This is a genomic window from Dysgonomonas mossii (assembly GCF_004569505.1).
In the GTDB taxonomy this organism is placed as follows: Bacteria; Bacteroidota; Bacteroidia; order Bacteroidales; family Dysgonomonadaceae; genus Dysgonomonas.
This window is the reverse complement of the sequence record NZ_SPPK01000002.1, coordinates 576,715-807,400: the sequence shown is the minus strand read 5'-3', so window position 1 is coordinate 807,400 and position 230,686 is coordinate 576,715. Positions and strand designations below refer to the sequence as shown.

Genomic DNA, 230,686 nt, shown 5'->3' with positions numbered 1-230,686 from the left:
ACCCAAACTATGAACTTAGTTACAGAAACAGAGCTGATGCCCTTCTCATGTTAAAAAAATATGAAGCCACCTTAGAGGATTATAACAAAGTGATAGAAATAAACCCCACCGACACAAAAGTATACAATTATAGAGGAGCTATTTTCGATATTTTGAATCAACCGGAGAAAGCATTAGCAGATTACAATAAAGTGCTGGAGCTAGATTCAACCTACGTAGATGGATATTTCAACCGTGGTGTTTTATATGCAAGTATCAACGAAAATCAAAAGGCTTTAGACGATTATACAAAAGCCATTGAAATTGACAGCCTGTATCTTAAAGCTTATTTAAACAGAGGAGTTATTTACTTTAGTAAAATAGGCAATATACCCGAAGCGATAAAAAACTATAGTAAAGTAATCGAAATTGACCCTACATATTCTCTGGCATTCCATAATAGAGCATTAGTATATTATCAGAGCACCAAATATTCGGAAGCAATGGAAGACTTCTCCAAAGCCATAGAATTTAACAATCAGAATGCCAAGACTTATTATTTCAGAGGAAATGCATATAGCTATGCATATAAAGATTTTGATAGAGCTCTGAACGATTACAACAAAGCAATCGAACTAAATCCGGAATATATAGACGCATATCTTGAGAGAGGAAATGTTTTCTACCATGTTGGAAAATACGATATGTCCTTACTAGATTATAAAAAATTAATTGAACTAAACCCTAATTCTAGTATTGCCTATTATAACATAGGTATTATAGAACAAAACATTAATAGTAACATCCCTTTAGCTATTGAAAACTATACTAAAAGCATCGAATTAGTCCCCAACTACAACGCTTATCTGATGAGAGGGCTTATATATGCTTCGCAAGAAAACTATGAAGCTGCAATAAACGACTATAGCCAGGCTATAAAAATACAGCCTAATAAAGCCGCTACATACAACAACAGAGGACTTATATATATCAAGCTTAAAGATGATGCGAATGCATTTCCTGACCTCAATAAAGCAATTGAGCTTGATTCAACTCTGGTAGAAGCCTACTTGAACCGAGGTATATATTATGAAAACAGAATTGTATACGGACAAGCCATCGCTAATTATAGTAAATGCATCGAACTAAATCCCGAATATATTAATGCCTATATAAAAAGAGGAAATCTATACTCTACATTGGGTAAATACCAAGAAGCCTATGAGGACTTTAACAAAGTAGTAGGACTAAACCCTAATAGTGTTTTAGGATATTTATGTAGAGGAGCTATGTTACAAACATTAGGAAGGTTTGAAGAGGCTCTGTCTGACTACAACAAAGTACTGTCTCTTGACCCTGAAGATAAGGCCGGATTCTCTGAAAAAACAAAAGAACTTATCAAAAGCTTAGAAGAGTTAGAAGAAGGATAGCAACCGATTATTCAACAAATTCAAAATCCAACACACTTTTTTCTATTATATTATTACTCAGAAGTGAAATACTCTCTAAATTTTGATAGAAAATAAATATTACTGTTATTTTTGTAACTTTGCATTATAAATGCATATCCTTTTGTTATGTAAAAATAACGGAGCTTCTCGTATCACTATCGATAAGGGAGTTTTGCTTCGTTTAACATAACAAAACAACAGCTTATTTTATCAATCACTTATACTTAGCGACAATGCCAGTAAATATCCCCAATAATCTTCCGGCTATAGAGATTCTGAAAAAAGAGAATATATTTGTTATGAGTCAATTAAGGGCTGACGAACAAGACATCCGTCCCTTGAGAGTACTCATACTAAATCTCATGCCGATAAAGATTATGACCGAAACGGATCTGATCAGATTATTGTCGAACAATCCGTTACAAGTAGAAGTTGACTTCTTGATGCTCGAAACACATGTATCAAAAAATACATCGGAAGAACATTTGCAGATGTTTTATAAAAGTTTTAGCGACGTAAAAGATGACTTCTATGACGGGATGATTATTACCGGAGCCCCGGTAGAACTCTACGAATTTAAAGAAGTTACATACTGGTCCGAGATATCTGCAATATTCGACTGGGCACGTACGCATGTTACATCTACACTCTATATTTGCTGGGCGGCTCAGGCGGCCATGTATCACTTTTATGGCATAAATAAATACATTCTTCCTGAAAAAATGTTCGGGGTATTCAAGCATGTAGTACATGACAAGAAGTTTCCACTATTCAGAGGCTTTGATGACGAATTCTACATTCCACACAGTCGCCATACTACGGTAAGAAGAGATGAGATACTAAATAGTGGCGGACTTAAAATATTGTCCGAGTCTGATGATTCGGGAGTAGGCATCGTTATGTCGCGCGGAGGACGTGAGTTCTATCTGACAGGTCATTCAGAATATGCTCCTTACACGTTGAATAACGAGTACGTAAGAGATGCAGAGAAAGGACTACCAATAAAAATTCCAAGCAATTATTACAAAAACGACAATCCGGCAAATCCTCCCGTAGTACGTTGGTCGGGACATGGAAATTTATTATTTAATAATTGGCTTAACTACTTCGTGTATCAAGAAACTCCATACGATAAAACTCAAATCAAAAATATGGGAGATCTTGATTTGATGAATGAAAAATAAAAAGGCATATCCTCTTTGTAAATTTATCTATATATAAGAAAGTTCCAACAACAAAAAGGTAACAATAAAAAACGTGTTACTTTTGTTACTTTTTATTCAGAAACATAAAAGAAGACAATCTCTTGCTTAAAGTACGAAAAATAGAATTACTTGCGCCTGCCAAGAACCTTGAATGTGGTATCGAGGCAATCAATCATGGAGCGGATGCAGTATATATAGGTGCGCCAAAGTTCAGTGCACGGGCTGCTGCCGGCAATACACTCGATGACATTAAGGCTCTGGCTGAATATGCACATTTGTACAATGCGAAGGTATATGTAGCTCTCAACACAATACTGAATGACAATGAACTGAGGGAAACAGAAGCACTGATATGGCAGCTATACAATAATGCCCGGGTAGATGCTTTGATCATTCAAGATATGGGCATTACGATGCTTAACCTCCCTCCTATTGCCCTACATGCAAGTACACAGATGGATAACCGAGGGGCTGACAAAGTAAAGTTTCTAGAAAAGGCAGGTTTTCAACAAATAGTACTACCTCGTGAGTTGACAATAGACGAAATACACGATATAGCAGTACAAGTGAACACACCTCTCGAAGTATTTGTACATGGAGCATTATGTGTATGCTATAGCGGTCAGTGTTACCTCAGTCAGGCTTTATCGGGACGAAGTGCGAATAAAGGAGCATGCGCCCAATATTGTCGCCTACCTTATACTTTGAGTGATGCCGAAGGAGAAGAGATCATGGAAAAAAAGCATTTTCTGTCGATGAAAGATCTCAATTTATCGGAGAACTTGGAAGAGCTGCTTGAAGCCGGAGTGAGTTCTTTAAAAATAGAGGGGCGACTAAAAGATATTTCGTATGTAAAGAATGTTGTTGCTTATTATCGTACCAAACTCGACCATATTATAGAAAGGCACCCGGAATATATAAGATCATCGTCGGGAAAATCAAGTTATACATTTGAGCCAAATCTTGAGAAGAGTTTTAACAGAGGCTTTACAAAGTATTTCTTGCACGAACGCACAAATAATATGTGGTCGCTGGACTCTCCAAAGTCTGTAGGTGAACCGATTGGCAAAATCACTGAGGTTACAACAAAATATATCAAGATAAATAGTACCAAAAAGTTGCATAACGGAGACGGACTTTGTTTTTTCAACAATAAGAAAGAACTCGAAGGTATTAATGTAAACCGTGTAGAAGGAGATACCATATATCCGGCAACTATTCCCGAACTAAAAAAGGGAACTTATGTGTATAGAAACTATGATCATGAGTTTGAGAAATTATTATCAAAAAAGTCTGCCGACCGTAAAATAGAGATATCAATAATCTTAAAAGAAACAACATTTGGCTTTTCTCTTGAAATTAGAGATGAGGATGATAATCATGCAATTATCAATTTTGAACAAGAAAAGCAACCTGCTCAAAAAGATCAAACTGAAAGTATACGGAACAACCTAAGCAAAACAGGTAATACAATATTTAAGGTGAACGATGTAATATTTGACTTCGAAAACAGTTGGTTTATTCCTGCCTCTGTTCTATCGGAGTGGAGAAGGCAACTCATAGACAAGCTACTATCTGTTCGAAAGATTAGATATCGTCAAGATATCGTTCCTCATAAACAGACCTCTCATGTCTTTCCTATTTCCAATATTACATATCTCGGAAATGTGATGAATGAGAAGAGTAAGCAGTTTTATGTTCAGCATCAGTCTGCGGTAACACAGCCTGCATTTGAGAAGCAAGTACAGAATGATGTTCCTTTAATGTTTACCCGTCATTGCATCAAACAGTCATTAGGCTGGTGTCCTAAAGAAGGCAATGAAAAACATCCTTATAAAGAACCTTTTTATTTGGTGTACAACAATACAAGGCTGAGACTTTTTTTTGATTGTAAAAATTGCGAAATGAAGGTATTCAATGACTCCATTAATTAATATTTTATCTATCTTTAGCCCCCATAAACGTGGAACTCTATGTTAAGAAAAATATTCAGGTATACATGGCCACCGGCAATAGTTGCCATTATTATATTTTATTTATGTTGCCTTATCGCTCCAAAAGATGTTCCCGATATCGATTTTTGTCTTTTTATCCCCACAGATAAGATTGTTCATTTTTTGATGTATTTTGGGCTGGCCGGAGTAGCTTCTTTTAATTATATCTATGATAAGCGAGGTAAAATTATTATACTAAAGCTTATCCTTTTTGCACTATTGGTTCCTATTATATATGGAGGCCTGATTGAGATACTTCAAAGTAAATATTTTCCCGGAAGAAGCGGAGATTGGTACGATTTTTTGGCTGATGCCTTAGGAGCAATTGCATCCCTTCCATTCTCGTTTTGGTTTAGACGATTTTTATTAAATAAAGAATTAAGAGAACAAGAAATATGAAAAAGCTTTCAATTATTTTATTTGTATTATTTACATCTGTAAATATATTCTCACAAGATAATATTGACTATCAATATAAAGTAAAAGTTGGTGATATAGCTCCTGACTTTGAGATGAGCTTACCATCGGGAAAGACAATCAAACTGTCATCTCTCAAAGGGAAAGTTGTAATGCTACAATTTACAGCCAGCTGGTGTGGTGTATGCCGAAAAGAAATGCCACATATAGAAAAAGATATCTGGCAAAAACATAAAAACAACCCCAATTTTGCTCTATTTGGAATTGATAGAGAAGAACCCGCAGAAACAGTTCTAAAATTTGCGAAGGCAACAGGTGTCACCTACCCTATCGGGCTTGATCCTAAAGCGGATATATTTGCAACCTATGCAGAAAGAGAAGCGGGCATCACCAGAAATGTTATTATAGACAAGGATGGTAAAATTGTGATGTTGACTAGGCTTTTCAAAATGGAGGAGTTCTACGAAATGGTATCGTTAATAGATTCGTTGTTAGCAAAATAAATACGGATATACAGTATAAAACCGTATAACTTTTATTTAGGACTATAACCAATGAATATAGTAATTATTAAATACAACGCAGGAAATATATTCTCGGTAGAACATGCTTTTAAGCGACTTGGCATCGAAGCTGTTGTTACAGGAGACAAAGAACTGATAAGAAAAGCTGATAAAGTAATTTTTCCTGGTGTAGGTGAAGCCAGTTCTACGATGCAACATTTACAACAAACAGGGCTGGATAAACTGATCCCTGACTTAAAGCAGCCTGTGTTAGGAATCTGCTTGGGAATGCAACTTATGTGTTCTCGCTCGGAAGAGGGGAATGTAGACTGCCTCAATATATTCGGCACGGAGGTCAAACGATTTGTACCGCAAAAACATGAGGATAAAGTACCTCACATGGGATGGAATACAATTTCCAATGTGAAGAGTGACTTATTTGATATCTCTTTAGAAAACCAATTTGTGTATTTTGTTCACAGTTATTATGTGGCTATTAGCGAACATACAGCTGCTGTAACCGATTATATACATCCCTTCAGTGCGGCGATGCATAAGGAAAACTTTTATGCAACACAGTTTCATCCCGAAAAAAGCGGTAGCGTAGGCGAAAGTATATTAAAAAACTTTCTGAAAATAAAATAGGTTTTCCCCTCATGAAAAGGAACTATATATTTGAGGTTAACTTTGCAATTTATTGAGTATAGTAGTTTCTCTTTATATACTCTGATATCTTATTGATATCCACCGATGTTTGTCCCATTATATACATACACACGAGTTCACATTCTTCCATTTCGGTCAATTCATACTCCTTATGAGGGCTAGCTGCACGCCGCCTGATTATTTCTATGATTATTTTCTTCCTCAACTTCTGCATGACTATTTCGTCTTGCTTTGTCTTTTGATTTATGGTTCCATTCAGCGTGCTCATAATAGTTGTATTAGTTCATTCAGGTTCGTATTTGGCTAAGATAATGTAAAAGTTAATTACTTAAAAGAGATCGGAAGATGCTTTCTAACATAAAAGGAAGACAGAAAAGTGATATGATATGATTCGTGCATAATTTGTATGAAAAAAGACATTATAAATTTTGAAAAAATAAAAATTGCCTCTATATTTGCAGTCTCAATTGCGAAAGTAGCTCAGTTGGTAGAGCACGACCTTGCCAAGGTCGGGGTCGCGGGTTCGAATCCCGTCTTTCGCTCAAATGTGACAAAGGTCGCATTTTTTTGTTTTAAAGCATGCGCACGTGGTGAAATTGGTAGACACGCTACTTTGAGGGGGTAGTTTCCGTAAGGATGTGCGAGTTCGAGTCTCGCCGTGCGCACACGAATATTTATACAACCTCATTGATTAACAATAGTTTTTCAATGGGGTTTTGTATTTGTAGAAATGCTTGTTGGAACAATACGGAAAGGCAATAACTAAATCCGAATCTGAAATAAATTTCATAAGGTGGCACAGATATCTTTATTTTAGGTAAAAGTCAGAGTAAGGTATTCTCGTATTGCTTATATTTTTCTGTCTTATATCGTTACCAAGCCATGCTTCGTAGCAGAGAGAGGCTTAATGTCGATACGTATTAAATCTTATTTTGTCCAAAACCAAATAAGCAAGACCAAAGCAATTAAGGTTATTAAAAATAAGTTTAGCAGCTTATGTAGATCATTATCTTGTCTCATCTTTCATTTATTTCATTTGGCTATAGCGAATACACTATACAGCAAGAATCTCTTTTTACCTAAAAAATTAATAAGTATAATTTTCAGTAATTGCCATCCGGTTTCGTATACATTAGATAATAATTTCAGGAATTTCCAGATAGTGTGAGTTCACATAAATTCATTCAATAAAAATCCTGTACTATAAAACAAAAGATACAAGAATGATCCTTTCACTCCTGTATTTTTTAACTATTCCTTTTTATATAATTATGAGCTTTATTTGTCTTCAATTTGCTCTATGTCGTTGTTCAGGAGGCAAGATACAATAAAAAAATAGGACAGCCAAATCTTAAATAAAATACTTTTTTTAGTTAAATTGATAAAATCTCAGCCTAAAAAAATAAGGATATTCATCACGAATATCCTTATTAAATATTTGGTATGTTTCAGATTGTATTACTCTACACCTCCTCCAAGCGCCCTGTATAAATTAACAGTTGCCTGAAGCTGTTCGAGCTTATCATTTACCTGGCCAAGTTGTGCTTGCAACAGATTTTGCTCTGCGTTTAGCACCTCTGTATAATTTGCCTCTCCGGCTTTCAGCAAAACTTTAGTATCATCCACCGCAGTAAAGAGGGCTTCCACTTGCTTGGCTCTATCTTCGTTTTTACGTAACGATGATTCGTAAGTATACATTATATCAGAAACCTCTTGTCCTGCTTTTAAGACTGTTTGTTCAAATGTTAACAGTGCTTCTTCCTGTTGAGCTTTAGCCACTTTATATTGTCCTCTCAACTGATTTCCTGCAAAAATAGGTTGAGTTAAGCCTCCTACTATATTAGCTAATATATTGGCTGGTTGAAAAAACTGAGACAATGTATTAGAAGCATAACCTATTGTTGACGTACCCAATGTTAATGAAGGATACAAAGATCGCTGAGCGACATTCCTCATTTCAAATGCATATCTGAATCCCATTTCAGCTTGAATTACATCCGGACGCTTCGCCAACATTTGTGCTGGTATGCCATATTGTAAATGAGAAGGAACAGGTTGATCTTTGATAGCAGTTCTATATACCGGACCTGGCTTGCGACCAACAAGAACAGAAAGAGAATTCTCCAATTTTCTTATTTGGCTCTCAAGTGTAGGCACGCTAACTTGCGTATTATACAATAATGCTTCACTCTGTTTAACACCTGCACGGTTGAGCAATCCAGCCTGCATCATATCGGTCATAGTAGCCGTAGATTCTTTAAGCAAACCTATGGTCTCTTTCGTAATCTTTAGTTGCTCGTCTAAAGCCAATAGGGAATAATAAGTAGTTGCGATATTGGCAACCAATGAAGTTTGTATCAAGTTACGATAAGCATGAGTACTAACCAAATTAGCGTACTGAGCTCTCGACTTGCTACTAAGTTTTCCCCAAAGATCGGCTTCCCATTGTACGGCAAAACCCAACCCAAACTGAGTACCGGTTTCATATCCTAATACTCTCTCTTTTCCGTTTTTAATACTTCCCCGTGTGTGCGTCACCTGACCGGCTAAAGCTATAGTTGGAAAATATGCAGACTTAGCAACCACCAGACCAGCTTCAGCTTGTTGGATTCTGGTATAAGCTATTCTCATATCAAAGTTATTAGCCAATCCTTCATCAATAAGAGCCTGAAGGGCAGGATCTGTAAAATATTCCCTCCACGGGATATTTGCAATCGTAGTAGTATCTGTGGGATTTTCTCCCCTAAACATATCTTGCGAGTCTATTTCAGGAGCTTTATAGTTACTTACTATTCCGCAGGAGGTGAATCCCATTGAGAGTATTACTCCCAACAGAACCACACCTTTTATATATTTTCTCTTCATTGTTATTGGTTTTTATTAATAAACTCATCATTAGAGTTAATCATACCCGATTTACTTATCTTATCCTGTATTGTCTGGAATATAATATATAGGGAAGGAATAACCAGTACCCCAAGCATAGTCCCAATAAACATACCCCCTACAGCACTAATACCGATCGATCTGTTACCGATAGCTCCTGCTCCTGATGCAAACATCAGTGGTAATATACCTGCAATGAAAGCAAAGGAAGTCATCAAGATCGGGCGAAGACGTGCTACAGCTCCGTTTACGGCAGCTTCCACAATACTCATACCTTGCTGACGTCGCTGTAATGCATATTCCACAATAAGGATAGCATTCTTTGCCAGCAACCCGATTAACATAATCATCGATATTTGGACGTATATGTTATTTACAATTCCTCGCGAAAGACCGAATATCATCAAGAATATAAATACTCCGGCAAGACCCACCGGCAAAGAGAATAACACGGCCAATGGTATAATGTAACTTTCGTACAAGGCAGACAGCAATAAATAAACGAATATCAAACAAATGCCAAATATTAATATTGTTTGGCTTCCACTACCAGCCTCCTCTCGAGTCATACCTGAATATTCGAAAGTATATCCATCAGGGAAAATAGTTTTATCTTGAGACCATTCTTCCAATAGACGTAATACGTCACCGGTACTCTTTCCATCAATTAGGTTAGGTATAACGGTCAAGTCGATAGATGAATACATATTGAATCGGCTCAATGTTGGAGGAGCAACAATATCTTCTACATGAAGAAATTCTGTAATTGGAGCCATCTCTCCGGATTTTGTCTTCACAAACAAACCACTCAAATCATCCCATTTTCTTCTATATTCAGGAGATGCTTGCAGTACCACCCTAAATTGTTTTCCATACAAGTTGAACGTTGAAGCATATGAACTTCCTACATAAGCTTGCAATGATCCCATTACTTCACTAAGAGTAAGACCGGCTGCTTTTATCTTTGGCAAATCGGCGGATATCTCTTTCTGAGGGAAAGCAGGGTTAAAGTTAGTCATGGCCATGAGGACAACATCATTTCTAGCCCGCAGTTTTTGAAGGATATTTTGAGCAACATCATTAAATTTGTTGATATCACCTCCCGTACGGTCTTGCAATTGCATTTCAACGCCTGCTCCCAAACCAAAACCTTGAAGGGTTGGAGTGGCCACAAAAAAGAAAGTAGCACCCTTTATCTTGCTTGTCTTTTCTTTTAGGATTGCAGACACTTCGTTTGTTGACAATTTACGATCATTCCAAGGTTCCATTTTCACTACTAGGGTACCGTAAGAACTGTTCATACCAGCCATAAAGTTAACCCCTGTAATGTTTGTAACACTCTTTACACCTTCTATATCATGAGCTATTTTAACAACCTCGCTAACAACAGAATCTGTTCTCTCTAAAGAAGATCCCGGAGGTAATGTTACAAAGGCAAGAACACCACCACTATCCTCATTAGGCACAAAACCTGTAGGTAACAGCTTCATCAATCCGAATAAAACAACTGACGATACGATGATTATAGCTACTGTAATCCAACGATGTCCTTTTCTTCCAAGGAAGTGAAGACTCTTCTTGTACTTTTGAGTCGCACTGTTGAAAGTCATATTAAAGTAATAATAGAAGCGCTGGATGAAACTTTTGCTCTTATGCTCCTCATCATGTGGCTTCAAAAAGAGAGCACACAAAGCAGGACTTAACGTCAATGCATTGATCGCCGAAATAAGAATTGCAATAGAAAGGGTTAACCCGAACTGCTTAAAGAATATACCTGAAGTCCCTCCAATAAAGCTGACCGGAATAAACACCGCCGACATTACAAGTGTAATGGATATAATCGCAGGTGCAATTTCTTTCAAGGCAGTGATCGTAGCTACTTTCGGATCTTTTTCTCCGGCATCGAGCTGCGCATGTACCGCCTCGACGACGACAATGGCATCATCGACCACAATACCGATAGCCAACACGAGAGCAAACAGTGTCAATAGATTTATAGAGAACCCAAACACCTGTAAGAAAAAGAATGTACCGATAATGGCAACAGGAACAGCTATAGCCGGAATAAGAGTAGATCTTATATCCTGTAAGAATACAAACACGACTATAAACACCAATATAAAGGCTTCAATCAACGTATGGATTACTTTCTCTATAGATGCATCCAAGAACTCACTGGAGTCCATTATATAATTGATCTTAACTCCCGAAGGCAATGTTTTTTCTGCATCATTCAGTACAGCCTTAACATTCTTAATAACCTCCTGTGCATTTGATCCTGCAGTCTGGTTGATCATTATAAATACAGACTGATTTTTGTCTGTTTCTGAAACAACGCTATAGCTCAACGAACCCAGCTCAACTTTAGCGATATCCTTCAATCTCAAAATTTGTCCGTCTTGAGAGCGTAGTATGATATTACCAAATTCTTCTTCGGTTTTTAGCTTTCCTGTATATCTCATGGTATATTGGAACGACTGATCACTATTTTGCCCCAATTCACCCGGTGCTGCTTCTATATTTTGATCTACTAATGCTGCTGAAACCTCTTGTATAGAAATCTTATATGCAGCCATTACGTCAGGCTTTAACCAAACACGCATCGAGTAGTCCCTTGCGCCAAACACACTGGCATTACCAACACCATATACACGCTTTATCTGAGGTAAGATATTAATGTTAGCATAATTCTGAAGGAATTGACCATCATAATCAGGGTTATTTGTACTCAAAGTCAAACCTAATAGTGTACTATTCTGCTGTTTTGATACAATTACCCCTAGCTGAGTCACCTCTTGCGGAAGCAACGGTGTAGCACGTGCAGCTAGATTTTGTACGTTTACAGATGCAATGTCCGGATTAACTCCTTGCTTAAAGAGTATCTTAATGGTAGCCGTACCATTACTGGCTGACGATGTCATATATGTCATCCCTTCCACACCGTTTATCTGTTCTTCGAGGGGAATAACCACACTATTCAATACCACATCCGCATTTGCACCCGGATAGGTAGCCTGAACCTGTACTGTCGGAGGTGCAATATCCGGATATTGTTCTATTGGCAACGTTGCCAACCCAATAATACCTAATACTACAATGATGACAGAAATAACAGTAGAAAGCACAGGTCTTTCTATAAATGTCTTTAACATTATTTCCTTATTTTATTTATTAAATAAATTATCTATTTCTTGACAATAATTCTAGCACTGTCAGACAATGTTGCAATACCGTCTACTACAACTCGGTCGTTAGGCGCAAGTCCGTTTGTAACAACGTATCTTTTGCCATCAGGCGTAGCAGCAACATCTATAAGAGTTTGAACAGCTATAGAATCACTAACAACTTTATAGATGAGCAATTTATTTTGTTTGGTCAATGTAGCTGCCTGCGGTATAACAAGAGCCTTTTCAATGTGTTTAGGAATCAAAAGATTTCCGCTGAAACCACTACGCAAAAGACCTTCAGAATTAGTAAATTCAGCTCTTAAGTTTACAGAGCCGGTAGTTACATTCACCTGACCTGATATCGTTTTAATAACTCCTTTTTCCGGATACATTGTTCCATCAGCCATTCTCAGCGATACCTTAGGCAGATTTTTTATCTTTTCAGCCTGATTTTTTCCCGGCAAGTTAGCTAACAAGGAAACAAGATCTTTTTCATTCAATGAGAAATAAGCAAACACACTTCCTATGCTCGAAACTGTAGTTAAAACATTTGAGTTATTAACCAAGCTTCCTTGACGAAAGGCGATGGTTCCAACAACTCCATCAACAGGGCTTGTCACATTTGTCCAGCCTAATGTTGCATTAGCATTTGCCAAAGTAGCCTCAGCCTGGTTCTTTGTTGCCAGAGCCACATTGTATGCATTTTGATAAGTTGCCAACTGTGTTGTACTAACAATACCTTTGTCTGCCAATGGTTTAATTCTGTCTACATTCAGTTTCGCTGTTTGCAACTGAGCTTCGGCACTGGCAACTGCAGCCTTCGCTGTTGTTACAGCCTGGATAGCTGAAGGCGAGTTAATCTTAAACAATGCTTGCCCTTTTCTTACTACAGACCCCTCGTCTATATAAATAGCATCAATAAATCCATCTATACGCGGTCTGATCTCAATATCTTCCTGGCCTTTGATAGTAACCGGATATACAGACTCCAGCTCTACACTTTCTTCACTTAGCACGGCTGTTTTATATTCTTGCGGTGCCGTATTAGTCTGCGCAAAAGGATTGGCTCCTCCACCACAAGATGATGTTATAACCATTAGAGCCATTGCTCCAAAAACAATCTGTCTTAAATTCATACCTAATCAATATTTAATTACCTGTTGTTACTTTATTAAATCGTTCTATTTCTTGTAAAAGAATCTGTAATTGAGTTTTCAGTGCTTCACAATCAATATTCTCAAATAATAAGCTTTGCCCTTCCCTTACTTTAGCAATAGCTCTTTCGAAGAGTTCCGAGCCTGATTTGGTCACTTCCACAATTCGGGCTCTAGTATCTGTTGCACTTTCCCTCCTACTTATAAGGCCTTTCTTTTGAAGATTTCTTAATATAGTAGAAGTAGTCATAGGATCAATACCTGTCTCTTGCGACAGAATAATTTGTGTAGCTTCAGTATTTTCTCTCGACATATGATAGATCGCTCCAAGCAACTCCAATTGTGACCCTGTTAGACCAAATTCACCTAACAGACGGAGCTTCCCTCTCTGCCAATATTTAGAAACTTTCCAAATTAAATAACCTATATCATCATTGGAATCTTCTAACTTATTACAATTTCCCACCATTCAATAGTTTTTATATTTCGGGACAAAAGTAATAAGCACACTTATTATAAGCGCACAATGCGACCAAATTAATTTACAATATTAACGTTTTTTAAAAAATAAATAACATTCATTTACAAAAAAAATGCCTTTTCGCTATTATAATTTACGAAAAGGCACTCCCAGTAAGAGAATACAAAATTTACTATTTTACATTTTCCTTGATATATACATCAAAAATATCACTTCCGGAAGATTCTTCAAATATTGTGAGATCAAAATATTTGACAATGCCAATAAAGTGATTTACTATTTCAGATAATATAAGTTCATATTCGGCCCATACGGTGGTATTAGTAAAGGTATATAGTTCTATTGGCAACCCTTGAGGTCCCGGAGGCAATTGTCTTACCAGCAAAGTGAGGTTCTTATCAATCCTCGGATGGTTGCGTAAATAATATATCCCATACTGAAGAAACAAGTCACTATTTGTTATCCGATACATATTTGATAATAAGCCCTCTCGCTTAGGCATCTTCGAAAATTCCTTTTGTTTAGCTGTGATATATTCTTTTAGCCCATCAATCTCTTTATACTTCTCCAGCTCATCATCGGTTAGAAATCGTATTGTATTATGTTTTATGTTCAGTGCTCTACGAAAACGTCTTCCTCCCGAATCCTGCATTCCTCTCCAGTTTTGGAACGAATCGGAAATCAAGGCATAAGTAGGTACCGTTGTTATTGTTTTATCAAAATTTCTGATTTTAACGGTTGTAAGATTTATCTCTTCTACATTGCCATCTGCACCATATTTGTTCATCGTAATCCAATCACCGATTTGAACCATATTATTTGTTGTAACCTGAATACTCCCGGCAAATCCCTTTATTGAATCTTGGAATAATAACATCAGAATAGCAGAAGCCGCTCCCATCGCAGCAAAAAATGTAGTAGCCGACTTGCCTGTGAGGATAGAGTAGATAACAACGGCTCCAAAAATAAACAATACAATTTGAACAACCTGGAAATAACTTTTCATAGGTTTGTTCTGGAAAGCAGGCTTTTCTTGCAAAACACCACCAAATGACCGAACAATTGACATTATAATCCAGATAACCATGAATACCATATATACATCCGTAGCTTTAAGCATCGGAGTAATCATTGTATGGAAATCATAGAATATCACGGGAATCGTTCCTCTTACAAAAGAATAAGGGCCTATCAGTGCAAGATAATGCGGCAACCTGTTTTCTATTGTATAATTAATAAAAGATAGTTTTGTTATATTAACCGCTCTATGAAAAACAAAAAGCAATATCCTCCTTAATAAGTATTGCAAGCACAATACTATTATTACAACTAATGCAAATAACACAATCAGTTTGGTATATATTATCCCTTGTTCGGGAACGCCCAATCCTATCAAAAAGTCTTGTATCCATAGAGCAATAGTTTTGGTTATCGAACCTGCTTCAGTTTGTATCTCCTTTGAATCCATTTCTATCATTTTATTACCTTATTTGTATTAAATTCAATCTTCATACTTCAAAACACATAAATATATGAAATAATTTGACTTCTTCTAAAACTATTTTCTCTTAAATGTTATAAAACTTCATATTTAAAACAAATATAATTATTGACAGCCTTATTATTCCCTCACTTGACACCTTGACTATCCAGTATACCTAAACTGGCTTCCCTGTTTTGCTTACGCCTAAATCTGACAGATTCTCACAATTCACCCAGTAATAGACCAAACGCCTCATAGAATGACCATTTGAGAAAATAATAATACACCGGTTCTCATTTAGAATAGTCTTTAGGTTATATTTGTCATTAATAGCTTGTTTCTACCAACTAGAAAACATTATTAAATATCTCTTTTACATCATGTTTTCGTTTACGCTCTTTCCTTAATAAACTTTTTTCAATATATTGTGATTGGTTATCGGTTATGTCGGTTGGATAAATCTTACTCATAACCAATTCAAACGATAAATATGATAAAAAACTTATTTTTACAATAATTCATTGAAATTTAAACAGACTCTTAGCAAAAATGCAGTACGAAACATTTGAACCAAGCAGTGTCCTTAAATCATTAGTTAAATGTTACTGGACGTTGGAAGTTCCTGCCGAAAACAACGCAGAGAAACAACGAATTGTACCCGATGGCTGTTTGGAAATGGCTTTTATTCTCGGAGACGATATTAGACGTTTTACTTCCGAATGTGAATTTATACTCCAACCTCGTGCAATGGTTCTTGGTCAGATCATAGACCCTTTTTACATTCAACCAACAGGCTATGTAAATACTTTTGCGGTTCGTTTCTATCCTTACGGTTTTGCAAATTTTGTAAAAACGTCTATCAAAGATCTTGCAAATAAGGAAACCCCGATTACTGAGCTTTTTGAAGTAACAAAAGCAAACGAGTTGGAACAAAACATCATTCACGCAACCGACACGCAACAAAGAATTAAGATTGTCGAAACTTTTTTATTGAACAAGATCAACGAGAAAGCCACAATCGACAATATTGTAAAATCAACTGTTGATACACTTTTCTTAACAAATGGAAATTCATCGATTAGTACAATCCTCAAAGAAAATTTATCCAAGCGCAGACAATTGGAAAGAAATTTCATGAAGCAAATCGGAATCAGCCCCAAACAATTAGGAAAAGTAATCCGGCTGCAAACGGCTCTGAAGATGTTACTCAGCCATAAAACCGAAACACTCACTCAAATCGCTTACGAAAACGAATATTACGACCAGGCGCACTTTATCAAAGATTTTAAAGAATTTACAGGAACCAATCCTAAGGAGTTTTTAGAAGACAGACAAAATGTGCTGTCATCCCTTTTCTACAAAAAAGGTTAAGGCTGTCGCATTTTTACAATTTTGAAGATTAACAGTATTTTATCTTTGCAATTTCTAATCAATCTAATTTATAAAAATAACAAAAGATAAAAAATTATGCGTAATTTAATTTCAATAGTAGAAATTCCAACAACAGACTTCTCAAGAGCAGTTCATTTTTATCAAACGATCTTAGGCATTACGATCGAAGAAGTCGATATGGACGGAACACAAATGGGGGTTTTGCCGAGTGACGGGGAAACCATAAATGTAGTTTTAGTTAAAGGCATCGATTACAAACCGACAAGTGATGGAGCGGTTCTTTACTTGAATGCAGGAAATGACCTACAACCAATGCTTGAAAAGGTAAGCAAAAATGGGGGGCAAATCATTGTAGAGAAAACCCTAATCAGTCCTGAAATGGGATTTTTTGCACTGTTTATGGATACAGAAGGAAATAAGTTAGGACTTCATTCAGCACAATAAGCAGATGAAATAGGAAATATAAATTAAGGACTAAGAGTCTGTTTAAATTTCATTGAATTGTTATAAAACAATCTGTTTGTCGGATACTTAAAACAATATTCAAAGGTGGTTTCAGACCAATCAAATAACATCAGGTAATAGAACAAACTGTTACCTGGTTTGATAATGACAGAAGCTTATGTAAAAATAATGAAACATCCTTAAATGCAGCCGAACAGATCATCAAAATATCGACTATAAAATTATTATTGAATAAAGTTTAAACAGACTCTAAGCAAATCTTAACCTTTTTTTAGGTCGGAAGCGAAGTACGCAAACTTATAAAAAATCATTAAGTTATCATTAAGAATTCCATTCCGTTTCTGCATTCAATCAATAATCAGATGATCTTCTACAAATCTTTTCTGAGAGAATAAAGCAAAGACACAGATAAGATTACACAACAAATGTGAATAGAATATATCGTATCACTATTCTTATTAATCTATAAATAAACTATCTTTGCGCCTGAAAATTACTAATCGAAAAACAATATACTTATGAAACCAACCTTGTACGTACTTGCTGCCGGCATGGGAAGCCGTTATGGCGGATTGAAACAACTTGACGGTCTTGGTCCCAATGGCGAAACCATTATGGACTATTCGATCTACGATGCTCTTAGAGCTGGATTTGGAAAGATAGTTTTTGTTATCAGAAAATCATTTGATAAAGAATTTCGTGAAAAGATTATATCCAAATACGAAAAGCATATACCGGTAGAAGTAGTATATCAGGAATTGGACAACCTACCTGAGGGTTTTACACTACATCCCGACAGACAAAAGCCTTGGGGTACAAATCATGCTGTGATGATGGCTAAGGAGGTTATACACGAACCTTTTGCTGTAATCAACGCTGATGACTTCTATGGACGCGAAAGCTATGAAATACTAGCAAAACAATTAATAGCAATGACCGGAACTGAAAACCATTATTGCATGGTCGGATACCGTTTAAGCAATACCTTGTCGGAAAGTGGGGCTGTAGCTAGAGGTGTTTGCGAAACAGATAACAATCATTTTCTATCGAGCATCGTAGAACGTACCCACATCGAGCGCAAAGACGGTGTAATTCAGTACAAAGATGCAGAAAACTATTGGTTCGAATTACCTGAAAATGCTCCCGTTTCGATGAATATGTGGGGCTTCACTCCCGACTATTTCGAACATTCTGACAAGTACTTTGTTAAGTTCTTAGAAGCAAATGAAGGAAACCACAAAGCCGAGTACTTTATCCCGCTGTTAGTAGATCATTTGATTTTGAACAAAACAGCAGACGTTAAGGTATTGGATACTCCATCCAAGTGGTTTGGTGTGACATATGCTGAAGATAGAGATGGAGTAGTAGGAAAGCTTCAAAAGTTAGTAGAAAAAGGTGAATATCCGACTCCTTTATGGAAATAAACCTAAAAGGTTATTTTATACTATTTTGAAATCTTTTATCACTATTTTTTGTTACTTTTGCATAGTAATCTATAGGTGACAACACGAATTAACGATATTTGTACACCTTGGATAGCAAAAAGGCATGAATTTCAATAAATATACATTATATAATAATAAATTTAACAACAATGGTAAGTTATAAAGACCTAGGATTAGTAAACACTAAAGAGATGTTTGCAAAAGCTGTAAAAGGAGGATATGCTATCCCTGCTTTCAATGTAAACAACATGGAACAATTGCAGGCTATCGTTCAAGCTGCTGCTGAAACAAAATCTCCGGTAATTGTTCAAGCATCAAAAGGTGCTCGTCAATATGCTAACCCTATTTTATTACGTTATATGCTACAGGGTGCTGTAGAATATGCTAAAAGTCTAGGTTGGGAAAAACCACAAATCGTGCTTCACTTAGACCACGGCGATACTTTCGAAACATGTAAAGACTGTATAGATTCAGGATTCTCTTCTGTAATGATCGACGGTTCTCACCTTCCATACGAAGAAAACATTGCTCTAACCAAGAAAGTTGTAGAATATGCACATCAGTTTGGTGTAACAGTTGAAGGCGAACTTGGAGTACTAGCAGGTGTGGAAGACGAAGTTGTTGCAGAACACCATACTTATACAAGACCTGAAGAAGTAGTAGACTTTGCTACAAGAACAGGTTGCGACTCTTTGGCTATCTCTATCGGTACTTCTCACGGAGCAAACAAATTTACTCCTGAACAATGTACAAGAGATGAGAACGGTCATTTAGTTCCACCTCCATTGCGTTTCGATATCCTTGAAGCTATCGAAAAAGAACTTCCTGGATTCCCTATCGTTCTTCACGGAGCGTCTTCAGTTCCTCAAGAAGAAGTAGCAACTATCAACAAATATGGTGGTGCACTTAAAGATGCAATCGGTATCCCAGAAGAACAACTTCGTAGAGCTGCGAAATCAGCTGTTTGCAAAATCAATATCGACTCTGACAGCCGTCTTGCTTTGACTGCTGCTGTTCGTGAAGTATTTGCTACTAAACCTGCTGAGTTTGACCCACGTAAATATCTTGGACCAGCTCGCGACAATATGAAGAAACTATACAAACACAAAATTGAAGCTGTGTTAGGTAGTGCAGGAAAAGCTGAATAAAAAGACTTTTATATAATCTGAAAAGGGAGTTACTGATTAGTAGCTCCTTTTTTATTTTATGATTTTTTAATCACAAACGCTCAACAGTCTAAATAAATAGACGTATATTTATAGCCTATATAATTTTTTATATCATGCAACTAACGAAAGCCGAAGAACAAATAATGCAGATCCTTTGGACAATGGAAGAAGGTACTGTTCAGGATATATTAAAAAAGTTTGACGAAAACAAACCTGCACGGACTACCATCGCTACAATACTCAGCATTCTCGAAAATAAAAACTTTGTAGAACATCGTAGCGAAGGTCGATCAAATATCTATAAAGCAGTTGTAACAAAAGAAGATTATTCTAAAAAGCAATTGTTTGGCTTCGTTAAGAACTATTTCAACGGCTCTTTTTCCTCCATGGTTTCATTCTTTGCTAAAGAAACCAATCTCAGTATAGAAGAGATGGATAAGCTTCTGAAAGAAACACGTGAAACTCTCGAAGAAAAAGATACTAACCCTGAATAACGATGGAAGCTTTTCTTTTATATATTGTCAAATCGGGTATATGCCTAAGCATATTCCTCATCGTATATATTATCTTCCTCCGCCCTACTACCTTCTATAGATTCAATAGAATATTCTTAGTATCGGGCTTTATAATGTCATTCATAATACCGGCTTTCCGTTATACTTACGATGTATTCGTTCCCGCAGTAATGACAGTGGAAAGGACGATGTCAGAAACAGCCTATACCGTCAAATCACAATCGCCGGATATATGGACAATCCTCTTTATCGTATATCTCACAGGCTTCTTTATTGTATCAGGCAGAAATGTTATGGCATACAGAAAGCTTCGCATGCTTGTAAAAAATGGTACACATGCGAAAAAAGACAATATTAATATAATAGAAAGCAATCATATCAAATCTCCATTTTCCGTCTTAAACTATGTATTACTAAATACTCAGAGCCTTTCCAAAACAGAAAAAGAGTTAATTTTACAGCATGAAATCATGCATATCAATCAGAGACATTGGCTAGACCTCCTGTGCAGCGAGTGTATATTGCTTATACAATGGTTCAATCCTTTATCTTGGTTTTATGTACATCTACTAAAGGAAAACCACGAGTTTCTGGCAGATAAAGCTGTTATAGAATCGGGTGTTTCTCCGGCAATATATCAGGCAGTACTTATCAACCAACGATTTCAGGGGCAGGTATTTTCTTTTACCAGCTCATTCAACGATCATAAACCGATCAACCGGCTAAATATGCTACGTAAAGAAAAAAGCTCGCCTTGGAAGCGAATCTCTGCCCTTACTATTGTTCCTGTATTCGGAGTATTTATATGGCTTTCGGCTGTGCCCAATTACATCGTACAACCGATAGAAAATACAATGATGCCGATAAAGAAAGAGGGAAACCCTGACAAGCCTGAGATCCTTGTATTAAGAGCTAAGGACAGTATAAAAGTAGAATTGAAAGAAAAAGTCACTTTTACGAATGCCGAAGAGCTACAACCTCTATATATTATAGATGGGATAAAGTCGCAAGATGGTATAAAAGATCTTAGCCCTGATGAGATAGAAAGTATATCTGTATTAAAAGACAAAACAGCAACAGACCACTTTGGTAATGATGCCAGAGGAGGTGCTATATTAATAACCACAAAGAAAAAGCGCAACACTCATATATCCGACTCTCTTGTTGTAACAAACAATAATTTGGGAAACAAAAAGGGTACTATATCCATTTTGCCATCGACAAAGAAAAGCGAAAAATCAAATAATTTGCCGGATCAACTATTAATACTAATAGATGGAAAAGAATCTTCGAAAAAAGATATGGACTCACTCGACCCAAACAATATAGAATCAGTGGAAGTGCTTAAGAATAAGGACACTGCTTCTGCGTATGGGAATAAAGATGTTATAAAAATAACATTGAAGAAGTAGTATCCTAATAACTAGTCTACTTTTCCATCCACTTGGGATTATGCTTTCCTATCTCACAAAATATCGGACAGTCTTCATCATGAGCTCCCGGTAAATAACCCGTACTCATCAGAAATTCATTTACAATTTCTCCTCCTGTAAATTTAAATGTCTTCTTGAAAAGCTTCACCCACTCTTCTTTTGTTTTGGGGTGATGCAAATCTAACCAACCTTTGAAAGAGCCGAACTCTTTTTGCAACAGTAGAATCACATTCGCATTGTGTATAGCCGCATCTATTTTCAGTCGGTTTCTTATTATACCTGCATCATTGAGCAATCGGGTTCGCTCTTCATCACCATAGCTTGCCACGGTGGCGATATCAAAGTTATTATAAGCATTCCTGAAGCCGGATTGCTTATTTAATATTGTTTCCCAACTTAGCCCTGCCTGATTGATTTCAAGCACCAAACGCTCGAAAAGCTCATTGTCATCCTCAATAGGAAAACCATAATGGTTGTCATGATACGTCCTATGCTGATCTTTTTCTCCGTGGGTAAGCCCTTTTATATAATCACAATAGCTCATTTTATTTCTTTCTATATTTCAACAAAAGTTCAAAATTGCTTATTCGAGCTGCAAAATAAGAATTTTCTTTGTTAATCCGTTGCGCTAGTATTAAATATCGAAATTTCGGTTCTCCAAATATATAAAGTGACATATTTTCAAAAGCACAAATACCTAATTATATATAAGTTACAGCAAAAAAGTAACAAAAGTAACACTTTTCACTATATTTTTACTGTTACCTTTTGGTGCATTATCATACACCCAAGTGTACGAATCATAATATGTCAAAGACCCTTTATAATAGACAATTTTAGCATTAAAAAATAAAGATGCTATATTTGCAATACAACTCAAGTAATTAGTAAAAATTAATGTTGTATTGTAAAAAAACTCTGTGTTACTCTTTTTACTCTGTGGTAAAAAAAATAGATGAGAGCGAATGCGACAAGAATTCCTTTTTTAGAATTTAATGCTTAAATAGAGATGGTAGAAATAAAACAAATAAAAGAAGTAACCCCCGAAATAGTGTCAGCCTTCTCCCGACTGATGCCACAGCTTGCTCCACATTTAAAAGCTCCTCAGATGGAGGACTTAAGCCATATCGTTAATGATAAAAACAAATATATTTTTATCGCCTCCAATCCTCAGATAGTGGGAACAATCACCTTAGTAATCGTAAAGATACCATCGGGAACAAGAGCCTGGATAGAAGACGTTATTGTAGACCAACATGCCAGAGGGCAATCTATTGGCGAAAAGATGCTATTGCACGTTATCGACTTTGCTAAAAAGCTGAATATAGCAAGTATCAATCTCACTTCGAGCCCAAGCCGTATAGCAGCCAACAAGCTATACCAGAAATTAGGGTTCAATCTCCGTGAAACAAATGTTTACAGAATAGATGCAGATTAAAAGACAGTTGAGTTAAAAGACAACTATCGTTTGTATTAAACGCCTATATCTTTATATATATACGTTTTTTATACAAGACATTCCCTACCAGCCATGCGACAAAAACAAAAATTAGTGCAAAAAGCAAGGATCCAAAATAATCGCCAAATACTGGTTGCAACAGATCGTTATATAAATAAGATTTCGGATTAGTCGTTGCCTCATTGCTGCTGAAATGTATTCCGTCTGCAAGAGTTGCCATAACGCCCGCTAGGACATATATAAACAAAGGATTCACCCCAAACGATTCGAAAAATACCGACCACTTCTTATACCCCTTCACATCGATGATCCATATAAGCAGCGATAAGAAGGTAGCACCCAATCCACATGTAGTCAGAACAAATGTCGGAGACCAGATCTTCTTATTTATAGGACAGCCGTAACTCAACAGAAAGCCAGAAAAGGTAAGTATAGCACCTATAATAAACAGGTGAAGCATCCTTTGTTGATTATCTTTTGTTTCCATCAGTATTTTTCCACAATAAAAACCGATCAACACATGACACACAGCAGGGATTGTACTTAAAATACCTTCAGGATCGAGCCCGAACTCTGTGTACATATGATTCAGTCCCAGAATACTCTGATCTGTCACTGCAAGGATATTGTACCCTTCCGTGGCAAAACCGTTTCCGAAAAGTAAAAGCAAGAAATAACCGACCAGACCGACTGCAATTATATACGGTATATACTTATGTTTTAGAAATATTGCTATCAGAGATGTTATGCCATACGTAAGCGCTAAGCGTTGCATCACACCGAGAATACGCAGATGTTCAAAATTGGTGACGGATCTGCTCAACCGTTCCCAAAATCCCAGATTATCGGCAGCTAAACCATGGTATGTACCAAATGAAACACCCAGCCATGATAGACCTAAACCGATAAGAAATATAACGAATGTACGTTTCAGTATTTTTCTTAGCGTGGGCACAGAAAACTCAAAGTTGAATTTCCGTAACGAGATAAAGGTAGAAATACCCATAATGAACATGAAAAACGGAAAGATAAGGTCTGTGGGAGTTAATCCATTCCACTCGGCATGTCTTAACGGTGCATATATATGCCCCCATGATCCGGGGTTGTTAACAAGTATCATTCCGGCGATGGTGATACCCCTCAAAACATCGAGAGATAAAAGACGACTGCTAGCTTTTGCTTCCATTATATAGTTATTTCTAATAGTTTAGATCTAAAACAGCACAAATATAATAAACTAACAGAGCATACGAGCAAAAGTCAATTTATTTTATGACGAGTTCCAGACTTTTCTTTTTTGTATCTTTTTCCCTTTGGACATCAAGAGAAATCTCTTATCGAGATCCGTGATCAACATTCAGTATGACAAATACATTAAAAATATACCGAAAGAAAGCAATTTTATATACCTTTGAATCGTCCTGATTTGGTTTTACTTAAAATCATTCAACAATTTATTAACCTAAGCCCAATTCCAAATGAAATTTATCGACAAAACACTATTAATTATACTCTTTATTTTCATTGTATTCCCATACAGCAAGGCACAATCCGTTGCTCCTATAGAACTGAAGGTCATGAGCTTTAATATCTGGCACGGAGGAGGCTCTTCCATTGGTGCAACAGGAAAAGTATTTGTAGAAAGCCAAGCTGATATAATCGGCATTCAGGAATCAACACACAAAGGGAAAAATACAGCCGTTCATCTTGCCGATAGCCTGGGCTGGCATTCATACGTTTTCGAAGGACGAACCATCGTGACAAAATATCCGATTGTAGATACCTCGGCAAACAATCACGGAGTAAAGATAAAGATCGATAAAGACCATTTTGTTTGGATGTTCAATGTTCATCTGATGTATTGCCCTTACGAGCCTTATCAACTGAATGGCATAGAGTATTGTGGCGGCCCAATACTCCACTCTGCAGCAGAAGCTATAGCCTCCGCTAGCAAATCGAGAGAGAACACCGTAGACTCAAATATTGCCGATATAATAGAAGTTCGGAAAGAGGATTACCCGATATTTCTTACAGGCGATTTCAACGAGCCCTCTTATCTCGACTGGACGGAAAAAGCTGCTGATGCAGGACTATGCAAAACAGCAGTTGAGTGGCCTTCTACAAAGGCATTTTCAGAAAAGGGTGGCATGAAAGATTCGTATCGAACATTCTATCCCGATGAAGTAAAAAAGCCGGGGCACACGTGGACAACACTGCCTGAAACCTCTGCATATAAAGAAGTTCTCGACCGCATCGATTTTGTCCTTTTCTCGGGTGAAAAAATGAAGTTGAAAAATTCTCAGATTGTAGGAGAAGAAAGCCCACTGAGTGATATCCGGTTTAAAAATTATCCTTCAGATCATAGAGCAGTATTAAGCACATTTATCCTTAAATAAGCTGAGTAGCTTGCTTGTTTACAGTCCGATACCTTACAGGTGATACACCCATCATCTTTTTAAAAAGACGAGAATAGTAATAAGGATCATCAAAACCAACCATGATGGATATCTGATTCACTTTCATTGTGCTATTGATCAAGTAGTAACAAGATCGTTGCACTTTAAGTTGATTGAAATACTCCATCGGAGCAATCCCCATATTCCTGTAAAACAAACGATAAAAATAAGAAACAGAATATCCAAAGTGCCTTGCAATATCAGACAACTTTAGTTTATTTCCTATATTTTGATTCATATAGTGCGTTGCCAGATGTATTAGAGAAGTCCCGTATTTATTTTCTGTTTTAGGGTCTCCGGATCTTTTCACGTATAAAATAGAGGCTAGAAAATAAGCCAATCCAGAATTTGCATATTGTAGTGCACTATCATCATAAGAATCGAGTAAAACATTATAAATATCCTCAAACAATTTGAAACGTTCATCAATACGCAGCGTATTTTCCGAATCCAAAGAAATCACCTGCCCATATACTTTTGAGAACAACTCAGATTTATAACCTTTGAAATGTATCCAGTAAATTGACCATGAATTCAGCTCATTAGCACCATAACGATGTGCTTTATTTGCAGGTAATATAACAAACTGATTCTCACCTACAGCCTGCATCTTTCCATCTAGTTCGATCCATCCGCCACCTTTGGTACAATATATAAGAATATTTTCGGGACATCCCTCGGGTCTGTTTATATAATGATATTTTGCATTTGGAAAATACCCTAACGAATGAAAATACAAATCATTCATCATCGGATTCTTACCCATTCTATCGACAATAAAGTATGGTAGTATTATGCTCCATTGTCCCTGAAAGCCATGTTTTATTTGCATCATTTCACCCTGTTTTTAGATATCAAATAAAAATAGCAATAATAATCCATCCTTTTAGCAAAGATAGTCTATCTTTTTTATTCTCCGCATTCACTATTTTTGTTTTAATATCATGAAAAATATACTTTTAGACAAAATAAGTAGCGACTTTTTGCAACCTTAATTATCCATGAATTTTCATTTTCCTGTTGATTAATTATAAACAAAATAAATCACAGAACGAAAGTAGGGTATCAAAATCTTATGATCAAAGAACTTTAAACAACTATTATATGACTTCTCGTAGAAATTTTATAAAAAAATCAGCTATAGCCGCTGCCGGTTTATACATTTTTCCATCAAATGTTATCAGCGGATTGGGACATAAAGCCCCTAGTGACAAACTTAATATAGTGGGTATAGGCGTAGGTGGAAAAGGACATCCTAACCTTATAGGAATGAATACTGAAAATATAATAGGTCTTTGCGATGTAGACTGGGCTTATTCTAAAAACTGTTTCAATGACTTCCCGAAAGCCAAGCGTTACAAAGATTGGCGCAAAATGTTTGATGAAATAGGTAAAGAGATTGATGGTGTAATGATATCTACCCCCGACCATACACATGCCATCATAGCAGCAACAGCATTAACGCTGAACAAACATGTTTACTGTCAAAAGCCATTAACACACTCAATATATGAAAGTCGTCTGCTAACACGTTTGGCTGCCAAACATAAGGTAGCGACTCAAATGGGGAATCAGGGAAATTCGGGCGATGGAGTACGTCAGGTATGCGAATGGATATGGAACGGAGAAATAGGCGAAGTGCGTGAAGTGCATGCATGGACAGACCGCCCGATATGGCCTCAAGGGTTACAGCGTCCTAAAGAAGTAGTAAAAGTACCTTCAACATTGGATTGGGATAACTTTATAGGGCCTGCTCCTTTCCGCCCTTACAACCCCGTGTATACTCCTTGGAATTGGCGTGGGTGGTGGGATTTCGGCACGGGAGCTTTTGGCGATATGGCTTGCCATGTGCTCGACCCTATCTACCAAGCACTAAAGCTCGGTTATCCGACTAAGATACAGGGTAGTTCTTCCCTTATCAATACCGAATCTCCGCCTCAGAGTGAACAGGTAGAATTTACATTCCCATCACGAGACAATATGCCTAAAGTAGCAATGCCCGAGGTAAAGGTGTATTGGTATGATGGCGGGCTTTTCCCTCATCGCCCTGATTTGCTCCCCGATGGAACCGATCTTATGAGAGATGGGCTTGGTGGCTGTTTATTCGTTGGCTCGAAAGATACGCTGCTAACTGATTGTGGTGGATTTAATCCTCGCTTGCTATCGGGACGTACACCGAATGTTCCTCAAACCCTTCGGCGTGTTCCGGGTGCTATAGGATATTCTGACGGGTATCATGAGCAGGATTGGATCAGGGCTTGTAAAGAATCTGCAGACAACAGGGTTGAAACATCGAGCAACTTCGGATACGCTGGACCATTCAACGAAATGGTCTTACTTGGTGTTCTTGCCATACGTTTACAAAGCCTGAATAAAATTTTGAAATGGGATGGAGAGAAAATGAAGTTTACAAATATAGGTGCAAACGAAGAACTAAGAATTGTCTCAAAAGATAGCTTCCGTGTAGAAGACGGGCATCCACACTTTGAAAGAGAATATATAACATTAAATGCACAAGACACCGCTGCTGAATACATAAAGCATACATATAGGAATGGATGGGCTTTGCCTGCGATGCCTTAAACTTAGATATCAAGAGTATACCAAGGATGATTTAATTCGATAATATTCATATCTTTGGTATACTTTTATATTCTTTCGTACAAGAATATTATATGCACGAATCGAGAAACGCCCAGATTATAACTACTTATTTTTAATACCAAACAATATGAAAAATTTGAAGCTTTTATTATTATTCATCTCTTTATGTTTTATCGGATGTAAAGAAGGGGCAAAACAATCCGAATGGAAAATGGGTATCCAGACATATACATTCCACAAGTTCACGCTGATGGAAACACTCGATAAAACAAAAGATCTGGGTATCCACTACGCCGAAGCATTCTTCTCTCAGGCTTTAGGAAAAAATTTCCCTGATACAGCTTATCTGAACTTTGATTTGTCGGAGGAAACAAAAGCTCAACTGAAAAAGGAATTTAAAGATCGGGATATTACCTTATATGCCTTCGGCGTAGCATCGTATGATACGAATGAAGAATGGGAGCGATTTTTCAGTTTCTCGAAAGATGTGGGAGTACATACCGTAACATGTGAACCAAAATTGGAACAACTTGACTTTGTTGAACAACTTGCACTCAAATACGATATCGAAGTAGCCATACATAACCATCCTGAACCTTCTATCTATGCAAATCCGGATGTACTTGTAAAAGCCCTCGAAGGACGAAATAAGATAATGGGCGTATGTGCTGATATCGGACACTGGAAAAGAACAGGAAACGACCCTATAGAGGCTCTCAAGAAGTTTGATGGACGAATAAAGGTTGTACACATGAAAGACCTGAACGAAGCAATGGAAGATACAACATGGGGGACAGGTGTATTGCAAGTGAAAGAAGTAATAAATGAACTGAAAAGGCAAAACTTCAACGGGCTTATTTCTACAGAGTATGAAAGCTTTGGAGATTCTCAAATAGATGATATCAAGAAAAGTCTGGAATACTTTATGCTGAACTCAAAATAGTAGTGACAACGCAAAAGAAACAGTAAGGGTAAAATAAGAAAAGAGCTGTATATTTTAATATACAGCTCTTTTCTTATTTTTGTAGTTGTCTCACAAGGATTCGAACCTTGAACGACTGAACCAAAATCAGTTGTGTTACCATTACACCATGAGACAATACCATTTGCTTCAAAAGCAGTGCAAAAGTAGAAGTTTTTTATTAATAAACAAAGCTTTTCGATATGTTTTTGTTGAATTTCTTATAAAGAAAGACTGCTCTTAATAGATTATTGATACAACAGCATCTCTAACCGTTTCATAGCCAACAAAAAAGAGGCTGTAACAAAATTACAGCCTCTTGCTAAAATATTTTGAATATTTTATCTTCCTTGTTCCAGTCTTAATGTAACTGTAGGTTGGTCGCAAACTTCTGATGGTCCGAAGAACTGAATTGGCCCCGGATATACAAACTCTGTTCCAACAGCCCACTCTTCACGATGTGCAGCAAAATATTGGAATGGTGCTCCATCAAGTTTCACTAAAGCTTTCTGGATTACAGGTTTCATTTCGCCATGACGACGTTCCATATTCATCATCATTGTTACAGGCACACCACCGGCAATCCATTCGCTAGCAGGCGCTGTTGTGTTGCGCACAGAAGACATATAACCGGTCTTACCTGCAGCGATAAGAGCAGCAGCAGTATATCCTAACGAATAACAATAATCTGAATCGTAGTTTGAAGGAGTTGCACAACGTCCTTCGTAACCGAAGAAGTGTTCCTGAGCAGCAAACTTACCTTTGTATTTACCGGCAACTTTCATTTCAGCCAGTTTATTACCTACCATTTCAGATAATAGCTTCTCTGTTTCGATCAAAGAAACTTGTACGTTTCCGTGAGGGTCACGATCTAAAGTCAACTGACGAGCTACACCGGAAGGTAAGCTTGCGAATATTTTCGCATTTTCGGCAGACAGGTTCTTTTGTATATATGCAAGCTGATCATCTTTAGGAACAGCATTGAATTCACGTTGATGATGTGCCAAGAAATCATTCAATTCTGAAATAAGACCTTTCATGGCAGGAATAAATTCGATAAGACCTTCAGGGATCAAAACTGTTCCGAAGTTATTACCATCTTCTGCACGTTTAGCTACAACATTTGCTATATCTGTAACGATATCATCCAAAGATAATTTTTGAGCTTCTACCTCTTCTGAGATAATACATACGTTTGGTTGTACCTGAAGAGCACATTCCAATGCGATATGAGAAGCAGAACGTCCCATTAGTTTGATAAAGTGCCAGTATTTGCGAGCAGAGTTACAGTCGCGTTGTATATTACCGATAACTTCAGCATATACTTTACAAGCTGTATCGAAACCGAATGAAGTTTCTATCATTTCATTTTTCAAGTCACCGTCAATTGTTTTCGGACAACCGATTACCTGAACACCTGCATTGATTTCTTTATAGTATTCAGCAAGCACACAAGCATTTGTGTTCGAGTCGTCACCACCGATAATAACAAGAGCTTTTATATCTAGTTTTTTCAATATTTCAAGACCTTTGTCAAATTGCTCTTTGCTTTCGAGCTTTGTACGACCAGAACCGATAATATCAAAACCTCCTGTATTACGATATTCATCGATAATGTCGGCTGTAAGTTCTTTATAATCGTGATCAACCAAACCGCCCGGACCCATTAGGAATCCGAAAAGACGACTGCTGACATTCATATTTTTTATACCATCAAAAAGACCGGCGATAACATTATGACCACCAGGAGCTTGTCCTCCAGAAAGTATAACTCCTACATTGATAGCAGGTAAGCTTACCTTTTCTGAAGTTTCTACAAACTTGATAGTCGGCATCCCATATGTATTAGGGAATAACTTTTTCACCTCTTCCTGATCTGCTACGGATTGAGTAGCTGCTCCTTCCTCAACTTTTACAGAGCCATACAATGCTTTTGGCATTTTAGGGTTATAAGCAGCTCTTGCAATTTGTAACGCACTTTTTTTCATTTGTTTTTATTGATTATATATAGTTTAATATTCTCATTTTTAAGGCACGCAAATTTCGTCATTTTTTTTGATATATGAAAGAGATTAATTCTCATCAAGGAGGATTTTTACTAACCTCTTCTTATATTTTTACTTATTTTAAATTTTTGATATTTTTTGATGACTTTTTATTACTCTTTTCTACCTTAAAAGTTATTCTATTCGCATAGATATAATCCAGAAGCAATACAACTTTCATTTTGAAAGACAAAACAACCTAAAACAAAATAAAATAGAATATACAAATACAATATTAACTATATTTAACTGTATCATTGTGACTTTTTATTACAAAATACGTCTTATATATAAAGAAACAAAAGTATCTTTGTATAACTAAATAAATAAAGCCATGAACCTAAAAAAATTATTATTATTCGCAGTTCTATTTTTATCATTGAGCATATATGCTAATGATCCGGAAACAGTGATGTTCAGCAATATAGAAACAACTGAAACAGGTTGCGTAAAGGAATTCTTGTTATGTGACAAAAACACCAACGCCCCTTTAACCAAGACGGTTTATAACTATGATGCTACCGGACGTATGCAAGAAAAAGCTACTTACGAATGGGATGGAGCAAAAGGATGGATCGGTGTTCAAAAATATGAATATAGCTACGATAAAAACAATCAGCCAACAGCTCCTACTCTATACAAATGGGACAATAAATCTAGCAATTGGTCAAAAAAATAAAACTCTCCAATAGTCGGAAAAGTGGAAGCCTTGCATAAAATGATGCGAGGCTTTTTTCATTACTTTTCATTTGCTACCTTAACGTAAAAAGATAAAAGTATAAACTTTATAAAAATGACCATAAACGATATTCTCTCTTCTGATACATCATCGTATTTCTGAATAAAAAATGACCTTTTAAAAACTTTTTTGCCTGTTCTATGTTTAAATACTAAAATATAACAGGAGAATGTGACGGTAAGAAAATGAGGAAAACCATTGAAGATTGTACAATCCTAAATTATTAGTACAAAGCCCACAAGGCTCAATCGAAGTCTTGGTACAGTAAAAAAGGAGTCGAATAGAGTATTAAAAAAGAGAGAGATCATAAACATGGTCTCTTTTCGTTCATATTAATAATGAATAAATACAACAATACTCTGAATGATATACTTTTAGAATCAACCATTTAAACAAAGTTACCAAATCTCATAACAAAACAATATGGCCCTTGACTTTATTCTTATTACAATCGGAACAGTCCTTGTCATCATCGGGATTATCGGGTGTATTTTACCCGCTTTACCTGGAGTTCCGCTAAATTACATCGCAATTGTTCTGTTACAATTTACATCCAAAATAGATTTCTCCACAGAATTTCTTGTTGCTTGGGGTATAATTATCATAATCGTCCAACTATTAGATTATTACATTCCTATTTGGGGCACGAAAAAACTGGGAGGAGGTTCGTACGGTGTATGGGGAAGTGCTATAGGGATGGTACTAGGTCTTTTCATCTTTCCTCCCTGGGGTTTTATTATCCTCCCTTTTGTCTGCGCAGTAATAGGAGAGATATTGGATAATAAAGAGTTCAGTGTCGCGCTCAAGGCGGGCTTTGGTGCCTTTGTTGGCTTCTTAGCCGGAATCATAATGAAACTAGTTGTTGCAATTATCCTGTCTTTCTTTTTCTTTAGAGAAGTTGTCAGGTACTTTATCAACAACTAGATATACAATTCAAATTATAGCTATACAGTTCTAGAGCTTATCCCCTTATCATCCATAATTATTTACGAACCAAATAAACAGAGCCAGTAATATAAGCCCCCCCGTAATAGCCAAAGCTATTTTAGCAACACTATATGGTCTGTCGCCTGTTACACGTCCCGTACGTGCATTCACAAAGAAATGATATAGCTTGTTATTATATGTATAAGACGACATATACACAGGCAACAATATCAACTTGAACTTCACATCGCTAAAGGACATCTTTTTAGAATGTACACGTTGCCTATCACCTCCGATATCCTGACAGATAGCATAGTCAATATCCGACTCCATCTTACTTTTGGCAGCCGCATATCCGGTTTGCATATTTATATTATACTTCTCTGTAATAAAGCCACTAAGAAAGCGATTATCAGCCTCTACCATGTTCATCATATCCCAATTGCTGATCTCAGTCATCACTTGTGTTGTGATGATCTTAGATGCAGGAACCATAACATCGTCGAAGAACAAAGAAATATGCCCGCTAATATCACTCCAACGTGTGCGTGTCTCGGTACGACGATTTTTACCGACTCCTACCGTGGTGGTATAATCATCTCCTCGTTCGCCGGTATAATCCGTCTCGGTCTGAGCATCGTAAGTCCAACAAGGGATATAAACACCTTGTTGCCTGCGATCGTACAAAGCCCTCGATTTTAATTTATTGGGAGTAAACCATCGTCTGGATATCCAAACAGACATATAGCTCCCGATCTCATTATCAGAAATCTTGAACGGCAACAAGTACGATGGCTGAACAAGGCGTTCCTCGTAGGCATCCGATACAATCAGCGGTGTTGCACAATAAGGACACTCTACAGACTTCATGCTTTCGTCGAAAGTAGATTCTGCACCGCAAGTACGGCAACTGATAACTTTTGTCGCTTTAGTGCTTAGAGTCTCAGCCTGCTCTGCATACGTATCAAAATCAAGTTCCTGTACGTCATCAACCTTTTTACTATTGATGGGAGTATCCATCCCACAGTAATCGCAGTGAAGAAAATCTGTTCCCGGTTTGTATTTAAGAGCAGCGCCACATTGCGGACATTGATATGTGTCGCTGCCATTCAATGTAATTTGAACGTTATCCGCCATATCCTAATCTTGTTTTGGCAGAGGAGGAGGTGTCATTGTCCAAAGGTCTTGCAAGTCCGGCTGATTTCCTGCCGGAGCCCAATCTGCCAATCCGTTTTTCCAAACCAAAGTATCACGGGTCAGTGTATTGCTCTTTGAAAGTTCTACTAATGCGGCCTTATCAAAAGGGCCTGCTTGCTGCCCGTTCACTGCCACATAGTAAGAAGCAGTGCCTGGAAGTGGTGGAGGCACAGCTTGTCCAGAAGTACTTTGATTAGCTGAATATGTCTGGTTAGCCATCGATTGTACCATCTGATTGGCCATTGCCATACCCGCACCAAGCCCGACTCCCATACCGGCCGTACCCGAAGGGTTTTCGGCTGCCGCTTCCATAGCCTTTGCAGCCTTCATTTTGGTCAGTTTATCCAAATCTATTTTATCAAGGCGGCTAAGTTCGAATATTTCTTTCTTCACCTCATCAGGCATAGAAATATTCTCTATCAGGAATTTGGTTACATCCATACCGTATGCACCAAAATCATCCTTCATATAGCCGAATATAACTTCCGAAAGTTCATTCAGGTTAGCGGCATACGATTCTATCGGCAAGTTTGACTCTGCTGCGGCATCCGAAAAGCGGGTAACAATAATACTCTTCAGTTGTTCTTTAATATTGTCGGTAGTAAAGGTCTGATTCGTTCCTACAATCTCCCTAATAAACACAGGGGCATCGGTTATCTTGAATGAGTAGATCCCAAATGCTCTTATTTCGACCATTCCAAAACGGTTATCGTTTAAAATTATGGCATTCTTGGTTCCCCATTTCTGGTCTATAAAGTTCTTTGTACTCACAAAATAGACTTCTGCCTTGAACGGACTATTAAATCCATACTTCCATCCTTTCAGCGTGGTGAGTATCGGCAGGTTTTGAGTGTTAAGCGTATAAGTGCCGGGAGTAAAAGTATCAGCGATTTCGCCCTCATTTACAAATACGGCTATCTGCCCTTCGCGAACAATCAGTTTCGCATTGTTTTTTATTTCGTTGTTGTACCTTTCAAAACGGTAAACAATAGTATCTTGCGTATTATCTAAAAATTCGATAATATCTATTAATTCATTTCTTAGCTTATCAAAAAGTCCCATACCTGATATTTTTTGAGTTAATATTCTTTCTTCAAAAATATATTATTTTTATCATTAAAAAGCAGTTTTACAGCTTTTTATTTTCTTTTGTCAAAGTTCGTGCTACGATCTCATATTCAGCAACCAAAGCAATTCTCCCAACATAAAAAGTAACAAAAGTAACAGGTATCAGCATATTATTTATTGTCACTTTTTCCCTCTGAAGAAATTACTCTTAAAGGTGACAGCTCATATATTAGACAATTTTTATATATATAAATCACAAGGAAAGATTGCTTTATGGATATAAGCGAAATATGTATTGATACACTTTATAAATACCCAGACTCCCAATTACTCCAATGGTTATTTGGTTTTTGTGTAGGCTTCCAAAGTGCAGAATCTCTACTGACCAAAATTTTTGCTATTAATTGATATAGTTCTTGCTTACTTGGAGGAATACTTTTGTTGTAGAAGCTTGAAAAATGGAATTCGTCTATAACCATTATCTTAGGAATATTTTTGGGAATATATCGTCTGATTTCGATTTCTCTTGCCCTTAATAAATCTGGATTTACTTCATTAAGGTATCGAATCAATTGGGGAAAGCCAATCGATTCATCAGAACTGGAAAGTTCGTTAGGTTGTATTCCTAAAGCTTTATACAGGGAAGGATCATGTTCTATTTTTACCATCTCTCCTCTCACCTTTACACTATCAGATTTGAGACTAACAAGTTCAAACAATTCGTTCTTTCCTCCCACTTTACTAATACGTGCAAATTCGTCACTGGGAATAAGAATGACAGACTCCATATTAGATATTCGATTATCCTCATAAGAGGATTCTTTAATGTATTCGATACAGTTGCCCACGTAGTCCAACTCAATATCAGCATATCCGCCTCTATTCTGATAGGCACTCTTTTCAAAAACAACAGCCCATCTATTCGCATCTGCATATAAATGAATGCGACTTCCTACAGTATTAGAATATCCATGCTCTAAGTCAAGAAAAAATATATATGAATAGTCACTCTTATTGGTAATATATCTACCTGTGACTCCATAAAATGTAGAATCAAGTTCTTCTAGTATTTCTTTTTCTGTATACGACTTACTAGTAGTCATACATGCATATAATAGAAATAAGGACAAAGCATAAACTATAAGTAATTTAAAGTACGTCATATACCATTCTTATATTTTATCAACAAATTCACTCTATATTATTGTAACAAATATAATTTAAATTGCATAACTCTAGAAAGACTTGTAACCTTTTTTATATATGCTGTGTCCTATCATTATAAAGAATAAAAAGATAACTAAAAAAATATACAAGATATGATTAGTAAAAATATTATAATAAATTACTTTAAAAACATTGAAGGATTAAGGAATATACTATTTCTTAATCGAAGAGTCTTCATTCTGCTATTACTTTTAACCTCATTAAATCATATAAAAGCTCAATCGCAGGAAGTTACTACTGAGAATATCAGATTTGAGAGCGAGGGAATAACTCTGGCCGGCACGATTTACACACCTCAACATTCGGATGCTGCGGTAGTTTTAGTACATGGTTCGGGGCAGGAGCATAGAATGAATGAATTTGCATCCCTTTTAGCACAAAATGGAATTTCGGTATTAACCTACGATAAGCGAGGAGTAGGAGAATCGGGTGGGACTTATATGGGGCCGGAAGTGGGCACGAATAATGTTGACTCCTGCAATCTTACACTATTAGCTAAAGATGCAAATGCTGCCATAAATACACTTCATGAGCGAAACAAGAACATACCAATTGGGTTAGTTGGCTTTAGTCAGGCAGGATGGATCATTCCTATTGCTGCAAGCAATAATTCATCTGTCAATTTCATGGTGCTGTTTAGTGGTCCTATAATTTCAACACTTGAGCAACTACGATTTCAGTTTTTCACAAATGGTGACCCTGATTTTTGGAATTCCCATACCGAAGCTGAGGCTCGTGAAAGTTTGCATCACAATAGTCGCTTTGATGAGCAGTATAAAATAGAATCTTACAAGTTTATCGACACAGACTCTTACGAAACACTAAACAAACTTTCAACTCCTGGGCTTTGGCTTTTTGGCGAGAAGGATATACAAATCCCGGCAAGATTATCAATAGAACGTCTAAATACGCTTAAGGTTGAAGGCAAACCTTACGAGTACTGCCTATTCTCAACATTGGGACATAATCTTACATTCTCGGACTCCGGCGAGCCTGTTCTCATCGCTATTCATTGGATTAAAAACAGAAAGTATTATATAAAAAATAAATAACAGAAACTGTATCAAAACAAAAAAAGGTTGTCCATATTAGACAACCTTTCTTCTCTATGTATTTTCAATAAATTCTACTTTTCCAATTCATTCAGGTTCTCATCAAGAGCCTCTATTTTCTTAACAAGCAACTCCATTTCTTCTTTCAGCTTTTCAATCTTATTATTTACGTCCTTCAACAGTCCACTAGCCCCTTTAGACGAAATAGACAGGAAGTTCATGTTGTTTTCATAAGTCTGAAGATCTGATTTTACTTTATTGTACTGATGCATCAAATGATCACGCTCTCTGTATAAAGCTCTCTTAGGATTATCCTGTTTTGAGATGTCTTTTATATTCGACTTGAAGGATTCGAAGCGACGTTCTGTCTTATCTACTTTAAGACGATCATAATGAGCATCAACAGCCTGATGGAATTCTTTATAAATTTTATCCTTTTCTTTGAATGGAACAAAACCGATCTTATGCCATTCGTCTGCTAACTCACGCACCTTAGCGATAAGTTCAGATGAATCCAAAGACTGATCAACATTTTTGATCTTCTCTATTATTTCTTTTTTAGCAGCCAGGTTGTCCAATTCTTCGCTCTTCTGAGAAGACTCATTCTTCTTCTTTTGTTCGAAGAAATAATCGCAAGCCGTTACAAATTCTTTCCATATAGCATCCGAATATTTGCGAGGCACAGGCCCTATAGTCTTCCACTCTTTCTGTATAGCAATCAACTTATCTGTTGTAGACTTCCAGTCTGTACTATCTTTTAGGGCTTTTGCTTGTTCTGTCAATGCACGTTTCTTGTCCAGATTTTCGTCCATTTCGCCTCTCACGCCCTTAAAGAATTCACTCTTCTTTTCGAAGAATGCATCGCACAACGAACGGAACTCTTCAAATATCTGATTATTTACTTTTTTAGGAACAAAACCGATTGTCTTCCACTTAGCTTGAAGCTCTATCACTTCCTTGCTCTTTTCATCCCATTCTTTGAAAGAAGTCAAAGTAGAATAATCTATGTTTTTCAAGGCTTCACAAATTGCAGTCTTTTCAACCAGATTTTCTTCTTCCCTACCTTTGAGTGACTCGAAATGAGTCTGATATTTTTTATTTATAGCTGTAGAAGCATTCTTAAATCGAGTCCAAATTTCTTCTCTCAGTTCTCTGGCAACAGGACCTATCTCGCGCCATTGCTGATGGAAATTCTGTAACTGATGAAAAGCTGAAACCGAATCAGTATCATCTATCAGTTTTTCTACCGACTCGCAAATCGCATTTTTGAGTTCAAGATTCTTCTTGAAATCATAATCACGAAATTCATTGTTGATCTTTATCAGATCATAAAACTTCTCTGTATATATTTGATAAGATTTCCACAATTCTTTCTCTTTCGACTGAGGAACCGAGGTTACATCATTCCATCCCTGCTGTAAGTCTTTAAACTCTTTATACAGCTTATTGAAGTCATCAGAACTTTCGGTCAAGTTCTTAATTGACTCTATTATCTGAAGTTTTTTATTATAATTTTCTTCTTTAAGATTTTCTTCGGCTGCTGCCTGGCTTGCACGTTTTTCTTTTAATTCACTCAAGAAAGTTTTCAGCACATCCTCACTCGGATCAGGTGCAGGAACAAATGCTTCGGCATCGTTTCCGGCTTCAATAAATTCGGCCTTTTGCTCTTCTATAGCAGCAGAACGCAACTTATAAAAAGCTTGCTTAAGCGACTCTACTTCAGCTCTCGAAGGAATTTCAGTTTGTGCGGTCAAGTTTTTTAATTTTTCAATTATCTCATCTTTGGTCAAAGATACTTGCTTTGCCACCGAAGTCTCTGTAGATGTTTCCGATTGCTCTTTCGCTTCCTCTTCAACAGATTGGTTTGTAACTTCCTCTGGTAGATTATTTTCTGGCAATTCAGGATTTAGGTTCTCGTTCATATAGTTAGTTTTTAGGATGAAAGGCATAGCCTCTAGTAATTCATAAGGCAAATTAATGATTTTTTTTTGTTATTTCAACTATCAGAGCACACCTTTTTTAGTTTTTGATGCCAAAAGGTCATTTTTCATCTTTTTTCTTTCAAACGCTGCTTTCTTCTTTCTTCCGCTTCGCGCTCTTTTTGTTTGCGTTCCTGTTCTTTAACCTTCTCTTTTTCCTTCCGTTCTTTTTCGCGCTGACGCAAGCGTTCTTTCTGTTCACGTTCCTTTTGCTTACGGTCTGCCTCTTTCTGTTTACGGGCATCTTCACGAGCCTTCACGGCAGCTTTGGCTGCATCTTCTTTTTGCTTCTCTTCCATTCGTTTTTGTTCCTCAGCTTGCTTATTCGCAGACTTAATGGAATCTTCGAGTGCTTTTTCTACACTCGCTATCGAGTCTGTTCGGGCTTTCTCTACTTTGTTGATAGAATCTAAGCGGATTTTTTCTATTGCTTTTTGTTGTTTTTCGTGTTCTTTACGCAACTTATCTTCTTCCTTGAGCGCTTGCTTTTCTTCTTTTGTCAGTTTTTCCCTATTCTTGTATCGGTCAAATAAACTCTTAATACCATCAACAGGATTGCTGACAACATTAGATATATCATCTATAACGTTATTTATTTCTCCGGCTTTTTGTAATTGATCTTTCGACAACAAGTCATCCCCTGTTATCTGTTTACCATTTACTTTCGTTTCAGGTTGTTTTTGTACAGGCTTTTCAGGCACGACAGGTCTTTGTGGTATAATTACAGGTTCTTTTACCAGTTCTTCAAGCTCTTTAACTTTACTCTCCTCTTTAACCTCAACAGCTTCTGCTATTTCTACAGGCTGGGTAGATTCCATATACTTATCACCACTCCATGAAGCTATCAACTGAGGGAATTGTTCTGCATAATGCTCTCTAAAGTATGCCATATATTGCTCTAAGCCAAGACGAGGAAGCACATTGATATAATTATCTGTTGATATCGGCACTACAAGAATTGCCGTGTCGAGATGCTGTATGAGCCCTTCTTTGCTATATGCTTTTGAGAGATATGATTTTATTGCAGCAAAAGAATTAAATCCTTTTATCTGCAATACCTCATACGGCGGATCTGTATCGAAGCTCAGGTCGAATGTCTGAATAACATAATTGGTAAAGTTATAGTCGGCCACCTGATACAGTAATTCGTTTCGGTCTATCGTCTTTGGTTTAAACATCAGCATCAACACATAAGGCACATCCAACGTGTCGGAGTATTGCAATATTTTACCCTTAGAAGCAAGCAAAGAATCAGCACCCTGATACGCCTTACTCCAGTCGAATCCGGTGACGGGAGAACCATCCGAGAGTAATATTTTCCCGCTTTTCAGACGTTCGAGTATTTCGCCTGCCAAAGGAGTAATATCAGACTTCGGATACTTCTTCACTAAATCCGTCAAGTTCGCTTCCAGGTTGCCCGCATCACGTTCTTGAGCATAAGTCAATGCATTCAGTAAAGTAAAATTAGGCATCAGGTCAGTAAACGGATACTTGCTATTCATTGCTGTATAATTGCGTCTTACAGTTTCCACATCTGCGTGTTGATATGCTTTATAAGCTTCGTTGTAGAGAGAATCCTGCAAGCTAGCCATGTTTCGGAAATTCCATTCATAGTCGGGTTGAGAAACAGGCCCGGCGTACTTACCCGATACAAACTCATTCATCAGTTTAGATCGGTATATAGCCATCATATTATTATCTCCTAAACGCATATAAATAAGGAACAGTTGATAGTAAATTTCTTCCAGGTTAGGCGTATTAGGGAAACGGTGTATATTTGTATTAAAGGCATCGATAGCCAAATCCATATCTTGCAACTTATCTTTATATATCAGCCCCATCTTATACAAGGCATCCTCGATAAGGACATTCGATTCTTTAATAGCTTCGGGAGTCAGAGGTAATTGTTGCAAATAATAATCAACGGAATATTCATCATCAACGGCATTCTTTGGTTTGTTGAGTTCTTCATTCTGAGCTTGAAGCTCCTTTATCCGATGCGCTTCTGTATTCAGAGAATCGGGTTCTTGCGCGGCATCTACCTCATCAAAGATTCCTGTAGATCGCTTATTACGTCTGCGCCAATCATCTTCCAGCTTACGATTTCCCCATTGTTGTTGAAATGCTATCTTACCCTGATTTACTGCTTGTTCGTTATAGAAATAGAATGTAGCTGCACCTTGCTGTGTAATAACAGGAGGGGCTACCGGAGTCTTGTTAGATTGGTCAAACAGTTGTTCATTTATATCATCCCAAGACGATATGCGCTCCTGCCGTTCTTCGATCCGCCTTTGGGTATCCTCTTCTTTTTGTCTCTTTGCTTCTTCTTTTTTCAGCTGCTCTATCTTATCTTTAATAATGTGAAGACGTTCCTCTTCAGGAAGTTGAGCTATATATTGCAAACTATCTTGTTCTTCTACTACTTTAACATGTACAACCAGTTCATCTAGTACACTCGACCTTAAAGCTACTTTTGGATAATCGTGATGAGATTTATTCAATTGAGGCAAAGCTTCTGAGTAACAAGGTTGAGCCAAGACAAATTTGCGCTTAAGAAAATATAGGTCTCCGAGTTTTATCTGAGCCATTGCTTTGTCGTATCCATTACGGGTACTCTCTTTCGCTCCTTTTTTATAGCTTTCAACAGCCTTCAAGGTATCTGTTTTCTGAAGATATATGTCTCCCAAAGTAGTATATATCTGATCGAGATATTCTTTGTTACGTGATTTCTTAGACATGCCCGACAGTATGGATAATGCCTTTGTCTTTGCCGGAGAGTCGTCCAGCTCTATTTGTCTGAGTTGTGCATTGAATGTATACTTATAAGGTGTACTCATACCCTTAACAGACGCAAAAGCCTTATCTGCTTTGGCTTTGTCTCCCAGCTGAGCATAAAGCTGCCCCAAAAGATATTTCATGCGGGTCTTTTGATGCTTATTCTTTTCGCTCTTTATGGCTATCTCCAATTGAGGTATGGCAGCATCATACTCATTATTATAAACCAGATAGTTGGCTTTCACCAATGCATAAAAACCTTTATGTTTTTCGGAAACTCCTCCTGCTATCTCTATCTTATGTAAGATATCTCCGGCTTCATACATCCATCCCATTTCGATATATGCACGGGCTATCCACAACTGACACTCAGCAACAATCTCGGGATTGGTACTGTATATCTTTGTTATATACAGAAACGTACTGACAGCTTGTAAATAGTTTCCATCCTGAAATTCAGCTTTCGCCAGCAACAACCATACCTGATCCATAAACGGAGTATATTCTTTTTGACGAATCCACGCCTGATATTCGGCATCGTTTCGCCTATCGGGATCACGTTTGGGTTTTGCAGTTATCGAATGCAGCTTGATCGCTTTGGTTGTTTTGTCTATAGTGGTTGTAAAATTCCCCGATGATGCACCAAGCGAGTCCGTACTTTTCGGGAAAATATAGACCAATTGCGAAAGATTGTCTTCCCTCCCCCTCTCTTTTGCTTCGAGCGCTTCTTTGTAAGCTATATCAGCATTGTAATGTATATTATAGCGTGTATTCACCGAATGGTAAAAACGTGTCAAGGCGGTGTTCTTCTTATTAGAACATGACGATGTGATAAGGAGGATAAACAATACACCAAATCCTATGTATAGTGTACGTACTAGATTATTTTGTGACACGTATAAACCAACAGCTGATTAATCATATATAAAACACAAAAATAAGCATTTTATTGTTTTATATCCTATCATCGCTTTTGTGCAAGTCTTCAATTATCAATATCCGGATTTAATCTTTTTCATTATACCCAAAAGTATATATACTATCTATATATGAATACAGATATAGTCAAGCCGCAAAAGAATGGGTACCAAGAGCTAAAAAATAAGCTTTCAGCTACACAAACTTAACGTGTACATATATAAACCAGTACCAGCACAAGAAAAAGTGCAGCAGATACAATTAACATTGCTTTTCTCATATTCATTTATGGTATTAGGATTTCCACGAAGATATAAGATTTTGGATAAATAGAAACAAAAAGAGCCAAAATTTAACTTTCGGCTCTTTCTATATTAGAATAAAGGATATTTCCTTATTTTATCTTTTCCATTATATCGTTCAAAGCCTTTGTCAAACCTTCGGTATTTTTACCACCGGCTGTAGCAAAGTGAGGTTGACCTCCACCTCCACCTTGAATATGCTTAGCGGCATCACGCACCAGTTGGGATGCATTCAATCCGTGATCCTTTACTAGGTCGTCGCTTAGCATCACAGTAAGTAATGGTTTTCCTTCGTATTCGGTAGCTCCTACAAAAGCTGTATTTTCTGCGAATTGACCTTTTATCTGGAAAGCGATATCCTTTACAACTTCACCCGGAAATGGGCCATTCAATACATAGAAATCAATACCATTTATAACCTGCTTTTTCTTTATCAGAGCATCTTTAATCTGAACTGTCTTTTCCTTTACATACTCTTCAACGGTCTTCTTCATTTCGGCATTTTCCTCAAAGAATTTACGAAGAGCCTGAGTCAGATTTGGAGTATTGTTAAACAGGGATTTCACCTCTGTCAATATATCTTGTTGAGCATAAAAGTAGTCTTCGCAAGCCTCAGCCGTAATTGCTTCTATACGGCGGATACCGGCAGCAATCGAACTCTCGTTGATAATACGGAACGAACCGATACGTCCTGTAGAAGATATATGAGTACCTCCACAAAGTTCTACTGAATCGCCAAAGCGTATTACACGTACATCTTCACCATACTTTTCGCCAAATAGAGCCATCGCACCCATTTCTTTCGCTTCGGCAATAGGTACATGACGCATTTCCTCACGAATGATGTTCTCTCTGATCTTACCTGTCACATAACGTTCTACTTCACGAATCTCCTTGTCTGTCAACTTTTGGAAATGAGAGAAGTCGAAGCGAAGAACAGATGGAGATACATACGACCCCTTTTGTTCTACGTGACTACCCAGTATTTCACGCAGTCCTTCGTGCAACAAGTGCGTTGCAGTATGGTTGCACTCTGTTGCTGTACGGTTCTTCAGATTGATACGGGCTATAAATGTAGCTGTCAGATCTTGAGGAAGCTTATTAGACAAATGTACTGCCAGATTATTTTCACGCTTAGTATCCGATATTTCGATTGTTTCGTCATCGGTTGCCAACCAACCACTATCACCTACCTGTCCTCCCATTTCAGCATAGAATGGAGTGCGACTCAGTACAATCTGATAAAACTCGCTATTCTTTTGTTTTACCTTACGGTAACGTAATATTTCGGTTTCACATTCAGTGAAGTCATAACCTACAAACTCTGGATCACCGTCTTTCAATGTCACCCAGTCTTCTGTTTCTACTGCTGCGGCATTGCGGGCACGGTCTTTTTGTTTTTGCATCTCTGCCTTAAAGCCGGCTTCATCTACAGACATGTCATTCTCTTTCAGAATCAGCTCTGTAAGGTCGAGAGGAAATCCGTATGTATCATATAAGGTAAAGGCTTCAATACCGCTTAGTACTGTCAATCCTTTTGCTTTTGTATCAGCTATTTGCTTGTCGAGTAGTTTTATACCAGTCTCTAATGTACGCAAGAAAGACTCTTCTTCTTCCTTCATTACTTTTTCAATCAGCGTCTGCTGTTGGATAAGCTCAGGATAAGCATCTCCCATTGTTTCTATCAATGCAGGTAGCAGCTTATACATAAACGACTTGTGCTGATCAAGGAACGTATATCCATAACGAACGGCACGGCGAAGAATACGACGAATCACATATCCCGCTTTGGCATTCGATGGCAACTGCCCGTCTGTTATGGAAAATGCGATAGTACGCACATGATCAGCTATCACACGCATTGCAATGTCTTTCTTCGTATCGTCACCGTATGTAGTGTTAGCCAACGCGCCAAGAGCCTTTATTATAGTCTGGAATACATCTGTATCATAGTTCGATGTCTTACCTTGAACAGCCATACACAAACGTTCGAATCCCATCCCTGTATCAATCACTTTAGCAGGAAGCGGATCAAGCGACTTGTCGGCTTTACGGTTGTATTGCATAAACACGAGGTTCCAGATTTCTACAACCTGAGGATCACTCTGATTCACCAAAGTCAGCCCGTCAACTTTCGCACGTTCTTCATCCGAACGTAAATCTATATGTATTTCGGAGCAGGGACCACAAGGACCGGTATCACCCATTTCCCAAAAGTTATCTTTCTTGTTGCCATTGATAATCCGGTCTACCGGTAAATACTTTTCCCAATAGGCTGCTGCTTCATCGTCACGAGACAAGCCTTCGGAAGGGCTGCCTTCGAAAACAGTAACATAGAGACGGTTTTTATCTAATGCCAAAACTTCTGTCAGATATTCCCACGCCCATTCGATTGCCTCTTTTTTGAAATAGTCTCCAAAAGACCAGTTTCCAAGCATTTCGAACATCGTGTGATGGTAAGTATCGTGCCCTACCTCTTCCAAATCGTTATGCTTCCCACTTACTCGAAGGCATTTTTGAGAATCGGCTACACGTGCATACTTGATTGGCGCATTACCCAGAATAACATCTTTAAACTGGTTCATACCCGCATTAGTAAACATCAGTGTAGGGTCACCCTTGATCACCATCGGTGCCGATGGTACAATTTTGTGCTCTTTAGATGCAAAGAAGGATTTAAACGATTCACGAATTTCTTTAGAAGTCATCATATTTTTAAAATTAGTAAATTAGCAAATTAGCAGACATCGGATACACTCCTAACTGTTTGCTAATTTTCACATTTTCATGTTGCCACATTAATTTCTGTTTCTTTATTATAATCAATTTGCAAAAATAGCGCAAAAACTTTACTTTTGTCGAACTCGCGAAAATAAAAATGACAGGAACCATAAAATGAAGCGAAAAGTATATTATAGATACAATCCGCAAACACTCACATATGACAGAATTTATCCTAGCCGCAAAGATAGGATAATTGTGGTTTTCCGTCACCTGATATCGGGTATTGTAGTTGGTATAGTCGGTCTGATAGTAGTTACCTATTTCTTCGATACGCCTTGGGATAAAGCCCAGAAGAAAGAGGATGAACTGATCCGTGCGCAGTACGAAGTCCTTTCTAAGCGGATGGACGAAGTTATAAACGTGATCGGAGATATACAGCAACGAGACGACAATCTCTACAGGGCAATATTCCATGCAGACCCTATCCCCTCCTCTATCCGAAGTTCGGGAGTCGGAGGTATCGGAAGGTACGATTACCTGATGGAGTTGAAAAGCCCGGATCTGATTATACAAACTACAAAGAAGATGGACTTCATCGAAAAGCAAATCTATATACAGTCTAACTCGTTTGATGAAGTGCTCAGTCTTGCCAAAAGCCAAAAAGATCGTCTGAAACATATACCAAGCATACAACCTGTACCCGACAGATACCTGAAACAAGTAGCCTCGGGATACGGCACACGCATCGACCCTATTTATGGTACAGCTCGCTTTCATGCAGGAATGGACTTTGCCGCAAATATAGGAACACCCGTGTATGCGACCGGCGATGGTACAATAATAGAGGTAGGCTGGAAGCAGGGATATGGTAAATGTATTATGATCAGTCATGGCTATGGCTATGAAACGTTATATGCTCACCTCAACGAATACAAAGTACGCCCGGGACAAAAGGTTACCCGTGGCGAGCTGATCGGAGAAGTGGGTAACACCGGAAAATCGACAGGCCCGCACTTGCACTACGAGGTACACGTAAAAGGTCAGCCCGACAATCCGGCCAAATACTACTTTATGGATCTCTCTCCTGCAGAGTATGATAAGATGTTACAAATTGCCGCTAACCACGGACAGGTAATGGATTGATGCTGCTATGAAAATCGATTTCGAAAATAGTAACCGCCTATACTACTCCCTGCGAGAAGTTGCTTCGCACTTTAAAGTGAACGAATCGCTGCTCCGTTTTTGGGAAGGTGAGTTTGACATCATCAGACCAAGGAAAACGGAAGGTGGTACACGCCAGTACACAAAAGCCGACATCGAAAACATTGCCATCGTTTATCATTTAGTAAGAGAAAAAGGTCTTACTCTCGAAGGTGCACGCCAGGCCCTAAGACAGAAAAAAGACGAAGAAGCCCGCAAAATTCAGGTTATCCAAAAACTGGAACAAATAAAAAGAGAGTTGATGGATATGGAACGGGAGTTCGACGACTCTATCGATTGAGATAATCTATATTTTCACCTCGCTTTGTCTTATTCCTCAAACTATTTCTATAAAAAGTAACAAAAGTAACACATATCCCCCTTTTTCAGTCGTCACCCTCTGTAACGGTATCCGGGAGGCAACGGCCCTGTGTTCAGATTGGGAATGGTAACGTGTTTTGATTTTTTCTTTGGCTGAGTCTCTACCTCCGTATCAGCTTCCTTTATTGATAAGGGTTTATCTGCCTGTTTCATTGGCTGATCGTCTACAACCGCTTCCTCCTTTTTCTTTTGTTCTACCGAATGACTATTTCTAAGATTTTCACGCAAAAGATTTAGACTCTCTGCTGTGGTAGAATCGCGCACCACGATTGTTAAAGCAGGTTCTTGCTTATACTCTGCCGCTTTCTCTTCTTTGGCTTCATTTTGCAACAATACCAGTTTTATGGCATGGGTATCCGGAGCATATTCCTTTTGCCTGACAGTCCGGGATTTTAAGACTAACTTTTCAGGATTGTTCTTATCGGGGACATAAATAGTTCGGGTTTCGGTGAGGGTATAGCCTTCCAGCTTCTTCTTCAGCGAATTGCGTGCCACCATCAAGAGTTTGTCGTCTCGACATTCCATCGCTCTTTCAACTGCCTCGTTAAACTCGGGTTTTGTTCTCCGCCATTCATAGAATGTTTTTCGATTTATATTCAATGCATTACATATTTCCGAAATACTATATGTATCTTCTTCGATAAAAGAAATTATCCTTTCTACCAATTGCTCTGTGTACTTTGCCATATCTATTATAAATTAAGTGCTAGGAATAAATTTATTGTCGCCTTTTTATCATCCCGAGTCTTTAAAGGGTCGGTATACTTCGTTGCCTCAGCATTACAAAAAGAGCATAAGCCAGTAATTATTCTTGATTACTATAATAGATAAAATTGGACAAAAATGATAAAGGGTCATTTTGAAAGGAAAACAGGGGTCTTGCTATTCTATGTTGAAATTTTTCATACGAGATCGTTCGTTTTATCCAGTATAATAAATTGTGTTTTGGAAGTAGGAGCAATGGCTTGTTCCTGCCCATTTATATCCGGGCAACCACAAGCCACTGTCCCTACATACGCATATACGAAAAGCACCTCTAAGTCTGATTTATAGACTTAGAGGTGCTTTATATTCATTCTTCGGGCAATTCTTATATACCCAAATCTTTACATACTTGTTCTATTTTCTTTTCAGTAGCAGCATTCACTGCATCGTATTCTTCACGTGATTTCAACTTATCCTGCACTTCAATGTAGAACTTTATCTTCGGTTCTGTTCCCGAAGGACGGATTGAAACTTTCGTTTTATCCTGAGTAAAGTATTGAAGTACGTTCGAAGTTGTAGGCATCTCGAGAGTATATTCTTCATTGATGCTAAAATCTTGTGCCTTCAATGTCACAAAGTCTTTGATCAATATCACTTTCGAGGCGGCTATTTCTTTGATGGGATTTTCTCTGAAATTCTTCATCATCGCTTCTATTTCTTCAGCACCGCTCCTACCTTCTTTCGTTACCGAAATACCTTTCTCTTTAGAGAAACCATATTCCACATAGATGTCCTGAAGCATTTCGTACAATGTTTTTCCGTTGTCTTTTGCCCATGCGGCGATTTCACCAAACAAGATGGCAGCAGAAACAGAATCCTTATCACGCACAAAGTCTTCGGCTAAGAATCCGTAACTTTCTTCACCCCCACCTATATAATTACGCTTGCCTTCCAGCTCACGCATTACAGCAGCTATCCATTTAAAGCCGGTGTAGCACTCAAACATCTCCACGCCATTCTTCTCAGATACAACCTGAGTCAAAGCACTGGTTACGATTGTACGTACTGTATAGTCTTTCTTTGAGAGCAAACCCAATTCCTTACGGCGTGTGATTATATAGTAGATAAGGATAAGCATCGTTTGGTTACCGTTGAGCAAGATAAATTCTCCTTTATCATTGCGGATACCTGCACCAAAACGGTCAGCATCAGGGTCGGTAGCAAATACCAACTCGGCTTTTGTTTCTTCTGCTTTTTTCACAGCCAATGCCATAGCGGCAGGATCTTCAGGGTTTGGAGATATTACTGTAGGGAAATCGCCACTCAACACATCCTGTTCGGGTACGTTGATAATATTGGTAAACCCACATTCTTTTAGTGCTTTAGGGATAATTGTAAATCCGGTACCATGCAGAGGCGTATAAACAATACCGATATTTGCATGACGCTTGATCGAATCGGGAGAAAGAAGCAATGTTTTCAAGTCCTGTATATAGGCATTGTCCATATCCTTGCCGAGTATTTCGATCAGCTTTTTATCACCGCCTTTAAATTTGATCTGATCCACTTTCACTCTGTTCACCTCAGCGATAATGCTCTTATCATGCGGAGGGATAACCTGCGCACCGTCTTCCCAGTATACCTTATAGCCGTTATATACTTTCGGGTTGTGAGAAGCTGTAATCATTATACCACTCTGACAGCCTAGCTTGCGGATAGCATACGAAATTTCGGGAGTAGGTCGTAAGTCTTCGAACAGATATGCCTTGATTCCGTTTGCAGCAAAAATATCTGCCGAAATTTCAGCATACAAACGGCTATTGTTACGACAATCGTGGCCGATGACTACTTTTATTTCTTTTAATGAAGAAAACTCCTTCAATAGATAATTAGCCAGCCCTTGTGTTGCACCTCCGATTGTATATATATTCACGCGGTTGGTACCCACACCCATAATTCCGCGAAGACCTCCTGTTCCAAATTCAAGGTCTTTGTAAAAAGATTCTATAAGCTCCGTTTTATCTTCTTGATCTAACAATGCCTGAACTTCTTTTCGTGTATCGGCATCGTATTTTTCCGACAACCATGTTTTTGCTTTAGCTGTTACCTGTGCCAGCAATTCACTGTTTTCCATGCTTTCTTCTTTATTTTAGTTTTATATTGATCTAAACAAAAATGCGAATAACAAAAATAACAATTTTTTGCTTTGAGGGGGCAAGAAGATATAAGAAATATAGTCTTTTGCTATACACCCGCTAATCATATTCTTTAACCTATTGATTATTCACACAAAACTAAATAGGTGAATACTAAAAACATAATAAAGTATAATAAAACCTAATCACTCCGTATTGCATCCATTTAAGAAAAGTTCTTTTTGGCGGTTCTCGAAGAAAGTATTACTTTTGCAGCGGTTTTAACGCCCCCTACTCATTTGGGCTAGTATTCACTAAAAATTAAAAATCATGGACGAAGACCCGTATCCGAGTTACAGAAACAAAACTAAAGTATTAACCTCTCTGTAAAGGGTCTTATTGTGATTTCCTTACAGAGATAAAGTAAGGAGATTGCATCATGAGTGAAATAATAATCCGCCTCCAACAGCTTATTGAAGACAAAAGCTGGAAAATCGTAAAACAAGAACTTAACAACCTCGATTCTGTTCAGATAGCAGAAATCATTGCAGACATACCAAAGTCTGATCAGATCATTTTATTCCGCCTCTTGCCACAAGAATTGGCAAAGGAAACTTTCAAACGCCTTTCTCACGACGAAAAAGAAGATATAATCGAAGGACTGGCTGTTAACATCAATGTAGTAACATCTCTTCTTAATGATCTTGATCCGGACGACCGTACAGCCTTCTTTGAAGAACTGCCGGGCGAAGTAAGCCAGCGTCTGATGCAGATATTATCGGACGAAGAAAGAGAAATCACCACCAAACTATTAGGCTTCCCCAAAGATAGTATCGGACGTCTGATGACACCCGAATACGTCGCAGTAAGACCATACTACACAGTAGAACAGGCTATAAACCATATCCGCAAGTTCGGACGAGACTCCGAAACACTGAATGTAATATACATCGTAGATGATAATTGGAAGCTTATCGCCGATATCCGCATCAAGGAAATAATTTTGGCTTCTGCCAACCAGACCATCGGCGAGCTTAGCGACAATCGTTTAATCTCGCTTAACGCATACGACGACCAGGAGGTTGCCGTAAAAATATTCTCCGACCACGACCGTGTAGCCTTACCCGTAACCGACACCAACGGCACACTGCTGGGCATTGTTACCATCGACGACGTAATGGATGTAGCAGAAGAAGAAAGCACAGAAGACTTCCAAAAGTTTGGGGGTACAGAAGGGCTAGACCTCTCATATACCAAAACATCACTGACTGAAATGGTCAGAAAACGTGCCGGATGGCTAGTTGTCCTCTTTTTAGGAGAGATGCTCACAGCATCAGCAATGGGGCACTTCGACGAAGAGATAGAGAAAGCCGTAGTATTGGCCTTGTTTGTTCCACTGATCATTTCAAGCGGGGGTAACTCGGGCTCGCAGGCTGCCAGTCTTATTATCCGCGCATTGGCTCTGGGCGAACTAAAGCTCAAGAACTGGTGGTATGTGATGAGAAAAGAGATTTTATCAGGTCTGCTTTTGGGTTCTATCCTCGGTGTAATAGGTTTTACCCGAATATTTATATGGCAAGAACTGGGCTTATACGACTATGGTGAATATTGGGTATGGGTTGCTTTGAGTGTGTCCGTTTCGCTCATATTCATTGTTTTGTGGGGCACATTCTCCGGTTCGATGATCCCCCTCCTGCTAAAAAAAATAGGATTAGACCCCGCTACTGCATCGGCTCCGTTTGTAGCAACGCTGGTAGATGTTACCGGACTGATTATCTATTTCTCTATTGCAGCGATGTTCTTAAGCGGAAAACTACTCTAACAAACTAATTATATTATAAAGTAAAAAGCGGCTAATCGAATTGAATCCACAATCAAATGCAATTTCGGTGATACTTAGATCTGACAACACAAGTTTCCTTTGAGCATGGGCAATTCGTTCTTGAATCACATATTCATACAACGTACAACCGAATGCCTTCTTAAAGATAGAATTAGCATAATCCGGATGCAGTCCGACAGCCTTTCCTATTTCCGACACATTAAGAGGTTGAGAATAATTCTGAGAAATATAAACAACGATTCGCTCTATTAAACTTAGCCCAGGTATAAAATTTGAAGATTTCTTCTCATGCGAACTAACATTATTTGACATTCTGAGTAAACGCGCATGCATTTCTAAAGAAATAAGTTCAACACCATTGCTTTCCTTTATGTCACTTAACCAGTTCTTTATCATAAACTCATCGTGAATAGAGAAGTGGCTTCTTGTCTCAATAAAGACTTTCCCTTTAAATATCTCATCTATGAAAGACGGCGGAAATTTCCATAATAAAAACTGTGTCAGAGGTATTGTACAAACATAGTAGGGTTTATCTCCTTCGTAACCTATGATTTGATGAGGAATAAGTCCCCAAAACAGCACCAACCTTTTGGAGGGGACAATTACTTTACGGTCTTGAAATAGATATGTTATATTCCCTGAGGGGAAGTAATTTAGTTCTATTTCATTATGCCTGTCTGGTTTTGGCATCAAACTGGGAGTCCATAATTCACACGTTAAACCATAAGGAGTAAAGTTCTCTCTATTTTGATTAAACGTATTTAATTTCTCGGGATATGACATGTTTTAAACAAAAATCAATTTGTGCAACCCAAAGCTAGAAATTAAATTTACAGTTTAAAATTATTTTCTCCAAATACCATGAATAGAATAATCTTTTTCTCTTTAGCATTGTTTCTATTAGGCGAATATTGTTTAGCCCAGATTCATCCTAGCGATAAGCATAGATTAATTGTTACTACAGACCTTGGGGGTACCGATCCGGATGACGTCCAATCCATGATCCATTTGTTGGTATGCTCCAATATGATCAATATAGAAGGACTGATCAGTTCTCAGGTATGGGTAGACGATCCGGATAAAACCGCTTATATAAAGCAGCTTGTCGAATCTTTCGGTGAAGTTTTACCCCGTTTAAAGATACATGCGGAAGGCTATCCGGAGATAGATTACCTTCTATCAATTATAAAAAGAGGACAAGAATATTCCAACATGGCCGGCGTGGGTGATGGGAAAGATTCGCCGGGGTCAGAACTCATTATCAAAGCCGTTGACAAAAGAGATGACAATCGCCCCGTATGGCTTGCCGCCTGGGGTGGAATGAACACGATAGCACAAGCATTATGGAAAGTGGAGCATACACGGAGTAAAAAAGAGTTCAAAGCCTTTGCCGATAAAATACGGATTTACGATATACTGGGGCAAGATGATGCAGGTGCATGGATAGCCAAAAAATTTCCAAATATTATATACATCCGCAATAAGCAAGTATACGGTTGGGGACCTTCTGACAATTGGATCAGGGAAAACATTCAAAGCCGCAAACCGTTAGGAAGTCATTATCCTAATCGTATCTGGGCACCTGAGGGTGATTCTCCTTCTTTCTTTTATGTGTACGCCAATGGATTGAATGTACCCGAAGAAATCGACTATGGCGGTTGGGGAGGACGTTTCTATAAAGAAAAGCAGATGGGGATACGCGGTATGGATTTCATTGAGAAAAGTGGAAAAGACGAAACCCAATACGATCCCTATTATATGTATGGAAGCAGCAAAGAGGGTATCGGAGCTATAAATAAATGGAAAGAACACATCTGGAATAATTTTGCAGCCCGTATGCTGTGGACAACGACAAGCAACTATTCTGAGGTAAATCATCACCCTAAAGCAACGATAGAAGGAGATAACTCACTGAAATGTATCTATAGAAATGCAAAAGCAGGAGATTATCTGATTTTTGATGCCTCGGAATCGACAGATCCCGATGGTGATCGATTAGATTATAAATGGTTCGTATATAGCGAGCCTAGTACATACAAAGGTTCAGTGAATATAGAAAATACTAACGCATACTCCTGCAAAGTAGCCATACCTTCCGATGCGTCGGGCAAGACGATACATGTTATACTCGAGTTAACTGACAATGGAACTCCTACTTTAACCGCTTACAGAAGAATCGTAATTAATGTAAGTTAAGCTATATGGCTTTTATAGATGACGATTAAACAATGTATTTTATTCAAAAACACCTTCTATTTATCCGACTCCGTATTTGATCTGATCGAATAAGAATGGAAATATTTTTGCGTCTACGCCATGATTCATAAGGCTTTCCCTATCTGCTTCGAACAACATTGCAAACAACTCGAAGTCATTCTCTTTGTATACAGCTTGCTTATAATGCTCGATAGCTTCTTTCATATTACCGGCGCAAAGGTCTACATGTCCGGCATTTAAGAAATCATGTATCGTAGGTTTTCTTTCTAAAATTTGATTGTAATATTTCTGAGCTAACTCGTACTTTCTCAACAGGAATGCAGTCCATGCAATAGGACGTTGCGCTTTTGTGCCCTTGGAGTCTAATAGTTCTACCTTAAAATACGTATTCAAGGCCTGCTCATAATCGTTCATCTCCAGATAGCAATGCCCTATATTCAGTTCGGTGTTTACATTATCAGGATTCAGTTTTGCTGCCTTCTGATAGTAGTATAATGACATATCCGGCTTCTTCAATGTTCGGTATATCTGTGCTATACGTCTTATGATCCACGAATTATCGGGTCTCAGCACATCTGCCTGCAAGTATGCAGCCAAAGCACCGTCCTGATTGTTCAGCATTTGCTTGCAATATCCTATCTTTTGCCAGATATCATCATTCTGACTATCAATATCAATCAGGCGATTGAAAACATCCAATGCCTCACTGAAATTATTTTTATCGAAGCAATACTGAGCAATTTTCCTCATACTTTCTTCATCGGATATCAATGGCGCTATGGATTTCTTTTCATAGAAATTCAAACTCAGCTTGAATACATCAAAGAAGTTGTTGCGATATGGATGTAATTTAAAGAAACGGTACAAGTCTTGAATATATTGATTTGAAGTAACCTCATCATCAATAGTAGGATTCATGGCCTGCGCCTCTTTTTGCAGTTGCTTTATCTCTTCCGATTCGGCACCCATCCGCCCCATCATCATATCCCGTTGCGCAGGAGATATCTGTAACAGGCTTAAGCAAAAAGAATACTTGTCGGAGTTGCACATATGCCCCGAATCGAGAACGGCGGTCTTCAACAAATTACTTCCGCTATCTTCGGGAAACAGGCTCATAAGCTCAGAGTATGAAGGATCGAAAGGCATAAACCAATTGCTTATTTCGGAAAAGAAAGAAAAGTGCTTTAATCCAGAAAAAGTGGAATGAAACACATCGGCTCCTTCCATTTGCAAATTAGAATATTCTTGCAGCTTTTTACCAAGTCCCGACTCTTCAAGTTCCTTTTGCCATTCAGGATTTTTTTCGGAAAAGTCTGTGTCCCCACCCATCAGCTCTTCCATATTCAGTTTGCGACCCGCCAGATTATTAAATTTCATCATCTCAGGCAGAATCTCCTCCCGGATCTTCTTACTAATCTGCTCGGTCTCGCGCGAACGAATCAACTGAATCACAACACGGCGAACAGCCCTGCGGAATTCCTGATTTTCGGACATAATATCCAATTGGCTTTGCAACTCAGGATACAAAGACCAACGCACATCGTACATTTGCATGAGAATCACAAGACCTACAATAGCCCTTACCCGCAGTTGCATATTGTCGGAAAAAGATGTGTACATCAACACCTGCACTTTTCTATAGTCGAAACGATGAAACAGGCTTAGAGACAGCGCAGACAACAACAAGCTCTTTTCTCTTACAGGCATCACCTCGTTTTCGAGAAAAGAGATATAATCATTATAGTCGCTTTCTTCGGCTCGGGGAGAGACATATACTTTGGAGAATAAATCGGAAGCTACACGTTCACGCCTTACCGCCAAATCAAGTTTTCGCTGGTTCTTTTCTTCTCCCGCCTCAAGTAAATCGACAATAGACATAGAATCGGAAATATCCTTCAACTCCTTCAAATAATCAGGCAGCGTATTCGTCTTTAATCTGTTTATCCGATACTTTTCATAAAATATATTGGTCGACTCTATATTTAACAGTTCATCGGCAACATCGTCTGTCAGCTCGTATAAAGACCTTAAGAGGTTACGATACACATTATCCCGTTCGGTATCTTCAACACCTTCAAACAGGTAATGAAGCATATATTTGTAGTTTGTCTCCAATTCGCTCAATGTTTCAGACACTTTCCAATCCTGAAGGTTTACGACCAACTTTGTCAGTGACTCAAACACATCTTTCAACTGTCTTTTTGACAGGTTTTGAAGTATTTCTTTTTTAAGAGCTATTATATCGCGACTGTTCATTCTTTAATACTATGTATGGGTTATGCTCAATTAGTCATTATCAATGTAGAAGGAGCATCACGAAGCAAGTTAGGTTTTTTCACATCCAGTTCTTTCCAACTATTGAGACTAATCAAGATCAAATCTTGTTTCATCAATATATCACTATCTACGGGTATATTGTTGTTCCACAGCTGAAATAGGTATGGGTTTACAGCTTTTATCGCCTTTACAGACTTTACAAATTCTATCGAGTTCTCGGCCAATCCTACACGATCCCATAATGTTATTCTCACGTATGAGTTTTCGGCCAGCCTTTCCATAAAGTCACCCATAAAAATATCATCCTCATCCAATATAGGAACAAAAATATTACGGATAGTTATTAATCCTCTATCAATAAATATGCCAACCGGCATATTGGTCTTTGAAATAATAGAGCGGGTACGTTCATCGAAAGGTGCGTTGAACGTTCCTTTTTTTCTGATCTTGTTCTGTACTATAGAAAAAATATAATCGGGAACATAACTCAGAGCATTGGAGAAACGCCCTAGAAACCTGTCGGAATATGTATATCCTTTATTCCCAATCAAAAGGAAGTCGTATTCTCCTTTGTTGGCTATTTTTATAATGCTGTTCTGAAAGTTGTTTGTAACCTCAAACATTGTGTTTACATCCTGTTGCAAAGAGTGTGCCTCCTCCTTCACGGGCTCAAAAATACGATCTTCTTCCTCATCTATATTGTATTGATGCATCGGGCTTCCTTCAGTCAAGTGCAACAATGTCAAATCAGACTGTGACTGTTTTCTCTTTATCAAACAGCTTGCCAAAAGCAACAGCTTACGCCCTGTCTGAGGGCTTGAAAAAGGCACCAATACTTTAAATTTCTTCTGTGCCGATATTTCAGAATAATGTTCGTTTCGTTTAAATATCTTATCCAGAATATTTAAACTAGGCGATGTCATAAACGTGGTAACTAATGCCATAATCACCATCATGGCAAATAGTTCGGGCGTTAATATTCCTAAGTCGAGACCGATGTTTAAGACAACGAGCTCCATTAAACCTCTGGTATTCATCAATGCGCCTATCACCAAACTATCTTTCCAGTTTTGTCCCACAAAGCGAGCGGCCAAGGCGCTACCCAAAAATTTACCGGTTACGGCAACCGCAATCACAATAAAACACACTAGCCACAGATGTCCGGTATTTAATAAACCGATTTCGGTTCTCAACCCTGTGAAAACAAAGAATAGAGGCAACAGGATTATCAATGTTACATATTCTATCCTTTCGGTCAGAAGATTACGCAAACGGATATTCGATGGCATTATAACCCCTGTAAGGAAAGCCCCAAACAAGGCGTGAATACCGATAGCCTCGGTAGTATATGCCGATAAGAATAATATCAATATAAAACCACCCATTATGGTTTTAGACATTCCTTTGGAATGGTGATTATCTGCAATATTCTTTAAGATAGGACGAACAACCTTAAACATAATAAGCACATATACCACAGCCATTAAGATCACATATAGAGAGCTGGTGAAAGTTCCGGCTTTGGCTATTGCTATCACTGCAGCGAGCAAACACCAAGCTGTGATATCGTCTATGGCTGCACAGGTAATAACCATTGGCCCTACCGGCGACTTATTAATCCCCTTTTCGTGTACAATACGTGCCAAAACGGGAAAGGCTGTTATACTCATTGCAATTCCCATAAAGAGTGCAAACGAAACAAACCCGGAATGCGCATGGGTAAAGTCTTCATATATAAAATATGCCAGTAATGCGCCCAATGTGAATGGGAAAACGATGCTGGCATGACTTATGATTACGGCACTATGAGCCCTGTTCTTCAACACATTCAGATTCAACTCCATACCCACAATAAACATAAAGAGTATAAGCCCTACCTGACTCAACAAGTTGATATTCACAAGCGAAGATACAGGAAACAGAAATTGGGAAATCTCAGGAAAATATAAGCCTAATAAAGATGGACCTAATACGATCCCTGCCGCTATTTCGCCAATGACCGAGGTTTGACCAATCTTTTTACAAATCCAGCCAAAGATTTTCACCACCAGCATGATTACAATTATCTGCAACATTAAGAGGGCGAAAGGAACACTTATATTATGCAATAAGCTTTTGCCAAATTCGCCCCATGCGGTTTCTCCTGTTGTTTGCTCTGAGATGGTACGTCCTACCTCCAGATTATTTTTACCAAGTTGAAGTATAATAAGTAATATGAGAGAGAATGACCCTATCGATATAATGTAAAAAAGTACATTCTTTAATTTTTTCATATCTGTTCTCCGTTAACAACCTTAATTAATTACAAGTACCATATAATACTTTTGCCTAAGCGAAGACAAAATTATGGTTTATTTTCGATTCCTTTCCTACTTTACTTAAATAGCGTATGTATAAGCATTATATATATTAATTTTTTTTAACTAGTATTTTATCTATACGAACGCCGTCCATATCTACAATTTCGATTATAAAACCTTTCCATTTCAGAATCTCTCCGGTCTTCGGTATATGCCCCAACTTATCCAGTATCAGACCACTTACTGTATTGTAGTCGTATTTGTTATACATATCTCCCATTCTGAAATAAACAAGAAAATCGTAGAATGAGCATTGCCCATCTATGAGGCAACTTCCATCCTGACGCTGTACGATTGCCGGCTCTTCCTGCGGATCTAACAAAGTACCGACCAATGCTTCCAGAATATCTTTTAACGTAACAATTCCCCTCACCGCACCAAATTCGTCGCAAACAAGAGCATATGATATATGATTAGCCTTCATGTCAGCCAGAGCACTGTACACTTCCATACTTTCAGAAAAGAACTGAACGGGGCGTACAACAGTTTTCACATCAAAGTCGGGAGATTCGATCTTCCCAAACATATCTTTCAGATAAACAACACCCAGCACATGATCCAAATCTTTGGTTCCTACAGGATATTTATCAAAGGGATATTTATGTATAAGCGTCACAATCTCGTCATTTGTCATATCCGTATCTATCCATACGATATCTCCCCGATTGGTCATAATAGATTCCAAATCCCTATCGCCCAGATTAAAGACACGTTCTACTATTTCTTTTTCCACATCCTGTACTTCACCGTCTTCGGCTCCTTCAATTACCATCGACTTAATTTCTTCTTCTGTAACTTTAGACTCGGACAGAGAAATACCCAGCATGCGAAATATTAAAGCCGAGCTTTTGGATAACAGCCATACAAAAGGAGATACAATGACAGACAAATAATGCATCGGGCGAGCTATAGCTTTAGCGACTTTCTCTGCCGAACTCATCCCAATACGTTTTGGCACCAATTCGCCAAGAACAATTGTAAAATAAGTAACTATTATAACAATACCCAACCGAGCAAGCGGATATGCATAGTTTGCAGAAAGCCCGAGATTGATAAATAATGCCGATACATCTCCCGCCAATACATCTCCCGAATAGAGCCCCGTGAGGATACCGATGAGTGTAATTCCCACCTGAACAGTAGATAAAAAACGATCGGGATTTTCGGACAGTTTTATTGCAGTCTGAGCAGATTTACTGCCTCGTTTTGCTTCCGTTTTGAGACTTGATTTGCGTGCTGAGATAACAGCAATTTCGGACATTGAAAAAACACCATTCAATAATATCAAAAGAACTATGATTGCGATTTCCATATATTTTATTAATATTCGTCAAGCGAAGGTAAAGATATTACAAATGCAAAATACATTTATTTGATATTTATTAAGAAAGTTTGAAAATCCGTTCAATCTTAATTGCTTTGTTTGATATCACCCATAAAGGAATAAATGCGTGAAACAGGATATAGCCCACTTCTCAAATAAATGATTCGATAGATTATATTAACAACCGAATGAAATAAATTTTGTATTTTTGACGGACTTTTTCGAAAAAATAAAAACATTAATATATGAACATCTCGTACAACTGGTTAAAAGATTATCTTGACTTCGATTTATCCCCTCAGGAAACTGCCGATGCCCTGACATCTCTCGGTCTCGAAACCGGCGGTGTAGAAGAAGTAGAAACAGTAAAAGGAGGCCTCGAAGGTTTAGTGATAGGTGAAGTACTCACTTGTGTAGATCACCCAGACTCAGACCACCTGCACATCACAACGGTAAACGTTGGGCAAAGCGAGCCACTGCAAATAGTGTGCGGAGCTGCAAATGTTGCCGCAGGACAAAAAGTGGTGGTTGCCTTGGTAGGAACAAAACTATATTCGGGCGATGAGTCTTTTACGATAAAGAGATCTAAAATCAGAGGTGTGGAATCGCTTGGTATGATATGCGCCGAAGACGAGATAGGAATAGGCACAAGCCATGCGGGAATCATCGTATTGCCTGCCGATGCTAAGGTAGGTACTCCGGCAAAAGAATATTACAACATACAGAGCGAATATATTCTCGAAGTAGATATTACGCCAAACCGTATAGACGGAGCTTCACACTTTGGAGTTGCCCGTGATTTGGCTGCATATCTGAAACAAAACAAACTAAAAGGGTCACTGAAAAGCCCATCAGTTGAAAGCTTTCAACTGGATGAACCAAATGGCGGAGTACCTGTAAAAGTAGAAAATACGGAAGCCTGCCCACGTTATGCAGGCGTAACAATAAAAGGCGTAAAAGTTACCGAAAGTCCTGAGTGGCTTAAAAACAGGCTTGCTTCTGTAGGCTTGCGCCCAATCAATAATGTAGTAGATGTTACCAACTATGTATTGCAAGAACTGGGACATCCATTACACGCATTCGATGTAGCTCATATCTCGGGAGGAACAGTAATTGTAAAAACCTTACCGGAAGGAACTAAGTTCGTCACACTAGATGAAGTAGAACGTACACTTAGCGAGAGAGACCTGATGATATGCAACGACAAAGAAGGCATGTGTATCGGTGGAGTATTTGGCGGATTAGATTCGGGAGTTACAGAAAATACTACCGATGTTTTCCTCGAATGTGCATACTTCAACCCTACATGGATACGCAAATCGGCACGTCGTCATGGGTTAAATACCGACGCTTCGTTCCACTTCGAACGTGGCTGTGATCCAAACGATACGATTTATATATTGAAACGTGCTGCTTTATTGATACAAGAACTTGCGGGTGGTAAAATAGTAGGACCGATACAAGATATATATCCTAACCCTGTAGCAAAGCCTACAGTAGAGCTATCGTACGATAAAGTAAATAGCCTGATAGGAAAAGTTATTGAAAAAGAAACTGTAAAATCTATTCTCGAAAGTTTAGAGATTACAATAGAGAAAGAAACAGAAGATACGCTTAGCCTGTCTATCCCTACCTACAGAGTAGATGTATTGCGTGATGTAGATGTGATCGAAGATATATTACGTGTGTACGGATATAACAACATAGAAATAGGCGACAGCCTGAAGTCAAACCTTTCGTACGAAACACCTACAGACAAAAGTTATGACTTACAGAACCTGATCTCTGAGCAATTGACAGGTAGCGGATTTAAAGAAATAATGAATAACTCGCTAACCAAAGAAGCTTATTATTCAGACTCTCAGTTATACCCTGTGGCTAACAGCGTACGGGTTATCAATCCGCTCAGCAACGACCTTAATGTGATGCGTCAAACATTGATTTACGGAGGTTTGGAGAGCATTGCATACAACCGTAATCATCAGAATCCTGACATCAAATTCTATGAATTCGGGAACTGCTATTTCTATGATGCTTCTAAAAAAGTGGAGGGTGAAACTTTAAAAGAATATAATGAAGAGTTTCATCTTGGCATGTGGCTTAGTGGAAATAATATAAGCAATAGCTGGGCAGCAGGCGATGAAAAGACATCTGTATATCAACTAAAAGCCTATGTTGAAAATATATTAGCTCGTTTGGGTATTGCTACGAATAGGTATGAATACGTACAGACATCGAACGAAATATTTACAGCAGCTTTAGACATACAAGCTAAGGGTAAAGGTAAATCGCTGGGCGTATTGGGTATAGTTAACAAGAAACTGCTGAAATCGCAAGATATCAATGCAGAAGTGTTCTATGCCGAACTGAACTGGGACAGCCTAATGAAAGAGATCAAGAAACACAGCATTACATACACGGAGATATCAAAATTCCCGGCTGTAAAACGTGACCTTGCTCTGTTATTAGATAAGAATATCCTTTTCGATCAGATAGAGAAGATAGCATACAAAGCCGAACGTAAGTTGTTGAAGAACGTTTCTTTGTTTGACGTATACGAGGGCAAAAATTTACCCGAAGGCAAAAAGTCTTATGCAGTAAACTTCGTTATTCAGGACGATGAAAAAACGCTAAACGACAAACAGATTGATGCCATCATGCAAAAGATACAAAAATCTTTAGAAAGCGAATTAGGTGCACAGTTGAGATAAATCTCAAACTAAAATAGATGAAATAGGCTGCTTTACAAAGCAGCCTATTTTTTTAATAATAATGAACAATGTCTATTACATCCGATTGTGACATTGCTCCGGGATTTATACCAAGTTCCCCTTCGGGTACAGGAAGATGCAGTTTATCGAAATACTCCTTCCAACCCTCTGTTATTTCATCCGAACCGGGAGATTTAAACGTCATAACATTAAGAGGAAAAATCGCAGTCCCGCTATTTGCTCTTAATAATATCTCATAAATGAATTCGGAACAATAATATTTATCGTTATTCATCACAAAGCCATCGTCATATTCTTTCCCTACCAGCGTAAATCCTTCTTTTATTGCCCGGGGTATACAACATTGATATTCTGTCTTTAACCTCCCCACAACAGATACTGGATAGCAGCCCTTATCATTTTCGGGATAGAGATACTCATGCAACGGAGTAACAGCAACTCTGGGATGAGTGGCTTCGATTACATAGATGCTGTCATTTTCATCTATATAGACCATACCCACATGGGTAAAATGATATTGATCGATGCTCGATGTCACTTCCTTTATTGCTTTGCCCATATCTCCCGAACAAGACTCCTGAAAGATAAGGTCTCCTGCTTGCAGCTTGAAGTTATCGGCTGAAATATGAAATGGAAGCAATAGGAATAAAATAAGAACAATTGTTTTCATATTATTGAGGTATGTAAAACGAACTGTCTGTTGCCATAAGAGATGTTTCACTCTGTTCAGTATAACAAAACACTGTGTTTATGACAACAGACAATCCCATTTAATTCTATCTAAAAGTATAACTAATACCACCCATCAACCAAAAACCCGGCTGAGGAATATTCCCTCTGTCAAAATAATGAGTATTGTACAGATTATTCATACTCAAATTCAACTGAAGGTCATTATACTTGTAGTTAAGTTTCAGGTCGAGTGTAGAGAATGCCGGATAATGCTCATTACCAACCTTCACCAGATTTTCATACTTTTCATAAAATCCCATCCGTTTTTGAAAACGAAAATACCAACCTGCGGAAAATCCTTTATAAATTTGATGATGAAACTGTGCCGTAAACTTATCGCGCAAGTAATTCAAGCTATACAATGATATCATATTTTGCGCATCGCTGGTCTGATACATACGTGCATAGTCAAGAGATACGGAAGACTGCTCGCCTAATACAGGGAACACATCTGCCAATCGGAACTTCACACCCATTTCAAGGCCTTTTGTATCTACTTTCGTAAGATTCCACGATGCCCATTTTGTGTCAGTTGCATTCACTTTCACCCAATCTATCATATCTCGTCCCCAGAGAAGAAAGCCTGTCAGATATGCAGAGAAAAACGATTTATTGTATTTGAAGTTAAGATCGAGAGACTCTGACTTCTCAGGTTTCAATCCGCTGTTTCCGTTGTGGGTTTCTGTTGTATAATAAAGATCAGTAAAAGTAGGCATTCGTGTCGATTTGCTCCACGATGACGATATATTAAAGTCTTCTACAGGGCGATATGTAGCGCTCACCGAGGGGTAAAACCTATATTTACCACTCAACAATGTGTTATGATTCATCAAAACACCTGCAGAAAGCACAACTTTTTCGATACTTAAAGTATGCTCGAATGCCACACTCGCATTGGTGCGGTCATCATACATTTTATATTTCCGGTGAGGCTCGACCATCGGTTTGCCTAATACCGAACTCATTATGTCTTCTTTTCGCAACTCACCGCCCAAGCTGGTAATCCCCAATCGGGATTCATAGCTAAAGATAAGATTCGCTCCGTAGGTGTCATTCCGGTGATAGTTGCGCCCCTTGTCGGTATCCTTGATCAAATCAAACTGATCGTGATGCCTGTCCCAATATACAATGGGAATTATTTTGAATTTAGAACCAAACTCTCCTTTCAGAGACCCCATATATGTGCTTGTACGCTCATACTGATTGGGATACTTTGCCGAATAGAAAGTATTAGCTCCATATTTTTTATCGTTATAACCTAATTGTAAATCAATTTTAGATTCGTTGAGTCTGAAACGTGTTTGCCACAACACATTATACAGATCATAGTCGCTATTGGCTATATAACCCGCAGAAGAGTTATAGCCTACCGACAAACTATTTGTTGTTATACCAGCTTTTGCCACACCACGGACTTCCATGCCACGCAACTTGTGCATGCCCGACTCTACATTGGCATAAGCTTTATAATCTGCACTTTTCTTTGTAATAATATTGATTCCCCCCGAAAATGCACTGGCTCCGTATATTAGGGCTGATGGGCCGTGAATGATCTCGATACGTTCGATGTCGGAAAGATTGATTGGAATGTCGAAACTGTAGTGTCCTGTGTGGGGGTTGGAGAGATTTACTCCGTTGAGAAGTACTGCGTTTTGATCGAATGTGCCACCTCTGATCGAGATATCGGCTTGTACACCATGTCCGCCTCGTTGAATCACATCTATGTTAGCGGCGTAGACTAACAAGTCTTGAATACTCCGGACGGGCGCCTGCTCTATTTGCTCTTTAGTGATTACTGTTACCAGCTTCGCAGTTTGGTTGATCGGCATCTCTACCCGCGATGCCGTCACCATCACTTCATCGAGCTCTTTCTCCATCACTTTTTGTTGTTGCTCATTACTTGTAGTTTGCGCAGATGCGAGCGATACATGAAGACATGTAAGTGCACACCCTGTCACAACCCCAATGTTAACAAGCCTGTGCATACTGTTGAATGCACTGTAGGCTTTCCGCAAAAATCTTTTAAAGCGATAAGCCTGCTGTTTGTTTACTTGTTTTTGATTCATTTTGTTTAGTTAATTAATAATAAAATGTCACTGCAAAAGTAAAGAAATTCTGTACAACTTCACCTATGTATATCAGCTAGAATTATAGAAGAAACAGACAACAACTTAAATAATTTAGAGCAAAGTAGTTTAAACATCAAACACTTAGAGAAAGGAATAGTCAAGAAAAAAATATTTAAAAAATCTATGAAGTCAAACCATATTTTAAATAGAGTGCAAATTTGATAGACATCGTTCAAAAAAAATATAAGAAACTAATAATAAGACACATATAAAGAACAACTCTATTCACATTGTATCCAATAGATACTCAATCATCGATAGCTCAAGAGAGGTTCTGTAATTGATATTTTTTATGCAGTTCAACATTCAAATAAAATATTTCTATTATATTTACTGTTTTGAACTAACATAAAATACGAAGGAAACAAAATAAATAATGAACAATACCATTATTTTCTACAGAATTAAGAGTTTATTATTCCAACCAAAAGTATCTTAATAAATACATAAAAATGAAGAAATCATACGAACAGTTCATTGCTCGTCAAGAGCTCTTGAAGAAACAATATGACGACACATATTACCAAAAACAACATCAGCGAGGCAAACTAACTGCACGCGAACGCATCCTTCTTCTATTCGACGAAGATACATTTGAAGAAACAGATGCTTACGCCCCTCCTGCTACATCCTCATTCGGAAAAACAGTAAAAGCTTTTGGAGACGGAGTGATTACAGGATTCGGAAAAGTTAACGGACGTTTGGTGTATGCATATTCACAAGACTTTAATGTACTTGGAGGCTCTCTTGGAGCAACCCATGCCGCTAAAATAGCCAAAATACAGGACATGGCTCTCAAAACTGGTTCGCCAATGGTGGGACTTATCGACTCGGGAGGCGCGCGTATACAGGAAGGTATCAGCAGCTTGGATGGGTATGCAAGTATATTCAAAAGAAATGTGCTTTCCTCAGGTGTTATACCTCAAATATCAGTAATAATGGGACCTGCTGCCGGAGGCGCAGTATACTCCCCTGCCCTCACCGATTTTATATTCATGACTGCCGACACAAGCTATATGTTTGTTACAGGCCCTAACGTGGTGAAAGAAGTACTCAACGAAACAGTATCCACCGAAGATTTGGGTGGAGCCTCGGTACACGCTTCAAAATCGGGAGTAGCGGACTTTGTATATAGCGACGACGAAAATACAATATTGGGCGTCAAGAAATTGCTATCCTACCTCCCATCAAATAATATGGAAAATCCGCCGCTCACCGAACCGGCAGAAACGGCAACACGGGATGATGAGCAACTCCGAAATATTGTACCCGAAGATCCGGACAAGCCTTACGATGTAAAGGAAGTGGTGAGATTGATCGTAGACAATGGTGACTTTTTGGAAATATCGGAAAACCATGCGGCGAATATATTTACAGCATTTGCCCGTATCGATGGCCGTGTTGTGGGAATAGTAGCCAACCAGCCCAAAGTAATGGCAGGGACACTCGATACACACTCTTCGGTAAAAGGAGCACGTTTCATCAATATTTGCGATGCATTCAATATACCAATTGTAACGCTGGTGGATGTTCCGGGATTCCTTCCGGGAACCGATCAGGAACATGAAGGCATTATCCGCCACGGAGCAAAGCTTTTGTATGCTTATACATTTGCCAATGTACCTAAAATAACAATTATCCTCCGAAAAGCATATGGTGGGGCATATATCGTGATGAACAGCAAAGGAATTGGAGGTGACTTTAGTTTTGCGTGGCCTACTGCCGAGATTGCAGTGATGGGACCCGATGGCGCTATCGCTATTCTTTTCCGCAAGGAATTGAACGAAGCGGAAGATCCGGCTCTACTGAAAAAAGAACTTACCGACAAATATCGAGAAGAGGTTACAAATCCGTATATAGCAGACGAAAAAGGATATATAGATGAAGTGATAGACCCTGCTGTAACCAAACAGAAAATTGCTTCGAGCCTTAAAGCCCTCGAACGCAAAATCGAGTTACGTCCTAAGCGTAAGCATGGTAATCTACCTTTGTAATACTTAAAATTGTATCTGATGAAAAATAAAAATAAGATAAAATCAATTCTTATTGCCAACCGCGGAGAGATCGCTATCCGAATAGCGCAGACCGCCAAGAAAATGGGCATAGAATCTGTAGGTATACGCACAGTAAAAGAACCTGATGCATATTATCTGACTCAGGTAGACCGCATCGTCAATTTTCCGGATAGGGAGATAAACGAAACACCTGAATTTTTAGATATAGAATGCCTTGTGCTATTAGCTAAAAGAAACAAAATAGACGCTATCCATCCCGGATACGGATATCTATCCGAAAATGCAGAGTTTGCGACCCGCTGTACAGAGGAAGGAATTATTTTCATAGGACCTTCGCCACGTATCATACAGAATATGGGTGACAAGATCACTGCAAAGAATATCGCAGCTAAAGGCAATGTACCCATGCTAGGGGGTAGCAACGGCAGTGTCAGCACACTGGACGAGGCTATCGAAATTTCAAAATCGATTGGTTTCCCTGTAATCATAAAAGCTTCTGCCGGAGGTGGAGGACGAGGGATGCGCATTGTACGCAAACAATCAGACCTCAAACAAATGTATCTGTCCGCTTCATCCGAAGCACTGGCTGCATTCAGCAACCCTTCTGTATTTATAGAAAAGTATTTGGAGAATCCGAAACATATTGAAATACAAATAGTAGCCGACACCCACGGTAATATTATCCATCTGGGAGAAAGAGAATGTTCGGTACAACGCAAACATCAGAAGTTGCTCGAAGAAGCCCCTTCTCCGGCTCTGGACGATGAGCTGCGGAAAAAGATGACCGATGCTGCTGTTTCACTTGCAAGAGAGGCTAAATATATAAGTTTGGGAACAGTCGAATTTTTGCTGGATAAGGACAAAAACTTCTACTTCATGGAGATGAACACCCGTGTGCAGGTAGAACACCCTGTAACCGAAATGATAACAGGATTAGACCTTATAGAGTTGCAAATACGAATTGCCAACGGAGAAAAACTACCGATTACGCAAGACGATGTAAAACTCAACGGATGGGCTATCGAATGCCGTATCAATGCAGAAGATGTGCAAGCTAACTTTTCACCTTGTACAGGCATCATCAAAGCAATGAGTCTGCCAAAAGGAAGCAATACTAGAATAGATAAAGGTGTAGTAGTAGGCTCTGAGGTCACTCCTTTCTTCGACTCTATGATTGCCAAATTGATTATTCACGGAAAGGATCGGGATACCGCCATTGCTAGAACAATCAAGGCTCTCAATAGATTCCATATAAAAGGTATAAAAACAACGATACCGTTCGACAAAGCTGTACTGCATAACAAAACATTCCAAAAAGGTGATTACAATACATCTTTTATCGAAAAGCAATTAGACTCACTCGTATATCGTGAGAAAGATGAAGACCTGTTTGCAGCACTATTCTCTGCCAATCAGTTTAAGAAACAAAACCAGGCACTTGCAGAGAAGAAAGAAGAAACAGACCCTTGGGCTATGAGAAACAGGATTAATAATATGTAATACATCAATTATGAAAAATAAACAACATAAACCAATCATAGCTTTAGATAAGAATTCGAACAAAGCATTTGATTTCCTTATCGATGAAAATGGGAAATATACGCACAACTCTAAAGAGCTGGACTTCAAAATAGAAACTACGCCTGATGGCTTTACTGTAATGACAGTGAATGGGCTTACCTATCCTGTGGAAGTAATAGCTCAACACCAGAACGAATACGAATTGCTGGTGAATGGTGTTAGTTATGTATTTTCGATTGAATCTCCTTTTTCGTTGGAGCGTAAAAAACTATTGGCCAACTTACTAAGCGAATCTACTACGATACGACTAAAAGCACCTATGCCGGGTAAGATACTCGATGTATTGGTGAAGGCTGGCGATACGGTAAAGGTTGGCGACACTCTTTTGATACTGGAGGCCATGAAGATGCAAAATGCAATCTTGGCAAGCACCAAAGGTATCATAAAAAAGGTATTGGTAAAAAAAGGCGATACGACAAGCAAAAGTGACTTGTTGATAGAATTGGAGAAAGAAGTATAATAAAAAGTCGATACCCGTTTCTAGCATCAGCAACAATAAATTGTATTTCCCCAGCTTAATATCTTTTACGATATATAGTATATAAAATAACCTGCTTCGGCGGGTTATTTCCTTTTTATGGGTTAAATTTGTACTCAAACAATCTATAAATGTCCAAAATATGAAAAAAACACTTTTAGGGGTTATACTCCTTTGCTTATGCTCTTTTATTTTTGCCCAAACTCTTAATGTAGCCACGTATAATATCCGAAATGACAATCAAGGTGATGCCAACAAAGGCAACGGATGGGCAACCCGATGTCCTGTTATTGCTAACCTTGTAGCCTATAACGATTTCGACATCTGGGGTTCACAAGAAGTAAAACACAATCAGCTGATAGACTTGCTCGACGCATTGCCGCAATACAGCTATGTAGGTGTAGGTAGAGACGACGGGAAAACCGAAGGTGAGTATGCTCCCATCTTTTTCAAAAAAGATAAATACAAAGTATTAAAATCAGGACATTTCTGGATGGCAGAGAAAACGGATGAGCCAAACAAAGGCTGGGATGCTGCACTCCCACGTATTTGCACATGGGTACAACTGAAAGAAACAAAAGGCAAGCTTAAGTTCTGGTTCTTCAACCTACATATGGATCATGTAGGAGTAATAGCCCGTGAAGAAAGTGCTAAGCTGGTACTGACTAAGATAAAAGAAATGTGCGGCAATGATCCTGTAATTTTAACCGGCGACTTCAATGTAGATCAAACACACAAAAGCTATACATTGCTAAGCACATCGGGAATCCTTACCGACTCATACGACCGTGCAGCAGTGAGATATGCACTGAACGGAACATTCAATGCTTTCAAGCCCGACTTGCTAACAAGTAGCCGTATCGATCATATCTTTGTAAGCCCTAGCATGTCTGTAGAACGCTATGGTGTATTAACCGATACATATCGTACCCCAAGAGATGGTGAAAACAACATCAAAACGGGTGATTTCCCAAAGGAATATTCCTTCGATGGATGCGATATACGTTTGCCTTCAGATCATTTTCCGGTGTCTGTAAAACTCATATACAAGAAAAAGTAGGAATAAACCGCTATCTTTCAATTTTTAATGTTAATCTCTAGTTGTTCAGTTAATAATTTTGTACTTTTGCAGCGCCAAAGAGAAGGTGTTAAAAATCAACTTTATACAATTTATTTAATCATACTTTTAGAAAAGACATGGCTTTAAAATTTATGACTGCTGATGAGGCAGCCGCACTTATCAAACACAATGACAATGTAGGATTTAGCGGATTTACTGCCGCAGGATGTCCTAAGGTAGTACCAGTAGCGTTAGCTAAAAGAGCTGAAGCAGAACATGCAAAAGGGAATCCATTCAAGATAGGAATGTTTACCGGAGCATCTACAGGCGATTCTATCGACGGGTCACTGGCTCGTGCTCATGCAGTTAAATTCCGTACACCGTACCAGTCTAGTAAAGATATGCGAAATGCTATCAACAGCGGGGAGGTTAAATATTTTGATATGCACCTTTCTCAGCTTGCTCAGGAAATACGTTATGGCTTTTTTGGACAAGTGGATTTTGCTATTATCGAAGCGTGTGACATTACCGAAGACGGTGAAATAGTACCAACATGCGGTGTAGGAATCACTCCTACTGTAGCTCGCCTTGCTAAAACTGTAATTGTAGAGCTTAACAGATGGCATCCGAAAGAAATGCGTGGTATGCACGATATTGCAGAGTTACCAAACCCTCCACACCGTAGAGAGATCGGGGTATATTCTGTAAAAGACCGTATGGGTACCGACTGCGTAAAAGTAGATCCTAGCAAAATAATCGTTGTAGAAACAAATACTCCGAACGAAGGTGGTGGCTTTAGCCCTGTAGACGAAATAACAGCAAAAATCGGAGAAAACGTTGCTAACTTTTTTGTTAAAGAAATGGCTGAAGGCCGTATGCCTAAAACATTCCTTCCTGTTCAGTCGGGTGTAGGTAATATTGCAAATGCAGTATTGGCTGCAATGGGTCAAAGCAAAGAAATACCTGATTTTGAAGTTTACACAGAGGTTATTCAAGATGCAGTAATCAGCTTGATGGAAAGCGGACGTGTAAAATTTGCAAGTGGATGTTCGTTAACAGTAAGTAACCCTGTTATCGAAAAGATATACAAGAATCTGGAATTCTTCAAAGAAAGACTTGTGCTTCGTCCTTCTGAGTTTTCTAACAATCCGGGTATCGTGCGTCGCTTAGGTATTATCGCTATCAATACAGCTCTGGAAGCTGATATATATGGTAATATCAACTCTACTCACGTTACAGGCTCTAAAATGATGAATGGTATCGGTGGTTCGGGAGACTTTACCCGTAGTGCTTATGTATCTGTATTTGTAACTCCATCAGTAGCTAAAGATGGAAAAATCAGTGCATTTGTTCCTATGGTATCGCATCAGGATCATAGTGAGCACTCTGTAAAAATCATTATCAGTGAATATGGTATTGCAGACCTTCGCGGTAAATGCCCTAAAGAAAGAGCAGAAGCGATTATCGAAAACTGTGTTCATCCGGAATACCGTCCATTGCTAAGAGAATATCTTGCTCGCAGCGAACAAGGACAAACTCCTGTTGACTTATATGACGGTTTTGCTTTCCACGAAGCTTTCATCGAAACCGGCGATATGCGCAACGTGAAATGGACTAAAGAAAAGAAAGCTTGATCTCGATAGATTAAGTACTACAATATTATAGAAAATCCTGTGCTCAACTATTGAGTACAGGATTTTCTATTTATAAACATACATGATGTCCGTTTATGAACACAACAAGGCTTCCATAAATCAACATAAGAATCTAGTATACTGCACATTATAAATAATGGCACAGTAATTGACTTTATCGTAGTAAAATAAAATGTTTTACTATAAAGCGTACAATTATGAGAACAATAAAACTAATCACATTAACAATCATCTCATTTCTATCTATCGGAATATATGCACAGAAGAAAGTTGAGGTAACATTAAAAGAAAGACAACCGCAGGAGAGAGAATCTTTAATATATAAGAATAATGAGATTACCTCCAAAATTGTATATGAATATGATTGCAATGGATACAGAACAAAACGCACATCTTATGAATGGAACAAAACCCTTGGATGGGTAGCCCTATCACTATACCAATTCGAGTATAACACCAATGACCAGATAGATAACGTTTATTACACGAAATGGGACATCCGAAAAGAAAAATGGACTGACATTTCTGATCTGATAACATATAAATATGATTCGGATGGCAATCTGGCAACCATAGAGCGAACAAAAATAAACGGTAAACCTTTAGAGCTGGTATCATTATATTAAGGAAGTGCTTGTAAGAAAATCCTGATTTGCTAGAAACAAGTCAGGATTTTTACATTTCTTATAATCTAGTTTTTATTTTAACCTTTTAAAATTAATGTTTTATTATCTATCTCCTATCTTTGTTATTCAATAATAGAAAAGTATTCAATGGAACACGTAAAAAAACCAGATTGGTTAAAAATAAAACTTGGGGGAAATAATAATTTTTCACAAACCAAACATATAGTAGAATCACATAACCTACATACAATTTGCTCGAGCGGAAGATGTCCTAATATGGGAGAATGTTGGGGACGAGGAACGGCCACGTTCATGATCGGGGGCGATATATGTACTCGGTCATGTAAGTTTTGTAACACAAAAACCGGAAAGCCTCTGGCATTGAATCCAAAAGAGCCTCAAAATGTAGCAGAATCCATCCGATTGATGAATCTGAAACATGCCGTTATCACATCCGTAGACAGAGACGATCTGCCTGATCAGGGTGCTATGCACTGGGTAGAAACAATCACGAAGGTGAAGGAAGTAAATCCGAATACAACCCTGGAGGTTCTTATACCCGATTTCCGAGGTAATACCGAGTTGATTGATATGGTTTGCAAAGCCGCACCAAATGTTATCTCTCATAACATGGAAACAGTACGAAGCCTGACACCACAAGTGAGAAGTGCAGCTAAATACGATGTAAGCCTGTCTGTTTTGAAACGGATTGCAGAAAACGGATTAAAAGCAAAATCGGGTATGATGGTCGGACTTGGAGAAACAAGGGAAGAAATCTATCAGCTGATGGACGATCTTTTGGAGGCAAACTGCTCTGTACTTACTATCGGACAATATCTTCAACCAAGCAAAAAACATTTGCCTGTAGTAGAGTATATTCACCCGGATGAGTTTAAGAGATTGAAGAGTATTGCTTTGGAGAAAGGTTTTTCTTATGTAGAAAGTGGTCCACTCGTGCGATCTTCTTATCATGCCGAAAATTGTCTGTAATATTCAAACCTTACGGCAAATAATAAGGACTTTTTTTTCATCAGATAGTGTGGTGGCGAATATATAAATATCTCCACCTTCACTTATTCTTGTCTTTTTTCTGATCTCTTGAACAGAAACAGGAAAATTGCGTGTAGTTATATTCGCTTGTTTTATAGCAGATAAGTGCTGTTTTATATCTTTCTTATTGAAAGAGCATACAGTTTCAACAACAAACTTGCGCCCCTGAAATTCAGAGATCAGATCTGTAGACGTATATAAATGGCTGCTTGGGTGCAACTTCTCTAATTTGTAAATATCAGCTACAGATTTGTACATTCCGGCTTTCAATATCGAAGCATTTGGCTCGTATAGGTATTGTCCAACAGATGAAGCATAATTAACATGGGCTGAATCTTCGTTCTCTTTATGAAATGACAATACATCAGTCTTATCCTTTTGTATATTCACACAATGAATATGCTGATCTTTCTTATTCCTGTCTTTTATAAAAAGTAACTCCTTACACTCGTTCGCTACGCTTACAATATGAATATCAGATACGTTTCTCAAAGATTTTAGTGCTAATGAAATATCAAGCATGGGTGATAATTTTATCATTATCCTCTCGCCTTTTACTTCCAACAAATCTTCTATTTCAATTATATTAGGGGTGCAATCTTCTATACGGAATATTTTTCTCCCTTCGCTACTACGCCTTGCCGGATCGATATATATGAGATCAACAGGTGATAATTTTTCAAGATATGCTATTCCATCGGTGCTCTCTACTCGAACATTATTGAGTCCTAAAACATCTAAGTTATATTTCGCAACTTCAGCCAATTCTTCCTGCAGCTCTATATAAATAGCCTCTTTAAACTTTGCAGCTATGAAAGAGAAATCGACACCAAAACCTCCTGTAAGGTCTATCATAGAATTTCCTTCCACCAAACCCGCCTTGTATCGGGCAGTCTGCTCCGAAGAGCATTGTTCCATTGAGATATGCTTCGGATATAGAATGGAATCGATATGATACCACGAAGGAACTTTCTCTTTTGCAATCTTTCGTCCTGAAATTTGCTGTACTGCCAATTGGATATCTATATCTGGATATCGCTTTGCAGATAAAGCAAGCTCATGAATATCATCACACTCATGCTCTTTTATAAAATCTATTAGTTCAGGATTTAGCATTATTTTTTCATTCTGATAAATCGGCTCAACGAACTACCTCTTTTTGTGGAGTCAGGTAATATAGGAGTAACCGTATCTCGAACAGACTTCGTCTTTAATGTAGGGAATCCAAACAGGTCTCTGAGGTTATCAAAGTCTTTCTTATATATAAGACCTACCCCTTGAGACTGCGATGTTTTTCCGGTATAATAAAATTTCTCGTTATAGTGGTTGTATGCCTTTACGCGCCATGTTCCGGCATTATTGAGCAAATATTCGATATCAACATCACTAATCATGGCTTCTTTGCCATTATTGATATTTACATCATTGCGATATCCAAAGTTACCATTTATCAACAGTCGATCATTCATCAAACGACTAGACAATATGAGTTCTACTTCTGTACTTGTGAAATCTTTATCACTATAACGGATATTGGTTCCGAGCTCCCATCGACTATCTATCTGGCTAACAATTTTGGTCAACTGATTCGACAGTGTAGCCGAAGCCACAGCCGCAAAGTCTGAAGTTTCATATGGGGTATTTGATCCTTTAGGGCTATCAAACTTAGACAAGAGCAGCAAATATGCAACTTGCCAGTTGATCATATCAGGAGTATTTATAAGACTCTTCACCTGCCGTGCCACTTCCGGATCGGCTGCAGGGAATTGTATATCAAGCCCCACGGTAGGTTGTCTCAACGGCCCAGTGAGATCCAGAACACAGTTTACCGGAATAGTAGTCTGCCCGGTTGTTTCTATTAAAGTTTGATCGAGATCTCTTAAACTAGCTGTCAGTTTATAGATAGCCGTTACATCCAAAATAGCTTCGAACGGATCACCCTTAAATTGTACTGTACTTCCATCCTCTATTGTAAACCGCCTTTCCATCAATCGTTGGAAAGTAAAATTGTAACTTCCTCTATTTATAGTATATGTTCCAAACAGGCGAGGTGTAGATTTAGAGCTCCATTGAAATTGCATCGCACCACTACCCGTTCCGCTAATTACATCACCGCCCACAGGGTCCATAAGAATCTCTACTGTAGCGTTAGGAGTGGCATCAATATAAAAATTCATATTTATTTCCATGCCGGAGCTGGCTTGTATCGGCGGAGCGACCTCCGCTATATTTGGAGTGGTTATAGAGTCGGTCTTCTGCTTCGACTTATAATTGATAAAGGAATATTCATTTATGATATTCTCCATAAAATTCATACGGACGAGAGTCTTGTCCTCAGTTCTCATGCTAATATCTATATCTACGGCTCGTTCGTCACCACCAATAGTTCCTTTCCCGCTACCGAATACCTTTCCATAAAAGATTGGATTTTGTTTTTGGGTGGCATTATATACAAGGAAATGATCGGCTGAGAGGTCGACTAAATACATGAAATCCTTAAAGTAGTCGTGAGCCACCTTCCCGCTGGCTAATGACTTATTATTGTATTCATCGATGAGAGTGATGTTGGTAAAGTAGATAAGATCTTTTTTCATGTAGATCGTATCCGAAAACTTATAATTTGTATTCAGAAAGTTAATCCCTATATTCCCGTCCTTAATGTAAGCCTTGCCCTCAACGGTAACATCTGAAAAGTCTCCGAACAAATGTACTTTACCTGTACCTCTACCGCTTATATTCTGAAAAACAGCCTCTGCATACCTATTCAGGAAACTGATATCCAGGCTATCCGCATCAAAATTTATAGAAAGTCCCTGATGTATCGGATCTATTTCTCCGTCTACCTTTGTTTTCTTATTCTCTTTGCTGACAATCATCCCATCCAACATTATTTTGTTGGTTTCGTCATCCAGCTCACTGAATATATTTAACCGCCCAAGCTCTGTTCCATTAAACTTAAAATCAGTGATATCTAAACGGGTATTCAGATATGGCTTGTTCTCGATGCTGGACATAAACAAACTACCTGTAGCCGCTCCCCCAAACCTCAATACATCGATTGCTAATGTCTGGAATACATATTCTAAATTGATCTTCTTCAACTCTACCTTCAATATATCCGAAGAACTGCTTGGCGAGTAACTGCCGTTTATCTTTATCTCTTGACTTTTGTCACTTGTATATACCGAAAAATTATTAACAGCATAATGCCCATCCTGTATTTTAATATGAGATTTTTCCATCTTCCAAATCGTGTTGTTCAGCATTAGCTCGCTTGGTAGTGTTTCAATATCAATCATCAAAGGCCTTCTGTCTTCTTTAGTAAATAACGTGGAAATAGAAAAATCACCTTTAGCCTTCTGCATTCCATCATTAAGAAGAGAAATATTGGTATTTATCTTGTTGTTGGCTAATGTAGATTTTACAGAAATTTCATTTGTCACTTCTTTTTTCCCAATTATAGAGGCATCTATGCGAGTGTTGACAACATTATCTGAATTCTCATTTTCGGCAAGGACATAGCCTGATTTTATGTTCATTCCGGCAGCTTTGATCGCCGGAGTGAAAACTTCCACTTTAAATTTATCCAAATGATTATCGTACCGCCCTACGATTTTAGCCTGATTTATGACCGTAACAGGCAGTTTGAATACAGAACTGAGTGTTTCTGTATTATTGATAGCAAAATCGAATGTGAAATTATTATTAACTACGCTTTTCTCTACCTTCTTTCCATTTACTTTTATCAATGCAGGCAAATATGGATGCAGGGTTTCTAAAATACTATTTGCCATCGTAGAGAAAGAGTAGTCACCATTAACATGTCCGTTAAGAATATCAGACTTTATGCTTAGTGTATGCCCCAAAGAATCTATTGTAGACTTAACAAGAAACTCGTCCATCTTGAAAACTTGATTTTCTCGAAGAAAGTCTACCGAATCGATACGTATATACCCTTGCGCATTATCTATATCCTTACCCACAAAGTCGGCATCTATATTAAACGATAAATAAGAATAAGGCATATTCTTTACCAAATGCAATTTATCTAATTGGATGTCTGTCGCCTTTGCCTTGAAAACAAGTTCGGGCATATTCTTATCTGTAAGATCAAACAAACCCGCTATATCAAGCTTTCCGTTCGGGTCGTCAACCACTAACTTACCATCAATGCGCAAGCCATCATATCCGGCATCAAGCTTTATATTTTTATATGAATATTCTTTATAATCGAAGTTTGGAATAATCCCTTCGGCTTTACCTCTCAGCTTACCATTTTTTGGTTTTTCAAGATCCACTGTCAAGCTTAAAGAAGCCTTATTGAGATCTTTATTATCCAAGAATGTTCCCAAACTGAAATCGGTAGTATATACTTTACCTTTTACGTATGTTTCGATACCCGGCTTCGGATTATTAACTCCGAAAAGCACATCTGTTTTAACCACTCCCAAATCAGTTTCTACACTACCAAAAGCGACAAGTTGATCCAGATAACCCGAAATATCCCCTCTAAAAGATATTGCGCCAAGTTTTTTTAATTGAGCAGGCAGTTGCCCCTTTTTTGATGAGAAGTTGTCAATAATACTCGACAATTCAGTATGGGTTAACGATAATTCATCGACACTACCTAGTACATATGTCTTCGATGGGTCTCTCATATCTCTAATTTCTGCATTCGCAATCAAATGCATCTTTTTCCCGTAATCTAAAGATAAACCCGATACAGTAAGATCATCAATCTTACCCTTGACTTGCCCGCTGATAATGATCTTATCATCAAAGTCTTTCAAGATAGGTACTAATGCAGAAACATCCTTCGGTAATATATAAGAAGTAGCAACAACGCAATCGATACTGGCGTAGTCCATTATCTTAGCGGTATCACTGGTCGGAGTCAGATCTATTTCACAACGACTTAGCTCTAACGAGGATGAAGGCAGGTCGAGCTCAAAATTTCTTATAGAAACTTTCTTTCCTTGAGTGATTACACGGAAAGTAAGATCAGATATATCCAGTCCGCTTTTCTCCCTAAGAGCAAACTTTTTGACTTGAATGTTCAACGAATCCGAAGTCAGAGATTTCATCGCCAACTTTGCATTCAAGTCGGATACGGCTATGTGGTTTTTGTCAAAGTGATGAACAACTAAAGGCTTATCTTTTACATCGTAATAGAATTGACCATTCGTAATATTTACACCATTCAGCTTGATTTCTATTTTCGATTTGGGCTTATCATCCTTTGGTTTAAAAGCATCGATAATATACTGTATATTCAGAGGCGCATCATCAGCCTCTTTAGATAGGTGAACCTCGAAGTCGGAAAGCCATGCAGAGGTTACCACTATTTTATTTTGCATCAAAGAGATGAGATCGACACTGGCTGATATCTTATCGGCAAACAGTATTTTCTCCTGGGACTGATCATACAAGTAAACACTGTCTAGCTGAACAGTATTAAATGGCTGAAAATGCAATTTACCGATACCTAGTTCAGTTCCGATTTTTGCTTTTAATTCATCTACAATAATGCCCTTAGCATATTCCTGCACAGCAGGCATATTCAACAGTCCAAATAGCAGGGTTACGAGTCCAACTATTATACCTGATACAGTGAGAAATATTTGCTTAAACCGTTTAATATCGCTTCCTTTTTAGAGATACAAAATTACCAAAAAAAGTGATTCCCTCTTACTCCGGAAACAGTTATCTTGCACTTTTAGTGTACTATTAAGATTAATTATGGAAAACCTTTTGTAAACACACTTACAAGACAGAAAGCTTTCAGATACTACGCTAGAATCTATCTCCGAAGCAAGTCGGTTACCATCAGAGGATTTGTCGTCTTCATTTCGTCTAAGACTTTCTTCACCTCATCATAAGCCGAGCTTGCCGATGTAATCCGATTCATTTCATTTGCAGTAAGTCCTACCATTTGCAAGAATGACACTTCTCCGTGCGGTGTTTGAATCTTTCCCAATTCAGGATCGGAAACAAAAGCAACCCCTACAATATTAATTTGGGCTGTAGAATTCAAACGAATAGGGCCATTCGCCGGAATAACATGATATTCTTCAAACCACTTACCGCTCTTTATTACATAGCGGGCAAGATTATTCATGAGGTTGACCACCCAAGTAGGGTCGTCACCATCTTCGGCAAAAGGTTTGAGGCGAAATGTAAATTCAAATCCCCATTTACTAAATTCACCTCCGGCAGCCTCTTCGTTATAATAAAGTTCTGACATGCCATAGCTTACTAAGTGACGATGAAACATATCTTTTTGCGAATCGTATATACTCACACCATCTAACGGATCTTCCCCTCCCAGCATGTAATGTACAGGAGGAGCATAATGGCGAGGTTTTTGATCTCCATAGATACCTTCCACTACCTTATCTATCTCCAGCCATCCTACAGCATCATCTTCATCGAATAAATTCTTGTATTCTTTTTGCGTCATTTATGTACTATTCTATTCTTCTAAATTACCTATTTATCCAGAGCACTTAGCTCACAACACTCCAATATAAGTACGGTACATACAAATATAATCTTTTTAGCAAACAGTTGCTGGCGATACACATAAAAAAGTGCCGGCACATGAAGGTACCGGCACATCTCTTACATTATATATCTAGTTACTCTATTGTGTATTACTTAAAATAAGTCTCATCCATGTAACTGAATTCCGATTGATCTGCCTTACGGATACCTACATAGATATCTTCCCACTGGGTAGGCCATCCGCCAAATATAGCACCTAGTCTAATTAGCTTGAATGCATGCGCACCTTTGGCCAATGCAACCGACTTATCGCTACGTGAAAATCTACGAGCAGTTCCATTGTTATCTTTTTCGTTAGATATTAACAATTTGCCATCAATCCACAATTCATAGTCTGTACTGAAGTAGTAAACACCATCTTCAGGAATATTCATGTATCCGGTAAGAACTGTAGAATAATAGTCGTCGGCATACGGTTCTGTATAATTCGGTATTCTATGCTTAGACTTCTGCGGAGCGAGTACATACTCGGTTTCGGCAGCAGTCTTGCCTTCCAATTCTGCCACTGTTCTTGTATATCCTTTGTAGTATTCCGCTTTAAGTCCCGGCTTAGCATCCTTTTCCTTCTCTACAGCCGGTGCATACGATTGCTTTTCGATAGTGATAGTACGCACATCACTCATCTTATCAGACAAAAGGACCGAACGTATTTTCAAGGTTGTATTTTCAGTAAATGTCAACGGCTTGTCATAAACCTGCGACATCAATGCAGGCTCGCTGCCATCGGTAGTATATACCATTTTTACAGGTTCTGTTGTTTTAAATTCCAGTGTAACCTGATCTGTGAATGCTACAAAGTTACATGACGGCGCACCCTTTTGCTCCGGTAGAGGTATGTAATAATTGACATTATGCATATCAAGGCGCACGCGTTGATTATCGATACGACGCTCAAAATCTTTATAGTTTTTCTTATCTTTCGGAGTCCAATTCAGTTCAGCCAATGCAATAATACGCGGATAAATATCATATTCCATACCATTGCCATTATACTTATATTCAGTCCACACATTGGCCTGCGCACCTAAGATATGATGTTTCTTATCTTCGGCAATCTTTTCCGGAACAGGCTCATATCCATATACTTTCTCCAAATTCAAAAAGCCGCCTATCGTTACCGGAAGGTTTTTAGCATCACCTTGGTATTTATCCAGATACATCCATGCCCCCGGTGTCATTATCACATCATGCCCCATATTTGCAGAAGCAATACCGCCTTCTTCTCCTCGCCAACTCATTACAGTAGCTGTTGGAGCAAGTCCACCTTCAAGTATCTCGTCCCAACCGATCATCTTCTTATTGTGCTTCAACAAGAACTTTTCGATGCGCTGCACAAAGTAGCTTTGCAGTTTCTCTTCAGCAGAGTGAGTCTTATCCGCCTTCAAGCCAAGTTCTTTTATACGAGCCTGACACTTAGGACATACTTTCCATCTGTCTTTCGGACACTCGTCGCCACCAATATGGAAGTATTCGCTTTCGAACAAAGGAATCACTTCTTCTATTACATTTTCCAAGAACTGGAATACAGAATCGTTTCCGGCGCAATACACATCGTTTGCCACACCCCAGAAACAACGTACATCGATTGGCTTGCCTGTACAAGACAGCTCGGGATATGCAGCAATTGCAGCTACACCATGTCCGGGCAATTCTATTTCGGGTATAACTTCTATAAAGCGTTCCTTAGCGTATGCCACAACCTCTTTCACCTGATCTTGCGTATAGAAATAAGGGCCATATTCGTTCCCTTCACCCTCTGTTCTTTTTGCTCCTATCTCTGTAAGCTTAGGGTATTTCTTTATTTCGATGCGCCAGCCTTGATCTTCTGTCAGATGCCAATGAAATGTATTGATCTTGAACATCGCCAACACATCCAATTGCTTCTTAATAAAGTCTACATCAACAAAGTGACGGCAAACATCGAGATGCATTCCTCTGTACTTGAATCGAGGCTCATCTTTTATTGCTACTCCGGGTACTTTCCATGCAATATTTTTCACAAGCGTAGGACTTTCTATTTCGGCAGGAAGCAACTGCATTACAGTCTGCATCGCATAAAACAAGCCATGCGGTGTTTTAGCCTGAATATCTATCCCCTTTTCGGTAACGTCGAGCAAGTAACCTTCTTCGTTAACCGGAAGATCTGCGACAATAGACAAATTAATATAATCTGTTGCAGGTTTAGTTTTTTCTATACTCAAGTTGTATCCTGTAGATGCCTTGATTTTTGCAGCAAAGTAAGCAGCTACTTTTTCCACATCTGCGTTGTCTGCTACAAACACAACACTTTTTCCAAGCTTAAAAGTATCTTCTTTTTGCGTCAATTCGAGTGGTAACGGTGTAATATTTATACCTTCATTGTATGGCTTGAGAACTGTAGATTCACTTCCTCCGCATGAAAGCATTAAAATTGTCACCATAAATAAAATGATTGGCGTAAGTTTTTTCATTAGTTTTTACAGGTTTAAAGTTTAATGATTATGGTATTTTAAGTTGATTTTACAAATATAACCATCGTTTATTGCATATCAGCCACCGAATAGTTAATTAACATTTAAAAAAAAGTAACATTACCGATCCCTGTTAAAAATACTTCAGCGCAAGTATATATAAAAAGCAACACACAATTTTTGTCTACAAAAAGTAACACTTAACAATACATATTTTAATATCACTTTTTCTGCCATAATTTAACAAACAAAAATCCTTATTATATCAGATAAATTTAGCAAAGAAAAATACCCCTAGAATATAATAATAAAGGGACACTTCATATACATGAAGCATCCCTTCTCTTTTAGTCAAACTTTGCAAATAAGCGTTAGATAGCGTTTATTTCTTTCAGAACAGCATTTGTTTTGTGAACGGCTGCTGCTGATGCTTCAAATTTTTCTTTTTCGTCTGCTGTAAGTTTAAGGTCGATAACTTTTTCCCATCCGTTTTTACCTAAAACTACAGGCACACCAATACAAATATCATTTTGTCCGTATTCTCCTTCAAGAGACACGCAACAAGTAACTACCTTTTTCTGATCGTGAAGGATAGCTTCTACCACATAAGCTCCGGCAGCACCCGGTGCATACCATGCCGATGTACCAAGCAATCCGGTAAGAGTAGCACCACCAACCATCGTATCGGCAACAACTTTATCCAATGCCTCCTTAGATAAAAGGTCTGTTACAGGAATACCTTTATATGTAGCCAAACGAGTTACAGGGATCATTGTTGTATCTCCGTGTCCACCTATTACCATACCTTCTACTTCATTCGGATTGCATCCCAATGCTTCGCTTAAGTAATATTTGAAACGTGAGCTATCCAATGCACCACCCATACCTACAACACGGTGTTTAGGAAGACCTGTCACTTTAGATGCAAGATATGTCATTGTATCCATTGGGTTGGATATGATAACAAGAACAGCATTCGGTGAGTATTTAAGGATATTTTCTGCTACACTCTTCACAATACCGGCATTTACTCCGATTAGTTCTTCACGAGTCATACCCGGTTTGCGAGGAATACCCGAAGTAATAACAACTACATCAGAGTTAGCTGTTGCCGCATAGTCGTTAGTCACACCTTTTACACGTGTATCAAATCCCAACAACTGTACAGTCTGATTCATATCGATAGCTTTACCTTCCGATACACCTTCTTTTACATCAAGCATCACTACTTCATCAGCCACTTCATTAAACGCAAGAACGTTTGCACATGTAGCACCTACATTTCCGGCACCTACTACTGTTACTTTAGACATAATAATTTGATTTAATATATTAATTAATAATTTGATTCTTTCATATTGCAACAAGACTGAAACAGATACTAAACAATCTCGCCTAAAAGCCTAACAAATGTACATGCTTATTCTGAAATAAAGAAGATTTTGCTCGTCAAAAATACCCCTATTTTATTAAAAAAAGCGAAAGGTTTTTAAATGCCTTTTGTTCAATCTGTATAAATCCGTTATATTTGTAGTCGCAGATTTTTAACATCATCATGGATACAGAAAAAAAGAGTAATTCGAAAATATTAATTGGAATAATAGCCCTGCTTATTCTGGGAATAGGCATAGCTAGTTACTTTATATTCAACCAGAAGACTCAAATCGACGAACTGCAACAGGAAAGTGTTCTGAACAAACAGCAGCTGGAAGACGAGTACGAGAGCCTGTCGATGCAATACGAAGGGTTTAAATTGAATATAAAAAACGATTCACTTCTACAAAAGCTAACAAATGAACAAACTAAAGTTCAACGGTTACTTGAAGAGTTGAAGACTGTGAAAGCTGAAAATAAAGCTGAGATTTCCCGCTTGAACAAAGAGCTGGCAACTCTGCGCCAAATATTAAAGTCGTACATCGCACAGATCGACTCATTAAACAGGGCAAATGCTCAGCTAAGACAAGAAAAGCAGGAGATAACAAATAAGTATCAAGAAACATCAAAAACACTGAATCAGGTAACTCAGCAAAAGCAAGACTTGACCGAAAAAGTCACCAAAGCGGCCAAACTGGATGCAACGAATATAAGCGTGCAAGCTACAAACAGCAAGGGAAAAGTACAAAAGAAAATAAATAAAGTAGAGCAGCTGATAATCAATTTTACAATAACAAAGAATATTACTGCCGAGCCGGGTGAACGTACTATATATGCACGTATCATGAAACCCGATGATGATGTATTGACCAAAAGCAGAGCGAATACATTCGCTTACGAGAATGGAAATATCAATTACTCCATCAAGCGGGTTATAGAATACGGAGGCGAAGAAGTAGGTGTTACCATGTACTGGAATGTAGAAGAATATCTGATGCCGGGAACATACCGTGTAGATATTTTTGCTGATGGCAATAGAATAGGCAGTAGATCTTTCTCATTAGAGAACTAAAACCTTATTGATATATAAATGCAAATAGTAGAAGCTACTACAGACCATATTTATAATATCCAGGTACTATCAAATGTTATTTGGCCCGCTACATTTAGCAACATTCTTTCGCAAGAGCAGATAAGCTACATGATGGATATGATGTATAGTACGAGTTCGTTGGAAAAGCAGATGAATGAGTTAAATCATCACTATCTATTAGCCGAGGAAGATGGTGAATATTTAGGCTATTTATCATACGAGCTGAACTACAAAGGCACGCCAATAACCAAAATACACAAAATATATGTACTGCCTTCTATTCAAGGTAAAGGTGTAGGTCGCTTGTTTATAGATGCGGTGAGTAAACTTGCCCAGAAGAATAACAATACGCTTCTTTCGCTGAATGTAAACCGATACAACAAAGCGATTGATTTCTACAAACGAATGGGCTTCGATTTTTTCACAAGTGAAAATATTGACATCGGCAACGGATTCCTGATGGAAGACTATGTGATGAATAAAGACTTGTAACTAGTCGATAATAATATCAAATTGGTTTAGCAACCCCGCCAATCCATCTTTAGAAAAACATGCTTTTTTGATCTGATTCTGACTCAGATCTATTGAGTAATTATATGCAGTGGTAAAATCCACTTCCTGAATATTGGTATTATAAAAGATTGCTTCTTCTAAATCTGCTTCCAAAAATTTTGATTGTTTGAGGTCGGCTCCTCCAAAGTCAACTCCCTTTAATGAAGTATCCTTAAAACGAGTCTTACTCATTTTTCGCTTTTCGAAAGAGGCATAATCGAGTATGCAATTTTCAAAGTCGACATGAAAAATAAAATCGTGGCAATGATTAAATTTCACACCAAGCATCTTACAATTCTTAAAATGGATATTATTCAGAGTAGACTGATTGAGATCCGCCATCGACAAATTACAATCTATAAAAGAACAGTCCGTAAAAGTACAAGTGATCAGCTTCGAGTCCGAGAAATCGCATTTCGAAAAAGTACAATTATCAAAGGACTTCTTATGTAATCCTTCTACATAAGATTTACCTTCAAAGATTATGTCTTCACTAACAGTCATACCCTCTCCTACTCTCTGATTATTTTCACTTCTCCAGTTTTACCCAATTTTATGATACTCGATGCTTTCGATTTGCTTGTATCATCCTGCCTGTATTTTACAATATAATCTACACCTTGCTTTATCTCTTCACTTATATCATCAAAGTTAGCCGGTGCAGGCTCCCCGCTGATATTAGCAGATGTAGAAACCAAGGCTTTCCGAAAACGCTTACACAACTCTTGAGAAAACTTTTCTTTTGTGACACGGATAGCGAGACTACCGTCTTCTGCCATCAAATTAGGTGCAATATTTCGTGCACCATCATAAATTATGGTCAATGGTTTTTCGGATAACTCTATCAGATCCCACGCTAAAGAAGGAACTTCATCGATATAATAATCGAGCTTGATAGGATTATCGAGCAGAGTAATAAGGGCTTTACTATCAACCCTTCGCTTTAGTTCATATACACGATGTACAGCTTCCTCGTTGGTAGCATCACAACCTATTCCCCATATCGTATCGGTAGGATACAAAATCAATCCCCCAGACACAAGCACTTCAAAAGCCTTCTTTATATCTTCTTCCATAATTTATTTATCGTTAAGCAACTGAGAAAGATAAACATCTTCAAACTCTTCACCTCTTTGCAACCAGTCTTTCAATATTCCGACAGATTGATACCCAGCTTTCTCAAACAAGCTGATACTATTGGTATTGCTTTGGGCTATATATGCATATATTTGGTGAAGGTACAAAAAGTCGAAAGCATAGTTGCTCATCAGTTCCAAAGCTTGTTTGGCAAAGCCTCTTCTGCGATAGTCATCATCAATGAGGATGCCAATACCGGCTCTGCGGTTATGAGCATCGATATCGTAAAGATCAATGGTTCCGATAGTGGCTTTCTCTTCTACGAGGTCTATCATCAGGCGCAATTGTTTGCTTTGATATATATCCATCTCCAAAGAATCATTGATGTACTGCCTCAGCACCAATTTGGAATACGGGGCCAAAGTATTGCCATGATACCACAAGACTGTAGAATTTTCCCAACGATATAAGATTTCTAAATCTTCGGGTTCTACGGCTCGCAAAACGATATCTTTGTTTTTCAATAGCATTTTGTAAAAGACTTAGTAGTTAATAACTTCCTCTCTCAAACATTTCGCCCAAGCGTATAAAGAAATTCTTCTTTCTTCTCCTCGCTCTTTGGCTTTCTCCCGAAGACATCATTATATTTTCGAAGGAAACTTCTCCTCTTTCCATCGCTTTTATCGCATGATATATCACCCCCCAATCAGGAAGTCCTCCCAAATTGCGGTCGTCAATAAACAAATCTGCTGTTAATTTCCGAGACGCTGTTAACGAATCTTCCTCGGGATAATTCTTATTAGCTGCATAAAAATGCAACCCTTTATTTTTACAATAATCTACTGCTTCCTGCAACAGGCTGCCGTCTCGCACTGTCCAAAGAATAAGGATATGTCCATCTTGCTGCAACTGCAAAAGTGTTTCGATTGCAAAAGGAATGGGACGTCCGATTTTGGGATACTCATGTTCGACGATTGTTCCGTCAAAGTCTACTGCAATAACCATTTTATTTAATCTTTTATTTCTGATGTAGTATCGTTAGCTTCTTCTAAGGTCTTTCGGTTAGGATAACAAAAAAACAATGCAAATATAATTATAATTGTCATATAAACAGAGTTCTTTGAATCAAAGAGATACAGTCCCGCTATGTTCAATATAGCCGCCGCATCTAGTACAAACATACGCAAAATATAGGCAGGAAGATACTTCTCGAGAAACTTCTTGTGCTCCAACTCTGCTATCCTCCGATACTGAGTATGGAATAGTTTCAATGCGATTGGAATACTAGCCAACGATATTAGAATTGTATATTGTTCAAACACAACATTCGTATTTGTCGCGGTACCAAAAGTTAAACCCTTAGAGAATAATATAAATGTTAAAACAGTCAACAGCAAAAGAATGTTCGCCCAGAATAACAACATTAATGTTTTATATAGCTTTCGTTCTTTATTCTCCATTATGATTTTTACAATTTATATGACTCATTAAACAATGTCCTGTTCAGGATAGAGCGCCCCAATGTTACTTCATCGGCATATTCTATTTCATCTCCGATAGAAATCCCCCGTGCAATCATAGAAACCTTTATATCGAAAGATGATAATTTTTTATAGATATAGAAGTTGGTGGTATCGCCTTCCATCGTAGTACTTAATGCCAAAATAATTTCTTTCACATCACCCTTGGCTACACGTGCCACCAGGCTGTCTATCTCCAGATCGGAAGGGCCTATTCCATCTATCGGCGATATAATACCTCCCAACACATGATACAAGCCTTTGAATTGCATTGTATTCTCAATAGCCATTACCTCTTTTATATTCTCTACAACACAGATGGTGGCTGCATCACGAGACTTATCCAAACAGATAGGGCAAATTTCGTCATCACATATATTATGACAAACATTGCAATACTTCACTTCATGCTTCAAAGAAACCAATGCCTGAGCGAAACCTTCTACCATAGCATTGTCCTGCCTCAACAGATGCAAAATCAACCTCAAAGCCGTTTTACGCCCTATTCCGGGAAGCTTTGCGAATTCATTTACTGCATTTTCTAATAAAGCTGATGGATATTTTTGATTCATGATGCCTGAAAATTTTCGGATGCAAAGATAAGAATTATTTAAGGGATTTTCTCACTGATTCAAGACATCTTAAATCTATTTAAATATTATAAGAAGGTATTTTTAATACAATTAGAGAACAAGGCAGACTGCTTTCACTCTTTCTGACAACTCGGACAAAAGTAGATTGTACCACCCAGATATGCTTCCTTTACAATATCGCTTCCACAGATGGGGCATGGCTCTTTGTATGTTTTCTTGGATAAAAGGGTTCTATATTTACCCCAATTACCATAAAAATCCTTTTCAGTGTCACGGCCTCCTCTATCGGTCATATTACGCAAAGTAACCTTCAGCGAATGGAACAAATCTCCTTTTTCGAGATCAGACATTGTAGATATTTTCCGTTTGGGATGTATTCCTGCTTTGAAAAAGATATCTTGTAAAACACCATTACCCAAACCGGGAATCCGTTGTTGAGTACCAAGCAAGGCCTTTACCGACATATCTTTTTGTACACCGGCAAAGATTGAATCAAAATACGCCTCATCAAAAGCATCGCTCAATGGAGAAATACTGTTCAGACTTCCGGCATGATATACATTTTGCAACTGTCCCTCATAGGCATATATGGCTCCATACATAGATACTGTAAAAGCAAGACATGTCATATCCTCAAACAATATCAAAAGCTGGTGTTTCACCGGATATGTCTCGGTTGCCGTATAATATTTAAGGTTTGTACCGTCACTTATCGAAATATAAGTATCCTTGTCGCAGATAATATCAACAAAAGCTCCATGTCCTCTTACTGATTCTACTTCTCGCCCAACAAGTATATTACGATACAAAGCTGGGTTGCCATTGTACCATGTAAATTTGTGTGGACTGGTTGCCTGAATAACTTTTGCTATTCGTTTTCCTGTCAGGATGGTTTCAGCTTGTGAACTTATCGTTGCCGATTCGGGTATTTCTATCATACCTACACTTATAGGTTAATAATATAATAGTAGTTTTAGGATGCAATCGATGATGCTTTTATATTTTCCTCAAACGAATTTAGTTTATTTTTTTCACCCGCCAACCATATTACGTCGCCTTCTTGGAACACAAAGTCGGAAGTGAAATTAATAATAGATTCATCTCCCCTATCGATACCAATCACCATACATTCTGTTTTTTCGCGGATACCGGCATCTACAATAGATTTATCAATAAGCGGAGATCCCGGTTCTACAAGATACTGGGATAAGCATATATGATATTCGGCTTCTTCCTCCATGAGCAAATCCTGCTCGGTCTTTTCCTCCAAATATTGAGACAGCTTTTGCATTTCCTCATCCGAGCCCGAAACAACTAATTTATCAAATGGATATATACGTGTGTTTCCATCAGGGATATTAATCTTATTGCATCCTCTTACGATGGTTACAATATTTACACCTGTTTTTTGTCTAAAGTCTAATTCCCGCAAGGTTTTTCCGATATTGGAAAACGACTGAGATATTTCAAATTCAGCGATATGTATATTCTTCGAACGCAGATCATTCGCTACAGTTGGTAGAATCGCTGCATTTTTCTCTTTTAATTTTTGTTTCAGGTTTAGATTTTCAAGAAATCGCGCCTCGATCCTACGAGACTGAGCCTTGAACCCTTGAGAGAATATAATCAACGTTACAACAACCAATGAGATAATAACCATCAATATTGTAAGCCTTGGGAATAGAGGAATCAATACCATTAGCACTAATACAATACAGATAATAATCCGGAACACAATCAACGAAACCAATGCTCCTCTGTTTAGTCGGTTATCCTTCCACAGATTTTTGAACTCTTCGGAGCGATTTTTCTTCATCATAATGGCACGTAAGAATGGAGCCATCAGAGTGAGTGTGATAATTGCTGCTAAAATCTGTCCCCAGATACTTCCGGGCACGTACTCTACAATATATGGTGTGATAAAATTCTGGAACACCAACAAGATAGCCAAAGATATAGTGAAATATACAGCGACTAAAGTGAGTATGCTTTTGAGTAATTTCTTCCAGTCATTTTGCTTATTCACGGTATCGTATCCCGATGCTCCATATCCATCTTTAATCTTGGCAAATTTATCGGGAACCCTCTTTTCCAACCAGCCGTATGCCGTATCGGAGAGCTTAATACAATACGGAGTAGTGAATGTTGTAATTACCGACACTGCTACTATGATCGGATACAGTGTATCTGTAATAACACCAAGACTAACGCCCAAAGTAGCTATAATAAAGGAGAACTCCCCTATCTGTGCGAGACTGAATCCCGACTGCATCGCCACTTTCAGGCTCTCACCCGAAGCCATGACACCTAATGTTGCAAAAATAATCCGTCCGATAAGCACAACCAAAGTAAGAATTATCACCAGCACGCCATATTCGGCAATAATAGCCGGATCGATCATCATACCCACAGATACGAAGAAGACAGCACCAAACAGATTCTTCAGAGGTTCCATGAGGTGCTCGATATGTTTAGACTCGATTGTCTCTGCCAATATAGATCCCATTATAAAAGCACCTAAAGCGGCCGAAAAGCCAACAATAGAAGCAAAGAGAACCATACCAAGGCAGAGCCCGATTGCCACAATTAACAAGGTCTCATCATTCAAATACTTTTTCAGCTTTTTGAGTATTGTGGGTATCATATAAATACCTACAATAAACCAAATAAGCATAAAGAAGAACAGTTTTACGACACTGTTTGCCAATTCACCGCTTTCTATATGCTGGCTCGACGCAAATGTTGTCAGCAAAACCATCATTATGATAGCCGCAATATCCTCAACAATAAGCATCCCGAACACGATTCCTGCAAACTTTTTCTTTTGCAGCCCCATATCATTAAAGGCTTTGATGATAATAGTAGTAGACGACATAGAGAGCATGCAGCCCAGATAAATGCTATCCATCCGGGTCCAATCATCTATGAGATTTACAATGAATAGCTGCCCCGCCAGGTAGCCAATTATTATCATAGAACCCAAGTTGATAAGAGTAGCAATAGAAGCTTTACCGCCAACGTCCATCAGTTTTTTGAAACTAAATTCGAGACCTAAAGCGAAGAGTAGAAAAATTACGCCAATCTCTGCCCAGATGCCGACATTACCCATATCGGATATTTCAGGTAGGGTTTTGAATATAGATCTTACACTTTCATCCGATGCTCCCGATATATCTATAACGAGTTTCTCTATGAATTTTTTGAAGTGAAGACTTGCCAAAAATCCTGCAACAATGTATCCCAATACGACAGGTTGTTTTAGCCATTTGAATATAATAGTAACTATTCCGGCAGTTATTAATATAATTGCCAGATCACTTATAAAATCAGGAAGGTGAGCCATATAATTTTATTTTCTGCAATAAAAATTCAGTATAATTTGATATAAAAATATTCGTTCTTGTTAACAGAACGTACAAAAATGAGGTTTTTTCGATGTCTAAAATTATCAAAAAAAAATGATTCTCGAAAATAAATAACCAAAAAGTCATAAATTGCATCCTTCGCTACTTTTACTTATTTTATCATTTTTATTGCATCAATAATATATTTATGTTAGCTTTGGTGCTAGTTTTTTTAGGTTCGATGTAAAAAAAACACTTACATAACATAATGATTCAAAACAATCCAGCTCTATTTTTACACTACAGACTGGAATTAAAACACAAAAAAATGAAAAAGATTATTTTATTAATTGTTTCCGTCATTATAGCAGGAAGCTATAGTTTTGCACAAGAGAAGGCTTATGCCCCAACTTCTTTTTGGGATCATTGGTTTATACAAGGTCAGGTCGGAGGATCTTATACCGTAAGCGAATTCCATAGCAAAGCTAAGTTTGGAGATCTCATAACTCCTCACGTAGCTATATCGGCAGGAAAATATTTCTCACCTGTAGCCGGAGCGCGTTTACAAGTGGGTGGATGGCAATCGAAAAACTATCTTGAATATACGTTAAATAAACAAGTGAAAACCGGAACTTACAAAGTGGATTATATACAAACAAGCGTTGATGGTTTACTTAATTTAACAAATCTATTCATGCCTTATAGCCCGGAGAGAGGTTTTAACCTGATTGGTATTGCCGGTATCGGTTATGCTCATGGTTTTGGAAAAGATAATATCGAAGGACTGGGAAGCATAGGTAGAACGAACAGCATTATACCACGCGTCGGATTTCAAGGAGACTTCCGTATAAGCGAAGCAGTAAGCCTTAACCTTGAGGTAATAGGCAACCTATATCCTGATAACTTCAATGGTGTGGTAGCCGACAAAAAATATGATGGTATTGTAAGTGCTCTTATAGGTCTTACTTACAACTTCACCAAAGGCGGGTTTAAGATGGTTGATGAAGCAGACCCTGCTGCAATCAGATCGATGAACGATAAGATCAACGAACTAAGAGGACAGATAGGAAGCAAAGATTCGGAAATCAGCAGATTAAAACAAGAGCTGGCCGTTAAACCTGAACCTCAGATCGTAATAGAAAAAACGAAAGAGATCAAGGAACAAACAGAAGTATTGATGAATGCTGTTGTTGTATTCCATATTGGTAGTGCAAAACTTGAAAAGAATCAAGATATCAACATTTACAATGCAGCTCGTTATCTGAAAGATAATCCACAGGTAAATGTTATAGTAACAGGATATGCCGACAAGAGCACAGGTACTACTGCTATAAACCAAAGACTTTCTGAACAACGTGCTGAGGCTGTAGCCAACGTGCTTGTAGAAGAGTATGGTATCTCAAGAAGCAGAATAACAACCAAAGCCAGCGGAGATAGAGAACAACTATTCCCTACTGATCAGTGGAATCGTGTAGTTGTATTTACTGCCGTTACAAAGTAAAAAGTTCCTGCAAAAATAAACAAGAGGCTGCCTCACTTTCGATGAGGCAGCCTCTTGTCATATAAGAACATTCAATTATTTTTCTTTTTCTACAATTTCCGAATCAATAAGCTTTACAGGCTTTGATTTTTTGCGAAGTTTCATATTCAGAAACTCTACAAGCAAAGAGAATGCAATGGCAAAATAAATATATCCTTTAGGTATTTCACCCACCACTGTTCCAAATATAGATAGGCTAGATAAATGTGCTGCTTCTACTATTAGCATAACCCCTATCAATATCAGAAAAGAAAGCCCCAACATCTGAATAGTGGGATGATCATTTACAAAACGGCTTACCGGTCCGGAGAATAACAGCATTACCATTACAGCCAAAACGACTGCCGTTACCATTATGGTCATAGCACCCACATAGCCAAACTCGCTGAAACTTACAAGTCCAACAGCAGTAAGTACACTATCAAAAGAAAAAACAATATCAAGTGCCACGATCTGGGCAATAACTCCCCAAAAACTGGTTTTTGACCTGGTTGTAACCGAATCACTTTCGCCTTCTAGTTTATGATGTATTTCAGTCACACTTTTGTATAATAGGAAAAGCCCTCCTACTAATATAATGATACTCTGCCCCGATATAGACCCATCGAGCCATTGTGTATCAAAACTAATAATAGGCTTGGTGAGCTTCATCAGCCACGATATACAAAAGAGCAAGGCAATACGAAAAAGCATAGCCAAAATAAGACCCACAGTACGGGCTTTGGGCTGCTCTTTGGCAGGAAGCTTAGCTGATACTATAGACAAAAATACAATATTGTCTATACCAAGTACAATTTCCAGAAAGGATAAAGTCAGAAGTGCAATCCACGCACTAGGCAAAAAGAACGTTTCTAGAATTTCCATCTTTATTTTTTTGTGTCAAAATTAATAAACATTTTGACACAAAAAAGAATCAATGTTTTTTTTCGAGATAGTCTTTTATTACAGCATTTCCGTCTGTCTTTATCAATCCCAGTATATACTGAATCTTAAGCTGCAGTTTTCTTAGTTTTGTTTTTAGTTTTATCTTCAATTTTGCTTTCTTAATACATTCTCAAGAGACAAATATAAAACACAAAATATACATATACAACTTATTAGGTTAAATATTAACTTCGTTTAATTTTATTTTTGTCAAGGCTACATATTAAAAAATATATTTATAAAATATGATGTATCTTTGTTTAAATATCAATAAATACATATAATCTCACAATATAGATGGCCATAAAGAAAAAGATAATCAACGACCCTGTTTTTGGTTTTATTACGATACCGAACCTGTTTTTATATAAACTGATTCAGCATCCTCTCCTCCAGCGGCTAAACCGTATCAGGCAAATGGGATTAGCTTTTTTTGTATATCCCGGAGCACAACACACACGCCTACACCATTCCATAGGGGCTATGTACCTGATGGATGAGGCAATAAAGGTTTTACGAATAAAGGGGCATGAAATAACAGACGAGGAGGCAAATGGAGCGTTAGCTTGCATATTGCTACACGATGTGGGTCATGGGCCGTTCTCTCATGCGTTGGAACATACGCTGACAAATGGTATTCATCACGAAGATTTTTCTTTGGCGCTTATGAATTACCTAAACAAAGAACTAAAAGGGGAATTAAGCACATGTATATCAATATTCAAGAATGAATATCCAAAAAAATTCCTGCACCAGTTAGTCAGCGGGCAGCTCGATGTTGATCGCCTCGACTATCTTCGGCGTGATAGCTTTTTTACAGGTGTGACCGAAGGAAATATCGGTTCGGCTCGTATCATAAAAATGCTTGATCTAAAAAACGACAAACTGGTAGTAGAAGCCAAAGGCATTTACTCTATCGAAAACTTCCTGACCTCGCGTCGGTTGATGTATTGGCAGGTGTACCTTCACAAGACGGCAGTTGCCGCCGAAAAGATGTTGATAAAAGTTCTGATACGAGCTAAAGAATTAACAAATAATGGAGTTAACTTATTTGCATCTCCTGCTTTGCAATATTTTTTACAAAAAAACATAGATAAAGCCTATTTCGAAAAGAAAATGGACGAAGTACTGCTTCACTTTGTTAAATTAGATGATAATGACATTTGGAGCGCACTAAAGGTATGGGCTGATCACGATGATGTTGTATTATCCAAATTGAGTGATTGCCTTGTAAACAGAAAATTGTTTAAGATAGAAATAACGAATGAAGAGCTTCCGGCCTCCTATATACAGAAGTATATAGAGCGATATATGAGTGAATTTAATATTACAGAAAATGAAGCGTCCTATTTCTGTTCATCAGATGTTATCTACACGAATATGTATAATGAAGTGGACGACAGCATCGATATTTTATATAATGATGGCACAATAAAAGACATATCTGAGGCTTCGGACATGCTGAATATACAGCTGCTATCAAAAAAAGTAGAAAAGCACTATTTTTCCTATCTTAAAATATTACCGACAAACAATTAAAATAAAGATATATTACTTTTGTACTTAATTATGAATATAGTACAGGTCGAACAATATATAGACGAGAACCAACTGTTAGAAGACGGTAGCAAGGTTATTGTAGGGGTTAGCGGTGGAGCAGACTCAGTCGCTCTACTGGATATCCTGCACACGCTGAAATATAAGTGTGTGGTGGCACATTGCAACTTTCATCTTCGGGGAGAAGAGTCTAATCGTGATGCTTTTTTCGTAGAAGAATTATGCCAGAAGTACAACCTTAAATATGAAAGGATAGATTTCGATACAGAGGCCTATGCCGAGATTCATTCTATCTCGATAGAAATGGCAGCAAGAGAATTGCGATATAGCTGGTTTGAACAAATAAGAACAATCCATCTGGCTGATAAGATTGCAGTTGCACATCATCGTGACGATTCGGTAGAAACCATACTGCTAAATCTGATCAGAGGAACAGGAATAAGAGGGTTGACCGGAATAGCTGCCCAAAACAATAACATCATTCGCCCTCTTCTATGCCTCAGCAGAAAAGACATCTTAGAGTATCTTAAAGACAGGGGACTGAAATATGTAGATGATAGCACCAACAATGAGGACTTGTATACACGTAATAAGATAAGGCTAAATATTATCCCATTACTGGAAACTATCAACCCATCGGTAAAAGATTCCATTATTCGTACAGGCGATCATTTATCGCAGGTGGAGAATATATATAATTTTTATATCCAACAGGTAAAGACTGATGTGTTGAGTGACGATAGCATCAATATCCGAACGCTGATTAAATATTTAGAGCCGGAAGCGATACTCTATGAGTTGCTTGCTCCTTACAATTTTAATACAGCAACAGTAAGACAAATTTTTGAATCGATAATAAGTCAATCCGGGAAGATATTTTACTCCGACACACACAAGCTGATTAAGGATAGGGAATTCTTTATAATAAAGAAAAGGGAGAAGCTCTCAGTAGACAGCTTTCTGATAAGGGAAGAAGATCGCTTGATGAACTATCCATTACAGCTATCTATCGAAACAATCCAAATAGATAATGGCTTTGTAATAGAGAAAAATAAAAATATTCTATATCTGGATAAAGATAAAATAAAATTCCCGCTAACACTCAGAAGGTGGCATCAAGGCGATTGGTTTATCCCATTCGGAATGAAGGGCAAGAAAAAGGTAAGCGATTATTTCACCGATCAGAAGTTTAGTTTGTTCGAAAAAGAAGAAGCCTGGCTACTTTGCTCAGAAAATGATATTGTGTGGATTGTCAGCGAACGTTCCGACGATCGATTTAAGATAGACAAATCTACCAAGCAAATCCTAAAAATACAGATAACAGATAATCCATTATAAAAAAGCACCTCTATCTATAAAAAGATGAGGTGCTTTTGTATTTAGTTTGACTCTTATTTCAATTCGTACCCAGCTTCCTTTGCGTATGCTTTTTGGGTATTTGCTAACTGCTCAAAACTCGCATTATAAGCATCCATTTTAGCATCATATTCGTCCGAAATCTTATCGAACTCTTCGTCCGAAGACTCTTCTGTTAAAGTAGTATATTTCCTTCCGGCTTCTACGATTGCTCTTAGATCTTGGTATGTTTTCAAAGCAGCATTTTTAAATTCCTCTGCACCTTTTGGAGCTTCTAAGGCTTTCACAATATCTAGTTCAGCGTCTATCTTTACCAATGCACTATCTGTTGCAGCAGCAATACTTTCATAAGAACCGGAAGCAATAGCCGCAGAAAGAGTCTCTGTATACGAATCGCTTACATGAGAAATCGTCTCATTCGCCTCTACAATTGTATCGTTAAATTTAACAGGAGATGTTCCTCCACAAGAAGTTAAAATAAGACTTACTGTGAGTAATGATAATAATAATTTTTTCATTTCTAATTATGTTAAGATTTTTAATAAGAAATCAAAGATAGCTAAAACATATATTGAAGCCAATCTTTTAGGAAGATAAGGCTCTCTTCTTAGCCAAGAACTCTTTGATTCCTCCGATATGCTCACGCACTTTTTTATCCGAAAATTCATAGACTTTTGTCACCAGCCCATCCAAGAAATCACGGTCGTGGGAAACAAGGATAACTGTTCCATCATAGTCTAGTAAAGCATTCTTCAGCACCTCTTTAGTCTTCAAGTCCAAGTGGTTTGTAGGCTCATCGAGAATAAGCAGATTTACAGGTTCAAGCAACAGCTTTATCATAGCTAAGCGTGTTCTCTCCCCTCCCGAAAGTACTTTTACTTTCTTCTCCGAATCGTCCCTGTTAAACATAAACGCTCCCAGAATATTACGAATTTGAGTACGTATATCCCCTTCGGCAACCCGATCGATAGTCTCAAAAACTGTGAGATCTTCATCTAACAAATCAGCCTGATTCTGTGCAAAATAACCGACCTGTACATTATGTCCTAAAAGTATACTGCCATCGTATGATGTTTCGCCCATCACGCATTTTACAAATGTAGATTTTCCTTCTCCGTTCTTTCCTGCCAAAGCAATTTTCTCGCCACGCTCTATCATTAGATTGGCATTTTCAAAAACCAGATAGTCATCATATTTTTTCGTTACCATATCTACTGTCAACGGATAATTGCCTGAACGTGTAGCCGGCTGGAAGCGAATACGGATTTGCGATTTGTCTTCTTCATCTATCTCCACACGCTCCATCTTTTCCAATTGACGGATACGGCTTTGAACAAGTACCGCTTTAGCCGCTTGCGCTCTAAAGCGTTCTATAAATTCTTCTATCTCGGCTATCTGTTTTTGTTGAGCCTCCCATGCATGTATTTGCTGTTGGCGACGTTCCTGTCTGAGCTCTATATATTTAGAATAGTTTACCTTATAGTCGTAAATACGCCCCATGGTTAATTCAATCGTACGTGTAGTTACGGCATCGATAAAAGCACGGTCGTGGGAAATAAGAACGACAGCTTTTGCCTGAGTATTTATAAAGTCTTCGAGCCAACCAATAGATTCTATATCAAGGTGATTTGTAGGCTCATCGAGCAACATTACATCGGGATTACTCAACAAGAGTTTAGCAAGTTCGATACGCATACGCCATCCTCCACTAAATTCGTTGGTAGGACGATCGAGATCGGCACGCTTAAAACCCAGACCAAGTAATGCTTTTTCTACTTCACCTTCAAAGTTGACATCTTCTACCATCGCCAAGCGTTCGTGGGCATGAGTAAAGTCATCTATCAGTTTGGCATAATCATCAGATTCGTAGTCCGTACGTGTTTCCAACTGCTTATTCATATCCTCAATCTTTGCTTGCAGATCGAAGATATAAGAGAATGCTAAAGATGCTTCTTCACGGACTGTACGCTCATCGGTAATTTTCATTACCTGAGGAAGATACCCAACGGTAACACCATCAGGCCCGGTTATCGTCCCTCTGAAGTGCGTATTGACACCTGCCAGAATTTTGAGCATAGTACTTTTTCCCGCTCCATTCTTACCAACAAGCGCAATTTTATCTTTATCATTAATGATATAGCTGATATTATCGAACAATACTCTATCCCCTAACTCAACTTTTAAGCTGTCAACAATTAACATCGAATCTGTATTTTATTTTTTGAAGGTGCAAAGGTAGAGAAAAATAAGACACGAAATATCAAAACGAATTACTGTTAATCGTTATCGTTGGAAATAGCAAAGAGAAGAGACGGTCATCTCCTCTCTTCTGAATAATAAAAAGATAAGTAATATTTTTAGCCTTACCTTACTTGAATGAAGTAAATTTCAGGCAAACAGGCATATCCAGTTCTATATCCTTATATGTATTTTCTAATAAGCCTGTAACCCTGTCTATAAGGAATATTTGGATGACATCATTATCACGACTTGCCACCAATAAGAATTTACCATTCGGAGTAATCACGAAATTACGTGGATGCACTCCTGTTTCCTGATAGCCAACTTTGGTTAACTTACCATCTGCCTGATTTATAGAGAATATTGCGATACCATCTCCTTTCAGGCGGTTGGATGCATAAAGGAATTTGCCGTCAGGCGACACATGAATATCAGCACTACCCTTTGCGCCAAGCGTATCAGCTTGGATTGTCTGAATTTGAGTCAGATTACCGGCGTTAGCATCGTAGTTGAATGCGATAACAGCGCCCGAAAGTTCATTGATGAGGTATGCATACTTTCGATTCGGATGAAAATCAAGATGTCTTGGTCCCGATCCGGGTGCTACATCAAAAGCAGCAGGTGTTCCTACTTTGAGATAGTTCCCCTCATTACTTTCATTTATCGCGAATTTATGTATTTTATCTGTTCCCAAATCATCAGCGAACAAATATTTCCCATCAGGAGAATAGCGTACACAGTGTAGATGAGGAGCTTTCTGACGCTCTGCATCTGCCCCTTTTCCTGTAAAACGAATCAATTGAGCAGCAGTAGTCAGCGTTCCGTCACCATTAATATTAAAGGCTGTAATACTACCACCCGAATAATTAGCGGTAACAACATGCTTGCCTGTATTGTCTAACTCTATATAACAAGGGTCTGCACCACCTGTCAATTGCGAATTTAGAAGTTTTAGAGTGCCATCTTTCTTATCGAAAACAAAAGCATTGGCCGCAGCTTTTGCGTCTCCGGTTTCGGAAACAGAATAAACATGCGTACCTTCTTTATTGATAGTAAGGTATGATGGATTGGTCACCTTAACCACACTTTTATATTTGGAAAAACCTGAAACGGTATCAAATTGATAAACATAAATACCTTCGCTCTCGCCTGTTGTATATGTACCCACCAGCAAGTACAAACTTGTTTCGTCTGAGATAGTTTCTGCACTCATATTTGTTGTACCCGACGGATCAATATTTGAATTATCCACATTTGTTTTTTGTTTGCAAGAAATAAGGGAAAGAACAGCGAAAGCTGAAAATAAAATATATTTACGCATAATACTCTATTTTATGTAAAAGATGAACCTGAAAAATGTTTACTAGAACAAAAGAAGGCAAAAATTATTAGTTTACGGCATTTTTTCAATACAAAATTCAAAAGAAATATTTTGCTTTAATAAGATTAAAAAGCTATCTTTGTCGGCTGAAAAAGAAGAAACAATTTAAACTACTATAAAATGAAGAAAGATATTCATCCAGCAAACTATCGTCCGGTTGCTTTCAAGGATATGTCAAACGATGAGGTATTTATTTCACGTTCAACTATCAATGCTAAAGAAACTATCGACATAGATGGTGTTACTTATCCATTGGTGAAGCTTGAAATCACAAGTTCTTCTCACCCGTTCTATACAGGAAAACAAAAACTTGTAGATACAGCAGGACGTGTTGATAAGTTTATGAACCGTTACGCTAAGCGTACACAACCAAAGAAATAATTGTAATTTAATTACAAGTTTAACTAAAAAAGGCTATTCGAATGAATAGCCTTTTTTAGTATGTATATGTCAATTATTTTAACTAACTACATTTTCCAATTTAGTTATAGTCTCGTTGCCTAGTTTGGTCTTCGATTCGATATGCTTCAACACAGTCTCCACAAAAGGATTTTCCTCAAAAATACCACGCACTTGTTCAAAGTCTATTTTTTGCTGATGCTTATCTCCATCCACACCAAAACCTGTATGAGAAGATAAAGAAAACTCTTTCTTAGCATCCTCGTAAATCATTCTATCCAGCTCTACAACAGCTTCTTTCCATTGACTAACAATATCAATAATATCCTGAGCGGTAACTGTATCCAACGACAAGTTATAATATTGCTGTATCTTATCCCATGCCCAAGTCCATTCCAGTGAGTAATAGTTTTTATGCAGTTGCTCAAAAATAGCATTCATCTCACTCACATGTTTTATATTATCTGATTCTATATCATCTATAAGCTTATCTATCTCAGAACGAGGAACAAGCATACCTCCCACATCACTCCATTCATTCAGTCCCACTTCGGTGTCAGGTTTCAAACACTCCCTGATTTCCTCATTGCTAGTGTATGAACACTTCGATAAGCGTGAAATAATAGAGTTCCCAAGAAACTTGTTAATAGCCATATTGTACAATTTCAATCCTCTCTTCAGAGAAGTTCCTTTGATACGGCAACTCTGATATGTGTATGATCCCGATGTTTCGCCACAGGTCTCTTTCAGCCCTTCCAATATTTCGATTGCCTTAAACATTTTCTGTATTGTATAAGGACTTAGTAGGTTGAAGTTTATCTGATCTAGTTTTTCAGGATCTTTTCGTCTATCTCTTTTCGGAAATTTCTGTGCATCACGAATCGTACCTACACTTCGCAAGTTAATACCGGGAACCAATACCGACTCATCTTTATCCTCTATCAGATAAGAGAACGGCATATTGGAGGTATCTGCATTATAATAGTGGCGTCCCATAATAAGAGAAAAAGCTCCGATGCGCGAAGGCCATAGGATATACGAATTACTGGTTGTTTTTCCTCCACGCTCTACAATACCCTGATGGATAGGCCCCAACTTGTACATGTGATTACTCTGGTTAGATCCCGAACCTGCATTCATAAAAGAAAACATTCCAGCAATCAAGAGTGTAGACTTGTGATGAGTTACTGTATAAGGCCCGGCAAATAAAGCACAGGCTTCACCATTCTCACCCTGACAATTGCTAAAGAATAATGAATCGCTCGCCGAATAAGTATGCCCCAATTGGCATGATTGCCCTACAAAGCAGCGGGTAAGCATCGTACCGTCTTCAACTCGTGAACCCGAACAGACAATAAAGTCATTCGCCATTACGCTATACCCGATATGAACAGGATCGTACTGATTACTGTTAATACTTCCGTTCTCAAGATGTCGTGCTCCTTCTATTGTGGCATAGTCTCCGATGTGTACATTTTTTATTGCTCCTGCATTTACAATCGTCACATTATCGCCTATGTATCCAAAATCAGAGGTGCGTTCTTTGGCATAATCAGCGACCATACCCTGAAGTTTTTTTATCAATACAGGTCGATGACGATAGAAAGAAAGAATATAGGCAAAATGAGCACTCAGTTTATCATAGATCATAACCTCGCGCCCGCCCGTTTCGTTTAATACCGAAACCTCTATTCCATTTCCAAACGATGATTGTCCTTCTACATAGAGATGATGTATGTTTTGTATGCGCACATTACTGCCAATACGATAGTTGGCTATATAATTCAGTACATTTTCGATAAGTACATTGTCACCCAATTCACAATTATGGAGGCAAGTATGCTTCAGACCCGAATGCTTTTTCAGCCCTCCGGGCAATGTGAATTCATCCTCAAAAACACCTAACTTAACTTTGCCCGAAAAATTGGTATGTTTAATATAGTCCGGTTTGAAATTTTTATGTACCGAAATATTGTTCCAGTTATCGGCTAAGCAGCCCTGACTCTCTAGTCTTGTTATTTCTTCCGGGGTTAGATTTCTGTAATCCATATATTATATTTAGATTAAAGGTTGAATAAAAAAACGATTTGCATACATCTTACAATAATACACACCGTATTTTTATCAACTGAGACAAATTTAATAATAATGTCTTTCAGTACTATCGAAATTCTATCTTTTTAATAAGAAACCCCGATTATAAATTAAACTATAATCGGGGTTTCTTACTTTATATTAATTCGCATCCGCTACTTCAATATCTTCTATCGGTGTGGATAAGCCCTCTATCCGCCGCTGTAAGCTATATTTACTTATCAGATCGGCAATTTCAGGGTCGAGAGGTGCACGATAAACCTTCGATGGATCTAACTCACAGGCACGCATCAAGTGATCAATTGCCTCATTATCCTTATTTGAACGAATCGACAGTATGGCTCTCAAATATTCTGTGTTTCCTGTTTCAGGCAAACCATCCAATACTTCTTTAGCTTTGGCATTATACCCCATACATATCAAGCACAATGCCGTATTGTAATCGGGATAATCGGACAAAATTTCCAAAGCCTTCCAATACTCTCTGTCTTGCAGTAGTTTCAATCCTTTTTCGTAGTTAGGTCTTTCCTGAACATCCAGCGCAGTTTCTTCGGTCATACCCGGACGATGCATATTAAACTCGAACGTAGCTTTATTGAGCAACGGATAGATAGAATCTCGAATCACCTTATAGTCGTCCGCAAAATCTTTCTTTATCTTGGCTTCTGTATCATCAGGATCTATAGCCCCTTCAAGAAGTGCAAGAATCTGTGTCTTATTCATTATATCATTTCGCTGCTGAATCTGGTTTGCCAATGTATTCCAGTCTTCTCCTCCAAACTCGACCTTAATAACAGTGTTGGCATCATTCACTTCGCCCGACAGTGACTTAACAAAGTATTCTTTAATCGCATCGGCTCGTTTTTCGGTTAATTTATAGTTTTTGTCGTATGATCCATCCAGCGCTGTAGTTACTCTAAGAACAATACTGTCGACAACAAACTTACCATCTTCAGTAAATGCACGGTATGTATTTAACACATTATTTATTTGGGCTTTGTTATCCTTATAATTGATACCAAAAGCAGATTGCCCGGGCTGAAACTTCACGTAGGTAGTCAAACGATTGTATGCATCCCTATACAGTTTTGTCCTTTTATAGATCAGTGATGTATCTACCAACTGCGACAATGACGATATAAAATACGAAATAGTATCGCCAGGTGCCATCATATAACGACTTCTATCCACAGCATCTACACGCCCATTCATTGTCAGGCTAAGTTTTTTAAGCCCAACTGTTACCGGATGATCTTGCTTATACAGGTATACAAAATCACGACCCGTATCTATGATTGTATCCAAACGAACTCCTTCTTCGTAAGGGAACGGGATCATTTCTTTTGCCACCTCTCCTTTACGCTCTTTCTTCATCTCATTTTCGGCAATAGCCTCAAACAAATATCTGTTTTGAGCTATTTCGATAGAGTCACTTTCGGTGAGTACATTGTTTATTATATCATCTAACGAACGCCCTTCTTCGTACGCTTCACGAAATTTTGCCGGCATCTTCATATAGCTTACCTCAAAGTTCTTATCATCCAACACAAGAGCTTTTGCATTCTTATTGAACTTCTTCATGTATTGAGCAAACAAACCCACGGTATCTTTACCATTAGCCATATCGCGGATCACCTGCTCACGTGCCTTACGCACATATTCATTATAAAAGCGTTGACGATACCCTTTGAGCTTAGCTAGCTCAGCTGCGTCAAACTTACTTTTCTCTGTCTTCCATTTCTCATATTCCATCTGCTTACTCCACTCCCGGTAGTATTCTTCATAATACAAGTTCTGGCGATTTCTTATATCTTTATCTGTTCCGGCTCTATCAAAGAATACGTCGTCATATTTATCATTTCCTACAATAGACTTCATATAGTTATCATATTCGGCATAATCCTGCTTTTGCTTGGCGAGAAATGCTTCACCTTTAAGCACCACCTCTTTGAGAGGTATAATAGAGTCGTTGTGGAACAGTTTAGGAGACAACGTCATTCTGAAATTTTCAGACAGAAGCTCTTTAGGAACTCTTACTAAAAAATCTACTTTTACTCGTCCATTGCGCTCAGGCGTAAAGCGAGACTTAGCCGTAACCACAACTTCTGATAGTTGTTGCACCTCGTTAAGGCTGGTTACTTTTTTACCTTCTCGGTCAACAGACTCTGTTATATTTTCAGCATTGGTAAATGTTACTTCTTCAGAAACAGTCCTTGTGCCTCTTACATCCAACCCCTTCTGAAATGGAAGTTCTATTGTTGCTCTTCTCAATTGCTGCATAAATAATGGCTTCACCATTGCTTCTTTGGGCTTATCTTTGGAGTAAGAAAAACCTCGTCCTGCAACATCCTCTCCTCGCGAAGCTCTTATATCACGAACCGACTCGGATGATTTGCATGAGAACATGATGAATGATATTATTATCAGAAACGGAATAGAAAAACATGCTGTCTTGGCAACACGTGTAGTAATGTTTGTTTTCATAAGTTTGCTTTCGTATATCATTAAATAATAATGATCTGTATATTGTATAGTTTTTGTAAAAACAGTGCAAAGATAGACAATGTCTACCAATATCTAAACAAATAAAAACTAATTTTTCGGAATAAAACGAAAGCAGGTCATCTTTTCTACCAGAATAAGAGACATTTAACTCGGTAAACCTCTCCAGAACAGTATTTACAAGACTTTGTTCAATATGTTAAAAAAAACAAAGAATGCCGGGTAATAAACATCCGGCATTCTCTTTCTTATTCATCATTATTGTCTATGCGTGTTTCTTTCTTCTTTTTTATTCGTCCTGCCTTTCGCAGTGCCTGATCAAGTATATATTGAATTTGTCCGTTAGTACTACGAAACTCATCGGCAGCCCATTTTTCTATTGCTTCCATCATCTCGGGATCGACTCGCAAGACGAAACTTTTAACTGCTGATTCCTTTTCTTTCTTAGCCACAATTAAATATTTATTGATGAAGTGTTCCTGCATTTACAATCGGCTGTGCTGCTTCGTCGGCACATAACACGACAAGCAGATTGCTAACCATTGCAGCCTTGCGCTCTTCATCCAATTCTACAATTCCTTCTTTCAAGAGTTTATCCAATGCCAGCTGAACCATACTGACAGCACCTTCCACTATCTTTTCGCGAGCAGCAATAATCGCATCAGCTTGCTGACGACGAAGCATTACACTCGCAATCTCGGCTGCATATGCCAGATAATTGATGCGTGCTTCTATCACTTCGATACCCGCAATCGCCAAACGGCTATTTAGCTCCTCTTCGAGCTTCTCGCTGATTTCACCATTATCGGAGCGCAATGTTACATCACCGTCTTTGCTTTCATTATTGTCGTATGCATACATACCGGCTACCTGACGCAATGCTGCATCGCTTTGTATCTTTACAAAGTTCTCGTAAGCCTGCATTCTGTTCGAAAATTGAATATAGTTATTCACCGAACCGGCAGTAATTCCCGTAATAGAAGATGTGTCTATGTCGAACATCGCCTTATATGTATCTTTTACTTTCCAAACCAGCACAGAGCCGATCATAATAGGATTACCGACTTTATCGTTCACCTTTATAGGTGGCACATCGAGATTACGTGCTCTGAGTGTCACTTTCTTTTTATTATAAAAAGGATTTACCCAAAGAAAACCGTTATCGGTAATAGTCCCTTTATATTTACCAAAGAAAACCATGACTCTGGCTTCGTTAGGCTCTACAATCATAAATCCTAAAATGGCCAGGGAAGATAGGAAAATAAAAAATACAGCTATAAACACTAAAGGAATATAGCCTAGGCTAAAAGACCATATACTGGCAGCCAATACTACAATAATGATAAATAAGGCTAGGAAGCCTGAAATCTTAGTGCCTTTAAAATCTTTCTCGAGTGTTTCCATATTTATTCTGATATTAAAATGATATCATAAAAATAGATATAATTTTGAATAACACAAAACAATTTAGCGAAAAAAAAGAGCCTTGTCATTAAACAAGACTCTGAACGTATATATAGATAAATATTAATCAATTCGATTCAAATTCGAGTATCTCACCGTACTCTGCCAACTTGTCGAAAGCTCCTTGCAAGTCTGTTTGTCCAAAGTAAACTCTAAAACAGTTGATAACTCCACCATGAGCAAAAACAACAACAGAAGAATAATCTTTCTTTACCAGTTCGTCGATGAAGGATGCAACACGTGCATACATCTGATCGAAAGATTCTCCATTAGGGGTGGGTATCCTTATCCAGTCCTTGTCCCATTCTTCCATATCAATGCGATCCCATTCTTTCATCTCCCAATCACCAAAGTGCAATTCTTTCAGGCGGTCGTACAATTGAATATCGGTAAAACCACAGTATTCAGCAAGACGCTTTGCTCTGCTTAGCGGGCTTGAAAAAACAGCATCAAACTGTATGTCTTGCAACTTCTGCTTCACCACCTCAGCTTCGCTCTCAAAGGTCTCTTTTAGCGGTACATCCGTTTGTCCGTAACAAACTCCATTAACTCCCACGGCCGTGTGGCGTACTATATATATTTTCATATTTAAACTTACGTATAGATAATAATTCTCCCTAGCATAATTTCAGGATAATACTTATCCCGAGAAAGAAAGACAATTCGCATAATAGAAACATTGCACCGCAACAATCTCCGGTATACCCTTGTATCTTTCTTTTCATGAGTAAAATCAATCCAAGGAAAACAAAGATAGGATATATTATAGCCGCCCAAAAGTGAATATTTAATAATAATACGAAAGGCAGCAAGCCAAACAAAGCCGAAATAACAGCCGTGCGCAGAGACATTTTCTTATATACTGTTTTCGATTTACTCGTTTCCGCATTTCGGGCGTATGGAAGGAATAAGGTAATTTGGGAACTGATAAGCTTGCATAACGGATCGCCCACCAAGATTACAGTACAAGCCAAATGCAGACCTAGATTTTCTAAAAAGAAATAAAAGAATAAGAAGTAAAATATCAAGCTGATTACTCCATAAGTACCGATATGTGAATCTTTCATTATTTCCAATATGCGTTCGCGGGTAGTACCTCCTCCAAAGCCATCGAAGAAATCGGCAAAACCGTCTTCATGCAATGCTCCTGTAATGAGCAGGCGGCTAAGAAGAGCCACAATTATGGCAATGGAATAAGGTAAGATCTGAGCAGCACCCCACAGCACTCCCGCCATAATACCGGCAGTAAGCCAGCCTACGACAGCCCAGTAGTTTATCACCTGCTTAAAATATTCGGCAGGGACATTAAATGCTTTTATACGCCAAAAAGGTAAGCGTGTAAAAAAGACAAGTGCTGCTGCTATTTGTTTCATCAGTTATAGAGGTTGCCTTCGGAAAGGCAAGTTGCTATTTTAAAAATACTTCGTTACTTGGATTTCTTTAAATGAATTCATCTCATTTATCATACGCACGGCCGAATCGACGATAGGATATGCGCAAATCGCACCTGTTCCCTCTCCCAGCCTAAGTCCTAAACTAAGAATAGGTTTTGCATTCAGATACTCCAACACAAGCTTATGGCCCGCTTCATCCCCTTGATGTCCGAAGACAGCATAGTGCAGAACATTCTTATTCAACTCTGATGCCACCAACATACAGTTTGTCATAATAAAGCCATCGATAAGAATTATCATTTTCAGTTCGGCAGCCTTGAGCATAGCACCTACAGTCATCACCATTTCATAACCACCGAAATAGCGCATAATATCTTCGACAGAAGCATCGCCTTTGTAATTATCCATCGATTGCTTCAACACCTTATACTTATGGTTGATAATATTGCCTGTATGATCACATCCTGCACCAATACACTGATCCAAAGGGATACCTGTGAGATATGTCATCCATAGCGAAGACGAAGAGGTATTTGTAATCCCCATTTCGCCAAAGCTAATCACGTTACAACCCTCATCAAAGCAAGCTTGCACGCATTCAGCACCCGATTGTATGGCTTGTTCCATTTCCTCTTTAGTCATAGCGGCTTCATGCAGATAGTTACGTGTGCTTTTTCGGATCTTCTTGTGGATAATCGGATCTTCGGGCTTAAAGTCGAAATTAACACCGGCATCAACAACCTTTAGATTGAATCCGTGCTGACGTGCCAAAAAGTTGATTCCTGCTCCTCCATTCCAAAAGTTTGCTATCATCTGATAGGTTACCTCTTGCGGCGATGGGCTCACACCTTCTGCTGCAATACCGTGATCTCCTGCAAATACGATGTGACAAGGATTTGTCAACTTCGGATTCAAAGATTGTTGTATCCAACCGATTTGCATAGCCAACTCTTCGAGTTTACCCAAAGAACCTTTAGGCTTTGTGAGGTTATCAATTTTTTCTTGTAAGTAAGAGCGTACTTCGTCTTCCGGTTTTTCGATGTTAAATTGTTGCATTGTATATTTAGTTTCTTTTAGATTTTAATTTTACAGTCGCTTTTCGTTGCTATGCTGTTGGCTCAAAACATCTTGTTTTCAAAGATTCGTCGTATTCGACAGAATATTTTGTTATTAAAAACAAAAACGACAAAATTTATGATCATTTCACTTTCAGGGGAATACCTGAGACCATCAGATAAACCTCATCAGCGTTTTCGGCAAGATATTGATTGAGCCAGCCTTGCAAATCGGCAAATTTACGTTGCAAGTCGTTTTGAGACATTTCGCCCATGCCTATTTCGTTTGTAACAAAAATAAACACGGCATCTTGAGCAACAAGCTTTCTGAATTCAGATTTCAGAGCAGTAAGGGCAGCTTCAACATCCGAATTCAGGTCGAAGAAAAAATTCGTAGCCCATAGCGTAACGCAATCTATAAGCACTACTTTATTGTCAAAGGAATGCTCACTCAAGAATTTCTCTTCTTCTACATTTATCCAATTATCTGCCCGCTCGGCTTTATGTCTTTCTATCCGCTGGCGATGTTCGTCATCCCATATTCGCGAAGTTGCCAAATATACAGGATTAGGAGACAAAGACAATGCTAACTCTTGTGCATAGCTGCTTTTACCTGAACGTTGCCCCCCTGTTATAAGGGTTATTTGCTTAGCCATTTATTTTCTCTTATACAAAAAATCTTTCCAGCGTTCTTCTACATCACCTGCTTTATACATTTCGTAACGAGCCATTGTGAAGAACAAGTCGGACAAACGATTAATAAATCGCATAACAGCTGCGGGAACTTCATCCTGCTTGTTTAGAGTCCACAAACGACGTTCGGCACGACGAGCCACAGCACGAGCCAATTGCAAGTTTGCTGAAACAACTGTCCCTCCGGGCAAAACGAAAGTTTCGCTGGGTCCCATTTCATCTGTCATTTTATCCATACATTCCTCGCAAAATTTATCCAGATTTTCATCCAGAACATTTTGGTTTGTAGCTCTTATATCCGATGGTGTAGCCACCTGAGACATCACAACCATTATCTCTGTTTGTATCTTGAACAGAATAGGCTGCCACTCATGATCTGAAGATAAGTGAGCCCGAACAACACCTATTACAGAGTTCAGCTCATCGATTGTACCATTGGCTTCAATTCGTGGATGATCTTTACTCACACGTTTTCCTCCAAAGATTCCGGTTTTACCTTTATCTCCTCCTCGGGTATATATTTTCATTTTTTATGGTATGTATTATATTATATATTAAAGAATTTCCTTCTGTCATTCTGAAAGATATTAAAGAAGTCAACACGACAAGATTAACTCCCATATAAAGTCAAACAAAGATACAACAAGTAGAGATGAATCTATCCCATTTTTTAGGCTTTTTCATATAATTTATCTAATAGGATGAGTAGACAAAAGAATGGAAAGGGTGGAGAAAAGTAACAGCAATAAAATAGGAAAAGAGCTGTTACCTTTGTTACTTTTTAACAATTAATTCCTGTTTAACAATACATTCTCTATCTCACTTTTTAGTTTATCTTTGTCTGTAATTTAATTCGTTAACGTCAACCTTATGCGATTAAACATTTGCATCGTTTCAATTTTTATCTGTCTCTTACTGGCAACCTCATGTACCGAAAAGAAGGTAGTATTCAACCAACGGGAATTTATCTCTCTTTCGGGAAAATGGCACTGCGACCTTGGCGAAATAAATCTGCCCGGAACTGTAGATGAAAGCCGTCTCGCACCCCGCAATAGCGATACCCTTAGCACAGGGCAGCTTACCCGGTTGAATCCTTATGTAGGAAAGATGAAATATACCAAAGAGCTTGAAATACCGGCAGGTTCAGCTCAGAAAGAATGGCGACTGATCATGGAGCGAACAAAACCCTCTACGGTGTGGATAGACAAAGACAGCATAGCAACAAGCTCGCTGATATTATCACCTCAGATATACAATCTCGGAAAATTAGCCGCAGGAAAGCACACCGTGACTATCGTAATAGACAACAGCCCTGCTTCTGTACCACAAGGAATACATGGCTCGCATGCTTGGACCGATGCGACACAAACAAACTGGAATGGCATAATCGGAAAATTCGGACTCGAAGCCAATGATGGCATTCTCATTAGCGACCTTCAGGTTTATCCAAATGTTTCTTCTAAGACGATACCAGTTGTAGCACAAATCAAATCGTCAGTAAGTGGAAAAGCCGAAATATCGGTTCAGGGATACCTATGGAATACAGCACAAAATATTGCTATACCCGAGCAAGTTATCAACATAGACCTAAAAGAGGGGTTGGAAACATATAAGTTTGATATCAACGTGGGCAACAAACACGTTTTGTGGAGTGAATTTGATCCTGCCCTATACAAGGTTAATTTCGCAATAGAAAGTCAGAATATAAAAGACAGTTATACTATCGACTTTGGTCTCAGAGACTTTTCAGCAAAAGGAACACAGTTTGAAATTAATTCTCTAAAAACATTTCTACGGGGCAAACACGATGCCTGCGTATTTCCTCTCACCGGCTACCCGCCGATGAATAAAGAAGAATGGAAAAGACAAATGCGCATCGCCAAAGAATATGGGATAAACCATTACAGATTTCACTCGTGGACACCTCCGCAAGCAGCTTTTGATGCGGCAAACGAAGAAGGCATATACATGCAGGCGGAACTGCCATACTGGGGAGCAATGGACACGACAAACACCGACCTCAACAAATTCTTGATTAACGAAGGTGAGCATATCCTTACCACTTATGGTAACAATCCTTCGTTCGTTATGATGGCTTTAGGCAATGAGCTTGGAGGCGATGTAGAACTTATGCGTAGCATTGTAACGAAATTCCGCACTTCCGACCAACGTCATCTCTATGCTTTTGGTGCAAATAATATGCTGGGCACTGCCGGACAACAACAAGGTGAAGATTTCTTTGTCACATGCCGTGTTGGCGGACAGGTAGGTTCCGATGATTACACAACTCATACACGTGCGACCTTCTCTTTCGCCGATGCCAAAGACGGAGGGTATATGAACGCTACGTACCCTTCTACCGCCATCACTTTTTCGAAAGCTGTAGAAAACTGTACTGCACCCATTGTAAGCCACGAAAACGGTCAATTTCAAGTATATCCGGATTATAACGAGATAAAAAAATATACCGGAGTACTGTATCCTTACAATATGGAAATATTCCGCAAACGACTTCAGGAAAATGGACTTGAAGATCAAGCTGATGCCTTCCATAAGGCTACGGCACGCTTTGCTGCCCTCTGCTACAAAGCCGATATAGAAATGTGCCTTCGCACACCGGGGTTTGGAGGTTTCCAACTGCTCGACTTGCAGGATTATCCGGGGCAAGGGAGTGCCTATGTAGGTATACTGGATGCTTTTATGGATAATAAAGGCGGAATGGCGGCAGAAGAATTCGACGGTTTTTGTGACGAAATAGTTCCACTTTCCATCATGTCGAAATACTGCTGGAGTAATAGCGAGATATTTACAGCCGAGATAAAACTAAGCAACTATTCGAAGGAAGCTCTCTCGAAAAAGAATTTGTCATGGACGCTAAGCAAAGCACATAGCAATGTAAATGTAGCCAGAGGAGAATTTCCTATCAATATTTCTCAAGGTCATTTAGGGGAAGTAGGAAAAATAAAAGTACCTCTTCAAGATATAAATACGGCAACTCAACTCGTATTAACATTACAGACAGGCCCTCATGTAAATAAATATGATATATGGGTATATCCCGACAAGCAAGTATCTGTAAAATCGGATATAAAAGAAACTTCAAGCCTGAAACAAGCTCTAGACTTGCTACAGCAGGGAAATAAAGTATTATATATTCCCGATCATAAAGAAGTAGAAAAGCTTTCTGTTGGTGGATTATTTACTCCCGACTATTGGAATTACGCCATGTTCAAGAATATTTCGGAATGGTTGAAAAGGGATGTGTCTCCGGGAACACTCTCTATATTGACAGACCCTTCCCATCCGCTATTCAAGGAATTTCCGACCGAAACACATAGTAACTGGCAATGGTGGATTATATCTAAAAACTCAAGACCTTTTATTCTCGACAGAACCCCTAAGAACTACAAACCGTTGGTACAGGTAATTGACAATATCGAGCGTAATCACAAACTAGGATTGATATTCGAAATGCAGGTTGGTAAAGGAAAGTTGCTTGTTTGTATGTGCGACCTGAAAGCCATCAGCGACAAACCCGAAGGAAAACAGTTTGGGCAGGCTATAATCGATTATATGAGTTCTGCCGACTTTGCTCCTAAAAATGAATACACAGCAGAAGATATAAAAAGCCTGTTTAGCACTTCTATAAAAGAGAAGAAGATTGTAGGAGTAAAGAATATTACTACCTATAAGTAGATAGGACTTGTCATTCTGAATGAAGTCAAGTATCTCATATCCGATAGAGAATGTTCGATACATTCAGAATTACAAGCTATAATTACTACTGATATAGCGCCTTAGCTATTCCCAATTCCAAGCCCCGAAGTTCAGCCAAACCTCTGAGGCGACCAATACAGGAATACCCCGGATTGGTTTTCTTGTTCAGATCGTCAATCATCTGATGCCCGTGATCGGGACGGAAAGGAATAGATATATTACGTTGCTGTTGTATTTCCAAGAATCCTTTCATAACGCCATACATGTCCACATCGCCTTCGAGATGATTTGCCTCATAAAAGTTACCCTCGGCATCACGCTGAGTAGAACGCAAATGCACGAAGTTGACTCTGTCGCCGAGTCGTTTGATCATCTTAGGCAAGTCGTTATCGGCTCGTACTCCGAATGAACCCGTGCAAAAGCATAGTCCGTTCGACTTGTTAGGTACAGCTTCAACCAATTTATTAAAGTCTGATTCCGTGCTCAGAATACGAGGTAATCCTAAAATCGGATAAGGCGGATCATCGGGATGTATAGCCAGCTTCACGCCTACCTCATCGGCAACGGGCGCAATCTCTTTTACAAACTCTATAAGGTTTTTTCTTAGCGTTTCTGAATCTATATCTTTATAGCGATCGAGCTGTGCTTGAAACTCTTCAAGGGTAAAGCTTTCTTCTGCACCCGGTAATCCGGCAATCATATTACGAACTAATAGGTCTTTATCCCTCTGCGTCATTTCTTCGAAGCGTTTTTTCGCTTTAGCAATATCTTCCGATGAGTATTCTTGCTCTGCACCGGGACGTTTGAGTATGAACAATTCGAATGCCATAAAAGCCGCACGCTCGAAGCGTAACGCCTTCGACCCGTCGGGCATTGTATAAGCCAAGTCGGTACGTGTCCAATCCAATACAGGCATAAAATTGTATGTCACAATCGTAATGCCGCATTTGGCTAGATTACGAATACTTTCTTTATAGTTATCAATGTACTTTCGGTAGTCCCCTTCTCGCGTTTTTATATGTTCATGCACAGGGATGCTTTCCACAACAGACCACTTGAGGCCCGTACTTTCAATTATATCTTTGCGCTTTTGTATTTCTTCCACTGTCCATACTTCACCATTCTTGATATGATGTAGTGCAGTCACAATACCTGTTGCCCCTGCTTGCTTTATATCCGACAATGATACCGGGTCATTTGGTCCGTACCATCTCCATGTTTGTTCGCTAAGTATCATATATTATTTTTTTATTATATTCAGCATCTATCAAATAGTAAATGAATCAAACCCTCCGTCTACAATAAGAATAGAACCATTTACAAAACCCGACGCATCGCTTACCAAATAATGAATAGAGCCTAACAGTTCATCTGATTCTCCAAATCGACGAAATGGCGTATGTGCTACAATTGATTTCGCTCGATCGGTATACGAACCATCAGGATTAAGCAACAGCGAACGGTTTTGCTCGGTAATGAAGAAGCCCGGAGCAATGGCATTCACCCGAAAATTATCCCCAAATTTGAGAGACAGCTCTCCTGCCATATACTTTGTAAAATTGGCTACAGCAGCTTTTGCCACACCATAGCCCATTACACGAGTTAACGGGCGAAACGAGGACTCGGAAGCAATATTGATTATATTCCCTTTGCCATTGTCTACCATCACCTTTGCAAAAACCAAAGTTGGTAATACCGAACCAAAGAGATTGAGATCTATTACATCCCTAAATGCACTAACATCGATATCAAAGATCGTTTTATCTGGTGGAATAGTAGCACCAGGCATATTCCCTCCGGCTGCATTTATCAGCGCATCGATTTTGCCATACTTGCGAACTATCGCTTCTCTATTTTCTTCAAGGTTGGCTTTGTTCAGGACATCCGAAACGAAAAAGATCGCCTCATTGCCCGATAGTCTTATTTTCTCAGCAAGGGCTTCACCCTTTTCTTTAGAGCGCCCGAGAATAACAACTTTAGCACCCTGCTCTGCTAAGTATTCTGCCATCTGTGCACCTAATATGCCATAGCCTCCTGTAATGGCTACAACTTTATCTTGAATATCGAATATGTTTTTTTTCATAGCTTATAATTACTGTAATAGTCAACGTTTTCTTTTATGAGTATATCTATCGGCATATAGTTTACTTTTTCGGGAACTTGCTTGAATAAGAAATAGTTTCCCATTGCTTTCAGGGCATCATATCCTTGCAACTCGGGACGCTGCGAAAGGATGAAAGATATACGTCCATCTCTCAATCCTTTTATGTTTCGTTCTATGGCATCATGCCCTACCAGCCTAATCTTAGATTGCTGATTGGCATCAAGCTTTTCCAAGAGGGTAACCAGTTCATATATCCGTGAATTGAGAACAATTCCCCCAACCAAACCTTGACTATTATTGATAATATCTTTGACCTCAAGAAGAGTCTTTGTATAATCATCGGGATTGATTTCAATATGATGAATATTCCCCCTAAAGTTGTTGTTCTCGAGATATTCCATAAATCCGTTTTCACGGGTTTTCATTTGTACAGATATCTCCTTATATCTGAAACGTATATGGGCTATTATAATATCAGCTGCCGTTCCTACTTCATTCAATAAAAGCTTAGCGGCAATAACACCTGTTCCGAATGAATCACCACCAAAGTAAGATAGGTCTTTTTGTCCTGATATACCCGAATCTATATAAATGTATGGCATGCCTTTAGCGTCCAGTTCTTTTGACAACTTGATAACATAATCACCAAACAGAGTAGCAATTAACACGCCGTCAAACTCCTTTTCTTTAAATGAATTAACAGCATTGATAAAGGAAAAGCGATCATATTGATTGAAAAGAAAGTACTCTGTACTTATATTGAATTTCTTTAATTCATCTGTAGCTTTATCGATGCCTTCACAGACCAGCTGCCAATAATCGCCGGAAGAATAAGTGGGCGCAAGAATAGCAAACTTATAACTCTTCTTTGATGCCAGAAAACGGGCGACCATATTCGGCTCGTAGTTTATTTCTTTCAGAACCTTTTCAACTTTGGCTCTTTTCTCTTCTGATACTCTTCCCCTATTGTGCAGTACCCTGTCGACCGTACCGGTGGAAACACCAGCCATGCGGGCTATATCTATAATTCGTATATTCATATTTCGATAGAAACTGTATGTCTGTATACATATTACTTGATTGCAAAATTAATCTTTTAAGATTAGCAAACAATATGTGTGCGCACACATATTTAAAGAATAAAATATAAATAATTGATTACGAACGGATAAATAATATCGTTATGCTAAACAACATATTTTGGATGAAAGGTCAATTATTTAAAAGTACGACAGCAAAAACAAATCGACACATACCGCAAATACCATCAATATTTCCGTACGGATATTGACCCGAACAGCAATTTTAAGGTCTGCATAAGTCAGCTCTTTTTCATTATATCCGATATAAGGCTTTTCGACCCGTTGTCCGAAATAGACATTCGATCCACCAAAGCGACAATTAAGAATACCGGCTAAAGCAGCCTCGGGATAGCCGGAATTAGGGCTTGCATGCTGAGAGCCAAACTTTCGGACAAAAGATAGTAATGAGATTTTTCCACTTACGACTATCATCAGTAAAGATGTCAAACGTGCAGGAATATAATTTGCAACATCATCTATCCGTGCAGCCCAACATCCAAATTGCTTATACCGATCGCTCTTATATCCAATCATAGAGTCTAGCGTATTGACCATCTTATAGGCAAACATCCCGGGTACACCCAGAAGTATAAACCAGAATAATGGAGCGATAACTCCGTCACTAAGATTTTCGGATAATGTTTCTAACGCAGCCGTCCGTATCTGTTGTGGCGATAAAGCAGAAGTATCACGTCCGACGATACGGGCAACCTGTTTTCGTCCTTCTTCAACCGAAGAGTCGACAGCCACAAAAACATTTCTGACCTCATCGATCAAAGTCTTACCTGCAAGGCAAAAGAAAACCACGACAGAGGAAAAAAGTATAGATAAATATGGACTCAGGTAATCCAATCCTTTAATAATAAAGAAAATAATAAGGAAGCTCGATAAAATCAGAATAATAGAGAATAAAGCTCCTTTCATCATTCGTTTATTTCCTTTGTTGAGTCGCTTTTCGCCCCATGCTATAATATTACCCATAGCCACCACTGGATGCGGTAACCAGCGGGGGTCGCCAAACAATTTGTCGGCAGTCCACCCTATCAGTAAAGGCAAAAGAGTATACAAGAGTTTTATATCCATTCTTTGATCGCTTTTACAAACGCATTGTTTTCTTCGGGCGACTGTGTTGCAACACGGAAATAATGTTCATTCAAGCCATAAAAATTAGAAGCATCACGGATTAGTATACCATGTTTTTGAATCAAATATTCTTTTAGTTCCGAAGCTTTTCCATCAGTCAATCGGCATAAGAAAAAATGTGTATCGGTATCATACACCTCTAGTGTTTCTATCTGTGATAAAGCCTTATGAAACCGTTGTGCCTCTGCAATATATTCTTCAATCTTTATTATCTCAGCACCATTCTCCAATAGAAATTTACCCGCCTCTATCGCCAATCCGTTTACAGACCAAGGCATACAATATTTAGAAATCAATGCCAATGTTTCTGAACAAGCTGTTATATATCCCAACCGAAGTCCGGGAATAGCATAACGCTTTGTCATAGAATGTAACAATATCACATTATTATATTGCATTGCTTCCGATACAGAAAACAGCAATTTGGTTGTAAAATATTCATAAGACTGATCTATAACAATATATTTCTCAGGATGAGATATGATATATTCTTTCAACGTCTCTTTATCTGTAACCGTTCCTGTAGGATTGTTGGGATTACAAAGCCAAACGACATCTGCTTGCTCCGGGACATCATCTATAGATTTTACCATACTGACAATATGGTCATTTACCAAACAGGCATCTCCGTATTCGCTAAAGGTAGGGTGAATAACAGCAGAGTGTTTTCCTCTAAAAGCCTGAGCTATCATATAAATGGCTTCAGTAGCACCATTTGTTATGCAGATATTATTTGTAGCTACTTGGTTTTGATCTGCTATCAGTCTTGAAAGAGAGATTGCATCCGGCTCGGGATACGAGTGTATCGACGCTATACGAGAACACAAATAGTCATCCAATACAGACAAGTCTTGCCGGGTATATATATTAGAACTGAAATTACTTACGATCTTCTTCCCGTAGTTATATATATCGTCTCCGTGCCCATTGATCATGATAAACCGTTGTTATCTGTCATTATTTTATAAACCAAATCCATATCCACATGCTTACGAACATGGTCTGCCAACTTATTGTATTGTTCTTCTTTGAACGCCTTGAAATCGAAAGGCGTATCAGATAGTTTATCGGCATAAGGAGATAAAAGATAATCTATAACTACCCCATTGTCCAAAATACCATGTATATATGTGCCAAAACATTTCTCACTTACAAAATATCCATCTTCTCTGCCATCTTCCAGTCTATTTAAAGAAGCTTGTTTTGCATTCTCTACCGGAGTCGTTGCTCCCATGTGAATTTCGTAACCTTCACATACTGATTGGGTATTCAAGAAAGAGAACTTCACCTGACGGGTTACTTTTTCGCCTTCCATCTGTGTTGTTATAGGCAGTAGACCTAGTCCGGGTAAGCGTTCTATATTACTTTCCACGTGATTGGGATCGCAAACCTCCTGCCCCATTATCTGATAGCCGCCACAGATACCGACTACTGTCGCTCCGTTTTTATGCGCTTTTACAATACTTTGGGCTACACCATTGCGACGGATCTCGTATAAGTCGGAAAGAGTACTTTTACTACCGGGTATGAGTACGATGTCTGCCTTTTCTATTTCATCTGTATTATTGGTATAATAAAGATGTACACGCGGGTCACGCTCCAACACATTAAAGTCGGTAAAGTTAGATAAGTGCCTTAATAATACTACTGCAACATTCACCTTCCCATGTGTGGCCTGAAGATTCTTTGTTTGCAGCATCACAGAGTCTTCCTCTTCTATATAAATATCCTTATAGTATGGCACTACACCGATTACCGGTATTTGGCAAAGGTCTTCTATCATTTTAACGCCCGATTCGAACAAGCGGATATCTCCCCTAAACTTATTGATAAGAATGCCTTTTACATGCTTTCTTTCTTCTTCGGTGAGCAACATAATAGAGCCATAGACAGAAGCGAAAACACCTCCCCGATCGATATCCGCCACCAATATTACATCGGCTTTGGCATGTATAGCCATCGGCATATTTACCAAATCGACAGCCCGCAGGTTTATCTCCGAAATACTGCCTGCACCTTCCATCACCACAGGATTGTATCGCTGTGCCAAACGGTCGAATGCATCATTTACCTCTTTGCGGAGTTGCTCTCTGCCTTCTACTCTAAAGTACTCATAAGCGTGTTGATTACCTACCGGCTTTCCATTAAGCACAACTTGACAAACCTTGTCAGTAGTCGGCTTCAGCAGCAAAGGATTCATATCCGTATGGCAAGGTACGCCGGCAGCTTCGGCCTGTACAGCTTGTGCACGCCCTATCTCCAGTCCTTCGGGTGTAGCATAGGAATTCAACGCCATATTTTGCGCTTTGAAAGGTGCAGGACGATAACCATCCTGTAGAAAGATACGGCAAAACGCCGCAGTGATTATACTTTTACCCACATCGCTGCCCGTTCCTGCAAACATGACAGGGTGAAGCTGCTTTGAGGCTTTTTGAGAATAAGACATGAAAAATGAACTATAATTTACGAGTGGTAAAGGTAGAACTTTTATCTGTGAAAAAGTGTATCTTTGAGTGTATCAATTTATCTATTATATATACGTGGAACGAAAAAGGTGACAGATCAGAAACATACAAACACCTGTTACTTTTGTTACTTTTGTCACCTTTTACTCTAAAATAACTTTGTATCATGATAAGAATAAACATATCGGAAGAGATCAAGAACCTTTGGCCCGACTTTCACGGAGCTGCTATTTTTGCGAAGGTAAAAAACACACCATACAATAAGGAGTTGTGGGATGAGATCAACATATTATCGAAAGAATATAAGGCAAATCACGAGATAGAAGATATAAAAAAGAATCCGGCTATCGCAGCCACCAGAGAGGCTTATAAGAAGTTCGGCAAAGACCCCAATCGCTATCGTCCGTCAGCGGAAGCCTTATGTCGTCGTATATTGCGAGATTTACCATTATACCAGATAGATACATTAGTTGACCTCATCAACCTTGTTTCTATAAAGACCGGATACTCGATAGGTGGATTCGATGCAGATAAAATACAAGGAGACAGCTTAACATTGGGAATAGGCAAAGAAAACGAACCTTACGAAGGTATCGGAAAAGGTATATTAAATATAGAAGGGTTACCTGTATACCGTGACTCTTTAGGAGGCATCGGTACACCAACAAGCGACCACGAAAGAACAAAACTAAGCGTAGAAACAACTAATTTCTTGGCTTTGATAAACGGATATAGCGGAACAAATGGTTTGAAAGAGGCTGCTGAATATATGCAGGCCTTATTGAAAAAATATACAGACTCGGCAGAAGATAAGATAGTCTATTATTAAATGAAACGACTATGAAAATATTAACAGGCACTCAGATAAAAGACGCGGATAGATATACGATCGAACATGAACCGATAAGTTCCATCGACCTGATGGAAAGAGCCTCTAATGCTATTGCTGAATGGATATGCAACAATATAAGTAAAGCCTCTCCCCTCTTATTCCTCATAGGAAAAGGAAATAACGGCGGCGATGGATTAGCTGTTGCCCGCATTTTGTTTCATGCAGGTTATGACTGTTCGGTATATCTTCCGTTCGAGAAAGAGCAACTGACGAGTGAATGCGGAATTAATTTAGAACGGCTCCCTTCTTATATTGAAAGGGTTACAGATATAAATAGAATTTCCAATAAACATATCCTTATAGATTCGCTTTTAGGAACAGGTGTAAAAGGTACTTTGAAAGAACCTTTATTGTCTATTATCAAAAAAGTTAACTCATCACCCAATCAGGTTATTTCCATCGATCTTCCGTCGGGTATGATGAGTGAATTCGGTAATACGGATCAGACGGTTATAAAAGCGGATATTACCCTTACCCTAGAGTTTCCCAAACTTGCTATGCTTTTGCCTGAAGCCGGAGAGTATTGCGGAGAAATAATTACCCTGCCAATTGGGCTTAGTAAAGAGTATATAGAGAACGCCCCATCGCTATACCATTATATTACAGAAGAGTATATACAAAGTATAACGCTCAAACGAGAAAAATTCGGACACAAAGGTACTTATGGTCATGCATTGCTTATTTGCGGATCGAAAGGAATGGCTGGGGCAGCCAACTTAGCGACAGGTGCAGCCCTACGCTCGGGATGCGGATTAGTTACCACTCACATACCTTACAGCGAGCGCTTTGCAATACAGGCAAACTATCCGTCGGCAATGCTCAGCCTTGATGATGAAGATTACTTCTCTTCTGTACCCAAAGATTTATCTAAATATTCGGCAATAGGCATCGGCTGCGGACTTGGGCAGGAACACCAGACAGGCGAGGCATTCAAAGAACTACTGGCCGCTTCATACAAACAACCCTTTGTCATAGATGCTGATGCACTGAATATATTAGCAAACAATTACCATATAAAGCAGCGAATCCCCGAAAACAGTATTCTCACGCCTCACCCGGGAGAGCTCAAGCGTTTGGTTGGAGAATGGCACGATGAGGAAGAAAAGATAAACCTTGTGAGACGCTATGCAGCCAACATAAAGTCGATCATTATCGTGAAAGGAGCACACACGATGATATGCTTACCCGACGGCAATTGCTATTTTAACTCTACAGGAAATAGCGGCATGGCTAAAGGAGGTAGTGGAGACGTGCTCACAGGATATATTACAGGATTATTAGCCAGAGGATACAGTAGTACTCATGCTGCAATACTGGGAGTATATGCACATGGACTTGCCGGAGACAAAGCTGCTGCGAGATGGGGTATAGAAAGTATGAATAGCAAGGATATTATCGACTTCCTTTAACGAAGGAAATACAAAAAAAGAAGCCCGCAAAATCACATCGCAGACTTCCTGTACCTTAACACAAACTTTACAAACTACACATTCTTATAACGATGTGCAGAATGAAAAAGTTCATGATTTCTAATTAATTAACAATATATTCATCTATTATTCTTGAAAAATATAAGAAATATTATACACTTATCACAAGTAAATCTTCACTAACTAAATAGAATAAATCTATAGATAATAGATAAGCTCTTTGCAACGAATAACAAACTCGAAAACAACGATATATAGACGACCTAAAATAATATAAAATAAATAAGCCTAACAATATTAGTTGCAAGTGCAATTGTTTCAATAATATTCATATCTTTGTTATACCAACCACAAAGTTGTTACTTACGCACTATAATAGCTCCTCATAATTAAAAGAATAAAATTATGGAAGCTAAAAAACAAGCATTGGAAAAGAGCTTGATAAGTCTACAAAGCAACATGCTAAGCTTTGCTTTTAGATTAACATCGGATAAAGAAGATGCAAAGGACCTTACTCAGGAAGCAACCCTTAAAGTATTGAGCAGCTTTGATAAATATTACGATAATATCAACTTTAAAGGATGGGTCTTCACGATTATGCACAACATCTTTGTGAATAATTATCGCCAAGCCCTTCGCAACCAGACTATCGTTGATCAAACTGAAAATTTATATTGGATAAATCTGGCTCAGAATTCAGCATCGGATTCTCCTGAAGATGCTTATTCATATATAGAAATATATAAGGTATTGAATACATTTAATGAAGAACATCGGGTTCCTTTTACAATGCATCTATCGGGCTATAAATATGAAGAAATAGCTAAAAAGATGAATCTACCATTAGGCACAATAAAGAGTCGTATCTTTTTTGCCAGAAAAAGGCTGCAAGAGTTACTCAAAGACTATTAATAAAACTATCAGTTCACATCCTGAGTCAGCATCAATATAAGATAAGGACATATTTTGGAAGACAGAATATGTCCTTATCTTATTATAACAATTGTTCTTCAATAAAAGCCTATATTCGGTTCTTATCGCGAGAAAAACAAATACTTATAAATATTTTCTATAGTTCATACCCCTATAAAAAGTAGAAAACATATATCATTTATCAAAACTTCCTGCTAATTTTAGATTTTGTAGTTTGTAGTAGTGAACACTAAAAAATTATACCAATGAAGATACACGAATACCAAGCTAAAGATTTATTCTCATCCTACGGTATCCCTGTTAAAGAACAAATACTATGCTATGAGCCTGGAGAGGCAGCAGTTGCATACGAAGAGTTGGACAAGGAATGCGTAGTAATAAAAGCACAAGTATTAACCGGAGGTCGGGGCAAAGCCGGAGGAGTAAAACTCGCAAAAAGCAAAGAAGAAGCCAAAGATCACGCAAAGAATATTCTTGGACTAACCATTAAAGGTTATCCCGTCACAAAAGTCATCGTAACTGAGGCAGTAGATATAGCGTCGGAATATTATATGAGTTTTATAATAGACCGGAATACAAAATCCGTTATACTAATGATGTGTGCCGAAGGTGGAGTAGACATTGAAGAAGTAGCAGAGAAGACGCCTGAGAAAATTTATAAATTTGCGATAGACCCGTTGGTTGGGCTGCCCGACTATCTTGCCCGCAAATTTGCCTTTGTCTTATTTCAAGACCTAAATCAAGTAAATCAAATGGCTTCTATATTACAGAAGCTATATAGATTATTCATAGATAAAGATGCATCATTAGCTGAAATTAATCCGCTGGTTACCACCAAAGATGGAAAACTACTGGCTGTGGATGCAAAAATGACATTCGACGATAACGCCTTATACCGTCAGCCAGAAATATTAAGCCTTTTTGAACCTACGGAAGATGAGAAAGTAGAAACTGCGGCCAAAGAGAAAGGATTCAGCTTTGTAAGACTCGATGGAGAGATCGGTTGCATGGTAAACGGAGCCGGACTGGCGATGGCTACAATGGATATGATAAAACTATATGGCGGTGCACCTGCGAACTTTCTTGATATTGGAGGAAGCTCCAACCCCAACAAGGTAATAGATGCTATGACTCTGTTATTGAAAGATCCAAAAGTAAAAGTTGTGTTGATTAATATATTTGGTGGTATAACTCGCTGTGATGATGTTGCGTCGGGTTTACTTTCTGCCTTTGAGCAACTAAAAACAGATATTCCTGTGATTGTACGCCTTACAGGCACAAATGAAAAAGAGGGAAGAGAAATGTTGATCGGAACTCGATTTAAGGTTGCAGAAACAATGGGCGAAGCCACCCGAATGGCAGTGGCAGCCTCCAAAGAATAAGCTGATTGCTGATATTAAGTAATGATCAAAGCTAAAAAAGAAAACTATGAGTATACTTATAAATGAATCAACACGATTGATCGTACAAGGAATTACCGGGAGAGACGGTAGTTTCCATACAAAAAAGATGCTAGAATACGGAACTAAAGTTGTAGGCGGAACTACTCCGGGAAAAGGAGGAACCGATATCCTTGGCGTTCCTGTATTCAATACTGTCGCCGATGCTGTAAAAGCAACACAAGCAAATACATCTATTATATTCGTTCCGGCACGCTTCGCCGCTGATGCTATTATGGAGGCGGCTGATGCAGGCATCGGACTGATTATCTGTATATCCGAAGGTGTCCCTACATTAGATGTAGTCAAAGCACACCGTTTTGTACAAATGAAAGGAGCTATGCTTATTGGCCCTAATTGCCCAGGACTAATGTCTCCTGAAAAAAGCTTGGTGGGAATATTACCCGGACAGATATTTAAGAAAGGGAATATCGGAGTTATCAGCCGTAGTGGAACTCTAACTTATGAAGTTGTATATCATTTAACTGCAAATGGTATGGGACAATCTTCAGCAATAGGAATGGGAGGAGACCCTGTTGTAGGATTATACTTCCGGGAATTACTGGAGATGCTCCAAAACGATCCGGACACAGATGCCATTGTTATGATTGGAGAGATTGGCGGGAACGCAGAAGAACAAGCCGCAGAGTATATAAAGAAGCATGTAACAAAACCCGTAGTTGGCTTTATTGCCGGGCAATCGGCTCCTCCGGGAAAACAAATGGGACATGCGGGAGCTATTATATCGAGTGGATCGGGCACTGCTGCCGAGAAAATTGCAGCATTAGAGGCTGCGGGTGTCCAAGTCGCTAAAGAACCTTCAGAAATACCGAATATATTAAAAGAAAAGTTGAAGAAGTAAAGAAAATAAGAAGATAAAACAAAAAGAGGTTGCCAAGTTTGGCAACCTCTTTCATTAAAACCCTTCGATAAAACGAAGTTATCTAATTTCGATCTTTTTCACCTTATCTTCTAGTGCCTTATTCAACTTCGGTAAAGTGATTTGCAAAACTCCGTCTTTTTGTGAAGCTTCAATACTTTCTGCATCAACGTTCTCAGGTATTGCAAAACTACGTGAGAATGAAGAGGCTCTGAACTCTTGACGTAAAACTTTCTCGTTTTCATCCTTTTCTTCACTCTGAGTTTCACTCTGCGCCGAAATTTTAAGAACACCCTTTTCTATCTCTATCCTTACATCCTCTTTCTTAAATCCAGGTATAGACAATTCAATATTGAATGATTTGTCGTTTTCAGTTATATTTGTTGCCGGAAGATTTCCTTCAACAAAGCTGAACAAATCATCATTCAAATAATTGCTAAAGAATGTAGGGAAAAAGCTGCCACTTCTGTCAAACTTTCTAATTAATTGATTTTTCATTGCTGTATCCTCCTTTATTAAATTAATTTTTATCTGTTATTACAGAATCTAATTTTATCTATAAATATAGATGCAAAAAGTAGGCCATACTGCAATTATGTCACAAAAACAAATATAAAAACCGAACAAAAACAAAATAAATACCTAACAATCAAAACATAATATTAAAACAAACGAAAGGAATAAACAAGACATTATGTCATACACAAGAAAAACTTCTATATCCAACGTATAGAAGTTTTTATAAATTAATAAAGGCTAAACCTATTAAAAGTCTAGCCTCTATCTATAATAGAATATTAGTATTATTTACAGAGAATGAACGTGAGCAGCTAATTTTGACTTCAAGTTTCCTGCTTTATTCTTGTGAATCACATTTTTCTTAGCTAGTCTGTCAAGCATAGAGCAAACTGAAGGATATTGCTTTTGAGCCTCTTCTTTATCAGTCAGTAAACGAAATTTACGAACTGCATTACGAGTTGTTCTAGCTACATATCTGTTTCTCAAGCGTCTTGTTTCTGCTTGTCTGATTCTTTTTTCTGCTGATTTATGATTTGCCATATCGACTAATCCTTATATTGTTATTTTATTTCTTATTAAGTAGCCCATAGGGGAGTCGAACCCCTCTTTCAAGAATGAAAATCTTGCGTCCTAACCGATAGACGAATGGGCCATCCTGTGGAGCTTCTCTGTTTTGCAGTATCATTCTCCCTTGATTGCGGATGCAAAGGTAAGGCATTTTTGGTTATGTGCAAATATTTGCGGCTATTTTTTTCTAAAATATTTCACACAAAACGATAGACTCCTGATAGTCAACAACATTATTTGATCAAGAAATAGTGAAGAATATCCATTAACAAACAAAAACTTGTGAAGGTCTCTATATTCTCCTATTTTTGTAATGAATTTATACAAAACACATGAAGAAAATTTTAATATTTTTATCCCTTATATATGCATTTAGCTCTGTAGCGCAAAACACCTACAGGTCTCCACTTGATATACCGCTAATTCTCAGTGCTAACTTCGGAGAACTCAGACCAAACCATTTTCATTCCGGTATTGATCTAAAAACAGAAAGAGTCGTAAACAAACCTGTGTATGCTATGGAGGACGGATATGTATCCCGTATTTCTATTTCGGCATCGGGCTATGGACTTGCACTCTATATAGACTATCCTTCCACCGGACAAACAAGCGTATATGGACACCTCAATAAGTTTGCACCCAAGATATCAAAATACATAAAAGACAAACAATATGAGCGTGAAAGCTTCCACATAGACATCACATTAGGAAAAGAAGAAATACCGGTAAAAAAAGGTGAGCTTGTTGCCTATAGCGGAAATACAGGATCGTCAGGAGGACCACACGTACACTTTGAAATAAGAAACACTGCGAATCAAATAGCTATCGACCCTTTGGAGTATTACAAAGATGCTATAACAGACACACAAGCGCCTAAAATAAAAGGAATAGCTATATATCCTATAAATGAAAAAGGTGCAGTAGATTTTAGCCGTCATCCTTACCACAGAAATATTTCTATGCTAAAGAATGGAGCTTACGCCACATTAAAAGACACAGCAGAAGTATGGGGGAAAATTGGATTTGGAGTTTATGCGAATGACAGAATGGATGGTACTCCAAATATATATGGCGTAAAAAAAGTTAGACTGTTTTGTGACGACAAAGAAATATTTTCTTCTAATTTATCTCATGTCGATTTTAAGCAAACCCGGATGATTAATAGTATGACAGACTTCGATTATTGGAGCCGAAGGAGAATTTTCTATCAAAAATCTTACATTGAACCGGGCAATAAACTCCCTTTTTATAAATCGGTAAATAATGGGCATATTGATATAAAAGAAGAGCGAGTATACAATCTTCGCTACGAACTTGAAGATATGTATGGGAATCAAACAAACTATTCGTTCAGCGTAAAAGGGAGGGAGCAAACGATCCCTCAGAAGAGAACTTGCACACAACGAATGGTATGGAACCAGGATAATAACTATTCAACAGAATCATTCAGCATCACCATTCCTAAAGAATACCTCTATGATGACCTGTGTTTTATGCTAAAAAAAATTCCATCAGCGAAACATCTTGCTGACTTACACAAAGTAAATGACACACATGTTCCCTTGCAAGATTATTGCAACATTACAATAAAATTAAAGAAAGACACCTTATCCAATAAATCACAATATGGCATTGTACGCCTCAAGGGGAATAATGAAGTCTGGATAGGAGGAACATATAAAGAAGGAAAAATCATTGGACGAATAAGAGAACTTGGAAACACATACACCATTAACGCCGACACCAAAGCTCCGACAATCACACCCATTCAACCCGAAAGATGGGCAAGACATGCTACAATAAGAATCAAATTATCGGACAATCTCAGCGGTATAGCTTCATACAAAGGCACAATCAACGGCGCATTCGTATTGTTCGAAAACGATGTAAAATCTCCGATCTATTCTTATAAATTCGATTCTTCGCGACTGAAAAAGGGACAAATGCAAAAATTAGTATTCACAGCAACGGATAAGTGCGGAAACACTTCAACGTACCGGTATGAATTTAAGTATTAGAAATTGTTGTTTATAACTTCTTCAGATCTTCGATAAACTCATCTACAATAAACTCAGGAGTAGCCCAGGAAGTAATAAATCTCATTGCAGAATGATTATCATCAACAACACTCCATGTAAGAAAAGAATAGTCTTTTTGCAGACGACTTATCATTTCATTCGTTAAGATTGGGAATATTTGGTTGGTATCAGAGTCTATCAGCATAGTATAGTCTAAAGCCTTGAATGCAGTAGCCATTTTCGCAGCCATTTTATTTGCGTGGGCTGCTAAATCAAAGATCAGGTTACCTTGGAGTAGTTGATCAAATTGCACACCCATCACCCTACCCTTTGCAGTAAGAGCACCTCGCTGCTTAAGGTGATATTTGAAATCTTTGTCCAACTCAGGGTTTGTTATAACAACTGCCTCTCCTAACAGAGCTCCACATTTTGTACCACCAATATAAAATACATCAGTGAAAGCTGCAATATCAGCTAAAGTCATATCGTTAGATTCAGCAGCCAAAGCCATAGGCAAACGAGCGCCATCCATAAACAAAATCAAATCATTTTCTTTGCAGAAAGAATAAAGATCAGATAATTCTTGCTTTGTATATATAGTTCCCAATTCGGTAGAATTAGAGATATAAACAGCTCTTGTACGAACAACATGATGTCCGCGAAGCTTATTCAAGAAGGGTTTAATATCCTGTGGACGCAACTTTCCATCGACAGTTGATGCAGCTTCTACTTTATGTCCGGTTGCCTCTATTGCTCCAGTTTCATTTACATAAATATGCCCGGTTGTAGGAGCCACAACAGACTCAAAAGGGCGCAGAATAGAAGATAAAACGACTAAATTTGCCAAAGTTCCGCCAGCTATCAAATGTACTCCGACATTCGGTTTGTGTGTTAATTCTGCAATCATCTTAGTTGCACGCTGCGTATATTCATCATCTCCATACCCGGATTGTTGTACGAGATTGCTTTCTACAAGAGCATTTAACACAGAAGGGTGGCATCCTTCAGAGTAATCATTCGCGAAACTATACTTCATTTTATTTCTTTATTATTTTTCGAGTGTAAATTTAAGTATAAAGAGAGAATATTGATTAGAATATATAGAAGGAAATATAAAGTCCTTACAAATAAAAAAAACATCCTAAATTAGGATGTTTTATAAATTATACTCAGACTCTTATATCTCGAACAGGAATTTCCCTGACATTAATCTTAGGGATAGGAATATTCAAATCCAAATCACGAACCACCTTCTGTTCTTTCACTGTGCGAACATCTGTATCCTCTACACCAAGGTCAGCGATCGCATTTTGAACAAAACTATCTATTTTATGAAAAGGAAGTGGCAGAAGCTCATGCTTATATAGCTTCTCTATCTCTATGACTCTTGTTTCCTTGTTCTTTATCCAAACAAGAACCTTTTTTATCTTTGTAAATAAGCTTTTAACAGTGAGATCTGTAATTAATATTTCGTAGCAACCAATGCATTTTGATATATGACTCCCACTATCGTTGACAGTATATCCGGCTTCAGTTATCTCCCTGATATACTTTTTTATATATGGTGAATATCTTTTCATGAGTTATTATAAAATGTGGGTTAATAGTTAAATTTTAAGGAATCGGACTTTCTATACAATCATCAGGGTAGATTTATTTGCTATCCCTACTGCATAATCTTCAAAAACAGGTGAAATTTCATTCTGTTTTCCGTTTTCGAAACATCCCCTGACTTTTTCATACGCTAAGAATGACATCTCAAATTCGGGTTGACCTGTAACTAATATAGGTTGATCTAAACGATTATACCAATAGTATTGTCCTCCAAATGTTTTTCTTGCCACTTCAAATACGTAGGCTCCAATTTTTATTATCATCTTCCTTTTAGTCTCTGAGTCAGCCTTTTTATAAAACACAATGCTATCCTTTATTATAAGGTCAACTTCACGCAAACTTTCGATAGTAAAATCAAGCTTAGCATCATCTTTAAACTGTTTGACTAATAGGTTTGCATTTGCAGACATGTCATCAGTAAATTGCTGTCGATCATTATCCGTTATTTGTGCTATTTCTTTCTTTTTTCGCAGAAAATCAAATAATCCCATTTCTTCGGTGTTTATGTTCTACCTCTACAAAATAAAATATAAACAAACGCATACCCTAAAAACAACTATAGAAGTCATAATGTTTAAAAGATACAACTTTTGAAAAATATTTTATAAAATAACAGTTTAGTAAAAACAGAGAAATATTCTCTTATTCTTACACTAACGTCCGGCAACACATAATTATATATTAAAGCTTTACAGCTCTTTTTTCAATCTCTCGGCTTTTTTTCGAAACAAACATCATACGTTAATTTTATATTAAAGAATAATGCTGCAAGTATATAATGAGTATAAAAAAGCCCACATAAAGCAACTAATATTGCAAAAAAGACAAAATACAAAACATATTTTTTGTTTTTTTATAAGAGAAAATCAAGTTCTATATAAGGTCATTAATAGCTAATATCAGTTTGTCTTCTGCAAATTTAATGTATTATAGTAATGAAACAAACTTTATTGAGGAAATTTGTTAAAAAAAAGACATATTCACCTATCCTAGAAGGAGCAATAATTAGTGAAAAAGATATATATTTACATACTATAATTCGAACATGAAAATATAAAATATGAAAAAGGTTTTTGTAAGTGGGTGCTACGATATGCTCCATAGCGGCCATGTTGCATTTTTTGAAGAAGCTGCCAGTTACGGAGATTTATATGTGGGGATAGGTTCCGACAAAACAGTAAATGAACTAAAAGCCCGAAAAACCATAAACAGTGAGCAGGAACGCCTATATATGATAAAGTCTCTTCGGTTTGTAAAAGATGCCTGGATCAATAAAGGAAGTGGCATACTTGACTTTATTGATGATCTGAAGGAACTGAAACCCGACATCTTCTTTGTTAACAATGACGGACACAGCGCCTTAAAAGAACAGCTATGCAAAGACCTTCATATAGAATACATCGTAAGCAAAAGAATCCCCCACACCGGATTACCAACTCGCTCTACAACAGCTTTGCGAGAAGAATGCAGAATTCCCTATCGGATAGATCTGGCAGGAGGCTGGCTTGATCAGCCAAATGTAAGCAGTCTATATCCGGGAGCTGTACTTACAATATCTATTGAGCCCGATTATGACTTCAATGACAGGAGTGGTATGTCAACCAGCTCACGTAAAAAAGCCATAGAACTCTGGCAGGTAGATATCCCGACAGGAGATAAAGAAAAACTCGCTAAAACCTTATTCTGCTTCGAGAATCCTCCGGGAACAAAATATGTAAGTGGCTCACAGGATTCATTGGGAATCGTTCTGCCCGGACTCAACAAGCTATATTATGACGGAGATTTCTGGCCATCGCGTATAGAGAAGGTATTGGATGATGAGATATTGTTGTGGCTAGAAAAACATTTGTGGCTTGTACCATTATATCCACGTCACCACGATTATGATGTCCTATCAAACACTAATATTACACTTGAGAATGCAAAAAGGTTAAGCAATGCTGCTGAGAATGCATGGGAGTCACTAAAAGAAAAAGATATAAAAAAACTAGGGGAAGCCATTAGAGAAAGCTTCGAAGCTCAAATCGTAATGTATCCGCACATGGTATCAGACGATATTCTCGAAGTTTTAAACAAATATAAATCATCCGCTTTAGGTTGGAAGTTAAGTGGAGCCGGTGGTGGTGGTTATCTAATTTTCGTCAGCGAAACACCTATAGAAAATGCAATTCAGATAAGAATAAGAAAAGCCGAATAAGAGACATAGAATAATTAAAGGGACAGATACTTTATTGATATCTGTCCCTTTCTATTTTAACAAAACCGATCAAGCCACAAGCCCAAACAGGTCAGATGATATTTAATTCGTATCTACTGAAGCTTAACGGCCTTACCCGTAGCATTACTCTTTATAGCTGCCTCTAATATTTCAACAACAATCAGATTATTTTCTAAAGAAGACAAATCTGTTGATTTTACTTCTATGTCTCCTCGCACAGCAGCTTTTAGGTAATAGAAAGAATCATTGTAAGGTTCGGGCAAAGCATCTGCAACCATTTTAGCCTCTTTGTTTCCTGAAAAGAAACGCATATCCTTTGCATTATCCTGATATAGGGCTCCTTTATTTCCATAAATATGCATATCTTTTCGGCCAAAGGGCCAGTTCCACGAAGCCATAACAATGGTAGTTACCCCCGGATATTCGAGAACAATAGTAGCATCATCGTCCACTTTTGGATACACATCGGGCTTCTGATGTTGCAGTACAGCTGACACACTCACAGGCTTTTTCCCGCCCATAAGCCATGTGCTCAGATTTGCGCCATAGCATCCAAAATCTATAACAGCTCCTCCCCCATTTTTCACAGGATCAGTCAACCATTCCAAAAACTCAGGGCCACACCCAATCTCTACGGGCCCGGAATGTCCATCATATACATTTATTCGAGACATCTTACCTACAGCTCCATCTTTACGAATCATATCGTATGCCTTATGATTGGCTGGATACCATGTAGTTTCATAGTTGGTAAGGACCATAATATGATATTTCTGTGCAAGTTCAGCCATTCGCTTAGCCTGCTGTACAGTAGTGGCTAGAGGCTTTTCTACCATCACATGGATACCTCTAGGGGCACACGCTTCTACCACCCGAAGGTGATCATATATAGGTTCATAGACTATTACGGCTTCCGGCTTTGTCTTGTCAAGCATTTCGTCCAAATTCTGAAAGAAAAGCTTTTCATCAACTTTAGCCCGCAGCATTTTATTATTCCATAGCTGTGTGTTTTTTTCGGCAACTCCCACAACCTGAAAATCACCTCTATCTAGACGTGACAACACTTCCCATAGATGTCCATGAGACAGACCCACTACTCCAAGTCGCAAAGGCTTGTCTTTTTGAGCAAAAAATGGTAAAGCAAGAGAAAAGAGAATAGTAAACAGAAAAATCTTTGTTAGTTTCATTATTCAAGGGCATTATTATAAAAGATAAAAAAGAACTATCTATCAATTGTATTCAACTATGCTTTTACCTTCAATTGACGAGTTATATTTTCTTGACTAATATATCAGCCAAAGCCTCATCAATATGTTCGAAGGCAAAACGGTAATGTTTATCCAATAAATGTTGAGGAATAGCACGTTGCCCATCTATAAGCAATGTTGCACTTTCACCCATCATTATTTTTATCACAAATGATGGTATTTTAAATAAACATGGACGAAATAAAGTTCGTGACAGCACTTTTGCAAAACGTCTATTGGTAATCGGATTAGGAGAAGTAAAATTAAAAGCTCCTCTTGCTTCGGGAGTGTCTATCAAAAACAATATACCGTTAACCATATCCTGAATATGAATCCATGATATATACTGGCTTCCGGATGCTATTACAGCACCAAGCCCCAACTTAAAAGGAAGAACTAGCTTGGGCAACATTCCCCCGTCTTTAGATAAAACGATACCTGTTCGCAGGATACATACACGCGTATGTCTGTTGTCTGCAGCCATTGCCAAAGCCTCCCATTTCTTGCATAGCAAATGAGTAAACCCTTCTCCGGGTTCCGAATTTTCATTTATTGCATCATCATCCTGAAGTCCGTAATAACCAACAGCAGATCCTGAAATAAATATAGAAGGAGGAGTGTTGCTCAATTTGATCAGTTCGGTTAAACGACGGGTTGTATCCCAGCGACTATCACACATGCCCTCCTTTTGCTTTGCTGTCCATCGTTTACCGGCAATAGATTCGCCCGCCAAGTTTATAATCACATCATAACCATCTAACGAATCTAGTCCATCTAATGATTGACAATATTCGACATCTGATCCCAGCTTTTGTTTTGCTTTGACTACATCTCTGCTCAAAACCGTGATCTTATGATTTTGCACTAATAAGGCCTTGACTAATAACGTACCGATTAACCCTGTACCTCCTGTAATAAAAACCCGCATATATATTTATTTAATACTAGAATGTTTATTGGACACAAACTACCTGGATCAACACACTATACAGAATGTATAGTTATGCAAATCTACATATTTATTCTTATTATTTTTTAATATCACTCTTTATAAAATAATAATTTTGTAACTAAACGAAATTATTTACTAGGTGGAATATTATGAGTAAAATATTATCATGTTTTTAATCCAAAGCCATATTTATTTGGTGATCTCGGTTAATATCAATAATTTTATAGACTGTTTGTTAATAAACTATTCTTATGAGTAAAGTTATCATTAATTCGTATCAAGACTTTGAACAATATGTAGGTAAAGAACTTGGTGTTTCTGATTACCTTAAAATTACACAAGAACGTATCAACCTGTTCGCAGAAGCTACACTAGACTACCAATGGATTCACGTAGATGTAGAAAGAGCTAAAGTAGAAAGCCCTTTTAAAAGTACTATCGCGCATGGTTATCTGATGGTTTCGATATTACCTTATCTATGGGATCAGATCATAGAAGTAAATAATATAAAAATGCTTATCAACTATGGCATTGAAAAACTAAAATTCAATCAACCCGTAGTCGCAGGAAACGAAGTTCGCCTAAGAGTAAAATTAGACTCATTAGTTAACTTAAGGGGTATTGCCAAAGCTGAGATAAAAGTTGTATTGGAGATAAAAGATTCTCCTAAAAGTGCATTGGAAGAAACTGTTATATTCCTATATCACTTCAACAGTTAAGAACAAGCACCATTTGAAATAAAATAAAGGAAGGTATTTGAGATCTCAAATACCTTCCTTATTTCTTTATAACCTTACATTAATAATCGCCAAAAGCATTGTAATCACCATAAACTGATGTGTTGGTCGGCTTCACCTCATGCTCTGCCTCACTCTGAATATCTCCGGAATTAGCATCAATCTGAAGCATTCTATACTTAGAACCTTTTTGCAGCTTAACTCCCCACTGATGCGAATTATCATTGTACCACACAATAAAAGACCAGTTATCACCTCCACCCAGAGTATTTATGTAGCCTTTATCTTCTAGGGCTTTAAGCAAACTGTTATAACCAAAAGCTCCTCTGTATAGATCATAATTGATGACACTACAGTTTCCCTGCTCATCACATTCAAGCCATTTACCGATAGGAAACTGATGAGGCAAATATATTCCTTTTCGTTTTAAACTCCCATTGGGATAAAACTCTTTGAATATACGATATACGGCAGGCAAGGGCGGCACTTCATACACCTCTATAGGCAGCCCTTTACGGAGGTTCGATATACGTTTTTGCGTACCGTCCGGCTCGGTGTAAACATAATCAAGGCTACCTGATTGCGCTACCTGATTGCGAAAAGCATTCATATCGAATTTTTCGTAACTAAGAATCACTTTCTGACGAGGGTATATCTCTACTTGTAAACTATTTTGACTATATAGTGCGCTATGGGCACAAAACAAGGTGAGTAAAAAAAATGATATTCCTATTTTTTTCATTTTAAGTATGTGTTTTGGTTCAGCTTGTGTTGTATATTTCTTCAAATATATAAAATTTACAATTAAAAAGAGAAGCTCTTGTTGAAAATTAGAATATCTTTATGCTGATAAAAAGCTAGTTAAAGATATATCTGATATAAAACTACTTAGAATATCGTTTTCAATAGAACATCAAGTCTATACTTCAAAAGAATAAAATTATGCTAAAAGAAGATACGCTAAAATTCCTTCTGGAATTAAAAAAGAATAACAATCGTGAATGGTTTACTGAAAATAAATCGTGGTACGAACGTGCCCGCAAGGATGTTGAATTATTGGTAGGCGAAACGGCATTAAAAATAGCAACATTCGATCCTGAAATTGGACATATCGATCCAAAGAAATGTCTTTTCCGTATCTATAGGGATGTTCGTTTCTCACAAGACAAATCACCATACAAAACTCATTTTGGTGCTATCTTTCGCGCTCGCACAGCAGATCAGGCATCAGGCTATTATATGCATATCGATCCTGACGAACTATTCCTCTCTTTAGGATATTATATGCTTGATGGTACGCAACTAAAGAAAATAAGACGTGGTATCTATGAAGATTTTGACACATTCAGTGATATATTGAACGATAAAAACTTTAAACAAGAAATAGGAGATCTATATCGTGACGAGGATACGCTTCAACGTGTACCAAATGGATTTGACAAAAACCATCCTGCAGCAGAATATCTAAAACTCAAACGCTTCTATGTATGCAAACCTATATCTAAAGAACAATTATTGAGTGAAGATTTTGCAGAATACGCCGCTAAAATATATAAGATAATGCATCCGTTAGGCGAATTTCTGAGCGATATTGTAAACGAATAAGCGAGGCAAAAGCATTATTCTAATACAACATTTGAGAAGTATGCTGTTTCTAAAATATTTTCTTCATGCGAACAGATAAATATCCCGATGTAACATTTAGCAGGCAGTTGTATTTCTATCTCATTATCGGCTATTTGAGGAGTTAAACTTGTTCCGGTCTTCATCCTAAAAAGATTTCCTTTCCGCTCAAATTCTATTTGACTAGGAGCTCTATTGGCTGAAACAAGCTCTTCAGTAACGCCACCTTTAACCATCCTGTATTGCAAGGAAGTAAGCCCATCTCCATGAACGGCAATATCAGCATAGCGAGAATCGGCATCTAACGTCTCTCGAACTTGTATACCAATCTTGCGATGAGTATTTACTCCGTCTCCTTCAAACATAATATTTGCCCGTAAAACAAAGTCTCCATCTTTCTCAAGCCATGCAAAATGAAAAGCATCCAGGCCGCCCCACATATTAGCTCCTGCTCCCTTTAACGTATAGACACCTTTCAGAGAATCATAAGACATCGAACCTTTGAGCTTACAGTCACCGATATCCGCAGATTGAATAAACAACTGTATTCTTTCGTTTTCCTGCCCTCCTCTACAGCCGAACAACATTGCAGTGAATATTAAAAGAGACATTGAAAGTATAGCCAATGTAGATATTTTCATCGTATTATAAACTCGTATTTTTAGGTTACAATGGTATATTACAGAATAAATATATTACTCTTTTGTAAACAAGAAGGATTGGTTTTTCTTTATTTTCTGGTATTGTATACTACTTAATCATAAATATAATACAATCCTCAAATATAATCAAACAAAACCCTTTTATATAATCTTATCCTTTTTTCAGACTGGATATATATTATTAAACACAACAGTATAGCATCTGTTCAGATCGCCTCATCTCTATTGCTATAAAGGTGATGTAATTTTTTATAAATTCGAATAGAAAATGGACTGACTCTTTTATCAATCACAGAACTAATTCGTTGTATAACCTCTCGAAAGTATCATCCAAATCGTCTGAGAATCCCGAACGAGAAGTAGATGTTTGTATAGAAGTGCTACGAACGGCAGTAAGCCAACGGTACCGATCCGATATTTCGTAAGATGCAATTTTACCCCCTACTTTTGTTCCGGAGCATATTTTATCAAACACTTCTAAATTGATAGATAATGATTCTAAATCTAACTCAGACGAAAACAAACGCAACTTATTCTCATCCAACACATAACGAGCCTTTATATATTTAGCCCTTTTGCAGTACATAATAAGCCCAACATTGATAAACTCTTCGCGTTCTACCCTTGGCACAACACGAATAACAGCATATTCATAGAAGTGTTTCCCTGGCATGTTGTGCTTCTTTTATAAATATTTCTGAATGTGCCAATCTCTCCTTCAGGAAGTTTACATATACCCGACGTATATCTGCGGGAGTTTCACCTTCCTCACCCCAATGCAACCAATCATCCGGTAGCAAAGCAACAATCTCTTCTATTTTCTCCGGTACAAGAATCTCTTTAAAAGCCTTATCAACCTCCTCCAATTCTAAAGCATAAGGCAGCAATACATGATCTTTAACTTGAGTAAAAGGGCTTAGCGCATATTTCTCCCAATTTACCCACGAGTGGTGAAAATAAAGCGACGCTCCATGATCGATAAGCCATAGTTCTTTGTGCCACATCAGCATATTGGTATTTTTGGTTGTGCGGTCTACATTTGTCAACAGGGCATCCATCCATACTATTTGAGAGGCTGTTTTACGATCAATCTGCACAGCTACGGGATCGAAAGTTAACGCTCCTGACAAAAAATGCAGTCCCATATTTAAACCACGACTAGCCTGCAAGAGGTCTTGTATCTCTTCATCACCCTCGGTACGTCCAAAAGCCTCATCCAGATTGATAAATACTATTTCCGGAACACGAAAGCCGAGTGTTTGAGCAATAAGACTACCAACCAATTCACTAACTAGCATTTTTGTACCATGCCCGGCCCCTCTGAATTTGACTACATATTTGAATCCATCGTCACCTTCTGCCAGTGCAGGCAAAGAGCCTCCTTCGCGTAAAGGAGTTATATAGCGTGTAACATTTACTGTCCGTAATTCCATTTTCAATAACGACCCTTCCTTTTTTATTATTTACTTAGTTCGTGTTGATAAAGATAAAAAATAGTCAGCAATTATTCCTTATTGTTGTATATTATTAATACGAGTCGATCACACATGTACAAATAAAAAAAGCCCACAACATCACGTCGTAGGACTTTCTCATGCCTTAACACAAACTTTACAAAACTACATGTTATATAACCATAAGTAGTAGAATAAAGTTCAATTTATTTTGTTAATTAACTATATTTCCTTATGTATTTTTAGAACATAAACATTTTAAAACGCCTTAATAAACAAACACTTAAATAGAAATAAAACAGAAGTTTATAATCTATTTTTATATTACAACTTAAAGTTGTCAGGATTTTAGGAAGTCGTTCATCTTTAGATCAGACATTATAGGGACTGAACAGTGTTTTGTAAATAGGCGACTGAAATATTTTCTTCGATAACATACCTAATCTTGATAAAAGCATGCAGTAACTCCAGATGATTTATCTCCAACCGCGGTTTATCCTTCTGATTATATTGTTCTTTGATCTTATAATTTGATGATTGAATATATTGATCGTAGTATTTGTATACCATGCTTATATACTTATTATTCAAGTCTCTTTCATAAAGAAGGTTATCTTTCGACTGGTATACAAAATCTCCAAACAAATTAATAAAGCCTATAAATTGGGTTATTGACTCATCGTAGAAATCATTCCCCCGTATATTATTTTCTATTTGTCCTACATTATAAGATTCGACATACTCAGGTATGATATCTCCAAAGCAAGCTAACCAATTCATCAAATTGTTTGGTTGTTGAATTTTATCTATATTCTTCAGTAGTGTCTCTTTTATCTTCACTAAATCAGTAACAGCAAAAATACATCCTGATTTATCAAGCATGAAGGCATGACGCCCCTCTACATCCGTATCACTATACCAAACCATATACAATGGAAAAGTATAATTCTGCGAACAATACTTGATAATCCAAATACTAAATGATGAACAGATATCATCAAATGAATCTATTTTTACTTCACGAATCATCTCAGAGTAGATAATCTAAAATCCCTAGAAAATGTAAAAGCTCTTATCTTAATCGACTAGACTTTATTATAAACCATTTATAATAAATCTAATCATCCTAAAAAATAACAGTTTTTTATAGTATTTTACTTCTTATAATACAAATATAAGAGATCATTTCACCTTTTACAACTTTTTGAGAGAATCCTGAATATAAGGGTATCATTTTTAACGATAATCACCTTCTAAGGATTAATCGAGAATGACAATAAAAATGTCTAACCATATCTGATATGATTAAACATAATTCTTATAATATAAAAAGGAAAGGAGGAAAGTCTTTTAAAAGTGTTCTTTACACCAAAGATCTTAACCTCTTATATTAGAGATATTCAATTAGCTCTGAACTAATGATATAAAATCATTAAATTTAAGAACGACATCCGGATATTCTGTATCTTTAATATAGTGCGAAATTTTCACCTCTTTTCTATTGAAATCAAAATCCAAATCCGATAAGTTCAGTGTAATCTCTGTATCAGTTTGTCTATCAATATTTTTCACAAGTCTCTCTCTTACTTTTTGCGATTTTGCTATTCCCTCTTTAAATATTAGAAGTGTTTTAGTCATCGTCTATTATTTTTTATTTAAAATCTTCGGATAGCAAAAATAATTTTTTTTAATAAAACTAAAAAACATGATACTAATTAGTTATTAACAATATAACGCTTTTAACCAAATTGAATACCTTCCTATACTATTTTATTTTACAATCAAAAATTACATTAGCCTATATAAATTACACACAGACTACACCTAACTACCAATCATAGCACAATATAGAATGATTAAAAACAAGTATAATTTTTCTCTTTTTTTATATCAAATCACTTGATAATATAAAAATAAAAGTTACTTTTGTTATTAATTACACGAGGTATTGAAGATTAAAACATAAGGGAAACTTTTACATAAATTTATTAAAACTGCATAACTCTATATTTTCCTACCAAGAAAAGATTTGTTATTCACAGTAAATAAGAAAAACTATAATTCCCTCTTAAAAAAGATATACAATTTTACGTCTATAGTATAGATAAAATTGGAATAAGTCAAAAAGCTAAATGTTTTTTGGAGTAGGAATATACACGAAAGTAATTTATGTATATGCAGACGCCTGACATTAACACAGACAATTTAGCAAACTGCAGGCGCAGCCTCCTTGAGTATTCAAGGAGGCTTATTTAAAGCTCATTTCATTTAGTTACTACATCATAGTTGATATATACTTTTTTACTGTAATTTTGTCTTACAAAAAGGTCATACTAAAATCTACAGGCTATATATTATAAGATGAGAAATATAAAACCTCAAAGTATAGGGATTGTCATATCAACTTACAATAATCCCGAATGGTTAGAAAAAACCTTATGGGGATATACTCTACAGACTCACAGTACATTCGAATTAATCCTTGCAGATGATGGCTCGGGTGAAGACACCAGAGAATTAATAGATAAATTCAGGAATAAATATTTACCGAACATAAAGCACATCTGGCACGCAGATGAAGGTTTCAGAAAGTGCAAAATACTAAACGATGCCATAGTAGCTTCAGAATCAGAATACCTTATATTCACAGACCACGACTGTATCCCTCGAAAGGATTTTATTGAGACTCATTTAAGATATGCGGAAAAAGGATATTTCTTATCAGGCGGATATCCCAAATTACCGATGGAGATCAGCAAAACTATTACTTATGAAGATATCATCTCCGAAAATGCATTCGATATTAAATGGCTAAGACAACACGGCTTGAAGAGTTCTTTCAAGAATACTAAACTCTTAAAGTCTAAAACCTTTGCTTCATTTATGAATTTCATCACACCCGCAAAAGCCTCATGGAATGGCTGCAACTCATCAGGATGGAAAGAAGACATGCTGGCTATCAATGGTTTTAACGAGTCTATGCAATATGGAGGATTGGACAGGGAGTTTGGGGAGCGACTGGTTAACATGGGAATACATTCTAAACAAATCAGATATTCAGCTATTTGCGTACACCTGGATCATTCTCGCCCATACAAAAACAAGGAACTAATAGAGAGAAATAAAGAAATACGCCGTAACGTAAAGGCAAACAAAATAATAAAAACACCGAACGGAATAGAAAAGCTTTGATCCTAAAAACAAAGTATATCTTATTTATAGGCAACCACCTGTTTTAGAACATCGGCAATACTATTATCTGAACCAAAGATAAAGAGATAGCGATAGCTACCATTGTATTTAGGAGGAGCCTGAGTCAAATCCTTATTCAATCCGAAGCGATAAAAATATTCGGCAAACAAAACATTGTCGGAAATTTTAGAAAAGTATAAGTTTGGTGTTTCCTCAGCAGAACCAAAGAGCTTAACCAATTCGCGAGAATATTCTTTTGTAAATCTATTTGTATTATCAATGCTATCAATACGAGTTATGCAGTCTAACGAAGACTCGCCTTTCTTTTGGAAATATTTCCAAAATGGGCTTCTTTCCATAAACATAAGTGTATCCGAAACTATATAGTTACGCTCTGAAGTCTTAAAGTCTGATAGCAAATAATCATAAGCAATCTTATATCTTTCGCCATTATCACCTAAAGCATTCTGAGCCATTAAATTTACACTCGAACAAAATATAAATAAAAGTATAGCAAATCTCATTTTTCAACAAAAATAATCACAAATAAAACATATTAATCCATTCTTTAGATACCAAATAAGTATAAAAAGAATCAAATTAACACATAGCAGAAAGACAAATTTATAAAAATTATTTATAAATCCTAGCCATTTCTATTCTACAATCATATTTTCTTTATGCTCACTCCAGCTATCCACCCCATCAATATACTGCAAAACGCAATATAATGTACATTATACATCAGTTCTATAAAAGATCGCTATTTTCTATAGAGACTAAAACCAAACAATAAAAAGTGACGACTATTACACTATTTTACTCTTGTTACTTTCAAGTCACCCTCTATTATGAGATAAATAGAATAAAATATGATACAAAAAAAGAGCTGCCTTATTCGGGCAGCTCTTTCATATAATTATAGTTTGATTTTAAACTAAATTACTCAGCTAGCAAAATATGTAAAATCTGTACAGCCGCTTTGGTTACTGATGTACCAGGACCAAAAATAGCAGCCACACCCGATTTATACAAGAAGTCATAGTCTTGAGCAGGGATTACACCTCCTGCAATAACGATGATATCTTCTCTACCAAGTTTCTTAAGCTCGTCTATAACCTGAGGCACAAGAGTTTTGTGACCGGCAGCAAGAGACGAAACACCAAGTACATTTACGTCGTTTTCTACAGCCTGACGGGCAGCTTCTTCCGGAGTTTGGAACAATGGTCCCATATCTACGTCGAATCCGCAGTCAGCATAACCTGTAGCTACAACTTTTGCACCACGGTCGTGTCCGTCCTGACCCATCTTGGCAATCATGATACGTGGTTGACGACCTTCTTTCTTTGCAAACTCTTCCACAAGTGTCTTCGCTTCATGGAATGTTGGGTCTTTTTTACTTTCTGATGAATACACGCCTGATATAGTTCTGATTACTGCTTTATAACGTCCAACAATCTCTTCGCAAGCATCGGAGATTTCTCCTAAAGTAGCACGCAAGCGCGCAGCTTCAACTGCAAGCTCCAACAGGTTACCTTTCTTCGTTTTCACACATTCTGTGATAGCAGCTAACGCTTTCTTCACAGCTTCGTTGTCACGTTTAGACTTCAAGTCGTTCAAACGTTCGATCTGTTGACGACGCACTTCGGTATTGTCAACATCAAGAATATCGATAGGATCTTCTTTTTCGAGGCGATACTTGTTGATACCAATAATTGCTTGCTGACCAGAGTCGATTCTAGCCTGAGTACGAGCAGCAGCTTCTTCGATACGCATCTTAGGAAGACCTGTTTCGATAGCCTTAGCCATACCACCCAGTTTTTGAACTTCCTGAATCAAATCCCAAGCCTTATGCACAAGTTCGTTTGTTAGTGTTTCCACATAATAAGAACCAGCCCAAGGGTCGATCTCTTTACATATTTGAGTTTCTTCCTGAATGTATATCTGAGTATTACGTGCAATACGAGCAGAGAAGTCGGTAGGCAATGCGATAGCCTCATCCAATGCATTTGTGTGCAAAGACTGAGTGTGTCCCAAAGCAGAAGCCATAGCTTCGATACAAGTACGTCCAACGTTGTTGAAAGGGTCTTGCTCTGTCAACGACCATCCTGATGTCTGAGAGTGAGTACGCAATGCGAGAGACTTCGGATTTTTAGCACCAAAGCTCTTCACAATCTTAGCCCACAAAAGACGTCCGGCACGCATTTTGGCAATCTCCATAAAGTGGTTCATACCAATAGCCCAGAAGAATGACAAGCGAGGGGCAAACGCATCTACGTCGATACCTGCATCGATACCTGCTTTAAGGTATTCCATACCATCGGCAAGCGTATATGCTAACTCGATGTCGGCAGTAGCTCCCGCTTCCTGCATGTGATAACCCGAGATAGATATTGAGTTGAACTTAGGCATCTTCTGAGATGTATATTCGAAGATGTCAGCGATAATTTTCATTGAGAATTCCGGTGGATAGATATATGTATTACGCACCATAAATTCTTTAAGAATATCATTTTGTATAGTACCCGCCATTTCTTCCAGCTTAGCACCTTGCTCCAATCCTGCATTGATATAGAATGCAAGAACAGGAAGTACCGCACCATTCATTGTCATAGATACTGACATCTGATTCAATGGAATACCTTCAAACAAAACCTTCATATCTTCTACCGAGCAAATAGACACCCCGGCTTTACCAACGTCACCCACTACACGAGGATGGTCGGCATCGTATCCACGGTGTGTGGCAAGGTCAAACGCAACAGAAAGACCTTTTTGACCCGAAGCCAAGTTACGACGATAGAATGCATTCGACTCAGCAGCAGTAGAGAACCCTGCGTACTGACGGATTGTCCAAGGACGCATAGCGTACATACCCGAGTATGGTCCACGCAAGAATGGAGGAATACCTGAAGCATAGTTAAGATGCTCCATCCCTTCCAAATCTTCTTTTGTATAAACAGACTTAACCGGAATGAGTTCGGGTGTCATCCAGTCAGCTTCTATACCATTATCAGCAGCCCATTTTGTAGCGTCTGTAGCAACAAAACCCGAACTGTTGATATCAATGTTTTTGAAATTAGGTTTCATATTTATTTTTTATTTGATTATTTACGATATAGGAAATAAAATGAAAACAGCCACATCCCAAATAGCATGGGATATAAGCACTGTCAGCAAGTTTCTGTTTTTCATATATATGAATCCCCAAAAAGCCCCACATATAAAGGCAGCCATAAAAAGCATAAAATTGAACGCCCATATATGCACAAAGGCATAGATAAGTGTTGTTATAATATATGCTTTCATACTTCCGAGTTTGCTTTCGCTCAATGAACGTTGAACATATCCACGCCAAAAGATTTCTTCGGCAGGACCTATCCAAAACAATAGAGCCAATGCAAGAAACAATTTGCTTTGCCCGTCTTTCATGGCATACACATCGCTTACTTGCGGATGAGCAAAATCGAAAAGCATTCCGGAGATTGCATTACCTAAATAGAAAACTCCCCATAATACGATTGCAGAGCCAACACCCAAAGCAACATCTTTTATATTGAATGAGAACTCGGCTTTCCAGTCTTTTCTAAACAGAAAGCTCAAAGCTGTAAGTGTTCCTGCGGCAGCAAGCATAACATACCAGAAATTGATATGCGGGCTTGTCCATTGCGAAAACATTACAAACCAAAAGACTATTGCTACCAGGATTGCACCTGCAAGTTTTTTCATATCAGGATAGCTAAAATTAGGGCTAACGACAATGATGCACTAAACATCAATTGTAGTTGAGCAGTTCCTTTGTCCAATTCATTAATAGGAGTAACATCATCTTCTGTTATCTGCGACATGGCCTTACAGTTCTTATATGCTACCGGTACTGTTATCAGAGTGATAAGAGCCGTTATCGGCAAAATATTAAGAACCACCATTACGATAATAGACAAATAAGCCAATATCGTCAACAGATAATAATGTATTACAGAAGCCTTCATCCCGATCAGCATTGCGTATGTTTTGATTTCCGCATAACGGTCGCTTCTGATGTCACGTGTATTATTTGCATGCAACACGTTGACAGTAATAAACGCCATAGGGAAAGAAACAAAAAGCAACAACCAGTCGAAGTGCCCAAGCATTACATATCCTGTCCCCAGCATAATAGAGGGTCCATAAACCAGAAAGATAAGAAGGTCTCCCAATGCTTTGAACTTGAAACGATAATAAAATACAGCGCCTATAGTACCAAATAAACCAACCCACACCAAGTCTATACCTGCTTGCGAAACCAAAAATAATCCAAGTGTTATCCCTAAAGCAATAAATGCCCATCCGTAAATAAACACCTGTTTAGGAGTAAACAGCTTGCTGGTAAGAATATCTGTTCCTACCTTGCCTTCTCTGTCTACACCATATTTATAGTCGTAATAATCACTGATCAGGTTACCACCTGCCTGAAAAACAACTGCGCCAATGATTGCAATTACACCCAATATCCAGTTAGCAGAGCTTTCGGGGTATACGTGTATTGTATACATCATTGCAATAAGAGCAGGAAGAGATGATACCGGAAACGACCATGGTCGCGTAGCAATCACCCAGTTTTTTAGTGTTGGTTTTTTTGTTTCCATTTTTATCCGAATTATAAAATATTATTCGATGCCCAGTTTAGCATTGAACATTTTTAGAGTCTCAAGGACATTGCTCTTCACATTAATGAAGTGTTCTATACCTTGTGCTTTCAAATCTTCCATGCATGCAGGAGCTCCGGCAACAACAAAATGTTCTTTGCCTTCGATCAACTTATGAGCTTCAGGAGCGTATGTTGCGTACTCATCGTCACTAGAACAAAGTACAATAACATCTGCTTTTTTCTTACGAGCAGCTTTGATTCCTGCTTCAACTGTTTCGAAACCTAAATTGTCGATAATCTTGTATCCGGCACAAGCAAAGAAGTTACTTGAGAACTGTGCACGTGCAAGACGCATACCCAGATTACCAATTGTTAGCATAAATACTGTAGGAGCACCATGTTTCTCTGTAGCCAGGCGAAGTGTTTCGAATGCTGTACCTAAGCGGCTGGTAGGTAACGGCATATATTCTCCTTTTTCGGAAGAACATCCGCAATTACAACCTTCTTTTACAATTTTGCTTTCAGCCTTCTCTGTAAAGTTAGGATATTGATTAGTACCTAATAATACTTCACGGCGAGTAGCCAATGCTTTGAAACGGGTATCAGCTGAAGTCTTAACGGCAGTTTGTACTGTTGCCGCTTTCAATGCTTCATAAAATCCTTTTTCGTCTACTTCGAGGAACAATTTCCAAGCTTGTTCAGCTATAGATTTAGTAAGGTTCTCGATATAATATGAACCCGCTGAAGGGTCAGTTATCTTATCGAAATGACATTCTTCTTTCAACAACAGTTGTTGGTTACGTGCGATACGTTCAGAGAAGTCATCCGGAGTTTTATATGTTTCGTCGAAAGGACGTACTGTCAAGGAATTAATTCCGGCAATAGTAGCCGACATTGATTCTGTTTGTGTACGAAGCAAGTTAACGTGGGCATCGTAAACAGTCTTGTTGAAAGTAGATGTTTGTGCATGAACATATATTTTTGCAGCACAATGACAAATTCCTTCAGGAGATTTGTTTGGACATTCGTTAGCACAGATAGGTTTGTAAGCTTCTACTATTTCTGCCCATAACCAGCGTGCTGCACGGAACTTAGCGATCTCCATAAAATAGTTACCGCCAATACCAAAGTTAAATTTGATCTTCTTAGCAACCAATGTAGGGTCTAGTCCTGCTTCAACAAGGGCAGACATCAACTGATTACCGTTAGCCAGCGCATATCCAAGTTCCTGATAGATGTAAGCACCACCGTCACTCAATGCATAGGCATTAACAGCCAACACTCTGAAACGAGGTAGCGGAGCCGCAGCTTTAACTATCTCTGCTGCTTTCTCTACCCATCCGTCTGCATTACGTCCCTTTTTCAATAGAGGTTTGAAAGGGTCGTAGTTTACAGAACCAAAGCACTTCATCACATCTGCACCCGATTCTTTGATGTATTCAACTAAGATCTTAGTTAATTCCAAAGATTTGCGATGACATGTACTAAAGTTAAGCTCTACAGCTTCGGGGTGAATGTCTTTCAACAGTGTCTTGATGTTGTCGGCGTTCACGTCATCTCCTTCGATATGAAATCCTAGAGATGTGATACCTTTGTAAAGTACGTCAAGAGCTTTTGCGTTTGCTGCCTTGAAATCGCGGACGTCAATATCCTGACGAGTATACCAGTCGTTATCTTTCTTGGTACCACGCACGTAAGGAAATTCACCCGGAAGTGATACAGCCGTATTAAGGCCTTCAAGGTCCTCACTTCTGTAAAAAGGGTTTACATTGAACCCTTCGTTTGTTTTCCAAACAAGTTTTTTCTCAAAATCAGCCCCTTTCAGGTCTGCTACGATTTTTGCCATCCACTCTTCAGTAGATATCGGCGGAAAATTTGAGAAAAGCTTTTCTTTCTGATTAGCCATGATTAATAAAATTGTTTAATATATAGGTTATATTTTATTGATTCTTAAAAGATTATAAATGGCCTATCTATATTTACATAAATGTTATTTATAGGTGCTTAAATTCAAACAGTTATCCTTATTAAAAATGCACCACAAAAGTAATCCTTTTTGTTTGGTTGGTAAAGTTTTCGAGCCTAAAAAAACTTAGGATTGGCAGTTTATATGTTAATAATGAAAAGGACTTTAGCCTTTTTATACTATTCAGTTCTATCATCCGGCAGCTCGTTTAAGGGAGAATTGAAATACCAAAGCTACATTTTAAGGCTTCTAAAAAGCATCAGAAATTTGGCTGCTCTATCGCCCCTAAACAGTTTGATATAACAAAGAAGAAGGATAGAAACCGAGTTCTATCCTTCAGTATATTAAGACATAAGAAAGTCTTTATTTTACATCTGCATTCATCAGAATATTGGGTTTAGCTACAAATTCTCTGAAATCATCTGCAGACGAATGACCTTTGAACGGTGCATAAAAATGTTCAGGCTTATCGCTCTCCCAGGCATTGCGCCAGAATAATACCCATGCTATTTTATATTGGTTTATAATAGGATATACAGCTTGTGTAAAATACATAGAATCCGGGATAGATTCCATTCCCGTTTCTCCGATAGTAGGTATTTTACCAGACTTAGCTGCATAGCCGGTTACAATCTTAAGATTGAGATCCATCGCTTCTTTGTATTTTGCTACAGCTTCACTGTCTTTACCCGGCACATAGCAGTCATAACCCACTATATCAACATATTCATCACCGGGATAACGCTCAAGATACTCGGCTTCATTTTTTGTTTCTGATGGAGAATAGGCATAAAGAAGATTGTGTACGTTTTTCTTATCACGCAGATACTCTACGGTCATAATCCACAATTGTTTATACTCCTCGGGCGTACACTGTTTACTACCCCACCAGAACCATGCTCCTGTATGTTCATGATACATACGGAACACCACGGGAATCAGGGTGCCTTTATCATCCTTCAAGTCGAGAAAGAAATCTGCAACACGATCGAGCCATGTGAGATACTTTGCATGATTTGAGCCATTAGGAAGTATTGTTCTTACAACCGAATCCTGCGCACAGTCCCAAGCGGTATTTCCTGTTACGATATTATCTCCATGCCAACTGGCTGTTGTTATGCCACCTCTATCGTAGGTCTCTTTGATATAGTGCTTCATATCCGAAAAGTAGACAGAATCGAGATTAAATTGAGCCCCGATTTCAACATGTCCTAACTCCCACCCTACCACTGAAGGATAATCGCCAGTCACATCTTTCACATCCGACCGCCCGGCTTCTTTATACCAGCCATGACCATACGCCAAAGCATCCTGATGACCAACCATTATACCCTTATCTAACGACTTAAACAATCGGTTGTACAGCTCTACAGTTTCTTTTGTGGCATTTTTATCAATAGGCAATTTCATATCTGCTATCGTTTCTTTTTGCTTACATGATACGAGTACCATAGCTACAGACATTAGTAATAGAAATGTTTTCTTCATTATATATTCATTTTTCAGTTTGTTAAAAAGTAACAACCAACGGCCACAGGAGCGAAGTGTATGTAAAAGTAACAGGTTCAAGCTATTTTATTCGTGTCTCTTTTTTGTCCGATATATAGTATTTCTGGTTCTCATCATTAATAGATGATTAACTGTCTCAATTATATATATCAGTCACATCATTCTCCATCAATATGGTTTCAGACTGAGAGAACGCCTTAAAATCGTTAGCGGCAGGATGTCCCACAGTAGGTGCATAATAATGATGCGCCATATCACTGGCATTGCGCCATACAAGCACATAACAAACCTTTACCTTTTGTAGAATAGGCAGTAATGTTGCCGTAAACCAATCCGACTGGGGTATCCCCTCCAATCCTGTCTCGGTGAAGGCTGCTAATTTACCTTTGCTTTCGGCTATATCGGACACTATTTTAAGCTTCTGCGCCGCAAGCTGAGGGTTGTTTCCTCCATCGGGGCGAAAGTCCCAATAGTTGTCCAGACCAAGCATATCCACATATTCATCACCCGGATAGTATTCTAAGAATTGCCCTTGTGTTGTAAACTTGCAATCGGGCGAGAATGCATATATGAAGTTATGCACTCCTAAATCGTTTCGCAAATAGTCGATCGTAAACCGCCATAAAGCAATAAATTCATCTTTGGTACAATGTCCCTTTCCCCACCAAAACCAATCGCCATCATATTCATGAAACGGACGAAATATAACAGGGATAAGCACTCCCTCTTTATCTTTAAATGCTGAAGCAACATCAGCAATAGATTGTAAGTATTTTTTATATTTATCGTGTAATTTCCCTCCGGGAAGAATGTCCGGAACAACTTTTATAGGATCTTTCTCCCAATAAAAACTTCCATCGTTAGCGGGATTACTAGCATGCCAAGCAAAGGTGGAAACACCTCCCCTGTTGTAAGTATCAACAACGGAAGTAATGAGCTCATGTTTAGCCTTCTCAAACCGCTCTGAATCGGAGGTAGTCACATTGGCAAAATCGAGGCCTATAATGGCAGGATGACTACCGGTAACATCTTTAACATCACTCCTATTCTTATCTCCAACCCAAGTACGTCCATAGCTGGTAGCTTCCTGATGCCCGAAAAGAACCTTACCGCTCTTCTGTATATCTTTCAAATTCTGATATAAGTTTTTTGTTCGCTCTGTAGCTTGCCTGTCAACCAATGTATCCGAAGCTTTCACAGGAACAATAATAAAAACGAATAGGAAAAAGAAGATATACCTCATCATCACGGTAAAGGTTAATAATCAACAGTCTCCCGGACTGGCCGGAAAACTGTTGAAATAATAATACTTAATTTAATTCCATACTCTATACTCTGGGTAAGTATGGAATCTCTCACCTAAAAAAACCAACCTATATTGAAAAACAATCATTTTATAGTAAACAACACCTTGCCTTTTATATCATTAGAGGAAGCTCCTACCTGAAATTCAAAATCTCCCGGCTCTACCACTCGTTTATTTTCGAGATTAATAAAAGAAAGATCGTTTAGCTTCAACTTAAATGTTACAGTTTTTGTTTCACCTGCTTTTAAAGCGACCTTCTCAAAACGGCGCAATCTTTTCACATCCGGAACCAATGATGCAACCAGGTCGCTTGTATAAAGTTGTACAACTTCTTTTCCATCGCGGCTACCTGTATTTTTTACATCTACAGATACAGTTACTTCTTCATTCGAATTAAGAGGTAATTGAGACTTATCTAACTTTATATTTGAATATGCGAAAGTTGTGTAACTCAAGCCATACCCGAACGGATATTCAAAATTATAGTCTCCTTCGTAATTGTATGCAGCATCGGTATTTACTTGCTCATCAGAATATTTATGGAAATACGGCACTAATGAATTCGGATATGCCGGATATGTATAAGGCAATTTACCAGAAGGGTTTACATCTCCCGCCAAAATATCGGCTAATGCATCGGCTCCGTAAATTCCCGGTAAATATGTCTGTACTATACCATCTACTTTGGATGAGAACTTAGAGATCAAACGAGGTCGTCCTTCGCTCAATACCAAGATCACTTTCTTGCCAAGTTTCAGCATTTCCTGAGCCAGCTCTGTTTGTAAGTCATTCAGGTATAAATCGTTCAAATCTCCCGGTTTCTCGCAATATGAGTTTTCACCCAAACACAATATTATATAGTCTACATTCTTAGCCGCAGCAATAGCCTCATCGAAACGGTCTTTATGCTCTGTATCCCATTTTGTTTCTTTTGTGTAGCTCACACCCGGAACATAAGAAACATTTGCTTTACCGAATTTGTGTTGTACCGCATCAAGAATATTATGATACAAGTCTCCAAACTCGTCTATTTTTTCACCTTGCCAAGAGAATGTCCATCCTCCGTTTAACGCACGTTTGCTAACAGCATTAGGGCCTGTCACCAGAATCTTCGCTCCTTTACTCAATGGCAATACATTGTTTTTGTTTTTCAGCAATGTGATACCATCTGCTGCGGCATTGTAAGAAGCTTGTTGGAATGCCTTAGAGTTAAACTCCGGATAATCTTTCGCATAGGTATTCGGTGTTTCAAACAATCCAAGCTTTATTTTCACAGTCAATACTCTTGTTGCAGCGTCATCGATGCGTGACATCGGTACTTGACCTTCATTGACAAGCTCTGTCAACAAATCGCAAAATTCTTTATAGTTGTAAGGAATCATCGACATATCGATTCCTGCGTTAATACCTGCTTTGATTGCTTCTTTGATAGAAGGAACCATTTTGTCACGGTTATACAACTTGTTTATATCTTCCCAGTCTGTAACAATCATACCCTGAAAGCCTAAATCCTGACGCAACAATTTAGTCATCAGCTCATAGCTGGCATGTACAGGTACATTGTTTATAATACCTGAGTTGATCATTATAGTATGTGCACCGGCATCGATAGCCGCCTTAAAAGCAGGAACATGATATTCGAGTAATACATTCTCGGGAATATAAGCCGGCGTACGGTCTTTTCCACTAATTGGAGCCGAATAGCCTATAAAGTGCTTGATACATGAAGCCACCTTTGTTGGGTTTGCGATGTTATTATCATCGCCTTCATATCCTTTCACCAATTCGTATCCGAAAACCGAACCGATATAAGGGTCTTCTCCAAATCCTTCGTACTGGCGAGGGAAACGTGGATCGAGTCCTAAGTCCAGTACAGGCGAGAAGTTCCAAGGCACATTACTTGCACGTGTTTCGTAAGCTGTAATTTCACCCATCTTACGGGCATGCGCCGGATTCCATGTAGCGGCAATACCTATTTCCTGAGGAAACATGGTAGAACCTGCCGTATAAGTAGCTCCGTGTATCTGGTCGAGACCATAGATAACAGGAATTTTCATACGGGTTTCCTTCGTTGCTACTTCCTGAATCTGTTCTACAGCTTTAGTCCACCACTGAGGCGTACGCGCACGTGTACCGGGAGCGTTAAGAATAGATCCTACATGGTATTTAACAACAGCTTCGCGCACTTTGTCTGCATCTATCTCCAATGTGCTGGTAGGAGGAGTGTCCTGACCTTTACAAACCAGATCAACTGTTATCTGAGACATCTGCCCTATTTTCTCTGCCAATGTCATTTTCGACACCATCTCGGCTGCTCTTCTCTCTGCATCACCCTTTTGCGCATACATGCCGCAGGCGATACCCAATACAACTACTAATACTGCTAATTTTCTCATATAAAATATTTAAGTTCTACAAATAAACTATTCGTATACATTGTCATCCTGAACTTCACAGTAAACAATTTCTATTCTAGCGGTAAGGTATTTTCTGTTCTCAATAAGACAATATATGTCAAATATACCTCAAAAAACACGATCTCCGAAACAAAGAGTTTATAATTCAAACTAAAAATTAACCTAATACTACCTCTATTTTATTCACCGAACCGGCAGGCTGTAGCGGAATAATGTTTCTTGACAAAGCCTTTCCGTTAACTATTATACTTTTTACTCCTCGATTCACTCCTGTATTTTTAATATTGATGAGATAAGTTGCATCTCTGAATTTGCGTGTCACCTCAAACCCTTTCCAATCAGAAGGAATACAAGGATTTATTTCCAATCCATTATAATCCGGCTTGATACCCAGAATAAATTGCGTGATCGCATAATAATTCCATGCTGCCGTACCGGTTAACCAAGAGTTCTTAGCTTCACCCGGCTTGAATGCATCTTTTCCGGCAATCATTTGAGAATATACATAAGGCTCTACTTTATGCAATTCTGATATTTCTTCGGTATAAGAAGGGCATATCTTGCGGTAATATTCCCATGCATAGTCGCCTCGTCCCAAGAAGGTTTCGGCAATCATAATCCAAGGATTATTGTGGCAGAAAATACCTGCATTTTCTTTATAGCCGGCAGGATAAGAAGAAATCTCCCCGTATTCGACTACATATTCTGTAAACGCCGGATTATTCAATACAATACCATTAGGTGTATCCAGATATTTTTTGACAGAATCCAGCGATTTCTCTACCATACCTTCTTCCAGCCCCACTTTTGCCATCGCACACCAACCTTGCGACTCGATAAATATCTTTCCTTCCTTATTTTCATTACTACCGATTTTCTTTCCGTAATAATCATAGGCACGAAGATACCAATTACCATCCCATCCATGTTTCTTAACGGCTTCGATCATAGAGTCGATATAACCCTGTGCACGGTCAGCTTCCTGATTATTTCCTATCTGGCGGCAAAGCGTTACATAGTCCTGACCACAAACAATAAACAGTCCGGCGATCATCAAAGATTCGGCTTTCGATCCTTCCGTTTTGTTTTCAGTCGTCTGGAATGACTCATTCGGATCCCACGAAAAACAATTTAGATTCAAACAATCGTTCCAGTCCGCACGCCCGATAAGAGGCAGTAAGTGAGGTCCCAAGTTTTCGATCACGTGATTGAATGAAACAGTCAAGTGGTGAAACAGTGATTTCTCTGTTCCCGCCTGATTGTCGAAAGGAACAGCCTCGTCTAATATGGAAAAATCTCCCGTCTCTTTCAGATAGGCGACTGTTCCGAAAATAAGCCACATCGGATCGTCGTTAAAACCACCGCCGATATCATTGTTTCCTCGCTTGGTGAGTGGCTGATACTGGTGATAACAACCGCCATCACTAAACTGTGTAGATGCAATATCGATAATACGCTGACGGGCACGTGCGGGAATTTGGTGAACAAAACCAACCAAGTCCTGATTGGAGTCGCGGAATCCCATACCTCGCCCGATTCCCGATTCGAAGAAAGATGCGGAGCGAGAAAAATTAAACGTAACCATACATTGGTATTGGTTCCAAATATTGACCATGCGGTCTAATTTTTCTTCACTGCTCTTTAGCACATAGCTGCTTAACAAATTATCCCAATAGGTTTTTAATTCATCAAATGCAGCCTGTACTTTTGCAACCGTATCGAATTTGGCAATAGTCTCCTTTGCTTTGCTCTTATTTATAACACCTTTCGATTCCCATTTGTCCTCACAGTTTTCGTATTCTGCATAACCCAATACAAATATCAGTTCTTTCGTTTCGCCGGGTTTTAATTCTATCTCGAGGTAATGCGATGCTATAGGCGACCAACCGTGAGCCACAGAGTTGGTAGGCTTTCCCGCCATCACAGTTTGCGGATCACGAAACTCATTATACAAACCTATAAATGATTCTCTGTCGGTATCAAACCCTTGTATCGGAGCATTTACGCTATAGTAAGCATAATGGTTTCTTCGCTCTTTGTATTCTGTTTTATGATAAATGACAGAGTCTGCTATTTCTACTTCTCCTGTAGAGAAATTACGCTGAAAGTTTTCCATGTCGGTAGCAGCATTCCATAAGCACCACTCAGCAAAAGAAAACAGTTTGAATCGTTTGGTTTCTGTCGACTTGTTTGTCAACTTCACCTTCTGAACTTCCGCCCATGTCTTCAGGGGCACAAAGAAAAGTACTTCTACTTCTATTCCGTTTTTCTCCCCGGTAATGGTCGTATAACTCATTCCGTGGCGGCATTCATATCTATCGAGTTCGGTTTTGCAAGGCTTCCACCCCGGCGACCAAACAGTTCCTCCATCGTTGATATAAAAATAGCGTCCGCCATTATCCATAGGAACATTGTTGTAGCGATAACGAGTAATACGACGAAACTTAGCATCTTTATAAAAAGAGTAACCTCCGGCTGTATTTGATATCAAAGAGAAGAAATCTTCATTACCCAGATAGTTGATCCATGGCCATGGCGTCTGAGGATTTGTAATTACATATTCCCGACGCTGATCGTCAAAATATCCAAACTTCATATTTTAATTTTAAGCATTATTTTAAATCGAAATGTTCTATCATCTCCATACACATACGCCCATTATGATACGGGCATTTCCAGAAGCCGGCTTTATCATCTTTTTGATTGATTGTTCCGTCTTCTTTTCGGCTCCAATACCATTCGCCATTCTCTTGGTCGACGATCTGATTGCGGATATAATTCCATATCCGTGCAGCCTTCTCTTTATATGCTATGTCCTTAGAGTTTTTGTACGCATACATATATCCTACTACAGATTCTGCCTGTACCCACCAATGACGATCGCCATCTATGTGATTCCCATCCTTTTCGTATATCATACTGCCTTCGGCCTGCAAACCTTCGGATGCAGCATCTGCTATATCCAATGATATATTTTTTATTTCGGCAAGTAAGTCTCTATCGCCCAACACATCAGCAGCTTCGAACAACAACCATGAGGCTTCTATATCGTGCCCGTAGGATATGGCTGTAGACTTCACATTCCACTCTTCGTCGAAAAAGAGATTCAGATGGTTTGTTTTCTTATCCAATATACGCTCGGTGAAAATACCAATCAATCTTTTCTGAGCTGCTTTAAGCTGCTCATTGTCCCACACCCGGCACAGATTGGTATATGGTTCCAGAACGTGCAAATGTGTATTCATTGTTTTCTTTTCATTGGCATCCTTATCACTCAGGCGCATATCTTCAATAGGCTTCCAATCCTGAGTATAGGCTTCGAGATAGCCGCCCAATTTATCATCATGACATTTCTCTATCAGATAGAAGAATTCTTTTGCCAATTCAAGAGCCTGCTTGTTTCCTGTTGCGCGATAAAACTCCGAGAAACCGTATAGCATAAACCCTTGCACATAGGTTTGTTTTTTTGTACTTACAGGATTTCCTTTATAATCGAGTTCCCAATATACTCCGCCATATTCCCTATCAAGAAAATATGCAGTAATATAATCGAAAGCCCGTTGAGCCATATCAAGGTATTCCTTCTTCTTCAATATGCGGTATGCAGAAGAGAAAGTCCACAGGATACGGGCATTTAGTATAGCACCCTTATTTGCTTCAGGGTGCAATGTGTTATTACCATCTATCTGTCCGTAAAAACCTCCATGCTCTGTATCCTGCATCTTATCGATCCAGAAAGCCAATATATTATTCTCCAGTTCGTTTTTGAAACCGTTCATAGATCAATCTTTTTGGGCACGTTTAGCATCCAGTTCGGCAGTTATTTCTTTTACTTTCTTTTCAGAAAGGGGATAAGCCATCATTCCAAGGAAAGCAATAATACAACAAATAGCAGGAAGGATACTTATCATCAGTCGCTCTCCAAAAATAGTATCCATACTTTGCTGAGCAATATGCGGATTATATTTGAATATGGATAAAATCCATCCTGTAAGAGCTGCACCTAAAGCCCATCCTAATTTTTGGGACATAGAAGACGATGAAAAAATAAGCCCCGAGGCACGACGGTTCGTTTTCAGTTCCTGATAATCTACAATATCGGCAAACATACTCCAAAGAAGAGGTAGAACATAACCTGCACAAAGAGAGATTAATGTTTGTAGCAATAATATCCAGCCTAACTCATTAGGTATAAAATAGAACACTACACTTAATGCTGCGGCTCCCGCCATAGCCAACATGTATGTTCTTTTCTTTCCGTATTTGGACGATAAAACAGGGGCTAGAATAACACCTACAAGGTTGGCAGCCTGACCAACAAGGAAGTAAATAGTAGTCATATCCCAACCTGTAACCGGCATTTTATATGCAAACTGTACATAGTCTCTAAAATAGTAAATGGCTACACCATCGCGAACAGCATTAAACAACAAAGCAGCAAGCCCTGTGCCTACCAATATCCACCAAGGTGCATTATGAAACAGATTTTTCAAATCCTGCTTTACAGAAGTATTTTCATCTTCGTTAACTGGCTCTACACGTTCGCGTGTCCATCTGAAACAAAAAATAAACAGAATAGTACATAACACCCCAATAGAAGCTACGGCTAACGTCCAACCAATAGGAGATGTACTTACCGATGTTTCGGTTACCGCTTTCGTAACATCTACAGTCGCTTTACCCTCGAGACTAGCAAACATATCAACCAATGGCTGCAACAACATAAAGGTTATAAAGCTACCAATAAAAGCAAACGACATACGGTACGAAGAAAGAATATTCCGTTCTTGCGGATTGGATGACATCACACCTAATAATGAAGCATAAGGCACATTTATCAGGGAGTATACAATCATCATCAGGGAATAAGTGATATAAGCATAAACGAGTTTCCCTGTTGATCCGAAATCCGGAACAAAGAATGTTATAACTCCCATTACGGAGAATGGCACAGCAAACCAAAGTAAATATGGGCGATATCTTCCCCAACGGGTCTTAGTACGGTCGGCAGCTATACCAACGAATAAGTCAAATACCGAATCCCACAGGCGGGCAACTAGAAACATAGTTCCTGCCGCTGCTGCTGTTATACCAAAAACATCTGTGTAAAAGAACAAGGAGTACATGCCGAATATCTTCCAAAACATGGAAGAGGCCATATCTCCAAATCCGTAGCCGATTTTCTCTTTTAAAGTAACTGTTGTTGTTTTCATGGTGGATAATAGGTTGTTTCAAAAGTAAGATCACTCTATCAGAGTGTTATCCTCTTTGTCACGCCGGATAAGCCGGAAGTTCTCCATTACATCCGGCATGACAAAGAGATAGTGAAAAATACCCTCGAAACATTTAGTATTATTATTTTAATTCTAGATTTTTATTAATCAAAGCCGACAATGTCTGTACCGATGTAGCCGAACGATAGCCATCAGGTGCTGTATTGAAACAGTAATCAACCAAGCGATCTACAGAAGATACTGCAACATGCATACGTGTATCGCATGAAGCATAATACAGATATACCGTACCATCGTCGTCCGCTATCCAACCATTCGTAAATAATACATTAGACACGTCCCCTACCCTTTCTTCATCCATCGGAGCCATTAAGTGTCCTGCAGGTTCTGCTATCAACTTATCGGGCTGCTCCAAGTCGGTCATGTAAAGATACAATACATATCTTAATCCCGCAGCACAGGCACGCACTCCATGTGCAAGGTGTAGCCAGCCTTTTGATGTTTTTATAGGATGCGGACCTTCTCCATTTTTCAATTCCTTGATAGTATGATAATAACGGAAATTGATTATCTTTTCTTCTTTCACCTCTGCATTGGTAATATCATCTATCAGTGCCCAACCGATTCCGCCACCACTACCGGCATCGATAAATCCGTCCTGAGGGCGTGTATAAAGTGCATATTTTCCGTTTACGAATTCGGGATGTAAAACAACATTCCGTTGCTGACTCTTTGTTTTCAGATCAGGCAGACGCTCCCAATTGATCAGATCTTTTGTACGTGCAATACCTGCTGCAGCTACAGCTGAAGACAAATCTCCGGCTGGCGCTTTCGGGTCTTTCCTTTCGGAACAGAACACACCATAAACCCATCCATCTTGGTGAGCAGTAAGGCGCATATCGTAAACATTTGTATCGGGGTTGTCAGTCTCAGGCATAGCAATAGGATAATCCCAAAAGCGGAAATTATCTATACCATTCGGACTTTCGGCTATTGCAAAGAACGATTTACGATCATTGCCTTCGACACGTACAGCCATTATATATTTACCTTTCCACTTGATTGCTCCGGCATTGAATGTTCCGTTTATTCCAAAACGTTCCATAAAATAAGGGTTGGTCTGGGGATTGAGATCATAACGCCAGAAGACAGGAGCATGACCGGCAGTTAATACAGGATTTTTATATCGTTCGAAAATACCATTTCCCGGTAATATTGGTTCATTTTTTAATGTAACTAAATTCTCATATTCTGCTGTAACAGCATTAAGACGTGTATTGAAAATGTTGCTCATCACTTGATTTTTAAGGGGTTCAACCTGATTAAGTTTTATTAGAATTACTTTACTCTTTGTGTTTTAGCTTCTATTTAGTATTTAACTTATCTGCATATTCTTTTATTAATTTAATTGTTGAATCTGTATCAAACACAGAGTTCAAACCTTGCTCTTCTTGCGCCGGATCTCCTACATAGTCATCCCACGGTTTCCAAAATTCATGAGCCGGACGTCCTAATCCACCCCATGCCCAGAAATTACAACCTGCAATATTTCCTTTATCCTTAGAAGCTGTTACTATGTGTTCAAAGATATTGGCATAGTATTTATCACGGGCTGTAACAGGATCATCCAGGGTATATTTATGATTGTCGCGAGGAAAGCCAAATTCTTCGATTGTAATCGGTTTATTCAGTTTTTTTGCCACAGCCAGATGTTCAGAGATATATTTATCTGTTCTCACAATTGCCGTATCTACCGATTCTTTAATCTTGGTTATATCGATCCAACTCCAGTTTTTAGGCCAAATATGTATTGTCAGATAATCGACATTCGGATCTGCATGTATCTCTTCATAAAGATTCATATCTCCTTCCGAACCCATAAGTCCTTCGTTTCCGATCGATATGAGATGATTAGAGTCTAGCGAACGTATCAATGCTGTTGTTTCTTTGAGCCATTTCTTAAATGCAGGTTTACCTTCGTCACTAAACACACGTGGTTCGTTTCCCACCTGCCACGACATAAGTGCTGTATCTTCGGTATATTTTTTCCCTGTATATTTATTTGTACGAGAGACTACATGCTTTACATGATTAAGAAACATTGTATGGCAACTGTCGCAGTCGGCATATTGTGCCACATGCTTAACAAATACTGGCCAATCATAAACTCCTTTTTCGGGAACATTTCCTTTTCCTGACCATTCGAGATACTGACCATAACCGCCACTCCATTCCCAGCTATTATTGAGATAGAGAACAGCATGCATATTGCGTTTGCCCAGCTCTGCCATGAAGAAGTCTAGTCCATCGAAGATAGTATCGTTGTATACCCCGGGTGCTGTTTGCAACGTTGGCCTCACTTTTACTGCTTGTCCGGCAACACCATCTGCCCCCACCAGTACACGTAAGTTATTGATGCCATTTTCTTTCATGAAGTCGAGTTCTTTCAACAAGCGTTCACGGTTTCCTCCTTCTCCTGTAGAGCCTAATATTGCGCCATACCAGTAGTTTGTACCAATAAAATAATACGGATTGTCACCTATTACAAAGTGACCATCTTTTTGTTTTACAAAAGCAGATTCCGACATGGTTGTACTTTTCTTACTGTTACAAGAAAAAAGACTTAGAACTGTGATCGTAAAAAGAATTAGTTTCTTCATTATTATTTTATGTTTAATTTTTCTTTGATAAACGCTTTCGAAGCATCATTATACTCTTTGCCAACACTGTGGGCAAACTCAGGGAATGCCATCCAGCGTTTTTCGGATTTTACCTGATTATAAGCCGCAAAATTTATGTGAGGCGGACAAACGTTATCCTGAACTCCAATCCCCATAATAAGAGGACATTCAATCCACTGAGCCAGATTCTTGATATCAAAATAAGTAAGAAGTGAATAAACGTCTTCCCATTTAGCCTCGGGATGTGTTGTCATATAATTATCAAAATCGCTTTTAGGCCAAGGGGCTATTTTGAAATAATCAGGATAATCGGATAAGAAAGGAATACTGGGTGCTGCTACTTTTACGCGTTTGTCGAGAGCCGCAGCCACAAATGAAAGTGCTCCACCTTGGCTACCACCTCTTACAGCAATCTTTTCGGAGTCTATCTCTGGTCGGCTGCAAACAAAATCAAGTGCCCTGACTACATCCAAGAATGCCCCACGATAATAATAATTATCTTTATTATCGAGCCCGTATGTAATCCATGTTCCAAAACGATTTGTTGGTTGATTCAATGCTTGCCCCCTGATCGATAAAACAAAGTATGCAAATCCATCCCACCACTGATTTGGTGGATAAGGTTGTGAGCCATATCCCATATATTCTACAATTACGGGATGCTTACCTTCTCTTTTAGGCTTAGCATAATATCCTCTTATCAGCTCATTACCAAAAGAACGCATTTCAACCAAATAGACATCGTAATCTATTTTCGAATACTCGGGAACGAGTGTCAATTTATAATCCGGTGCAACTTTTGCAAGCTCTTTCAGGTTGTTATCCCAAAATGCTTTAAAATCATCTTTTGCATCGAGAGGCGAGTTAATTTTTTCGGGTTCGAAGCCGACATTAAACTTTTTCTCACAGGCTATTGTGTCGTTGCGTCTGAACTGAACGGTATATCTATAAAACCCGGGATTTGGATTATCGAAGCTAAAGGATTTGGATATTGAAGCTTTTCCGTCTATTTCTATATCCATAGAGTCAGCCTTTAGCGGTTGATAATCGTCTGTTGTGAGCGTTACCAACAATCGTCCTTGTACTGCCCATTTGTTCTTATTATCGATATTTACTTTTATCTGAACAGGACTAGGAGCCATAAATATATAGTCGGAGTCCGCCACCTGAACATTTAAGGCTAATTTATCTTTTGTTTCAGCGGTAGAGATCGATAGAGCAGCCCCCTGGAGGAAGCCACCGACATTCCAACCATCATGAAACTTAATCGCAATCAGGTTTTCTCCAGTAAGATTAATATCTTCTTCGGGAACAAAATAGTTTCGTTCATTGTCAAAGTAGCCTCTATAGTCTTGCGGAAATTGACCCGTTTTACCGACAAGCTTACCATTAAAGTAAACCTCATCGGTAGCAGCCAAACGTCCGAGATGAAGCATAATCCCACCTTTATTCTTTATGGCATTAACTAAGACATCCGACATTTGTATTCTTTTACGATACCAACCAAAGCCATTATCCAATTTGATGTTTTGATCTTTTAAGGATTTAGACGACAACACTTCTTGCCATGCAGTATCATTGTAGTCTACATTCATCCAAAGGCTGTCGACACCTTCTCCGGCATGAAATTTCCATTCGGCAGAAAATGATTCGGAAACGGTCGGGTCGAGATTTTCTTTTACCGCTTGTTTGCAGGATAAAACAAGAAAGAAAGTGATTACGGATAAGAGATATATCGTATATTTTTTCATGGTCTTTTAGCTATGATTCTATTTAATGATAGATAGTACAAATTTATAATTGTCAGCATCTTATTACAAATACTTTTTTAATCAATTATAATACTTTTTTTGGCATTTTACAGCGTCTACAAACTAAACACTATTGGCTTATTAGACATATAAATAAGAATATTCAATAGACAGTATGGAGAATACCGACATCCATACAAAGAATAATACTTTTTTAATCTTTAATTACAACTCACTGTTCTTTTTACTGTAGTGCGGCCTTTACTATTTTACCCCATTCTTTCAAATCGGAATCTTTCCAACCGGTAGCAGGAGATGTAGAATCTTTAATCATCGAACATGTTTCGTTTTTATCTGCGATAGACCACGCAACCCAACTTATCTGATGTTGTTTCATCCAGTTCAACCAATTATTCCATTCTGTTTTGTTTATAGCACCATCACCCGATGCTTCCATACCTGCACACTCCGACACAAAAATAGGAAGTCCTTTTCCGATGGCATAATCACCCCTATCACGTAAATATTGCTTATGTGTTGCAGCATAGAAATGTAGTGTATACATGATGTTATCATATCCTTCGATCGGATTATCTGCAGCCAGATGTATATCCTGATCCCAATGAGGTGTACCTACCAATATTACGTTCTTAGTATCTATCGCTCGAATCGTTTTAATTATTTCTTCCGAGTATGCTTTTACTGTTTCCCAAGAATCTTCTACCGGCTCATTGAATATCTCATATATTATATTCGGGTAGCCTTTGTATTTATTGGCAGCTCTTGTAAAAAACGCCTTGGCTTCCTGTGTCTTTATCCCATGACTATGCCAGTCTATAATAACATACATTCCATTTTCGATAGCCGCATCAACAACGTTATCGAGGCATTCGTTCGCTTTTTGAGGGTTGGTTATGTATGCTCCTTCGGGTTCAACCCCGATGGCTGCACGCACCAGATTACAATTCCAATCCGATTTGAGCCATGCTACAGTAGACTCATTATAGAAGCGCGGCCACCAATTATGCCACCCAAAGCTTACCCCCTTGAGAGCTATTGTCTTGCCGTCCTTATCTACCAATGAAGTACCTTTTACTGAAAGTTGACCATGCTGCTCTACAAAAGTCTGAGCAATTATTTGATCTGCATTGTCTCCGCTACATCCGACAAACAGGAAAAACAGTAGAATGTAAGCCTTGTAAAAATTCTTAATCATAACTCTCTATATTTTGTGAAAAAACTCTCCTTGCCCTAAAACAAGGAGAGAGTTAATATTCATTCTTTATATTATTTCATGCTCGGAACCTGGTCACGAGTAATCACATAAGTTTGCTTCATTGCATCTTTCCACCATTCGTCAGTAGCATGTTTGCTACCACTATCAGCTTTTCCATACCATGGCATAAACCATGCCCAACGTGCACCCGCACTCCATTGTTCGGATAGAAGACCAACTGTTCCACATTCGGAAAGGGCAATCACCTTATGCCCATAGCGAGCAAACTCCGATTGGTATATAGATGCACAATCGCTTGTATTCTTACTATATAAATCACGACCAATGATATCTACATACTCATCGCCCGGATACCAGCTACTATCGTCAGACTCGCTTGTCCACACCCAAATCAGGTTGTTTACACCCTGCGATTTGAAATAGTCGAACATAGCAATCCAGAGCTTTTTGCAAGAATCAGCATCTTTACCCCACCAGAACCAGCCGCCGGCAGCTTCGTGGAATGGACGCCAGATAACAGCAATTCCTTCCGATTGTAATTGTTTCAATGAAGTAGCTACCTTTGCAAGATCGGCCTTAAAGACTTCATTTTCGCGTGTTCCTTCAACTGTAGCCTTGGCTGCATCGAAGTATGTATCAGCTTTGTAAAAAGCATAATCTCCATTAGAATCGGCAGGTATCAGATAAACAGCTGTTACAGTGTAATCATGTCCGCTTATGATAAGACCCGAAGACTTTAATTTAGTTAGGATAGCATCTGTTATTTTCATCTCATAATAATCGCCACTGATAGAAAAATATTCGTAACCATCGGCAATCTGTCCCCAGTCACTACCTTTTAGTGAGCCTTGAGCCCCTGATGCCACGTCTTTGATTGCAACACGGATAATATCGTTAACCTTCGCTGATGCAAATCCCTCAAGAGCTGACGCATCAGTAAGCTGTACATTGCCCGACCAATCGGAAGGCATAGCTACATTACCATTCCATAACCTAGCCGATACGGGAACATTCCAATGCCACATAATAGAAACCAATCCACCTGCATCCCACCAGTTTTTTACAGGCGAAATATCGCTATAGTCAATCCAGTTGCTAGGAGAATATGGCAGATGCACATAATCGAAAGTATTTAATGCCGGGTATTTTCCGGTAAGAGTATGAACGGCTTCTGCTTCTTCTACATTCCAATTTACATTAGCCATCGTACCGGAGATAACTTTTTGTTTATAGCTTTCCACCAAAAACTGATACACCTTCTTTGCCTGAGCTGTAGCATTCGGATTACAAAGCGTAGCTGTTATAACAGGATCGGCCTTCGTTGTAAAGCTGATAGATGTTTCAGGCACTTCTATATAAGTCGGTCCAAGTACAACACCTGCAGGTACAACTAGTTTGTAAGTCTTACCTTTTTCCAATCCGGTAGCTTTAATCGTTATCTGACTTAACTTAAATGAAACATCCGTTATAGTAGCTCCCTCTATAGTAATCTTTTCCTGTCCGGCTTTGGGACAGAATATATTCTGATCATAATTCAGAACAATAGTTATGTCACCTTCAGGCAAATCTGTTGTTCCATCAACAGGTGTACTGCTTGCTAATTGGGGAACACCCGGATCGCCGATAACCGGATCATCAACATCGGTACAGGCAGTCATTAGGATAACCCCCAGTAAGATATAAAAAATATTTTGTGCTATTTTTTTCATAATACATATTTTTGTAAAAAGCCTGCCTAATATAAATTCAGATTAGGCAAGCCTTTATTTTATAATATTACCGACCAGTTATAATAGAAACCTTAGAGATTACAAGATGCTCCCCTTGAATAACAATTGCTGTAGTTGACCAACCATCGTTAGCTCCTAATATATTGTCAAGGAATGGTTGAGTTAATTCCATCTCATAATATGTTAAACTTGTATCAGTAAATACAGGTGTATCCCACGTTGCCCAGTTTGCATTATTAATCTGCAATTGTCCATATCCGGTAACTGTAAAATAGAATTTAAGTATTGCTCCGGCTTTTATTCCATCAAAAGATTCCTTATACAGACGGAATGCGCCTCCAGCTCCTTCACCCGCCCAAGATCCAAGGTCACGTGTTTCATTCATTATCACAGTTTCTACTATCCCCGAAGAGACAATACGTATTGTATAAGTCACTTCTCCGTTAGATGAGATCAGCTTAAATGCTGTATTTCCATTAGCATTACTTGGAACAAGTATACTAAGAGTAGAACCTTGCAAAATATACTGTGTATTATTTCCGTTTACCTGCACATTGGTCAGTTTATCCGCATTCTGAACATCTACTTTCAAAATAGTACCCGACTTGATTTCCTCATCTGAACCCGGAAGAACAGGTATATAACAGAAGTCTGGTTTAGTCACTGTCAAAACGGAGCCCTTTACAGTCTCTCCATTTTTCATTGTTAATGTCAGTTCTCCTGTCTCTGCATCTACCGGGGCTTTTACCACCAAGTCAGTAGAAGATGTTGGAGTAACTTCAACAACTTTGTTTCCTCCGAATGTTACAGATGTAACAAGATCTAGATTCTTACCTTTTATTGTAAATTCATTACCGGCAGCGACAGAAGATGGATTGTATGACAATATCTCAGGTTTTAACGTAGCAATTTTTACTGATACAGTTTTTCCACTAGCGGTATTTAGAATAAGATCTCCTGTTTTGGCATTAGTTGGAGTAGTTACTTTTATTTCCGTTGCACTCTTCGATGTAGGTGTTACAGCCTCTGATACTCCTGGGAATAATGCTGTAGTAACCAAATCCATATTAACCCCTTTGATCGAAATGACACTACCATCCTTTATGCCTGTAGCAGGAGTAGCCACCAAATCCGTTGGCACAGCGACACCGATATTAGCTATAGCTACATGTACGCCCGAGTAAGCAACCATTACAATAGCGCCATCGGTGATACCCTCAGGCAGAGTGAATGCCAATACGTCATCTTTTATTGCATGAGCCACAGGCGCTCCATCAGGAAGCTGTACTGACTCTACCAGATCAAGATTCTGACCTATTGTAGAAACTACATCTCCGGGTTTTTTATTTGTAAGATCCAATACCTTTTCTACAGAAGGGAGAACTACTTGCAATTCTGTTTCTGATTTCAATTCCACCGGAATAGCAGCTGTGTCAGCCAAAATAATAATACCGGTCTGTGCTTCGCGAGGAACAACGACTTCAATCTTTTTACGCTCCCATGTCAAAAAATCTTTATAAGATACTTCCACATTATCAGAAAAGACTACTTTCTGAATCAAATTCAGATAATCACCTTCTATTGTTAGAGTCTGACCTGCCTTGACAGGAGATGGTGCAAACTTCGTAATAGATATAGGCTCTGTATATTTAAGCAACGTTTTGGTAGTTATTTCTAAACCTGAGGCAACAAGTTTAACATAGCCTTCTTTAGCATCCTGAGGAATGGTAATCTTTATTTTTTCTTTACTTACCACTTCTATATCAGTAATCTCAATACCTTCGGGAAGGATTACACTTGTTACTTTATCAAGGTTTTTCCCTATAAAGGTAAGCTCGCTACCACGTAGAGCCGGACTTGGGCCAAAAGCTTCAAGAACCACAGCACCCGAACTATTATCATCATCGTTAGAACATGCCGAGAATGTAACTGCAAAAATTACCAGCATTACTAAAACGACTTTTCCATATATATTATTCAATATCATATTCTTATAATTTTAGCAATTATCATTGAGCTTTAACAACACGTACATTATCAATATGGAATGTAGGGTTACAAGGTGTACCTGTTACTCCTCCTCCATTAACAAATAATGTAATACCGGAGTAATGTCCTGCAGCATTTACCTTATTCAGGTTAGTACCATCTTTGCTATATTTAAAATCTGTCATTGGTATGGTTACCGTAACCCAACCATTACTGACATAAGTGCCTGTATCTGCCCATGGAATCCACAATGCCCGAGGATAATTACTATTTGACAAATAAGCATTATTAGGGTTACCACCGGTAGAACCACCTTCCTGCCAATTCATCCAAACATCTGAAGCTCCTGTAAAAATAATTTGAAGAGCAGCAGCAGACCATACGTCAGGTATATTTACCTCAAATTTTAAAACATATTTATCAAGGGCACCTGCATCAAAGAAATCAGGATCGGTAGTACGATATGTCCAGCGTTCATAACCAAATTTGCTATCATCCCATTTGTCATCATCCATTTCTCCTGTAAATATCAGATACTGTCCACAACCTGTTAATCCACCGTCAGTACTATATCCTGAGCCGGCATGCCATCCATGATGATATCCACCATCAGCAAACTTTGTATCAAAGTCTAGAATGATATTTCTATTATCTCTAAAATAGAATGGACTTTCAGTTGTACCATATACAGATGTAACTTTTACAGGTCCGGGCTTAGCACCTACAGGAACTTTTACTGCTATATTATCTAGATCATGGCTCACAACTTCACCTTGCAATCCTCCTTCAAAAGTTACAGTCAAAGGGTTAGCGTCTTCATGAATAAAATAAAGACCATGAATATAAGCAACATTGCCATCATCAACATATTCACATGTCATGGATTTAGGTGCAGGTGCAGGAACTTTTGTTTCGAAAGTATAATAGCAAGAGTCATTATTTGTATATAACTTAATCAAATCTTGCTTCTCTCCAGGAATACCTGAAGGTATATTAACAATAATAGTATTGTCCGTCACAAAATTCGGGTTTAACTTGGCTTTCTGATCATTAAAATAAACCTTATTAACTTTCGACAAGTTTTCTCCAATAATGGCAATCTGAGTACCCAAATATCCGCTTGTCAATAAAGAATCAGAAATAGTTGCGTCGCATGGGCGTATGTATCTAACGACCGGAGTACCTCCTCCCGAGCCGCCTTTATCGTCATCATCCGAGCACGAATTGAATGAGACAAGAGCAAGTAATACAATAGCTATATTTAAAATATATTTTTTCATAATCTAGTCTTACTTAAAAGTTAAAATGCATAATCAACCGGTTCCTGAGTTATACTTGGTGTCTTTGTTACTGTTTCCGCAGGAACAGGCAACACAAGATTTTTTTCTGTAATAGTTATAGTTCCTACATTTTTATCAAGATAGAATATAGAACCTTTACCCGAAGAATCATCGCTCGGATCGAGAGGAGTAAACCCTCCGTGATGTGCATTGCTGGCATTACGTTCTTGCCATGTATAACTACCATTAGAAATATATTGACGTTCACGCTTCATTCCATTCAAATAAGAAAGAGCCTTATTCATATCCCTATAGCTCATCCGTTTAATGTCAAGGAAGTTGACACCTTCAAGAGCAAATTCGACACGACGTTCTTTGATCAACTGATCGTAAGTAATAGAAGTGGCTTTTGTAGAAAATCCGGCACGTTCACGTACCTTATCATATACGGTCAATGCCAAAGCGTCAGTAGTAGATGTACCCGAGCCGATACATGCCTCAACATAACACAGATATACATCTGCCAAACGGAGTAAATAAATATTATTACCTGCATCCTGATTGGATGTTCCCGCAACTCCGTCACAATCGGAATTAGCTCCGATTACGTATTTCCTTACATGTGCCAACATACCATTTGATGTTTCGGTAGACTCATCTTGCGAAAAATTATGATAAGTATATCCACCGCCACCCAAATTTGGATAGCTATCACCATTGCGCATGTATGTATAATAACGGCGGGCATCATTCGAATCAAAAGCTTCTTGCAAACTAAGAGTCGGTCCCTTACCTGCTCCCCAAGATGAACCTAAAGTAATCAGTGCATTACGAGACAAAGAGACATTGCGTCCGTTACCGTATCCATAACCATCGTTTGTACATTGTATAGCAAACAAAGACTCTGAAGAGTTGTTTCCTTTTGGATAAAACATTGTAGAAAGGTCTGAATATAATTTCAGCCCACTATCATTAATTACCTCAGCTGCGTAAGATTTAGCTTTGGCAAAATTATCGGATGATGATGCATCAGAAAGGTGAGAAGCCATCGTTAGATGAAGCTTTGCCAACATACCTATAGCTGTATATTTTGAGCATCTACCGGTCTGAAATGGAGTTGAAGGAAGATTGTCTTTAGCGAATTCGAGATCCTGACGGATAAATTCGTAAACACTTGCTTGCTTATGGCGAATCACCTGACCTCCGGAGATATTATTATTTGTTATAATCGGAACATCCTGCCAGTACTCTGTTAACCAATAATAAGCAATAGCACGAATACAACGAGCCTCACCAAGAGCACGATTTATTACCGTTTCCGAAACTCCATTAGATCTTGCTGCGGCAGGCATCCCATTGATAATATTATTACAATACGAAACTACACGGTAAAGCCCATTCCACCCCTGAGTAAGGAAGGAATTCCCATTCTGGAAAGTCATATAATAAAATTGACCTTCCTGATCGTAAGTGTAATAAAGGTCTCCGGCAAGCTCATCTCCTGCCATCCACATAAAATTCATTCCAAAGTCTTGCCAGACAAACGCAGCATACAGAGAGGCAGAGTTGGCATTAACGGCAGACTCTGATGTGTAATATGTCTCCAGCACCTGCTCTGACTCAGGAACTATAGTCAAGAAATCATTACAAGATGTAGCACCCAGGATAATGGATGAAAGACAAATTGATTTGATTATATTTTTAATATTCTTCATGTTTTTATCTTTAAAATTAGAAAGTAACATTTGCACCTAAAGTAAATACACGAGGTGATGGATAACGTCCCATATCCACGTTAGAAAGACCTGCCTGCTGGTTGTAAGAACCAATTTCAGGATCTAAACCTGAATAACCTGTAAACGTATACACATTCTGAACGTTGAAATAGAGTTTACAATTAGATATGCCTGTCTTCTTCAACCAAATCTTTGGCAGGTTATATGCTAATGATATATTCTGAATGCGCAAATAGCTTCCATCTTCGATCCAACGGTCACTCATACGGTTGTTACCATTGATATCATTACCGCTCCAACGAGGCAGTGTTGCATTCGGATTGATTATATAGCTATTATCTACATTTGCCACATCATATTTATTTCCATTAACGTATCCCAATTGTGCACGATTGAGTACTGTGGTCGACTGATTGTCCCACTGGGACATCACACCTTCTGTTTTTACACGTACATAGTTCAAGATATCAGCTCCTACCGATCCGGTGAGGCCAATGCCTAGTTCCCAATCTTTGTAGTTAAAGGTATTAGAAAAACCAAAAGTAAAGTCCGGATTAGGATCTCCAATAACCGTTTGGTCATATTCGTTAATGATGCCATCAGGAACACCATTAGGCCCGCTGATATCTTTAAACTTAACATCACCAACCCAAGCACCGGTAGTGCGATGAATCTCTACACCTTCGGGCTTCGCTGAATTTCTCAAGTCTTCCGCATCTTTATAAAGTCCGTCGGTTTTGTATCCATAAAATACACCGATAGGTTGTCCTACCGAAATCATCGATACACTTTGAAATGCAGCATACCAATCTAATCTTCCATAAGAAGGGGTACCCAAGTCATCCAGCTCTTTTACTTTATTGCGGTTTAAAGAGAATGATAAGGCTGAAGTCCAATTAAAATCTTTACCCGCTATATTATGTGTATTCAATGATATATCAAGTCCTCGGTTTTCCACTTTTCCAATATTCATCCATGGAGTCTGAATATCAGTCCATCCTAAACCTCCAAGAACCGGCGAAACGGAAGGTTGAAGTAAGAGATCTTTTGTAGTCTTATAATATGTATCTACAGTAAGATTAACTCGATTATTAAATAATCCCAAATCAATACCTCCATTATATTGTACCGAAGCTTCCCATTTCAGGTCAGGGTTAGCATTATTTGACATACGATAAGCTGTACCAAACACGGTTTGAAAAGCTTGCATAGTAGATCCATAACGATATGTAGGTAATCCATCATTCCCATTCATACCATAACCCAACCTCAATTTCAGATTCGACAACCAGTTTTGTGTTTCCTCCATAAATTTTTCACTAGATATGCGCCATGCTGCAGCAAATGATGGAAAATATCCCCAACGATGGTTTACGCCAAATCTAGAAGATCCATCCGCCCTTAAAGTTGCGGTTAATAAGTAACGATTGTCAAAATTATAATTCGCACGTCCAAAAACAGAAACTTTTGCTGAAGAATCTTTTGTACCATTACTTGCCACAAACTTACCATCAGAACCAATCACATGAATATCATTTGAAGACAATTGATCTTTTTGTAATTGCAGGCTTTCCCATGATGATTTAGAAGCTTCTGTTCCGGCCATTAAGTTAATGCTGTGTTTATCAAAAGTCTGATTGTATGTAGCATAGTTCATCCAGTTCCAATATAAGCTATGCGCTTCGTTTTGCATAATCATTACATTGGTATTCTTCAACTGACCGTATTCATAACTTGGCTTGAATCCCTTATTTGTACTATTGGAGCCATCAATACCCACTTCTGAACGAAAATTAAGATATTGATTGAGAGTAAACTGCCCATAGATATTAGCTATAACCCTCTCGCGGCGCAAGGTATTGATCTGATCTTTAGTCAATGCCACAGGGTTATATATCGAAGACCCATTTACGGTCTCAGGTCCTGCATAATTTCCATCAAAGTCATAAACAGGAACTGCCGGCGACATTAATGCAGCTTGCATTACCACGCCATTGATACCATCATTATTGATAATAGATTCATCTGTCCGTGAATAGGAAAGAGATGCTCCGACCTTTATATATTTATTAAATTCATTATCAACGTTCACCCTACCGGTAAATCGCTCAAAATCTGAATTTAGTAATATACCGTCTTGATTTGTATAACTTATAGATGCCAGATATTGAGTTTTATCTGTTCCTCCATTTAGGGAAAGGCTATGGTTTTGCATCCATGCATTATCCATTACGGCATCTTGCCAGTTTGTACCTTTGCCCAACAAAGAAGGATCAAGGTAAGCCTGATCAACATTCGGCAAGAAACCTTCATTGTAAAGCTGTTGTTGGTAAGTTCCATACTGGCGTAGGTTCATCATATCCAATTTATCGATAGGAGATTGAAGAGAAATACTTCCATCGTACGTAATATTTGTACGCCCTTTGTTTCCTCTTTTAGTTGTAACGATCACAACCCCGTTAGCTCCGGCAGAACCATAAATTGCGGCTGCGGACGCATCCTTCAATACATCTATAGATAGGATATCGCTTGGAGCAATAGCTGATAATGGGTTTACTACGTTTTGACCGTTAGAACCTCCCGACCAAGAAAAACCGACTGTAGATGAACCGGCACCACTCATTGGCACTCCGTCAATCACATACAGAGGTTCATTTGTCAAATTAATAGAAGAAGCACCACGAATACGTATCGAGGTAGCTGCTCCCGGTGCTCCCGAGTTGGAAGCAACCTGTACTCCGGCCACACGCCCTTGGAGCGCCTGGTCGAGGTTTGTGATAACGGACTCTTTAAGCCTGTCTGCCGATAAGCTACTAACAGAACCCGTCAGGTCACTTTTCTTCATTGTACCATACCCAACAACAACGACTTCTTCCAAAGCCACATTGTCTTCCTGAAGGGCAACATTAATAGGTTTATCTGATTCTACTTTTACTGATTGGGGCGTCATACCTATAAAAGAATATGTAAGGACATCGCCCTTATTCGCTTTTATAGTATAATTTCCGTCAAAGTCAGTCATCACACCGACTTTGGTCTGTGTTTGAACTGTCACACCCGGCATCGGTGAGCCGTCTTTAGCATCTGTTACCTTCCCTGAAATTTGATAGTTCTGCGCATACATAGCACATGGAACCATACATATCAGGAGCAATAAAAAAAGGATTTTTCTCATAATTTAAGGCTTCGATAATGATTAGTAATATTTTTACACGGTTAGATTTGCTTTATTCTCATATTGCTTCTTAGCGTAATACAAATGTATTTATGATAATAAAATATAACAAATACTATATTATCACATAGTAATACTTTATTATCAAAAACAAAAAGTAGACTCTTTCGCTAGCAAGCACAGAATCTACTTTAGCATCTAATTATAAGATACATATTATATAAATAAGGATTATTCACAAAGGATAATAATAATATTTTTCAGCTGACACATATAGAAAAAACATTAAGTCAAAATCAAAAAAATATCATAAATTGACAAAAAAGTATTATCACACAAAAAACTTAGACTCTTTATAATTTTCTCTAAATTCGCGTGGAGTACATCCTTTTTTCTTTTTGAATATACGATTAAAGTTCGACAGATTGTTAAACCCGCACACAATGCTAATCTCAGCAACACTATGAGTAGTATCAACCAGCATACGCGTAGCATGCCCTAAGCGTATGTCATTTAACGAATCGATAAAATTACGACCTGTACGCTGTTTTATAAAACGGCTGAAAGCAACTTCGGTCATCCCGACCAGATTTGCAACATCGGAAAGCCGGACTTCTTTACTATAATTTTCCAACATATGATTGTAAGCACGTTCTATCCGCCTGCTATCATAATTTTGCGTATGTTCATTAAACGATCGGCTGGATAATTCGCGCATAGGCGATAAAGACAAATCGGATAGGATACCAAACAGATTTAAAACAGAATGAGCTCCCTCATGTTCCGAAGCAAGAGAATATAGCCTGTCTTTTATTTGCTTTATGGTCTCCTTCGAAAAGGTAACCCCATAAATGGCTTTCTCAAACATCTCTTTTACCGACCTGAATTGATTTTTCTGCAAAAGCTGTTCATTCAGAAGGTCGCCATGAAACTGAATTGTTATTTCCTTTATCTCTTTCGACTGACATTTATGATCCAGCCAACCATGTTCAAGGCTAGACCCGGTGATTAAGGTTAGTTCTAAATCGTCAATCTCCTCTATACTATCGCCGACTACCCGTCTTGCTCCCGCCCCATTTTCTATAAAATTCAGCTCAAACTCGGCATGGACATGAATAGGAAATGTAAAATGCTGTTTTATACGGGAAAAAATCATGAAACAGTCCCTTTGCGATAGAGGAGTGACCTCTCTCAATATTGAGTCTTTCATTGTATTTTAATGTTATAATATTCATATTTTTCTCAAAAGAAAACATTGTTTCCGAAAAAACAAATATATTTATGCAAAAAATATAACACAACATAATGCAACATACAGAATATTAAATAAAAACATAAAAAATTTCAATTTGTATTTTTTTCATTATATTTATCCTACACAATATTGAAAACATTTAGAACAAACTAATTAATTGAACCAATCGTAAACTACATTTAATTACTTACAATTATGAAAAAATTAATAGTCAGTCTGTTTATATTAACAGCAATGACAACCGTCACAACTATCAAAGCTCAAGAAAAAATCGTTATCAGCGAAAGAACCGCAGCTAAAATAGAAAGTATAAGAACCAAAGCCGCAAAAGATGCTGCCGATGCAGATAAAAAAATGGAGCAGGAAATAGAAAAGGCAAAAAAGCAAATAGATTCTGATACTAAAAAAGCCGCAGACGACGCTAAAAAAAGAATGGAAAAAGATTCGAAAAAAGGAGCTGAGGATGCTCAGAAAAAAGCAGATAAGGCTATAGCAAAAGCCAAGGAGAAAGCTGAAAAGACTAAACTAAAAGCTAAGATGAAAGCTGAAAAGGAAATACAGAAAATAAAAACTGAGAAAGCTATCAATATTTAATTTTGACATTTAATAACACTTGAGTAAAGAAGAACTCTCTCGACAAATCGAAGGGGGTTCTTTTTATTTTAAGGAACTGGATCATACCCATGTCCACCCCAAGGATTGCAGCGAGCAATACGCTTTGTCGCCAACCAAAAACCTTTGAATGGTCCGTATTTTTTTATTGCCTGAATTGCGTATTCCGAACATGTAGGTGTATAACGACACGAGGGGGGTAGCATAGGCGAGATACTGTATTTGTAGAAATATACAGGCAGCAACAATATCCAGGATAATAGCTTCTTCATTCGGTTTATTCTATTTTCCTAATCTTATCGGATAATAAGAGTTGAGCCTTTTGCATTGCCTTCTCTATCTCTGCATACGTAGGTAATTCTGTCTTTAAATACAAGAAAGCAATATCCAAACGCTTGTTATGAATTTGTAACAATTCCGACAATGATGATTTATTTAATCTGTAAGCTTCCCTTATCAGGCGTTTTACCCTATTGCGCTTTACCGCTCGTTTAAACTTTTTCTTAGCCACACTTATCATCACCGAAGCATACTGATTCTCCTTATTATCCTCATCAGTCAATAAATAAACAACTCGTAGAGGATAAGCCACAAAAGAATCTCCATTTGCAAAAATGTTCTCAATAGCCTTCGTACTACAAAGCTTCTCTTGTTTCGAAAATGTCTTTTTACAATCGGTAGAATATGCTTCTGTCATCACTTTTCTAAAGAAGCAAAGATACATTAAATAATTTTCAAAAAACATTCTTGCTCTTTAGCTATCAAAGGAAAATAATTTTACACAAAACACAACGCACATATAAACAGAATATTAAAACACAAATCCATTCGTATTTTTTAATCTTCAGATAAGAATATATAGAAAAATTCATTTTTACATGTAACCTTTTCCGAGGCAACTACGTCATAAAAGTAACGAGCTCGATACAACAAATCAATATGTAAGGAATAAGGAATATGAAACAAAGATTAATAATACTAGCCGCACTATTTATAATCGTCTCATCAACACTGTTAGGTCAGATTAATATATCAGGAACCGTAGTTGATACAGATACTCATGACATTATAGAATTTGCAAACATAGCACTGCTGAAACAAGACTCAAGTTTTGTAGCAGGCGCATCATCAGATACAAAAGGTCTATTTGCTTTTAATAACATCCCCACAGGTGACTATATATTATCAGCCACATTTGTAGGATATGGGAAAAGATATATTCCTGTTAAGAATGCAGTTGAAAACACAGATCTGGGAAATGTACCGTTGAAATCCTCTGATATAGTACTCAAAGATGTAACAGTAACAGCAAATGCAGTTATACAAAAACCCGACAGGAAAGTAATTATCCCATCCGATGCACAGATAAAAGCATCGAATAGCGGTATTACACTACTACGTAATCTTCAGTTATCACGTATTATCGTAAACCCTTTGAACAATACAATTAGCTTGCCGGGTGGTGATGCCGTACAGCTTCGCATCAATGGAGTAGAAGTAACTATCGCAGAGATTACAGCTATTCAGCCCGAAGATATAATCCGTATCGAATATCATGACGATCCGGGAATGCGCTACGGGAATGTAGGTGCTGTTATCGATTATATCACACGTCGCAGAGATTCGGGAGGAAATGTATCGGCGAATCTGGCTAATGTCCCATTTGGAGGATTGGGCTGGGGCGAGAATTTTCTTTCAGCGAAAGTAAATCATAAGAAGTCAGAGTTTGGTGTTAATGCATATTGGTCGCGTAGAAATATAGAATGGACACGCGAAAATGAGGAGACATTTGTATTTCCCGACAAAACATTGACTCGTACAGAAGAAGGGCAACCAACAACATTTAAAGACGACAGGCTGAACGTTGCACTGAATTATAGTTTGAATGAAGCGGACAAATACATGTTTAACGCAACATTAAGAAATAATTATCAGAAAACACCGAATCAGTTTTCAGACAGAAACAGTATGATCTACTCTTCGGATAACAATAACCCTCTGTCAATCTCCGATCATTCGACATGGAGAAGTTATGCTCCTTCGTTAGACTTGTATTACCAACGAAACCTAAAGAACGATCAGCTTTTGATATTCAATTTAGTAGGCACATATATCGACTCTAAATCTACACGTTCGTATCAGGAACGTAGAAACAGTATACTGAATACAGATATATATTCATCAGTACTTGGAGATAAATACTCCTTAATAGCGGAAGGTATATATGAGAAAACACTGAAAGCAGGAAAGATATCAGCCGGACTGAAACATACCCAAAGTTATACGAACAATAGTTACGAAGGAAATGTTGCTGCCAATGTAGGACTCAACTTTGCTGAAACATACGGCTATGCAGAGTTCCAATTTAAAAAGAATAAGTTTAACTATTCGTTAGGGTTGGGCGTAATGCGTAACTATAATAGTCAAGGAGAAAACCATAACGAAAAATATATCTTCCGCCCAAATGTTCGTGTATCTTATAATATTAACGACAATGCATATATCAGATACAATGGATACATATCAGGATATTCGCCTTCATTGTCGGACTTGAACAATGTAGAACAAGATATTGACTCATTACAAATCCGAAAGGGTAATCCTAACCTCCAGACAGTATGGTATTATACCCATACACTAACGGGCGGATATAACAAAGGAATATTCGGGGCAGAATTCTTTATGAGATATAGTTACGATCATAAGCCAATCATGGAACAAGTAACTTTTGAAGAAGGCAAATTCGTTCGTACAAATATCAATCAGAAAGGATTCCATAGATTAAATACGGAGGCAACATTCAAATTAAAACCCTTTGGCGAATATCTCACACTATCCGTTACACCCGGATTCAACCGATATATAAGCTATGGGGAAGAATTTACTCATACGTATAGCTCGTGGCGGGTGCGAGGTTCTGCTACATTCAATTATAAAAAATGGTCTTTATCAGGAGATGTATATACACGCTGGAATAACTTTTGGGGCGAAACAATGGAAAGAGGAGAACGCCTTCATATTGTATCGGTAGGATATTCAGACGAAAGCCGTCTATTAGGCCTGGAAAAAGTAAAATGGAGTCTTACCGGAGGAATGTTTAATCCATTTGCAAAAAGTTATTCGCAAGGCAGCCGCAATTATTCGGCTCTGACACCAAACAAATCGTTGGTGTATACCGATAATCTGAAACAGATATTTGTAATAAATTTTACAATAAACTTCAACTTCGGACGCCAGTACAAAGCAGGCAACAAACGATTGAATAATGATGATACGGACGCAGGTATCATGTCAGGATCGAAAAAATAAGGTCTCCACAATAATATAATATTAAGATTAACTTAATATTGATTGTGTTTACAAATTGCCTCTACAGACGTGATGTTTGGAGAGGCAATGTTTTTTCTCTTTCCTTATTAATATATAAAGAAGTGCAATTTAATATGTATCGTTATCTATCATTTCGAGCAGTTGCAACATTCCATTATTGGACGCTCGTATAATATTGGATTCTCGATATTTCCCAAACTGATACCTTTTTGTAATGCTTTTATTTTTGTATACAGTACATACCCATACCGTACCCACAGGATTCTCTTCTGTACCGCCATCGGGCCCGGCTATTCCGGTAGTAGCTATTACACAATCTACATTCAAGAGATTTTGTGCACCCTTTGCCATCTGTGCAGCGACAATTTCACTTACAGCTGTATATTTATCTATATTTTCTTGAGAAACATGCAATACATTTACTTTTTCCTCATTTGCATAAGAAACGACTGAACCTTTGAAATAATTGGAAGAACCCGAAACAGATGTAATCATATGTGCAATATTTCCACCTGTACAACTTTCAGCAGTGCCTAAGGTAAGCCCTTTTTCGAAAAGCCTTGCTCCGAGTATTTTTTCGGGAGTAATATCTTCTTCTGCTATAATAGCATCGCCCAGTAATGCTTGTAGTTTTTTAACCTCTGCCTCCATCTCCGGCAAACGATGTTCTCCCCTGACGAACAAGCGAAGCTTCATCAGTCCCAAAGAAGGAAGATATGCCAGTCCAAAACCTTGCGGCAGATTATCTTCGAAGTCGGCAATGTACATTGCCAAAGCAGATTCAGTATAGCCTTTTACAATAAACACTCTTTTGATGTATGCCTCGATATCGTACTTGTTCTTTAGGCGGGGAAGTATCTCGTTTTCCATTACATATCTCATTTCGTGAGGTACACCCGGCATAGAAACGAGCACTTTATCTTTATAGTCGAACCATGTAATAGGAGCTGTACCTACCCTGTTTTGTATCACGGTACAATTTCTAGGCACATAAGCCTGATTGCGAGTCAATTCGTTTAGGGATGTAAAATTAGATATTACATTCTTTATATTATCCAGTACAGCATCGTCAAAAACTAATGTGGTATCAAAATACTCGCAAAGGGTTTTCTTCGTTATATCATCTTTCGTAGGTCCAAGACCTCCTGTCATCAATACGACATCAACACGCTGAAAAACATCGCTTATCGTATCTTTTATTTGCTGAGCATTGTCGCCTATCGACTGCATCTCTTCTACCTCAAATCCGGCTAGTGTAAGATTCTGAGCCATCCATGCAGAATTTGTATCCACAATCTGACCTATGAGAATTTCATCACCAATTGTAACTATTGCTGCTTTCATTTCTATCTGAAATTTTACAAACTTTTATTTTCAATTTGACAGATGCAAATGTACTATAAAAGCTTATTTCGGCAACAAATACTTCAGAAATGAAATACCACAGATTAGATAATTTACAGAATGTTCACAAATGAACTATATATCAGAAAAACGTCTAAAATCCTGTAACTAATAATCCTCGAGCACCCTTCATTCCGCACTTCTGATATTTATTGTAGGCCATAGCTGCAGCCTCACGGATAGATGCAGATGTACCTCCGTTTATGTATACAGCTATAGCATCATGCAACGTATATGCTTCAGGGCTCATTAGGTGAGTTGACCATAGTAAAGGTTCGGCTTTGGCTGATTGCAAGTAAGGTGAAAAATATCGTTTACTATAGCAGGCTAGAATAATTGTATCCCGCTTTTTCCCATCTGTATTTTGATATGTATTAGCCAGCGAAAAATCCATTAATCCGTTATGGCCGATGTACGCCACCAGCTTAGCATCGCCATACAACCCCAATATTGTCTTATCATCAAGCTTTATTGTATTTTTCTTACTACCGGCACAAGCCTTAAGAAAATCGATGGTACAATCACTTATATATCTTCCGTCATAAGCATCTGCAACAAGATAGTAGTTTTTTGTCTTATGCTTGAAAACAATTCGTTCCAGACAGATATCATCTGCGCTTTTATAATGTCTTACTTCCTGCCAATCAGGGCTCTTCTTAAAGTATGTGCGAACGCCATATCCGCAACCCCAATATAAATTATTATCAGGATCTTGTCCGTTACCTATTCGCTTCGGTACTTTTACGATTCCCTGATATTTATTATCACAGAGGGCAACCATTACATGTATAGTTTGTACTTCCTGAGCAAACAAGAAAAAAGTGAACAGAAAGAAGCTGATTAGAAAAAATATTCTTTTTCTCATGGCATCATCATTAAGTTTTTAATATCGTTCCGATATTAATAGAGAAAAAAGACAGTGAAATTCCATAAATCAGTTATCGAATAAATAACGCTGGATAAACATCATAAACACTTCTTTATCCGAATGATATTTTCTCAATAATCTAGACCAGTCTCTTTCATCAAGTTCTATTTTCGTTCCTTTATTATCTTCATAAACCATTCTGTCGAAAATATCTTTCTTCAATGATGCTTTTTCTCCCTGATTGTTTTGATATTGCTGATAACCGAAAATATCTATTTTGTATTCTTCTTTGTAATTTGACAGGTTTTCGCACATATCTTTGAACCGAAAAAAAGCGTCCATATCATCGTAATAAGAGTAACGAAGCATATCTTCGCGATATTCTTTCGAATATTTTATTTCATTATTCCTACTATCGCTGTATACCCATGCGTCAAAAATATCCTTTTTGAGAGAGGCTCTCTGTCCTTTGTTGTTTTCGTATTGCTGATAACCAAAAATATCGACTTTGTACTCTTCTTTATAATTTGACTGATCAGCATACATTTCTATCAACCATAGAAAGATCCTTTTATCATTTTGATGAAAATCTTGAAGTATAGAATTCCAATATTCTTTAGAGTATTTTACTTCGTTATTTCTATTGTCACTATATATCCAGTTGTCGAAAACGTCCTTTTTTAGCGAAGCTCTTTCTCCCCTACTATTTTCGTATTGTAAATAGCCAAAAATATCCCTGCTGATATTTCTTTGGTATTGATCCATCGGGTAATCTTTCCTTACGTCTCTATCTCTACCCGGTTGAGAATAAAGGCTCATACTTATAAGAGCAGAAACAAGAATTATATATATGCGTTTCATAGTGTATTATATTAAGTACAACATTGTGTATAATTATAAGATCTAAGCCGATAATAAAGGTTTAAATGAGATTCTTATTTTTTCATTGCTTTTATACGCTGCAATAATGTAGGATGCGAATAATTAAAAAACACATATAATGAATCGGGATTCAGATTGCTTAATGATTTGACCGACAATTTCTTTAGCCCACTAATAAGTGAATCAGCCAACCCAAATCCGGCTGCATAACCATCTGCTTGATACTCATTTTTACGGCTATGAATACTCGAAAGCACATTAATAACAAAAGAAACCGGAGTAAAGAAAATAGAAAAAGCTATAAGACCTAAATGAAACGATGCAGATTGACCACCCAAAGCTATTGCAATATTTTTATTGTCGAGAAGCAATGACAGTAAAAACAACATGATTCCTGTATAACAAATAGAAATAAACATACCTTGCAGTGTATGCTTCTTCTTGTAATGCCCTATCTCATGAGCCAATACAGCGACAATCTCGTCTTTATCCAGATCATTGATCAACGTGTCAAACAAAACAATACGTTTCTTTGCTCCAAATCCTGTAAAGTAAGCATTGGCCTTGGTCGAACGCTTCGAAGCATCCATCACATAGATATTGTTAATTGCAAATCCTGCTTTTTGAGCAAAAGCCTCAATTGCATCACGCAACTCACCTTCCCCTAAAGGCGTTTGCTTATTAAATAATGGCACAATTATATTAGAATAAAATAAGGTCATAAACAAAGAAATCACAGTAATAGCACCCCAGGCATAGAGCCACGCCAATTCGCCGATTGCAGTATACAGCCATGTAATAAGAGCCAGAATAGCTCCTCCCAAAACAACTGCTAACAAAAGTCCCTTTAGTTGATCGAGCCAGAAAATAGTTTTGGTAGACTTATTGAACCCAAACCGTTCTTCGATGACAAACGTATTATAATAATCGAATGGAAGACTCAAAATCTCATTGATCAGATAGATCAGTCCAAAGAAAGAAAGTGTCAATAATATTTTATTACTAATAAACTGCCTTAGGAATTCATCCAACCAGCCAAAAAGTCCGAAGACCAGTACTAAGAAAAGTACTGAAAAAGAAAAAAGGCTGCCATATAAACCAAAACGACTATTTTCCTTTTGGTAAGCCTGCTGCTTTGCATATTCATCATCATCATAAATCCCTTCCAACTGAGAAGGAATTTCGGGACTCATACGCTTCCTGTTACGGTAAGCAAGATATTGTGTCCATACAAAATTGAGGACTACAATTAGTAATATTATACTCAAATATAATGACATAATTTATTTTTAAATTTAAAATGATAGTATGCAAAGATAGAAAAGTAAAAATTAAATTCTCCCATTAAAATAAATTTGGAGCACCTATTTGCCACTGCAAACAAATCTATATATTTATCATAACAAATAAATGAAAAACGGATATATTGAGAGCAAGAGAAATGAAACAGATAGCGACAGTTATAATATATATATATATCCTCCCCTCGGCAAAAAACAATTTAAACGAAAATATCTGATATAATTTGTAACTATTTACATTCCATCTTCGTCATATATAAAACACAATTAATAAAATTATGAGAAGAATTGCATTATTCATTTGTTATATGATCATGGCATCATATTGTTTATATGCCCAATCAAACAGTAGTACAACCATAAAGGCTAATTCTGAAACAGTAAAGATCATTGTAAATGGATCAATATCAAATGAATCAATGCCATTTTCGGATCAGAGAAGCGATACGATCAAAGTTCCGATCAACATTAATCCTCTTGATTTCTCTCTTTATACAGATACTGACAGTATAAAAACACGTATTCCTGAAAATAGCAAGTTCACATTTAATATAGAAAAAGCCGGAATGAAGCCTTTGGTTATCATTATTCAAAACGGTATTGAAACAAATGAGATAACTTTTGATACAGTAGAACAAAATAGTGACCTCAAATTCATTTATGAAAGTGGAATGAATAACCCATATTTGGAACGATTGAAAAAAGAGTATCCAATAGATAGCATTGCAGCCAAAGGAAAAACAGACTTGGAGAAAGTACGAAATATATCGTCATGGGTGCATAAGCTTTGGAAACACAATGGATACAATACTCCCGAAAAAAATGACGCATTATATATTCTAGAGGAAGTAAAAAAAGGTCAACAATTTCGTTGTGTAGAATACGGGATAGTAACAACCGCTTGTCTGAACGCCATAGGGCTGCCATCCCGCACATTAGCACTAAAGAGAAAAGACGTGGAAACAACCCCATCCGGCGCAGGACATGTAGTAATGGAAGTTTTTTTGAACGACTTCGACAAATGGGTAATGGTAGATCCTCAATGGGACGCCATCTTCTGCTTAAACGATATACCATTGAATGCCGTAGAATTACAAAAGGCTATAACAGAAAAAAAAGATATACAGATACTATCTGACGATAAAGAACTCAATCCTGATCAATATATAGCATGGATATATCCCTATTTATACTACTTTTCGCACAAGTTTGATAATAGAGAAAATATACCTAAAGAGGATAAAATAAAAATAAATGGCAAATCGGATATAATGCTTGTACCAATAGGAGCTAAACACCCTACTATTTTCCAACGAAAGTTCCCTATAGACTATTGTGTTTATACCCATTCGGTGCTTGACTTTTATAGTAAGCCTTACTAAAATAAAAAAAGCTGTAAAATTAAGATTTTACAGCTTTTTTTATTTTAATATATTTTTTCTTATTCTTCGAAGTCTTCTTTCATATTGTGGAAAACATTCTGAACATCATCATCGTCCTCAAACTTATCCAGCAATTTCTGGATTTGCTCCTGCTGCTCTTTTGTTAGTTCTTTCAGATCGTTCGGAATGCGTTCAAATTCGGCACTATGGATTTCATAGCCGTTTTCTTCAAGATATTTTTGGATTTCGGAGTAAGATTTGAATTCACCATAAAGGATAATATCGTCTTCATCGTGTTCTAATTCATCCACACCATAATCGATCAATTCGAGCTCTAGGTCTTCTAGCGAAACACCTTCTTTGGGTGCAATCTTAAATACGCATTTATGGTCGAACAAAAACTCAAGGCTACCTGATGTACCAAGAGATCCGTTATGCTTATTGAAGTAGCTACGCACATTAGCCACCGTACGGGTAGGATTGTCTGTCGCAGTTTCTACTACTATAGCAATACCAAAAGGTCCGTATCCTTCATATACCACCTCTTTATAGTCAGCCTCATCTTTCGATGTAGCTTTTTTGATGGCACGTTCTACGTTCTCCTTAGGCATATTTTCTTTTTTTGCCTGCTGTACCAATACACGAAGACGAGGATTGGTATCCGGCTCGGGACCGCCTTCTTTCACAGCTATAGTAATTTGTCTCCCCAACTTAGTAAATACGCGGGCCATATTCCCCCAGCGTTTCAGCTTTGTCGCTTTGCGGTATTCAAACGCTCTTCCCATAAATATTTATATAATCGTTATTATCTTATTTTTTGCTATGCAAAAGTATAAAAATTATCGAACAAACCTCCTAAATTTTACTGAATGAAGAATATTCATCCCAAAACTATATGGATATCATTTCTGAAGTGTATAACCGGTGGTAGCAAAAATTATCCCTTACCTAATCCTCTCCTTTCAGTATCGGTAATTTGATATGATATCTGGTAGCAAAAAATCGAATCACCACTACAAATACGGCTGTGGAAACTTCTATCACTAACAGCTGGATATCGAAATAATAAAGAACACTAAACAATATTCCACCCAAAATACAAGCGACGGCATATAGTTCCTGAGTAAATACGATCGGGACTTCATTGATAAGAATATCTCGTATTATCCCCCCTACTATACCGGTTATGGTAGCCATAGATACACATACCCATATCGGATAACCGAGCGCCAAAGCCTTCTCATATCCTACTACAACAAATAGCCCGAGACCGATACAGTCGAACCAAAATATCGTATTATTGAGATGAACCAGATATTTACGAAAACCAAGCACTATGATAAAAGCGAAAAGCGTACACCATATATAACGGCTCGCCTGCATCCAAAATACGGGAACATCGAGAAGAAGATCACGAAGTGTTCCTCCTCCGGTAGCGGTCACAAAGCCAATAACAATAGCGCCAAACCAGTCGAAACGCTTCGCCGAAGCCAAACGGATACCACTGATGGCAAATGCTATTGTACCCAATACTTCAATTATATCGACAACCTCTATGTTTGTCAAATCAGCAAAAAAGAACATGGTAGAAAGAATTATGTTGTGAATTGTGTCAGGTGGCAGTTTTACTAATAAAACCTACGTTGCCACTATATGAAAAAATATTTAATCTTCATCATTTGCAATCATACCACTACCAATACACAGTTTAGAGTCGCTGTCGTACACCACACCAAACTGCCCGGAAGCAATACCTTGCACTTTATCATCAGAATATATACGGTATAAGTCCCCTATTTTTTCAATTCTGCCTCTGGTAAATTCAGGGGTATGACGTATCTTGAATGTTATATCTTTAGAGCCTTCAAAGTCGCCCCAAATATCTTCGGTGATAAAAGAAAATCCGGCCAGATTTACCACTTTCCCATATTGGGTTTCCGGGTCGTATCCGTTAGAAACATACACAATGTTTCGTTTGGTATCTTTCTTGATTACAAACCAAGGTCCGCCACTCAGCCCTAAGCCTTTGCGTTGCCCTATGGTATGATACCAATACCCATCATGCTTACCCAGTATTCTACCTGTTTCCAGCTCTACAATCTTACCTCTGCGCTCTCCCAGATATCGGCGAATAAAATCATTATAATTGATCTTACCCAAAAAACAAATACCTTGGCTATCCTTACGTTGAGCCGATGGCAGTCCTGCCTGTGCAGCAATAGCCCTGACTTTGCTTTTAAGCAAGTTACCTATCGGAAACATGAGCTTAGAAACCTGTAGGTAATCTATTTGTCCAAGAAAATAGGTCTGATCTTTAACATGATCCTTAGCTGTCGACAGCCACGTCTTGCTATTTATTTCTGTAGTTGTAGCATAGTGACCTGTCGCTATCTTGTCAAACTCGTGTCCCCATTTTTGTTCGAAACATCCAAATTTGATCAGCTTGTTGCACATCATGTCTGGATTGGGAGTAAGACCACGCTTCACCGCATCTATTGTATAGCTCACTACATTCTCCCAATACTCTTCATGTAATGATACCACTTCCATTTTACAACCATATTTTTTAGCAATATATGTTGTAATTTCTATATCTTCTTCTGCAGGACAATCAATATAACCTTGTTCGTCCTCCATACCTATTCGTATATAAAATATCGTAGGATCGTAGCCTTGTTCTTTAAGTTGATGTACAACCACAGAGCTATCTACGCCTCCCGATACCAACGCTGCAATTTTCATTCTTTGAAAGGATAATTAATGCGAGATAAAATAATCTGCAAAATTAGTAAAAATAGTTGTAAGTTTAGAGTTATCTATTATAAGATATTCAGCGATGATATTCTCATATATCACCTATTAACCAGAGACTTCAAGAGCCCCAAGGTCAGCCCGGCTCCAATGCGAACATAGAATTGACCTCTGCCATTAAACGTATTGTAATCATAACCTGCCGAAACATAACACATGTAAGCGTCAAAATACAGGTTAGGCGATAAAACGATACCATTACCACGTCCGAAGCCAAAATTATAACCCGCATCAAACTTAACGGCAGCTGTAAATGGAGAATAATTGTTTGTAATAACAAAGAATGAAGCAGGCTTTATATTTAAACCTGAAACCGATGACGAAGCAGGAGAAATATAATCTGTACCTCCGCCTATTCCGAATATGAAGGGTGCGGATTTATCATTCAACACAAACTGAGGAATATAGCTATTTACTGAAAGCTGCAATCTATCTTTTTGAGCAAACTGAGCGCCAACACCTAGATATTGAGCGAACGCCATGAGAGGCATCAGCATAAAAAAGACAAAAAAGATTTTCCTCATTATACTATATTTACAGATACTAAAAATATGATTATTATCAGAATATTACCATATTTCGGTTTTCACAAAGGACTTGATAGAGCCCATACCAAAACAAAATCCGGCACGGACAAAGAACTGCTGTTCGTTTCCTGTCACATTAAAGTCATATCCGGCTTTTGCAAAAAAGAATTTATAATCTATATATACATTCGGAGTAATTACAATTCCGTCTTTACCATGCCTAAAGTTAAACAAATAACCCGCATCGCACCCCACTAGAATAGTTACCTTATTTTTATTAAATAACGATTCGCTGATAAAACTAGTAAGCTGTATAGGCTTCAGGTTTAGTCCCGCAACAGGCGAGCTTCCTCCCGTGTAATCGATACCACTGGATATAAAAGAATTGAAAGGATTCTTTTTATGCCATACCGGATAAGAGGCGTTAGCTGCAAACTGGAAGTCATTTCCTTTTCCTTTGGCATCGGCATACTGAACACCTACTCCTAAAAATTGGGCAGAACAGGCCAATGGCAAAAGTATAAATAGCAATATGATTCTTACTTTCTTCATCACATTCAAATAATATTAATCTACAAATTTACTCTTTATTTTCAACTAGAATTCTTTTTCGACCACATTGGTTCTCAACGATTTCACAAAATCCGTCACAATCAGCATTATTATACCTAAATATAAGAGAGATACAGCTTTCCATGGAATAAGATTAAAAAAAGATAATGCCTTCAAAGGATTAACATTATTATCTCCAAGAAATACGCCAAAATAATTAAGCGTTCTTATATAAGAATAAAATGAAACGAAAAGTATCCCTACAGCCAAGTATGCTTTTCTAGGGTAAAGACATATATATGCAACAGCTATTAAATCACCGAGATACATATAACGTTCACGCATTCCAGGTAGGACAAAAGGGCAAATGATGCAACTTAAGAAGATAAGCTTTACCCATGATTCCAGTGTGAATATGTATTTTTTCTGCATAAGTATAAAACCCATTAATAAAACAAATATTGCAGTAAAAAGCATGCCGTATATCTTATCCGCTGGGATGAAGTTCTCTATCCATATATAAATATTCGGAAAAAATGAGACTAATGCATTATCAAAATTAGACTGCATCTGGTATACTAATATCAAATCCGCTAATGGACGCCCCATAATCCATGCCGGCAATAAAGAAAAGACATACACAGTGGGAATAATAAAGAAGTAATACCATTTAATTCCACCTCTTATCATATAAATAAAGAAAAATGGCAAAAGGACACTAGCCTGAGCCTTAAAGGCGAATGCTATCCCAAGAAATATCATTGACATAATATTTTTTCGTTTCAACAGGAAGAATACACTTCCTATTGCAAAAGAAGAATAAATAGAGTCGCACTGAGACCAAAGTGCTCCATTTAGTATAACTGTAGGCAACAAAGTAGCAAGGGTAAACGATATCCATCTGGCCGTATTATTTTTACTTACCAGATAAACCAAAGCTGAAATAAAATAAGCAGCTAAAAAATCGAATAGTAATGAAACTACCTTTATACTATAAAGTGAGTAAACATCAATTTTAGCAAGTAATATAAGTATGTAAATATAACTCGGTGTATAGTTATAAAAAGAATCCTTTAATGAATAAGCATATCCATTATTCCTGATATATTCGACCCACTCATTCAAAAAGAATTTATAGTCACAGTATATATAGTCAAAAAAGAATAGTCTCACAACTACCCCTAATACTATCAACAATAAACATGTTATTTTTACTTTACCAGTCTTCTTAAATATATCCAAATCCATACTAATATTTTAATTAATATTTTGAGTTGCTTTGTCTATATCCGCTTTCGACTTACTTGCTGTTACCAGATACACGCCCATAAAAATAAGGATACCAGCAATCAGTTTATCTATTGTAAATTTATCCATTCCCACCGATATTGCGATAAAGGAGGCGATGAGAGGTTGTAAATTATTATACATCGCTATCGTGGTCGGCCTTATTCGCCGTTGAGCCAATGGAATCATCATATAAGTAAAAAATGTAGCTCCCACGAGTGTAAACCCGACAAGGAGATAGGGTAATATATCCTTTTGACTAAATAACGGAGCCTCTGTTATTTCTTTATAAAAAATTGGAGACAAGACAATCGCTGAGTAAAGAAACATCCACTTCATCAATGTGATAGGTGAATACTTTGTTGACAGCGGACGTGTTATTACCAGATAGAAAGCATACGAAAAAGAAGCACTCGCCACCGACAAGTTTCCGATCATATCCGCTTCCTGTCCGGGATGCCCCAAATGGCTCGTATATACCAAAAATATAGCACCGGCAGCACCGACAACCACACCTCCTACTTTCTTTGCCGTTACGGGTTCTTTTAGTACAATGGCTGCTATAATCATCGCAAACAAGGGTCCTGCCGTAGTTATTATAGACGCATCGATAGTAGACGTACGGCTGAGACCGTAGGCAAAAAGCCCCTGATTGAGTACCATACCGAAAAGCCCACCGACAAACAGAATCGGCATATCTTTTTTCTCTATCTTTTCTTTTGGAGTAAATAAAGAAGTAAACCAAAAAGCAAGTGCTCCAAATAACATACGCATAAGCGTCATGCCAAACGAAGAAAGGTATCCATGAGAATATACATATTTGTTGACAGGGATATTGATTGCAAATACGCAAATCACAATGAACATTATAATGTTCCCCTCTTGTTTTGGTGTCAATCTCATTATTTAATTACAAGTTAGATGTATATCTAAAAAATATTGATTAATTATTTTTTTCTGAATAATCAGGATGAGCCATTTTATTTATTTGCCTATCCTGTAATCTTGAAAAGAATATCAGCATACAAATAGCCCCGATCATAGCACAAAACATATCCGACTGGGTATCCCATACATACCCTTGTGTACCCAGAAAATCTTCTGCTCCGTCTCCCGACAAAACCGCAGTCCACCACTCTATCAGTTCGTAAAAGGCACTAATTGCTAGACAAATGCAAATAACGAAGAATGGAATCCAGCCTTTCTTCCGAACCACATCCAAACGTATGAGCAACTCACGAGCAACCATAGCAGGAATAAAGCCTTGTGCAAAATGCCCGACCTTATCGTAATTGTTCCTGTCCTGATCAAAAACCTCTTTTACCCAATCGAATAGCGGTACACGGGCATAAGAATAATGAGCTCCCACAAACAAAATGATAAGATGGATGAGAATAAAAATATAGGTCATATCCGTAAAGCAAAATCGCTTGAAAGTAGTTATCAATACAATGACTGCCGCAAGGCATATCCCGGCTTCCAAAAACCATAATCCGGCCTCATAGGGCTGATACCCCGACCAAACGGCAACCAGGGTAAAGATGATAAGAAAAAACCAATATTTCTTCTCCATAGGAAATGTGAAATAACTCTATTTGTATGTGTTATATGAAATCACCTCTTCGGTAGTCTTTCGTTTTTTGTCTCGTAAAGGTTGAGCCGGATATCCGATAATAATGTCGAGTACCACTCTCTTGTTGTCTGGAATATTCAGTAATTTCTTCATTTTCGACTCTGCAAACCAACCTAATATACAGCTACCTAAACCTTCAGCTTGTGCTGCAAGGCAAATATGTGCGGTAGCTATACCGATATCCAGAAATGCAAAATGCTTGTCTTTTACAATACCTCCAATTCCCGAACTCAAATTTACTTTTTCTTCAACTACTACGATATGAACAGGAGCTTGCTTCGTAAAATGATTCATCCCCAACAGACGAGCTGAAGCAGCATCGGCCACCTTGTTCTTCAATTCAGGTTCGTCGACTACAATAAAATGCCACGGCTGCGCATTGCATGCCGAAGGAGCTAAACGTCCGGCATCAAGTATGCGAGCTATGATTTCTCTATCTACTGCACGTGTAGTATCAAAAGCTCGTGTACTTTGGCGATGCTTCACCAGTTCGTAGAAATCCTCCTTGTTCATTTATTAAAGTTGAGTGATGCGGCTGATGTATTTACCTATAATATCAAATTCGAGATTAACCACACTACCTACTTTAAATTGATGGAAGTTCGTATGCTCGTATGTATATGGAATAATAGCAACCTCAAATGTATTATTTGTAGGATCAACCACGGTAAGACTGACACCGTTAACAGTAACAGAACCTTTATCAACAGTAAGATATCCTTTTTTTGCCATTTCCCGGTCAAATTCATATTCGAACTTAAAGTACCAGCTACCGTCTGCTTCACGTATTTCAACACATTTTGCTGTCTGGTCTACATGTCCCTGTACAATATGACCATCGAGGCGTCCGTTCATCAGCATACTGCGTTCTAGATTTACTTTATCACCGACTTTCAGCAAGCCAAGATTTGAGCGCTCCAATGTTTCCTTTATAGCTGTCACTGTATATGTATCTCCCTCCAGATTTACCACTGTAAGACAAACACCGTTATGCGCCACACTCTGGTCTATCTTCAATTCGTGAGTAAATGAACATTTCATTGTAAGGTGCAGGTTTTCGGCTTCTTTACGTAACGATACTACTGTTGCTGCTTCTTCTACTATTCCTGAAAACATGATTTATTTCCTTTAATTTATTATATAATTTTTTCGCGGTATAAAGTTACGTATTTATTTAGAGTCTATTTATAGATTTTTACTTTTTGTAGTCCTTCTACATTCTTCTCGAAACAATGCAAGCTTAGAATTAGGAAGATTTCGTTATTTTTGTATCACAGAAAAATCGCGCAACCTTATTTATATCATTTACCATTATGAAAGAAACACTAATAAATTTGGGCTACAAATTTGCTTTTGACGGAACAGTAAAAGAAATTCGCCCTATGGGAGAGGGACTTATCAACGATACTTTCTTTGTAGAAACAGAAGGAAACAGCCCCAACTATATTCTTCAACGCAAGAATAAAAACATTTTCAAAGACATTCCATCCATGATGGAAAATATCCATAAGGTAACCACACACCTAAAGCATAAGATAAAAGAACAAGGTGGAGATCCGCTTCGTGAAGCACTTACCGTTACTCCCACAACCGAAGGGAAGTTATATTACAAAGACGAAGAAAATGAATATTGGGCAGCCTGCTTATTTATAGAAGATACGATAACATATCAATTTGCCGATTCGCCTGAGCTGGCAGCACAGGGAGGGAAAGGCATCGGAAAATTTCAGGCTATGCTGGCTGATATGAAAGGACCTCTGGCAGATATACTACCCGGATTTCATAATATGCGCATACGTTTCAGCCAGTGGGATGATGTGTTGGCTAAAGATCCCGTAGGCAGAAAATCGCAGGTACAGCAGGAAATAGGTTGGATAGAGAACCGTAGAAAAGAGATGTTGGACTTCTGGACAAAAGCAGAGACAGGGGAACTACCGATGCGTGTGACTCACAATGATACTAAAATAAGCAATATCTTGTTCGACAAACAAGAAAATGTACTCTGTGCAATCGATCTCGATACGGTGCTTAACAGCATCTGCCTAAATGATTATGGTGACGCCATTCGTTCTTATGCAAATGCAGGTAAAGAAGACGATGAAAATCTCGACAATGTGTATCTCAAAATGGATATTTTTGAAGGTTACACCAAAGGCTACCTCTCCGAGACAAAAGTATTTCTTACTCCAGCCGAAATAGAGAACCTTGCATTTTCAGCAAAGTATATCACATTCGAACAAGTGCTTCGCTTCCTGATGGATTACATAGACGGTGACAATTATTATAAGGTTAAATATGACACGCATAATTTAGTACGTACCCGTGCACAATACAAATTATTAGAATCAATAGACAAGAATTACAATCAAATGTTGGCAATTATAGATAAATTGGCAAAATAACAAAAAAACAAGTTTACCCCGCATAGAGAAAATTTTAGAATTATCTTTTTTCGGTAAGAGATAACATGCATTTAATCTATTAGTTCTATCTTTGTGCTCTAATTTTTCAATCTGGTCCCAAAATGAACAAAGTACTTTATATTATTCTTCTTTTATTAATAACTCCCTTTTACGCAAAAGCCCAAGACTATGAAAAAAACTGCTATTACGGCATAACATTCGAAGTTAGCAGAAACCAGAACTGGGGTTATGGCGAATTGGTTATTACGGGAGTAGAGCCCAACTCTCCTGCCGAAAAATCAGGAATAAAAATAGATGATATAATAATGGAGATCAACGGGCAAGCTACATATCTGAGAGACAATCAGACCATTGCAAACTGGCTGTTTGACAACAAATATGATCCCGAAGTAAAATTTACAATTCGCAATATGAATACCTACTTTAAAGAGTATCCGCTTATGCGTAAATGTATTGCGACCAATTCAGTAAGCGAAAAACAATTATCTGAAGTATACTCTTTTTATAGCCTTGAAAACACCAATCATCAGATATTTACGCTGCCGCTACATGTCCAGACAAACTCTGATGTAGATTTCACAGATTATCACACGTACGACTTTTATGATGCGGGAAAGAATGTACCGGCTATAGACAAGCAAATTACAACCTTATTAGAAAAAGAATTACAGTCGAAAGGTCTGGTTAGAGATACTTCCGATCCGGATATAGTAGTACAGGCATATTACAGCTACTCGCCCAACAACAGATACACCGGGTTGAACAACCCGAATTATAACCCTATGTCGTTGAGATACGACTGCGACAAAAATCAACTGGTACTTCTACCTATATTTGATTCCAATGATCCTAAAGTAGGCTCTTCGGCTCAATACGTAGTGGAATATGGATTTAGCTTCTATGATCGTAAATACATAGATAATTCGAAGCTAACTCAAATATGGGATTGTAATATCAAAGATTATCTTTCTGCTCAGTATTCGCTCGAAGACTACGTGAAGCTTCATACACCTTTGATGCTCAAACAGTTTCCGTATACTCAAAACAAGAGAGAAGCTAATTATATTGTAGAAACAAACAAATATAATTATACAGGGATTTATTATGATGCAGATGATCTGGGACATATCAAAGATGTAGATTTTAATTCCCCTGCTTATATTGCCGGTATACGTCCGGGCTACATTATAGAAAAGGTAAACAACAGAAAGTTTGAACGCAACAAAGATGTCCTGTCTGCCGGATATCGTTATTTCATAGATGATACAATGGTATTCAGAGATCAAACCACTCGCTTTACCAACTCGGAAGGCTTTTCCGACTGTATGTTCTGGAGCGCAGGATACTATAATGACATTGCGAAAGAATTTACAAAACCCGATTATTTTACGCAATTTTCTTATCTGTATGGCTTCGAAAAATACATCAATAACAAATCGGATAATAAAATCACAATCGAAGCTTGGGATGGAATACAAAGACGTATTTTTCAAATCGTTCCTGAAATAAGACATTCTGTAACAATCAGAACTTTGTGAGAATATAATAAATAAGAAACAAGCAGTAAAAGCTATTTCTTTGTAAACGAAGAGTGAGACTGTCTTTAGTCTAAATTATAATATAATTTTATTCCTAAAGGTTGGTATGCTTTGATTATCAGCCAATAATTTGTACCTTTGTGCCCGCATTTGGGTAATGAGATATTATCCTATATCGTATATAATCTGTAATTGAATAATAATAATGATAACAGTTTCTAATCTAGGGATTCAGTTTGGAAAAAGAGTACTTTTCCAAGACGTGAATCTTAAATTTACAAGTGGCAATTGCTATGGTATAATCGGCGCTAATGGCGCAGGGAAATCTACACTTCTCAAAATACTTAGTGGCGAAAAAGATGCTACAACCGGAACGTTTTCTTTAGGACCGGGTGAGCGTCTCTCTGTATTGTCTCAAGATCACTTTGCGTTTGATGATCAAACGGTAATGAACACCGTTCTGCAAGGGCACAGTACGCTATGGAGTATTATGCAAGAAAAAGATACTCTGTATGCTAAAGAAGATTTTTCGGATGCAGATGGTATCAGAGCATCGGAGCTTGAAGAACGATTTGCCGAACTTGAGGGATGGAATGCAGAGAATGACGCAGCAATGCTACTTAGCGGACTTGGCGTAACCGAGGATTTGCACTATCAGATGATGGGCGATATGAGCGGTAAGCAAAAAGTACGTATTTTGTTAGCACGTGCCTTGTTTGGCAACCCTGACAACCTGCTTCTCGATGAGCCTACCAACGACCTTGATATTGAAACTGTAATGTGGTTGGAAAACTATCTGGCAAATGCAGAGAATACAATATTGATTGTGTCGCACGACCGTCACTTTTTAGACTCTGTGTGTACACATACTGTAGATATAGACTTTGGTAAAGTAACTATGTTTGCGGGTAACTATAGCTTCTGGTACGAATCGAGCCAATTAGCTTTGCGTCAGCAACAGCAACAGAATAAAAAAGCTGAAGAAAAGAAAAAAGAACTGGAAGAATTTATTCGTCGATTCAGTGCCAATGTAGCCAAGTCGAAGCAAACCACCAGCCGTAAGAAGATGCTTGAAAAGCTTAATATTGAAGAAATTAAGCCATCGTCTCGCAAGTATCCGGGAATCATCTTCACACCTGATCGTGAGCCCGGAAATAAGATATTGGAGGTAAACGGGCTGAGCAAATCGATAGAAGGGAAAGTATTATTCAACAATGTCAGCTTCAACATAGAAAAAGACGACAAGGTTATCTTCCTTTCGAAAGATCCGCGTGCAATGACTGCTTTCTTTGAGATAATAAATGAGTATGCTAAGCCTGATGCTGGAACATTCAGCTGGGGACAAACTATTACCAACGCTTATCTACCATTGGATAACAGTGATTATTTTAAAGAAGATCTGAATCTGATCGACTGGCTATCACAATTTTCTGATGACACAAGCGAAATCTATATAAAGGGATTTTTGGGTAGAATGCTATTTTCGGGTGAAGAAGTACTAAAAAACACAAAAGTACTCTCAGGGGGCGAAAAAATGCGCTGTATGATAGCACGCATGATGTTAAAGAGCGCAAACTGCCTTGTTCTCGACTCACCTACCAACCATTTAGATTTGGAATCGATACAGGCTTTCAACAATACACTCATTCAGTTTAAAGGGAATGTATTGATGGCGTCGCACGACCACGAATTTATACAAACTGTCTGTAATCGTGTAATAGAATTGACACCGAACGGAATTATCGACAAGATCATGGATTATGATGACTACATCACTTCGGAGGATATAAAATCATTACGAAACAAGATGTACAAATAATTAACATATATCTAAAAGCGATAATTCGTTCTGAATTATCGCTTTTTTACATCAACAACAACCTTAAACAACAGAAACAAACACGGTAAACCTATCATTTTTCCATTTCATTAACACCTTCGTGTATTTTTAACACAACTACTATCGTTAATATCAAATATTTGCCTATATTTGTATTGGCTACAGATGTGTAGCTAACACACAATAGTAAAATTTTGCCAATAATGTGGCATAAATATATATTTTCCTGTTTATAAAGATAGGAAAATGATAGAATATCAGGAAGGAGTTATTTAGGGTGTTCTGGGCATTTGTAACCCCCAATATCCGAGTAAGTCTCCTTATTTATTACCGACCTTACAGATTTAAATTTCCGCTTGTGAAAGTGGATTTTGGATAGCGCGGTTATTGGGTATAACTCCTTTCAGATATTATTATAATCCCAAAATATCTAAAAGTTATACTTGATACGGAAAAAAGTTCCTATATATCTTTTCTGTGCAAAAAATCACGTTCCATATATTTTCAGACTTCTACCAATTAGATATTACATATTTATCAAATAAAGATAAAACATCACGAACATCCGTGTTAATACTAAAAAAATAGGCTATCTCTTGTAAGACAGCCTATTAAAATTTATATTTTGTATTTGTTTACTTCTCTCCTTCGAGCATAGAATCTCTATAACCCAAGAAATACAAGATGCCATCGAGACCTACATTGGATAAAGATTGTTTCGCATTTGCTTTCACTTTTGGTTTAGCATGAAAAGCAATACCTAGTCCTGCAATATTCAGCATAGGAAGGTCATTGGCCCCATCTCCTACTGCTACAGTCTGACGAATATCAACCTTTTCTACTTGTGCCAACAAACGAAGTAACTCGGCTTTACGCTTACCATCCACTATATCGCCTACATAATTACCAGTCAACTTACCATTTTCAATCTCCAATTCATTTGCATAAACATAGTCGAAACCATACTTATCTTTCAGATAATTTCCAAAATAAGTAAATCCGCCGGATAATATAGCGAGCTTACATCCGCTCTTCTTCAATATGCGGATAAGGCGTGTCATTCCTTCTGTTACAGGCAAATTCTCGGCAATATCCTGCATAACAGACTCATCCAAACCTTTCAACAAGCTTACACGTTTCTTAAAGCTTTCACTAAAATCTATTTCTCCTCGCATAGCAGCTTCGGTAATAGCTTTTACTTCATCTCCCACTCCTGCACGTTCGGCAAGCTCATCAATAACTTCAGTCTGAATCAATGTAGAGTCCATATCAAAGCAAACCAAACGACGCATACGGCGATACATATTTTCTACCTGAAAAGCAATATCAATCCCCATATCATCGGCAAGTTTCATAAAGTCATGCTTCAGGGCATCTACATCATCTACAGTTCCTCTGATTGACAATTCAATACATGAACGGCTTGGGCGCTCCGAAGCAGCCAATGGCACACGACCTGTCAGACGTATTATCTTTTCGATATTTAATTTATGTTTCTGACTCACCTGTGCTACAGCCGAAATATGAGAAGGGTCTAAAACACGTCCCAGAACTGTAACTATATATCTATTCTTTGTTCCCTGAAGATTCACCCAGCGGGTATAATTGTCCTTACTGATGGGTGAGAATCGGATAACAACACCCAACTCCGTAGCTTTAAAAAGCAAATCTTTTATAACGTCTCCGGCATTCGTTGCTTCAAACATAATTGCCAAAGAAAGAGAATGATGTATATTAGCCTGCCCTATATCAAGTATATTGGCATTGTGATCTGCTAAAACCGCAGTCAAGGCTGCAGTAACCCCGGGCTTATCCTCTCCTGACAAGCTCGCCAGGATTATTTCAGATTCTTTCATATATAAATATTAAGCTATGCATTAAAACTTATTTGGTAAAGAATTCAATTCTCTCCAAGTAATTTTGTCTCAGCAGATATCACTTTCTCAAATTCGAATTGATCTACAATCTGCTGCTTGAGTATATCAATACGATCATTGCACAGGTTACCAATACTACCTTCATGCGTATGATGTACTTCTTTATTGTGACTAAAATTCCCTTTTTCTATTTCCAGTCCAACTTGCTTATAAGCATCACGGAAAGGAACACCCTCCAGAACCAGCCTGTTAACTTCTTCGACACTGAATATCAAAAGATATTTAGGATCATCCAGTATATGTTCGTTTATCTTCACTTCACCCATCATTTGCGCAACCATCTGCAAACAATCATTCATTTCTTCAAATGAAGGAATAAATAACTCTTTTATAATTTGTAAATCTCTGAAATATCCGGATGGAAGATTATTGGTAATTAACGTTATATTGTTCGGCAAGCCTTGCAACTTATTGCATTTTGCCCGTGTAAGTTCAAATACATCAGGATTCTTCTTGTGAGGCATTATGCTCGATCCTGTAGTATACTCGTCAGGCAATTTAATAAATCCAAAATTCTGACTGTTGTATAAGCATGCATCATACGACAATTTAGATAATGTTGCAGCAATGTTAGCTATGGCAAAAGCGACTACACGCTCCATCTTACCACGTCCCATCTGTGCATAAACAACGTTATAATTCATGGAGTCAAAACCTAACAAATCGGTTGTCATCTGACGATTGAGGGGAAATGAAGATCCATATCCTGCCGCCGATCCGAGTGGATTCCGATTGCATATTCGATATGCAGCCAAGAGTAACTGAAGGTCATCTACAAGACTTTCGGCATAAGAACCAAACCATAGTCCAAAAGATGAAGGCATAGCTATCTGCAAGTGCGTATAGCCGGGCATGAGGATGTTTTTGTATTTCTCACTTTGCAGCAAAAGAACATCGATTAGTTTCGTAACAGAATTTACGAGAGAATGAATCTGATCACGGGTAAAAAGTTTCAGATCAATGAGTACCTGATCGTTACGGGAACGACCACTATGGATCTTTTTACCAACATCTCCCAGCTTACGGGTAAGCATAAGTTCTACCTGAGAATGCACATCTTCGATGCCATCCTCTATTACGAATTCGCCGGAAACTGCCTGTTTATATATTCCTTTCAGCTCTTTGATTAAAACAGCCAGTTCTTCTTTTGTCAACAACCCAACAGACTCTAACATGGTGATGTGAGCCATAGAGCCTAAAACATCATAAGGAGCAAGATATACATCCAACTCCCTGTCTCGTCCAACGGTATAAGACTCTACATCTTTATTTACTTGAACGCTTTTTTCCCAAAGTTTCATTGGCTATTCCTCTATTCTTCCTTTATTCAAAATATCAGCATAAGGTAAAGCAGAAAGGCTTTCGGCTACCTTATCTAATCCTGCCTGCAATGGTTTAGAAACCATCGGTTTCAAGAAAGGATTCAAATCAGCTTTAATCGTGAGCTTCATCTTAGTTTCGTCATCAGCAGAGGATTTTAATTGTATCCACATCGTGACATCAAAAGGCAATTGCTCTGCCTGAAATTTTATTGTTTTATTGGGGTCACGTTCAACCACAACAAAACGTATTTTTCCGACCGGATCAACAGTAACGGTACACGAATCCTGATCAAAAGACAAATCTTTGACCATATTCTGTGGTATCTTATCTTTAGCCAGTTCCAGATTGTTCAAATCGGAAAGCACTGTATATATATCCGCATCAGAATGCGGAATAGTTTTTACTTCACTTACAAATTCAGCCATTATATATTATGGATTATTTCCAATCTGCCGGAGACTTTCTCCATTCCTGTAATGTATCCAGATCAGACTCGGCGATATATTCTATGCGTAAAGCCTCTTTTAGGACAGCATCGTAATCGGTAAGAGTAATTAGCTTCACATCAGCTTTTTTGAAATTTTCTGTTGCAACAGGAAAACCATATGTAAAATTAGCAACCATTCCAATTACCTCAGAGCTATCGCGACGAATCGCCTCTACTGCTTTAAGACTACTCGATCCTGTAGATATAAGATCCTCTACTACTACAACTTTACTCCCCGGTTTCAACTCACCCTCTATAAGATTTTCCAATCCGTGATCTTTAGGTGTAGCCCGTATGTAAACAAACGGCAAACCTAATGCATCAGCAACTAAAACTCCGGGTGCGATAGCTCCTGTAGCAACTCCTGCTATGGCATCAGCCTCCTGAAAATTTTCGAGAATAAGACGAGATAATTCGGTTTTAATAAAAGTACGTATGCGAGGATACGATATCAACTTACGATTATCACAATAAATAGGTGATTTCCATCCTGACGCCCATGTAAAAGGGTTTGAAGGTTGCAGTTTAATAGCCCTAATACTAAGTAATTTTTCAGCGGTCAGTTTCTCTAAAGTGTCCATTTTTGTTTGATATAAATAACAACAATCAATATTATTCGGTTACAAATATACAATTAATAGAAATAACAAAAGAAATTATACCATAAAGAAAATATGAAATAAAAATAAAGAACGTTTTATAACGCAAAAAGGAGCTACTTAATGAAAGTAACTCCTTTTGTATAGAAAGTCGTATTGGTGGATATACCGAAACTCCGTAAAACAGGATTTGAGTGCTTCGATCCCTTTGTAATCCACCGCGCTAAGCAACCCGAAGGTGTGGCCCGCCATTAGAATCAAAAGCTTGTCTCGGTCATTTTTTAATTGATGAGCTTCCCAATCGACCAACACGACTTAAATCTTTATATCAAATATATGAATATTTATCCTTCACTCCAAATAAAACCTCAATATTTTACTTGTTTTTGCTTCGTACTACAGCCACATCCCGAACATCCGCAGCTACCTTTTTGCTCATTCTTAGAAAAAAAGAATCCGTAAATTTTAAACAATACAAGCAAGGCAACAGATAGGCCTATAATACCAACAATAATTTCTTGAAACATATATTTATCCTCCGTTTCTGAAAACAAAGTTACATAAGATAAAAGAAAGTTGACGTTAAAGAGAGGTTAAAAGACATAAAAAAGGATGTAAAGACAGAAGAAGACATTCGATTTCTTCACATCAGATTAACGGAATAAAAACAAGCCCTAAAAAAGTACTATACATAATACTTCTTTAGGGCTGCTAATTCAATTTACAAATTGAGAGTTATTTTGCTCCTCTCTTAAATGTAAATACGTTATTTCCAAATGAACCTTGTGCAACAGATATTGCAAATGTAACAGTATAAGCATCATCACAAGCACTATATTTTCCAGAGACTGGTTCATAAGCATAATTGGTATAAGTTAGATCCCATTCGGCTAGGTTATCAGCTAAAACTACCTTTGGTCCAGTTATACTAAAATTACTTGGATTAACATTTAGTGTTATTCTGTTTCCATTTCCTGTAAGCCCTTCAGCCTGAGGATATCCTTCGATGTAAATCTTATATGGGTCATTGGCATCAGCAACCATTGTTACACTACCAGCTACTCCCCAGTCGTCAGACTTAAATTCAAATGAACCTAGTAACATTACCGGATCAAAGTAACAGACAACAGCAATAGGAAATGTCGCTACCGAACGAGTCACTACTCCTCCTTTAGTTGTAAGAATATACAAATTGAAAGTCTCACCTAATTTATAATCGCTCACAGGCATTTTCAGGGCATTAAGCACTTCTGTTGCTGTAACTTTTACTCCAGTAGATGGAATAGACACCTCTTTTAAGATAGCACTTTTATCTCCATGGGTCACTTCTATTTCAGCTTTATCAATTTTTTCTCCTTCCGGTAAAGATAAATCAAACTGAACGTAACTTTTTTCAAGATTATCAGTAAAATAACCAGGGGAAGGCTCAGATAATACTGGTACAACATATGTACCTCTTTCCTCTACTAAATTATCGTTATGATCTTTGCAACTTGTAACTAATAATAAAACAGTCACTATTGCATAAATATATATTTTCATAATCAATCTAATTAATTTAAATTACGCATTTAACGGGAGCCTCCAGCCCACCATACATTTTCCGTATACACATAACTTCCGTCACCGTAAGCTTCTGCAACATTTTTATTTGTCGTCACATCCTCAGCCCCGTAAGTAAATCTAAGAGGGAAATTTTTTGTATTAGCCAATGGTATAAAATCACCTTCTCCCATTGCTTTTAGACGTCTAATATCATTATAAGTTTCAAGTGATTCGCCTTCAAATAATCCTAGATATTTTTGCATCATAATCTCTTTTAATGCATCTGCCGGATTTTTAAGTTTTGGTTCAATAGAAGCTGTATAATAATCAGTTGCATCTTCAGCGTCAATTCCAACATTTGTAAAGGCTGTAATTACAGCATTCTTTAAATGAATTTTTGCATTTATAAGATCTTCTTTACGCGCGTAAGCTTCTGCTTTTAGGAATTCAAGTTCATGATAACTCATCAAATAAATTGGAGCTGTAGGAGTAGATGTAGAGAGAGCTGACACACCATATGATCCCTGTACCTGATTAGGGTTACCATTCGGAGCAAAAATTAATTCACTTGTACCCGGATAAGGTTTAAAGAACTTTCCATCACGTGGGTCATTTTTTGCAACAAGCTTATCATGTAAGCTTTGACTTGCCCCCATAGCTTTTCTATCTGTTAGAAAGATACTAAATGGATTTTTAATAGTTCCACATTTAAATAATGCCTCTTCTCCTTTTGCCGTAAAAGATTTATTTGCTGCATCAATTACAGCGTCATAATCAGGTTTAACTTTCGACAAACGCATTGCTAGACGTGCCTTTAATCCGTAAGCAAATTTAACCCAATTACTTGCTACACCCTTATAAATAGGATCCTGAGTTCCAATAACCGGAACACTTGATGTTTTTTCAAGGTTAGCTATACCATCAGTTATTAATTTATTTATAACCTCATACAAACTTTGTTGTTTGTCTAGAACTGGAGTCCAAATAACACCTGGCTGTAATGCTTCTGTCCAAGGCACATCACCCATTAGATCTGTTAATGTAGCCAAATTATAGGCACTTAAAACCTGTGCTATCCCTAAAACTGCTGTATCACTTTCTTCAGAGCCTCCAGGCGAACATTTCTCTATAACTTTCTTCAAGTTCAACAAATTAGAATAGACATTATTCCAGCTATTATTATAGGTAGTTGCACTTGTTGGTTCACCAATTCTAATCTCAGCATTATACATTTGGCCATGCACTCCTACATTATATTCGACATATACTGAAGCGTAAAATGAGAAGTCAGAGCCTATTACACTAAAAGATGTATTATTAATTACATCCGTAATTATAAATTTTGAAGCCATATCGGCAGGGTGATTTTTGTCCTCGTTAATATCTTGCATGATACTTTCGGTACAAGAAAACAACCCCAATGACATCAATAATATAAGTAAAAAATTTCTATTTTTCATATCTTATCTATCTTTAGAAATTTACATTAACACTAAAACCAAAGCTAGTAGTTTGGGGTAACGAGAAGCGTTCAAATGCACCCATCATATTGTTGTTACCTTGTGAACTTTCAGGATCTGCATTCGGTAATTCTGTCCAAAGCAAAATATTACGAGCAAAAGCAGAAAGAGCAACATCAGCTTTCGAGAATACTGATTTAGGAAGAGCATATCTTAGAGAAATCTCCCTTAATTTTAAAAATGAGTTACCATATATAAATGATTCATCAATATTGGAAAGTACATCAGAATATAAAGTTTGATAAGCATTCTTATCATTAGCACCACCTCTAACAATATCATTAGGAGTTCCGTCTGCTTTATAGCCTTTGAAAATAAAAGTAGAAGTTCTATCTTCAGTTCTCTTAGAAACACCATATGTATCCATCAAACCATTCATACCTGAATACATTTGACCACCATTTTTCCATTCGAACACTACTCCTAACGAAATAGACTTATAGGTCAACGTTGTTCCTCCACCCAAAATAAAATCAGGAGAAACCTTTCCTATTACTCCAGGTTCCCCGGCCATCGGCATACCGTAAGTAACACTATTTGGATCTTCGTCCACTAATATACGTCCTTCTTTATCTTTTTTATATTGAACTCCATAAATAACAGGATATGTAGAGTTTATACCTGCACGAACCTGAGGTGTTACAAATCCTCCAAGCATAATAGATTCAACACCTTCACGCAATGAAACTACTTTATTATCCAATTTCGAATAATTCAGATTTATATCCCAACGGAAATCTTTCATGAGTATTGGAGTTACATTTAACATAAGCTCATGAGAAGTAGATTTCATCTGTCCACCATTAGTTATAAGTGATGATGCACCTGTAGATCCAGGAAGAGGAACCGGAAATATCTGATCGACAGTATTTTGGTTAGCAAAAGTATAATCAAGACTTATTCTATCTTGAAGGAAATTCAATTGCAAGCCTATTTCCCATGATTTTGTATTTTGCGGTTTCAGATTAGGGTCATACAGATTAGGATACTGCGCATAACCACTTACATTATCTACAGGATAAACAATAGGTTGTCCTTGCCAAAATCCACCGCCATAAGTAGGACGGTAGTAATAATTATTCATATATCTAGAGCTTGCCTGACCTACTTCTGCATAAGAACCTCTAATTTTACCAAAGCTAAGTACATTTTGGTTCTTGAAAGGTTCTAGTTCTGTAAACACAAATCCTAACGATACAGACGGATAGAAAAATGTTCTATTTTTGGGAGGCATAGTAGAGGCGATATCCTGACGAGCAGTTGCATTAAAATACAACATATTCAGATAAGAAAGTGACATACTTCCAAAAAAGCCCACTGTACGCTCCTGACTTTGTCCTTCACTTGCAGTAACTGTATTAGCATTCCCAATATGATTCCAACCACCAAAATTAAAGTTTTCACCATATTCGCTATAAGACTTATTATTAGTATGATTTAATTCATTCCCTGCTATAAAGTTAAAGTCTAAATCATTTGAAATTTTCCAATCATAAACTGCGGTAAACAAAGAGTTATAAGTAAATTGAGTTATACCATAATTATCTATTGTACCTGTTTTACCAGCATGACCATAACCAAAGACATCTTGATAATGAGTGGTATAAGTATCCGCACCCAATTGATATTTAAGGGTAATCTTATGATCATCAGCTAATTTAGTTTCATATTGACCAAATAAATTTCCAAAGAAACGATTTGTATTTTCCGAAAACGTATTATTATATTGTATCCAATAAGGGTTATCAAAAGTTAAGCTGCGATAATAAACTTGTTTATACGGATCACTTGCTGTACGATAAGGCATTCCTTTAAGATTATAACTGGCAGGTGCGCCCATTACTCCCGCTAAGGAACCATCATTTGCACCAGATAATTTATCTACACTATTTTTGGAGAAATTAGCAGAAAAACCTACTGTAAAATGATCATTCAATTTTTTATCTCCATTAGCTTTCGCATTCCATTTCTCTAGACCTGTTTTCAATGCTATACCAGATTGATCTGTATAAGAAATACCAACAGCAAAAGTCCCAGTATTTTCAGCTCGGCTAACTAGAACCGATGTTGTAGACTGAACACCTGTTCTGAAATAGTCATTCCAATTATCATAAACTCCAGGTGTTACCCAAGCATCTTCAGGTGCATATCCGCCCTCTATTAATTGAGGAACTTGATATTTCCCATCATGTCCTTTACCATTACCACCATAAAGAGGGTCATTAGGTAAATCTGAGATTTTAGGCCCCCATGCCATAGATGCATGAGAATTATCATTTGACTTGCTCGAAGCATATACTCCTCTCATCCCTTGAGCCCAAGTTGTTTGATAGTCAGGAGTACGAGATACAACATCAAAAGCAACAGTTTGCGTTAAGCTTATATTTGTTTTACCAATCGTTTTACCTTTTCCACTTTTAGTTGTGATAATCACAGCACCGTTAGATGCGCGAAGTCCGTAAAGAGCTGCAGCGGCTTGACCTCTCAATATATTAACAGACTCAATATCATTAGGGTCGATATCCAACGCTCTATTTGCAACGTCTGAACCACTAACACTATTACCTGTATCGTAATAAGATGTACTTGCAATCGGCATACCATCAACAACATAAAGCGGAGTATTATCACCATCAAAAGAACGAGCTCCACGGATAACGACTTGAGATGATGCTCCAGGCATACCACTAGAGTTTTTCAAATCTACACCTACAACCTTACCTTGTAGAGATTTAGTTAAGTCTGTATTACCCGTCATATTCAGCTTGTCGGATTTTACATCTTGAGTAGCATAGCCTAACGCTTTCTTATCTCTTGTAATACCTAATGCCGTAACAACGACATCACCCAAAATATGTTCATCGTTCTCCATAACGACTCTCATATTTTGAGAAATCTTAACTTCCACTGTTTTCATTCCGATAAGAGAAAATACTAATGTATTTTTACCCTCAGGTACATTTATCGAAAAATTACCATCCAAATCAGTCGAAACACCAACGGTAGTCCCTTTTACTACGACTGAAGCACTAATAACTGGCTCTCCTACATTGTCCACGACAACACCGGTTACGCGAGTTGTTTGTGCTGTAATAAATCCTATGCTTATAAATAAGCAGGATAGAATTAACATCACTCTTTTCATCATACAAACACTACTTTAATTTCTAAATTAAAACTTCATCCCGATGCTAACACTTTGATGCAATATCAGACTTTTTAGCATCAGTTTGTTTTTTGATATACAAAATTAGGCAATTTTCACGAAAAAACAAATCTTAGATTAAATTATACAAATTTTGTCATTTTGAAAGAACAAACACAATTAAATGCAGATTTACAAACATATACAAGCAATACAAATGTTAAATACATTACATATTGAAACCACACAGAAGCTATATACAAAAAAAACGCTCAAAAAACAAAGCCTTTATTATCTTAAAAAAGGAGAGATTTAACATTTAATTATAACTTTTTCAAAAAAAAAGAAAAGAGCAACCAAAGCCGCCCTTTACATATTATAATTATTACAATAAGAAACAATAGAATAAAAAAGAAAGAAAACAGCAGAAAATCAGAACAAACATCCAATTTGATACACTACAAAAGAAATAAGCCAGGCTAGTAAAGTTGTGTAAACAATACTAAAAACACCCCATTTCCAAGAGCCGGATTCTTCTTTTATAGCAGCAATAGTTGCGACACATGGAAAGTAAATCAGCACAAAAAGCAGCAAACTGACAACTACCAACGGAGTAAATGTTGTGCTTCCATCTACTTGCCTATCTGCTAAAAGACGAACTTCCAGCGATTCCTGATCTTCAGAGCTCCCCGTATATAATACACCTAAAGTACTCACCACAACCTCCTTGGCCGCCATACCTGAAAGAAGACTAACACTTATCTTCCAATCAAAACCGAGAGGCCTCATCACAGGTTCGATAGCTTTACCTACACGACCAATATACGACTCTTCTTGATGCTCCGTATTTCTACCCTCTTCTATTTCTTCAATCTGAGCACTCTTTTCTTCATCCCCCAACCCTTCTTGCTGCTCAACCTGAGTTATCATATTATCATATTTCAACTCCCGTTCTTTATCTCGTGGAAAATAACCTAAGAACCAGATGATAATAGATGCAACCAAAATGACACCTCCCATTTTTCGCAAATACTGCTGAGATTTATCCCACATATGTATAGTCACCGACTTAATTGTAGGCATACGGTAAGGAGGTAATTCCATTACAAATGGGGTATCTTCCTTCGGAAAAAGAAAACGCTTAAATAAGCGGGCAGAAATCACAGCCAATAGAATCCCCGTAAAATACAAACCAAATAAGGCAAAGCTTGCATACGACTTAAAGAAAACTCCTACAAACAACAAATACACAGGCAATCGTGCACTACAAGACATAAACGGATTAACTAACATAGTTATCATCCGACTATTACGGCTTTCGATAGTTCTTGTAGCAAGTATCGCGGGCACATTGCAACCAAATCCCATAACCAATGGAATAAAAGATTTTCCATGCAATCCCATTTTATGCATCACCTTATCCATTATAAAAGCTGCCCGAGCCATATAGCCGGAGTCTTCCATAAAGGAAATAAAAGCATATAGAATCAATATATTGGGAAGAAAAACTATTACACCGCCAACACCGCCGATAATACCATCAACAATTAAGTCTTTAAGCATACCGTCAACCATATTTCCACGGATAAAATTACCGAGTACTGCCACCCCGTTTTCAATCCACTCCATAGGATATCCACCCAAACGGAATGTACATTCAAACATCACCCACATAAAAAAGAAAAACACAGGGAATCCAATATACTTATTAGTAACCACTGCATCTATCATCCGGGTTACGTCCGACTCGAAAAGCTTTTCCTTGAGTGTCTGTTTCAGCCCTCCTGCCACAAAACCATATCGGGCATTCGTCAGCACGGATTCGGTATCTTCTTTTAGTGTATCTTCTATATATTTAACCTCATTGTCTCTCAGAGCATAGATATCCGCAGCATTTGACAATGAACCGACATAGGCATCTACATCTTTATCTTTTTCCAACAATTTTGTTGAAATATAACGGCGAGGGAAAATCAACGATGTTTCTTTTTCCTTTTCAAGAAGTATATTGAGTTTGCTTATTGCATTTTCTACAACATTACCATAATATATATGTACACGTCGAACGATAGGTTCTTTCTCTTCATAGACACGTATCACCGCATCGAACAGATCACCTATACCTACTCCCGTTTTAGCAACTGTAGGAACAATAGGAATACCAATCATCTGAGACAGGCTCTGATAATCAAATTCGCTACCCGTTTCTAATAGTTCGTCATACATATTAAGAGCGATCACCGTAGACACCTCCATATCGATAAGCTCGGTAGTCAAATACAGGTTTCTCTCAAGATTGGAAGCAGCAACAATATTAATAACCACATCGGGTTTATCTTCTACAATATGTCGTCTTACAAACAATTCCTCCGGAGTATATGCCGAAAGCGAATAAGTTCCGGGCAAGTCTACAACTTTAAAAGTATAGCCTCCATGCTTAAACTTTCCTTCTTTCGAATCGACGGTTACCCCACCATAGTTACCTACATGTTCGTGAGCTCCGGAAGCAATATTGAAGAGGGAAGTTTTTCCGGCATTAGGATTACCTACCAATGCGACCCTTATTACTTTTTTCGAATCGGAATTCGGTTTTCGCAAAGATGTTACCACATCTTCCGTGGTGGAATAATAACCTAAAGATTCGTTCGTCGCAGAGTGCGACAGATTCTCATCCCTTACTTTATGTGAATCAGGATATATAACTTCGATTAGAGCAGCTTCGCTTCTTCGGAGCGAAACCTCATAATCCATTATTTTATATTTAATAGGGTCTTTGAGGGGAGCATTTAATATCACCTTTATGGTTTTTCCTTTTATAAAACCCATTTCGAGAATACGTTTACGAAAAGCACCACTTCCATTTACGCGTACAATGACACCTTTCTCTCCCGTGTTCAAATCAGATAAAAGCATACTAAAAATCTTTCACTTAATTAGAGACACAAAGATGGGCATTTTTTATATAAAAAGAGAAGGAAAACTGACTTTATTTAGAATGAGTATAAAAAAAGAACCTTTCCCTAACAAGAAAACAAGCCTCACCAACACAAGCAAGAGCACCACTCACCACAAGCCACATCGCAATGAAAATCATCTGATTAATAAAAAAAAGGAAAAAGATAAACCAATGCTCAAGAGGAGCGTAATCAATGACAAAACCCCAAACCTACTTTCACAAGCAGATAATGAGATAAAAACACTTGTTAGTTTAAAGATAAGAGTCATTGCAGGATAATAAATGCCCAATAAATCCTTCGTCACTCCTCTCTTGCATTGGAATATATTGTATAAAGTACTTTAAAGATCAGAATATAAAGGAAACTCTTATTAGCATAATTTATTACTAATCTATAACAAATTTATTAAAAAAACTGGCTTTTTATATTTAGCAGTAAATTATGTATAGCTCTTTTTTATTTACATAGATGGCATTTGTACTATTCCACAGCCTTCTAGGAGTTTGTAATAAAGCTCTCCCTTTTAATTTTCACAAAAGTAAAGTAATTTTTATATTCTGCAAAAAGAATAAGCCCATTTTATAAAATTTGAATACAGAATGAGTTAATCTATTTCACTATATTTGCACTTTATTTTAATAATAGCGCTGTGATTTATCCGGAAAACTTTGAATATAAAATAGGATTTGACAAAATCCGCCAACTACTCATAGCAAAATGCTTAAGTCCACTGGGGGAAGAAAAGGTTACCAATCTGGCCTTCTCTTCTGATTATATACATATATCAGAATCGTTGTCTCAAACCGAGGAATTTATGCGCATCATAAACGAAGAAGACAACTTCCCTACTAATTATTTTCTTGACGTGAGGCATGCTCTACGCAACATACGGGTAGAAGGTACATGGATAGACGAAGCAGCCTTATTTGATTTACGAAGATCGTTACAAACAATACGGGACATTGTTCTTTTCCTAAAAAAGGAAGAGGAAGAAAATACCCCTTATCCATACTTGTATGCATTAGCCGGAGAAGTTGCGATATTTCCCCAGCTAATAAGTAAGATTGATAATATCCTAGATAAGTTTGGGCGCATAAAGGATAATGCATCCGCTGAGCTAAGCCGCATACGAAAAGATATAGCACATGTTTCGAGCGGGATATCTCGAAGCCTTAATGCGATCTTACGCACGGCTCAGAACGAGGGGCTTGTAGAAAAAGATGTAACTCCCACCATGCGTGACGGACGTCTTGTAATACCCGTAGCACCGGCATTTAAGCGGAAGATAAAAGGGATTGTACATGATGAGTCAGCTTCGGGCAAAACTGTATTTATAGAACCTGCCGAAGTAGTAGAAGCCAACAACCGCATAAGAGAGCTGGAAAGTGAAGAACGCAGAGAGATAATAAAAATACTGGTAACATTCACCGATATACTTCGCCCGCTGGTAGCAGACATATTGCAGTCGTACGAATTTCTGGCTACAATCGATTTTATAAGAGCCAAAGCTACATTTGCCATCGATCTGGATGCTATAAAACCAAGCATAGAAGACAAGCAGATTATAAGATGGTATAGAGCGAAGCACCCTCTGCTATTTATTTCTCACAGAAAACAGAATAAGCAAATTGTACCTCTCGATATAGAACTTGAGGAAGACAATCGCATTCTCATTATTTCAGGACCAAATGCAGGAGGTAAATCCGTTTGCCTAAAGACAGTGGGACTACTTCAATATATGGTACAATGCGGAATACCGATACCTTTAGCAGAAAATTCGAAAGTAGGGATATTCAACAATATATTTATAGATATAGGTGACGAACAATCTATAGAAAATGATTTGAGTACATACAGTTCGCATCTAACCAATATGAAGTTTTTTGTAAGAAACTGCGATGAAAAAACAATCTTACTTATAGACGAATTTGGAGGGGGAACCGAACCACAAATCGGCGGCGCAATAGCAGAATCCCTGCTTAAACGCTTTAATGAAAAAGAGTCTTTTGGTGTAATCACAACTCACTACCAAAACCTCAAACATTATGCAAATGAACATAAAGGTGTTATCAATGGGGCAATGCTATACGATCGCCACCTGATGCAACCGCTGTTCACTTTATCTATCGGCAACCCCGGAAGTTCTTTTGCAATAGAAATAGCCCGAAAAATAGGTTTGCCGGAAGATGTAATTGCCGATGCTTCTGAAATAGTAGGCAGTGACTACATCAATATGGACAAATACCTCCAAGATATTGTCAGAGATAAACGATATTGGGAAACTAAACGCCAAAGCATCCGTCAGAAAGAAAAACGGCTTGAAGAGATTACCACAACATACGAAACAGATCTGCTGAGTGTCGAAAAACAACGGAAAGAGATACTCCGTCAGGCTAAGGCCGATGCAGAACGGGTTTTATCTGATGCCAATGCCAAAATAGAGAATACGATACGTACAATTCGAGAATCGCAGGCCGAGAAGGAAAAGACAAAGCAAGCCCGATTGACTCTCAACGAATTCAAATCGTCATTAGAAAACGAAAAAAATTTCTCGGATGATAAGATCTCTAAAAAAATAGAGAAGTTAAAAGAGAAAGAAAAAAATAACAAGAAAAAAAGCGAACAACCCAAAGAGATTAAAGAACAAATAATCGCTATTGGAGACAATGTACGCATCAAAGGACAAACTTCAATCGGACAAGTACTTGATATACAAAAAGGAAGCGCTACAGTTGCATTTGGTATGATCAAATCGACCGTAAAACTCGAAACGCTTGAATATATAAGTAAAAATCAAGTAAAACGTGAAAACCGCAGCACTACAATCAGCGTAGCAGCCAGCGACGATCTCCGAGAGAAGAAACTCAACTTCAAGCAAGATATAGATGTGAGAGGTATGCGTGGCGAAGAGGCACTGCAAGCAGTCATGTATTTTGTAGACGATGCAGTGCTCGTAGGGGTTTCTCGAATACGAATATTACACGGAACGGGAACGGGAGCACTAAGACAGATGATACGAGACTATCTCCGTACGGCTCAAGGTGTGCGAAATTTTCAGGATGAGCATGTACAATTTGGAGGAACAGGAATTACTGTAGTAGACCTTGAATAATTAAACAGAAAAGCAAAAGGATAAAGAGATGGCAAAAACCGCAATATTGATAGGAAGTACCGGATTGACGGGGTCACATCTAATGAGAATACTATTAAATAGTGACATCTACGATAAAACGATATGTTTTGTACGTCGCGAGACTAAAATATCGCACCCCAAACTGGTTCAGCATATCGTAGACTTCGACGACGTAGAATCGTATAAGGATTATATGGAAGGAAACGATATGTTTTGCTGCTTGGGAACGACCATCAAAAAAGCCGGAAGCCAAGAAGCATTCAAAAAAGTAGACCTTACCTACCCTCTTCAATTTGCAAAGGTAGCTGCTGTGAATGGTATAAAGCAATTCTCAATTATATCAGCAATTGGAGCTAATCCGGAATCGAGCAACTTCTATTTACGCATAAAAGGCAAGTGCGAAGAAGAGCTAAGGAAATTGCCGTTCCAGTCTATATCCATATTCAGACCATCGTTGTTGGAAGGTAACAGGAAAGAATTCCGCTTTGGAGAAAGAGTACTAAGTTTTGCCATGAAAATATTCTCCATATTTCTTACAGGCAAATTAAAGAAATATCGTCCGATCAAAGCGAAGGATGTAGCTGAAGCCATGTATAGAGTTGCTCAACAGAATACAGTAGGGCTTCATGTATACCGTTCGGACGAGATAACAGATATTGCGAAATAAGGTTTCACTTCTGCATATCTTAACACCTAAGTAGTATGAAAAAGGTTATCCTATTCTGCTTACTCTCGATCTCTTTTCTTCACCTTTTTGGACAAGATGTTTCTTACACAAAAGGCGACATTGCCGGACGATGGGTAGAAGTAAAAGAAACTGACAAGCCGAGGCAATATTCAGAGACGGAATATCCTTATATATACATATTCAAGGATAATTATACTTTTCATTTAGGAGAATCGATGGACGGAGTCATTCTTTTCAATATTACAGGAAAGTATTTGATTGAAAATAACAGTATCGATATTACTTATTTTGAATTTCTACAAAACAACAATGCGAAAAAACTTACACCAAAAAAATTGTCGTTACAAATACGATCCATCAAAAACGGAATAATGACACTATACGTTTCCGATTATGATTTTTCTTATCCGCTCATATTAAAGAGGCAGAATTTGAGTCGATAAAACCACCTTAACATACCTAAATAATAATTTACAAAAAAATACATTTAATCTATCCATAGAGGCTAAAACGATAGAATACAATTAAATAAAGCAAAAACAAAGCTATACATTTCATTCATTTGCAGATATTATTATATCTTTGCACAGCAAACAGGCATAAACTATACAAAACGTTCTCCAAATGATAATGACGAAAAAACTACTTTGCATTTTTCCCTTAATATGTACTATTATAGGATTAAGCAGTTGCAACAGCGATACTCCTGACAAACCGGATACCAATACAGAAACAATTACTCCATCCGACCTTACTAAAGATGATTTATTGGGCACATGGGAAATATATAACTCGGAGAAACAAGTAATTAAAGTCAAAGAAGATGGGTCCGAATCGGCATATCCAAATTTCAGATCAGTAGATTATGACGGATTTATAAACAAGTTCTATATAGACTCGAAAGGCGTTTACACATTCGAAAACTCAAATGTACTGGATGAGCTTATAGATAAAGGTACTTACGATGTAAAAGATGGTCTGATCACCATGAATGTTACACGACATAACGGGAGAGATACTTCTTTTGTAAATACCGAAACAATCTCTATATTTTATAAAAACAAGGAGGCTTTTACGGTATTCAAATACTTTACGGTAGATGGCTATAAGATCAGAGACGGCAGATCGATGAGAAATATAGAAAAAGCACCGAATATACATCCCAATATGGAGAAAGTAGATGTTAAGGGTAAATATAGCAGCCTACTCGGAAAGTGGGAAGTATATGATTATCAGCTATTGGCTAATGGGGTATACGACGCTACTTATTCGAAAGAAACGCTGGCTAAGCTGAAAGGCAACACATATACGTTCAATGATGAAGGAAGTGGAAAGACATCTGTAAATATAGATTTCCTTGATCCGGATAATGATGGTGTACAAATCACAGGTAAATATCCCGTAAAAATCGTTGACGATATTGTTTATTACTTTGTAGACAATGCTGTTGATACACTTGGAAATTATGTACCTACAGCACCTTTCCTTTGGATTACAGACTGGAAAAAAAGAACAGATTCATCTACGAATAAAGAGTTTGATTCTTTCGTTAGCTTCAACAAGTTCAGGACTGATGCCAGACCCGATATAATATACGAAATGAGAAGGTTTCTCAGAAGGATAGACTAAAAAGCATCATACACTTACATACACAAATTATAGAAGAACAGGCAAACTTACAGCCCTGTTCTTTTATATTTTAGAGACCTGTCTCCTCCTTGCTTAAAGACTAAAGAGTCGACAGTTAAAGTGTATATATCAAGCTTATTATCGAATACAGAATCTTTATACAACATCAGTGTAAAATTATGTATTATAAAGGTATAGTCCGACTTTACAAGTCCGACAATTTCCTGCGTACACTTATTTCCATTAAAGTATAAATATACATCTTGCTGATTCAGGTCAAGGCTTGCCGAATCATTCTTTTTCGATTCCACAGCCACAAGCTGCCACTTTCCTTGTATCATCTGGTTATTTACCTCATCGCTATTGTAGGGCTTGCAACTAACCAAGAATAGGAAAGCAAAAATAAAACCGGCAAGGCTTATCAATCTAATAGACATTCGTTCCATGTTTACCACAAAAAAACAAATTATTTTTCATTAACGAGACATTCGCTCCATAAAAAGTCAGAATAATCTCATTGCTTTTACAAAATCCTGCTATATTTGTTCAACTGATTTTATTTATCTTATTTAAATACCTTTAAGCACAAGTTACGTATGAAAACAATAGGGAATATAATATGGTTGATTTGCGGAGGCTTTATGATAGCCATCGAATACTTCATTTCCGGATTTCTTATGTTATTGACCATCATCGGCATTCCCTTCGGACTACAAGCTTTCAAGCTGGGAATACTTGCAATATGGCCATTCGGAAGCCATGTTGAATCGAAAGACTCTGCTCCGGGCTGCCTCAATCTGGTGATGAATATTATATGGATCATAATCGGAGGATTCTGGATTGCCCTTACACACTTGTTCTGGGGAGTTCTTCTCTGTATCACAATAATAGGCATTCCGTTTGGAAAACAGCATTTTAAACTGATACATTTAGCTCTTGTTCCTTTCGGAAAAGAAATCAGATAAACCCCAATCGTCAAAACAGCTCTATCCCATCCCGATAAGTCTTAAATTTCAGCTCGGGCAATAATTCGTTTCTCATACGACGGGTATCACCATAGTATGAAACCATCCCTATTTTGACAAAGTCTACGGTGAGAGGGCTCTGTGTGCCAAACAAAGATGAAAATAGTTCCGACCCTTTTGCTGCAGCCATTATCATCCATACAGGCATACGCCAAGGCTTGCGATTCCCGCTATAAGCAGTAATATCGTCTAAGAATTGCTGTAAGGTTTGCACTCCTTCGTCACCTATGTGATATATCCCTTTGATATCAGGCTTTAGGGCTGCGGCAATAGTGGCATTTGCAAAATCCACTTTCGAAATAAGATGAATATATGTAGGTTTCCGCCACACGCCCAAAAGCCAATGTCGAGCAAACCACTGTGCAGCATCTATCATTAGTATCCCCTTGCCGTAGACCATTCCTACCCGCAGAGAAACAGCCTCTATACCGTATTTGTCACCATAGCTGAACAAGAGCTTTTCTTCTTCAAGACGTGTACGGGCATGCATCGATTCTGGATTTCCATCCAAGTGCCCTGTTGCGGGATTATTGGGAGTACATTCTCCTTCAACATGAGGAAAACTAATCAGTATTATACGTTTCACTTTCTGCTGTATAGCTGCATCGAGTAAGTTTTTAAAGTATAGAGTGTTTGTAGTTGGCAAAAACTTTTCGGGATTAGCCTTAAACAAAACCCCTGCAAAATGTACAACCACATCAACTCCGGCTAATGCGTCTCCCAATGTTTTGAGGCTTGCCAAATCGACCCGAAATACAGATACATTGTTTTTATCTTTCAGGTTCTCGGCTACATCTTTTTTATGTATCAGTAAATTCAGGTGTAGATTTTCTTTGTGTTGAAGTTCCTGAGCTAAGAGCCCTCCTAAGTTTCCGGCAGCACCGGTGATAGCAATTTTCTTCATTGTGCAATTTTTGTTCGAAATATAAATATATGAAATATTTCCCCATGTTACAGAAACAGATAAAGCTGTTTACACAAAAAAAAGAGATAACCATACGATTATCTCTTTCTTTATATTGTAAAACAAACGGAGTTAAGCCTTTGCTGCATTTGCTTTAGCCTTTGCTTCTATTTCCGACAATTCGTTCGCCAGCTTTCCTGCTACCTCACCGGTAACTTCATTTATTTTTTGTTTTCCTTTTCTTACTTCTTGCCTTGCCTTTACGCCTACACGCAAAGCCTTGCTTTTGCCTACAGCCAACCCATAGTCTAACTCAGACTTCGCTTTATCCGTAGCGTTGTTTACCTTTGTGCGCAATTCTTCCCTTGTTTCCTCATCGGATAGCTTCAATGCTGCATATACACCTAGTGCACCTACAGCTAAACCTAAAATAAATCCCTTCATAATGTGCTGTAATTTATGTGTTATATAATTCTATTATTAACAAATATAAGATATTTATAATGATAACAATCAATTAAATGCATTTGTTTACTTTAAATAACTTGTATATTCCTTTTTTAGTATAGTTAAACACAATGAATAAGGCCTGATTTTTGAATTAAGAAAGTTTATAATGCAAAATCATTTTATATAGATTCTGATTATTTTTTCCTACCTTCAACCCCTCTAAAGCCGTATATTGATGAAACATTTACTTTTTTGTTTTTCATTCTTAACTATCTTGATGGCATGCAGCACTCAACCTACATTGGAGGGGCGTTGGGCTGTAGAAATGGAACACAACCGTGACACTGCCATTATAGTAAACGGAGATACCATCGTAGCTCCGGAGTTGAAGATAGACCGAGATTCTATGTATCTGGAAATAAAAACGAATGGTCTTGTCAGCAAAACAGAATGCTTAGGCTTTTATACTATCAACAACAATCTTATTACTGTTACGGATAGAATGGGAAAACAAAGGACAGAAACGTTTGTGCTAAAAGACGATGTCCTAACCATTTTAGATAAAGACGATCCCAATAAGATTATAATGAGGCTGGTTCGTATCAGAGAGAAAGAATAAGACTGACCAGTAGACCGCATTCGGCAAAATCCTATTATCAATCATCGAAATCACTTTCCGTAATCGCAAACAAAGAAGAAAGTGTAATCACCCACAGTTTTGGCATTCACCTCTAGCCATCTCAGTTTATTTTTGGATGTGACTGTTTTTTGAATCAGTTTACCTGACGAGTCATAATCTTCTACAGATAAGACTCTAAAGCCTCTGTTTGAACAATCGTACATACTATAATAAATACAATAACTGAAATCATTCCACTTCTCCGCCTTTTCCGGCTTTTTCATCGCCACATACCTGTCTCTTATTTTATCCACATAGGCCTTACGAGCTTCGGCAGACGTGTATATTCGTTTTTCGTAGGCGTAAGACACTGCTCCGTCTTGCTTCAGATTGAGGGTATCTGTATAAATTTCCACATCTTCGGTTACGGCTACATTGTGCCAACCATAAATACCTGCTCCCACCTGACGGGAGGTCTGACAAGCCGAAAAAGACAATACGGCTATAATTGTGATTAATATATATTTCATCCTCATTTTTAATTTAATGCACATTAGTAATATTCTTTATAAAATAACAGGAGCGTATTTATAAATAGAAAATGTAAACTTACAAAATAAGCAGAAAGTAATGCCAGTCTTTGATCTAATTCTCTGATAAAATAGTTTTCAACATCAGGTTTACATATCATTTTTTATCTAATAATATTATTATCTTTGCTATGATAAGATAAGCGAAACGAAAACATTGCATTGACAAAACATCTTTGCTGGAAACTCTTTAGCGAATGTATGTATCCATACATTTCTTTGGATTTTTAATTTTATAAATTAATAATGAAATATATATCAATATTCTGCGGCTCGGCCTCAGGTTCAGATAAAATCTTTGCAGAACAAGCAACCCTACTCGGAAAAACAATCGCGCAAAAAGGCTACGGCATTGTATATGGAGGTGCACACGTAGGACTTATGGGATATGTAGCCAATGGCGCACTAAGCGAGGGTGGAGAAGTAATAGGTGTTATACCCGAATTTCTGAAAAGTAAGGAGTTGGAGCATACCAACCTGACAGAGATTCATATCGTAGAAACAATGCACCAACGCAAAGCCTTAATGAACGAGATCAGCGATGGAGTTATCGCTCTAGCGGGAGGATACGGAACCTTAGACGAATTATTTGAAATGCTTACTTGGGCTCAATTGGCATTACACAAAAAACCGATAGCAGTATTGAATACCAACGGATATTATGATCCGCTTATTACGATGTCGAAAACAATGATCAAAAATGGTTTCCTAAAAAATGAATATCTTGATCTTTTGTTGATAGATGCTAATATTGGCAGTTTGCTGAAAAAAATGGAAGATTATATACCTCCGGCCAACGACAAATGGTTTGAAGTGAAATAATCCTTCAATCTTAATATACAAACTAAACAAAACACACCTTAGTATGAAAAAGTATTTATTCATTGCAGTGGCAATGCTGGGATCAGTTACAATTGTAAATGCCCAGACGGTAACAAAACGTGTTGTAGAAAAGACAAACAAAGGAGACTCGAAAACGCATTACAATTATTTATTACTGGATGCCGTCAATTACAGCGATGCAGCATACTCCAGATATGAAAAATTGGTGCAAGATGTGTGGGATAAAAAATCGAATGCTAACCTCACGAAAAACAGAATAGAAACTCTGGAGGAAATCGATAAATACCTGACGACCGTAAAAGAGACTCCGATATACAAAGGAGGAGAGAGTTACCAACTGGCAGTACTGGCATACCTCAGTGCTGTAAAAGACAAGGTTATTGCTCTGGAACATCTGGGAACACTGGGCGATGATGCAAACACCGACGCTATAGTGTACAACAAAGCATCGGCTAAGTTTACAGATATATCGAACGAAGCTATTGACCTGAGAAACAATGTTAGAGATAAAAAAAGCGAATACGAAAAGACATTCTATATACAAAAATAAAACAATATAAATATGGCACTTACTGTTGGAGATAAAATACCTGAAATTTTAGGAATCGATCAAGACGGAAAAGAAGTAAAAGCATCCGACTATCAAGGGAGTAAGCTTGTATTATATTTCTATCCGAAAGACAATACCCCGGGCTGTACAGCTGAGGCTTGTAGTTTGCGGGATAACTTTTCGCAACTCAGAAAAGCCGGTTACCAAATACTGGGCGTTAGTGTCGACAACGAAAAATCGCATCAGAAGTTTATAGAAAAGCAACAATTGCCTTTTCCGCTGATTGCCGATACAGACAAAAAGCTTGTGGAGCAATTCGGTGTATGGGGTGAGAAAACACTTGCCGGACGTAAATACATGGGCACATTTCGCACAACATTCCTGATAAACGAATCGGGCATTATAGAGCAAATAATAACTCCGAAGGAAATAAAAACCAAAGAGCACGCTCAACAAATATTAGATCTAAATAAATAAAAGTTTCATATAATTATCAAAGAGAAATAATGGCAGAAGAAAAAGAAAAAAAAGCAGCCCCAAACACAGAGAAGCTGAAAGCTCTGCAAGCTGCAATGGACAAGATAGAGAAGAGCTACGGAAAAGGCTCGATAATGAAAATGGGCGATGATAAAATCGATGAGATAGCTGTTGTTTCTACAGGTTCTATAGCCCTGAACGCTGCACTTGGTGTAGGTGGATACCCTCGCGGCAGAGTGATCGAAATATACGGTCCAGAATCGTCAGGTAAAACAACCCTGGCTATACATGCTATAGCCGAAGCACAAAAAGCAGGAGGTATAGCAGCCTTTGTGGATGCTGAACATGCCTTCGATCGTTTTTATGCCGAAAAACTTGGAGTTGACATCGAAAACCTATATATATCACAGCCCGACAGCGGTGAGCAGGCTCTCGAAATAGCAGAGCAATTGATTCGTTCTTCGGCTATCGATATCATTGTTATCGACTCGGTTGCCGCACTGACTCCTAAAGCAGAGCTAGAAGGCGAGATGGGCGATTCAAAAATGGGATTACAGGCTCGTTTGATGTCGCAAGCATTGCGGAAATTAACTGCTGCGATCAACAAAACAAACACCATCTGTATATTTATCAACCAGTTGCGCGACAAGATCGGTGTTATGTTCGGTTCACCCGAAACAACTACCGGCGGTAATGCCCTGAAATACTATGCATCTGTACGCCTTGATATTCGCCGTATCGGACAATTGAAAGACGGAGATGAGGTAAGGGGTAGCCAGACACGCGTGAAGGTAGCAAAGAATAAAGTTGCACCTCCTTTCCGCAAGGCTGAATTCGATATCATGTACGGTGAGGGTATCTCTCGCTCGGGAGAGATCATAGACCTTGGTGCAGAGCTTGGTATCATCAAGAAAAGCGGTTCGTGGTACAGCTACAATGAAACCAAACTGGCACAAGGACGTGAGTCGGCAAAAGAAGTGATAAAAGACAATCCTGAGTTGGCAGAAGAGATAGCAGGCTTAATCTTCGAAGCATTGAAAGAAAAGCACTAATATAAGCAAAGCAATCTAGGAATAGCGAAGAGGCTGTTTGAAGAGTAAAACTATATTTTGCTCTTCAAACAGCTTTTTTTATTATCATATCTCTTTCTATTTATCTTATATAGTAAGGTGTATTCGGATACTGTTCCCCATTATTCCGGTCTTTAGCGAAAGGCAGAAATAAATAAAAGGTTACATATAGAAAAACAATGAAATAGTGTCACTTTTGTCACCTTTTACATTCAAAATACAACATATAAAACTATCCACCAATTACTTACACCTGAAATTAAAAAAGTGACATCTGTCACCTTTTTATAGAGAATTTATGTAATATGTTGTAGTATCTTCCTGTATATCGGATGTTGGTGCAGTATATAATCGTTACCAATCAGAAAGAGCTGCTCACGTGCACGGGTAAGAGCAACATTGAGTTTACGATCTACTGTTCCCTCTCGGTTCATACTACAAAAGTTTTTGAGTTGGTAAGGTTTATTGAAACAGAAGGAAAGTATAATTACATCACGCTGGCTACCTTGATAACGCTCTACAGTGTCGATCATAATATCAGACAATTCGGCAATACCTGTTTCTTCGAGCTTTTTCCTTATCAGGGCTATCTGATTTCGGTATGGAGTGATAATACCAAGCGTTCTTTGAGGGTCGAAAAGAAGATTATTAGCCTTGTAGATATCCAGTAAAGCGATTGACAAGGAGACAGCAATTTCGGCTTCGGCATCGTTCGTTTTATCGGATACACTTGCATCATCTATCTCTCTGACAGGGATAAAGCAAACCCGCTTGTTTGATATCATGGTCTGATATGAATCATTCGGATCAAAAGAAGGATAATTCAAATCAGCTTGCTGCCTTTCGGTTGCGATCTTTAATATATTGTCATAGAAGTGAGGATTTACAAGACGTGCAATATCCTGATGCATACGTCCATGATATGTAAGTGTATCATAGGCATGTGTCCATCCTTGTTTTTGGCAAATACGGAACAGCCGTTCGAAAAGAGATTCACGGCAATCGTAAAGCTCAATATCATTTAAGATGCTACTATCGACCTTCGATCTGGATTCATCTTGCAATGTTATAGTAGACAGCTGCTTGTGATCACCAATCATAATAAACTTATCAAACAGAGGAAGCAGTCCTATTATCTGAGATTCCAATATTTGTGAAGCCTCATCGATAATTGCCACATCAAAATGTTTCAGGTCGAATAGTTCCGGCTTACCCATGATAGATGCTAATGTTCCTACAAATATCCGAGTTGAGGCGATTGCCTGCAAAAGGTCTTTGCGGTTTGTAGCTTTACATGAGATATTCTGCAACAGTCGATGTCGATATGGCTCTCCGCATGATAGTTCCGAACCTATACGGATATATCGGTCACACACGGATTCATCTTCTGAAAATGCTTGACAGATAGCAGCACATAACTCATCTACAGCACGATTGGTGTATGCCATAACAAGGATGTTGTTATCTTCTTTTGCATGAAGACGCTCGATGAGTTCCCGTGCAAAGATGGACGTCTTGCCTGTACCCGGAGGCCCTACGATAAGGAAATAATCATCAGCCGACAAGGCTTTCTTTATAACGCTTTCGCCCCTCTCCTCTTGAGTCAGTTCTTTGTCGGGACGGTTCTCATGGGAGATACAGTTCGGCTCTTTAAGTCCGAGCAAGAGTTCCTTCTTATCGGCAGGAGCAGAGAGAAAACCAAACAGGCTTTTATACATGGCATTATACCCATGATCGAGTTTATCGTGCTCTACCGCCCAAAGCCTGTAACGAGAGAAGAAAGCTCTGTTTCGCTGCTTGTATCTAAAACGGAGGGTTACCGAATGAGATGATATTTCTACAACTGAGCCTTTTAGTATTTGGTTGGTGAGTACCGTATCTTCCTCATCTTTCTTCGGATATAAGATACAGATTTCTCCTACCCGAAAGTTCACACAATCTTGAGGGGCTAATCGATTGAATCGGATCACCATATCCCGACCACTGTCGTCTATATCTTCTATCTCGAGATCAGAGATCAGATCCAAAGCGTCTTTGCGTTCGGAGAAAGTTGTATTCCACAGGGCTGAGACACTCATTGCTGTATCAAAATTCTCATCTCCTGTTTTTTGCAAGTATAATTCCCTTGCCACAAAGTTAATGTAGCGATAGGCGTATGTCTTTTCTAATGGAGATGATTTAGTAAGAACGTCCTCCAACTCTTTTAGCTTATCTATGAAGAACTGAGGTGCTCTACCATAATTATCTAAACTGAAGAGCTCTTTGAAAATTTGTTCTACCGTTTGCACATCGCCCGAATACAAGTCGTGTTCGGTAGCCACAATCAGATTGCGAGTATTGATAATCTCTTTCTCCAAGCGTTGGTATCTGGCTGCAAAACGGATATTCTCTCCGGCATTGTCAGCACTCGAATATAAGATCGTAGGATAGATATGACGTGCATCTTTGTTGAATACACTTTGTATCATGAGCCGATAGATAGCAGTCTGCGTTTCGTGGTTCGAAGCAATCTTTGTTACATCTTCACGGGGATAAGGTGGCTTACCCGACTTTAATTCTATGATACGGTCTGCGCCATCCTCCTCATCGGAGAGTTGCAACAGGTCGAGCCGCCCTTGAAAACCGTATTTCTCGCAAAAGAAGGAAGGCTCTAATGTACACAGGGTAGTATCAAAGCCATTTGTGGGCATATCGTTTATTATTACTCGTCGGATATTGTTGAACTGGCTCTCTGCCCTCGACATGAAGTTACGAAAATCCAAATTATCCTTTATGTCTTGGCATGATGCATATTCGAAGGGCATCTGACGGAAAGATTTTAGAAACACATCTTCAAACTTCAGAGTTCGGAGATTTTCGGCATAGATAAGCTCGTCGAGAAAGAAGTTTGCCAAATTTCCTAACAGTATATAATGAGAATTCGCATTCGGCTCAAACTTTCTGCGGAAGTAATGCAAGTGAGAATTACCATACGATTGAAAACACTCTGCCATTGCAGAAGCATCGATCAGATAGTCGGGCTCAAGTACAAATACGGAAGGAATGTAACAGCCGTGTCCATCCTTTCTCACATCTATCAGATTTAGTTGGGCGCCAATCCACAAACGATCGATAGTAGGATTGAATACCTCATTTGCAGACACATTATATTTTACTGCTAATGTTTCTTGAGGAAAAGTCTCGGGTTGACAGATCAGTAACTGGTTTTCTTTATCTATATCTAGCACCTGCACACGCAGCCTATCCAGCGGTAAGCTTTTCTTATCCTCTTGTTCGGCACCTTCGGGTATTTCGAGGCTATGGTCTCCTTGCAAAAATGCATAAAACAACTCTATGCTTTGTTTAGCATCGTCGTATTGTTTGGGCGTAACCAGATTATTCTCATCTCTTTGCAGAAAAGAACTTCTGATACGGATTGTATGTAACCGCCACTCTATACGCTTAGGCAAATCATACTTTTGAGATATGAAGACCAGCCGAGAAAATAAAGAAGGAAACTGCAAAGATTCACCTTTAGTGATTTCCTTGCAGCTTCTTTCCAATATCTGTTTGAGGCAGATATATTTATTTCTTAGCGATAGATTGGTTTGATCTATCTGTAGTATCTCAGAGAGATAGTCGGATACAGATATTATCATTCCCGCAATCTTACATCAAGATAACTTTTAAGATATATCTCTATTTTCGTACCATTAATAGGAATACCAGCTCTATTTGTGAGATATCCATCAACAATAACATTTATCCCCCCTTGATTGTAGAATCTGCGCATAACACTATTCATGAAATCATAAAATTCAGGATCTTTAGCTGTATCGAATACCATTACCTCATAATCCTTCAATACATCTATCTTTGGCGAAAAAAGAAAAGGAGTCATCCCTTCGACATCGATATACAAATCACGAATAACATCTCCATAGCGCAAATCACCGGTGATAACCAATTCGGTTCCTTGATATTCCATCCCAATTATAGAGCCATTTCCAAGACCGGGCAAATCATTGAAAGTATAACTGCCTCCTCCATTACTTGAGAAAAATCCAGTTTTACTAGTATATGATTGGAATTCACAGTTGAGATTTGTCCTTGATATATAATCATCCGTTTCACACG

At 38.0% G+C, this 230,686-nt stretch carries 185 protein-coding genes and 4 tRNA genes (2 of these 189 running past the window's edge); 67 read left to right on the top strand and 122 right to left on the bottom strand.

The window, feature by feature from the left end; all coding sequences use genetic code 11:
• From E4T88_RS08765 to hisH, 6 genes are all read left to right on the top strand, one after another.
• A protein-coding gene (locus tag E4T88_RS08765; RefSeq protein ID WP_135105073.1) for a tetratricopeptide repeat protein crosses the window boundary here: on the top strand, nucleotides 1-1,409 show its end. 1,456 nt of this gene lie to the left of the window's left edge; the window shows 1,409 of its 2,865 coding nt (coding positions 1,457-2,865); its start codon lies off the left edge, out of view; the stop codon is at nucleotides 1,407-1,409.
• A gap of 254 nt (nucleotides 1,410-1,663) precedes the next feature.
• Nucleotides 1,664-2,614, top strand: coding sequence for a homoserine O-acetyltransferase MetA (gene metA, locus E4T88_RS08760; protein WP_135105072.1), 951 nt, complete (start codon nucleotides 1,664-1,666; stop codon nucleotides 2,612-2,614).
• A gap of 122 nt (nucleotides 2,615-2,736) precedes the next feature.
• Nucleotides 2,737-4,569: a peptidase U32 family protein gene (locus E4T88_RS08755; RefSeq protein WP_135105071.1), complete on the top strand. Its 1,833-nt coding sequence runs from the start codon at nucleotides 2,737-2,739 to the stop codon at nucleotides 4,567-4,569.
• A gap of 39 nt (nucleotides 4,570-4,608) precedes the next feature.
• Nucleotides 4,609-5,028 (top strand): VanZ family protein, encoded by a 420-nt coding sequence (locus tag E4T88_RS08750; protein WP_135105070.1) that lies wholly within the window; start codon nucleotides 4,609-4,611, stop codon nucleotides 5,026-5,028.
• Nucleotides 5,025-5,549 (top strand): TlpA family protein disulfide reductase, encoded by a 525-nt coding sequence (locus E4T88_RS08745; protein WP_135105069.1) that lies wholly within the window; start codon nucleotides 5,025-5,027, stop codon nucleotides 5,547-5,549. Before E4T88_RS08750 ends, E4T88_RS08745 begins: the two co-directional genes overlap by 4 nt.
• A gap of 51 nt (nucleotides 5,550-5,600) precedes the next feature.
• Nucleotides 5,601-6,194, top strand: a complete 594-nt coding sequence (gene hisH / locus E4T88_RS08740) for an imidazole glycerol phosphate synthase subunit HisH (RefSeq protein ID WP_135105068.1) — start codon at nucleotides 5,601-5,603, stop codon at nucleotides 6,192-6,194.
• 49 nt (nucleotides 6,195-6,243) lie between these two features.
• Here hisH and E4T88_RS08735 read toward each other — a convergent pair whose 3' ends face one another.
• Nucleotides 6,244-6,483: a hypothetical protein gene (locus E4T88_RS08735; protein ID WP_006843007.1), complete on the bottom strand. Its 240-nt coding sequence runs from the start codon at nucleotides 6,481-6,483 to the stop codon at nucleotides 6,244-6,246.
• Between the two features lie 201 nt (nucleotides 6,484-6,684).
• Between E4T88_RS08735 and E4T88_RS08730 the strand changes: the two genes are divergently transcribed.
• Both E4T88_RS08730 and E4T88_RS08725 read left to right on the top strand, forming a co-directional pair.
• A tRNA-Gly gene (locus E4T88_RS08730) sits at nucleotides 6,685-6,757 on the top strand.
• A gap of 39 nt (nucleotides 6,758-6,796) precedes the next feature.
• A tRNA-Leu gene (locus tag E4T88_RS08725) sits at nucleotides 6,797-6,880 on the top strand.
• A gap of 793 nt (nucleotides 6,881-7,673) precedes the next feature.
• On the opposite strand, the gene E4T88_RS08720 is transcribed toward E4T88_RS08725, so the two are convergent.
• The 5 genes from E4T88_RS08720 to E4T88_RS08700 form a co-directional block, all read right to left on the bottom strand.
• On the bottom strand, nucleotides 7,674-9,080 hold the full coding sequence (locus tag E4T88_RS08720) for an efflux transporter outer membrane subunit (RefSeq protein WP_135105067.1): 1,407 nt from the start codon (nucleotides 9,078-9,080) through the stop codon (nucleotides 7,674-7,676).
• Between the two features lie 2 nt (nucleotides 9,081-9,082).
• Entirely contained in the window at nucleotides 9,083-12,253 is a 3,171-nt protein-coding gene (locus tag E4T88_RS08715; protein WP_135105066.1) for an efflux RND transporter permease subunit, read from the bottom strand.
• A 32-nt stretch (nucleotides 12,254-12,285) separates the two neighbouring features.
• The gene (locus E4T88_RS08710; RefSeq protein WP_135105065.1) at nucleotides 12,286-13,404 is read right to left on the bottom strand and encodes an efflux RND transporter periplasmic adaptor subunit; all 1,119 of its coding nucleotides are present in this window, start codon (nucleotides 13,402-13,404) and stop codon (nucleotides 12,286-12,288) included.
• 13 nt (nucleotides 13,405-13,417) lie between these two features.
• Nucleotides 13,418-13,891, bottom strand: a complete 474-nt coding sequence (locus E4T88_RS08705; protein ID WP_135105064.1) for a MarR family winged helix-turn-helix transcriptional regulator — start codon at nucleotides 13,889-13,891, stop codon at nucleotides 13,418-13,420.
• Nucleotides 13,892-14,075: 184 nt separating this feature from the next.
• Nucleotides 14,076-15,371 carry a mechanosensitive ion channel family protein gene (locus E4T88_RS08700; RefSeq protein WP_135105063.1) on the bottom strand — a complete coding sequence of 432 codons (1,296 nt, stop codon included), beginning with the start codon at nucleotides 15,369-15,371 and terminating at the stop codon, nucleotides 14,076-14,078.
• 564 nt (nucleotides 15,372-15,935) lie between these two features.
• Here E4T88_RS08700 and E4T88_RS08695 point away from each other — a divergent pair.
• From E4T88_RS08695 to E4T88_RS08665, 6 genes are all read left to right on the top strand, one after another.
• On the top strand, nucleotides 15,936-16,757 hold the full coding sequence (locus tag E4T88_RS08695; protein WP_135105062.1) for an AraC family transcriptional regulator: 822 nt from the start codon (nucleotides 15,936-15,938) through the stop codon (nucleotides 16,755-16,757).
• A gap of 96 nt (nucleotides 16,758-16,853) precedes the next feature.
• Nucleotides 16,854-17,222 carry a VOC family protein gene (locus E4T88_RS08690; protein WP_135105061.1) on the top strand — a complete coding sequence of 123 codons (369 nt, stop codon included), beginning with the start codon at nucleotides 16,854-16,856 and terminating at the stop codon, nucleotides 17,220-17,222.
• Nucleotides 17,223-17,761: 539 nt separating this feature from the next.
• A complete protein-coding gene (locus E4T88_RS08680) occupies nucleotides 17,762-18,667 on the top strand; it encodes a sugar phosphate nucleotidyltransferase (RefSeq protein WP_135105060.1) in 906 nt (301 codons plus the stop codon).
• Between the two features lie 170 nt (nucleotides 18,668-18,837).
• On the top strand, nucleotides 18,838-19,836 hold the full coding sequence (locus E4T88_RS08675) for a class II fructose-bisphosphate aldolase (RefSeq protein WP_135105059.1): 999 nt from the start codon (nucleotides 18,838-18,840) through the stop codon (nucleotides 19,834-19,836).
• Nucleotides 19,837-19,970: 134 nt separating this feature from the next.
• Nucleotides 19,971-20,351, top strand: coding sequence for a BlaI/MecI/CopY family transcriptional regulator (locus E4T88_RS08670; protein ID WP_135105058.1), 381 nt, complete (start codon nucleotides 19,971-19,973; stop codon nucleotides 20,349-20,351).
• 134 nt (nucleotides 20,352-20,485) lie between these two features.
• Entirely contained in the window at nucleotides 20,486-21,784 is a 1,299-nt protein-coding gene (locus tag E4T88_RS08665) for a M56 family metallopeptidase (protein WP_167755443.1), read from the top strand.
• Between the two features lie 16 nt (nucleotides 21,785-21,800).
• Here E4T88_RS08665 and E4T88_RS08660 read toward each other — a convergent pair whose 3' ends face one another.
• The gene (locus E4T88_RS08660; RefSeq protein WP_135105056.1) at nucleotides 21,801-22,349 is read right to left on the bottom strand and encodes a DNA-3-methyladenine glycosylase I; all 549 of its coding nucleotides are present in this window, start codon (nucleotides 22,347-22,349) and stop codon (nucleotides 21,801-21,803) included.
• Between the two features lie 465 nt (nucleotides 22,350-22,814).
• Here E4T88_RS08660 and E4T88_RS08655 point away from each other — a divergent pair, with 465 nt between their 5' ends.
• Nucleotides 22,815-23,243 (top strand): GNAT family N-acetyltransferase, encoded by a 429-nt coding sequence (locus E4T88_RS08655; RefSeq protein ID WP_135105055.1) that lies wholly within the window; start codon nucleotides 22,815-22,817, stop codon nucleotides 23,241-23,243.
• Nucleotides 23,244-23,286: 43 nt separating this feature from the next.
• Here E4T88_RS08655 and E4T88_RS08650 read toward each other — a convergent pair whose 3' ends face one another.
• Entirely contained in the window at nucleotides 23,287-24,450 is a 1,164-nt protein-coding gene (locus E4T88_RS08650; protein ID WP_135105054.1) for an acyltransferase family protein, read from the bottom strand.
• Nucleotides 24,451-24,742: 292 nt separating this feature from the next.
• On the opposite strand from E4T88_RS08650, the gene E4T88_RS08645 reads away from it, so the two are divergent.
• Nucleotides 24,743-25,660 carry an endonuclease/exonuclease/phosphatase family protein gene (locus E4T88_RS08645; protein WP_135105053.1) on the top strand — a complete coding sequence of 306 codons (918 nt, stop codon included), beginning with the start codon at nucleotides 24,743-24,745 and terminating at the stop codon, nucleotides 25,658-25,660.
• Here E4T88_RS08645 and E4T88_RS08640 read toward each other — a convergent pair.
• Nucleotides 25,653-26,555, bottom strand: a complete 903-nt coding sequence (locus E4T88_RS08640; RefSeq protein ID WP_228093839.1) for an AraC family transcriptional regulator — start codon at nucleotides 26,553-26,555, stop codon at nucleotides 25,653-25,655. The two genes, E4T88_RS08645 and E4T88_RS08640, sit on opposite strands and share 8 nt — an antisense overlap.
• A gap of 269 nt (nucleotides 26,556-26,824) precedes the next feature.
• On the opposite strand from E4T88_RS08640, the gene E4T88_RS08635 reads away from it, so the two are divergent.
• Together E4T88_RS08635 and E4T88_RS08630 are read left to right on the top strand one after the other, a co-directional pair.
• Nucleotides 26,825-28,303 carry a glycoside 3-dehydrogenase gene (locus tag E4T88_RS08635; protein WP_135105052.1) on the top strand — a complete coding sequence of 493 codons (1,479 nt, stop codon included), beginning with the start codon at nucleotides 26,825-26,827 and terminating at the stop codon, nucleotides 28,301-28,303.
• 148 nt (nucleotides 28,304-28,451) lie between these two features.
• Nucleotides 28,452-29,267, top strand: coding sequence for a sugar phosphate isomerase/epimerase family protein (locus E4T88_RS08630; RefSeq protein WP_135105051.1), 816 nt, complete (start codon nucleotides 28,452-28,454; stop codon nucleotides 29,265-29,267).
• 85 nt (nucleotides 29,268-29,352) lie between these two features.
• Here the strand turns inward: E4T88_RS08630 and E4T88_RS08625 are convergent.
• Both E4T88_RS08625 and E4T88_RS08620 read right to left on the bottom strand, forming a co-directional pair.
• Nucleotides 29,353-29,423: transfer RNA gene (locus E4T88_RS08625), tRNA-Gln, on the bottom strand.
• Nucleotides 29,424-29,626: 203 nt separating this feature from the next.
• The gene (locus tag E4T88_RS08620) at nucleotides 29,627-31,273 is read right to left on the bottom strand and encodes a diphosphate--fructose-6-phosphate 1-phosphotransferase (protein ID WP_135105050.1); all 1,647 of its coding nucleotides are present in this window, start codon (nucleotides 31,271-31,273) and stop codon (nucleotides 29,627-29,629) included.
• Between the two features lie 391 nt (nucleotides 31,274-31,664).
• On the opposite strand from E4T88_RS08620, the gene E4T88_RS08615 reads away from it, so the two are divergent.
• Nucleotides 31,665-32,009: a DUF3836 domain-containing protein gene (locus tag E4T88_RS08615; protein ID WP_006843041.1), complete on the top strand. Its 345-nt coding sequence runs from the start codon at nucleotides 31,665-31,667 to the stop codon at nucleotides 32,007-32,009.
• Nucleotides 32,010-32,492: 483 nt separating this feature from the next.
• Nucleotides 32,493-32,993 (top strand): DUF456 domain-containing protein, encoded by a 501-nt coding sequence (locus E4T88_RS08610; RefSeq protein ID WP_135105049.1) that lies wholly within the window; start codon nucleotides 32,493-32,495, stop codon nucleotides 32,991-32,993.
• Between the two features lie 48 nt (nucleotides 32,994-33,041).
• On the opposite strand, the gene E4T88_RS08605 is transcribed toward E4T88_RS08610, so the two are convergent.
• From E4T88_RS08605 to E4T88_RS08595, 3 genes are all read right to left on the bottom strand, one after another.
• Nucleotides 33,042-34,133 (bottom strand): TFIIB-type zinc ribbon-containing protein, encoded by a 1,092-nt coding sequence (locus E4T88_RS08605; RefSeq protein WP_135105048.1) that lies wholly within the window; start codon nucleotides 34,131-34,133, stop codon nucleotides 33,042-33,044.
• Nucleotides 34,134-34,136: 3 nt separating this feature from the next.
• Nucleotides 34,137-35,255, bottom strand: coding sequence for an SPFH domain-containing protein (locus tag E4T88_RS08600; protein ID WP_135105047.1), 1,119 nt, complete (start codon nucleotides 35,253-35,255; stop codon nucleotides 34,137-34,139).
• Between the two features lie 311 nt (nucleotides 35,256-35,566).
• Complete coding sequence (locus E4T88_RS08595) at nucleotides 35,567-36,364, bottom strand: DUF7003 family protein (protein WP_135105046.1); 798 nt, start codon at nucleotides 36,362-36,364, stop codon at nucleotides 35,567-35,569.
• 216 nt (nucleotides 36,365-36,580) lie between these two features.
• Here E4T88_RS08595 and E4T88_RS08590 point away from each other — a divergent pair, with 216 nt between their 5' ends.
• The gene (locus E4T88_RS08590) at nucleotides 36,581-37,540 is read left to right on the top strand and encodes an alpha/beta hydrolase family protein (RefSeq protein ID WP_135105045.1); all 960 of its coding nucleotides are present in this window, start codon (nucleotides 36,581-36,583) and stop codon (nucleotides 37,538-37,540) included.
• Nucleotides 37,541-37,614: 74 nt separating this feature from the next.
• Here E4T88_RS08590 and E4T88_RS08585 read toward each other — a convergent pair whose 3' ends face one another.
• The 3 genes from E4T88_RS08585 to alaS form a co-directional block, all read right to left on the bottom strand.
• Entirely contained in the window at nucleotides 37,615-39,462 is a 1,848-nt protein-coding gene (locus tag E4T88_RS08585; RefSeq protein WP_228093837.1) for a DUF349 domain-containing protein, read from the bottom strand.
• Between the two features lie 125 nt (nucleotides 39,463-39,587).
• Nucleotides 39,588-43,190 carry a type IX secretion system periplasmic lipoprotein PorW/SprE gene (gene porW / locus E4T88_RS08580; RefSeq protein ID WP_135105043.1) on the bottom strand — a complete coding sequence of 1,201 codons (3,603 nt, stop codon included), beginning with the start codon at nucleotides 43,188-43,190 and terminating at the stop codon, nucleotides 39,588-39,590.
• Between the two features lie 416 nt (nucleotides 43,191-43,606).
• On the bottom strand, nucleotides 43,607-46,225 hold the full coding sequence (gene alaS, locus E4T88_RS08575; protein WP_135105042.1) for an alanine--tRNA ligase: 2,619 nt from the start codon (nucleotides 46,223-46,225) through the stop codon (nucleotides 43,607-43,609).
• A gap of 184 nt (nucleotides 46,226-46,409) precedes the next feature.
• Here alaS and E4T88_RS08570 point away from each other — a divergent pair, with 184 nt between their 5' ends.
• Nucleotides 46,410-47,381 carry a M23 family metallopeptidase gene (locus tag E4T88_RS08570; RefSeq protein ID WP_135105041.1) on the top strand — a complete coding sequence of 324 codons (972 nt, stop codon included), beginning with the start codon at nucleotides 46,410-46,412 and terminating at the stop codon, nucleotides 47,379-47,381.
• Between the two features lie 7 nt (nucleotides 47,382-47,388).
• Nucleotides 47,389-47,739: a MerR family transcriptional regulator gene (locus E4T88_RS08565; protein ID WP_135105040.1), complete on the top strand. Its 351-nt coding sequence runs from the start codon at nucleotides 47,389-47,391 to the stop codon at nucleotides 47,737-47,739.
• A gap of 92 nt (nucleotides 47,740-47,831) precedes the next feature.
• Here E4T88_RS08565 and E4T88_RS08560 read toward each other — a convergent pair whose 3' ends face one another.
• Together E4T88_RS08560 and E4T88_RS08555 are read right to left on the bottom strand one after the other, a co-directional pair.
• On the bottom strand, nucleotides 47,832-48,506 hold the full coding sequence (locus E4T88_RS08560; protein WP_135105039.1) for a bacteriophage terminase small subunit: 675 nt from the start codon (nucleotides 48,504-48,506) through the stop codon (nucleotides 47,832-47,834).
• A gap of 403 nt (nucleotides 48,507-48,909) precedes the next feature.
• Nucleotides 48,910-50,658: a phospho-sugar mutase gene (locus E4T88_RS08555; RefSeq protein WP_135105038.1), complete on the bottom strand. Its 1,749-nt coding sequence runs from the start codon at nucleotides 50,656-50,658 to the stop codon at nucleotides 48,910-48,912.
• A 440-nt stretch (nucleotides 50,659-51,098) separates the two neighbouring features.
• On the opposite strand from E4T88_RS08555, the gene mgtE reads away from it, so the two are divergent.
• Entirely contained in the window at nucleotides 51,099-52,481 is a 1,383-nt protein-coding gene (mgtE, locus tag E4T88_RS08550; RefSeq protein ID WP_135105037.1) for a magnesium transporter, read from the top strand.
• Here the strand turns inward: mgtE and E4T88_RS08545 are convergent.
• Nucleotides 52,473-53,285: a helix-turn-helix domain-containing protein gene (locus tag E4T88_RS08545; RefSeq protein WP_135105036.1), complete on the bottom strand. Its 813-nt coding sequence runs from the start codon at nucleotides 53,283-53,285 to the stop codon at nucleotides 52,473-52,475. The genes mgtE and E4T88_RS08545 overlap by 9 nt on opposite strands.
• A gap of 78 nt (nucleotides 53,286-53,363) precedes the next feature.
• Here E4T88_RS08545 and E4T88_RS08540 point away from each other — a divergent pair, with 78 nt between their 5' ends.
• Nucleotides 53,364-54,698 carry a nucleoside hydrolase-like domain-containing protein gene (locus tag E4T88_RS08540; protein WP_135105035.1) on the top strand — a complete coding sequence of 445 codons (1,335 nt, stop codon included), beginning with the start codon at nucleotides 53,364-53,366 and terminating at the stop codon, nucleotides 54,696-54,698.
• 60 nt (nucleotides 54,699-54,758) lie between these two features.
• On the opposite strand, the gene E4T88_RS08535 is transcribed toward E4T88_RS08540, so the two are convergent.
• The 3 genes from E4T88_RS08535 to E4T88_RS08525 all read right to left on the bottom strand — a co-directional run bounded on the left by E4T88_RS08535 (nucleotide 54,759) and on the right by E4T88_RS08525 (nucleotide 60,668).
• A complete protein-coding gene (locus E4T88_RS08535) occupies nucleotides 54,759-56,975 on the bottom strand; it encodes a tetratricopeptide repeat protein (RefSeq protein ID WP_135105034.1) in 2,217 nt (738 codons plus the stop codon).
• 26 nt (nucleotides 56,976-57,001) lie between these two features.
• The gene (locus E4T88_RS08530) at nucleotides 57,002-59,269 is read right to left on the bottom strand and encodes a cation:proton antiporter domain-containing protein (protein ID WP_135105033.1); all 2,268 of its coding nucleotides are present in this window, start codon (nucleotides 59,267-59,269) and stop codon (nucleotides 57,002-57,004) included.
• A gap of 136 nt (nucleotides 59,270-59,405) precedes the next feature.
• The gene (locus E4T88_RS08525) at nucleotides 59,406-60,668 is read right to left on the bottom strand and encodes a hemolysin family protein (protein ID WP_135105032.1); all 1,263 of its coding nucleotides are present in this window, start codon (nucleotides 60,666-60,668) and stop codon (nucleotides 59,406-59,408) included.
• Nucleotides 60,669-60,925: 257 nt separating this feature from the next.
• Between E4T88_RS08525 and pheT the strand changes: the two genes are divergently transcribed.
• Nucleotides 60,926-63,391 carry a phenylalanine--tRNA ligase subunit beta gene (gene pheT / locus E4T88_RS08520; RefSeq protein WP_135105031.1) on the top strand — a complete coding sequence of 822 codons (2,466 nt, stop codon included), beginning with the start codon at nucleotides 60,926-60,928 and terminating at the stop codon, nucleotides 63,389-63,391.
• Between the two features lie 52 nt (nucleotides 63,392-63,443).
• On the opposite strand, the gene E4T88_RS08515 is transcribed toward pheT, so the two are convergent.
• Together E4T88_RS08515 and E4T88_RS08510 are read right to left on the bottom strand one after the other, a co-directional pair.
• Nucleotides 63,444-64,082 carry a YiiX/YebB-like N1pC/P60 family cysteine hydrolase gene (locus E4T88_RS08515; protein WP_135105030.1) on the bottom strand — a complete coding sequence of 213 codons (639 nt, stop codon included), beginning with the start codon at nucleotides 64,080-64,082 and terminating at the stop codon, nucleotides 63,444-63,446.
• Nucleotides 64,083-64,188: 106 nt separating this feature from the next.
• A complete protein-coding gene (locus E4T88_RS08510; protein WP_135105029.1) occupies nucleotides 64,189-66,210 on the bottom strand; it encodes a TonB-dependent receptor plug domain-containing protein in 2,022 nt (673 codons plus the stop codon).
• Between the two features lie 515 nt (nucleotides 66,211-66,725).
• Between E4T88_RS08510 and E4T88_RS08505 the strand changes: the two genes are divergently transcribed.
• The 7 genes from E4T88_RS08505 (at nucleotide 66,726) to lipA (ending at nucleotide 74,678) form a co-directional block, all read left to right on the top strand.
• Entirely contained in the window at nucleotides 66,726-68,267 is a 1,542-nt protein-coding gene (locus tag E4T88_RS08505; protein WP_135105028.1) for an acyl-CoA carboxylase subunit beta, read from the top strand.
• 18 nt (nucleotides 68,268-68,285) lie between these two features.
• Nucleotides 68,286-69,788, top strand: a complete 1,503-nt coding sequence (locus E4T88_RS08500) for an acetyl-CoA carboxylase biotin carboxylase subunit (RefSeq protein WP_135105027.1) — start codon at nucleotides 68,286-68,288, stop codon at nucleotides 69,786-69,788.
• Nucleotides 69,789-69,798: 10 nt separating this feature from the next.
• The gene (locus E4T88_RS08495; RefSeq protein WP_135105026.1) at nucleotides 69,799-70,329 is read left to right on the top strand and encodes an acyl-CoA carboxylase biotin carboxyl carrier protein subunit; all 531 of its coding nucleotides are present in this window, start codon (nucleotides 69,799-69,801) and stop codon (nucleotides 70,327-70,329) included.
• A gap of 160 nt (nucleotides 70,330-70,489) precedes the next feature.
• Nucleotides 70,490-71,407, top strand: coding sequence for an endonuclease/exonuclease/phosphatase family protein (locus E4T88_RS08490; RefSeq protein ID WP_135105025.1), 918 nt, complete (start codon nucleotides 70,490-70,492; stop codon nucleotides 71,405-71,407).
• A 137-nt stretch (nucleotides 71,408-71,544) separates the two neighbouring features.
• Nucleotides 71,545-73,041, top strand: a complete 1,497-nt coding sequence (locus tag E4T88_RS08485; protein ID WP_135105024.1) for a butyryl-CoA:acetate CoA transferase — start codon at nucleotides 71,545-71,547, stop codon at nucleotides 73,039-73,041.
• Between the two features lie 218 nt (nucleotides 73,042-73,259).
• Complete coding sequence (locus E4T88_RS08480; RefSeq protein WP_135105023.1) at nucleotides 73,260-73,688, top strand: hypothetical protein; 429 nt, start codon at nucleotides 73,260-73,262, stop codon at nucleotides 73,686-73,688.
• Nucleotides 73,689-73,835: 147 nt separating this feature from the next.
• On the top strand, nucleotides 73,836-74,678 hold the full coding sequence (lipA, locus tag E4T88_RS08475) for a lipoyl synthase (RefSeq protein WP_135105022.1): 843 nt from the start codon (nucleotides 73,836-73,838) through the stop codon (nucleotides 74,676-74,678).
• A 3-nt stretch (nucleotides 74,679-74,681) separates the two neighbouring features.
• Here lipA and E4T88_RS08470 read toward each other — a convergent pair whose 3' ends face one another.
• The 5 genes from E4T88_RS08470 to mdh all read right to left on the bottom strand — a co-directional run bounded on the left by E4T88_RS08470 (nucleotide 74,682) and on the right by mdh (nucleotide 85,065).
• On the bottom strand, nucleotides 74,682-75,854 hold the full coding sequence (locus tag E4T88_RS08470; RefSeq protein WP_135105021.1) for a THUMP-like domain-containing protein: 1,173 nt from the start codon (nucleotides 75,852-75,854) through the stop codon (nucleotides 74,682-74,684).
• The gene (locus tag E4T88_RS08465) at nucleotides 75,854-80,359 is read right to left on the bottom strand and encodes a translocation/assembly module TamB domain-containing protein (protein WP_438503328.1); all 4,506 of its coding nucleotides are present in this window, start codon (nucleotides 80,357-80,359) and stop codon (nucleotides 75,854-75,856) included. The genes E4T88_RS08470 and E4T88_RS08465 overlap by 1 nt, the downstream gene beginning before the upstream one ends.
• 179 nt (nucleotides 80,360-80,538) lie before the next feature.
• Nucleotides 80,539-81,198, bottom strand: coding sequence for a suppressor of fused domain protein (locus E4T88_RS08460; RefSeq protein ID WP_135105019.1), 660 nt, complete (start codon nucleotides 81,196-81,198; stop codon nucleotides 80,539-80,541).
• Between the two features lie 193 nt (nucleotides 81,199-81,391).
• Nucleotides 81,392-83,752, bottom strand: coding sequence for a family 20 glycosylhydrolase (locus tag E4T88_RS08455; protein WP_135105018.1), 2,361 nt, complete (start codon nucleotides 83,750-83,752; stop codon nucleotides 81,392-81,394).
• A gap of 371 nt (nucleotides 83,753-84,123) precedes the next feature.
• Nucleotides 84,124-85,065, bottom strand: a complete 942-nt coding sequence (gene mdh / locus E4T88_RS08450; protein ID WP_135105017.1) for a malate dehydrogenase — start codon at nucleotides 85,063-85,065, stop codon at nucleotides 84,124-84,126.
• 242 nt (nucleotides 85,066-85,307) lie between these two features.
• On the opposite strand from mdh, the gene E4T88_RS08445 reads away from it, so the two are divergent.
• Both E4T88_RS08445 and E4T88_RS08440 read left to right on the top strand, forming a co-directional pair.
• The gene (locus tag E4T88_RS08445) at nucleotides 85,308-86,198 is read left to right on the top strand and encodes a DUF8429 coiled-coil domain-containing protein (RefSeq protein ID WP_135105016.1); all 891 of its coding nucleotides are present in this window, start codon (nucleotides 85,308-85,310) and stop codon (nucleotides 86,196-86,198) included.
• Nucleotides 86,199-86,216: 18 nt separating this feature from the next.
• A complete protein-coding gene (locus tag E4T88_RS08440; protein ID WP_135105015.1) occupies nucleotides 86,217-86,711 on the top strand; it encodes a GNAT family N-acetyltransferase in 495 nt (164 codons plus the stop codon).
• Here E4T88_RS08440 and E4T88_RS08435 read toward each other — a convergent pair whose 3' ends face one another.
• The 8 genes from E4T88_RS08435 to E4T88_RS08400 all read right to left on the bottom strand — a co-directional run bounded on the left by E4T88_RS08435 (nucleotide 86,712) and on the right by E4T88_RS08400 (nucleotide 93,304).
• Entirely contained in the window at nucleotides 86,712-87,275 is a 564-nt protein-coding gene (locus tag E4T88_RS08435; RefSeq protein ID WP_135105014.1) for a pentapeptide repeat-containing protein, read from the bottom strand. It lies immediately after the preceding gene.
• Nucleotides 87,276-87,283: 8 nt separating this feature from the next.
• Entirely contained in the window at nucleotides 87,284-87,847 is a 564-nt protein-coding gene (locus tag E4T88_RS08430; RefSeq protein ID WP_135105013.1) for an L-threonylcarbamoyladenylate synthase, read from the bottom strand.
• 3 nt (nucleotides 87,848-87,850) lie between these two features.
• Nucleotides 87,851-88,378, bottom strand: a complete 528-nt coding sequence (locus E4T88_RS08425; protein ID WP_135105012.1) for a GNAT family N-acetyltransferase — start codon at nucleotides 88,376-88,378, stop codon at nucleotides 87,851-87,853.
• A 19-nt stretch (nucleotides 88,379-88,397) separates the two neighbouring features.
• Nucleotides 88,398-88,853: a BT0820 family HAD-type phosphatase gene (locus E4T88_RS08420; RefSeq protein WP_135105011.1), complete on the bottom strand. Its 456-nt coding sequence runs from the start codon at nucleotides 88,851-88,853 to the stop codon at nucleotides 88,398-88,400.
• A 5-nt stretch (nucleotides 88,854-88,858) separates the two neighbouring features.
• Nucleotides 88,859-89,308: a hypothetical protein gene (locus tag E4T88_RS08415; protein ID WP_135105010.1), complete on the bottom strand. Its 450-nt coding sequence runs from the start codon at nucleotides 89,306-89,308 to the stop codon at nucleotides 88,859-88,861.
• A gap of 8 nt (nucleotides 89,309-89,316) precedes the next feature.
• A complete protein-coding gene (gene recR, locus E4T88_RS08410) occupies nucleotides 89,317-89,940 on the bottom strand; it encodes a recombination mediator RecR (RefSeq protein WP_135105009.1) in 624 nt (207 codons plus the stop codon).
• A gap of 134 nt (nucleotides 89,941-90,074) precedes the next feature.
• Complete coding sequence (locus tag E4T88_RS08405; RefSeq protein ID WP_135105008.1) at nucleotides 90,075-90,899, bottom strand: endonuclease VIII; 825 nt, start codon at nucleotides 90,897-90,899, stop codon at nucleotides 90,075-90,077.
• A gap of 35 nt (nucleotides 90,900-90,934) precedes the next feature.
• Nucleotides 90,935-93,304: a monovalent cation:proton antiporter family protein gene (locus E4T88_RS08400; protein WP_135105007.1), complete on the bottom strand. Its 2,370-nt coding sequence runs from the start codon at nucleotides 93,302-93,304 to the stop codon at nucleotides 90,935-90,937.
• A gap of 329 nt (nucleotides 93,305-93,633) precedes the next feature.
• Between E4T88_RS08400 and E4T88_RS08395 the strand changes: the two genes are divergently transcribed.
• Entirely contained in the window at nucleotides 93,634-94,806 is a 1,173-nt protein-coding gene (locus E4T88_RS08395; protein WP_228093835.1) for an OmpA family protein, read from the top strand.
• Nucleotides 94,807-94,881: 75 nt separating this feature from the next.
• Here E4T88_RS08395 and E4T88_RS08390 read toward each other — a convergent pair whose 3' ends face one another.
• Nucleotides 94,882-95,709, bottom strand: coding sequence for a TerC family protein (locus E4T88_RS08390; protein ID WP_135105005.1), 828 nt, complete (start codon nucleotides 95,707-95,709; stop codon nucleotides 94,882-94,884).
• A 357-nt stretch (nucleotides 95,710-96,066) separates the two neighbouring features.
• Between E4T88_RS08390 and E4T88_RS08385 the strand changes: the two genes are divergently transcribed.
• Nucleotides 96,067-97,308 carry an HD domain-containing protein gene (locus E4T88_RS08385; protein WP_135105004.1) on the top strand — a complete coding sequence of 414 codons (1,242 nt, stop codon included), beginning with the start codon at nucleotides 96,067-96,069 and terminating at the stop codon, nucleotides 97,306-97,308.
• Nucleotides 97,309-97,338: 30 nt separating this feature from the next.
• On the top strand, nucleotides 97,339-98,664 hold the full coding sequence (gene tilS, locus E4T88_RS08380; RefSeq protein WP_135105003.1) for a tRNA lysidine(34) synthetase TilS: 1,326 nt from the start codon (nucleotides 97,339-97,341) through the stop codon (nucleotides 98,662-98,664).
• A 53-nt stretch (nucleotides 98,665-98,717) separates the two neighbouring features.
• Here the strand turns inward: tilS and E4T88_RS08375 are convergent, their stop codons facing one another.
• The 3 genes from E4T88_RS08375 to E4T88_RS08365 all read right to left on the bottom strand — a co-directional run bounded on the left by E4T88_RS08375 (nucleotide 98,718) and on the right by E4T88_RS08365 (nucleotide 102,244).
• Nucleotides 98,718-99,200 (bottom strand): hypothetical protein, encoded by a 483-nt coding sequence (locus tag E4T88_RS08375; RefSeq protein ID WP_135105002.1) that lies wholly within the window; start codon nucleotides 99,198-99,200, stop codon nucleotides 98,718-98,720.
• 67 nt (nucleotides 99,201-99,267) lie between these two features.
• Nucleotides 99,268-100,884, bottom strand: coding sequence for an ABC-F family ATP-binding cassette domain-containing protein (locus tag E4T88_RS08370; RefSeq protein WP_135105001.1), 1,617 nt, complete (start codon nucleotides 100,882-100,884; stop codon nucleotides 99,268-99,270).
• 166 nt (nucleotides 100,885-101,050) lie between these two features.
• On the bottom strand, nucleotides 101,051-102,244 hold the full coding sequence (locus tag E4T88_RS08365; RefSeq protein ID WP_135105000.1) for a lactonase family protein: 1,194 nt from the start codon (nucleotides 102,242-102,244) through the stop codon (nucleotides 101,051-101,053).
• 180 nt (nucleotides 102,245-102,424) lie between these two features.
• Between E4T88_RS08365 and E4T88_RS08360 the strand changes: the two genes are divergently transcribed.
• The gene (locus tag E4T88_RS08360; RefSeq protein WP_006843090.1) at nucleotides 102,425-102,685 is read left to right on the top strand and encodes a type B 50S ribosomal protein L31; all 261 of its coding nucleotides are present in this window, start codon (nucleotides 102,425-102,427) and stop codon (nucleotides 102,683-102,685) included.
• Between the two features lie 78 nt (nucleotides 102,686-102,763).
• Here E4T88_RS08360 and E4T88_RS08355 read toward each other — a convergent pair whose 3' ends face one another.
• The 9 genes from E4T88_RS08355 to E4T88_RS08315 all read right to left on the bottom strand — a co-directional run bounded on the left by E4T88_RS08355 (nucleotide 102,764) and on the right by E4T88_RS08315 (nucleotide 112,432).
• Complete coding sequence (locus E4T88_RS08355) at nucleotides 102,764-104,752, bottom strand: DUF4954 family protein (protein ID WP_135104999.1); 1,989 nt, start codon at nucleotides 104,750-104,752, stop codon at nucleotides 102,764-102,766.
• A 186-nt stretch (nucleotides 104,753-104,938) separates the two neighbouring features.
• Nucleotides 104,939-107,281 carry a hypothetical protein gene (locus tag E4T88_RS08350; RefSeq protein ID WP_228093828.1) on the bottom strand — a complete coding sequence of 781 codons (2,343 nt, stop codon included), beginning with the start codon at nucleotides 107,279-107,281 and terminating at the stop codon, nucleotides 104,939-104,941.
• A 266-nt stretch (nucleotides 107,282-107,547) separates the two neighbouring features.
• Nucleotides 107,548-107,784 (bottom strand): type II toxin-antitoxin system antitoxin, encoded by a 237-nt coding sequence (locus E4T88_RS08345; RefSeq protein ID WP_135104997.1) that lies wholly within the window; start codon nucleotides 107,782-107,784, stop codon nucleotides 107,548-107,550.
• Nucleotides 107,762-108,703: an SPFH domain-containing protein gene (locus tag E4T88_RS08340; RefSeq protein ID WP_135104996.1), complete on the bottom strand. Its 942-nt coding sequence runs from the start codon at nucleotides 108,701-108,703 to the stop codon at nucleotides 107,762-107,764. Before E4T88_RS08340 ends, E4T88_RS08345 begins: the two co-directional genes overlap by 23 nt.
• 127 nt (nucleotides 108,704-108,830) lie before the next feature.
• Entirely contained in the window at nucleotides 108,831-109,349 is a 519-nt protein-coding gene (gene cobC, locus E4T88_RS08335) for an alpha-ribazole phosphatase (RefSeq protein WP_135104995.1), read from the bottom strand.
• 31 nt (nucleotides 109,350-109,380) lie between these two features.
• Complete coding sequence (cobS, locus tag E4T88_RS08330) at nucleotides 109,381-110,136, bottom strand: adenosylcobinamide-GDP ribazoletransferase (protein WP_135104994.1); 756 nt, start codon at nucleotides 110,134-110,136, stop codon at nucleotides 109,381-109,383.
• A gap of 39 nt (nucleotides 110,137-110,175) precedes the next feature.
• Entirely contained in the window at nucleotides 110,176-111,213 is a 1,038-nt protein-coding gene (cobT, locus tag E4T88_RS08325; protein WP_135104993.1) for a nicotinate-nucleotide--dimethylbenzimidazole phosphoribosyltransferase, read from the bottom strand.
• Nucleotides 111,214-111,355: 142 nt separating this feature from the next.
• Nucleotides 111,356-111,868 carry a bifunctional adenosylcobinamide kinase/adenosylcobinamide-phosphate guanylyltransferase gene (gene cobU / locus E4T88_RS08320; RefSeq protein WP_135104992.1) on the bottom strand — a complete coding sequence of 171 codons (513 nt, stop codon included), beginning with the start codon at nucleotides 111,866-111,868 and terminating at the stop codon, nucleotides 111,356-111,358.
• Nucleotides 111,869-112,432, bottom strand: a complete 564-nt coding sequence (locus tag E4T88_RS08315; protein ID WP_135104991.1) for a cob(I)yrinic acid a,c-diamide adenosyltransferase — start codon at nucleotides 112,430-112,432, stop codon at nucleotides 111,869-111,871.
• A gap of 343 nt (nucleotides 112,433-112,775) precedes the next feature.
• On the opposite strand from E4T88_RS08315, the gene E4T88_RS08310 reads away from it, so the two are divergent.
• Entirely contained in the window at nucleotides 112,776-115,601 is a 2,826-nt protein-coding gene (locus E4T88_RS08310; RefSeq protein ID WP_135104990.1) for a DUF8487 domain-containing protein, read from the top strand.
• Nucleotides 115,602-115,686: 85 nt separating this feature from the next.
• Here E4T88_RS08310 and uxuA read toward each other — a convergent pair whose 3' ends face one another.
• The 6 genes from uxuA to E4T88_RS08280 all read right to left on the bottom strand — a co-directional run bounded on the left by uxuA (nucleotide 115,687) and on the right by E4T88_RS08280 (nucleotide 122,397).
• Nucleotides 115,687-116,859 (bottom strand): mannonate dehydratase, encoded by a 1,173-nt coding sequence (gene uxuA / locus E4T88_RS08305; protein WP_135104989.1) that lies wholly within the window; start codon nucleotides 116,857-116,859, stop codon nucleotides 115,687-115,689.
• A gap of 30 nt (nucleotides 116,860-116,889) precedes the next feature.
• On the bottom strand, nucleotides 116,890-117,705 hold the full coding sequence (locus tag E4T88_RS08300) for an SDR family oxidoreductase (protein WP_135104988.1): 816 nt from the start codon (nucleotides 117,703-117,705) through the stop codon (nucleotides 116,890-116,892).
• Nucleotides 117,702-118,766 (bottom strand): LacI family DNA-binding transcriptional regulator, encoded by a 1,065-nt coding sequence (locus E4T88_RS08295; protein ID WP_228093827.1) that lies wholly within the window; start codon nucleotides 118,764-118,766, stop codon nucleotides 117,702-117,704. The genes E4T88_RS08300 and E4T88_RS08295 overlap by 4 nt, the downstream gene beginning before the upstream one ends.
• A 180-nt stretch (nucleotides 118,767-118,946) precedes the next feature.
• A complete protein-coding gene (gene cbiB, locus E4T88_RS08290; protein WP_135104986.1) occupies nucleotides 118,947-119,891 on the bottom strand; it encodes an adenosylcobinamide-phosphate synthase CbiB in 945 nt (314 codons plus the stop codon).
• Complete coding sequence (locus E4T88_RS08285; protein WP_135104985.1) at nucleotides 119,882-120,886, bottom strand: threonine-phosphate decarboxylase; 1,005 nt, start codon at nucleotides 120,884-120,886, stop codon at nucleotides 119,882-119,884. Before E4T88_RS08285 ends, cbiB begins: the two co-directional genes overlap by 10 nt.
• Nucleotides 120,883-122,397: a cobyric acid synthase gene (locus tag E4T88_RS08280; protein WP_135104984.1), complete on the bottom strand. Its 1,515-nt coding sequence runs from the start codon at nucleotides 122,395-122,397 to the stop codon at nucleotides 120,883-120,885. Before E4T88_RS08280 ends, E4T88_RS08285 begins: the two co-directional genes overlap by 4 nt.
• A 185-nt stretch (nucleotides 122,398-122,582) precedes the next feature.
• Between E4T88_RS08280 and E4T88_RS08275 the strand changes: the two genes are divergently transcribed.
• From E4T88_RS08275 to sucD, 5 genes are all read left to right on the top strand, one after another.
• On the top strand, nucleotides 122,583-123,245 hold the full coding sequence (locus tag E4T88_RS08275) for a B3/B4 domain-containing protein (RefSeq protein ID WP_135104983.1): 663 nt from the start codon (nucleotides 122,583-122,585) through the stop codon (nucleotides 123,243-123,245).
• 11 nt (nucleotides 123,246-123,256) lie between these two features.
• A complete protein-coding gene (locus E4T88_RS08270; protein ID WP_135104982.1) occupies nucleotides 123,257-124,717 on the top strand; it encodes an NAD(P)H-hydrate dehydratase in 1,461 nt (486 codons plus the stop codon).
• 426 nt (nucleotides 124,718-125,143) lie between these two features.
• A complete protein-coding gene (locus tag E4T88_RS08265) occupies nucleotides 125,144-125,650 on the top strand; it encodes an RNA polymerase sigma factor (protein ID WP_135104981.1) in 507 nt (168 codons plus the stop codon).
• 266 nt (nucleotides 125,651-125,916) lie between these two features.
• A complete protein-coding gene (gene sucC, locus E4T88_RS08260; RefSeq protein ID WP_135104980.1) occupies nucleotides 125,917-127,053 on the top strand; it encodes an ADP-forming succinate--CoA ligase subunit beta in 1,137 nt (378 codons plus the stop codon).
• Nucleotides 127,054-127,099: 46 nt separating this feature from the next.
• Nucleotides 127,100-127,972 (top strand): succinate--CoA ligase subunit alpha, encoded by an 873-nt coding sequence (sucD, locus tag E4T88_RS08255; RefSeq protein WP_135104979.1) that lies wholly within the window; start codon nucleotides 127,100-127,102, stop codon nucleotides 127,970-127,972.
• Between the two features lie 78 nt (nucleotides 127,973-128,050).
• On the opposite strand, the gene E4T88_RS08250 is transcribed toward sucD, so the two are convergent.
• The 3 genes from E4T88_RS08250 to E4T88_RS08240 form a co-directional block, all read right to left on the bottom strand.
• On the bottom strand, nucleotides 128,051-128,488 hold the full coding sequence (locus E4T88_RS08250; RefSeq protein ID WP_135104978.1) for an Hsp20/alpha crystallin family protein: 438 nt from the start codon (nucleotides 128,486-128,488) through the stop codon (nucleotides 128,051-128,053).
• A gap of 309 nt (nucleotides 128,489-128,797) precedes the next feature.
• A complete protein-coding gene (gene rpsT, locus E4T88_RS08245; protein ID WP_006843113.1) occupies nucleotides 128,798-129,049 on the bottom strand; it encodes a 30S ribosomal protein S20 in 252 nt (83 codons plus the stop codon).
• A gap of 40 nt (nucleotides 129,050-129,089) precedes the next feature.
• Nucleotides 129,090-129,161 (bottom strand) — tRNA-Glu (locus E4T88_RS08240).
• 247 nt (nucleotides 129,162-129,408) lie between these two features.
• Between E4T88_RS08240 and E4T88_RS08235 the strand changes: the two genes are divergently transcribed.
• Nucleotides 129,409-131,094, top strand: coding sequence for a M23 family metallopeptidase (locus tag E4T88_RS08235; protein WP_135104977.1), 1,686 nt, complete (start codon nucleotides 129,409-129,411; stop codon nucleotides 131,092-131,094).
• A gap of 10 nt (nucleotides 131,095-131,104) precedes the next feature.
• Here the strand turns inward: E4T88_RS08235 and E4T88_RS08230 are convergent, their stop codons facing one another.
• From E4T88_RS08230 to E4T88_RS08220, 3 genes are all read right to left on the bottom strand, one after another.
• The gene (locus E4T88_RS08230) at nucleotides 131,105-132,130 is read right to left on the bottom strand and encodes a threonine aldolase family protein (RefSeq protein ID WP_135104976.1); all 1,026 of its coding nucleotides are present in this window, start codon (nucleotides 132,128-132,130) and stop codon (nucleotides 131,105-131,107) included.
• Nucleotides 132,131-132,263: 133 nt separating this feature from the next.
• Nucleotides 132,264-132,674 carry a hypothetical protein gene (locus E4T88_RS08225; RefSeq protein WP_135104975.1) on the bottom strand — a complete coding sequence of 137 codons (411 nt, stop codon included), beginning with the start codon at nucleotides 132,672-132,674 and terminating at the stop codon, nucleotides 132,264-132,266.
• A gap of 51 nt (nucleotides 132,675-132,725) precedes the next feature.
• Nucleotides 132,726-133,199, bottom strand: a complete 474-nt coding sequence (locus tag E4T88_RS08220) for a hypothetical protein (protein ID WP_135104974.1) — start codon at nucleotides 133,197-133,199, stop codon at nucleotides 132,726-132,728.
• 569 nt (nucleotides 133,200-133,768) lie between these two features.
• Here E4T88_RS08220 and E4T88_RS08215 point away from each other — a divergent pair.
• Nucleotides 133,769-134,905: an adenylyltransferase/cytidyltransferase family protein gene (locus tag E4T88_RS08215; protein WP_135104973.1), complete on the top strand. Its 1,137-nt coding sequence runs from the start codon at nucleotides 133,769-133,771 to the stop codon at nucleotides 134,903-134,905.
• 113 nt (nucleotides 134,906-135,018) lie between these two features.
• Here E4T88_RS08215 and E4T88_RS08210 read toward each other — a convergent pair whose 3' ends face one another.
• Nucleotides 135,019-136,113, bottom strand: coding sequence for a Gfo/Idh/MocA family protein (locus tag E4T88_RS08210; RefSeq protein WP_135104972.1), 1,095 nt, complete (start codon nucleotides 136,111-136,113; stop codon nucleotides 135,019-135,021).
• An 82-nt stretch (nucleotides 136,114-136,195) separates the two neighbouring features.
• Nucleotides 136,196-137,101: a TIGR01777 family oxidoreductase gene (locus E4T88_RS08205; protein WP_135104971.1), complete on the bottom strand. Its 906-nt coding sequence runs from the start codon at nucleotides 137,099-137,101 to the stop codon at nucleotides 136,196-136,198.
• Between the two features lie 275 nt (nucleotides 137,102-137,376).
• Between E4T88_RS08205 and E4T88_RS08200 the strand changes: the two genes are divergently transcribed.
• Nucleotides 137,377-137,844, top strand: coding sequence for a MaoC family dehydratase (locus E4T88_RS08200; protein WP_006843122.1), 468 nt, complete (start codon nucleotides 137,377-137,379; stop codon nucleotides 137,842-137,844).
• Nucleotides 137,845-137,923: 79 nt separating this feature from the next.
• Here the strand turns inward: E4T88_RS08200 and E4T88_RS08195 are convergent, their stop codons facing one another.
• A complete protein-coding gene (locus E4T88_RS08195) occupies nucleotides 137,924-138,604 on the bottom strand; it encodes a hypothetical protein (RefSeq protein WP_135104970.1) in 681 nt (226 codons plus the stop codon).
• A gap of 200 nt (nucleotides 138,605-138,804) precedes the next feature.
• Between E4T88_RS08195 and E4T88_RS08190 the strand changes: the two genes are divergently transcribed.
• Entirely contained in the window at nucleotides 138,805-139,467 is a 663-nt protein-coding gene (locus tag E4T88_RS08190) for a DUF2461 domain-containing protein (RefSeq protein WP_135104969.1), read from the top strand.
• A gap of 14 nt (nucleotides 139,468-139,481) precedes the next feature.
• Here E4T88_RS08190 and E4T88_RS08185 read toward each other — a convergent pair whose 3' ends face one another.
• The 5 genes from E4T88_RS08185 to E4T88_RS08165 all read right to left on the bottom strand — a co-directional run bounded on the left by E4T88_RS08185 (nucleotide 139,482) and on the right by E4T88_RS08165 (nucleotide 143,239).
• On the bottom strand, nucleotides 139,482-140,126 hold the full coding sequence (locus E4T88_RS08185; protein WP_135104968.1) for a hypothetical protein: 645 nt from the start codon (nucleotides 140,124-140,126) through the stop codon (nucleotides 139,482-139,484).
• A gap of 310 nt (nucleotides 140,127-140,436) precedes the next feature.
• Entirely contained in the window at nucleotides 140,437-140,820 is a 384-nt protein-coding gene (locus E4T88_RS08180; RefSeq protein WP_135104967.1) for a DUF3037 domain-containing protein, read from the bottom strand.
• The gene (locus E4T88_RS08175; protein ID WP_135104966.1) at nucleotides 140,798-141,580 is read right to left on the bottom strand and encodes a HipA family kinase; all 783 of its coding nucleotides are present in this window, start codon (nucleotides 141,578-141,580) and stop codon (nucleotides 140,798-140,800) included. Before E4T88_RS08175 ends, E4T88_RS08180 begins: the two co-directional genes overlap by 23 nt.
• A gap of 399 nt (nucleotides 141,581-141,979) precedes the next feature.
• Nucleotides 141,980-142,630 carry a hypothetical protein gene (locus tag E4T88_RS08170; protein WP_135104965.1) on the bottom strand — a complete coding sequence of 217 codons (651 nt, stop codon included), beginning with the start codon at nucleotides 142,628-142,630 and terminating at the stop codon, nucleotides 141,980-141,982.
• A 375-nt stretch (nucleotides 142,631-143,005) separates the two neighbouring features.
• Nucleotides 143,006-143,239 carry a hypothetical protein gene (locus tag E4T88_RS08165; protein WP_135104964.1) on the bottom strand — a complete coding sequence of 78 codons (234 nt, stop codon included), beginning with the start codon at nucleotides 143,237-143,239 and terminating at the stop codon, nucleotides 143,006-143,008.
• A 723-nt stretch (nucleotides 143,240-143,962) separates the two neighbouring features.
• Between E4T88_RS08165 and E4T88_RS08160 the strand changes: the two genes are divergently transcribed.
• Nucleotides 143,963-144,793, top strand: coding sequence for a glycosyltransferase family 2 protein (locus E4T88_RS08160; RefSeq protein ID WP_135104963.1), 831 nt, complete (start codon nucleotides 143,963-143,965; stop codon nucleotides 144,791-144,793).
• 20 nt (nucleotides 144,794-144,813) lie between these two features.
• On the opposite strand, the gene E4T88_RS08155 is transcribed toward E4T88_RS08160, so the two are convergent.
• The 21 genes from E4T88_RS08155 to E4T88_RS08055 form a co-directional block, all read right to left on the bottom strand.
• The gene (locus tag E4T88_RS08155; RefSeq protein WP_135104962.1) at nucleotides 144,814-145,269 is read right to left on the bottom strand and encodes a hypothetical protein; all 456 of its coding nucleotides are present in this window, start codon (nucleotides 145,267-145,269) and stop codon (nucleotides 144,814-144,816) included.
• A 466-nt stretch (nucleotides 145,270-145,735) separates the two neighbouring features.
• Complete coding sequence (gene scpA / locus E4T88_RS08150) at nucleotides 145,736-147,883, bottom strand: methylmalonyl-CoA mutase (RefSeq protein ID WP_135104961.1); 2,148 nt, start codon at nucleotides 147,881-147,883, stop codon at nucleotides 145,736-145,738.
• 21 nt (nucleotides 147,884-147,904) lie between these two features.
• The gene (locus E4T88_RS08145; protein ID WP_006843133.1) at nucleotides 147,905-148,522 is read right to left on the bottom strand and encodes a CPBP family intramembrane glutamic endopeptidase; all 618 of its coding nucleotides are present in this window, start codon (nucleotides 148,520-148,522) and stop codon (nucleotides 147,905-147,907) included.
• On the bottom strand, nucleotides 148,519-149,421 hold the full coding sequence (locus E4T88_RS08140) for a prenyltransferase (RefSeq protein WP_135104960.1): 903 nt from the start codon (nucleotides 149,419-149,421) through the stop codon (nucleotides 148,519-148,521). Before E4T88_RS08140 ends, E4T88_RS08145 begins: the two co-directional genes overlap by 4 nt.
• A 21-nt stretch (nucleotides 149,422-149,442) precedes the next feature.
• Complete coding sequence (gene mutA, locus E4T88_RS08135) at nucleotides 149,443-151,329, bottom strand: methylmalonyl-CoA mutase small subunit (protein ID WP_135104959.1); 1,887 nt, start codon at nucleotides 151,327-151,329, stop codon at nucleotides 149,443-149,445.
• 423 nt (nucleotides 151,330-151,752) lie between these two features.
• Nucleotides 151,753-152,877 (bottom strand): glycosyl hydrolase, encoded by a 1,125-nt coding sequence (locus E4T88_RS08130; RefSeq protein ID WP_135104958.1) that lies wholly within the window; start codon nucleotides 152,875-152,877, stop codon nucleotides 151,753-151,755.
• Between the two features lie 157 nt (nucleotides 152,878-153,034).
• On the bottom strand, nucleotides 153,035-154,144 hold the full coding sequence (locus E4T88_RS08125; RefSeq protein WP_135104957.1) for a glycoside hydrolase family 26 protein: 1,110 nt from the start codon (nucleotides 154,142-154,144) through the stop codon (nucleotides 153,035-153,037).
• A gap of 143 nt (nucleotides 154,145-154,287) precedes the next feature.
• A complete protein-coding gene (locus tag E4T88_RS08120) occupies nucleotides 154,288-156,600 on the bottom strand; it encodes a glycoside hydrolase family 3 N-terminal domain-containing protein (RefSeq protein WP_135104956.1) in 2,313 nt (770 codons plus the stop codon).
• Nucleotides 156,601-156,778: 178 nt separating this feature from the next.
• Entirely contained in the window at nucleotides 156,779-159,217 is a 2,439-nt protein-coding gene (locus E4T88_RS08115; protein WP_135104955.1) for a glycoside hydrolase family 94 protein, read from the bottom strand.
• A 16-nt stretch (nucleotides 159,218-159,233) separates the two neighbouring features.
• Nucleotides 159,234-160,400, bottom strand: coding sequence for an AGE family epimerase/isomerase (locus E4T88_RS08110; protein ID WP_135104954.1), 1,167 nt, complete (start codon nucleotides 160,398-160,400; stop codon nucleotides 159,234-159,236).
• 3 nt (nucleotides 160,401-160,403) lie between these two features.
• Nucleotides 160,404-161,834 carry an MFS transporter gene (locus tag E4T88_RS08105; RefSeq protein ID WP_135104953.1) on the bottom strand — a complete coding sequence of 477 codons (1,431 nt, stop codon included), beginning with the start codon at nucleotides 161,832-161,834 and terminating at the stop codon, nucleotides 160,404-160,406.
• Nucleotides 161,835-161,976: 142 nt separating this feature from the next.
• Complete coding sequence (locus E4T88_RS08100) at nucleotides 161,977-163,149, bottom strand: glycoside hydrolase family 130 protein (RefSeq protein ID WP_135104952.1); 1,173 nt, start codon at nucleotides 163,147-163,149, stop codon at nucleotides 161,977-161,979.
• Between the two features lie 70 nt (nucleotides 163,150-163,219).
• Entirely contained in the window at nucleotides 163,220-164,515 is a 1,296-nt protein-coding gene (locus E4T88_RS08095; protein WP_135104951.1) for a glycoside hydrolase 5 family protein, read from the bottom strand.
• A 2-nt stretch (nucleotides 164,516-164,517) separates the two neighbouring features.
• A complete protein-coding gene (locus E4T88_RS08090; protein ID WP_135104950.1) occupies nucleotides 164,518-166,287 on the bottom strand; it encodes an acetylxylan esterase in 1,770 nt (589 codons plus the stop codon).
• Between the two features lie 244 nt (nucleotides 166,288-166,531).
• Complete coding sequence (locus tag E4T88_RS08085) at nucleotides 166,532-167,503, bottom strand: glycoside hydrolase family 5 protein (RefSeq protein ID WP_135104949.1); 972 nt, start codon at nucleotides 167,501-167,503, stop codon at nucleotides 166,532-166,534.
• Between the two features lie 71 nt (nucleotides 167,504-167,574).
• Nucleotides 167,575-169,233 carry a glycosyl hydrolase gene (locus E4T88_RS08080; RefSeq protein ID WP_135104948.1) on the bottom strand — a complete coding sequence of 553 codons (1,659 nt, stop codon included), beginning with the start codon at nucleotides 169,231-169,233 and terminating at the stop codon, nucleotides 167,575-167,577.
• Between the two features lie 67 nt (nucleotides 169,234-169,300).
• The gene (locus E4T88_RS08075; RefSeq protein WP_228093819.1) at nucleotides 169,301-171,241 is read right to left on the bottom strand and encodes an IPT/TIG domain-containing protein; all 1,941 of its coding nucleotides are present in this window, start codon (nucleotides 171,239-171,241) and stop codon (nucleotides 169,301-169,303) included.
• A gap of 22 nt (nucleotides 171,242-171,263) precedes the next feature.
• Nucleotides 171,264-172,523, bottom strand: a complete 1,260-nt coding sequence (locus E4T88_RS08070) for a glycan-binding surface protein (protein ID WP_135104947.1) — start codon at nucleotides 172,521-172,523, stop codon at nucleotides 171,264-171,266.
• Nucleotides 172,524-172,543: 20 nt separating this feature from the next.
• On the bottom strand, nucleotides 172,544-174,238 hold the full coding sequence (locus E4T88_RS08065) for a RagB/SusD family nutrient uptake outer membrane protein (RefSeq protein WP_228093817.1): 1,695 nt from the start codon (nucleotides 174,236-174,238) through the stop codon (nucleotides 172,544-172,546).
• A 16-nt stretch (nucleotides 174,239-174,254) separates the two neighbouring features.
• Nucleotides 174,255-177,434, bottom strand: a complete 3,180-nt coding sequence (locus E4T88_RS08060) for a SusC/RagA family TonB-linked outer membrane protein (protein ID WP_135104945.1) — start codon at nucleotides 177,432-177,434, stop codon at nucleotides 174,255-174,257.
• Nucleotides 177,435-177,765: 331 nt separating this feature from the next.
• Nucleotides 177,766-178,644: an AraC family transcriptional regulator gene (locus tag E4T88_RS08055; protein ID WP_135104944.1), complete on the bottom strand. Its 879-nt coding sequence runs from the start codon at nucleotides 178,642-178,644 to the stop codon at nucleotides 177,766-177,768.
• 240 nt (nucleotides 178,645-178,884) lie between these two features.
• Between E4T88_RS08055 and E4T88_RS08050 the strand changes: the two genes are divergently transcribed.
• Nucleotides 178,885-179,283, top strand: a complete 399-nt coding sequence (locus tag E4T88_RS08050) for a hypothetical protein (protein WP_135104943.1) — start codon at nucleotides 178,885-178,887, stop codon at nucleotides 179,281-179,283.
• Between the two features lie 68 nt (nucleotides 179,284-179,351).
• Here E4T88_RS08050 and yidD read toward each other — a convergent pair whose 3' ends face one another.
• The gene (gene yidD / locus E4T88_RS08045) at nucleotides 179,352-179,573 is read right to left on the bottom strand and encodes a membrane protein insertion efficiency factor YidD (protein WP_006843153.1); all 222 of its coding nucleotides are present in this window, start codon (nucleotides 179,571-179,573) and stop codon (nucleotides 179,352-179,354) included.
• Nucleotides 179,574-179,578: 5 nt separating this feature from the next.
• Nucleotides 179,579-179,998: a ribonuclease P protein component gene (rnpA, locus tag E4T88_RS08040; protein ID WP_135104942.1), complete on the bottom strand. Its 420-nt coding sequence runs from the start codon at nucleotides 179,996-179,998 to the stop codon at nucleotides 179,579-179,581.
• A 260-nt stretch (nucleotides 179,999-180,258) separates the two neighbouring features.
• Between rnpA and E4T88_RS08035 the strand changes: the two genes are divergently transcribed.
• Complete coding sequence (locus E4T88_RS08035) at nucleotides 180,259-182,610, top strand: TonB-dependent receptor (RefSeq protein ID WP_135104941.1); 2,352 nt, start codon at nucleotides 180,259-180,261, stop codon at nucleotides 182,608-182,610.
• 129 nt (nucleotides 182,611-182,739) lie between these two features.
• On the opposite strand, the gene E4T88_RS08030 is transcribed toward E4T88_RS08035, so the two are convergent.
• From E4T88_RS08030 to E4T88_RS08015, 4 genes are all read right to left on the bottom strand, one after another.
• Complete coding sequence (locus E4T88_RS08030; protein ID WP_135104940.1) at nucleotides 182,740-183,975, bottom strand: CinA family nicotinamide mononucleotide deamidase-related protein; 1,236 nt, start codon at nucleotides 183,973-183,975, stop codon at nucleotides 182,740-182,742.
• Between the two features lie 154 nt (nucleotides 183,976-184,129).
• Nucleotides 184,130-184,900 (bottom strand): hypothetical protein, encoded by a 771-nt coding sequence (locus E4T88_RS08025; protein WP_135104939.1) that lies wholly within the window; start codon nucleotides 184,898-184,900, stop codon nucleotides 184,130-184,132.
• A gap of 69 nt (nucleotides 184,901-184,969) precedes the next feature.
• A complete protein-coding gene (locus E4T88_RS08020; protein WP_135104938.1) occupies nucleotides 184,970-185,764 on the bottom strand; it encodes a hypothetical protein in 795 nt (264 codons plus the stop codon).
• A 74-nt stretch (nucleotides 185,765-185,838) separates the two neighbouring features.
• Nucleotides 185,839-187,065, bottom strand: a complete 1,227-nt coding sequence (locus E4T88_RS08015; protein WP_135104937.1) for a M48 family metallopeptidase — start codon at nucleotides 187,063-187,065, stop codon at nucleotides 185,839-185,841.
• A gap of 299 nt (nucleotides 187,066-187,364) precedes the next feature.
• On the opposite strand from E4T88_RS08015, the gene E4T88_RS08010 reads away from it, so the two are divergent.
• Nucleotides 187,365-188,468 (top strand): transglutaminase-like domain-containing protein, encoded by a 1,104-nt coding sequence (locus E4T88_RS08010; protein ID WP_135104936.1) that lies wholly within the window; start codon nucleotides 187,365-187,367, stop codon nucleotides 188,466-188,468.
• A gap of 59 nt (nucleotides 188,469-188,527) precedes the next feature.
• On the opposite strand, the gene E4T88_RS08005 is transcribed toward E4T88_RS08010, so the two are convergent.
• The 10 genes from E4T88_RS08005 to E4T88_RS07960 form a co-directional block, all read right to left on the bottom strand.
• A complete protein-coding gene (locus E4T88_RS08005) occupies nucleotides 188,528-189,253 on the bottom strand; it encodes a YebC/PmpR family DNA-binding transcriptional regulator (RefSeq protein WP_135104935.1) in 726 nt (241 codons plus the stop codon).
• 163 nt (nucleotides 189,254-189,416) lie between these two features.
• Complete coding sequence (locus E4T88_RS08000) at nucleotides 189,417-190,052, bottom strand: trimeric intracellular cation channel family protein (protein ID WP_135104934.1); 636 nt, start codon at nucleotides 190,050-190,052, stop codon at nucleotides 189,417-189,419.
• Between the two features lie 81 nt (nucleotides 190,053-190,133).
• Nucleotides 190,134-191,210, bottom strand: a complete 1,077-nt coding sequence (gene mnmA, locus E4T88_RS07995; protein WP_135104933.1) for a tRNA 2-thiouridine(34) synthase MnmA — start codon at nucleotides 191,208-191,210, stop codon at nucleotides 190,134-190,136.
• A gap of 110 nt (nucleotides 191,211-191,320) precedes the next feature.
• Nucleotides 191,321-191,803: a hypothetical protein gene (locus tag E4T88_RS07990; RefSeq protein ID WP_135104932.1), complete on the bottom strand. Its 483-nt coding sequence runs from the start codon at nucleotides 191,801-191,803 to the stop codon at nucleotides 191,321-191,323.
• A gap of 45 nt (nucleotides 191,804-191,848) precedes the next feature.
• A complete protein-coding gene (locus E4T88_RS07985; protein ID WP_135104931.1) occupies nucleotides 191,849-192,358 on the bottom strand; it encodes a hypothetical protein in 510 nt (169 codons plus the stop codon).
• A 45-nt stretch (nucleotides 192,359-192,403) separates the two neighbouring features.
• Nucleotides 192,404-193,606: a putative hexosyltransferase gene (locus tag E4T88_RS07980; RefSeq protein ID WP_135104930.1), complete on the bottom strand. Its 1,203-nt coding sequence runs from the start codon at nucleotides 193,604-193,606 to the stop codon at nucleotides 192,404-192,406.
• A gap of 9 nt (nucleotides 193,607-193,615) precedes the next feature.
• Entirely contained in the window at nucleotides 193,616-194,548 is a 933-nt protein-coding gene (locus E4T88_RS07975; protein WP_135104929.1) for a DMT family transporter, read from the bottom strand.
• 40 nt (nucleotides 194,549-194,588) lie between these two features.
• Entirely contained in the window at nucleotides 194,589-195,218 is a 630-nt protein-coding gene (locus E4T88_RS07970; protein WP_135104928.1) for a DUF2238 domain-containing protein, read from the bottom strand.
• Nucleotides 195,219-195,236: 18 nt separating this feature from the next.
• The gene (locus E4T88_RS07965; RefSeq protein ID WP_135104927.1) at nucleotides 195,237-195,791 is read right to left on the bottom strand and encodes a nitroreductase family protein; all 555 of its coding nucleotides are present in this window, start codon (nucleotides 195,789-195,791) and stop codon (nucleotides 195,237-195,239) included.
• A 3-nt stretch (nucleotides 195,792-195,794) separates the two neighbouring features.
• Nucleotides 195,795-196,394 carry a riboflavin synthase gene (locus tag E4T88_RS07960; RefSeq protein ID WP_006843167.1) on the bottom strand — a complete coding sequence of 200 codons (600 nt, stop codon included), beginning with the start codon at nucleotides 196,392-196,394 and terminating at the stop codon, nucleotides 195,795-195,797.
• A 197-nt stretch (nucleotides 196,395-196,591) separates the two neighbouring features.
• Between E4T88_RS07960 and E4T88_RS07955 the strand changes: the two genes are divergently transcribed.
• From E4T88_RS07955 to E4T88_RS07945, 3 genes are all read left to right on the top strand, one after another.
• On the top strand, nucleotides 196,592-197,680 hold the full coding sequence (locus tag E4T88_RS07955; RefSeq protein ID WP_135104926.1) for a phosphotransferase enzyme family protein: 1,089 nt from the start codon (nucleotides 196,592-196,594) through the stop codon (nucleotides 197,678-197,680).
• Between the two features lie 122 nt (nucleotides 197,681-197,802).
• A complete protein-coding gene (locus E4T88_RS07950; RefSeq protein WP_135104925.1) occupies nucleotides 197,803-199,239 on the top strand; it encodes a PDZ domain-containing protein in 1,437 nt (478 codons plus the stop codon).
• Between the two features lie 205 nt (nucleotides 199,240-199,444).
• Nucleotides 199,445-201,058, top strand: a complete 1,614-nt coding sequence (locus E4T88_RS07945) for an ABC-F family ATP-binding cassette domain-containing protein (protein ID WP_135104924.1) — start codon at nucleotides 199,445-199,447, stop codon at nucleotides 201,056-201,058.
• 656 nt (nucleotides 201,059-201,714) lie between these two features.
• On the opposite strand, the gene serB is transcribed toward E4T88_RS07945, so the two are convergent.
• The 8 genes from serB to feoB all read right to left on the bottom strand — a co-directional run bounded on the left by serB (nucleotide 201,715) and on the right by feoB (nucleotide 214,548).
• Nucleotides 201,715-202,935 carry a phosphoserine phosphatase SerB gene (serB, locus tag E4T88_RS07940; protein WP_135104923.1) on the bottom strand — a complete coding sequence of 407 codons (1,221 nt, stop codon included), beginning with the start codon at nucleotides 202,933-202,935 and terminating at the stop codon, nucleotides 201,715-201,717.
• Nucleotides 202,936-202,979: 44 nt separating this feature from the next.
• Nucleotides 202,980-204,317, bottom strand: a complete 1,338-nt coding sequence (gene argH / locus E4T88_RS07935; RefSeq protein WP_135104922.1) for an argininosuccinate lyase — start codon at nucleotides 204,315-204,317, stop codon at nucleotides 202,980-202,982.
• Between the two features lie 3 nt (nucleotides 204,318-204,320).
• Nucleotides 204,321-204,764 (bottom strand): SRPBCC family protein, encoded by a 444-nt coding sequence (locus E4T88_RS07930; protein WP_135104921.1) that lies wholly within the window; start codon nucleotides 204,762-204,764, stop codon nucleotides 204,321-204,323.
• Nucleotides 204,765-204,777: 13 nt separating this feature from the next.
• Nucleotides 204,778-205,407 (bottom strand): orotate phosphoribosyltransferase, encoded by a 630-nt coding sequence (gene pyrE, locus E4T88_RS07925; protein WP_006843174.1) that lies wholly within the window; start codon nucleotides 205,405-205,407, stop codon nucleotides 204,778-204,780.
• Nucleotides 205,408-206,160: 753 nt separating this feature from the next.
• Nucleotides 206,161-206,967: a hypothetical protein gene (locus E4T88_RS07920; protein ID WP_135104920.1), complete on the bottom strand. Its 807-nt coding sequence runs from the start codon at nucleotides 206,965-206,967 to the stop codon at nucleotides 206,161-206,163.
• A 29-nt stretch (nucleotides 206,968-206,996) separates the two neighbouring features.
• A complete protein-coding gene (locus tag E4T88_RS07915) occupies nucleotides 206,997-208,430 on the bottom strand; it encodes a SusD/RagB family nutrient-binding outer membrane lipoprotein (RefSeq protein ID WP_135104919.1) in 1,434 nt (477 codons plus the stop codon).
• 13 nt (nucleotides 208,431-208,443) lie between these two features.
• Complete coding sequence (locus E4T88_RS07910) at nucleotides 208,444-211,638, bottom strand: SusC/RagA family TonB-linked outer membrane protein (protein WP_135104918.1); 3,195 nt, start codon at nucleotides 211,636-211,638, stop codon at nucleotides 208,444-208,446.
• A 429-nt stretch (nucleotides 211,639-212,067) separates the two neighbouring features.
• Nucleotides 212,068-214,548, bottom strand: a complete 2,481-nt coding sequence (gene feoB / locus E4T88_RS07905; protein ID WP_135104917.1) for a ferrous iron transport protein B — start codon at nucleotides 214,546-214,548, stop codon at nucleotides 212,068-212,070.
• A 34-nt stretch (nucleotides 214,549-214,582) separates the two neighbouring features.
• Between feoB and E4T88_RS07900 the strand changes: the two genes are divergently transcribed.
• From E4T88_RS07900 to E4T88_RS07880, 5 genes are all read left to right on the top strand, one after another.
• Nucleotides 214,583-214,870 carry a hypothetical protein gene (locus tag E4T88_RS07900; RefSeq protein WP_135104916.1) on the top strand — a complete coding sequence of 96 codons (288 nt, stop codon included), beginning with the start codon at nucleotides 214,583-214,585 and terminating at the stop codon, nucleotides 214,868-214,870.
• 371 nt (nucleotides 214,871-215,241) lie between these two features.
• Nucleotides 215,242-217,704, top strand: coding sequence for an endonuclease MutS2 (locus E4T88_RS07895; protein WP_135104915.1), 2,463 nt, complete (start codon nucleotides 215,242-215,244; stop codon nucleotides 217,702-217,704).
• 28 nt (nucleotides 217,705-217,732) lie between these two features.
• A complete protein-coding gene (locus tag E4T88_RS07890) occupies nucleotides 217,733-218,392 on the top strand; it encodes an oxidoreductase (RefSeq protein WP_135104914.1) in 660 nt (219 codons plus the stop codon).
• Nucleotides 218,393-218,427: 35 nt separating this feature from the next.
• Nucleotides 218,428-218,856, top strand: a complete 429-nt coding sequence (locus E4T88_RS07885) for a lipocalin-like domain-containing protein (RefSeq protein WP_135104913.1) — start codon at nucleotides 218,428-218,430, stop codon at nucleotides 218,854-218,856.
• A 181-nt stretch (nucleotides 218,857-219,037) separates the two neighbouring features.
• Nucleotides 219,038-220,042 (top strand): hypothetical protein, encoded by a 1,005-nt coding sequence (locus E4T88_RS07880; RefSeq protein WP_135104912.1) that lies wholly within the window; start codon nucleotides 219,038-219,040, stop codon nucleotides 220,040-220,042.
• Nucleotides 220,043-220,089: 47 nt separating this feature from the next.
• Here E4T88_RS07880 and E4T88_RS07875 read toward each other — a convergent pair whose 3' ends face one another.
• The gene (locus E4T88_RS07875) at nucleotides 220,090-220,479 is read right to left on the bottom strand and encodes a lipocalin family protein (protein ID WP_135104911.1); all 390 of its coding nucleotides are present in this window, start codon (nucleotides 220,477-220,479) and stop codon (nucleotides 220,090-220,092) included.
• A 159-nt stretch (nucleotides 220,480-220,638) separates the two neighbouring features.
• Here E4T88_RS07875 and E4T88_RS07870 point away from each other — a divergent pair, with 159 nt between their 5' ends.
• Entirely contained in the window at nucleotides 220,639-221,007 is a 369-nt protein-coding gene (locus tag E4T88_RS07870) for a YccF domain-containing protein (RefSeq protein WP_135104910.1), read from the top strand.
• A 10-nt stretch (nucleotides 221,008-221,017) separates the two neighbouring features.
• Here the strand turns inward: E4T88_RS07870 and E4T88_RS07865 are convergent, their stop codons facing one another.
• Both E4T88_RS07865 and E4T88_RS07860 read right to left on the bottom strand, forming a co-directional pair.
• On the bottom strand, nucleotides 221,018-221,971 hold the full coding sequence (locus tag E4T88_RS07865) for an NAD-dependent epimerase/dehydratase family protein (protein WP_135104909.1): 954 nt from the start codon (nucleotides 221,969-221,971) through the stop codon (nucleotides 221,018-221,020).
• Between the two features lie 132 nt (nucleotides 221,972-222,103).
• Nucleotides 222,104-222,415, bottom strand: a complete 312-nt coding sequence (locus E4T88_RS07860; RefSeq protein ID WP_135104908.1) for a hypothetical protein — start codon at nucleotides 222,413-222,415, stop codon at nucleotides 222,104-222,106.
• Between the two features lie 241 nt (nucleotides 222,416-222,656).
• Between E4T88_RS07860 and E4T88_RS07855 the strand changes: the two genes are divergently transcribed.
• Nucleotides 222,657-223,040 carry a hypothetical protein gene (locus tag E4T88_RS07855; protein ID WP_135104907.1) on the top strand — a complete coding sequence of 128 codons (384 nt, stop codon included), beginning with the start codon at nucleotides 222,657-222,659 and terminating at the stop codon, nucleotides 223,038-223,040.
• Between the two features lie 50 nt (nucleotides 223,041-223,090).
• Here E4T88_RS07855 and E4T88_RS07850 read toward each other — a convergent pair whose 3' ends face one another.
• Nucleotides 223,091-223,570, bottom strand: coding sequence for a surface-adhesin E family protein (locus E4T88_RS07850; RefSeq protein ID WP_135104906.1), 480 nt, complete (start codon nucleotides 223,568-223,570; stop codon nucleotides 223,091-223,093).
• A 306-nt stretch (nucleotides 223,571-223,876) separates the two neighbouring features.
• Between E4T88_RS07850 and E4T88_RS07845 the strand changes: the two genes are divergently transcribed.
• The 4 genes from E4T88_RS07845 to recA are packed head-to-tail and all read left to right on the top strand — an operon-like array spanning nucleotide 223,877 to nucleotide 226,552.
• A complete protein-coding gene (locus tag E4T88_RS07845; protein ID WP_135104905.1) occupies nucleotides 223,877-224,452 on the top strand; it encodes an LOG family protein in 576 nt (191 codons plus the stop codon).
• A gap of 43 nt (nucleotides 224,453-224,495) precedes the next feature.
• The gene (locus E4T88_RS07840) at nucleotides 224,496-225,023 is read left to right on the top strand and encodes a hypothetical protein (RefSeq protein WP_135104904.1); all 528 of its coding nucleotides are present in this window, start codon (nucleotides 224,496-224,498) and stop codon (nucleotides 225,021-225,023) included.
• 12 nt (nucleotides 225,024-225,035) lie between these two features.
• Complete coding sequence (gene bcp / locus E4T88_RS07835) at nucleotides 225,036-225,500, top strand: thioredoxin-dependent thiol peroxidase (protein ID WP_135104903.1); 465 nt, start codon at nucleotides 225,036-225,038, stop codon at nucleotides 225,498-225,500.
• Between the two features lie 29 nt (nucleotides 225,501-225,529).
• Entirely contained in the window at nucleotides 225,530-226,552 is a 1,023-nt protein-coding gene (gene recA, locus E4T88_RS07830; RefSeq protein ID WP_135104902.1) for a recombinase RecA, read from the top strand.
• Nucleotides 226,553-226,866: 314 nt separating this feature from the next.
• Here recA and E4T88_RS07825 read toward each other — a convergent pair whose 3' ends face one another.
• Both E4T88_RS07825 and E4T88_RS07820 read right to left on the bottom strand, forming a co-directional pair.
• Nucleotides 226,867-230,208, bottom strand: a complete 3,342-nt coding sequence (locus tag E4T88_RS07825) for an AAA domain-containing protein (RefSeq protein WP_135104901.1) — start codon at nucleotides 230,206-230,208, stop codon at nucleotides 226,867-226,869.
• A protein-coding gene (locus E4T88_RS07820) for a hypothetical protein (protein ID WP_135104900.1) crosses the window boundary here: on the bottom strand, nucleotides 230,205-230,686 show its 3' portion. 67 nt of this gene lie beyond the right edge of the window; the window shows 482 of its 549 coding nt (coding positions 68-549); its start codon lies off the right edge, out of view — the gene reads right to left on this strand; it ends in the stop codon at nucleotides 230,205-230,207. Before E4T88_RS07820 ends, E4T88_RS07825 begins: the two co-directional genes overlap by 4 nt.

What these genes read in the sequence shown, in the direction of transcription:
- E4T88_RS08340 (WP_135104996.1), bottom strand. Translation starts at nt 108,703, where the DNA reads ATGGAAACACTCGAGAAAGATTTTAAAGGCACTAAGATTTCAGGCTTC.
- E4T88_RS08120 (WP_135104956.1), bottom strand. Translation starts at nt 156,600, where the DNA reads ATGAGAAAATTAGCAGTATTAGTAGTTGTATTGGGTATCGCCTGCGGC.
- E4T88_RS07990 (WP_135104932.1), bottom strand. Translation starts at nt 191,803, where the DNA reads ATGAGGAAAATCTTTTTTGTCTTTTTTATGCTGATGCCTCTCATGGCG.
- pheT (WP_135105031.1), top strand. Translation starts at nt 60,926, where the DNA reads ATGAACATCTCGTACAACTGGTTAAAAGATTATCTTGACTTCGATTTA.
- E4T88_RS08605 (WP_135105048.1), bottom strand. Translation starts at nt 34,133, where the DNA reads ATGGCGGATAACGTTCAAATTACATTGAATGGCAGCGACACATATCAA.
- E4T88_RS08430 (WP_135105013.1), bottom strand. Translation starts at nt 87,847, where the DNA reads ATGGAAGAAGATATAAAGAAGGCTTTTGAAGTGCTTGTGTCTGGGGGA.
- E4T88_RS08545 (WP_135105036.1), bottom strand. Translation starts at nt 53,285, where the DNA reads ATGTCATATCCCGAGAAATTAAATACGTTTAATCAAAATAGAGAGAAC.
- E4T88_RS08215 (WP_135104973.1), top strand. Translation starts at nt 133,769, where the DNA reads ATGAAAAAGGTTTTTGTAAGTGGGTGCTACGATATGCTCCATAGCGGC.
- argH (WP_135104922.1), bottom strand. Translation starts at nt 204,317, where the DNA reads ATGAAACTTTGGGAAAAAAGCGTTCAAGTAAATAAAGATGTAGAGTCT.
- E4T88_RS08180 (WP_135104967.1), bottom strand. Translation starts at nt 140,820, where the DNA reads ATGCCAGGGAAACACTTCTATGAATATGCTGTTATTCGTGTTGTGCCA.
- serB (WP_135104923.1), bottom strand. Translation starts at nt 202,935, where the DNA reads ATGAAAGAATCTGAAATAATCCTGGCGAGCTTGTCAGGAGAGGATAAG.
- E4T88_RS08665 (WP_167755443.1), top strand. Translation starts at nt 20,486, where the DNA reads ATGTCATTCATAATACCGGCTTTCCGTTATACTTACGATGTATTCGTT.
- E4T88_RS08265 (WP_135104981.1), top strand. Translation starts at nt 125,144, where the DNA reads ATGGAAGCTAAAAAACAAGCATTGGAAAAGAGCTTGATAAGTCTACAA.
- E4T88_RS08560 (WP_135105039.1), bottom strand. Translation starts at nt 48,506, where the DNA reads ATGGCAAAGTACACAGAGCAATTGGTAGAAAGGATAATTTCTTTTATC.
- E4T88_RS07920 (WP_135104920.1), bottom strand. Translation starts at nt 206,967, where the DNA reads ATGAAAATATATATTTATGCAATAGTGACTGTTTTATTATTAGTTACA.
- alaS (WP_135105042.1), bottom strand. Translation starts at nt 46,225, where the DNA reads ATGATGACTTCTAAAGAAATTCGTGAATCGTTTAAATCCTTCTTTGCA.
- recR (WP_135105009.1), bottom strand. Translation starts at nt 89,940, where the DNA reads ATGAATCAAAAATATCCATCAGCTTTATTAGAAAATGCAGTAAATGAA.
- E4T88_RS08190 (WP_135104969.1), top strand. Translation starts at nt 138,805, where the DNA reads ATGCTAAAAGAAGATACGCTAAAATTCCTTCTGGAATTAAAAAAGAAT.
- E4T88_RS08540 (WP_135105035.1), top strand. Translation starts at nt 53,364, where the DNA reads ATGAATAGAATAATCTTTTTCTCTTTAGCATTGTTTCTATTAGGCGAA.
- E4T88_RS08460 (WP_135105019.1), bottom strand. Translation starts at nt 81,198, where the DNA reads ATGACGCAAAAAGAATACAAGAATTTATTCGATGAAGATGATGCTGTA.
- E4T88_RS08050 (WP_135104943.1), top strand. Translation starts at nt 178,885, where the DNA reads ATGAAAAAATTAATAGTCAGTCTGTTTATATTAACAGCAATGACAACC.
- E4T88_RS08530 (WP_135105033.1), bottom strand. Translation starts at nt 59,269, where the DNA reads ATGAAAAAATTAAAGAATGTACTTTTTTACATTATATCGATAGGGTCA.
- E4T88_RS08745 (WP_135105069.1), top strand. Translation starts at nt 5,025, where the DNA reads ATGAAAAAGCTTTCAATTATTTTATTTGTATTATTTACATCTGTAAAT.
- E4T88_RS08525 (WP_135105032.1), bottom strand. Translation starts at nt 60,668, where the DNA reads ATGGAAATCGCAATCATAGTTCTTTTGATATTATTGAATGGTGTTTTT.
- E4T88_RS08565 (WP_135105040.1), top strand. Translation starts at nt 47,389, where the DNA reads ATGAAAATCGATTTCGAAAATAGTAACCGCCTATACTACTCCCTGCGA.
- E4T88_RS08225 (WP_135104975.1), bottom strand. Translation starts at nt 132,674, where the DNA reads ATGAAAAGATATTCACCATATATAAAAAAGTATATCAGGGAGATAACT.
- lipA (WP_135105022.1), top strand. Translation starts at nt 73,836, where the DNA reads ATGGAACACGTAAAAAAACCAGATTGGTTAAAAATAAAACTTGGGGGA.
- E4T88_RS08455 (WP_135105018.1), bottom strand. Translation starts at nt 83,752, where the DNA reads ATGAAAAAACTTACGCCAATCATTTTATTTATGGTGACAATTTTAATG.
- E4T88_RS08035 (WP_135104941.1), top strand. Translation starts at nt 180,259, where the DNA reads ATGAAACAAAGATTAATAATACTAGCCGCACTATTTATAATCGTCTCA.
- E4T88_RS08125 (WP_135104957.1), bottom strand. Translation starts at nt 154,144, where the DNA reads ATGATGAGGTATATCTTCTTTTTCCTATTCGTTTTTATTATTGTTCCT.
- mgtE (WP_135105037.1), top strand. Translation starts at nt 51,099, where the DNA reads ATGAGTGAAATAATAATCCGCCTCCAACAGCTTATTGAAGACAAAAGC.
- E4T88_RS08445 (WP_135105016.1), top strand. Translation starts at nt 85,308, where the DNA reads ATGGATACAGAAAAAAAGAGTAATTCGAAAATATTAATTGGAATAATA.
- E4T88_RS07900 (WP_135104916.1), top strand. Translation starts at nt 214,583, where the DNA reads ATGGGCATTTTTTATATAAAAAGAGAAGGAAAACTGACTTTATTTAGA.
- E4T88_RS08155 (WP_135104962.1), bottom strand. Translation starts at nt 145,269, where the DNA reads ATGGCTCAGAATGCTTTAGGTGATAATGGCGAAAGATATAAGATTGCT.
- yidD (WP_006843153.1), bottom strand. Translation starts at nt 179,573, where the DNA reads ATGAAGAAGCTATTATCCTGGATATTGTTGCTGCCTGTATATTTCTAC.
- E4T88_RS08250 (WP_135104978.1), bottom strand. Translation starts at nt 128,488, where the DNA reads ATGAAAAATCAATTAATTAGAAAGTTTGACAGAAGTGGCAGCTTTTTC.
- E4T88_RS08630 (WP_135105051.1), top strand. Translation starts at nt 28,452, where the DNA reads ATGAAAAATTTGAAGCTTTTATTATTATTCATCTCTTTATGTTTTATC.
- E4T88_RS07985 (WP_135104931.1), bottom strand. Translation starts at nt 192,358, where the DNA reads ATGAAGAAAGTAAGAATCATATTGCTATTTATACTTTTGCCATTGGCC.
- E4T88_RS07870 (WP_135104910.1), top strand. Translation starts at nt 220,639, where the DNA reads ATGAAAACAATAGGGAATATAATATGGTTGATTTGCGGAGGCTTTATG.
- E4T88_RS08355 (WP_135104999.1), bottom strand. Translation starts at nt 104,752, where the DNA reads ATGGATTACAGAAATCTAACCCCGGAAGAAATAACAAGACTAGAGAGT.
- E4T88_RS08275 (WP_135104983.1), top strand. Translation starts at nt 122,583, where the DNA reads ATGATAAGAATAAACATATCGGAAGAGATCAAGAACCTTTGGCCCGAC.
- E4T88_RS08505 (WP_135105028.1), top strand. Translation starts at nt 66,726, where the DNA reads ATGAAGAAATCATACGAACAGTTCATTGCTCGTCAAGAGCTCTTGAAG.
- E4T88_RS08010 (WP_135104936.1), top strand. Translation starts at nt 187,365, where the DNA reads ATGAGAAGAATTGCATTATTCATTTGTTATATGATCATGGCATCATAT.
- E4T88_RS08170 (WP_135104965.1), bottom strand. Translation starts at nt 142,630, where the DNA reads ATGATTCGTGAAGTAAAAATAGATTCATTTGATGATATCTGTTCATCA.
- E4T88_RS08595 (WP_135105046.1), bottom strand. Translation starts at nt 36,364, where the DNA reads ATGACTACTAGTAAGTCGTATACAGAAAAAGAAATACTAGAAGAACTT.
- E4T88_RS08620 (WP_135105050.1), bottom strand. Translation starts at nt 31,273, where the DNA reads ATGAAAAAAAGTGCGTTACAAATTGCAAGAGCTGCTTATAACCCTAAA.
- mnmA (WP_135104933.1), bottom strand. Translation starts at nt 191,210, where the DNA reads ATGAAAATTGCAGCGTTGGTATCGGGAGGCGTAGATAGCTCTGTGGTT.
- E4T88_RS08140 (WP_135104960.1), bottom strand. Translation starts at nt 149,421, where the DNA reads ATGGAAACAAAAAAACCAACACTAAAAAACTGGGTGATTGCTACGCGA.
- E4T88_RS08660 (WP_135105056.1), bottom strand. Translation starts at nt 22,349, where the DNA reads ATGAGCTATTGTGATTATATAAAAGGGCTTACCCACGGAGAAAAAGAT.
- bcp (WP_135104903.1), top strand. Translation starts at nt 225,036, where the DNA reads ATGGCACTTACTGTTGGAGATAAAATACCTGAAATTTTAGGAATCGAT.
- E4T88_RS08440 (WP_135105015.1), top strand. Translation starts at nt 86,217, where the DNA reads ATGCAAATAGTAGAAGCTACTACAGACCATATTTATAATATCCAGGTA.
- E4T88_RS08280 (WP_135104984.1), bottom strand. Translation starts at nt 122,397, where the DNA reads ATGTCTTATTCTCAAAAAGCCTCAAAGCAGCTTCACCCTGTCATGTTT.
- E4T88_RS08270 (WP_135104982.1), top strand. Translation starts at nt 123,257, where the DNA reads ATGAAAATATTAACAGGCACTCAGATAAAAGACGCGGATAGATATACG.
- E4T88_RS07855 (WP_135104907.1), top strand. Translation starts at nt 222,657, where the DNA reads ATGAAACATTTACTTTTTTGTTTTTCATTCTTAACTATCTTGATGGCA.
- E4T88_RS08110 (WP_135104954.1), bottom strand. Translation starts at nt 160,400, where the DNA reads ATGAACGGTTTCAAAAACGAACTGGAGAATAATATATTGGCTTTCTGG.
- E4T88_RS07980 (WP_135104930.1), bottom strand. Translation starts at nt 193,606, where the DNA reads ATGGATTTGGATATATTTAAGAAGACTGGTAAAGTAAAAATAACATGT.
- E4T88_RS08175 (WP_135104966.1), bottom strand. Translation starts at nt 141,580, where the DNA reads ATGGAATTACGGACAGTAAATGTTACACGCTATATAACTCCTTTACGC.
- E4T88_RS08435 (WP_135105014.1), bottom strand. Translation starts at nt 87,275, where the DNA reads ATGACTGTTAGTGAAGACATAATCTTTGAAGGTAAATCTTATGTAGAA.
- E4T88_RS07885 (WP_135104913.1), top strand. Translation starts at nt 218,428, where the DNA reads ATGAAAAAGGTTATCCTATTCTGCTTACTCTCGATCTCTTTTCTTCAC.
- E4T88_RS07975 (WP_135104929.1), bottom strand. Translation starts at nt 194,548, where the DNA reads ATGAGATTGACACCAAAACAAGAGGGGAACATTATAATGTTCATTGTG.
- E4T88_RS08655 (WP_135105055.1), top strand. Translation starts at nt 22,815, where the DNA reads ATGGTAGAAATAAAACAAATAAAAGAAGTAACCCCCGAAATAGTGTCA.
- E4T88_RS08065 (WP_228093817.1), bottom strand. Translation starts at nt 174,238, where the DNA reads ATGAAGAATATTAAAAATATAATCAAATCAATTTGTCTTTCATCCATT.
- E4T88_RS08470 (WP_135105021.1), bottom strand. Translation starts at nt 75,854, where the DNA reads ATGCTAAATCCTGAACTAATAGATTTTATAAAAGAGCATGAGTGTGAT.
- E4T88_RS07910 (WP_135104918.1), bottom strand. Translation starts at nt 211,638, where the DNA reads ATGATGAAAAGAGTGATGTTAATTCTATCCTGCTTATTTATAAGCATA.
- E4T88_RS08025 (WP_135104939.1), bottom strand. Translation starts at nt 184,900, where the DNA reads ATGAGAAAAAGAATATTTTTTCTAATCAGCTTCTTTCTGTTCACTTTT.
- rnpA (WP_135104942.1), bottom strand. Translation starts at nt 179,998, where the DNA reads ATGACAGAAGCATATTCTACCGATTGTAAAAAGACATTTTCGAAACAA.
- cbiB (WP_135104986.1), bottom strand. Translation starts at nt 119,891, where the DNA reads ATGGATATAAAACTCTTGTATACTCTTTTGCCTTTACTGATAGGGTGG.
- E4T88_RS08735 (WP_006843007.1), bottom strand. Translation starts at nt 6,483, where the DNA reads ATGAGCACGCTGAATGGAACCATAAATCAAAAGACAAAGCAAGACGAA.
- E4T88_RS07955 (WP_135104926.1), top strand. Translation starts at nt 196,592, where the DNA reads ATGAAAGAAACACTAATAAATTTGGGCTACAAATTTGCTTTTGACGGA.
- feoB (WP_135104917.1), bottom strand. Translation starts at nt 214,548, where the DNA reads ATGCTTTTATCTGATTTGAACACGGGAGAGAAAGGTGTCATTGTACGC.
- E4T88_RS08205 (WP_135104971.1), bottom strand. Translation starts at nt 137,101, where the DNA reads ATGCGGGTTTTTATTACAGGAGGTACAGGGTTAATCGGTACGTTATTA.
- E4T88_RS08615 (WP_006843041.1), top strand. Translation starts at nt 31,665, where the DNA reads ATGAACCTAAAAAAATTATTATTATTCGCAGTTCTATTTTTATCATTG.
- E4T88_RS08230 (WP_135104976.1), bottom strand. Translation starts at nt 132,130, where the DNA reads ATGAAGTATAGTTTCGCGAATGATTACTCTGAAGGATGCCACCCTTCT.
- E4T88_RS08610 (WP_135105049.1), top strand. Translation starts at nt 32,493, where the DNA reads ATGGCCCTTGACTTTATTCTTATTACAATCGGAACAGTCCTTGTCATC.
- E4T88_RS08590 (WP_135105045.1), top strand. Translation starts at nt 36,581, where the DNA reads ATGATTAGTAAAAATATTATAATAAATTACTTTAAAAACATTGAAGGA.
- E4T88_RS08220 (WP_135104974.1), bottom strand. Translation starts at nt 133,199, where the DNA reads ATGGGATTATTTGATTTTCTGCGAAAAAAGAAAGAAATAGCACAAATA.
- E4T88_RS08165 (WP_135104964.1), bottom strand. Translation starts at nt 143,239, where the DNA reads ATGACTAAAACACTTCTAATATTTAAAGAGGGAATAGCAAAATCGCAA.
- E4T88_RS07875 (WP_135104911.1), bottom strand. Translation starts at nt 220,479, where the DNA reads ATGTCTATTAGATTGATAAGCCTTGCCGGTTTTATTTTTGCTTTCCTA.
- E4T88_RS08420 (WP_135105011.1), bottom strand. Translation starts at nt 88,853, where the DNA reads ATGGTTATTGCAGTAGACTTTGACGGAACAATCGTCGAACATGAGTAT.
- E4T88_RS08600 (WP_135105047.1), bottom strand. Translation starts at nt 35,255, where the DNA reads ATGGGACTTTTTGATAAGCTAAGAAATGAATTAATAGATATTATCGAA.
- mutA (WP_135104959.1), bottom strand. Translation starts at nt 151,329, where the DNA reads ATGGCTAATCAGAAAGAAAAGCTTTTCTCAAATTTTCCGCCGATATCT.
- cobC (WP_135104995.1), bottom strand. Translation starts at nt 109,349, where the DNA reads ATGAAAATATATATAGTACGCCACACGGCCGTGGGAGTTAATGGAGTT.
- E4T88_RS08490 (WP_135105025.1), top strand. Translation starts at nt 70,490, where the DNA reads ATGAAAAAAACACTTTTAGGGGTTATACTCCTTTGCTTATGCTCTTTT.
- E4T88_RS07850 (WP_135104906.1), bottom strand. Translation starts at nt 223,570, where the DNA reads ATGAAATATATATTAATCACAATTATAGCCGTATTGTCTTTTTCGGCT.
- E4T88_RS08200 (WP_006843122.1), top strand. Translation starts at nt 137,377, where the DNA reads ATGAGTAAAGTTATCATTAATTCGTATCAAGACTTTGAACAATATGTA.
- E4T88_RS08640 (WP_228093839.1), bottom strand. Translation starts at nt 26,555, where the DNA reads ATGATGCAAATAAAACATGGCTTTCAGGGACAATGGAGCATAATACTA.
- tilS (WP_135105003.1), top strand. Translation starts at nt 97,339, where the DNA reads ATGAATATAGTACAGGTCGAACAATATATAGACGAGAACCAACTGTTA.
- hisH (WP_135105068.1), top strand. Translation starts at nt 5,601, where the DNA reads ATGAATATAGTAATTATTAAATACAACGCAGGAAATATATTCTCGGTA.
- E4T88_RS08130 (WP_135104958.1), bottom strand. Translation starts at nt 152,877, where the DNA reads ATGAAGAAAACATTTCTATTACTAATGTCTGTAGCTATGGTACTCGTA.
- E4T88_RS07860 (WP_135104908.1), bottom strand. Translation starts at nt 222,415, where the DNA reads ATGAAGGGATTTATTTTAGGTTTAGCTGTAGGTGCACTAGGTGTATAT.
- E4T88_RS08650 (WP_135105054.1), bottom strand. Translation starts at nt 24,450, where the DNA reads ATGGAAGCAAAAGCTAGCAGTCGTCTTTTATCTCTCGATGTTTTGAGG.
- E4T88_RS08095 (WP_135104951.1), bottom strand. Translation starts at nt 164,515, where the DNA reads ATGAAGAAACTAATTCTTTTTACGATCACAGTTCTAAGTCTTTTTTCT.
- mdh (WP_135105017.1), bottom strand. Translation starts at nt 85,065, where the DNA reads ATGTCTAAAGTAACAGTAGTAGGTGCCGGAAATGTAGGTGCTACATGT.
- E4T88_RS08710 (WP_135105065.1), bottom strand. Translation starts at nt 13,404, where the DNA reads ATGAATTTAAGACAGATTGTTTTTGGAGCAATGGCTCTAATGGTTATA.
- E4T88_RS08060 (WP_135104945.1), bottom strand. Translation starts at nt 177,434, where the DNA reads ATGAGAAAAATCCTTTTTTTATTGCTCCTGATATGTATGGTTCCATGT.
- E4T88_RS07890 (WP_135104914.1), top strand. Translation starts at nt 217,733, where the DNA reads ATGGCAAAAACCGCAATATTGATAGGAAGTACCGGATTGACGGGGTCA.
- E4T88_RS08315 (WP_135104991.1), bottom strand. Translation starts at nt 112,432, where the DNA reads ATGAAAATATATACCCGAGGAGGAGATAAAGGTAAAACCGGAATCTTT.
- E4T88_RS08395 (WP_228093835.1), top strand. Translation starts at nt 93,634, where the DNA reads ATGAAAAAGATTATTTTATTAATTGTTTCCGTCATTATAGCAGGAAGC.
- E4T88_RS08195 (WP_135104970.1), bottom strand. Translation starts at nt 138,604, where the DNA reads ATGAAAAAAATAGGAATATCATTTTTTTTACTCACCTTGTTTTGTGCC.
- E4T88_RS07825 (WP_135104901.1), bottom strand. Translation starts at nt 230,208, where the DNA reads ATGATAATATCTGTATCCGACTATCTCTCTGAGATACTACAGATAGAT.
- E4T88_RS08390 (WP_135105005.1), bottom strand. Translation starts at nt 95,709, where the DNA reads ATGGAAATTCTAGAAACGTTCTTTTTGCCTAGTGCGTGGATTGCACTT.
- E4T88_RS08385 (WP_135105004.1), top strand. Translation starts at nt 96,067, where the DNA reads ATGGCCATAAAGAAAAAGATAATCAACGACCCTGTTTTTGGTTTTATT.
- E4T88_RS08000 (WP_135104934.1), bottom strand. Translation starts at nt 190,052, where the DNA reads ATGTTCTTTTTTGCTGATTTGACAAACATAGAGGTTGTCGATATAATT.
- uxuA (WP_135104989.1), bottom strand. Translation starts at nt 116,859, where the DNA reads ATGATACTTAGCGAACAAACATGGAGATGGTACGGACCAAATGACCCG.
- E4T88_RS07960 (WP_006843167.1), bottom strand. Translation starts at nt 196,394, where the DNA reads ATGTTTTCAGGAATAGTAGAAGAAGCAGCAACAGTAGTATCGTTACGT.
- E4T88_RS08075 (WP_228093819.1), bottom strand. Translation starts at nt 171,241, where the DNA reads ATGATATTGAATAATATATATGGAAAAGTCGTTTTAGTAATGCTGGTA.
- E4T88_RS08285 (WP_135104985.1), bottom strand. Translation starts at nt 120,886, where the DNA reads ATGATCAATGGGCACGGAGACGATATATATAACTACGGGAAGAAGATC.
- E4T88_RS08700 (WP_135105063.1), bottom strand. Translation starts at nt 15,371, where the DNA reads ATGGATTCAAAGGAGATACAAACTGAAGCAGGTTCGATAACCAAAACT.
- E4T88_RS08675 (WP_135105059.1), top strand. Translation starts at nt 18,838, where the DNA reads ATGGTAAGTTATAAAGACCTAGGATTAGTAAACACTAAAGAGATGTTT.
- E4T88_RS08635 (WP_135105052.1), top strand. Translation starts at nt 26,825, where the DNA reads ATGACTTCTCGTAGAAATTTTATAAAAAAATCAGCTATAGCCGCTGCC.
- E4T88_RS08295 (WP_228093827.1), bottom strand. Translation starts at nt 118,766, where the DNA reads ATGAATATACGAATTATAGATATAGCCCGCATGGCTGGTGTTTCCACC.
- E4T88_RS08185 (WP_135104968.1), bottom strand. Translation starts at nt 140,126, where the DNA reads ATGAAAATATCTACATTGGCTATACTTTCAATGTCTCTTTTAATATTC.
- E4T88_RS08360 (WP_006843090.1), top strand. Translation starts at nt 102,425, where the DNA reads ATGAAGAAAGATATTCATCCAGCAAACTATCGTCCGGTTGCTTTCAAG.
- rpsT (WP_006843113.1), bottom strand. Translation starts at nt 129,049, where the DNA reads ATGGCAAATCATAAATCAGCAGAAAAAAGAATCAGACAAGCAGAAACA.
- E4T88_RS08115 (WP_135104955.1), bottom strand. Translation starts at nt 159,217, where the DNA reads ATGAAGTTTGGATATTTTGACGATCAGCGTCGGGAATATGTAATTACA.
- E4T88_RS08085 (WP_135104949.1), bottom strand. Translation starts at nt 167,503, where the DNA reads ATGATTAAGAATTTTTACAAGGCTTACATTCTACTGTTTTTCCTGTTT.
- E4T88_RS08585 (WP_228093837.1), bottom strand. Translation starts at nt 39,462, where the DNA reads ATGAACGAGAACCTAAATCCTGAATTGCCAGAAAATAATCTACCAGAG.
- E4T88_RS08415 (WP_135105010.1), bottom strand. Translation starts at nt 89,308, where the DNA reads ATGGAGAATAAAGAACGAAAGCTATATAAAACATTAATGTTGTTATTC.
- E4T88_RS08005 (WP_135104935.1), bottom strand. Translation starts at nt 189,253, where the DNA reads ATGGGAAGAGCGTTTGAATACCGCAAAGCGACAAAGCTGAAACGCTGG.
- E4T88_RS08485 (WP_135105024.1), top strand. Translation starts at nt 71,545, where the DNA reads ATGGCTTTAAAATTTATGACTGCTGATGAGGCAGCCGCACTTATCAAA.
- E4T88_RS08500 (WP_135105027.1), top strand. Translation starts at nt 68,286, where the DNA reads ATGAAAAATAAAAATAAGATAAAATCAATTCTTATTGCCAACCGCGGA.
- E4T88_RS08695 (WP_135105062.1), top strand. Translation starts at nt 15,936, where the DNA reads ATGCAGTACGAAACATTTGAACCAAGCAGTGTCCTTAAATCATTAGTT.
- cobS (WP_135104994.1), bottom strand. Translation starts at nt 110,136, where the DNA reads ATGAAACAAATAGCAGCAGCACTTGTCTTTTTTACACGCTTACCTTTT.
- E4T88_RS08645 (WP_135105053.1), top strand. Translation starts at nt 24,743, where the DNA reads ATGAAATTTATCGACAAAACACTATTAATTATACTCTTTATTTTCATT.
- E4T88_RS08405 (WP_135105008.1), bottom strand. Translation starts at nt 90,899, where the DNA reads ATGATAGAAATACCCGAATCGGCAACGATAAGTTCACAAGCTGAAACC.
- E4T88_RS08345 (WP_135104997.1), bottom strand. Translation starts at nt 107,784, where the DNA reads ATGCAGGAACACTTCATCAATAAATATTTAATTGTGGCTAAGAAAGAA.
- E4T88_RS08670 (WP_135105058.1), top strand. Translation starts at nt 19,971, where the DNA reads ATGCAACTAACGAAAGCCGAAGAACAAATAATGCAGATCCTTTGGACA.
- E4T88_RS08105 (WP_135104953.1), bottom strand. Translation starts at nt 161,834, where the DNA reads ATGAAAACAACAACAGTTACTTTAAAAGAGAAAATCGGCTACGGATTT.
- E4T88_RS08365 (WP_135105000.1), bottom strand. Translation starts at nt 102,244, where the DNA reads ATGCGTAAATATATTTTATTTTCAGCTTTCGCTGTTCTTTCCCTTATT.
- E4T88_RS08715 (WP_135105066.1), bottom strand. Translation starts at nt 12,253, where the DNA reads ATGTTAAAGACATTTATAGAAAGACCTGTGCTTTCTACTGTTATTTCT.
- E4T88_RS08750 (WP_135105070.1), top strand. Translation starts at nt 4,609, where the DNA reads ATGTTAAGAAAAATATTCAGGTATACATGGCCACCGGCAATAGTTGCC.
- E4T88_RS08080 (WP_135104948.1), bottom strand. Translation starts at nt 169,233, where the DNA reads ATGAAAAAAATAGCACAAAATATTTTTTATATCTTACTGGGGGTTATC.
- E4T88_RS08720 (WP_135105067.1), bottom strand. Translation starts at nt 9,080, where the DNA reads ATGAAGAGAAAATATATAAAAGGTGTGGTTCTGTTGGGAGTAATACTC.
- scpA (WP_135104961.1), bottom strand. Translation starts at nt 147,883, where the DNA reads ATGAAACCTAATTTCAAAAACATTGATATCAACAGTTCGGGTTTTGTT.
- E4T88_RS08210 (WP_135104972.1), bottom strand. Translation starts at nt 136,113, where the DNA reads ATGAAACTAACAAAGATTTTTCTGTTTACTATTCTCTTTTCTCTTGCT.
- E4T88_RS08235 (WP_135104977.1), top strand. Translation starts at nt 129,409, where the DNA reads ATGAAGAAAATTTTAATATTTTTATCCCTTATATATGCATTTAGCTCT.
- E4T88_RS07950 (WP_135104925.1), top strand. Translation starts at nt 197,803, where the DNA reads ATGAACAAAGTACTTTATATTATTCTTCTTTTATTAATAACTCCCTTT.
- E4T88_RS08020 (WP_135104938.1), bottom strand. Translation starts at nt 185,764, where the DNA reads ATGAAACGCATATATATAATTCTTGTTTCTGCTCTTATAAGTATGAGC.
- E4T88_RS08480 (WP_135105023.1), top strand. Translation starts at nt 73,260, where the DNA reads ATGAGAACAATAAAACTAATCACATTAACAATCATCTCATTTCTATCT.
- sucC (WP_135104980.1), top strand. Translation starts at nt 125,917, where the DNA reads ATGAAGATACACGAATACCAAGCTAAAGATTTATTCTCATCCTACGGT.
- E4T88_RS08090 (WP_135104950.1), bottom strand. Translation starts at nt 166,287, where the DNA reads ATGAAAAAATATACGATATATCTCTTATCCGTAATCACTTTCTTTCTT.
- E4T88_RS08310 (WP_135104990.1), top strand. Translation starts at nt 112,776, where the DNA reads ATGCGATTAAACATTTGCATCGTTTCAATTTTTATCTGTCTCTTACTG.
- E4T88_RS08070 (WP_135104947.1), bottom strand. Translation starts at nt 172,523, where the DNA reads ATGAAAAAATATATTTTAAATATAGCTATTGTATTACTTGCTCTTGTC.
- E4T88_RS07880 (WP_135104912.1), top strand. Translation starts at nt 219,038, where the DNA reads ATGATAATGACGAAAAAACTACTTTGCATTTTTCCCTTAATATGTACT.
- E4T88_RS08690 (WP_135105061.1), top strand. Translation starts at nt 16,854, where the DNA reads ATGCGTAATTTAATTTCAATAGTAGAAATTCCAACAACAGACTTCTCA.
- E4T88_RS07840 (WP_135104904.1), top strand. Translation starts at nt 224,496, where the DNA reads ATGAAAAAGTATTTATTCATTGCAGTGGCAATGCTGGGATCAGTTACA.
- E4T88_RS08370 (WP_135105001.1), bottom strand. Translation starts at nt 100,884, where the DNA reads ATGTTAATTGTTGACAGCTTAAAAGTTGAGTTAGGGGATAGAGTATTG.
- E4T88_RS08535 (WP_135105034.1), bottom strand. Translation starts at nt 56,975, where the DNA reads ATGAACAGTCGCGATATAATAGCTCTTAAAAAAGAAATACTTCAAAAC.
- E4T88_RS08100 (WP_135104952.1), bottom strand. Translation starts at nt 163,149, where the DNA reads ATGAGCAACATTTTCAATACACGTCTTAATGCTGTTACAGCAGAATAT.
- E4T88_RS08515 (WP_135105030.1), bottom strand. Translation starts at nt 64,082, where the DNA reads ATGAAAACAATTGTTCTTATTTTATTCCTATTGCTTCCATTTCATATT.
- pyrE (WP_006843174.1), bottom strand. Translation starts at nt 205,407, where the DNA reads ATGGACACTTTAGAGAAACTGACCGCTGAAAAATTACTTAGTATTAGG.
- E4T88_RS08570 (WP_135105041.1), top strand. Translation starts at nt 46,410, where the DNA reads ATGAAGCGAAAAGTATATTATAGATACAATCCGCAAACACTCACATAT.
- cobT (WP_135104993.1), bottom strand. Translation starts at nt 111,213, where the DNA reads ATGCAACAATTTAACATCGAAAAACCGGAAGACGAAGTACGCTCTTAC.
- E4T88_RS08555 (WP_135105038.1), bottom strand. Translation starts at nt 50,658, where the DNA reads ATGGAAAACAGTGAATTGCTGGCACAGGTAACAGCTAAAGCAAAAACA.
- E4T88_RS08145 (WP_006843133.1), bottom strand. Translation starts at nt 148,522, where the DNA reads ATGAAAAAACTTGCAGGTGCAATCCTGGTAGCAATAGTCTTTTGGTTT.
- E4T88_RS07865 (WP_135104909.1), bottom strand. Translation starts at nt 221,971, where the DNA reads ATGAAGAAAATTGCTATCACCGGTGCTGCCGGAAACTTAGGAGGGCTC.
- E4T88_RS08680 (WP_135105060.1), top strand. Translation starts at nt 17,762, where the DNA reads ATGAAACCAACCTTGTACGTACTTGCTGCCGGCATGGGAAGCCGTTAT.
- E4T88_RS08400 (WP_135105007.1), bottom strand. Translation starts at nt 93,304, where the DNA reads ATGGCTCACCTTCCTGATTTTATAAGTGATCTGGCAATTATATTAATA.
- E4T88_RS08030 (WP_135104940.1), bottom strand. Translation starts at nt 183,975, where the DNA reads ATGAAAGCAGCAATAGTTACAATTGGTGATGAAATTCTCATAGGTCAG.
- E4T88_RS08350 (WP_228093828.1), bottom strand. Translation starts at nt 107,281, where the DNA reads ATGAAAACAAACATTACTACACGTGTTGCCAAGACAGCATGTTTTTCT.
- E4T88_RS08055 (WP_135104944.1), bottom strand. Translation starts at nt 178,644, where the DNA reads ATGAAAGACTCAATATTGAGAGAGGTCACTCCTCTATCGCAAAGGGAC.
- sucD (WP_135104979.1), top strand. Translation starts at nt 127,100, where the DNA reads ATGAGTATACTTATAAATGAATCAACACGATTGATCGTACAAGGAATT.
- E4T88_RS08495 (WP_135105026.1), top strand. Translation starts at nt 69,799, where the DNA reads ATGAAAAATAAACAACATAAACCAATCATAGCTTTAGATAAGAATTCG.
- E4T88_RS08300 (WP_135104988.1), bottom strand. Translation starts at nt 117,705, where the DNA reads ATGAAAAAAAACATATTCGATATTCAAGATAAAGTTGTAGCCATTACA.
- E4T88_RS07970 (WP_135104928.1), bottom strand. Translation starts at nt 195,218, where the DNA reads ATGGAGAAGAAATATTGGTTTTTTCTTATCATCTTTACCCTGGTTGCC.
- E4T88_RS08425 (WP_135105012.1), bottom strand. Translation starts at nt 88,378, where the DNA reads ATGCTATTGAAAAACAAAGATATCGTTTTGCGAGCCGTAGAACCCGAA.
- E4T88_RS08705 (WP_135105064.1), bottom strand. Translation starts at nt 13,891, where the DNA reads ATGGTGGGAAATTGTAATAAGTTAGAAGATTCCAATGATGATATAGGT.
- cobU (WP_135104992.1), bottom strand. Translation starts at nt 111,868, where the DNA reads ATGGCTAAGCAAATAACCCTTATAACAGGGGGGCAACGTTCAGGTAAA.
- E4T88_RS08160 (WP_135104963.1), top strand. Translation starts at nt 143,963, where the DNA reads ATGAGAAATATAAAACCTCAAAGTATAGGGATTGTCATATCAACTTAC.
- E4T88_RS07915 (WP_135104919.1), bottom strand. Translation starts at nt 208,430, where the DNA reads ATGAAAAATAGAAATTTTTTACTTATATTATTGATGTCATTGGGGTTG.
- E4T88_RS07845 (WP_135104905.1), top strand. Translation starts at nt 223,877, where the DNA reads ATGAAATATATATCAATATTCTGCGGCTCGGCCTCAGGTTCAGATAAA.
- E4T88_RS08015 (WP_135104937.1), bottom strand. Translation starts at nt 187,065, where the DNA reads ATGTCATTATATTTGAGTATAATATTACTAATTGTAGTCCTCAATTTT.
- E4T88_RS07945 (WP_135104924.1), top strand. Translation starts at nt 199,445, where the DNA reads ATGATAACAGTTTCTAATCTAGGGATTCAGTTTGGAAAAAGAGTACTT.
- E4T88_RS08510 (WP_135105029.1), bottom strand. Translation starts at nt 66,210, where the DNA reads ATGAATCAAAAACAAGTAAACAAACAGCAGGCTTATCGCTTTAAAAGA.
- metA (WP_135105072.1), top strand. Translation starts at nt 1,664, where the DNA reads ATGCCAGTAAATATCCCCAATAATCTTCCGGCTATAGAGATTCTGAAA.
- E4T88_RS07965 (WP_135104927.1), bottom strand. Translation starts at nt 195,791, where the DNA reads ATGAACAAGGAGGATTTCTACGAACTGGTGAAGCATCGCCAAAGTACA.
- recA (WP_135104902.1), top strand. Translation starts at nt 225,530, where the DNA reads ATGGCAGAAGAAAAAGAAAAAAAAGCAGCCCCAAACACAGAGAAGCTG.
- E4T88_RS08375 (WP_135105002.1), bottom strand. Translation starts at nt 99,200, where the DNA reads ATGAAAAAATTATTATTATCATTACTCACAGTAAGTCTTATTTTAACT.
- E4T88_RS07930 (WP_135104921.1), bottom strand. Translation starts at nt 204,764, where the DNA reads ATGGCTGAATTTGTAAGTGAAGTAAAAACTATTCCGCATTCTGATGCG.